The 205,149-nt window shown below is 69.0% G+C and carries 165 protein-coding genes and 15 pseudogenes (1 of these 180 running past the window's edge); 87 read left to right on the top strand and 93 right to left on the bottom strand.

The annotated features are described in order from the left end of the window. Positions 1 to 312: 312 nt before the first annotated feature. Positions 313 to 462 (top strand): hypothetical protein, encoded by a 150-nt coding sequence (locus tag ACZ7M7_RS32945; RefSeq protein ID WP_472123300.1) that lies wholly within the window; start codon positions 313 to 315, stop codon positions 460 to 462. A 499-nt stretch (positions 463 to 961) separates the two neighbouring features. Further along, complete coding sequence (locus tag ACZ7M7_RS32940; protein WP_383605185.1) at positions 962 to 2,209, top strand: ABC transporter substrate-binding protein; 1,248 nt, start codon at positions 962 to 964, stop codon at positions 2,207 to 2,209. 22 nt (positions 2,210 to 2,231) lie between these two features. Here ACZ7M7_RS32940 and ACZ7M7_RS32935 read toward each other — a convergent pair whose 3' ends face one another. Genes ACZ7M7_RS32935 through ACZ7M7_RS32920 form a run of 4 tightly spaced genes read right to left on the bottom strand, consistent with a single transcriptional unit; the run spans position 2,232 to position 5,835 of the window. Beyond that, on the bottom strand, positions 2,232 to 2,972 hold the full coding sequence (locus ACZ7M7_RS32935) for an ABC transporter ATP-binding protein (RefSeq protein WP_472123296.1): 741 nt from the start codon (positions 2,970 to 2,972) through the stop codon (positions 2,232 to 2,234). 2 nt (positions 2,973 to 2,974) lie between these two features. Beyond that, positions 2,975 to 3,847, bottom strand: a complete 873-nt coding sequence (locus ACZ7M7_RS32930) for an ABC transporter ATP-binding protein (protein WP_472123293.1) — start codon at positions 3,845 to 3,847, stop codon at positions 2,975 to 2,977. Further along, positions 3,837 to 4,829: a branched-chain amino acid ABC transporter permease gene (locus tag ACZ7M7_RS32925; protein WP_472123290.1), complete on the bottom strand. Its 993-nt coding sequence runs from the start codon at positions 4,827 to 4,829 to the stop codon at positions 3,837 to 3,839. Before ACZ7M7_RS32925 ends, ACZ7M7_RS32930 begins: the two co-directional genes overlap by 11 nt. Positions 4,830 to 4,839: 10 nt before the next feature. Beyond that, positions 4,840 to 5,835: a branched-chain amino acid ABC transporter permease gene (locus ACZ7M7_RS32920; RefSeq protein ID WP_472123287.1), complete on the bottom strand. Its 996-nt coding sequence runs from the start codon at positions 5,833 to 5,835 to the stop codon at positions 4,840 to 4,842. Positions 5,836 to 6,120: 285 nt separating this feature from the next. Between ACZ7M7_RS32920 and ACZ7M7_RS32915 the strand changes: the two are divergent. Continuing rightward, positions 6,121 to 6,290: pseudogene (locus tag ACZ7M7_RS32915) on the top strand (lamin tail domain-containing protein); the annotation flags it as partial. Positions 6,291 to 6,792: 502 nt separating this feature from the next. Here ACZ7M7_RS32915 and ACZ7M7_RS32910 read toward each other — a convergent pair. Continuing rightward, positions 6,793 to 7,251 (bottom strand): hypothetical protein, encoded by a 459-nt coding sequence (locus ACZ7M7_RS32910; protein WP_472123284.1) that lies wholly within the window; start codon positions 7,249 to 7,251, stop codon positions 6,793 to 6,795. Between the two features lie 129 nt (positions 7,252 to 7,380). Here ACZ7M7_RS32910 and ACZ7M7_RS32905 point away from each other — a divergent pair, with 129 nt between their 5' ends. Beyond that, the gene (locus tag ACZ7M7_RS32905) at positions 7,381 to 8,556 is read left to right on the top strand and encodes a serine hydrolase domain-containing protein (protein WP_472123281.1); all 1,176 of its coding nucleotides are present in this window, start codon (positions 7,381 to 7,383) and stop codon (positions 8,554 to 8,556) included. A gap of 183 nt (positions 8,557 to 8,739) precedes the next feature. On the opposite strand, the gene ACZ7M7_RS32900 is transcribed toward ACZ7M7_RS32905, so the two are convergent. From ACZ7M7_RS32900 to ACZ7M7_RS32885, 4 genes are all read right to left on the bottom strand, one after another. Further along, the gene (locus tag ACZ7M7_RS32900) at positions 8,740 to 10,329 is read right to left on the bottom strand and encodes a hypothetical protein (protein WP_472123278.1); all 1,590 of its coding nucleotides are present in this window, start codon (positions 10,327 to 10,329) and stop codon (positions 8,740 to 8,742) included. A gap of 296 nt (positions 10,330 to 10,625) precedes the next feature. Beyond that, positions 10,626 to 11,075: an SRPBCC family protein gene (locus ACZ7M7_RS32895; RefSeq protein ID WP_472123275.1), complete on the bottom strand. Its 450-nt coding sequence runs from the start codon at positions 11,073 to 11,075 to the stop codon at positions 10,626 to 10,628. Continuing rightward, positions 11,072 to 11,422 carry an ArsR/SmtB family transcription factor gene (locus ACZ7M7_RS32890; protein WP_383605215.1) on the bottom strand — a complete coding sequence of 117 codons (351 nt, stop codon included), beginning with the start codon at positions 11,420 to 11,422 and terminating at the stop codon, positions 11,072 to 11,074. Before ACZ7M7_RS32890 ends, ACZ7M7_RS32895 begins: the two co-directional genes overlap by 4 nt. After that, complete coding sequence (locus tag ACZ7M7_RS32885; protein ID WP_383625014.1) at positions 11,419 to 11,877, bottom strand: SRPBCC domain-containing protein; 459 nt, start codon at positions 11,875 to 11,877, stop codon at positions 11,419 to 11,421. The genes ACZ7M7_RS32890 and ACZ7M7_RS32885 overlap by 4 nt, the downstream gene beginning before the upstream one ends. 274 nt (positions 11,878 to 12,151) lie before the next feature. On the opposite strand from ACZ7M7_RS32885, the gene ACZ7M7_RS32880 reads away from it, so the two are divergent. After that, positions 12,152 to 13,198 (top strand): M4 family metallopeptidase, encoded by a 1,047-nt coding sequence (locus ACZ7M7_RS32880; protein WP_472123271.1) that lies wholly within the window; start codon positions 12,152 to 12,154, stop codon positions 13,196 to 13,198. A gap of 343 nt (positions 13,199 to 13,541) precedes the next feature. Here the strand turns inward: ACZ7M7_RS32880 and ACZ7M7_RS32875 are convergent, their stop codons facing one another. Next, a complete protein-coding gene (locus ACZ7M7_RS32875; protein ID WP_472123268.1) occupies positions 13,542 to 14,216 on the bottom strand; it encodes a response regulator transcription factor in 675 nt (224 codons plus the stop codon). After that, the gene (locus tag ACZ7M7_RS32870) at positions 14,213 to 15,421 is read right to left on the bottom strand and encodes a sensor histidine kinase (RefSeq protein WP_472123265.1); all 1,209 of its coding nucleotides are present in this window, start codon (positions 15,419 to 15,421) and stop codon (positions 14,213 to 14,215) included. Before ACZ7M7_RS32870 ends, ACZ7M7_RS32875 begins: the two co-directional genes overlap by 4 nt. Positions 15,422 to 15,775: 354 nt before the next feature. Here ACZ7M7_RS32870 and ACZ7M7_RS32865 point away from each other — a divergent pair, with 354 nt between their 5' ends. Beyond that, entirely contained in the window at positions 15,776 to 17,968 is a 2,193-nt protein-coding gene (locus ACZ7M7_RS32865) for an MMPL family transporter (RefSeq protein WP_472123262.1), read from the top strand. Positions 17,969 to 18,212: 244 nt separating this feature from the next. Here ACZ7M7_RS32865 and ACZ7M7_RS32860 read toward each other — a convergent pair whose 3' ends face one another. The 3 genes and pseudogenes from ACZ7M7_RS32860 to ACZ7M7_RS32850 form a co-directional block, all read right to left on the bottom strand. Next, positions 18,213 to 19,055, bottom strand: a complete 843-nt coding sequence (locus ACZ7M7_RS32860) for an alpha/beta fold hydrolase (protein ID WP_472123259.1) — start codon at positions 19,053 to 19,055, stop codon at positions 18,213 to 18,215. Between the two features lie 32 nt (positions 19,056 to 19,087). After that, positions 19,088 to 19,495 (bottom strand): annotated as a pseudogene (locus ACZ7M7_RS32855) (dihydrofolate reductase family protein); the annotation flags it as partial. Between the two features lie 209 nt (positions 19,496 to 19,704). Beyond that, a complete protein-coding gene (locus ACZ7M7_RS32850) occupies positions 19,705 to 21,807 on the bottom strand; it encodes an NACHT domain-containing protein (RefSeq protein WP_472123256.1) in 2,103 nt (700 codons plus the stop codon). Positions 21,808 to 22,284: 477 nt separating this feature from the next. Here ACZ7M7_RS32850 and ACZ7M7_RS32845 point away from each other — a divergent pair, with 477 nt between their 5' ends. Together ACZ7M7_RS32845 and ACZ7M7_RS32840 are read left to right on the top strand one after the other, a co-directional pair. Then, positions 22,285 to 22,728, top strand: coding sequence for an effector-associated constant component EACC1 (locus ACZ7M7_RS32845; protein WP_472123253.1), 444 nt, complete (start codon positions 22,285 to 22,287; stop codon positions 22,726 to 22,728). Then, positions 22,725 to 25,961, top strand: a complete 3,237-nt coding sequence (locus ACZ7M7_RS32840) for a caspase, EACC1-associated type (RefSeq protein WP_472123250.1) — start codon at positions 22,725 to 22,727, stop codon at positions 25,959 to 25,961. Before ACZ7M7_RS32845 ends, ACZ7M7_RS32840 begins: the two co-directional genes overlap by 4 nt. 5 nt (positions 25,962 to 25,966) lie before the next feature. Here ACZ7M7_RS32840 and ACZ7M7_RS32835 read toward each other — a convergent pair whose 3' ends face one another. The 6 genes from ACZ7M7_RS32835 to ACZ7M7_RS32810 all read right to left on the bottom strand — a co-directional run bounded on the left by ACZ7M7_RS32835 (position 25,967) and on the right by ACZ7M7_RS32810 (position 36,830). Beyond that, complete coding sequence (locus ACZ7M7_RS32835; RefSeq protein ID WP_472123247.1) at positions 25,967 to 27,535, bottom strand: hypothetical protein; 1,569 nt, start codon at positions 27,533 to 27,535, stop codon at positions 25,967 to 25,969. Then, positions 27,532 to 29,064, bottom strand: a complete 1,533-nt coding sequence (locus tag ACZ7M7_RS32830) for a hypothetical protein (RefSeq protein WP_472123244.1) — start codon at positions 29,062 to 29,064, stop codon at positions 27,532 to 27,534. The genes ACZ7M7_RS32835 and ACZ7M7_RS32830 overlap by 4 nt, the downstream gene beginning before the upstream one ends. Then, a complete protein-coding gene (locus tag ACZ7M7_RS32825; RefSeq protein ID WP_472123241.1) occupies positions 29,064 to 32,486 on the bottom strand; it encodes an Hsp70 family protein in 3,423 nt (1,140 codons plus the stop codon). Before ACZ7M7_RS32825 ends, ACZ7M7_RS32830 begins: the two co-directional genes overlap by 1 nt. Further along, positions 32,486 to 35,125 carry a hypothetical protein gene (locus ACZ7M7_RS32820; protein WP_472123239.1) on the bottom strand — a complete coding sequence of 880 codons (2,640 nt, stop codon included), beginning with the start codon at positions 35,123 to 35,125 and terminating at the stop codon, positions 32,486 to 32,488. The genes ACZ7M7_RS32825 and ACZ7M7_RS32820 overlap by 1 nt, the downstream gene beginning before the upstream one ends. A gap of 282 nt (positions 35,126 to 35,407) precedes the next feature. After that, positions 35,408 to 36,667: an RDD family protein gene (locus ACZ7M7_RS32815; RefSeq protein ID WP_472123236.1), complete on the bottom strand. Its 1,260-nt coding sequence runs from the start codon at positions 36,665 to 36,667 to the stop codon at positions 35,408 to 35,410. Then, a complete protein-coding gene (locus ACZ7M7_RS32810) occupies positions 36,660 to 36,830 on the bottom strand; it encodes a hypothetical protein (RefSeq protein WP_383605256.1) in 171 nt (56 codons plus the stop codon). Before ACZ7M7_RS32810 ends, ACZ7M7_RS32815 begins: the two co-directional genes overlap by 8 nt. Before the next feature lie 52 nt (positions 36,831 to 36,882). On the opposite strand from ACZ7M7_RS32810, the pseudogene ACZ7M7_RS32805 reads away from it, so the two are divergent. Both ACZ7M7_RS32805 and ACZ7M7_RS32800 read left to right on the top strand, forming a co-directional pair. Further along, positions 36,883 to 37,212: pseudogene (locus ACZ7M7_RS32805) on the top strand (DUF6328 family protein); the annotation flags it as partial. Between the two features lie 452 nt (positions 37,213 to 37,664). Beyond that, on the top strand, positions 37,665 to 38,612 hold the full coding sequence (locus tag ACZ7M7_RS32800; RefSeq protein WP_472123232.1) for a PLP-dependent cysteine synthase family protein: 948 nt from the start codon (positions 37,665 to 37,667) through the stop codon (positions 38,610 to 38,612). Positions 38,613 to 38,910: 298 nt separating this feature from the next. Here ACZ7M7_RS32800 and ACZ7M7_RS32795 read toward each other — a convergent pair whose 3' ends face one another. Further along, the gene (locus tag ACZ7M7_RS32795) at positions 38,911 to 39,297 is read right to left on the bottom strand and encodes an ArsR/SmtB family transcription factor (RefSeq protein ID WP_472123230.1); all 387 of its coding nucleotides are present in this window, start codon (positions 39,295 to 39,297) and stop codon (positions 38,911 to 38,913) included. Positions 39,298 to 39,490: 193 nt separating this feature from the next. Further along, positions 39,491 to 39,865, bottom strand: a complete 375-nt coding sequence (locus ACZ7M7_RS32790; protein ID WP_472123227.1) for a roadblock/LC7 domain-containing protein — start codon at positions 39,863 to 39,865, stop codon at positions 39,491 to 39,493. A 196-nt stretch (positions 39,866 to 40,061) separates the two neighbouring features. Here ACZ7M7_RS32790 and ACZ7M7_RS32785 point away from each other — a divergent pair. Continuing rightward, positions 40,062 to 40,490: pseudogene (locus ACZ7M7_RS32785) on the top strand (Rossmann-fold NAD(P)-binding domain-containing protein); the annotation flags it as partial. A gap of 174 nt (positions 40,491 to 40,664) precedes the next feature. On the opposite strand, the gene ACZ7M7_RS32780 reads toward ACZ7M7_RS32785, so the two are convergent. From ACZ7M7_RS32780 to ACZ7M7_RS32765, 4 genes are read right to left on the bottom strand one after another with little or no spacing between them, the layout of a single operon-like run. Further along, the gene (locus ACZ7M7_RS32780; protein WP_472123224.1) at positions 40,665 to 41,852 is read right to left on the bottom strand and encodes an XdhC family protein; all 1,188 of its coding nucleotides are present in this window, start codon (positions 41,850 to 41,852) and stop codon (positions 40,665 to 40,667) included. After that, complete coding sequence (locus ACZ7M7_RS32775) at positions 41,845 to 43,968, bottom strand: xanthine dehydrogenase family protein molybdopterin-binding subunit (RefSeq protein ID WP_472123222.1); 2,124 nt, start codon at positions 43,966 to 43,968, stop codon at positions 41,845 to 41,847. The genes ACZ7M7_RS32780 and ACZ7M7_RS32775 overlap by 8 nt, the downstream gene beginning before the upstream one ends. After that, positions 43,965 to 44,957, bottom strand: a complete 993-nt coding sequence (locus ACZ7M7_RS32770; protein WP_472123219.1) for an FAD binding domain-containing protein — start codon at positions 44,955 to 44,957, stop codon at positions 43,965 to 43,967. Before ACZ7M7_RS32770 ends, ACZ7M7_RS32775 begins: the two co-directional genes overlap by 4 nt. Next, positions 44,954 to 45,532: a (2Fe-2S)-binding protein gene (locus ACZ7M7_RS32765; protein ID WP_383625063.1), complete on the bottom strand. Its 579-nt coding sequence runs from the start codon at positions 45,530 to 45,532 to the stop codon at positions 44,954 to 44,956. The genes ACZ7M7_RS32770 and ACZ7M7_RS32765 overlap by 4 nt, the downstream gene beginning before the upstream one ends. A 407-nt stretch (positions 45,533 to 45,939) precedes the next feature. Here ACZ7M7_RS32765 and ACZ7M7_RS32760 point away from each other — a divergent pair, with 407 nt between their 5' ends. Beyond that, positions 45,940 to 46,518, top strand: a complete 579-nt coding sequence (locus ACZ7M7_RS32760) for a TetR/AcrR family transcriptional regulator (protein WP_384191011.1) — start codon at positions 45,940 to 45,942, stop codon at positions 46,516 to 46,518. 527 nt (positions 46,519 to 47,045) lie between these two features. On the opposite strand, the gene ACZ7M7_RS32755 is transcribed toward ACZ7M7_RS32760, so the two are convergent. Then, a complete protein-coding gene (locus tag ACZ7M7_RS32755; protein WP_472123343.1) occupies positions 47,046 to 47,216 on the bottom strand; it encodes a hypothetical protein in 171 nt (56 codons plus the stop codon). On the opposite strand from ACZ7M7_RS32755, the gene ltnD reads away from it, so the two are divergent. From ltnD to ACZ7M7_RS32720, 7 genes are read left to right on the top strand one after another with little or no spacing between them, the layout of a single operon-like run. Next, complete coding sequence (gene ltnD, locus ACZ7M7_RS32750) at positions 47,137 to 48,093, top strand: L-threonate dehydrogenase (protein ID WP_472123216.1); 957 nt, start codon at positions 47,137 to 47,139, stop codon at positions 48,091 to 48,093. The two genes, ACZ7M7_RS32755 and ltnD, sit on opposite strands and share 80 nt — an antisense overlap. A gap of 1 nt (position 48,094) precedes the next feature. Then, positions 48,095 to 49,378 (top strand): 3-oxo-tetronate kinase, encoded by a 1,284-nt coding sequence (gene otnK / locus ACZ7M7_RS32745; RefSeq protein ID WP_472123214.1) that lies wholly within the window; start codon positions 48,095 to 48,097, stop codon positions 49,376 to 49,378. Continuing rightward, entirely contained in the window at positions 49,375 to 50,067 is a 693-nt protein-coding gene (locus ACZ7M7_RS32740) for a class II aldolase/adducin family protein (protein WP_472123211.1), read from the top strand. Before otnK ends, ACZ7M7_RS32740 begins: the two co-directional genes overlap by 4 nt. Positions 50,068 to 50,121: 54 nt before the next feature. Further along, entirely contained in the window at positions 50,122 to 51,432 is a 1,311-nt protein-coding gene (locus tag ACZ7M7_RS32735; RefSeq protein ID WP_472123208.1) for an MFS transporter, read from the top strand. Between the two features lie 44 nt (positions 51,433 to 51,476). Then, positions 51,477 to 52,289 carry a 2-oxo-tetronate isomerase gene (otnI, locus tag ACZ7M7_RS32730; RefSeq protein WP_472123205.1) on the top strand — a complete coding sequence of 271 codons (813 nt, stop codon included), beginning with the start codon at positions 51,477 to 51,479 and terminating at the stop codon, positions 52,287 to 52,289. Continuing rightward, complete coding sequence (gene denD, locus ACZ7M7_RS32725; protein ID WP_472123202.1) at positions 52,286 to 53,332, top strand: D-erythronate dehydrogenase; 1,047 nt, start codon at positions 52,286 to 52,288, stop codon at positions 53,330 to 53,332. Before otnI ends, denD begins: the two co-directional genes overlap by 4 nt. Positions 53,333 to 53,337: 5 nt before the next feature. Further along, on the top strand, positions 53,338 to 54,090 hold the full coding sequence (locus ACZ7M7_RS32720) for a FadR/GntR family transcriptional regulator (protein ID WP_472123198.1): 753 nt from the start codon (positions 53,338 to 53,340) through the stop codon (positions 54,088 to 54,090). A 319-nt stretch (positions 54,091 to 54,409) separates the two neighbouring features. Here ACZ7M7_RS32720 and ACZ7M7_RS32715 read toward each other — a convergent pair whose 3' ends face one another. Beyond that, positions 54,410 to 55,279 carry an MBL fold metallo-hydrolase gene (locus tag ACZ7M7_RS32715; RefSeq protein ID WP_472123195.1) on the bottom strand — a complete coding sequence of 290 codons (870 nt, stop codon included), beginning with the start codon at positions 55,277 to 55,279 and terminating at the stop codon, positions 54,410 to 54,412. Here ACZ7M7_RS32715 and ACZ7M7_RS32710 point away from each other — a divergent pair. The 4 genes from ACZ7M7_RS32710 (at position 55,278) to ACZ7M7_RS32695 (ending at position 57,544) form a co-directional block, all read left to right on the top strand. Further along, complete coding sequence (locus ACZ7M7_RS32710; RefSeq protein ID WP_472123192.1) at positions 55,278 to 55,520, top strand: hypothetical protein; 243 nt, start codon at positions 55,278 to 55,280, stop codon at positions 55,518 to 55,520. The two genes, ACZ7M7_RS32715 and ACZ7M7_RS32710, sit on opposite strands and share 2 nt — an antisense overlap. A gap of 58 nt (positions 55,521 to 55,578) precedes the next feature. Continuing rightward, on the top strand, positions 55,579 to 56,349 hold the full coding sequence (locus ACZ7M7_RS32705; RefSeq protein WP_472123189.1) for a transposase: 771 nt from the start codon (positions 55,579 to 55,581) through the stop codon (positions 56,347 to 56,349). A gap of 75 nt (positions 56,350 to 56,424) precedes the next feature. Then, positions 56,425 to 56,637 carry a hypothetical protein gene (locus tag ACZ7M7_RS32700; protein WP_472123185.1) on the top strand — a complete coding sequence of 71 codons (213 nt, stop codon included), beginning with the start codon at positions 56,425 to 56,427 and terminating at the stop codon, positions 56,635 to 56,637. 235 nt (positions 56,638 to 56,872) lie between these two features. Then, positions 56,873 to 57,544, top strand: a complete 672-nt coding sequence (locus tag ACZ7M7_RS32695; RefSeq protein ID WP_472123182.1) for an SMI1/KNR4 family protein — start codon at positions 56,873 to 56,875, stop codon at positions 57,542 to 57,544. A gap of 60 nt (positions 57,545 to 57,604) precedes the next feature. On the opposite strand, the gene ACZ7M7_RS32690 is transcribed toward ACZ7M7_RS32695, so the two are convergent. Together ACZ7M7_RS32690 and ACZ7M7_RS32685 are read right to left on the bottom strand one after the other, a co-directional pair. Further along, a complete protein-coding gene (locus ACZ7M7_RS32690) occupies positions 57,605 to 59,602 on the bottom strand; it encodes a hypothetical protein (RefSeq protein WP_472123180.1) in 1,998 nt (665 codons plus the stop codon). A gap of 245 nt (positions 59,603 to 59,847) precedes the next feature. After that, a pseudogene (locus ACZ7M7_RS32685) lies at positions 59,848 to 60,209 on the bottom strand (transposase); the annotation flags it as partial. A 261-nt stretch (positions 60,210 to 60,470) separates the two neighbouring features. Here ACZ7M7_RS32685 and ACZ7M7_RS32680 point away from each other — a divergent pair. Next, positions 60,471 to 60,731 (top strand): annotated as a pseudogene (locus ACZ7M7_RS32680) (XdhC family protein); the annotation flags it as partial. 105 nt (positions 60,732 to 60,836) lie between these two features. On the opposite strand, the gene ACZ7M7_RS32675 reads toward ACZ7M7_RS32680, so the two are convergent. Further along, on the bottom strand, positions 60,837 to 66,011 hold the full coding sequence (locus ACZ7M7_RS32675) for a hypothetical protein (protein ID WP_472123177.1): 5,175 nt from the start codon (positions 66,009 to 66,011) through the stop codon (positions 60,837 to 60,839). A gap of 833 nt (positions 66,012 to 66,844) precedes the next feature. Beyond that, positions 66,845 to 68,233 carry an NAD(P)/FAD-dependent oxidoreductase gene (locus tag ACZ7M7_RS32670; RefSeq protein ID WP_472123174.1) on the bottom strand — a complete coding sequence of 463 codons (1,389 nt, stop codon included), beginning with the start codon at positions 68,231 to 68,233 and terminating at the stop codon, positions 66,845 to 66,847. A 77-nt stretch (positions 68,234 to 68,310) separates the two neighbouring features. Here ACZ7M7_RS32670 and ACZ7M7_RS32665 point away from each other — a divergent pair, with 77 nt between their 5' ends. Beyond that, a complete protein-coding gene (locus ACZ7M7_RS32665; RefSeq protein ID WP_472123171.1) occupies positions 68,311 to 69,492 on the top strand; it encodes a carboxylate-amine ligase in 1,182 nt (393 codons plus the stop codon). A gap of 130 nt (positions 69,493 to 69,622) precedes the next feature. Here the strand turns inward: ACZ7M7_RS32665 and ACZ7M7_RS32660 are convergent, their stop codons facing one another. Next, a complete protein-coding gene (locus ACZ7M7_RS32660) occupies positions 69,623 to 69,967 on the bottom strand; it encodes a hypothetical protein (protein WP_472123168.1) in 345 nt (114 codons plus the stop codon). Positions 69,968 to 70,180: 213 nt separating this feature from the next. On the opposite strand from ACZ7M7_RS32660, the gene ACZ7M7_RS32655 reads away from it, so the two are divergent. The 6 genes and pseudogenes from ACZ7M7_RS32655 to ACZ7M7_RS32630 all read left to right on the top strand — a co-directional run. Beyond that, positions 70,181 to 70,357, top strand: a complete 177-nt coding sequence (locus tag ACZ7M7_RS32655; RefSeq protein WP_472123166.1) for a hypothetical protein — start codon at positions 70,181 to 70,183, stop codon at positions 70,355 to 70,357. 15 nt (positions 70,358 to 70,372) lie between these two features. Beyond that, on the top strand, positions 70,373 to 70,693 hold the full coding sequence (locus ACZ7M7_RS32650; protein WP_472123163.1) for an ATP-dependent DNA ligase: 321 nt from the start codon (positions 70,373 to 70,375) through the stop codon (positions 70,691 to 70,693). A 53-nt stretch (positions 70,694 to 70,746) separates the two neighbouring features. Next, on the top strand, positions 70,747 to 71,160 hold the full coding sequence (locus ACZ7M7_RS32645; protein WP_472123160.1) for an ATP dependent DNA ligase: 414 nt from the start codon (positions 70,747 to 70,749) through the stop codon (positions 71,158 to 71,160). Positions 71,161 to 71,543: 383 nt separating this feature from the next. Further along, positions 71,544 to 72,515 carry a DUF4238 domain-containing protein gene (locus ACZ7M7_RS32640; RefSeq protein ID WP_472123158.1) on the top strand — a complete coding sequence of 324 codons (972 nt, stop codon included), beginning with the start codon at positions 71,544 to 71,546 and terminating at the stop codon, positions 72,513 to 72,515. Positions 72,516 to 72,950: 435 nt separating this feature from the next. Beyond that, positions 72,951 to 73,520, top strand: coding sequence for a TRADD-N-associated membrane domain-containing protein (locus ACZ7M7_RS32635; protein ID WP_472123155.1), 570 nt, complete (start codon positions 72,951 to 72,953; stop codon positions 73,518 to 73,520). Between the two features lie 123 nt (positions 73,521 to 73,643). Further along, a pseudogene (locus ACZ7M7_RS32630) lies at positions 73,644 to 74,039 on the top strand (transposase); the annotation flags it as partial. Between the two features lie 163 nt (positions 74,040 to 74,202). Here ACZ7M7_RS32630 and ACZ7M7_RS32625 read toward each other — a convergent pair. Further along, positions 74,203 to 74,976: a Stf0 family sulfotransferase gene (locus ACZ7M7_RS32625; protein WP_472123340.1), complete on the bottom strand. Its 774-nt coding sequence runs from the start codon at positions 74,974 to 74,976 to the stop codon at positions 74,203 to 74,205. A 229-nt stretch (positions 74,977 to 75,205) separates the two neighbouring features. Between ACZ7M7_RS32625 and ACZ7M7_RS32620 the strand changes: the two genes are divergently transcribed. Next, positions 75,206 to 76,663, top strand: coding sequence for an NF041680 family putative transposase (locus ACZ7M7_RS32620; RefSeq protein WP_472123338.1), 1,458 nt, complete (start codon positions 75,206 to 75,208; stop codon positions 76,661 to 76,663). Here ACZ7M7_RS32620 and ACZ7M7_RS32615 read toward each other — a convergent pair. After that, complete coding sequence (locus ACZ7M7_RS32615) at positions 76,591 to 76,866, bottom strand: transposase (protein ID WP_472123334.1); 276 nt, start codon at positions 76,864 to 76,866, stop codon at positions 76,591 to 76,593. The genes ACZ7M7_RS32620 and ACZ7M7_RS32615 overlap by 73 nt on opposite strands. Positions 76,867 to 77,268: 402 nt before the next feature. Between ACZ7M7_RS32615 and ACZ7M7_RS32610 the strand changes: the two genes are divergently transcribed. Further along, complete coding sequence (locus ACZ7M7_RS32610) at positions 77,269 to 78,159, top strand: PfkB family carbohydrate kinase (RefSeq protein WP_472123153.1); 891 nt, start codon at positions 77,269 to 77,271, stop codon at positions 78,157 to 78,159. Between the two features lie 231 nt (positions 78,160 to 78,390). Here the strand turns inward: ACZ7M7_RS32610 and ACZ7M7_RS32605 are convergent, their stop codons facing one another. The 3 genes and pseudogenes from ACZ7M7_RS32605 to ACZ7M7_RS32595 form a co-directional block, all read right to left on the bottom strand. Beyond that, positions 78,391 to 78,621 (bottom strand): hypothetical protein, encoded by a 231-nt coding sequence (locus ACZ7M7_RS32605; protein ID WP_472123150.1) that lies wholly within the window; start codon positions 78,619 to 78,621, stop codon positions 78,391 to 78,393. A 144-nt stretch (positions 78,622 to 78,765) separates the two neighbouring features. Then, on the bottom strand, positions 78,766 to 80,208 hold the full coding sequence (locus ACZ7M7_RS32600) for a sensor histidine kinase (protein ID WP_472123148.1): 1,443 nt from the start codon (positions 80,206 to 80,208) through the stop codon (positions 78,766 to 78,768). Beyond that, positions 80,205 to 80,489, bottom strand: a pseudogene (locus ACZ7M7_RS32595) (winged helix-turn-helix domain-containing protein); the annotation flags it as partial. The pseudogene ACZ7M7_RS32595 and the gene ACZ7M7_RS32600, both read right to left, overlap by 4 nt. Before the next feature lie 122 nt (positions 80,490 to 80,611). On the opposite strand from ACZ7M7_RS32595, the gene ACZ7M7_RS32590 reads away from it, so the two are divergent. After that, positions 80,612 to 81,820, top strand: a complete 1,209-nt coding sequence (locus ACZ7M7_RS32590) for an RNA-guided endonuclease InsQ/TnpB family protein (RefSeq protein WP_472123145.1) — start codon at positions 80,612 to 80,614, stop codon at positions 81,818 to 81,820. Between the two features lie 429 nt (positions 81,821 to 82,249). Here the strand turns inward: ACZ7M7_RS32590 and ACZ7M7_RS32585 are convergent, their stop codons facing one another. Continuing rightward, on the bottom strand, positions 82,250 to 83,326 hold the full coding sequence (locus ACZ7M7_RS32585; protein WP_472123143.1) for a DUF6745 domain-containing protein: 1,077 nt from the start codon (positions 83,324 to 83,326) through the stop codon (positions 82,250 to 82,252). A gap of 77 nt (positions 83,327 to 83,403) precedes the next feature. Further along, complete coding sequence (locus tag ACZ7M7_RS32580) at positions 83,404 to 83,730, bottom strand: hypothetical protein (protein WP_107906371.1); 327 nt, start codon at positions 83,728 to 83,730, stop codon at positions 83,404 to 83,406. Between the two features lie 169 nt (positions 83,731 to 83,899). Here ACZ7M7_RS32580 and ACZ7M7_RS32575 point away from each other — a divergent pair, with 169 nt between their 5' ends. From ACZ7M7_RS32575 to ACZ7M7_RS32545, 7 genes are all read left to right on the top strand, one after another. Then, on the top strand, positions 83,900 to 84,859 hold the full coding sequence (locus ACZ7M7_RS32575; protein ID WP_472123140.1) for an STM4015 family protein: 960 nt from the start codon (positions 83,900 to 83,902) through the stop codon (positions 84,857 to 84,859). After that, complete coding sequence (locus tag ACZ7M7_RS32570) at positions 84,856 to 86,025, top strand: STM4014 family protein (RefSeq protein WP_472123137.1); 1,170 nt, start codon at positions 84,856 to 84,858, stop codon at positions 86,023 to 86,025. The genes ACZ7M7_RS32575 and ACZ7M7_RS32570 overlap by 4 nt, the downstream gene beginning before the upstream one ends. A 67-nt stretch (positions 86,026 to 86,092) precedes the next feature. Continuing rightward, positions 86,093 to 86,908, top strand: coding sequence for an STM4013/SEN3800 family hydrolase (locus tag ACZ7M7_RS32565; protein WP_472123331.1), 816 nt, complete (start codon positions 86,093 to 86,095; stop codon positions 86,906 to 86,908). Beyond that, positions 86,905 to 88,242 (top strand): STM4012 family radical SAM protein, encoded by a 1,338-nt coding sequence (locus tag ACZ7M7_RS32560; protein WP_472123134.1) that lies wholly within the window; start codon positions 86,905 to 86,907, stop codon positions 88,240 to 88,242. The genes ACZ7M7_RS32565 and ACZ7M7_RS32560 overlap by 4 nt, the downstream gene beginning before the upstream one ends. Before the next feature lie 10 nt (positions 88,243 to 88,252). Further along, positions 88,253 to 89,155 (top strand): STM4011 family radical SAM protein, encoded by a 903-nt coding sequence (locus tag ACZ7M7_RS32555; protein WP_472123131.1) that lies wholly within the window; start codon positions 88,253 to 88,255, stop codon positions 89,153 to 89,155. A 133-nt stretch (positions 89,156 to 89,288) separates the two neighbouring features. Beyond that, positions 89,289 to 89,705: a hypothetical protein gene (locus ACZ7M7_RS32550; protein ID WP_472123329.1), complete on the top strand. Its 417-nt coding sequence runs from the start codon at positions 89,289 to 89,291 to the stop codon at positions 89,703 to 89,705. Positions 89,706 to 89,983: 278 nt separating this feature from the next. Further along, positions 89,984 to 92,383: an RICIN domain-containing protein gene (locus tag ACZ7M7_RS32545; RefSeq protein ID WP_472123128.1), complete on the top strand. Its 2,400-nt coding sequence runs from the start codon at positions 89,984 to 89,986 to the stop codon at positions 92,381 to 92,383. 37 nt (positions 92,384 to 92,420) lie between these two features. Here the strand turns inward: ACZ7M7_RS32545 and ACZ7M7_RS32540 are convergent, their stop codons facing one another. Next, entirely contained in the window at positions 92,421 to 93,005 is a 585-nt protein-coding gene (locus ACZ7M7_RS32540) for an SMI1/KNR4 family protein (protein WP_472123125.1), read from the bottom strand. 22 nt (positions 93,006 to 93,027) lie between these two features. On the opposite strand from ACZ7M7_RS32540, the gene ACZ7M7_RS32535 reads away from it, so the two are divergent. Next, the gene (locus ACZ7M7_RS32535) at positions 93,028 to 93,243 is read left to right on the top strand and encodes a hypothetical protein (protein WP_472123122.1); all 216 of its coding nucleotides are present in this window, start codon (positions 93,028 to 93,030) and stop codon (positions 93,241 to 93,243) included. A gap of 198 nt (positions 93,244 to 93,441) precedes the next feature. Here ACZ7M7_RS32535 and ACZ7M7_RS32530 read toward each other — a convergent pair whose 3' ends face one another. The 6 genes and pseudogenes from ACZ7M7_RS32530 to legP form a co-directional block, all read right to left on the bottom strand. Further along, entirely contained in the window at positions 93,442 to 94,122 is a 681-nt protein-coding gene (locus ACZ7M7_RS32530) for a GNAT family N-acetyltransferase (protein WP_472123119.1), read from the bottom strand. Between the two features lie 124 nt (positions 94,123 to 94,246). Further along, positions 94,247 to 94,805 (bottom strand): annotated as a pseudogene (locus tag ACZ7M7_RS32525) (hypothetical protein). 372 nt (positions 94,806 to 95,177) lie between these two features. Continuing rightward, the gene (locus ACZ7M7_RS32520) at positions 95,178 to 95,642 is read right to left on the bottom strand and encodes a carboxypeptidase regulatory-like domain-containing protein (protein WP_472123116.1); all 465 of its coding nucleotides are present in this window, start codon (positions 95,640 to 95,642) and stop codon (positions 95,178 to 95,180) included. Positions 95,643 to 95,810: 168 nt separating this feature from the next. Then, positions 95,811 to 96,152 (bottom strand): YbaY family lipoprotein, encoded by a 342-nt coding sequence (locus ACZ7M7_RS32515; RefSeq protein ID WP_383605392.1) that lies wholly within the window; start codon positions 96,150 to 96,152, stop codon positions 95,811 to 95,813. After that, a complete protein-coding gene (locus ACZ7M7_RS32510) occupies positions 96,149 to 97,147 on the bottom strand; it encodes an MvdC/MvdD family ATP grasp protein (protein ID WP_472123113.1) in 999 nt (332 codons plus the stop codon). Before ACZ7M7_RS32510 ends, ACZ7M7_RS32515 begins: the two co-directional genes overlap by 4 nt. Further along, positions 97,144 to 98,391, bottom strand: coding sequence for a Dot/Icm T4SS effector Zinc-dependent metalloprotease LegP (legP, locus tag ACZ7M7_RS32505; RefSeq protein ID WP_383605398.1), 1,248 nt, complete (start codon positions 98,389 to 98,391; stop codon positions 97,144 to 97,146). The genes ACZ7M7_RS32510 and legP overlap by 4 nt, the downstream gene beginning before the upstream one ends. 511 nt (positions 98,392 to 98,902) lie before the next feature. Here legP and ACZ7M7_RS32500 point away from each other — a divergent pair. The 6 genes from ACZ7M7_RS32500 to ACZ7M7_RS32475 all read left to right on the top strand — a co-directional run bounded on the left by ACZ7M7_RS32500 (position 98,903) and on the right by ACZ7M7_RS32475 (position 105,530). Next, positions 98,903 to 99,652, top strand: a complete 750-nt coding sequence (locus ACZ7M7_RS32500; protein ID WP_472123110.1) for a hypothetical protein — start codon at positions 98,903 to 98,905, stop codon at positions 99,650 to 99,652. Positions 99,653 to 100,076: 424 nt separating this feature from the next. Further along, positions 100,077 to 100,703, top strand: a complete 627-nt coding sequence (locus tag ACZ7M7_RS32495) for an AfsR/SARP family transcriptional regulator (protein WP_472123107.1) — start codon at positions 100,077 to 100,079, stop codon at positions 100,701 to 100,703. 441 nt (positions 100,704 to 101,144) lie between these two features. Further along, on the top strand, positions 101,145 to 101,855 hold the full coding sequence (locus ACZ7M7_RS32490) for a peptidoglycan-binding protein (protein ID WP_472123104.1): 711 nt from the start codon (positions 101,145 to 101,147) through the stop codon (positions 101,853 to 101,855). An 8-nt stretch (positions 101,856 to 101,863) separates the two neighbouring features. Next, positions 101,864 to 102,547, top strand: a complete 684-nt coding sequence (locus tag ACZ7M7_RS32485; protein ID WP_472123101.1) for a M23 family metallopeptidase — start codon at positions 101,864 to 101,866, stop codon at positions 102,545 to 102,547. Positions 102,548 to 102,559: 12 nt separating this feature from the next. Then, complete coding sequence (locus tag ACZ7M7_RS32480; protein WP_472123098.1) at positions 102,560 to 103,255, top strand: hypothetical protein; 696 nt, start codon at positions 102,560 to 102,562, stop codon at positions 103,253 to 103,255. A 181-nt stretch (positions 103,256 to 103,436) separates the two neighbouring features. Then, the gene (locus ACZ7M7_RS32475) at positions 103,437 to 105,530 is read left to right on the top strand and encodes an endonuclease (RefSeq protein WP_472123095.1); all 2,094 of its coding nucleotides are present in this window, start codon (positions 103,437 to 103,439) and stop codon (positions 105,528 to 105,530) included. A gap of 99 nt (positions 105,531 to 105,629) precedes the next feature. Here ACZ7M7_RS32475 and ACZ7M7_RS32470 read toward each other — a convergent pair whose 3' ends face one another. Further along, on the bottom strand, positions 105,630 to 106,076 hold the full coding sequence (locus ACZ7M7_RS32470; RefSeq protein WP_472123092.1) for a DUF6086 family protein: 447 nt from the start codon (positions 106,074 to 106,076) through the stop codon (positions 105,630 to 105,632). Between the two features lie 126 nt (positions 106,077 to 106,202). Between ACZ7M7_RS32470 and ACZ7M7_RS32465 the strand changes: the two genes are divergently transcribed. Beyond that, entirely contained in the window at positions 106,203 to 106,331 is a 129-nt protein-coding gene (locus ACZ7M7_RS32465) for a hypothetical protein (RefSeq protein ID WP_472123089.1), read from the top strand. Positions 106,332 to 106,750: 419 nt separating this feature from the next. Further along, entirely contained in the window at positions 106,751 to 107,206 is a 456-nt protein-coding gene (locus ACZ7M7_RS32460) for a VOC family protein (RefSeq protein ID WP_472123086.1), read from the top strand. Between the two features lie 177 nt (positions 107,207 to 107,383). On the opposite strand, the gene ACZ7M7_RS32455 is transcribed toward ACZ7M7_RS32460, so the two are convergent. Next, positions 107,384 to 108,313, bottom strand: a complete 930-nt coding sequence (locus ACZ7M7_RS32455) for a LacI family DNA-binding transcriptional regulator (protein ID WP_472123083.1) — start codon at positions 108,311 to 108,313, stop codon at positions 107,384 to 107,386. Between the two features lie 417 nt (positions 108,314 to 108,730). Here ACZ7M7_RS32455 and ACZ7M7_RS32450 point away from each other — a divergent pair, with 417 nt between their 5' ends. Then, positions 108,731 to 109,255 (top strand): SMI1/KNR4 family protein, encoded by a 525-nt coding sequence (locus tag ACZ7M7_RS32450; protein ID WP_472123080.1) that lies wholly within the window; start codon positions 108,731 to 108,733, stop codon positions 109,253 to 109,255. Positions 109,256 to 109,366: 111 nt separating this feature from the next. Beyond that, entirely contained in the window at positions 109,367 to 110,074 is a 708-nt protein-coding gene (locus ACZ7M7_RS32445; RefSeq protein WP_472123076.1) for a hypothetical protein, read from the top strand. Positions 110,075 to 110,377: 303 nt separating this feature from the next. Here ACZ7M7_RS32445 and ACZ7M7_RS32440 read toward each other — a convergent pair whose 3' ends face one another. After that, positions 110,378 to 111,748 (bottom strand): pentapeptide repeat-containing protein, encoded by a 1,371-nt coding sequence (locus ACZ7M7_RS32440; protein ID WP_472123073.1) that lies wholly within the window; start codon positions 111,746 to 111,748, stop codon positions 110,378 to 110,380. A gap of 620 nt (positions 111,749 to 112,368) precedes the next feature. Between ACZ7M7_RS32440 and ACZ7M7_RS32435 the strand changes: the two genes are divergently transcribed. Next, positions 112,369 to 112,758: a hypothetical protein gene (locus ACZ7M7_RS32435; RefSeq protein WP_472123071.1), complete on the top strand. Its 390-nt coding sequence runs from the start codon at positions 112,369 to 112,371 to the stop codon at positions 112,756 to 112,758. 89 nt (positions 112,759 to 112,847) lie between these two features. Next, on the top strand, positions 112,848 to 114,980 hold the full coding sequence (fxsT, locus tag ACZ7M7_RS32430) for an FxSxx-COOH system tetratricopeptide repeat protein (protein ID WP_383625186.1): 2,133 nt from the start codon (positions 112,848 to 112,850) through the stop codon (positions 114,978 to 114,980). Here the strand turns inward: fxsT and ACZ7M7_RS32425 are convergent, their stop codons facing one another. After that, positions 114,981 to 116,114 (bottom strand): aminotransferase class I/II-fold pyridoxal phosphate-dependent enzyme, encoded by a 1,134-nt coding sequence (locus tag ACZ7M7_RS32425; protein ID WP_472123068.1) that lies wholly within the window; start codon positions 116,112 to 116,114, stop codon positions 114,981 to 114,983. 612 nt (positions 116,115 to 116,726) lie between these two features. Here ACZ7M7_RS32425 and ACZ7M7_RS32420 point away from each other — a divergent pair. Continuing rightward, positions 116,727 to 118,367, top strand: coding sequence for a GMC oxidoreductase (locus ACZ7M7_RS32420; RefSeq protein ID WP_472123065.1), 1,641 nt, complete (start codon positions 116,727 to 116,729; stop codon positions 118,365 to 118,367). Positions 118,368 to 118,451: 84 nt separating this feature from the next. Here ACZ7M7_RS32420 and ACZ7M7_RS32415 read toward each other — a convergent pair whose 3' ends face one another. From ACZ7M7_RS32415 to ACZ7M7_RS32400, 4 genes are all read right to left on the bottom strand, one after another. Continuing rightward, a complete protein-coding gene (locus tag ACZ7M7_RS32415; protein ID WP_383625190.1) occupies positions 118,452 to 118,940 on the bottom strand; it encodes a carboxymuconolactone decarboxylase family protein in 489 nt (162 codons plus the stop codon). A gap of 2 nt (positions 118,941 to 118,942) precedes the next feature. Beyond that, on the bottom strand, positions 118,943 to 120,019 hold the full coding sequence (locus ACZ7M7_RS32410) for an NAD(P)H-dependent amine dehydrogenase family protein (RefSeq protein WP_472123062.1): 1,077 nt from the start codon (positions 120,017 to 120,019) through the stop codon (positions 118,943 to 118,945). 211 nt (positions 120,020 to 120,230) lie between these two features. After that, positions 120,231 to 120,815: a DoxX family protein gene (locus ACZ7M7_RS32405; RefSeq protein WP_472123059.1), complete on the bottom strand. Its 585-nt coding sequence runs from the start codon at positions 120,813 to 120,815 to the stop codon at positions 120,231 to 120,233. Positions 120,816 to 120,915: 100 nt separating this feature from the next. Further along, positions 120,916 to 121,305 carry a VOC family protein gene (locus tag ACZ7M7_RS32400; RefSeq protein ID WP_472123056.1) on the bottom strand — a complete coding sequence of 130 codons (390 nt, stop codon included), beginning with the start codon at positions 121,303 to 121,305 and terminating at the stop codon, positions 120,916 to 120,918. Between the two features lie 105 nt (positions 121,306 to 121,410). Between ACZ7M7_RS32400 and ACZ7M7_RS32395 the strand changes: the two genes are divergently transcribed. The 3 genes from ACZ7M7_RS32395 (at position 121,411) to ACZ7M7_RS32385 (ending at position 125,626) form a co-directional block, all read left to right on the top strand. Then, the gene (locus ACZ7M7_RS32395; protein ID WP_472123053.1) at positions 121,411 to 122,472 is read left to right on the top strand and encodes an Lrp/AsnC family transcriptional regulator; all 1,062 of its coding nucleotides are present in this window, start codon (positions 121,411 to 121,413) and stop codon (positions 122,470 to 122,472) included. 710 nt (positions 122,473 to 123,182) lie between these two features. Continuing rightward, positions 123,183 to 123,977, top strand: coding sequence for a serine/threonine protein kinase (locus ACZ7M7_RS32390; RefSeq protein WP_472123050.1), 795 nt, complete (start codon positions 123,183 to 123,185; stop codon positions 123,975 to 123,977). Next, positions 123,974 to 125,626 (top strand): serine/threonine-protein kinase, encoded by a 1,653-nt coding sequence (locus ACZ7M7_RS32385; protein ID WP_472123047.1) that lies wholly within the window; start codon positions 123,974 to 123,976, stop codon positions 125,624 to 125,626. Before ACZ7M7_RS32390 ends, ACZ7M7_RS32385 begins: the two co-directional genes overlap by 4 nt. Positions 125,627 to 125,698: 72 nt before the next feature. On the opposite strand, the gene ACZ7M7_RS32380 is transcribed toward ACZ7M7_RS32385, so the two are convergent. Then, positions 125,699 to 126,952: a hypothetical protein gene (locus ACZ7M7_RS32380; protein WP_472123044.1), complete on the bottom strand. Its 1,254-nt coding sequence runs from the start codon at positions 126,950 to 126,952 to the stop codon at positions 125,699 to 125,701. Between the two features lie 405 nt (positions 126,953 to 127,357). Between ACZ7M7_RS32380 and ACZ7M7_RS32375 the strand changes: the two genes are divergently transcribed. Both ACZ7M7_RS32375 and ACZ7M7_RS32370 read left to right on the top strand, forming a co-directional pair. Beyond that, positions 127,358 to 127,810 carry a VOC family protein gene (locus tag ACZ7M7_RS32375; protein ID WP_472123041.1) on the top strand — a complete coding sequence of 151 codons (453 nt, stop codon included), beginning with the start codon at positions 127,358 to 127,360 and terminating at the stop codon, positions 127,808 to 127,810. 785 nt (positions 127,811 to 128,595) lie between these two features. Then, a complete protein-coding gene (locus ACZ7M7_RS32370) occupies positions 128,596 to 130,014 on the top strand; it encodes a gluzincin family metallopeptidase (RefSeq protein WP_472123038.1) in 1,419 nt (472 codons plus the stop codon). Between the two features lie 16 nt (positions 130,015 to 130,030). On the opposite strand, the gene ACZ7M7_RS32365 is transcribed toward ACZ7M7_RS32370, so the two are convergent. Then, on the bottom strand, positions 130,031 to 130,255 hold the full coding sequence (locus tag ACZ7M7_RS32365; RefSeq protein WP_472123035.1) for a hypothetical protein: 225 nt from the start codon (positions 130,253 to 130,255) through the stop codon (positions 130,031 to 130,033). A gap of 24 nt (positions 130,256 to 130,279) precedes the next feature. Next, complete coding sequence (locus ACZ7M7_RS32360) at positions 130,280 to 132,259, bottom strand: M20/M25/M40 family metallo-hydrolase (RefSeq protein WP_472123032.1); 1,980 nt, start codon at positions 132,257 to 132,259, stop codon at positions 130,280 to 130,282. Between the two features lie 296 nt (positions 132,260 to 132,555). Between ACZ7M7_RS32360 and ACZ7M7_RS32355 the strand changes: the two genes are divergently transcribed. Next, entirely contained in the window at positions 132,556 to 133,374 is an 819-nt protein-coding gene (locus ACZ7M7_RS32355; protein ID WP_472123029.1) for an SAM-dependent methyltransferase, read from the top strand. Here the strand turns inward: ACZ7M7_RS32355 and ACZ7M7_RS32350 are convergent. Together ACZ7M7_RS32350 and ACZ7M7_RS32345 are read right to left on the bottom strand one after the other, a co-directional pair. Then, on the bottom strand, positions 133,364 to 133,786 hold the full coding sequence (locus ACZ7M7_RS32350) for a hypothetical protein (RefSeq protein ID WP_472123026.1): 423 nt from the start codon (positions 133,784 to 133,786) through the stop codon (positions 133,364 to 133,366). The two genes, ACZ7M7_RS32355 and ACZ7M7_RS32350, sit on opposite strands and share 11 nt — an antisense overlap. 196 nt (positions 133,787 to 133,982) lie before the next feature. After that, complete coding sequence (locus ACZ7M7_RS32345; protein WP_472123023.1) at positions 133,983 to 135,254, bottom strand: ABC transporter substrate-binding protein; 1,272 nt, start codon at positions 135,252 to 135,254, stop codon at positions 133,983 to 133,985. 163 nt (positions 135,255 to 135,417) lie between these two features. Between ACZ7M7_RS32345 and ACZ7M7_RS32340 the strand changes: the two genes are divergently transcribed. The 3 genes from ACZ7M7_RS32340 to ACZ7M7_RS32330 are packed head-to-tail and all read left to right on the top strand — an operon-like array spanning position 135,418 to position 139,037. Beyond that, positions 135,418 to 135,924 (top strand): PadR family transcriptional regulator, encoded by a 507-nt coding sequence (locus ACZ7M7_RS32340; protein ID WP_472123021.1) that lies wholly within the window; start codon positions 135,418 to 135,420, stop codon positions 135,922 to 135,924. Further along, positions 135,921 to 136,727 (top strand): ABC transporter ATP-binding protein, encoded by an 807-nt coding sequence (locus ACZ7M7_RS32335; RefSeq protein WP_472123017.1) that lies wholly within the window; start codon positions 135,921 to 135,923, stop codon positions 136,725 to 136,727. Before ACZ7M7_RS32340 ends, ACZ7M7_RS32335 begins: the two co-directional genes overlap by 4 nt. A 3-nt stretch (positions 136,728 to 136,730) precedes the next feature. Next, complete coding sequence (locus tag ACZ7M7_RS32330) at positions 136,731 to 139,037, top strand: FtsX-like permease family protein (protein ID WP_472123015.1); 2,307 nt, start codon at positions 136,731 to 136,733, stop codon at positions 139,035 to 139,037. A 15-nt stretch (positions 139,038 to 139,052) separates the two neighbouring features. Here the strand turns inward: ACZ7M7_RS32330 and ACZ7M7_RS32325 are convergent, their stop codons facing one another. From ACZ7M7_RS32325 to ACZ7M7_RS32310, 4 genes and pseudogenes are all read right to left on the bottom strand, one after another. Next, positions 139,053 to 139,679, bottom strand: a complete 627-nt coding sequence (locus ACZ7M7_RS32325) for a helix-turn-helix transcriptional regulator (protein ID WP_383605518.1) — start codon at positions 139,677 to 139,679, stop codon at positions 139,053 to 139,055. Positions 139,680 to 139,818: 139 nt separating this feature from the next. Further along, positions 139,819 to 140,253: an ATP-binding protein gene (locus tag ACZ7M7_RS32320; protein ID WP_472123012.1), complete on the bottom strand. Its 435-nt coding sequence runs from the start codon at positions 140,251 to 140,253 to the stop codon at positions 139,819 to 139,821. A 494-nt stretch (positions 140,254 to 140,747) separates the two neighbouring features. Next, positions 140,748 to 142,064 carry an ABC transporter substrate-binding protein gene (locus ACZ7M7_RS32315; RefSeq protein ID WP_472123009.1) on the bottom strand — a complete coding sequence of 439 codons (1,317 nt, stop codon included), beginning with the start codon at positions 142,062 to 142,064 and terminating at the stop codon, positions 140,748 to 140,750. Positions 142,065 to 142,281: 217 nt separating this feature from the next. Further along, a pseudogene (locus ACZ7M7_RS32310) lies at positions 142,282 to 142,425 on the bottom strand (protein-arginine deiminase family protein); the annotation flags it as partial. On the opposite strand from ACZ7M7_RS32310, the pseudogene ACZ7M7_RS32305 reads away from it, so the two are divergent. Both ACZ7M7_RS32305 and ACZ7M7_RS32300 read left to right on the top strand, forming a co-directional pair. Next, positions 142,426 to 142,671: pseudogene (locus ACZ7M7_RS32305) on the top strand (hypothetical protein); the annotation flags it as partial. Between the two features lie 357 nt (positions 142,672 to 143,028). After that, the gene (locus ACZ7M7_RS32300; protein WP_472123006.1) at positions 143,029 to 144,093 is read left to right on the top strand and encodes a glycoside hydrolase family 5 protein; all 1,065 of its coding nucleotides are present in this window, start codon (positions 143,029 to 143,031) and stop codon (positions 144,091 to 144,093) included. A 96-nt stretch (positions 144,094 to 144,189) separates the two neighbouring features. On the opposite strand, the gene ACZ7M7_RS32295 is transcribed toward ACZ7M7_RS32300, so the two are convergent. Continuing rightward, positions 144,190 to 145,419 (bottom strand): MFS transporter, encoded by a 1,230-nt coding sequence (locus tag ACZ7M7_RS32295; protein WP_472123003.1) that lies wholly within the window; start codon positions 145,417 to 145,419, stop codon positions 144,190 to 144,192. A gap of 320 nt (positions 145,420 to 145,739) precedes the next feature. On the opposite strand from ACZ7M7_RS32295, the gene ACZ7M7_RS32290 reads away from it, so the two are divergent. Both ACZ7M7_RS32290 and ACZ7M7_RS32285 read left to right on the top strand, forming a co-directional pair. Then, positions 145,740 to 147,935 carry a DUF4139 domain-containing protein gene (locus ACZ7M7_RS32290; protein WP_472123000.1) on the top strand — a complete coding sequence of 732 codons (2,196 nt, stop codon included), beginning with the start codon at positions 145,740 to 145,742 and terminating at the stop codon, positions 147,933 to 147,935. A gap of 4 nt (positions 147,936 to 147,939) precedes the next feature. After that, positions 147,940 to 149,499, top strand: a complete 1,560-nt coding sequence (locus tag ACZ7M7_RS32285) for a mucoidy inhibitor MuiA family protein (RefSeq protein WP_472122998.1) — start codon at positions 147,940 to 147,942, stop codon at positions 149,497 to 149,499. A gap of 54 nt (positions 149,500 to 149,553) precedes the next feature. On the opposite strand, the gene ACZ7M7_RS32280 is transcribed toward ACZ7M7_RS32285, so the two are convergent. Further along, entirely contained in the window at positions 149,554 to 150,795 is a 1,242-nt protein-coding gene (locus tag ACZ7M7_RS32280) for a choice-of-anchor Q domain-containing protein (protein WP_472122995.1), read from the bottom strand. Between the two features lie 77 nt (positions 150,796 to 150,872). Here ACZ7M7_RS32280 and ACZ7M7_RS32275 point away from each other — a divergent pair, with 77 nt between their 5' ends. Continuing rightward, positions 150,873 to 151,571 carry a TetR/AcrR family transcriptional regulator gene (locus ACZ7M7_RS32275; RefSeq protein WP_451174428.1) on the top strand — a complete coding sequence of 233 codons (699 nt, stop codon included), beginning with the start codon at positions 150,873 to 150,875 and terminating at the stop codon, positions 151,569 to 151,571. A 292-nt stretch (positions 151,572 to 151,863) separates the two neighbouring features. On the opposite strand, the pseudogene ACZ7M7_RS32270 reads toward ACZ7M7_RS32275, so the two are convergent. Then, positions 151,864 to 151,962 (bottom strand): annotated as a pseudogene (locus ACZ7M7_RS32270) (IS5/IS1182 family transposase); the annotation flags it as partial. A gap of 259 nt (positions 151,963 to 152,221) precedes the next feature. Here ACZ7M7_RS32270 and ACZ7M7_RS32265 point away from each other — a divergent pair. Next, positions 152,222 to 153,409: a beta-ketoacyl-[acyl-carrier-protein] synthase family protein gene (locus ACZ7M7_RS32265; RefSeq protein WP_472122993.1), complete on the top strand. Its 1,188-nt coding sequence runs from the start codon at positions 152,222 to 152,224 to the stop codon at positions 153,407 to 153,409. A gap of 99 nt (positions 153,410 to 153,508) precedes the next feature. Here ACZ7M7_RS32265 and ACZ7M7_RS32260 read toward each other — a convergent pair whose 3' ends face one another. From ACZ7M7_RS32260 to ACZ7M7_RS32250, 3 genes are all read right to left on the bottom strand, one after another. After that, the gene (locus ACZ7M7_RS32260) at positions 153,509 to 155,674 is read right to left on the bottom strand and encodes a SpoIIE family protein phosphatase (protein WP_472122990.1); all 2,166 of its coding nucleotides are present in this window, start codon (positions 155,672 to 155,674) and stop codon (positions 153,509 to 153,511) included. Between the two features lie 304 nt (positions 155,675 to 155,978). Next, entirely contained in the window at positions 155,979 to 157,697 is a 1,719-nt protein-coding gene (locus tag ACZ7M7_RS32255) for an acyl-CoA dehydrogenase family protein (RefSeq protein WP_472122988.1), read from the bottom strand. An 86-nt stretch (positions 157,698 to 157,783) separates the two neighbouring features. Further along, positions 157,784 to 158,350, bottom strand: a complete 567-nt coding sequence (locus tag ACZ7M7_RS32250) for a PadR family transcriptional regulator (RefSeq protein WP_451174440.1) — start codon at positions 158,348 to 158,350, stop codon at positions 157,784 to 157,786. 181 nt (positions 158,351 to 158,531) lie between these two features. Between ACZ7M7_RS32250 and ACZ7M7_RS32245 the strand changes: the two are divergent. Continuing rightward, positions 158,532 to 159,670, top strand: a pseudogene (locus ACZ7M7_RS32245) (YihY/virulence factor BrkB family protein). After that, complete coding sequence (locus ACZ7M7_RS32240; protein WP_383605557.1) at positions 159,667 to 160,068, top strand: DUF3662 domain-containing protein; 402 nt, start codon at positions 159,667 to 159,669, stop codon at positions 160,066 to 160,068. Before ACZ7M7_RS32245 ends, ACZ7M7_RS32240 begins: the two are co-directional and overlap by 4 nt. A 28-nt stretch (positions 160,069 to 160,096) precedes the next feature. Here ACZ7M7_RS32240 and ACZ7M7_RS32235 read toward each other — a convergent pair whose 3' ends face one another. Then, the gene (locus ACZ7M7_RS32235) at positions 160,097 to 160,579 is read right to left on the bottom strand and encodes a GNAT family N-acetyltransferase (RefSeq protein ID WP_472122984.1); all 483 of its coding nucleotides are present in this window, start codon (positions 160,577 to 160,579) and stop codon (positions 160,097 to 160,099) included. Positions 160,580 to 160,822: 243 nt separating this feature from the next. Here ACZ7M7_RS32235 and ACZ7M7_RS32230 point away from each other — a divergent pair, with 243 nt between their 5' ends. Further along, positions 160,823 to 161,305, top strand: coding sequence for a hypothetical protein (locus tag ACZ7M7_RS32230; RefSeq protein WP_472122981.1), 483 nt, complete (start codon positions 160,823 to 160,825; stop codon positions 161,303 to 161,305). A 225-nt stretch (positions 161,306 to 161,530) separates the two neighbouring features. On the opposite strand, the gene ACZ7M7_RS32225 is transcribed toward ACZ7M7_RS32230, so the two are convergent. Continuing rightward, the gene (locus tag ACZ7M7_RS32225) at positions 161,531 to 162,274 is read right to left on the bottom strand and encodes a class I SAM-dependent methyltransferase (protein ID WP_472122978.1); all 744 of its coding nucleotides are present in this window, start codon (positions 162,272 to 162,274) and stop codon (positions 161,531 to 161,533) included. Positions 162,275 to 162,505: 231 nt separating this feature from the next. Here ACZ7M7_RS32225 and ACZ7M7_RS32220 point away from each other — a divergent pair. From ACZ7M7_RS32220 to ACZ7M7_RS32195, 6 genes and pseudogenes are all read left to right on the top strand, one after another. After that, positions 162,506 to 163,417: pseudogene (locus ACZ7M7_RS32220) on the top strand (hypothetical protein); the annotation flags it as partial. Positions 163,418 to 163,972: 555 nt separating this feature from the next. Then, positions 163,973 to 168,241 carry a HAMP domain-containing protein gene (locus tag ACZ7M7_RS32215; RefSeq protein WP_383605570.1) on the top strand — a complete coding sequence of 1,423 codons (4,269 nt, stop codon included), beginning with the start codon at positions 163,973 to 163,975 and terminating at the stop codon, positions 168,239 to 168,241. Between the two features lie 202 nt (positions 168,242 to 168,443). Next, the gene (locus ACZ7M7_RS32210) at positions 168,444 to 170,813 is read left to right on the top strand and encodes a GAF domain-containing SpoIIE family protein phosphatase (protein WP_472123327.1); all 2,370 of its coding nucleotides are present in this window, start codon (positions 168,444 to 168,446) and stop codon (positions 170,811 to 170,813) included. Next, positions 170,810 to 171,173 (top strand): annotated as a pseudogene (locus tag ACZ7M7_RS32205) (Dps family protein); the annotation flags it as partial. The gene ACZ7M7_RS32210 and the pseudogene ACZ7M7_RS32205, both read left to right, overlap by 4 nt. A 5-nt stretch (positions 171,174 to 171,178) precedes the next feature. After that, a complete protein-coding gene (locus ACZ7M7_RS32200; RefSeq protein ID WP_472122975.1) occupies positions 171,179 to 171,424 on the top strand; it encodes a hypothetical protein in 246 nt (81 codons plus the stop codon). 110 nt (positions 171,425 to 171,534) lie between these two features. Next, positions 171,535 to 172,068, top strand: a complete 534-nt coding sequence (locus ACZ7M7_RS32195; protein WP_451174468.1) for a hypothetical protein — start codon at positions 171,535 to 171,537, stop codon at positions 172,066 to 172,068. A 44-nt stretch (positions 172,069 to 172,112) separates the two neighbouring features. On the opposite strand, the gene ACZ7M7_RS32190 is transcribed toward ACZ7M7_RS32195, so the two are convergent. After that, on the bottom strand, positions 172,113 to 174,233 hold the full coding sequence (locus ACZ7M7_RS32190) for a SpoIIE family protein phosphatase (RefSeq protein ID WP_472122972.1): 2,121 nt from the start codon (positions 174,231 to 174,233) through the stop codon (positions 172,113 to 172,115). Between the two features lie 216 nt (positions 174,234 to 174,449). On the opposite strand from ACZ7M7_RS32190, the gene ACZ7M7_RS32185 reads away from it, so the two are divergent. Next, entirely contained in the window at positions 174,450 to 175,085 is a 636-nt protein-coding gene (locus ACZ7M7_RS32185; RefSeq protein ID WP_472122970.1) for a hypothetical protein, read from the top strand. A gap of 7 nt (positions 175,086 to 175,092) precedes the next feature. Here the strand turns inward: ACZ7M7_RS32185 and ACZ7M7_RS32180 are convergent, their stop codons facing one another. The 12 genes from ACZ7M7_RS32180 to ACZ7M7_RS32125 form a co-directional block, all read right to left on the bottom strand. Then, complete coding sequence (locus ACZ7M7_RS32180; RefSeq protein ID WP_472122967.1) at positions 175,093 to 177,318, bottom strand: S9 family peptidase; 2,226 nt, start codon at positions 177,316 to 177,318, stop codon at positions 175,093 to 175,095. Further along, positions 177,291 to 179,075, bottom strand: coding sequence for an N-acetylglutaminylglutamine amidotransferase (locus ACZ7M7_RS32175; protein ID WP_383605583.1), 1,785 nt, complete (start codon positions 179,073 to 179,075; stop codon positions 177,291 to 177,293). Before ACZ7M7_RS32175 ends, ACZ7M7_RS32180 begins: the two co-directional genes overlap by 28 nt. Positions 179,076 to 179,268: 193 nt before the next feature. Next, the gene (locus tag ACZ7M7_RS32170; protein WP_472123325.1) at positions 179,269 to 180,462 is read right to left on the bottom strand and encodes a carboxylate-amine ligase; all 1,194 of its coding nucleotides are present in this window, start codon (positions 180,460 to 180,462) and stop codon (positions 179,269 to 179,271) included. A gap of 388 nt (positions 180,463 to 180,850) precedes the next feature. Continuing rightward, entirely contained in the window at positions 180,851 to 181,072 is a 222-nt protein-coding gene (locus ACZ7M7_RS32165) for a DUF6480 family protein (protein ID WP_383605586.1), read from the bottom strand. Between the two features lie 47 nt (positions 181,073 to 181,119). Beyond that, positions 181,120 to 181,542, bottom strand: a complete 423-nt coding sequence (locus ACZ7M7_RS32160; RefSeq protein WP_383605589.1) for a CBS domain-containing protein — start codon at positions 181,540 to 181,542, stop codon at positions 181,120 to 181,122. A 280-nt stretch (positions 181,543 to 181,822) separates the two neighbouring features. Continuing rightward, positions 181,823 to 182,662 carry an oxygenase MpaB family protein gene (locus tag ACZ7M7_RS32155; protein ID WP_472122963.1) on the bottom strand — a complete coding sequence of 280 codons (840 nt, stop codon included), beginning with the start codon at positions 182,660 to 182,662 and terminating at the stop codon, positions 181,823 to 181,825. Between the two features lie 68 nt (positions 182,663 to 182,730). Next, positions 182,731 to 183,219 (bottom strand): MSMEG_6728 family protein, encoded by a 489-nt coding sequence (locus ACZ7M7_RS32150; RefSeq protein ID WP_472122960.1) that lies wholly within the window; start codon positions 183,217 to 183,219, stop codon positions 182,731 to 182,733. A 22-nt stretch (positions 183,220 to 183,241) separates the two neighbouring features. Next, positions 183,242 to 184,888, bottom strand: a complete 1,647-nt coding sequence (locus ACZ7M7_RS32145; protein ID WP_472122957.1) for a phytoene desaturase family protein — start codon at positions 184,886 to 184,888, stop codon at positions 183,242 to 183,244. Next, entirely contained in the window at positions 184,881 to 185,390 is a 510-nt protein-coding gene (locus ACZ7M7_RS32140; protein ID WP_472122955.1) for an SRPBCC family protein, read from the bottom strand. The genes ACZ7M7_RS32145 and ACZ7M7_RS32140 overlap by 8 nt, the downstream gene beginning before the upstream one ends. A gap of 108 nt (positions 185,391 to 185,498) precedes the next feature. After that, positions 185,499 to 186,503, bottom strand: a complete 1,005-nt coding sequence (locus ACZ7M7_RS32135; RefSeq protein WP_472122952.1) for a BtrH N-terminal domain-containing protein — start codon at positions 186,501 to 186,503, stop codon at positions 185,499 to 185,501. Then, entirely contained in the window at positions 186,500 to 187,309 is an 810-nt protein-coding gene (locus ACZ7M7_RS32130; RefSeq protein WP_472122949.1) for a MerR family transcriptional regulator, read from the bottom strand. Before ACZ7M7_RS32130 ends, ACZ7M7_RS32135 begins: the two co-directional genes overlap by 4 nt. A gap of 88 nt (positions 187,310 to 187,397) precedes the next feature. After that, positions 187,398 to 187,820, bottom strand: a complete 423-nt coding sequence (locus tag ACZ7M7_RS32125) for a PPOX class F420-dependent oxidoreductase (RefSeq protein WP_472122946.1) — start codon at positions 187,818 to 187,820, stop codon at positions 187,398 to 187,400. Between the two features lie 250 nt (positions 187,821 to 188,070). On the opposite strand from ACZ7M7_RS32125, the gene ACZ7M7_RS32120 reads away from it, so the two are divergent. Next, positions 188,071 to 189,798 carry an FAD-dependent monooxygenase gene (locus ACZ7M7_RS32120; protein WP_472122943.1) on the top strand — a complete coding sequence of 576 codons (1,728 nt, stop codon included), beginning with the start codon at positions 188,071 to 188,073 and terminating at the stop codon, positions 189,796 to 189,798. Positions 189,799 to 189,860: 62 nt separating this feature from the next. Here ACZ7M7_RS32120 and ACZ7M7_RS32115 read toward each other — a convergent pair whose 3' ends face one another. Then, positions 189,861 to 190,169 (bottom strand): hypothetical protein, encoded by a 309-nt coding sequence (locus ACZ7M7_RS32115; protein ID WP_472122940.1) that lies wholly within the window; start codon positions 190,167 to 190,169, stop codon positions 189,861 to 189,863. Between the two features lie 107 nt (positions 190,170 to 190,276). On the opposite strand from ACZ7M7_RS32115, the gene ACZ7M7_RS32110 reads away from it, so the two are divergent. Beyond that, on the top strand, positions 190,277 to 190,657 hold the full coding sequence (locus ACZ7M7_RS32110; protein WP_472122938.1) for a DUF2255 family protein: 381 nt from the start codon (positions 190,277 to 190,279) through the stop codon (positions 190,655 to 190,657). Here ACZ7M7_RS32110 and ACZ7M7_RS32105 read toward each other — a convergent pair. After that, the gene (locus tag ACZ7M7_RS32105; RefSeq protein ID WP_472122935.1) at positions 190,619 to 193,285 is read right to left on the bottom strand and encodes an AAA family ATPase; all 2,667 of its coding nucleotides are present in this window, start codon (positions 193,283 to 193,285) and stop codon (positions 190,619 to 190,621) included. The genes ACZ7M7_RS32110 and ACZ7M7_RS32105 overlap by 39 nt on opposite strands. 150 nt (positions 193,286 to 193,435) lie before the next feature. Here ACZ7M7_RS32105 and ACZ7M7_RS32100 point away from each other — a divergent pair, with 150 nt between their 5' ends. The 3 genes from ACZ7M7_RS32100 (at position 193,436) to ACZ7M7_RS32090 (ending at position 196,725) form a co-directional block, all read left to right on the top strand. Next, positions 193,436 to 194,722, top strand: coding sequence for an MFS transporter (locus ACZ7M7_RS32100; RefSeq protein ID WP_472122932.1), 1,287 nt, complete (start codon positions 193,436 to 193,438; stop codon positions 194,720 to 194,722). A 37-nt stretch (positions 194,723 to 194,759) separates the two neighbouring features. Continuing rightward, entirely contained in the window at positions 194,760 to 196,103 is a 1,344-nt protein-coding gene (locus tag ACZ7M7_RS32095) for a carotenoid oxygenase family protein (RefSeq protein WP_472122929.1), read from the top strand. Between the two features lie 169 nt (positions 196,104 to 196,272). After that, positions 196,273 to 196,725 carry an SRPBCC family protein gene (locus tag ACZ7M7_RS32090; protein WP_472122926.1) on the top strand — a complete coding sequence of 151 codons (453 nt, stop codon included), beginning with the start codon at positions 196,273 to 196,275 and terminating at the stop codon, positions 196,723 to 196,725. 27 nt (positions 196,726 to 196,752) lie between these two features. On the opposite strand, the gene ACZ7M7_RS32085 is transcribed toward ACZ7M7_RS32090, so the two are convergent. Next, complete coding sequence (locus ACZ7M7_RS32085) at positions 196,753 to 197,826, bottom strand: alkene reductase (RefSeq protein ID WP_451174517.1); 1,074 nt, start codon at positions 197,824 to 197,826, stop codon at positions 196,753 to 196,755. Positions 197,827 to 197,942: 116 nt separating this feature from the next. Between ACZ7M7_RS32085 and ACZ7M7_RS32080 the strand changes: the two genes are divergently transcribed. Beyond that, the gene (locus tag ACZ7M7_RS32080) at positions 197,943 to 198,320 is read left to right on the top strand and encodes a MerR family transcriptional regulator (protein ID WP_451174520.1); all 378 of its coding nucleotides are present in this window, start codon (positions 197,943 to 197,945) and stop codon (positions 198,318 to 198,320) included. A gap of 51 nt (positions 198,321 to 198,371) precedes the next feature. Here ACZ7M7_RS32080 and ACZ7M7_RS32075 read toward each other — a convergent pair whose 3' ends face one another. Further along, a complete protein-coding gene (locus ACZ7M7_RS32075; RefSeq protein WP_472123323.1) occupies positions 198,372 to 199,214 on the bottom strand; it encodes an endonuclease/exonuclease/phosphatase family protein in 843 nt (280 codons plus the stop codon). A 313-nt stretch (positions 199,215 to 199,527) separates the two neighbouring features. Here ACZ7M7_RS32075 and ACZ7M7_RS32070 point away from each other — a divergent pair, with 313 nt between their 5' ends. Beyond that, the gene (locus ACZ7M7_RS32070; RefSeq protein ID WP_383605638.1) at positions 199,528 to 200,952 is read left to right on the top strand and encodes a Gfo/Idh/MocA family protein; all 1,425 of its coding nucleotides are present in this window, start codon (positions 199,528 to 199,530) and stop codon (positions 200,950 to 200,952) included. Between the two features lie 94 nt (positions 200,953 to 201,046). Here ACZ7M7_RS32070 and ACZ7M7_RS32065 read toward each other — a convergent pair whose 3' ends face one another. The 4 genes from ACZ7M7_RS32065 to ACZ7M7_RS32050 form a co-directional block, all read right to left on the bottom strand. Continuing rightward, positions 201,047 to 203,152 (bottom strand): SpoIIE family protein phosphatase, encoded by a 2,106-nt coding sequence (locus tag ACZ7M7_RS32065; protein WP_472122921.1) that lies wholly within the window; start codon positions 203,150 to 203,152, stop codon positions 201,047 to 201,049. A 219-nt stretch (positions 203,153 to 203,371) separates the two neighbouring features. Continuing rightward, the gene (locus ACZ7M7_RS32060) at positions 203,372 to 204,199 is read right to left on the bottom strand and encodes a class I SAM-dependent methyltransferase (protein WP_472122918.1); all 828 of its coding nucleotides are present in this window, start codon (positions 204,197 to 204,199) and stop codon (positions 203,372 to 203,374) included. Between the two features lie 284 nt (positions 204,200 to 204,483). Continuing rightward, positions 204,484 to 204,897, bottom strand: a complete 414-nt coding sequence (locus ACZ7M7_RS32055; protein ID WP_472122915.1) for a hypothetical protein — start codon at positions 204,895 to 204,897, stop codon at positions 204,484 to 204,486. A gap of 52 nt (positions 204,898 to 204,949) precedes the next feature. Beyond that, a protein-coding gene (locus ACZ7M7_RS32050; RefSeq protein ID WP_472122913.1) for a hypothetical protein crosses the window boundary here: on the bottom strand, positions 204,950 to 205,149 show its end. Its footprint extends 706 nt past the window's final position; the window shows 200 of its 906 coding nt (coding positions 707-906); its start codon lies off the right edge, out of view; its stop codon occupies positions 204,950 to 204,952.

Raw genomic sequence — 205,149 nt, 5'->3', positions numbered from 1 at the left:
CGAGATACGCGCCGACCTCCACCTCGGCCTGCTCCAACTCGCATGCAGCATCATCTGCTTGAGACGTCTCCGAACCTCATTCTGAAACGATCAGTAAGGCCACACGCACTCCGGTACGGACACGGCGCTTTGCAGCACCGACCGCCGGACCTGCCGGACGCGCCCTGGACGACGGGTGTTTGCGCGGGAGCCGGGACCGGGACTGTGGGGTGTGCCGGGCGGGTGCCGAAGAGCCAGACGCACAGGCCGACCGCCGCGAGGAAACCGCAGATCAGGACGATGACCACGGCATCGATAGGCACGGAGCAGCCTGTGCCGGCGAGCCCCATCGTCGTCACGACGCTCAGCAGGCATGCGGTTACGATCGACAGCTCCTCGGAGGCCTTCTCGCCGCCTCAAGAGGCGGACGGCAGCCGCTCGCGCACCGTCGACCCCGGCGCCATGGCGCCGTGCACGGCGTGAGCCGCCCAGGGGGCGTCGCGCTCGCACCCGGTGGGGTGCTGGTTGCCGTACGCGCGGCGTTCACGTACGTGGGCCGTGGCTCATGTGTCGGCTGGTGCGGCCGAGACGTCGGGCCGGGATCCGCGCAGCAGCCGTGGCGCAGCTCGAGCAACTCGCCCGGGCGCATCCCAGTGAGGTGGGTGATGACGATGAGGCACGTGGTGACAAACAGCCGGACCAGTGCCAACGTCTCAGCGCAGGGCGGATGGCAGACGAGACCGGCCGTCGCACAGAGAGGTCGATCCTGCGGTCGGGCTTCCGGCATGCTTGCGTCGGTGAAGTCGATTCGACGCGCCATCATCCGGCGCCCACAAGGATCGGCGGGGCGAGAAGCACCATCAATCGCAAACGTGCACATTTGCACTTCTCCGGGCTCCAAATGAGTTCTACGCTCGTATACAGATGGCGGGCGGACGGCCGGCCAGTCGACCGCCGCCGCCTGTGACGAGCGGAGGCGGAGATGAAAGCGTCGATACGGCGGTCCGCGATCTTCGCAAGCGCGGCTGCTCTTGTGATAGCCGTATGCGGTACGACGGGCACTGCCCAAGCCGAGCCTGGTGATGGTGAGCTCGAGTTCGGCTACGTCTTGCCGGAAACCGGACAGTTGGCCTACCTCGGCCCACCCCAGATTGAGTCGCTGAAGTTCGCCATCCAGAAGATCAACGAAGCCGGCGGAGTTCTGGGCAAGTCGGTACCGAATGTGGTCTCCAGTGACGAGGCCGGCCAGGAGGCCGTTGCCGCCCAGTCCGCGGACCGGGTCCTGGCGGCAGGCGTGGACGCGATCGTCGGCGCTGCGGCTTCCGGCATGTCGCTGGCGTTCATCGACCGGGTGACGGGAGCGGGCGTCGTGCAGTGCTCGGGGTCGAACACCGCTCCCACCTTCACCGACTACGAGGACGATGGCTTCTACTTCCGTACCGTCCCGAGCGACGCGCTCCAGGGACCCATCCTTGCGGATGTCGTCCGCGATGACGGTCACAACCGGGTGGCCATGGTCGCACGGGCGGACGACTACGGTCGCGGCCTGATGGAGGCCACCCGGAAGACGCTGGAGGAGCGCGGCGCGACGGTGACGCTCGCCGAGACCTACGACCCGAAGGCGACCAACTTCGACCAGGTCGTCCAGCAGATGGAGAACACCAGGCCGGACGCCGCCGTGGTGATTGCCTTCGAGGAAGGCGCCCAGATCCTTCAGGGCATGATCGAGTCCGGACTCGGGCCCGACCAAATCGGCGTCTACGGCGCCGACGGACTGCGCAGCGAGGAACTGCCCTCGCTCGTCGCCCCTGGCGAGCCGGAGAGGCTTTCCGGGATGAAGGGGACCGCGCCGGCATCGGCGTCGAATGAGCAGTACGTGAAGGACCTCCAGGAATTCGCGCCGGATCTCAAGGAGCTGCAGTTCGCACCGCAGGTGTTCGATTGCGTGACGACGATCGCGCTCGCCGCCGAGAAGGCGGAGTCCGACGACCCTGGCGAGTACGTGAAGGAGATGAACGGGATCACCAAGGACGGCGAGAAGTGCGACTCGTTCGCCGCCTGCAAGGAGCTGATCGCCAACGGCAGGGACATCGACTACGACGGTGTGAGCGGTCCTCTCAACTTCACGGACAAGGGCGAACCCGGCCAGGCGTCGATCGAGGTGTACGGCTACGACGACGAGGGAAAGCTGCAGACTCTGCGCACCGAGACCAGCACGGCTGAGCAGTGATCCTGCAGCCTGGCAGGGGGAGTCAACGGACGCGGGCGAGCGTCCCGAGGTAGAGCTCGATCACCTTCTCGTCGTGGAGCAGGGCCGTACCCGTGCCGGTGTACGCGTTGCGGCCCTGATCGAGGACGTAGCCGCGGTCGCATAGCTGCAGGCACCTGCGGGCGTTCTGCTCGACCATGAGCACGGCGACGCCCGCGCCGTTGATCATTCTGCACCGGTCGAAGACGTGGTCCTGATGGAGCGGTGAGAGGCCGGCCGACGGCTCGTCGAGCAGCAGCAGTTCAGGCTCCATCATCAGCGCACGGGCCATCGCGAGCATTTGGCGTTCGCCGCCGGACATCGCGCCGGCCTTCTGCTTGCGGCGGTCGGCGAGTACGGGGAACAGGTCCCGAACCGCTGCGACCCGCCGAGTGTGGTCCTTGGGCCGCAGATACACGCCCATCCGAAGGTTCTCCTCGACGGTCAGCGTGGGGAACACGTTCTGCAGCTGCGGGACATAGCCCACCCCCCGCCGCACCAGCTCGTGTGCGGGCCGACCGGTCACGTCCTCACCGCGCAGCCGCACGGTGCCGCCACGCACCCGCAGCAACCCGAAGACAGCCTTGATCAGCGTCGACTTGCCGGCGCCGTTGGGGCCGATCACACCGACCACCTCGCCAGGCCGCACCTCGATGCTGCATCCGCGCAGCACATCGACGCCTGGGACGTAGCCGGCGACGATGTCGTCGGCCGTCAGCACCGGTACCTGCTCCGCAACGGACATCGCTAATTCTCCTTCCCTTTCTCCTCGGTCGCTTCGGGTTCGTCGTGCCGCTTGCCCAGGTAGGCATCCACGACGGCGTGGTTCCGGCCGATTGTGTGCGGTGGGCCCTCGGCCACCAGGCGGCCGTCAGCCATGACGGCCACCCAGTCGCTGATGCCCATCACCACATCCATGTCATGCTCGACGAAGCACACCGTCAGCCCCTCGTCCCGCAGTTGCTTGATGTGTCCGAGCAGCGACTGGGTCAGCGCGGGGTTCACCCCGGCCATGGGCTCGTCGAGCAGGAGCATGACCGGCCGGGTCATCATCGCGCGAGCCAGTTCCAGGAGTTTGCGCTGACCGCCGGAGAGCGTGCCGGCGTGATCGTCGCGCAGGGGACCGAGCCGGAATCGGTCCAGCAGTTCGTCGGCTCGATGCTCGAACTCGCGTTCCTGTCCGCGCCACAGCGGTCGCAGCAACGCGGGCAGCACCCCTTCGCCGCGTTGCCCAGGCGCGGCGAGCAGTAGGTTCTCCAGCACGGTGAGCCGCGCGAGCGTCCTGGTGAGCTGGAACGTACGGACCATGCCCCGCCTGGCCACCCGGTGCGCCGGGGCGCCGGTGAGTGGCTGTCCGTCGAACGACCACCGGCCGCCGTCGGCCCGGTCGAACCCGCTCAACACGTTGAACAACGTCGTCTTGCCGGCACCGTTGGGCCCGATGAGCGCCGTGATGGTCCCGCGCTGTACCTCCAGGTGTTCGACCTGAACGGCGACAAGGCCCCCGAAAGTACGGGTCAGCTGGTCCATCACGAGCAGTGGGGCGGGCTTGCGCACCCCCGGCTCGGGATCGATCGCGGAGAGCCGGTTCGTGTGGGAAACGCCAGGGTCAGCGGCCACTGAGCATCATCTCCTTCCGGCTGCCGAGGATGCCCTGGGGCCGGAACGCGACCAGCAGGATCAAGGCGACCCCGACCAGAGCGAAGCGCACCGCGCCGACCTCGGACGTGCTGATGACGTCCGGCGAGATGTACTCGGCGTCGATGGCCTGACGGAGTGCGCTGTCGAGGAAGCTGAGGACGAACCAGAACAGGATCGAGCCGACCACCGGCCCGAGGATCCGCCCGGCGCCGCCGAGGACAAGCAGGGTGTACAGGAAGAACGTGACACCTGGATCGTAGTTGTCCGGGTTCACGGACTGCACTTGGATCGCCTGCATCATGCCCGCGGCCGCCCCGATGACGCCGCCGAGCACGAGGCTCTGCATCTTGTACGCGTAGACGTTCTTGCCGAGGCTGCGCGCGGCGACCTCGTCCTCACGGATCGACCGGATGACACGACCCCACGGGCTGTGGATCAGCAGGGCGAGCAGAATTGCGACCACCAGCACCAGTGCCCATCCGACGATCATCACCCAAAGGTCGCGGGCACTGAACCTTACGAGCCACACACCGTAGGTGCCGGGCTCGATGGGGCTGAGTTCGTAGAAGTCGTTCGCGAATCTCTGCAGCCCGAACACCCCACCGGTGACCGGCTCGGCCCAGTTGGAGCGGTAGAACAGCCGCAGCGTCTCCCCCGCCGCGATCGTGGTGATCGCGAGGTAGTCGGCGCGCAGCCGCAGGGTGGGCACACCGAGGAGCAGGGCCAGCACGATCGCGCAGGCGATCCCACCCAGCACGCCGAGCCACATCGGGCCGCCGTACGTCGACACCGTGATGGCGAGCCCGTAGCCGCCGACCAGCATGAATCCGACCTGGCCGAAGTTCAGCAGCCCCGTGTAACCGAAGTGCAGGTTCAGACCCATCGCGGCGAGCGCGTAGACGGCGGCGATGGGACCGATTCCCGAGCGCAGGGCGTCGGAGAGGATGGCGGAGATGTCCATGGCTCACTCCTCACCCGATGCGTTCGGCCCGGCCGAGGATGCCCTGCGGGCGGACGAGGAGGACGAGTATGAGAACCAGCAACGCCCACGCGTACTGCAGGTCGACCGGGAACCACAAGGTGGACATCTGGGCGACGATGCCGATGACGAGGCTGCCGACCATGGCGCCGTAGGCGGAGCCGAGCCCTCCCAGGATGACTCCGGCGAACATGAGCAGCAGGAGCTTGAAGCCCATGTCCCACGTGACGATCTCGACCAGTCCGAAGAAGACCCCTCCGAGTGCGGCCAGTCCGCCGGCGAGCATCCACACGAACAGGACCACCCGCTGTACGTCGATGCCCGACGCCTCCGCGAGGTCACGGTTGGCGGAGACAGCCCGGACGGCCGTGCCGATCCGCGTCTTCTGCAGGAGAGCGGCAATGCCGAGCAGCACCAGCACGGCAAGCACGGTGACGGTGAGGTCGCGTGGGGTGATGCCGGCCGGGCCCAGGCCGATCGCGCTCTGGATGTCGTACTGGGCGTAGGAGGCAGGCCGGGTCCCGTACAGCACGAGGACAACGTGGCGCAGCAGCAGCGAGAGCCCGATGGTGACGATGAACATGTTGATCAGCCCGGTGCCCCGGGCTCGCAGGGGGCGCCAGAGGCCACGGTCGACAGCCCCGCCCAGCAAGGCCCCGAAGGCCACCGCGGCGAGGGCGGCGGGGATAAGGTGCCAGCCCGGCCCGGCTGCGGAGACGTTGAGGAAGAACGCGACAGTGGCGCCGATCGTGACGAACTCACCGTGCGCGAAGTTGATCAGGTGGATGGTGCCGAAGATCAGCGAGAGCCCGACTGAAGTGATCGCGATGATCACCCCGAACTGAATGCCGTCGATCAGCGCCTGCAGGGCGCGCGCGGCGAAGGACGGGCCGCGCGGGAGTTCCTCACCCTGTGCCCGCGCGGAGATCGTGGGCACCATTACGAGGACCAGGGCGAGGGCCGGTACGAGCATCCGCTGATAGCGCACGGTGGTTCCGGTACGTCAAGAACGTCCCCTACAGGCTCAGTGTAAGCGCAGGTCGGGGCGGCAGCGCGGACGGCCGACCCCCCGTGGGTGCCGACAGCGCGTGCTCTCTCTCGGGCGCTCGGGCACTTCGGGTGGGAAGGCTGGCCGACATCGGCTGGTTCACGCTGCCGGTCGCCGTGCGACGGAGCAACTCGCGTTCGGAGCGGTGCTCCTCCTGCTGACGTGCCTTCCCCAGCGCAGCCCGCAGTGGCCCTCCGGGGGATCATGCCGCCCCTGGGGGCGTAGGTGGAGATCACGACTGTCCAGTACGACTCCCCCGGCCGCGACACCTACTCCAACCACTCACTCAACGGCGAATGGTCGAACTCACCAACACCACCCGCCACACCATCAACCTCGATGGCTGGACCCTCGAAAACAAGGACGGCCACACCTACACCTTCAACCACTACCGGCACGACCAACCGGCCTGCCGGTGACGCCGCTGCATCCCCGCCCCCGCAGGGATGGCTCCCCCGCCGGCACCGCCCGCCTGGCCTCGATCATCTGCTCCCAGCACCCGCGCGGGGATGGCCACACGAGCGCCGACGGCGAGCAGACGCTCCACCATGCGTCGTGCCAGTAGCGGTCGTCGCACTGTTCGCATGCTGTCCGGGCGGCGGTGCCGGCTGCCCCTGAGCGGTTCGGGGCGCCGCACGCCCGCGCCATCCGGACCGGTACGGCCGCGGCCACCGTCCTGACCGTGTCTTACCTGCCGTTCATCGGCGACAGCATGGGACGACGGCGGCACCCGGGTCCCCCACGCTCTGACGCACCTGGCGGTGGCGGCGGTGCTGACCCCGGGCATTCCAGAGACCGACCGCGAACGGTGGGCGGCAGGTTGGGACCGATAGCCACCGGAAGTGGCTCCACGCAGCGTTTGCGTCGGGACCGACCTGCCGCGCCGGGGGCCGCTCGTCAGGAACGCGACAGTTGAAGTGAGGTCCGCGTGTCGTCGACCTCCACTTCGTCGGTGAAGGCGCCGGCCGCCGAAGCCCCACCGAGGAGCGCGGTGACAAGCGCCGCGGCCACTGCGAGCGCCCAACGAGGCTGCCAGGAGCTTCTGTTCCGTGTCGTGAGCGTGGTCTCGGCAGGCCGCCCGCCGCACGCGATCGTCACGCGTGCATCCAGCCATGCCTCGGCCTCGTCTGCCCCCACCCCGCAGGCCGCCACGAACGCGTCCACCAACTCCGCACGGGGCAGCCGGTCCCTGCCGAGCATGGTCGCTGCCGTGGAGTAGGGCAGAGTATGGCCGGCTTCCGTGGCGCGGCGTTCCAGTTGGCGGTAGCTCAGGCCCGACCAGGCCTTGAGGCGGCGGAGCGCCGCCACGAAGGCGACCGCGTCGGTGTCGACGGGTGCGGGTGGTGCTGTGGTCATCGTGGTTCCCCCTGTTGACCTGGACGTACACGGGCTCGCACAAGCTCGAACACCATAATGGCTTGAGGGACGGCGAGATTGGGGTCAACCTCGGGGCGGAATCCCGAAGTTGGAGGTCCTATGGGTCCTATGGGTGCGACTTTGTCCCGCCACCGCCACCGCAGCCGTACGGCGATCGCCGCAGCCGTCGCTGTTCTGCTGATGCTCGGCGGGTGCGCCGAAGGGCCAGGTGCCGGAGCGCCGGAGGTGCGCGACCCGAAGTCCCAGTCCCGGGACGGGGAGTCGGTCGCCGACTTCCTCAGCCGTACCCTGCCCGCGGGGCCCAGTGGCACCGTGATCGCCGCGCGCGGCGACCGGCTCGCGTACTGCGGCGGATTCGGAGCGGCGGACCGAGCCGCGGGCACCCCCGCGAGCTGCCGGACCGTGTACGACGTCATGTCGATGACGAAGCAGTTCACCGCGGCGGCGATCGTGAAGCTGGAGGTGATGGGCCGGCTCCGGGTGACCGATCCGATCAGCGGGTACCTCGGGCGCGGGAGGCTCGTGCCCGAGGACAAGCGCGGCATCACGATCGAGCACCTGCTCACGCACACGTCGGGGCTGGTCGAGGCACTCGGCGATGACTACGACCCCCTGACGCGGGAGGAGTTGGTGCGCCGGGCCTTGTCGTCGAGGCTGCGGTCCGCCCCGGGCAAGGAGTTCCACTACTCCAACACCGGCTACAGCCTGCTCGCCGCGATCGTCGAGGAGGCGTCGGGGGAAACGTACGAACGGTTCCTGGCCCGGCGCCTGTTCGCCCCGGCAGGGATGGACCAGACCGGATACGTGCTGCCCCGCTGGCCGCGGCACCTGGTCGCGGTGGAGTACGACAGCAAGGGGCGCAGCAAGGGCAGGCCCTTGGACCACCCCTGGGCCGCCGACGGACCGTACTGGAACCTGCGCGGCAACGGTGGCATGCTCTCCTCGGCCCAGGACATGCTCCGTTGGCACCGTGCGCTCCTGGGTGACGAGATCCTGCCGACACGGGCCAGGGACAAGCTCTTCGAACCTCGTATACCTGAGCCGGGATCAGACAACTCGCACGCCTACGGCTGGAGCATTGCCGACTCCCCGGATGGCCGTCTCGCCTGGCACTCAGGCGGCAACGACTGGTCCCTGGGGCTCCTGAGCCGGTCCCTGCGCGACGGCGTCCTCGTGTTCTGGGTCAGCAACCACGCTTATCGCGACGGGAAATGGAACCTTGAGGACCAGGCCCAGGCGCTGACACTTGGCATCGCCGATCGTGTCCGCGCGGAGGGGCACTGATCGTGCTCATCCGTTCGAACTTGATCTTGGCAGACCGTTCCGACCGCGCCGCTCTCGTCCGGGTCACCTCACCATGTGCGACCGCCCACTGCTGGCAGCAGCTCTGCTGTGCGTCGCCGGCCTCGGAGAGGGCTGCGGGGACAGTTGGCACATCGTCGTGGCGGGCGGTGGCAGCCGACCTGGTCAATCCCGGACCGAGCAGTCCAGGATCCGCCCGTCCACCGTCCCCACGACAAGCCGCTGTTGCTCCGCCCGGTACGCGGCGGACACCGGCGTGACCGGGTGGCCGTGCGCGCGCAGGGTGTGCCGGGCTCGCACCTCTCCTGTGGCCGCGTCCAAGGTCTCCACCTCGCCGGTGAGATACACGACGTACACGCTCCGCTCGTCGCCGTCGAGATCGGCAAGCGGTTTGTCGGTGTCGTACACCCAGCGCGCCTCGCCGTCCGGCAGTCGGCGGCTCACGACGTACGTGCCCTCGCGGGCGTCCGTGTAGGTGGCGCCCCGTTCATACGACCGGCCCGCGTGGACGAGGGTGTCCGTCAGCTCGACGGCGGGGCCGTACCAGGGCTGGCGTGGCGACGCCGGGTCCCAGCGCAACGGGAAGAGGGCGCGCAGGGTGGCGGGGCCGTGGGCGCCCGGAGGATCGATCACGTGGATCCACGGCGCGTCGTCCTCCGGGCCCGGGCCGTCCACGTACAGCAGACGTGCGCTGTGTCTGACCCGCAGCGCCGGGGAGTTGGAGCGGCTGGGGGCGAGGCCGAGGCGTGCCGCCTCCCGGTGCGTGGGGTCGAGCAGCAGCGCGGCGGATGCGTCGCGTCCTTGCGGGCGCCAGGCGAGCCAGCCTTCGTCCGCGGCGCACAGTGCGGGGGCCGACGGCACCTCGACGCAGTCCAACGCACCGCCGTCGGCCGTCGATATCCGCCGAACGGTCACCGCGCGGTCGACCCGTCGACCCGTCACCTCGTCGCGCTGGTAGCCCCGGTACGTCACCCACGCCGACTCGCCGTCAGGGGCCGCCTCGACCCGTACGCTCCCCTCACCGTCCGCGGGAAGGGCCCACGCCGGCGCACCTGACGAATCCCAGCATTCGAGGTCCGTGTGGCGCCCGGTGGCGAGCACCCGGCCGTCGGCCAGCACCGCCAGGTCCCGCACCTCCGCCCGGCGCCGCCACCGGCCGTCCGTCAGCCGCGCGAGGGCATCCTCTACGCGGGGGTCGTGAAGGAGCCCGCTCTCGACCATCGGATGGCGTGCGTCGTCGGGGTCGACCAGACCGGCCGGAGCAGACAGCCAGTCGTCCACCGCGACGGCCAGCTCGAAGCCTTTTTGGAAGCCGCCGTCCTTGTCCTCGGGGGAGAGCAGCATCGCGAGCCTGCCGTCCTCCAGCCACCGCAGGTGGCGCACTTGGCGGCTCTTGCTGAGCAGGTTCGTCACGCACCCGGTCTCCAGGTGCAGCAGGAGCAGCTCTCCCTGGAAGTCCCAAGAGCCGTCGTAGCGGCCGGTGCCGATGGCAACGAGCGGCAGCTCGGGGTGAGGTTCGATGGCGCACGCGGAGTAGCGGGAGGCGACGATGTGGCGCGGACGGAGGGTGCCGGCCTCGTACACGCCGATCCGGTGGCCGAGCCAGTCGCCCGTACCGCGCCACATGACGTGCCCGAGGTCGCCGGCCGCGATGACGCAGCCGTGACGCTCGTCGGTCACCGCCCACACGGGCCGGCCGATCTCTGCGAACGGCTGGTCCCCCAGTATCCGGCGGACGGTCAGTTCATCCTGCACGACAATCTCCCCCCAACGTGGCGCACGGTCTGCCAGGCCCGGCGCTTCGGCGCTTCCCTGCGATCTTCCGACGAAATCGACTCATCCGTGTACGTGATCGGGAAAGACAGCTTTGCGGTTCCGGTACCCGCGTCCGCGTGCGGCTTCGACGACGCCCGGTCCTCCTCCCCCGCCGGCCGTGCCGGAGCCGTCGAGGCAGGTACGTCGGACCACGCGCGTTCTGCACACCTCACCCAGCGGTGGCCGTGGCGTCGTTTCCGGGCACGCCGCCACGGTGCGGTGCTCCGCTCCCCCTGTCAGTGCCAGTCGCTGATCCGGACGTCGTCGGGCGCCGGCCTGCCGTGTCCGGATTCCACGTACTCCTTGAGGCTCATGAGGAAGATCGCCCACTTCGTGCTGCAGTGGTGCATGAACTCGACCGGCTCACGCCAGCCCTCGTGCCTGAACAGGACGATCGTGTAGTCCTCGCGACGGCTGATGCTCCAGTCGATCTCGGTACCGATCCACTCCTCGGGGCCCTCCGTGACGCGCCACCGCACCCGGCCGACCGGGTCGAGTTCCAGGATCTCCATGTCGAAGCCACCGACGTCACCGAACCGGAACGCCAGCGTGCCGCCGACTTCGCTCTTGCCGGTGGTGTCGGTCGTCCACCAGCCGGCGATGCCCTCGGGCGTCGCGATGGCCCGGTAGACGTCGTCCAGCGGCGCGACGGCGCCGATCCGATGCAGGATATCGACCATGGTCATGCTCCTTCAGTGTCGTTGCGGCTGCGTGCGATCGCCTCCGCGATGCTCTTGATCCGGCGCAGTCGGGCGTCCCAGGCGGCCCCGACCGTGGCCAGTTGCGCGGCGGCGCGAGCGAGTTGCGCCTGGTCGATCCGGTAGTGCCGCTCGCGGCCGGCCTGCTCCGCATGGATCAGCCCGACGCGGTCGAGAACGGCGAGGTGTTTCGACACGGCCTGTCGCGTGAGTGGGAGTCCCGCGCTCAGTGAGGTGGCCGTGCCGGTTCCGGACGCGAGGAGCAGATCAATGAGTGTGCGCCGGGTCGGGTCACCGATTGCCGACCACAACTCGTCGTTCTCGGCCGTGCTCATGGGGTCGACACCAACCGTGTGATGTACGCGCCCAGCCTGGGGATGTAGAGGTCCCAGCCACTCGTGTGATCGCGGTACTGCTCTTCGAGGACGGCGATCTCCCAGCCCATCTCGCGGAACCCGGTCTCGGTCATCCGCACCAGGGTCCCCTGGTCCCTCGCCACCAGATCGAAGGTGACCAGCAGCGAGTCCCCGTCGCGGTCTGCGCCGGAGTAGCACCACCTGAAGGAGAACCGCGACGGCGGGTCGACCTCGACGACGGTGAGCGCGACCGTCATCGTCTCGCCGGTCGCGTCGTCGCGCCAGAAGAGCTCGCCGGGCGCCCCTGCCACGGGTTCGAACCTGGCCTCGTCCGGCCACCACTCCCGCATGTGCTCCGGGCGGCTGATGACCTCGAAGACCACCTCGGGTGGCGCGTCGACGTGGATGTCGCGCTCGATGCTGCCGTACTCCATGACCCGTCCCTTTCGCAACCTTTGGTTGCACATCAGCATACGCCGCACGGATGCCGATGCGCAACAAAAGGTTGCGGATCGTCGAGGATCCGACCTCGGCTGTAACCGCGCACGAAGGGCAATCGTGTCGGGTTCAGTACATCCGTCCCCGCCCTGAGACGGCCGAGCCGGGACGGCGGCTTGCCATGGACCTGGTCAAACACGGGGTCGGTGCGCGAAGATCGCGCCCGCACCACGCCACCACTTCCACGCCACCCGCAACGGGAGGATGTACATGGCTCTCCGCACACCCCGCGGTCTGCTCGCCATAGCCACCGCCACCGTGGCCCTGATCGTCACGACCGGCTCGGCCTCCGCCACGGGAACCGTCCCCACCGTGGCCGGCCCGCAGGCCCGGGTCTTCATGGTCAACCCCGTTCAGTCCTCGGGCGATCAGACCCTCACCGACGGCAAAGACGTTGCCGCCGCGGTCCCCGCCACCGCCTACGCCACCGTCGCGCTGCGCAACCTCGACGGCAGCGGCGGCCTCTCCGGCCGCTGGGCCTCGGTCCGCTCCGACACCGGCGCCTCCGCGCGGATCTCCGACGCCACCTCGTACGACCGGCACGACGACCAGTTCGAGCAGGTCATGGCCTACTTCTGGGTCAACGAGGCGCAGGAGTACCTGCAGGGCCTCGGCTTCGGCAGCGAGCTGCCCGGCGCCAACGACCGGGTGCAGCCGGTTCGCATCAACCAGTGGGGCGCCGACAACTCCTTCTTCACCGACAAGAAGGCCGAGATCCGCTTCGGCAAGGGCGGCGTGGACGATGCCGAGGACGCCGAGGTCGTTGTGCACGAGTACGGCCATGCCGTGCACCACGCCCAGGTGCCCGGCTTCGGCAGCTCCGTGGAGGCCGGCTCCATCGGCGAGGCCTTCGGCGACTACCTGGCCGTCGCCGTCGGCGAGCACGCCGCCACACGGTACGGCTGGCCTCTGAAAGCCGACGTCGCCTGTGTCGCCGACTGGGACTCCGTCACGTACAGCGACGCCCCGCACTGTCTGCGCCGGATCGACTCCGACAAGACGTACGCGGACCGAGTCGGCGAGGTCCACGCGGACGGCGAGATCTGGTCTCGAGCGCTGCTCGACATCCGCACCGCCCTCGGCCCGCGCGTCGCCGACCGGATCATCGTCAACGCCCAATTCGGCTTCGCTCCCGACACCAGCTTCGCGGCTGCCGCGCATACGACGGTTGCGACGGCGCAGAAGATGTACGGCAAGGGCGCGGCGGACGCGGTCCGCGCCGCGTTCCAGGCTCGCGCGATCCCCGGCGCCATCTGACACGCGGGCGTCATCTGACATGCGACGTCCCGGAGGCGGCCAGACTGCTGCCTCCGGGACCCCGGCCGTCCTGGCCGTGGTCGACGACAGGGGCGTGGGCGCCGCAGCCTTCGAAAGCCTTCAACGTCAGCGGCGGCAAAGTCGCGTCCCTGCGTGGCATCGCCGCCGGGGACAAGCCCACGCGCCTACCGGATTGGGCTTGGCGACAACTTCCTTGGGTGCAGGCCCAGTAGAGCCGCAGGAGCCGTCGTAGCGCCCCACCAACGGCCGCTGTTCCTGTGACGGCATGGATCAGTCTGGTTTCGGCAAGGAATCGGTTGAGAAGGGCGGGCCAGTTCTTGATTCAGTGGCCGACATCGTGGTCGCCCGCTTCGATGAGGCCGCTTTCGTAGGCGAAGATCACGATCTGGATCCGGTCGCGCAGGCCGAGTTTGGTGAGGATGCTCGACACGTGTGATTTGACCGTGGCGGCTCCGATGACAAGTTGCTCGGCGATCTCCGCGTTGCTCGCGCCCCGGGCTACGGCGGTCATGATCTCGCGTTCGCGGCCGGTGAGGCGTTCCAGGCGGGCCGCGGCGACGGTGTTGACGCGGCGCTGCGCGAACCGGTCGATGAAGCGCCGGGTGATCGAGGGGGCCAGCAGCGTCCCGCCCTCGGCCACGGTGCGTACGGCGGTGGCCAACTGTTCGGGGGGAATGTCCTTGAGTACGAAGGCGCTGGCGCCGGAGCGCAACGCCTTGTAGACGTACTCGTCCGGGTCGAAGGTCGTCAGGATCAGTACCCGCGCTCCCCAGTCGGCCTCCTGCAGGATCCGCGAGGTCGCTTCGAGTCCGTCCATTTCGGGCATGCGGATGTCCATGAGGATCACATCCGGGTGATGCCGGCGGGCCGCCTCGATCGCTTCGAGACCCGTGCCCGCCTCGGCCACGACCTCGATGTCGTGGTGGACCCGGAGAATCATGGTGAAGCCCCGGCGTACCAGCGCCTGATCGTCGGCGACGACGACGCGGATCGTCACGTGGGTTCTCCCTTGGTGGGCAAATGGGCGGTGAGCCGGAATCCTCCACCGGGGCGTGGCTGTGCGTCGAGGGTTCCGCCGAGCAGAAGGGCTCGTTCCCGCATGCCGACGATGCCGTGGCCCGATCGGCTCTCGTGGATCGTCCCCACGGGCCCCACGGCGGCGCCTCGGCCGTCGTCGAACACCTCGATGGTGATGCCGTCGCCTTCCCCGCGCAGGTGCACTTCGGTGCGGGTGCCAGGTCCGCTGTGCTTCAGCACGTTGGTCAGGGCCTCCTGGACGATTCGGTACGCCGAGAGATCCAGGCGGGCCGGGATGGGACCCAGGACGTTGCCTGAGACCGAGACCTCCAGACCCGCCTCGCGGACCTCGGCCACGAGCCGGGGCAGATCGGCCAGGCCCGGCTGGGGACCCAGCCCGTCGCGCCCGGCGTCCGGCCGCAACACTCCCAGCAGGTGCCGCAGTTCGTCCAGCGCCTGGCGTCCTGCTTCCTCTACCGCGGCCATTGCTTCGAGGGCGCCCTGCAGATCCTCGGCCGCCACCATACGGGCCGCACCGGCCTGCACCGTCATCATGCTCACCCGGTGGGCGACCACGTCGTGCAGTTCACGGGCGATGTGGGTGCGCTCCTCGGTCACGATCCGCCGTGCTTCGGCGGCCTGCTCCGTCAGGAGCCGGGCGGCACGCTCGGCACGTAGCCGTAGGCGCCGACCGAGGTACCAGGCCCCGGACATGACGAACGCGCCGAAGCCGATGTCCTCCCAGGGGACGGAAAGGAGCACGCCGTCGATCGTGAGCACGGCGATGGCCGCGACGACGCCGAGGGGGCCCCACCGGTTGTCCTCGGCGTGCCGCCCGACGCTGTACAGCGCGAGGATCACCGTCCCGCCCAGGGTGGAGTGGCTGCTTCCCAGGGTCACGGCCCACGCGACGAGGACCACGCACAGCACCGCGACCGGCCTGCTCCGACGGCGGTACATCGCCGCGCCGGCCACCAGGAAGAGCAGGAGCGCGGGATGGAGGATGCCCGAGACCGGGCGGACGGCCAGCCCGTCCCCCGGAGCCTCCTCCAGAAACATCGTCGGCAGGAACAGCGCCGTCGCCAGGACGGCGTCGGCGCCGCGTGGCCAACGCGTGAACGGGTCGCGGAACCAGCCCGGCACGTTGCGGCCCGGCGTCTCGGTGTGCCGCGCCGTGCTGTTCATCGTCGCTCCATGAAGGGAGGTCCAGTGCCCTGGCGCGGGTAATGGGGAGCGCACCGGACAGGTCATCGTATTTCCAGCTCCGAGGCACCGTCACCCGTCTGCGGACGGATATGGCCCTCCGTCCCCGGGTGGAGACACCGCTCCGTTCTTCCCGTCGGCCGCGGGAGGGCCGAACCCCCCTGGCGGCGGGAGACGGGCCCGAGGCCGGCGCCCACGATGGAACCCCTCAAGCCTCCTGCCTCCGTGTGCCGAACCTGGCGCCGGTCGGCAACCGTCCACGCCCGGTACCGCCGCTCGGCGGCCGCCTCACACCCCGTGCCGCCGCTCGGCGGCCGCCCCACAGGAGCCCCAGACATGAACCGACTTACGCGCCGCATCGGCGACGCGAGCGCCCGCCGGCCGTGGGTGACCCTCGCGGCCTGGGTGGCCGCACTGGCCCTCCTACTGCCTCTCGCCGCCGTGGCCGGCGGCTCGTTCGTCGACGATCTCGTCGCTCCCGGCAGCCAGAGCGAGGAGGCGATGGAACTGCTCGAAGAACGCTTCCCGGAAGCGTCCGGCGGCAACGCCATGGCGGTATTCGCCACGCCGGAAGGAGAACGGATCGACAGCCACCGGGCTGCGATCGAGGCTGCGGTCGCCAGGATCGCCGACGTGGAGCACGTCGCCACGGTCACCGATCCCTTCACCGCCGGGACCGTCTCGCCGGACCGACGGATCGGCTTCGCCCAAGTCGCCTTCGACGTACCGGCGATGGAGGTGACTCCCGGGCAGATCACGGCTTTGGGCCGCGCGATCGAACCCGTACGCGGGAACGGTGTCGTCGCCGAACTCGGCGGCGATGCCGTCTTCATCAAGGCCGAGACGCCGACATCCGGCGCGGAGGCGGCGGGCCTGCTGACCGCCCTGGTCATCCTGATCGTGGCATTCGGCACGATCGTTGCCGCGCTGGTCCCCATCGCGCTCGCCCTGGCCGCCGTCGCCGCCGGTCTGGGCAGCGTCGCGCTGCTGGCTCATACGATGGACGTGTCCCCCGCGGCGCCCACGATCGGCGCGATGATCGGCCTGGGTGTCGGCATCGACTACGCCCTGTTCATCGTGGCGCGCTGCCGCGAGAACCGCGCCGCCGGCCAGGACAGCTCCACCGCCCTGTCGAACGCCATGGCTTCGTCGGGTGCGGCCGTCCTGTTCGCCGGCGGCACGGTCATCGTGGCGATGAGCGCGCTCGCGGTGACCGGCCTGAGCTTTCTGACCTCGATCGGCCTGAGCACTTCGCTGGTCGTGCTGTTCGCCGTGGCGACCGCCCTGACGCTACTGCCGGCGCTGCTGTCCCTGCTGGGCGACCGTATCCACAAGCAGCGGCGCCGACGCCTCCGAACGAGCCGTGCGAAGAAGTCCGCGGGACCTGAGACGACGGCATGGTGGCGGTTCGCCCACCACGTCTCCGGTCGGCCGTGGCCGTACCTCCTCGCCGCGTCAGCAGCGATGCTGGCACTGACGATTCCGGCACTACGTATGGACACGAGTTTTCCCGACGCGGGCAACGACGCGACCAGCACCACCCACCGCCGCGCCTACGACCTGTTGGCGGAGGGGTTCGGCCCCGGCTTCAACGCCCCTCTGCTGATCGTCGCAGACCTCCGTAGCCCCGGAGTGGCCGCCGAGGGCATCCCCGACCTGGCTCGGCGCCTTGCCGACGACCCCGGCATCGCGTCGGTCGGCGAGCCCCAATTCTCCGCGGCCAAGGACACGGTCGTGCTGCCCACGATCCCGACCACCGCACCCGCCGACGCCGCGACCTCCGACACCCTCGCACGCGTCCGCGACCTCGCCCCCGACAATGTCGCCGTGTCGGGCCTCACCGCGATGACCGACGACCTCACCCACCAACTCGCCGACACGCTACCGGTGTTCATCGCCACGATCCTCGTGATGTCGTTCCTGCTACTGATGCTGGTGTTCCGCTCCATCGCGGTCCCCCTGAAGGCCACCGTCATGAATCTGCTGTCCATCGGCGCCGCGTACGGCGTCGTGGTAGCCGTATTCCAATGGGGCTGGCTGAGCGGGCTGTTCAACCTGGAGGAGACTCTGCCGATAGCCTCGCCCCTGCCGACGATCTTCTTCGCAGTCCTCTTCGGCCTGTCCATGGACTACGAGGTGTTCCTGCTCTCACGCGTCCGCGAAGAGTACGACGCCACGGGAGACACCATCGAGTCGGTGGCCCGCGGCATCTCGGTCACCGGTCGCGTGATCACCTCCGCGGCACTGATCATGGCAGTGGTCTTCCTGAGCTTCGTCGCCAACCCCTCGCCCCTGGTCAAGATGATGGGCCTGGGCCTGGCGACCGCCATCGTGCTCGACGCCACAGTCGTCCGGATGGTGCTCGTCCCCGCTGTCATGGCCTTGCTGGGCCGCGCCGCCTGGTGGATACCCCGTCCCCTCGACCTACACCTGCCCCGCATCGGCGTGGAGACCGCCACCGTCCCGCCACCGCCCGAGCGAGAGCGCGAGCCCGCGCTCGGCACTGCCGGCCAGGATCAGGTCCGGTGAGTACTGGACACTGGTGGGGCCGGGCGGTCGGAAGTGCTCCAATTGGTTGCGGCCTCGCTTCCGTGGTGACTACGACGCTCGAAGTGGAGCGCTGACGGCAGGAGCCGTGGGCCGACGGGCCATGGATCGAGACAAACTACCTGCAAAACCTCGCATCTGGGCGTGCCGATTGCGGGCGCTGCTGGATCGGGCCTCCGCCGTCCACGGGCGCACGGAGGCCAGACCCGCGCGGCACCCACCGCCCCTATCCGAGCGTGAGCATCGCCTCGGCGACCCCGCCGACCGCCGCATCAGGGATCGCAGTGGCGGCCTCCTCGAGGACGAGCACCCGTGCCCCGGAGATCTCGCGCGCGATCGCCTCGCCGTTGCCGACCGGGAAGAACCGGTCTCGGCGGCCGTGCACGACGAGTGTGGGCACCTCGATCTCGGGCAGGCGCTCGCGCCAGCGGGGATTGCAGTCGAGTCTGGAAAACACCATGCCCATCTGGTTGGCCATCTGGACCGCGGGTGCGGTGCCGGGCGTGCGGTCCCAGATGCGCGCAGCGACTGCGCCCGCGGCGACCGGGTCGTCGCCGAGGATCTGCGCGCCTGCGGCGGCGAACTCCGCAACCGCCTCGCGGTCGGTCCAATCGGGCATCGGACGCGCGAACAGTCGGCTCATCGTCGCCTGGTCATGGTCGGGGAGGTCATCGTCGGGTGCGCCGGGCGCGACCGCGCGGGTGCCGACCAGAGTGAGCGCCGAAAACGCGTCTGGATGGTCGAGCACGGCCACCTGGGCGACCATCCCGCCGACGCCGATCCCCGCGAGGTGCGCAGGGCCCCCGCCGAGTGCGTCAACAAGGGCTGCGGCGTCGGCGGCGAGGCTGCGCAGGGTGTAGGCGGGCGACTCCGGATCCGTCGTCGTCGACTCCCCACTATCACGCAGGTCGTAGCGCACCACACGGCGCCCGCCGGCGGCGAGACACTCGCACAGCACGTCGGGCCAGGAGAGCATCGTCGGCGCGCCCACGAGCAGGACGAGTGGCGCGTCGTTGTCACCGAACGACTCGATGCCCAAAGCGATCCCGTTGGCATTGAGAGTGGTCATGGGATCACCGGGAGACGTCGCAGGTCAGGTGCGTCGCGGTCGCTGTCCGACGCTGCCTCGGCTCGCTCACGCGCCGCAGTGACTGCGTCGGGCAGACCGGTGGTGACGAACATCCGGTCAAGCTCGATTGTCCGCAACGACCCTGGCGGCGAGTTCGTCACGACGACGAACGCGGGCTTGCCGACCTCGCGGGCGCCGTAACCGGACATGTCGTCCCAGCCTTTCGGCCCGTCGACAACGTCAAAGAGGCGGCGGCCGAGGACGACAGCACCCCAGCGGACGGTCCCCTCGCGCAGTGCCCGGCGGTCGTCGGGGTCGTCGGAAAACGCCCACGTGTGCAGAGCATCGCCACCGGTGCCCAGGCCGATGCCCGGGTTGGGGGCGGGCCCGGTGACGCAGCCAGCAAGAGAGCCCGAGGTGTCAGCGATGATTCTCGTCATGTCAGGGCAGACCTGATCCGCCGCCCAAACTCATCGCTCACGCATGAAGCCAGTGCCAGGTGCGAAATCGACAGCACGACACGCGAGGCGGCACGTCAGACGTGCAACGAACGATCGCCCCCAGTAGCGAGGGGCCCGCCATGCCCTTCGCTCCTTCACGGCGCGGACAGAGTGCGTGTGCACGGCCAGCCGGCCGTCACCACCCTGGATCAGGTCGACGCGGACACACGTTGAGCGAGGTGGTGCTGAAGGTCGATGTGGCGGAACTGATACACCGCCCCCGCCTGTCGCAGAACACCGCGCTCATGCGCATCAGCCAGGAAGGCCATGAGATCCAAAGGGAGCTTACGGTGCAGCGCGAGGTAGCAGCGGGTGAGAGTGAAGTGCCCCGAGGCGGCATACGTGGAGGCCCCGCAGACACCGAAAGCGGGGATGAGGAGAAGGACGGTGACGCTGACTGGGACTATCGCCGCGCTGTCGAGCAACGCCGCCATCCCGAACGCGAGCACGATCCCGTAGCCGAACCCGAACTCGATGATGAGCCGCCAAAAGACCCGGCGATCCCACTTGAGAAGCGTTTCGGGGTCGGCAGCCGAGGCGAGATCAGGTGACTGCGTCTCTTGTCCGGCCAGCTCCACAACCTTGTGCCCGAGCCAGTTACCGACCAGGGGGCCGAGGAACAAGCCGATCAGGAGGCCGAGCACGGGGTCGACGCGCGCTGACAGCATGAGGACGAGGCCGAACGCGACCGCCCGAACCAGACCGCGGGCAAACCCAGTCCCGGACCAGTGGAAAGCGACAGCCGGCAGTTGCCTGGGCTTGCCGCCAGTGCGCCAGCCCAGAAATCCGGCCGCAAGGCCGACTCCTACTCCAACGCCCGCGCCGACGCCCAGGACGCTGAATCCGGCGGTCAACCCGGTGGTTGTCGCCAGGAGCAGCTGGTATGCCCGCTGGTGTACAGCTTGATGCAGTTGCCACCAGGCCAGGTCGGGGATACCGAGGAGAGTGTGCTGCAGGTGCCGGGCCAGGTACACCAGTACCTGTTCGGCGAACTGTGGGCTCCAAGGGCACGTGGCACCAGGGAGGCTTCGGTAGGCCGCGGGGATGAAGGCATCGAACAGGTGCCGCTCGACGGCCACCTTGGTGGGCAGCCGGTCCATGTCACAGAGCTCGGCCGGGTTGGGAAGGTTGACCGAGTGCTCGCCGGGACGTGGGTTGTATACCGTGCGTGCGAGGAACAGCATCAATGGAGTGTGTAACGCCCGTCCGACGGGGGTGTCGGAGCCGAGTTCGGCAAGCACGGGCGCCCAGCGAGCGGCTGTCAGGCTGTTCTCCCCGCCGGCGTCACGACGCAGGTAGCCGGCCGCCGCAGGGACCGCCAAAGGCTGCAGCTCGATGCCTGCCGCCCCGGCCAGCCTCACCGGAACCCCGGCCACCGGGGACTGAGCCTGCCGGTATTCATCGACACGGCTGGACAGAACCAGCGCCTGGCGGGTTGGCAGGGCCTGGTTGATCGCGTCAAGTGCCAGCGTCCGGGACGTCGGGGGCAGTTCGTCGAGGCCGTCCAGGATCGGCAGGATCAGGCGGTGCTCCACCAACGCCTGAGCCCGGTTCATGCTGTTCAAGGCTGGTGCAGGGTTTCGTAGGCTGGAGTAATCCTGGATCAGTCGTTCGACCAGCCACTCGTTGAGTCCCTGTGCGGCCGGGTTCCATGACGCGAGAGGGAACAGCACAGGGACCGCACCACCTGGGGAACGCTGCTCGACCATAGCCAGCAGGAGACGAACCATCAGCATGGTCTTCCCTGAACCTGGGGATCCGAGGATGACCAGGCGACGGGTGGGAACCCTGCGCATGAGCACATCGACAACCTCCAGGTCGGTCCCCGCGAGTTCACCCGGTCCCGACGCCCATGTCTGCGGGTCGGAGGGCGGACCACCCGGCCAACCAGCCGCAGTCGCCCTCAACCATGCCCAGCTCTCGATCAAGCCCGGATCTGCCGGCGCCCAGGAGACAGGCAGCGGATACGGATCATTGAGACGACGTACCCGTGCCTCGTCCTCCCACTGACTGCGTACCGCGACCGCCAACTGATCGGCAATCTCCTCCAGACCCCGGTCCATTGAGGCATCGGCACGATCAGCGCGGAAGCCGGCCCATGCCAAGTACAGCCCCGCCAGCGAGGGCAGGAGCGTGACCCCTGTTTCAGCCACCCCCGACCGGTGCTCGAAGGCCAGCCACAACGCACTGCCCATGCCGACCAGTGCCAGCAGTACATAGATCAGCCCGGTGAGACGCGTCTTCGCGTTCATGAGGCGTCGGCCGTACTTGACTGTGGCAGCGGACTCGAGCGGCCTGGCCGTGTCCGGAGCCTGGACCCGGTGGTCCGAAGCCCGAGGTCCAGCCGCGTGTCCATGGGGAGGCCGCAGGTGCCGTACAGGCTGGTGCTCGCCAGCGAGTCGCAGTCACCATCCAATAGCGTCAAGCCGGCCGCCATGACTTCCGGTGACCTTTCCTGTCGCACACCCGCCCCCTTGCCGTCGGTCCTCCGCGCATTCACCCGATCGACCCAACGAGGGGCACAGCGTCGGGAAACGGCGGCTGGCCTCGTGAACGACCCCTGTTCGGGGTCGTTCTGAGGTCGACCGGCGTGGTCGCGGTGACCGTGTTGAGGTCGTTTTTTGGAAAGGCGGAAGCCGAGACACCCCTTGGTCGGGACCTGTAGTGACAGTTTGCCCGAACGTCATATGGTTTGATCAGGGATCTGCCAAGCTGAGGCGATGAGACTGGTGGTGAAGGTCCTCGGCAGTCAGCAGCCGCACGTCGAACTCGACGATCTGCGTGACCACTTGGTCCGAGACAGGGAGCTGCGTCCGCTCACTGTCGAAGCGCGGCCGATGCCAAGCGTCGACGGCGCGATGAGCGGTGTGTACCAGGACCTGGCGATGGTGCTGGGGGCCGGTGGGGTGGGCGCCTTGGTTCAAGCCCTCACCGCCTGGATGGCGGGCCGTCAGAGAAGCATCCGCATCCATGTCACATGCGGATCGCGGAGCGTTGAGTTCGAGGTGCAGCAGGCCCGCGACCACCAGGCGGCCGTCGAGATGTCCCGGCAGCTGCACGAGCTTCTTGCCGCCGGCTCCGGCGCATCGTCGAGCGAGGAGCAACCGCGCTCCGGAGAGGATCCGCAGCCTACGGGCGAGGTGAACCAGCTCGTCCCCGGCGACGGCGCATGATCCACCATCCGGACCCGGCGAAGTCACGGGCCGTCCTCATCGGGGTCACCCGTTACGCCGACCCCGCCCGCTGGCAACCGCTGCCGGCGATCGCGGCAAACCTTGCTGACCTAAAAGCGGTTCTCACCGACCCGGACCTCTGGGGCCTCGCGCCGGAACACTGCGATGTGATCGAAAATCCCGAGGATCCCACGGAGGTTCTTGTTCAGGTGCTGTCCGCCGCAAGCAAGGCCGAGGACACCGTAGTGGTGTACTTCGCGGGCCACGGAGCCATCCTCAGGTCCGAGCTCGTCCTGCCGACCGCCACCTCCACCGGCGACACCCTCACCGCCAGAAAGATATCTTTCGCCGACATCAGAGAGATCATCGCAGCACGCGGCGCTCGCGATGCGGTGATCATCTTGGACTGCTGCTGGAGCGGTATGGCGAACGCCATGTCGGACGTGGAATCCGCGGTGGACCGGGAGATCGAGGAGATCGAACCCAGCCGCTCATACATCCTGACCTCTTCAGCTCGCGACAGCATCTCGATCGCCATTCCCGGTGAGAAGCACACTGTGTTCACCGGCGAATTGCTCAATACGCTGACCAAGGGTGAGCCCTCCCCGGACCGAGCACTCACTCTGCGGGCTGTGACCAGCGCGGTCACTCGTCGGCTGCGTGAGCGGCGGATGCCTCGCCCACGGCACAGCCAGGGCGGGGACGGTGACCGGCTCGCCCTCGTTCGCAACCGTCAGTGGAGCCCGTCTTTCGGCTCCGACTCGGACGCCGACGGCACCGGGACGCCCGACACGGTGAGTGTCCCGGGCTCGCATTGTGAACTCAGGCACTACCCCGAGCATTTCGGCCCCGTAGGCCCTGACGGGGCCCGCACCACTCCGAGCATCCTGCTGAGAGCGGACCGCGCCATCGTCCCCTTCCACGGCCGAGAACGTGAACTGGTGAACTTCGCCGTCTGGCGCGAGGGTGGCGGCGCGCGCCTCAGGGTCCTGTATGCAGGTGGCGGTCAGGGCAAGACGCGCTTCGCCCGCCATCTGGCCGAGGAATGGGCGAAGGAGGGGTGGCAGGCCTGGCATGCCGTTCGCCGCCCGAAGCAGGTTTCCATGCTGCGCCCGGCCGTTGGGGGCGGCTGGCGCTCCGGTGACGCCGGGACCTTGGTCGTCGTCGACTATGCCGACAGGTGGTCCACCGAGGAACTGAGCGGGTTGCTGGAGTTCGTCGCCTCATCCGGTTCGGCCCCGCTCCGTGTGCTGCTGCTCGCCCGGATGACCGGGCATTGGTGGACCGCCCTCATCTCGCGTCTGCCGACCATCATGGCCTTGCACAACGCCGTCCTCCTCTCCTCGCACACTCCCGAGCCGGGAGACCGGCCCCGTGAGTTCCAGACCGCGCGCGAGGGCTATGCGCGGGCTCTCGGTGTGCCCCTGGACCAGGTGCTCCCCAAACCGGTCGACGAGCAGCCCGACTGGAGTCTGCGCGACTTCTCCCTCGTGCTCACGGTGCACATGGCGGCCCTGGTGGACGTGCTGGCGCAGCTTTCCGGTTCTCCCGTCCCCGTGGACCCGGTCGGCGTCTCGGCCGATCTGCTCGCCCGCGAGCACGCCCAGTGGGAAGATTCCCTTGGTCACCGTGACTTCCGCGGACTCACGCTCGACCAGGTCAGGCGGGCCGTCTTTGTGGCCACCATCACCGGTGGGCTGCCGGTGCGGCAGGCTCGCAAGGCGCTGCGGCGCGTCGGTATCAGAAGCGACGAGGTCATCGACCCGTTGCTGAACCTCCACCGCCAGTGTTATCCGCCCCTCGACAGTGCCCGCAGTTCCGCCCTGGAGCCGCTGTATCCGGACCGGCTGGGCGAGGACTTCCTGGCGCTGACCATCCCTGGCCACAGTGCGGACTACCCCGCGCAGGTGGAGGCGCAGGAACTCGCCGAACGGCTTCTCCTGCCGTCGAGTTCCGAACCCGATGGGCCGCCCTGGACGCCGTACGCATTGACCATGCTCGCCGAGACCGCACGCCGCTGGCCTCATGTCGCGAGCGCGGTCCTGCATCCGCTGCTCAGGGATCACCCGAAGCTCGCGGTGCGCGCCGGAGGTATCTTCCTCGCCGGCTTCGCCGAGAGCACCGAGTACACCGATCTGCTGGTGCGGATCCGTGAACAGCTGCCCAGTCACCGTGGTGCCGACCTCGCGGTCGGAGTCGCCGCGATCGACCGCCGTCTTGCTCCTTACGACGCGGATCGGGCCACCACGGGCGTGGACTTGGCCCGCAGCGCCGATGAACGGGTCCGCTCGTACTCCCGGGCGGGCCAGTCGCATGACGCTCTTCGCGAAGCGAGCCGCGCTGTCGAGGCCTGGCGAGTTCTGGCGGAGCACCATCCGGACGCGTACCGGGCAGGCCTGGCGAGTGCCCTGGCCACGCTCGGCTCGCTGGAACTGGGCGCCGGGCAGAGCGAGAAATCGTGGGGGTCGGTCGACGAAGCGCTGCAGCTCGTCCAGCGGACCGAGGGGCCGATGCTGAAGCCGGCCGTGCGCTCCCACATCCTCGTGAACATTGCCAGCGTCCTGCAGCGGGCCGGTGACGAGGACCGCCGTGCCGCCGCTGTCCTGCTGGCGGGCGAAGCCGTGAGGACGATCCGGGCAGCAGGGCCGGGACCGGACCGGCAACACGAGGCCGGGCTCGCGGATGCGCTGACGGTGCTGTGCGCGGCGTACGGCAATGTGGGCGACATCGAGAAGGCGAGGGAGGCGGGCGACGAGGCGCTGGTGATCCTGGGACAGCTGCACGCCCAGGCCGGAGGGACGTCCTGCTTCGAGGAGCTCAGTGAGGTGCTCGATCTGCTGGGCTGCCTCGCCGCCGACGCGGGCGATCTGTCGACCGCGCTGAAGCGGGGCATGGCCGCGGTCCGCACCCGCGAGATGCTCGCCGGTGAGAATCCCGCCTTCGAGGAACGCCTCGCCAGGTCCCTCTGCAATCTCGCCGGCTACCACTCCGACCTTGCCGGGCGCATGTTCGATCCGGGGAAGCGCGACGAGGCCGTGGCTTATCACGACAAGGCCGCGGCCTATGCCGAGGAGGCGCTGCGCAGGCTGCGGGACAGACGTGGTCCCGCAGGCGACAGGCAGGACGCCGACGTGCGGGCGGTGGCCGGTGTTCTCGTCGCCATTCTTCGGCGGAGGAATCCCGAAGACCCCAGGGCGGACGCCCTTCAGCAGCGCCACGGTCTCGTCGATTAGCTGCCTCAGCGGATCCGCGAACCGGCTGAGCCGACGGGGCCCGCGTCCCAGAAGCGGTCTTCCTCCGCGTCGGCGGCGTACCCGAAGTCCCACAGGCACACCAAGCTCCGGTCCTCGACCGCCGCTTCCACTTTTGCGACAACACTCGACAGGAACCACGGCAGGGTCGGTTGTCCCGCGGACCACAGATCGGCGAACTGCCGTCCGGTGTCCTCTCGTAGCAGCAGGTCCGTCATGGGACGGGTGCACACGACCAGCAGTTCCCGAGGCAGGGTCTCCACCAGAGCCGAGGCCACGGCGGTGTTGCCCGGCAGCGGGCCGGCCGTCTCACCAGGAGCGTCAGCGGCGGCAAACACCTGCTCCCAGCGTCCCTTGCGCAGCCGCAACACGGACCCGTCGCCGACGCCGAACACGAGATGGGTCCGGGACTGCCGGTCATCCAGCGGCGTCAGCACGGCGGTCAGCCCGGTCGCGGTGGCGCGCTCCGCAGGCGAGTCGTCCAAGGCGATCCACCCGCGCTGCTTGCCCTCAACCTCGACGGCGCGGCCGACATTGGCCAGGGTGAGGCTCAACGCTGCCTGGGCTGATGGCGGAACGGGGCCGGGTGCCAGGCCGTCCAATGCCTCGGCCAGGAAGTCCGCGTTCCGCGCCACCTGGGTCTCCAGCGCCCGGCAAGCGTGTGCCGCCGCGGACTGCGACCACGCCCCGTCGGGCGCCCCGGCCGCAACCGTGCTCAGCAGGTGGCGTCGGCCCTGGGCGGTGGGCATCCGCAGCAGTACGGCATCGCGGCGGTGCTGCCGTTCCCTTCGGTGCCGGTCTCCGCATGTCGACACGGCTCGGACGACCACCGCTCCCAGATCCGCACCATCGATCACGCTGTCGGCCACAGCGTCAGCGCTCAGTGAAGGGTGCTGGGCCATTGCCGGCAACATGTCACGGATGTTCGACAGCGGCTGGGCGGATGTGCCACCGGGATCGATCAGACTGCGAATGCGGTCGAGCTGTGCCCGGACGCCCGGATGGCTCATCTGGGCGCTGTCGTGCGGCAGCGCGCGCTGCTCCGCCTTCTTGCGGAGGGACGCTTCCTCTTCCGCCACCCGCTGCGCCTCGTTTCGATGCGAGCGGAGTTCGGCGATGTCCTCGGTGAGCCGCTTGTGGCGCTTGCGTAGGCTCTCGTAGTTGGTCGCCAGTTTGTCGTGGCGTTCGGCGAGTTTGTCCCGGGCGGTCGTCAACCGACCGCGTTCGCTCGCCAGGCGGTCCCGCTCCGCCGCGAATTCATCCCGGTCCCGCGCGAACTCTTCACGTTCTGTCAGGGCCTCGGCCAGCGAGTTCTCGAACAGCGCCACTCTGGCGTGCGCCGCATCAAGGTCCCGGAGCGCTTCATCGGTCTCGGCCCGGGCGCGCCATAGATCGTGGGCGGCGTCCGTTGGCGGTAGCGCCGCTCTCAAGCGATCGATTTCGTTCCGCAACTGGGTGCGTTCCCAGCCGAAGGCGTGGCGCAGACGCCAGAGCAGGGCCAGGGCTCCTGCCAGAAGTGCGCCGAAAACAGCGAGCAGGACGTTCACAACCGTCATCTTGTCCTCCCGGAGACGCTCGGCCGGAGGACGGCCGTACCGAGCCCGTTCTCATCTGAGTCGCGGCGGTGCACCAGGGCGTGAAGCACCCACTGGACCAGCGGGGCCGAGGGCTGCGTGCTCCCCGGGAAGTTCTCCCGGCCGGTGAAATGCTGCGCCCGGTCACGATCCATGAACTTCATGTCCTCGTGCGACACGAAGTCGTACCCGTGGCGCGATGCGGATCGGGCCAGATCGGCCCAGGGTGCGATGCGCCATTGCCACCACCAGCTGTCCAGAGCGGCGACGGTGGGCCGCAACACCGAACCGATCAGAGCGTCGAGCTCGTACTCCGCTCGGAAGGTGCCTTCCGTCATGAACCTGCGCAGCCGCTCCTCCAACAGTGTGGTGAAGTAGTTCTCGTCGACGGGGCCGGCGACCGTGCCCTTCCAGCACAGCACCAGCATTGAGTCGAGCGCGGTCAGCCGCAGGATCTGGCCGGCCCTCACTGCCCACAGCCGCCACCGTTCGTGCCGCGGATCCGGCTCGCTCGTGCGGACCGCAGCGGCCAGAGTGGGTGGCAGCGAAGCAGGCAGCTCCCCTTCTGTGTTGGGCCGGATGGCGAGCCGCTCCTCCGTGCAGTGACCTGGCAGGGCCGGGATGATGATGCTCGGGTCCACGGAGGGTGCGGCCGCGCCCCATTCGGACGCGAACCGGAAATCGTCCTTGGAAGCCGAGCGAGCCGTCTGCCAGAAGTCGGTGCGCCATCGGTCCCTCTGCTCGGCCGGAAGATGCAGCAGGGCGAGGTGCGCCGCGCACCAGATCTCCTGGACCGTCGTCGGCTTTGTGATCCCGGGCCAGCCCTTCGGCTTCAGCTGTGGGATCGCCGAGTCCAGCCAGGGCTTGGTGTGAGGGTCCCCGTACAGACTCATGTACCGTTCGGCCAGCGTCTCCCGCAGATGCTCCCTACGGTCGGCCGGCAGCGGCGGACGGGTGGGCTTGGGCGATGCGGCGGGGCGTCGGGCCGCGCTCACCGTTTGCGGGGCAGGGCCGCCCTCGATCGGAGGGAGGCTCGCTCGTTGCCCGACAGGCTCGGGATCGTTCGCCCGGTTCGCGTGGACCTTGTCGGCATCGCCCGCAGGAAAGGCCTCCGCCGTGTCGCCGTCCTCGCGACGCACGTCGGCCTCGGTCGGGAACTCCCGTGTCAGGTTTGCCAGTTCGGTCGTTTTGGCCGATTGGTCGCCGCGGGGCGTTACGCGGCCCAACCGGTGGGCGAGCAGACCTGCGGCGCTATGGGCGTCGTAGGCCAGCACCTGGGCGCGCTCAGGATCGGAGCTGAGTCGTTCGTCGTGCAATTGGGCCGCCATACGGGCGCAAAAGGCCCGCAGGGCGTCGACGAGCACGTCCCGGCTCACGGACGGCAGGTCCGCCAACTCCAGCACGGCGGCCGAGAGGGAGGCGACGAGACTGCCGACATCCGCCAAGCCGCCCGGGTCCTTGTCCTGTTGCCCAACCGGAGGCGCCGCGGCGAGTGCTCCGGTGTCGTCCATCAGTGCTCCCCCGTCAAGGGATTCCAGAGGTCGTTGAAGTCGGGGCGGCCCTCATCCATCCGGCGCCGATAGACCCGCCCGGGGAACCGCTCCACTTCCAGCAGGTGTCTCGTCTCGGCGAAGGGCACCGCACCGCGGAACACCCGGAGGTGGCCGCGGGCGTCGAGGGTCGCCATGTGGAGGCGTTGCGGGCCGTTGGAGGCGGCGTCCAGGACCGCCAGGGACTCCAGCCTTCTCGTGTTGCCGCTGCCGTCGTCGAGGTGGAACTCGTACTGCCGTCCGATGGGCGGTACGGGAATCACGGCCCGCCGTCCCGGGATGGTGCGCTGGGTGCCGTCGCGGTCCGGGTGGAAGACGTCCGGGAAGTATTCCTCCTCGGAGGATCCGGCTCCCGGCCGGGGGAAGACTTCGACGAGCGCGCCGCCGGCATCCGGGACGCACAGGCGTCCGGGCAGGCGGCAGCGACTGACGTCGGGGTCGAAATAGGCCTCGGGGATGAGGTCGGCGAGCGGGACGTGGTGGCTTTCGGAGTCGACGTAGTAGTGAGGCGTGCCGGAGCAGATCAGGATCTGCGGCACCAGTTGCTGATCCACCTCGATCAAGTACTTGGCGCGGCGGCCGCTCCAGACCGGTGCCGAGAGGTCCAGCCGGTCCCGGGCCGCGGCCAGCGCAAGGTCGAAACTCCCCCACTGAATGGACCGGGACGAGGAGGTGAACCGGTGCAGTTCGAGCAGCTCGGGCAGTTCGTTCCAGTGGCGCGAGCGGATGCCGCGTGTGCCCACCTCATCCAGCTCGACGAAGGGTTCCCCGGCTCGCAGCAGGACGAGCCGGCGACCTGCCTGGCCCAGTGGCCCGAGGTCACAGGGCAGGCTGGCGAACAGGCCGTGAGTGACGATGTCCAATTCGCTGAGGTTCTGCTGCTTCGCGGCGGCGGCCACGCCCGCGCGCTTGCTGATGGCGTGGGCCCACGCCGCACCGAGTGAGGTGGCCTGTTTGGCCGCGAACCCGGTCTCGATCGCCAACGCGGTGGGGTTCCAGCCGAACTTGCGCCGAGAGCCCGCGTCCGTACGCGTCAGGACGTCCGCGATGGTCTCCTGGACCATGGGCATGCTGCTGGTCCGACCGGAGATGACCACTTGATCGAGCACCGGCGGGAGCACGGCGCTCGGTCCCGTCCCGGCGGCTCTGGCATGCACGTCCCACTCGCGTTCGAAGGTGCTGCGCACCAGATCGGCTCCCATCTCCGCGGCCCTTTCCAGTACTGGTCGCATGAGCCGACGGAACTGTCCGGGATCGAGAGGCAGATCACCGGTGGGATTGCTCAGCGGCACTTCCGCGCTCTGCACCACCTCATGCACGTCGTCCTTGCGCAGCACCGGGGGCTCGGCGGGGTCGGCGGCTCCCATCAGGCACTTGGTCCGCTCCGCCAGTTGCCACAACGCGTGGAACCGGTCCCTGGCGAGCTGGGGCTGCAGGGTGGAGGCGTCATAGCTTGTCGGGATGCAGCGGTCGAGCACCTCCTTGATCTCCGCACCCACCACGGTTTCCAGTTGTCGCCCGGCCTGTTCGGCGACCTGGGCCGCCAGCGATCTGCGGTTCGGCGGTGTGCCGCCGGGGGTTTCCAGGAGGGCATCGACGAGCACGGCCTTGAGCCAGTAGAAGACCTGGAGTGTGAGGAGGTCTCCGCCCAGCTGCTCGTGCCCCGTGGAGCCGAGCAGCATCGGCTCCAGGCGGTAGCGCCTGCCCTGGAACGCCGGGTCTCCCCCTGGCCGTTCCGGTGTGACGTCGGTGAGGACCAGCCTGAGCAGGGCGATGTCCGTGGTTCCGCCGCCGATGTCGATGACCAGCATGGTGCGATGCCAGGTCGCGGGCAGCACGGGAACCTGGCGCCGGCCGGCGGCCTCGTCGTCCGCACCCGCGCCGGGCTGAGCCGGCAGCATCCGTACCACGCGGCGGGAGCGGGCGCGCAGTGCCTCCAACCCCAGGTTGAGATTTCCCGACAGTTCACGCATGACGAAGAACAGACCGGCGGCAAGCCCTTCGTCGTAGTCCATCACCACCACTTGGGCGTTCAGCGCCTTCTTCACCAAGGTCAGCAGCCGGTCCTTGACCTCCGGCAGGGCGGTGGTCGGAGAGGTGACGACGACGGTCTGCACGGTGCTGCTGTCGGTGGCCGAGTCTCTGGTCAACTCCTCTGCAGCAGAGACGAGTTGCAGATACATGTGCTGCGTGAGGTGGATCGCGCTGAGGTCCGAGCCGGGGACGTCGCCCGGCCTCAGCCGCATGACCTGACGCTTGAGACCGGTGATCGCCGCGGGGGCGTCGACGAGTTGGAAACGGCGCCGCTCGGGGGCTACGGCGGGACCGTCGGAGTCGTCTTCGAGCAGCGCGCTCGCGGGCGCGTAGGTGAGTTCGGCGTTCTTCCCCTGGAACTGGACCGGACGCAGTGAGTGCATGCGCAGCGGCGGTGTGTCGGTCACCCGGGAGTAGCCGTGGTGCAGCCGGGGGATGAGCCACTCGCGCAGTTCCGCGTCGCCGTGCTGGCGGATCTGCTCGATCGCCAGGAGGAGGGCGTCCACCGCGCCCGGGCTCTCCTCGCGTATCAGGTCCAGGGCATCGCGTCCGCTGACGGTCTCTCCCGAACCCAGGCGCACCGGAGCGGCCATCAGGTTCTCGACCGCTGCCCGATACGGGGCGGGCCATTCGGGCCGCGGGTCGAGCAACTCGCCGAGCATCGTGCCGAGAGCCTTACCCTGGGCGGGATCAACCGGGAATTGAGTGACCTTGGCCGCGCTTTGAAGAGTGACGGTCGAGGCGGTGGTGCCGAAGTCGACCACCACGAACTCCTGGAAGTGCCTGTCGGACTGCTTGCGCAGCGTCAGGAACTCCGGGAGCGACGAATCCTCATCTGCGGCGGTGTGCTCGGGTTCCTCGTCCGGCGGGCGGAATTCCAGCAACACGGTCCCCTGGGCGATGTCGCGGCCGGCCTTGCTCTGGTAGTCCAGCTCCCAGGTCACATCGAGGCGCAGCGGGAGACCGTTCGTCCATGCCCCGTTCCGCTGTGTGGCGGCGCCGTGCAGCAGGAAGGAGGTGTCGACGCAGCTGTCCCTGGCCAGCACCGTGTCGGCCAGGATGTGTTTGGTCGACGAGTGCGCGGGCAGCCACGCCGCCCGCACCGCCTGCTCCAACCGGGGTGGCAGGACCGAACCGTCGCCCGGGCGCATCGTCAGTCGGCCGGGAAGCGTGGTGTTGAAGTAGGGGTTGTCGTGGGCGGCGGCCAGACACAGGGTGACGACGGGCAGTGGGTAGCGACCGTCCTGGGCATGGAGTACGAACTCCCGGGAACCTCGGGCGCGGACATAGGGTGACTTCGAGCCGTCCGCGGCATTCGGTACGCCGAACGAGAGCACCAGCTCGGGCATCAGGCTTTCCTCCAAGTCCTCATCAGCACATCGATGGGCTGATTGCCACGATCGTCAGCGTGCCCCGGTCCGTCCCCTGGGCCGTCTGCCGAGTCGTCGCCTTGGGATGCGTGCCGGGTGCCGGCAGCGCGGCCGCGCGGCGAGCGGATGTCGTGCTCGGCCAGCACCCACTGCGCCGTCTTCTCGTAGAAGGTGTGCAGCACGTCGACCCGACCGGTCAGCAGTCGGTTGAGGCGCTCGGTGACGACGACGGCCGCCGCGTCGGCCGTGTACTGCCGCAACTGCGTCACGATGAGCGGATGGCGTTCTTGGCGCTCGGTCATGAACTCGCCCTCCGGCATGGCGTGGTGCCAGGGGAGCGCGTGGTCGGCAAGTCCCGGGAAGCGGTCAGCCGGGTCCTCCCGGGGGCCGCTGTCCACGTCGTGCTGGCGCCGCTGGTCCTCGATCACCTCCGCGGGGTGCAGCGCGGTCCACAGTTGCGTCAGCCGGTTCTCGACCTCTTCCGGATCGCCGAGGTGGCTCAGATAGACGTCGTTCAGCAGGGACAGCGTGCCCGGCTCCTCGAACCAGGAACGCAGTTCGTCGAACTGGGCCTCCCACCTCTCCTGCCATGCATCGAGCCAGGTGTCCAGCCGCTCCCTGTCCTGTTCCGCATGGCCCTTCACCAGGGCCACGAACCGCGTGATGTAACCCTTCGTCGTGTCGGTCGAACGGACCCCGGTGGACGGGGCGGTGGCGCCTCGGCCGGGCAACGCTTTGCGGAACTCACCGGTAGGGCGTGGAGGTGCGCTGCGCGACACCAGTCCGTTCTCGTCGTTCCGTGCCCGTTGCAGCAGCAGGTCCCACTCGCCCCACTCGTACACCGCCTGCCGTACCTCTGCCGCGGCACCGGCCAGGCTCAGCGGCGGCGGTGTGGCGGCGACGTCCTGCGGAACGGTGGCGCGCAGTTCGTCGAGCTCCGCCACAAGGGTGGTCAGCAGGGCGCGGTACTGGCTCAGCCGCTCGGTCAGTTCGCTGAACTCCGCGGAGGTGGCGACGGTGGGCCCCGCCTCCTGGCGGACCTGGTACTGCAGAGCGCGCAGCGCGTCCCAGAGCTTGCGCCGGGAGCGTTCGGCCAGCTCCTCCTTCAGAGCCACACCGTTCGCTCTCAGATGGTCCTCCACCAGCCCGTGCAGTTTCCGCACGCCGCCGTCGTCGGCGACCGCGCGCAGCCGGTCCGCCCAGTGACCGAGTGGGTCCTGGGACTGGAAGCGGTCGGCCAGCGCGATCCACCCTGCGCTGTCGCCCCGTTCGTCGCGTGCGTCCAGAGCTCGCTGGGCGTCGTCGATCCGCGCCTGGGAACTCGGCGACAGAGCGGCGTAGGGCAGTCCGTAGCGGTGGATCGCGGTGATCGCGGAGGTCAGCACCACCGCTTCTTCGCGGCCGTGGACGAACTTGTCGGAGTGGACGTGGATGGCGTTCAACTCGTCCGAGGACTGCAGCAGTTCAGCGGTGTCCACGGCGGTCTCCGGAACGCTGGGCACCGGGACCTGGTCGAAGAAGGACGCGGCGACCAGGGCGGCTTTGCCCAGCACGGCGGTGCTGCGGCCGTCCTGAGTCAGCATCCCCCAGAAGCTCTCGACGCCCTGGGTGCCCGCTCTCCGCGCGTCGAGGACTACGAGGATGGTGTGCACGTCCGCGAGTTCACGACGGCTGAGATGGGTGTCCCGGCCGTACGAGCCGGCGCCGCCGATGCCGGGAAAGTCGAGGAACTGCACCTCGTGGTCGGCCAGGAGTTCGTTGAGTTCCCAGTGCTCGCGGGAGACGTACACGTCCTGCACGACGCGCTCGATGAGGTCGAAGCTGCGGCTCAGCGCCTCGGTGTCGTTCCTGATTTCGTCCGGGGTGAACGGCTGAACGCGGCGCAGTGGCCTGGCGGCAGGGATGCGTTCTTCCACACCGTGGTCGAGGGCTTCCCGCAGGTGCTTGGCGGGCAGGCGTTGGACCGTACCCAGGACTCCGTCCTGACTCAGCCAGGCGTCTCGTATGCGGCACAGTTCGGCGGCGGCCGCGCGGTGAGTGGACGCGATGCGCAGCGGATCCACGAGCGGGCCCTGCCGTCCGTGGCTGTGTTCCGGCCACAGACAGCCGACCCACTGGTCGAACAGGGTCCATCCCTCCTGGCTGTTGAGCGGGTCCAGGGTGGACAGGACCGCACCGGCACCGAGTTCCGGGTGCTCGTGGTCGAGCCCCTCGGCGAGTTCGTCCAGAATGGTCCGGACGCACTCGCCCAGACGCTTATGCGTGAGGTAGTGGATCTCAGCCGTCGGGTCCGCGTACGTCTGTTGGGGGCGTCCCTCCTCGCCGTCGGCTGGCTGCTGCCGCAGCCGTAGCACCGTGATGTTGCCGGTGGCCTTGCGATTCTCCACCGGCAGCAGGTCGGATCGGCCCAGGAGCGTGCCCAGCAGCAGGGACTTGCCGACAGAAAATTCACCGACGATGCCGAATGTGACAGGTTGGGCCGCTCGCGCGGCCAGCTCCATGGCCAACTCCTGCACTGCGGATCGTTGTTCGGTCGCGTCTGTCTGCTGCTCGCCGAGCATTTTCAGCGTCTCCTTGGCGAACAACCTCATTTCGGGCAGCGTCAACTGATCAGCCATGGCTGCGGATCCCCCTCGCACGAAGAGCGCACGCTGACGCTCTGCCCCCGATGTACAACACGCGGCACCGCTCGCCGCGACGGCGGCGACGACGTGAGGTCACCTATTAGGCCAGAAAGCAGCCCTACGGGAGGCTGCTATATAAAAAGAGGTCAATATCATCTTTTCTCGTGGTCGCAGACAGAGGGCGAGTAGCGCCGCGTGATCCCTCGCGCGCAGCCAGTTGCTTCGGGAGCGGTACCGGTCCAGGCTCCTCGACACTCCGCCCTGCGAACGTCTACGTCACACCGAACCGTGCACGGATCCTCCGCGCCGGAACGTCTGGTCATCGGAGACGAACGTCCTGGCGGCCTTGTCGTGCCAGCACTGGCGCCAGGGTCGGTCCACCAAGCACCACAAGAGGCCTACCACGCCAACGGTCAGCACGTTCAAGCTGATGTGGATCAACGCGCGCTGCACAGCGGGCGCCGGAGCCGGCCTGGTGTGAGACTCGATGTCCAGCACGCGGAGTCCCAGGAGCCGTTTGCCCAGGGTGCGCCCCCAAAGGGCGGTGGGCAGGGCCTCCAGGAGCAGGCCTGTGAGGATCAGGCTCGATGCGAGTACGGCCAGTTGTGCTGCCGTTGTTCCGTCGATCAGCCATACGGTGGCTGTGACGCCGCTCTGCCTGGCCGACGCCACCTTGCCTTGCAGGTGCTGGAACGCGGCCGTGCCCTGTGACACTGCGATGGGCGCGAGCACAACCCCTGCCGCGAGGTAGTCAATCAGCCGAGCAAGGAGCCGCCTGGGCAGTGCGGCCGGGCGCGCCACACCTGCGCCGAGCTCCGCCTCACTGGGGCCGTTTGCTCGTCGTGACTTCGGCAGGACGCGGCTCAGGGCTGCTGTCGCCCCCAAAAGAAGGAGCGCCAGCACGGCCCAGAGCACGACCGGACCGAGGCCCGGCAGCACGTCCGACATCCGGCGGCCGGTCTGGCTTGCTGCACTGTATCTGCGGATCGATTCAGCGCTGACCCCGAGAACCATGACGGAGACAACCACGGGCATCGCCGACAGTACGGCCCTCAAGGTGATCGTGGCGCGGGCGACATGGGTGGCAACGGTGCCGGGTCTCTTGCCCATCAGCGCGGCGGCTTCGTCCTGGCGAAATCCCAGGGCTTTGACCACATAGACGGCCGTCCGCTGCTGGGCAGGCAAGTCGCCGAGGGCTCGCTGCACATCACAGCGTTCCTCGATCGCCGCGGTGGGATCCACCTCTTCGAGGCAACTGACCACCAAGGCCTTGCCGTCCGGGCGGGAACGACGCCGCGCATACGCGAGAACCTCGTTCCTGATCAGCTCATACACATAGGCTCTGGGCTGATGGATGCGTGCAGGATCGCGGTAAGCCTTGGCGAACGCGTTCTGGACGACGTCTTCGGCGCCTACGGCCGACTCAGGCACATCAGCCTCCCGCAGCTTCCTGCGCGCGTACCCGACCAAGGCGCTGCGCTGCTGGGCGTAAAGGCTGTTCAGGCTGCGATATGACTCCGCCGGCGCATCAGCCATGACGTCCCCCCGAACGCTTCGTGTCCTTGCGCTCGCCGCGCTTGGCCCTGATCACCTCGGCCTCGCCGGCCGCACGGTTACGAAAGGCGATGCTGTCCATCATCTTGGCAACACTCGGGACGAGCGCGCCCACAACCATCAAAATCGCCAGCGTCACTTCCATCGCGTTCTCCTTCATCCCGGCGCCCCCCACGGATGAGGAGCGGCTTCTACGGATGAAGAGGGACGAGCGGCCCGTCCTCTTTACACGCGGGGCCAGAACTTTCATCGGCTCCTCCGGAGCGTCAACGACCAGGTGCTGCGCACAGCACGACAGCCCGAGCGCGAAGCCCGGCGGCGAAGCACCGGAAGCAGCGCGTGAACGGGGCAACTGACGTTGGAACGAGATCCTGCAGGAGACGCGGGTCACCCAGACAGGCCTGCAAATCCTCTTCGGATTCCTGCTCAGTGTCGCTTTCACTCCCTTGTTCAGGGAGTTGGAGACGCTGGACCGGGCCATCTACGTCACCACCGTCGTACTCGGCGCGGCGGCTACCGGATCGCTCAGAGAGATGAGCCGACGGGGCCGCGGCCAAGGCCCGCCCTCTGCCCCAGATGCAGGCTCGAGGCTCCATTGGTCTGCTGCCCCTGGCCGTCAACCCGCAATACCGTCAGGAACCGCCCCGCTGAAGGCCCGTTCACCCCAGCACCAATCCGAGACGGCCGGTCCGTACTCTGCGATCCGTACAGCCCTGGCAACCGGAGTCCGCCGGCTCAGATTGAGGGGAGGACGAGCGCGGGGCGGCACGGTGACCATGCGGTCCCACATGGCATCGACGGCCAGCCGGAACCACATATTCCCGCCGGTTCGACTTCGCAGAGGTCATCGGACGGCACCATGACGTATATGCCTCGTCGGTGTGGGACGGCACTAGCCCTGGCCTATCCGGCCTATTCTCGGTCGCTGAAGATTTGGCCGGTCCGGGGAACCCGGATCGAGAGCTGAGCGAGGAGTTGCATGGGTCTGCCCGGAATTCAGTCCTCGTCCCTTCAGACCATCGGCGGAACGCCACTGGTGCGCCTGAGTCGTGTCGTACCCGAGGGGGCGGCTGACATCCTGGTCAAGGTTGAGGGCAGCAACCCCACCGGCAGCTACAAAGATCGCATGGCTCTGGCCATGATCGAGAGCGCGGAACGCCGCGGTACATTGCGCCCGGGGCAGGTCGTCGTGGAGTTCACCGGCGGCAGTACAGGGTCTTCTTTGGCCTTCGTCTGCGCGGTGAAGGGCTATCCGCTGTCAATCGTGACCTCGGACGCGTTCGCACCGGAGAAGCTACGCACCATGCGGGCATTCGGCGCGGACCTGACGGTCGTGCCCAGCGACGAGGGCCGGATCACGCCTGAACTGTTCGTGCGTATGCGCGGTGAAGTCGACCGGATCATCGAGCGCGACGAGGCCTTCTGGACCGATCAGTTCCATAACCTCGACGCCCTCAACGGCTATGCGGAACTCGGTCGCGAAATTCTTCGGCAGACCGGTGGCGACGGTGTCACGGTGGATGTCTTCTGTGCCGCCGTCGGCACCGCCGGAATGTTCGCCGGCGTCAGCACAGCGCTGCGCGAGAGTGGCCAGGTCCGTGCCGTCGCCCTCGAACCGACCTCCTCGCCGATGCTGACCGCCGGTACAGCCGGACCGCACCGGGTGGAAGGAGTCGCCACCGGGATCATCCCGCCGCTGCTTACCGCGGACTCGTTCGACGAAGCCCGCACTGTCGACGAAGAGGAGGCCCGTCGGCTGGCCTTGCCGCTCGCGCGGCAGGAAGGCATCTTCACCGGCACCTCCGGCGCCCTGAACGTCGCAGGCGCGCTTCACCTGGCCGGCGAGATCGGAGAAGGACACATTGTCGTGACGGTCGCCCCAGACACCGGGCTCAAGTACCTCACAGGTGATCTGTTCATCGACTGACAGGACTCTGGCCCTCGCCAGTGGCGATGTCTGCCACGCGATTCCGGGCGAACAACGGGTCGGAGAACACGGGCCGGGCGACGATCAGGTCCTTGAGGCGTCCCAACGGCCGTCTGGTGAGCGGCCCGGCTCGGGCAGCCACTGCGCGGCCGCGACCAACGCGGACCTCGGGGCCGGCGGTGAATGCCACGGCGGCTGCGGTGTGGCCTGGGCCCCGTCGTCGTGCAGTTCGACGACAACGGCACGGCCGACCAGCTGCGGCGCTTCCCTTGACGACGTGACCAGAGGACGCCTTGTCTCAGTGGACGCTGTCCTTACCGGGGTGTTCGGCTGCCGTCGGCACCGGCCGTGAGGAGCCGTCGGTTTGCTGCAATTCGGCCAGCAGTTGGTTTCGCCCGGCCAGGAGCTCGGTCAGGATTCGGCGGGCCGCACGGAGCAGTTCGGCCACGTCGCCGCCGGCGAGTGCATAGCTGACGGTGGAGCCTTCCCGGATCGACACGACGATGCCCGCACGGCGCAGGACGGCCAACTGCTGCGAGAGGCTGGAGGGTTCGATTTCGATATCGGCAAGCAAGTCCCGCACCTGGACCGGGCCGTGCTGCAGCAGTTCCAGCACCCTGATGCGCGCCGGGTGCCCGAGCATACGGAAGAATTCCGCTTTGGCTTGATAAAGGGGAACTTGCATCACGCTCTTCCTGCCGGTCGGGGTGTGCCTCCCATGGCGCGACGGTACCCGAGGGGTCGGCCGCGCCATGGGTTTCCCTGCTCATTCTCATCGGACCGGGCGGCTCTCGTTCATGAAGTGCGACCCTCTCCATCTGATGACTTGAAGAAGTCTTCAATTCGAGAGCGTGCGTCGGCCCGGTGGACAGGGTTGGTCAGACCTCGAGTTGCTCTTCAAGCCGCTTGAGTTGCAGGCGGGCCATCGCCAAGTTAGAGCGCGCCTTTTCGAGGACGAGGTAAAGGAACAGGCCGTTTCCGCTCCGGGCGGCCACCAGTCGGATGAGGTGGTACTGGTTTCCGAGCGTGATCAAGATGTCCTCCACCTGACCCTTGAGTCCGAGATGCTCCATCGTGCGCACCTTGGCACGGATGACGTCCGTGTTCCCCGCTGCGGCGATGGTCAGGTCCAGGTCCTTGCCCCCGCCCAAGGTGCCAAGGGCCATGCCGCTGGTGTAGTCGACGACGGCCGCTCCCATCGCGCCCTCGATCCCGGTCATCATTTCCTTCAACGTCACTTCCACAGTCGCCATCGGCGCCTCCCCTTGTTGCTGCTGTGGCGGGCACCGGTGCCGGGCCCGCCCCCTGAGCGGCACCGTAGGCGTTCGAACCTGGCCCTAGGGTGGCCTGTCCTCGAACGACAGCGACAGATCGAAATGGCAACCTGAACAGATCATCTGATGATCAGGCATGACCGTCCGTAGGCGTCTGCGCAGCCCTAGAGGGTGCTGGGAGATCCCGGGCATGCCTGCCGCCAGGCGCGACGCGGACGATCTGTTCTTCGACGGGGTCAGCCAGATCCGTATGCCACGCTGGTCCAGTGGCAGGGTCGAGCTGGTGGGCGACGCCGCGTACGCGCCCTCCTTCCTCACCGGACAGGGCTCCAGTCTCGCGCTGGTCGGCGCGTACATGGTGGCTGGTTCCCTGGCCGACCGGGACCACACCGCGGGCTTCGCTGCGTACGAACACGACACCCGTGAGTTCGTGACCGTCAATCAGGAGCAGGTCTTCGAGGGCGACGCCGCGCTCTTCCCGACCACCGCTCTTGCCCTGAAGCAGCGCAACGACATGCTGCGCAATCTCAGCGCCGCGCCCGCCGCGGAGGGACACCCTTCCCATTCGGCCCTCGCCCTGCCCGAGTTCACGCCCGTGAGGTGATCCTGGGAGCGGCGCCGCCGGGACCGTATGCGCGCCGATGGCGGTGTCACATGTGGTCGAGGCGGCGGTCCGGACCCGGAACTGGGGGATGGTGGGTGCGCTGGTCGCGCGCTCGCACTCCGGCGAGGACGAGGGCGTGAGCGTGGGGGGAGGAGGTGAGGGTGGGCGCCGGGGCTAGGAAGCGAGGTCCGCGACCCCGGTGGGCAGTTCCCGCCCGCCGGGTGAGCGGTGGGAGAGAGCCGGAGCCGTTGACCTGTGATGGATCGGTGTCCCCGAACCCGTCAGCGGGAGGCCAGTCCCGCCTCTGCGGGCCGCGACGATCTCCGCAGCGATCGACAAGGCGGTCTCCTCCGGCGTACGGCCTCCGAGGTCGAGCCCGATGGGTGACCTCAGCCGAGCCAACTCCTCCTCACTCAGGCCCACTTCACGCAACCTGCGGTCCCGGTCGGCGTGCGTGCGGCGCGAGCCCATCGCGCCCACGAAGGCGACCGGCAGCCGCAGCGCGACATCCAGCAGGGGGACGTCGAACTTGGCGTCGTGCGTGAGGACGCACAGCACGGTCCGGCCGTCGGTCCGGGTGCCGCGCAGGTAGCGGTGCGGCCAGTCCACGACGACCTCGTCCGCATCGGGGAAGCGTGCCGGCGTGGTGAAGACCGGCCGGGCGTCGCACACGGTGACGTGATAGCCCAGGAACTTGCCGACCCGCACCAGCGCCGCGGCGAAGTCGACCGCACCGAAGACGATCATCCGCGGCGGTGGCGTGCTGGACTCCACGAGCAGGGTGAGGCCGTCGGGGCAGTGCGAGCCGTCCGGCGACAGCTCCACCGTGCCCGTGCGTCCGGCGTCGAGCGCGGCCAGGGCCTGTGCCGCGGCCGTGCGGTCGAGGTCCTCGTGGATCCCGAGGCCGCCTTCCGTGGAGCCGTCGCCGTGGACGAGCAGGGTGGCACCGAGGTGCGCGGTCGGGCCCTCGACGACTCGGGCCATGGCCACCGGCTCGCCCTTGACCACCAACTCCAGAGCGGAGCACAGCAGCGCCCTGACGGGCGTGTCCGCCAGCACGGGCGTGACCATCACATCGAGGACACCGCCGCAGGTCAGACCTACGGCGAACGCATCCTCGTCGCTGTACCCGAAGCGCTCCAGCACGCTCTGCCCCGTCTCCAGCGCCTGCGCACACAGGTCGTAGACCGCGCCCTCGACGCATCCGCCCGACACCGAGCCGATGACCGTGCCTGCCTTGTCGACGGCGAGTGTGGCGCCGGGGCCCCGTGGGGCGCTGCCGCCGACCGACACGACGGTGGCGACGGCGACATCACGCCCCTCGGCCAGCCAGTTCTTCAGCTCCGGCAGAAGGTCAAGCATCGCGGCCCGCCGTCAGGACGCGGTCCGGGCGGATGGGCAGACTGCGGTGCCGTACGCCGGTGGCGTGCCAGACCGCGTTGGCGATGGCTGCCGCGGCGCCGACGATGCCCACCTCGCCGATGCCCTTGATGTCGACCGGGTCGTCGGGGTCGCTGTCGTCCACCCAGTCCGCCTCGATGCGCGGGACGTCGGCGTGGGTGGCCACGTGATAACCGGCCAGGTCGGCGCCGATGGGCCCGCCGAAGGCCGGGTCTCGCACGGCTTCCTCGTGCAGGGCCATGGAGATGCCCCAGATCATGCCGCCGGTGAACTGGCCGCGTGCGGTCAGCGGGTTCACGATGCGGCCGGCGGCGAAGATGCCGAGCATGCGTCGTACGCGTACCTCACCCGTGGCCGCGTCCACGGCCACCTCGGCGAACTGGGCGCCGTAGGAGTGTCGTTCCATGTTCGCGAGCGCGGCGATCTGCGCGGTGGTGTCCGAGCGCGCGGTGATCCCTTCGGCGGGGATGACCATGCCGGGGACGAGCCGTTCCCGCAGCTCGCGGGCGGCCGCGATGATGGCCATGGACCAGGAGCGGGTGCCCATCGAACCGCCCGCGATCATCGCGAATCCGAACTCGCTGTCCCCGATCCGCACGGTCACCCGCGCCGGTACGACGTCGAGGGCGTCGGCCGCGACGAGAGTGAGCGCGGTCCGCGCGCCGGTGCCGATATCGGCCGCCGATATCCGGACGGTGAAGCGGCCGTCGGCCTCGGCGGTGATGGCGGCGGTGGACGGGGCGGCGCCCGCGGGGAAGGACGCGGCGGCAGTGCCGGTGCCCAGCAGCCATCGGCCTTCGCTCCGCACACCCGGCCGGGGATCGCGCTCGGTCCAGCCGAAACGGCGAGCGCCCTCCTCGAAACAGGCGCGCAGGTTGCGCTTGGCGAAGGGCAGGCCGGAGACGGGGCCCTTCTCCGGTTCGTTGCGCAGCCGCAGTTCGACCGGGTCGATGCCGCACTTCTCGGCGAGTTCGTCGAGCGCGGACTCCAACGCGAAGGCTCCCGGAGCCTCACCGGGCGCGCGCATGAAGGTGGGGCTGGGCACGTCGAGGCGTACGACGCGGTTCTCGGTGTGGTGGGCGTCGGCGTCGTACATCACCCGCGCCACGCCGGCGCTCGGCTCGACGAACTCGTACACGGTGGCAGTGCGGCTCACCGAGCGGTGGTCCAGGGCACGCAGCCGCCCGTCGGCGTCGGCGCCGAGCCTGACCCGCTGGACGGTGGGGCTGCGGTGCCCGGCCAGCGCGAACATGTGGGGCCGGGTCAGAGCGACGCGCACCGGACGCTGGAGGATCGTCGCGGCCATCACGGCCGCCACCTGGTGGGCGCGTACGCCCTTGCTGCCGAAGCCACCGCCGACGTGTTCCGAACGCACCCGCACCGACGCGGGATCCAGCGAGAACAGGTTCGCCAGCTCGCCGACGACCCAGGTGGCGCCCTGGTTGGAGTCGACCACCTCCAGCCGGCCGTCGTCCCAGCGGGCGGTCGCCGCGTGGGGCTCCATGGGGTGGTGGTGTTCCTCCGGAGTGGTGTACTCCTCGTCCACGACGGCTGCTGACGTGGCCAGTTCGGCTTCCAGGTCGCCCTTGTCCGTCACTCCCGGCATGTGGCCGTCCACGGGATAGGAGTCCGGGTGCTCGCCGGTGAACTCGATGTCGTGCGGCAGCGGTTCGTACTCGACGACCAGGGCCTCGGCCGCCTCCCGCGCCTGCTCGGGTGTCTCCGCGACGACCAGGGCCACCGGCCAGCCCAGGTGAGGCACGGTGTCGTTCTGGAAGACGGCGCAGGTGGGGTCGGGCCTGATGCCCAGCAGGCCGACGTAGTCGGTCTCCAGGCGCGGGGCGCTGCGGTGGTCCAGGACTGCGACGACGCCGGGCATCTCAAGGACGGGAGCGCTGGCGATGTCGCGGATGCGGCCCCGCGCCACCGTGGACAACACCAGCCATCCGTAGGCGAGTTCGGTGAACGGTATGTCGCCCGCGTAGCGTGCCGCGCCGGTGACCTTGTCCCGGCCCTCCACCCGGACGTGACCGGTGCCGACCGCGCGTACGGCGGCTGACTGCGCGGTGGTGGTCATCGCGCGGCCTCCTCGGCGAGTTCGCTCAGCACGGCCACGGTCAGGTTGCGCATCAGGGTCACCTTGTATCCGTTGTGCGGCAGCGGCCGGGCCGCGGCGAGTTCGGCTTCGGCGGCGGCCGCGTACGTCTCGGCCGTGGCGGGCGCCCCGATGAGGACCCGCTCTGCGGTGCGTGCACGCCATGGCCGGGAGGCGACCGCACCGAACGCCAGGCGGGCGTCGTGCACGACCCCTTCGCGGATGTCGAGCGCGGCCGCGACGGAGCCGATGGCGAAGGCATAGGAGGCGCGCTCGCGTACCTTCCGGTACCGGGAGCGGGCCGCGACCGGCACCCGGGGCAGGGAGACGCCGGTGATCAGCGCACCCGCCGGCAGGGCCGTCTCGCGGTGCGGGGTCCCGGCAACGGGGAGATACAGCTGCCCGATCGGCAACTCGCCCTGCCCGTCGGCGGTTTCGTAATGCAGGACGGCGTCGAGGGCGGTCAGGGCGACGGCCATGTCCGAGGGGTGTACGGCCACACACGTCTCGGACGCGCCGAGGATGGCGTGGTTGTGGTGCTCGCCGCTGATGGCCGGGCAGCCGCTGCCGGGTTCGCGCTTGTTGCACGGCTTGGTCGTGTCGGTGAAGTAGGCGCAGCGGGTGCGCTGGAGGAGGTTGCCCCCGACCGTGGCCATGTTGCGCAGCTGGCCGGAGGCACCGGCCAGTACCGCCTGGGCCAGCATCGGGTAGCGGCTGCGGACTTCGGGGTGGGCGGCGAGGTCGCTGTTGGTGACCGTGGCACCGACGCGCAGTCCGCCGTCCGCGGCCGGCTCGATGCGGTCCAGGGGCAGTTCCCGTACGTCGACGAGGCGGGCGGGGCGTTCCACGCCGCTCTTCATCAGGTCGACCAGATTGGTGCCGCCGGCGAGGTAGCGCGCGTCCGGATCGTCGTCGAGGAGGGCGACAGCACCCGACACGTCGGGGGCCCGGCGGTAGTCGAACTCCCTCATGCGGCGGCCTCCCTGGACTGCGCCGGCACGTCCGCAGCTGACGAGGCGTCGGCCTCGGCCGCTCGTGCGACGGCTTCGACGATCGACGTGTAGGCGCTGCAGCGACACAGGTTGCCGCTCATCCGCTCACGGATCTCGTCCGGGGTCAGAGGTGGCGGCCCGGCCGTCGGACGTACGTCGTCGGAGGCGGCGCTCGGCCAACCGGCCGCGTGCTCCGCGAGCATGCCGATCGCCGAACAGATCTGTCCGGGGGTGCAGTAACCGCACTGGTATCCGTCGAGTTCGAGGAACGCCTGCTGCACCGGATGCAGGTGGTCGCCGTCCGCGACGCCTTCGATGGTGGTGATCTCACGTCCTTCGGCCGCGACCGCGAGTTGCAGACAGGCAACCGTCCTGCGGCCGTCGACAAGAACGGTGCAGGCACCGCACTGCCCCTGGTCGCAGCCCTTCTTGGTGCCGGTGAGATCGAGTCGCTCGCGCAGGGCGTCGAGCAGGGTGGTGCGGTGGTCGACGGGCAGCGTGTGCTTCTCGCCGTTGATGTGCAGGGTGATGACGCTGGACGTCGATAAGGCCATGAGCAACTTCCTTCAGGCATTCGGTACTTGCGGGGCCTCGAGCCTCGGGCGGGGCGTGGACCCGGAAGGCGCCGTCTCGGCTACCTGGGGTGCGCGTCGCCGTGAGAGTGTGCCGGTGGTGGCGCGACTTCGCTGGTGATGTCATGAGTCGGGGGGTGATGGTGAGCGCTTATGACAGTGGGGGCGTGACGGTGGTGCGCTTGTGCTTGTGCTTGTGCTTGTGGGAGCGCATGGAGTGCACGGCGGAAGACAAACAGCGCTGAACGGCGGCAGAGGACTGACGTGCCTGTCGTGTCCGGAGCTAGAGTGGACCCCAACCGGACATCTGTCCGCTACCCGGGAAACGTAACGGACAGCTGTCCGCTTTGGCAAGGGTGCGCTCCTGCCGCGTGCCTCAAGGAGTGACGGTGCAGCACAAAAAAGACACCCCACTGCGCTCGGACGCGCAACGCAACCGTGAGCGCATCCTGTGCGTCGCCCTGACCGAACTGACGCAGTGTCCGGACGCGCCCCTCAGCACCATCGCCAAGAAGGCGGGGGTCGGCCAGGGCACGTTCTACCGCAACTTCCCCAACCGCGAGACCCTTGTCCTGGAGATCTACCGCCACGAGATGCAGCAGGTCGCCGACAGCGCGACGCAACTGCTCCAGGAGCTGCCGCCGCAGCAGGCCCTGCGCACCTGGATGGACCGACTGGCCGAGTTCGCCATGACCAAGGCGGGCCTGGCCGACGCGATCCGCCTCGCCACCAGCGCGCCAGGTGGTCCGGCGAAACCCTCCCCCACCCCCGTCGCCGAGGCAGCCGAACTCCTGCTCCGCACAGCCGAGGAGGCAGGCACCATCCGCCCCGGGGTCACGGCCGACGACTTCGTCCTCGCCATCGCCGGCCTGTGGCAGATGACCCCGACAGAGGACTGGCGACCGCGCGCGGCACGGCTTCTCGACCTGGTCATGGACGGGTTGCGGGCGGGTGCGGCGCGGCCGTGAAGGTCAGCGGCGTGTGACCGCACGCGACCGTCATCGGTCGGGTCGTAGGCCTCCGTGCCGCAGGCCGAGTACATGGGACCTGGCGGCCAAGCTGCGGCAGTCCAGTGGCGGCAAAGCCTGACGGACGGCAAGCGCGAGCTCCTGGAGCAGCTCGGGCGTCGCCCCTCTGCCGCCAGACCAGGAGATGTGACGGACCGTCCGGGCCGAAATACCCAGGACGCCGAGAGCCCTTGTGGCTCAAAGCAACGGCTCACGGATCCGTGCGGCTCAACCCCGACTGCTCGACGGCCGCAGCGGAACGAGGGCGGCGAACCGTCGAGCCCGCATCGAGGTTCGGGCGGGTGTCCACGTCGAGGTTTGCGTCCCCGTATGGACGGTCCGCCTGGTGCGCCGTGGTCGACGAGGTACAGGTGCCCTTGCCCGTGCCGTCGCAGGACCCCGACCGCAATCCCGTACACAATCCCGTATTCATGTGACCGGCATCACAGTAGGCAGGGAGGTCATCCTCAGGTCATCATATGACCTGATCACTGCACGACCGGGCGAGTGAGCATGGCCGCGCGGTACGAGACCGAGCCGCGCCCGGTGCGAGAGCCGAACAGCAGGACGAGGATGGGCATGAACGACCAGCAGACGCCAGACAGGTCGGCACGGCCGCGCGTGGGCGTGGTGGGGCTCGGGGCCATGGGTCTCGGCATGGCACGCAGCCTGCGCGGCGCGGGCCACGAGGTGGGGGTCCACGACCTCCGACCGCAGGTGGCCGCGGACTTCGCCCGGGACGGCGGCATCGCGTACGCCTCCCCCGCCGCCCTCGCCGCCGAGACGGACGTCCTTGTCGGCGTCGTGGTCAACGCCTCGCAGGTCGACGCCGTGCTTTTCGGCCCCGAAGGCGCCGCCGACCGGCTCCGCCCGGGTGCCGTCTACGTGATGTGCTCAACGGTCGACCCGGGCTGGTCCGCCGAGCTGGAGGGGCGGCTGGCCGAGAGGGGCGTGCTGTACCTGGACGCCCCCATCTCCGGCGGCGCCGTCCGCGCGGCCGCCGGTGAACTCACGATGATGACCTCCGGCTCCCCCGCCGCGTACGCACTCGCCGACCCGGTCCTGGAGGCCATGAGCAGCACGGTCTACCGGCTGGGCGAGAGGGCCGGGCTCGGCTCCAAGGTCAAGATCGTGAACCAGCTGCTCGCGGGCGTGCACATCGCGGCGGCGGCCGAGGCGATGGCCCTCGGCATCAAGGCCGGGGTCCCGGCCGAAGCCCTGTACGAGGTCATCACGCACAGCGCGGGCAACTCCTGGATGTTCGAGAACCGCATGGCGCATGTACTCGCCGGGGACTACACGCCGCTGTCCGCAGTCGACATCTTCGTCAAGGACCTCGGGCTGGTGCTCGACGCCGCGCGACCCGACAGGCTCCCGCTCCCCCTCGCCTCCACCGCGCACCAGATGTTCCTGCACGCCTCGGCTTCCGGGCTCGGCGGCGAGGACGACAGCGCGGTGATCAAGATCTTCCCGGGCGTGGACCTGCCGAAGTCGGCCAACCCGGATCCGACGGACCTGCCCAAGGCGGTGGGCTGACATGGGAATCCGACTCGGCTGCCTCGCCGACGACTTCACCGGCGCCACAGACCTCGCGAACAACCTGGTGCGTGCAGGCATGCGCGTCGTCCAGCTGATCGACGTACCGGAGGACCGGATCGACGGGCAGGCCATCGATGCCGACGCCGTCGTCATCGCCCTCAAGTCGCGGACGACTCCCGCGTCCGACGCCGTCGACGCCTCGCTCCGGGCCCTCGCCTGGCTGAGGTCCGCCGGCGCCGAGCAGATCTACTTCAAGTACTGTTCCACCTTCGACTCCACCCCCGCCGGCAACATCGGCCCGGTCACCGAGGCACTGATGGACGCCCTGGGCGCGGACTTCACGATCGCCACTCCGGCGTTCCCCGACAACGGCCGCACCGTCTTCAAGGGCCACCTCTTCGTCGGTGACGTGCTGCTCAGCGAGAGCGGGATGCGGCACCATCCGCTGACGCCGATGACCGACCCGAACCTCGTCTCCGTGCTGCAGGCTCAGACCGGGCGGCCCGTCGGTCTCGTCGACCACACCGTCGTCGCGGGCGGCGGCGATGCCGTCCGGACCCGGTTCGACGAGCTGCGCAAGGAGGGTGTCGGGGTCGCGATCGTCGACTCCGTGTCCAACCGCGACCTCGTACGGTTGGGCGAGGCCGTACGGGACCTGCCGCTGGTGACCGCCGGTTCCGGACTCGCGATCGGGCTGCCCGCGAACTGGGGCTTCGAGCCGTCCGCCGCGGCCGCGCAACTGCCGCCGGCCGACGGGCATGCCGCCGTCGTCTCCGGCTCGGTGTCCGACGCCACGAACGGGCAGGTGCTGAAGTTCCTGCGCACCGGACGGCCCGCGTTCAGCGTGGACCCGCTGCGGATCGCGGCCGGTGAGGACGTGGCCGGGCAGGCGCTCGCCTTCGCCGAGGCGCACCTCGCCGACGGGCCGGTCCTCGTCCACTCCACCGAGGCACCCGATACGGTACGGGCCGTCCAGGGCCGGCTCGGTGCCGCCGAGGCCGGTGAGCTGGTGGAGCGGACACTGGCCCGCGTGGCACGGGGACTCGTGGACCGCGGGGTCCGCCGGCTCGTCGTCGCGGGCGGCGAGACCTCGGGCGCCGTCGTCCAGGCGCTCGGCATCACCCGCCTCCGTATCGGACCGCAGATCGCGCCCGGGGTGCCCTGGTGCGCGGCGACGCTGCCCGGGGGCGACATCCTCCACATCACCCTCAAGTCCGGCAACTTCGGCGGCCCCGACTTCTTCACGGACTCGCTGGCCCTCCTGGACGGGGAAGCATCGTGACCACCGACGTGACCACGGACACCACACCGGACACCACCGTGGACGCCGCGCGCCGCGAGATCGTCCGGGTCGGTACCAGCCTGTTCGCCCGGGGATACGTGCACGCCAGCGCCGGAAACATCAGCGCGCGGGTCGGCGACAGCCACCTGATCACGCCCACCGACGCCGCCCTCGGCTTCCTCGACCCCGACCGGCTCGCGCTGGTCGACGCCTCCGGTGAGCAGGTGGCGGGCGACCGCGCCAGCAAGACCCTCGCGCTGCACCGGCGCATCTACGAGGCCGACCCCACGGCCCGGTTCGTCATCCACACCCACTCCACGCACCTGGTCGGGCTCACCCTGGCCGGTGTGTGGCACCAGGACGACGTGCTCCCGCCCATCACCCCGTACTACGTGATGAAGGTGGGGCACGTTCCGCTCGTCCCTTACCACCGGCCCGGCGATCCGCGCGTGGCCGACCTGGTGACCGCCCTGATCGCCGACCGGGCGGCGGGCGGCACCCCCATCAGGGCCGTGCTGCTGGAACGTCTGGGCCCCGTCGTCTGGGGTCCCGACCCGGCCACCGCCCTCGCCGTCCTCGAGGAACTCGAGGAGACGGCACGTCTCTGGCTCCTGACCGATCGTCGCCCTGAGCCACTCCCCCGTCACGCGATCGACGAACTGAGGTCCACGTTCCGAGCAGCGTGGTGACCAGCCCCCCACCCCGTCAGAGAATCCCCTGAGCCGCTTACGAAGGATTGCTCCATGTCCCTGTCTGCGACGACGGACGAGGCCGCCCCCGACCTCGCCCGTGAGAACGCCGTCTTCCGCAAGGTCGTACGACGCATCGTCCCCTTCCTGATCCTCTGCTACGTCTTCTCGTACCTGGACCGCGTCAACGTCGGCTTCGCCAAGCTGCAGATGTCGGACGACCTCGGGTTCAGCGAGGCCGCGTACGGCCTGGGCGCCGGTCTGTTCTTCATCGGCTACTTCCTCTTCGAGGTGCCGTCGAACCTGATGCTGCAGCGCATCGGCGCCCGTACCTGGATCGCCCGGATCATGATCACCTGGGGCGTGGTCTCGGCGTCGTTCATGTTCGTCAACAGCGAGACCACGTTCTACGTGCTCCGGTTCCTCCTCGGTGCCGCGGAGGCCGGCTTCTACCCGGGCGTGATCCTCTACTGCACCTACTGGTTCCCCTCGCACCGGCGGGCCCGGGTGATCGCGCTGTTCATGTCCGCGATCCCGGTCGCCGGCATCTTCGGCAACCCCCTCTCCGGCTGGATCATGGACCGTTTCCAGGGAGTGAACGGCTGGCAGGGCTGGCAGTGGATGTTCCTGCTGGAAGCCATCCCGGCGCTGATCATCGGTGTGGCGACGCTGTTCTACCTCGACAACGGAGTGCGCGACGCGAAGTGGCTCAGCGACGAGGAGAAAGACATCGTCGAGCGGGCGATCGCCGCGGACACCGCGCACCAGACCGTGCACGGCAAGACGTGGGACGCCTTCCGCGAGCCCAAGGTGTGGCTGATGTGCCTCATCTACTTCTGCTTTGTGATGGGCCAGTACGCCCTGACCTTCTGGATGCCCACCTTCGTCCAGTCCACCGGCATCGAGGGCAGCCTCGCGATCGGTGTGCTGAGCGCCGTGCCGTTCCTTGCCGCACTCGTCGCGATGAACGTGTTCGGGCGGTCCGCGGACAAGCTCCGTGAGCGCCGCTGGCACCTGGTGATCCCGTCGCTGATGGGCGCCGTCGGCTTCTCGCTCGCGGCGAGCTGGTCCGGGTCGACCGCACTGTCCCTGGCCGCGCTGTCCTTCGCCGCGGCCGGTGTGCTGACCTGTGCCCCGCTGTTCTGGTCGCTGCCGACCGCGTTCCTGGGCGGCACCGCCGCGGCGGCCGGTCTCGCCGTCATCAACTCGGTGGGCAACCTGGCCGGCTTCGTCAGCCCGTACATGATCGGCGCGCTCAAGGACGCGACCGGTTCGACCGAGCTCCCGATGTACGTGCTGGCGCTCAGCCTCGTCGTCGGCGCGGGCGCGGTCCTCACCACGAAGAAGCAGATCGTCAACCGCTAGCCGGGCCGGATCGTCAACCGCCGACCCGATCGAGGAGCCACACCATGCCGAGGTTCGCCGCGAACCTGTCGATGATGTACACCGAGCACGATTTCCCCGACCGTTTCGCCGCGGCCTCGGCGGACGGCTTCGAGGCCGTCGAGTACCTCTTCCCGTACGCCTACGAGACCGCCGAACTGCGCCGCCTGCTCGACGAGAACGGCCTGCGCCAGGTCCTCTTCAACGCACCGCCCGGCGCCTGGGACTCCGGCGAGCGCGGTACCGCGGCGCTGCCCGGGCGCGAGGCCGAGACCCGCTCCGGGATCGAACGGGCCCTGGAGTACGCTGCGGCCCTCGGCAGCCCCCGGGTGCACGTGATGGCCGGACTGGTCGGACCCGACGCCGTGCCCGCGGCCCGGGACACGTACCTGGCCAATCTCACCTGGGCCGCCGAGAAGGCCGCCGCGGTCGGCGTCGACATTCTGATCGAGCCGATCAACGGCCGTGACATGCCCGGCTACTTCCTGAGCCGGCAGGCCGAGGCGCACGCAGTGGTCCAGTCGGTGGGCGCGCCGAATCTCAAGGTGCAGCTCGACCTCTACCACTGCCAGATCGTCGAGGGTGACCTCACCGCGACCCTGCGCCGGGACCTGCCGACCGGCCGGGTCGGCCATCTGCAGATCGCGGGCGTGCCCGACCGCCATGAGCCCGACCAGGGCGAACTCGCCATCGACCATCTGTTCGCCGTCATCGACGAGCTGGGCTTCGACGGCTGGATCGGCTGCGAGTACCGCCCCCGCGCCGGTACGAGCGAAGGGCTCGGCTGGCTGAAGAACAACCTGCACGTCCAAGGATTCCGAGGAGAAGAAACCGCATGAGGATCGTCATCACAGGTGGCTTCGGCTTCCTGGGCCGCCGGGTCGCCGCCGCCCTGCTGGAGCGTCGGACGTTCCGCGGCGCGCCCGTCGACCGGCTCGTCCTCGCCGACCGGTTCGTACCGCCGGCGGCACCCGAAGCGGCCGATCCGCTGGTCGACATCGTGCAGGGCGATCTGGCCGACCGGATCGGCGAGGTGTTCGCGGAGCCGGTGGACGTGCTGATCCATCTCGCCTCCGCGGTCTCGGCCGAGTGCGAGGCCGACTTCGACCTCGGGATGGGCGCCAACCTGGACACGACCAGGGCGCTGCTCGACGCCGCGCGGGCGCAGTCGGCCGCCGGCGGGCCGACGGTACGCGTCGTGTTCTCCAGCAGTGTCGCGGTGTACGGCTCCGACCCGACGCTGCCGCTGCCGCCGGTGGTCAGCGAGGCGACGCTGCCGACCCCACGGTCGAGCTACGGGACTCAGAAGCTGGTCTGCGAACAACTCGTCGCCGAGTACACACGGCGCGGTTTCCTCGACGGGCGGGTGGCCCGGCTGATGACCGTGTCGGTGCGGCCGGGCAAGCCGAACGCGGCCGCCTCCGGCTTCCTGTCCGGGATCGTCCGCGAACCGCTCGCGGGCCTGCCGGCGACCTGCCCGGTCGATCCCGCCCTGCGGGTGGCCCTGGCCTCGCCGCAGCGCACCGTCGAGGGCATCCTGCGCATCGCCGAGGCCGATCGGGGCTCCGGTCCGGGCCGGCTCGACGGCGGGCTGCCGGTCAACCTGCCGGCGCTCACGGTGTGCGTCGCCGACATACTGGCCACACTGCGGCGGGTCGCCGGGGACTCCGTCGCCGACCTGGTGACGATCTCACCCGACCCGGCCGTCGAGGCCATCGTGGGCTCATGGCCCGCCGAGTTCGACAACGCCCGCGCCGCCGCCCTGGGCCTGGAGCCCGACCCGAGCTTCGAGTCGGTGGTACGCGACTACATCGAGGCGCACCCGGAGGCGGTCGTCGGGCCGCTCGCGGCGAGTCCGACGGGGTCCGCGCCGATAGACTGAACACCATGTTTTCCAAGGTGAGCGGTCCCGTCCGGCTCGCGGACCAGGTCGCCGCGATCCTCGCGGAGGAAATCGAGTCCGGACGGCTGGCCGAGGGCGACAAACTGCCGACGGAAGTCGAGCTGGTCAAGCAGCTCGGCGTCAGCCGTACGGTGGTGCGCGAGGCCGTGTCCCGGCTCCGCAACGCGGGCCTGGTCGAGCCGCGCCAGGGCCGCGGCGTGTTCGTCCTGCCGCGCCGCACCCGGCCACTCGACCTGGAGGCCGAGGCCGCCGCCACCAAGTCCAAGGTCCTGCAGATCGTGGAAGTGCGGCGCGCGATGGAGGGCGAGGCCGCGTCCCTCGCGGCCACCCGCGCCACGGCCGCCGACCTCTCCCGTATGCGGGCGGCCCTGGACGCGATCGACGCGGCGGTCGCGGCCGACGGTGACGGTGTGGAGGAGGACCTGGCCTTCCACCGGTCCATTGCCGAGTCGACCGGCAACGCGGTCATGGTCTCGACCATGCGGTACCTGGGCGAGGTCATGCGCAGCGGCATCCGCGTCACCCGCGCCAACGAGGCCCGCCGCGGCGACTTCATCGAAGAGGTCCGCAAGGAACACCACGCCATCTTCGCGGCAATCGGCACCGGCGACCCGGACGCGGCCCGCGCCGCCGCGCTCACCCACATGAAGCACGCGGCCTCCCGGCTCCAGGACGCGGACGAACGGTTCTGGGCGGACACCGAGGACCTGGCCGTGGACCTGGACGCTGCTCGCTGATCGGGTCAACGGCCGCTTGCCAGTGCGTCATGCGGCTCCAAGTAATCCTCGGAGGGGGCCCGCACTCACGCCGGACGTTCATGCTGCACGTGCACTTCACATCCGACGATGTGGCGCTTGTGCGGCTCGCGCCCGCACCGAACGTCGTGTGGGAGATCGCCAACGGATTCCGACGCTGGGCAGCTCGGACGGTTCCGTGACGTTCGGCTCCTGTCGGCACCGGGCCGAGCGGCTGTCACCCACGAGTCGCCTGCTCGCCCCGATCCTGCGGGGAGCGTCTGCATGCCCTCTCGGCCTGCCCCTCGCCGAACGACCGCGATCACGCCGAGAGGAACGGCTCCGTCAAATGCGGCGTCGCCAGATGGAGCGTGGTGGCGGTTTCGCGGCCGAGCATGCGCTGCCTTGAGTGCCTGGCCGCCTCAGGGTCGGCCTCGTGCGCGTAGGCGAGCTCGGGGTGGAGCAGCTGCAGCGCGTGCACCAGGAGGTCGCCGGTGACGAGCGCCAACTCGCGTCCCTCGGCGACCAGCACGCTCTGGTGTCCGGGCGTGTGACCGGGCGTGGCGACCGCGCGCCCTGCGCGCAGCGGTGTGTCCCCGTCGAGGAGCCGGAGCCGACAGGCGGCCGCGAGCGGGTCGGTGAGGGTCTCACGCAGCTGCGGGTTGAGCGCGTCGATGGCATCGAACTCGGCCCGCTGGAGAAGGTATTCGGCGTTCGGAAAGTAAGGGCGGCGGCCGCTGGTCGCACCGCCGGTCGAAGCGTTGCCGTCCACCGCGCCGCCCGCTGATGGGACGCCCTCCTCGGTCACGACCGCCCACCCGACGTGGTCGGTGTGCAGATGTGTGAGCACCACGGTGTCGACTTCAGCCGGGTCGATGCCCGCGGCGGCGAGCGACTCGGGGAGCGCACCGGGCACGGGCGCCCACGAGGCGGCCGGGCTGTCCGCCGGACCGATCCCGGCGTCCACGACCGTGAGGCCTTTGTCACCGCGTATCGCGTACGCGCGGAACTGGAGCCGCCAGCGGCCCTCGGCATCGACCGCGCCCGGGTCGTAGCGGTCGGCCTCGGCCCACTGAGCGGCCGTGGCCTCGGGGAAGGCATCGGCACGCGGGGAGAAGAACGGGCCCTCTCCGTCGGCGAGGGCGATGATCTCGGTCGAGCCGATCCAGAGGCGGGGAACGAGGAGGGACATGGCCGCGATCCTGCCATGCCTTCATCCCGGTGGGCGCACGCTGGCTCAATTGCAGGAAGGCTGGTGGCGCATCTTCCGCAAGGCCGCCCTCGCCGGCCGGTCATTCGCCAACCGCGACGACATCGCATCCGCCACCACACCGGCGACCGACCAGCTCAACGCCCATGCCAACCCCTGGATCTGGGGCAGACCGCCACCACCAACTCGCCTACCGCGGCGCCGATATGTGTACACCGTTTGAGGAATCCAGCACTAAATGATGTCCCGTAAGCCCTGTTCAGGCATGTGATGATCTTGGTGTGGATGCTGTGGTGACAGCGGCTGAGCCGAAGTGGGTTGGTCTGTTCGCGGGACTGAACGAGCGGCAGTTCCGCAAGCTCGTGGTGCTCGTGCGGCGTAGAGGTGGGGGCAAGCCCACCGGCGGCCGGCCCTGGGCCCTACCTCTGGAGGACCGCATATTGCTTGTGGCGGCGTACTGGCGGACGAACCTGACGATGCGGCAGCTGGGGCCGTTGTTCGGGATCTCGAAGTCAGCAGCGGACCGGGTCATCGACCACATCGCTCCACTTCTTGCTCTGGCCCCGGTCCGGCGACGGCACCCGGCCGACACGGTCCTGATCGTGGACGGCACCCTGGTCCCGACCCGCGACAGGAGCGTGGCCGCTTCCAGCAAGAACTACCGCTATTCCACGAACCATCAGGTCGTCATCGATGCCAACACCCGGCTGGTCGTGGCGGCCGGACGCCCACTGCCCGGCAACCGCCACGACGCCCGTGCCTACCGGGAATCGGGCGTGGACCGCGCCGTGAAGAATGCGCCTGTCCTCGGCGACGGTGGCTATCGCGGTACACCCACCCTCATCCCGCACTGGCCGCGTAAGGACCGACCGCTCACGCCTGAGCAGCAAGCCGACAACGCCGTCCACCGCCGGGCCAGGGCCCGCGTCGAGCACGCCTTCTCCCGGATGAAGACCTACAAGATCCTCCGCGACTGCCGCTTACGCGGCGACGGTGTCCACCAGGCCGTCCTCGGCGTGGCCAGGCTGCACAATCTGGCCCTCGCCGGGTAGCTCCACCTCAGCCAGGACGTCCTCAGACCTGATCCAACACCCGCTTACGGGACATCATTTAGTACCGTCGCTGGTATGCCGTCCCTGGACGTGTCCTTCACCGAAGAGGAACTCGAAGGCGTCCGGGCCGCAGCCGCTGCCGAGGTCAAGAGCCTCAAGCAGTACCTGCACGACCTCGGAGTCCGGGAGGTGCGGCGTAAACAGTTCGTAGCTGGCGCGACGGAATGGGCCGACCGTCTGCGCGGCGAGTTCGACGAGGCCTTCCCCGACGAAGTGCCGCCCACCTAGCACGGCGGCGGAGCCGCTGCCGCCCCTCCACATCGACGTTTCCTGGCTACTGGACGTCCGGTAGCGGACCGCCTGGTATCTGGCGGCCGCGGAGGCGTTGCTGGCAGGCGGTGACCAGGGCACGCCAGCGGGAACCGGCGGCGGATTCATCGGGCGAGCCACCGTCTGGCTTTGTGCAGTGGGAGAGGTTCGTGAGGTTGCCGGAGTCCGGCACGAGACCCGTAGGGTCGCGGGTATGACGGACGATCAGCAGCAGGAACAGGCCGTGGCGGGCGCCTGGGCGAGGATCGAGGAGTGGCTGGAGCGGCACGCTCCGCTCTCCTACCGGATGCTTCCTCCGCCCGCCCCGGAGGCCGACATCCGTGAGATCGAGCAGGAATTCGACCTCATCGTCCCGCCGGGCCTCAAGGCCTTCTACCGCCTCCGCAACGGCACGGGTCACCCCGGTGACTTCGGCTGGACACCCGAACCCGAGACCGGGCTCCCCCTGCAAGGACAGGAGACAGCCTGGCTGTTGCCGAGGAAGCATGGGATCCCTCCGGTGCAGCATCTGCCGTACTGGGATGAGGGCCCACACACGATCGGTCGCCCGGACGACCCCATGGTGCGGTACCTGGCCTTCGCTGCGACTGACCGCAGCGGTCTGTACGGGCTGTTCACGGACTGCACCCCAGGACCCGGCTACGGACGGATCGGAACCTTCGAAGAGGCCGGCATCCCCAAGCTGGGCGTGTGGCCGTCGTTTGCCGACTACCTCATCGAAGTCGCCGATGCCCTGTACGAGAACCGCGGCGTGGAGTACGCGGACGGACACCAGGACAAGAAGGTGCCCGGTCTCGTCGGTCAGGCCCTTGTGTGGGACGGTCCGGCACATCCGCGGGACCCGGAATGGACACGCTTCGCATAGCACTGTGGCCGGAACACCCCAGGGTGCTCCGGCCGCAGGCTTGGTCAGTCAGGAGTCAGGTCAGCCGACCTTCTTCCACGCGCAGACCGTGTCGGCGTTCTTGCAGTGCTCGAAGCCGGGATCGCTGATGAAGAACCCGTCCTTGTCGAGCAGCCGCATCTGCGGAACGAACTTGATGCCGAGCTCGCGGAAGGCGCCCGTGTTCTGATCCGTGGGAACGGAGGCACGACCACACTTCTCGTTCCACTTCGGGCCGGTGTAGCCGTCGCGGGTTTCTGCAAGCAGTCCCCACGTGCCGCCGGTCATGGGTTTGGTGTAGAGCTGTGCGCATTCCTTCCCGGAAGCGACTTGGTTCGGACCGTTCGGCATGCCGCCGCTCTGGTACGTACTTGCCGGCGCGTACTCGTCGCACGATCCGTTGGGCGTTGCAGGGTTGGGCTTGAAACCGCTGGTCCCTGTGGGGCAGACGATCTCTCGGCTGTCGTTGTTGGTCCAGTCCCCGCCGTCCGGATCAGCGTTGTTGCCGGGGCCGAGGTAGGTGACGAGGGAATCCCACTTCCGGCTGCCGGGGTGGGAGGGGAGCTTCTCCTGCAGCAGCCAGTAGTAGGCGCCGGCCGCCGGGTACAGGTTGGTGTCGACAGTCCAGGTGGGCGAGAAGTACGGGAAGACACAGCCGGTCTTGATGCTGCCTCCGGCGATGTCGTCACAGCGTGGCGCGAGCTCCCGGACACGGACGTCGCCGCTGGTGCCGAGGCTCGTCTCGGCATGCGCGTTTCCGGCGTCGACGGAACCGCGTAGGCTCCAGCCGAGGTCGAACTGCTCCTTGCCGGTGCTGTTCCAGATCGTCTGCCTCTTCGCGGTCATCGCGTACTGGGCACCGACTTCGCCGACCGCCCAGTGCGGCGTGGTGTTGAGGCCGTCGTTGCTCGACCACTGGACCTGCGAGCTGGTGCAGTCACTGCAGTTGTCGGACGGCACCCAGGTGAGGTGAACACCTTCCGTGGCTGCATCGATCTGCGTCGGAACCACCGTGAGCTGCTGGTCGAACTCCGCCCGGGTCGTGCCGGTGTCCGCCTGCTTGTTGTACAGCTTGATCTGCTGGGACAGCGCAAACGTGGCGGTGCCGAACCTCGGCAGGTCATCGGCGTCGACGAAGATCAGGGTCGCGTAGCCGACGTTCTTCAGGCACGCCTCGCCCCGGTTCATGTAGTCCTTGCCATCCGATTTCGAGGCGCACCACGAGACGAGATCGGCGCCCCGAAGAGCTTGCCTCATCGCTCCCTTGGCGACCGCCGCGTCTTCGGGAGTCGGCGCGTCACGACTGATCTCGATGCACACCTTCCGCCCCTCGTCGTCCGGGGCGGAGCACTTGCGGCCGGTGTCATCGCCGCGCAGTCCCGTGACCGGGCCGGGATCGGTACGCGTGAACTCGATCGGAGTCTGCGCAAGCGAGTCGATGCCGGACGTGGCCTGAGGTGCCGGGAAGGTGACGTACGGCTTCTCGGCCGGGGGCACGTTGATCTTGAAGGTGGAGTACGGGGACCAGTCGCTCTCGTACACGTCACTGGTGGCGTCGTACCCGGAAGAGCGGACCGCGTAGGTGACACCGTTCTTGAGCTTGCCGGCCGGAACCGTGACGGAGGCCGGCTTGCCGGCGGTTACCTCGCCGGAGACGAGGACGCCCCACTGGTTCTCGTCGGTCAGCTTGACGACCGTGGCCGTGGGCTTGCCGCTGGAATCGGTGGTGTGGACCTCGAAGGTCGCAGTGGTCTTGTGGCCGCTGGGGGCACTGACAGTGTTGCGTAACGTCGGTGTGGTGGTGTCGGTCTGCCACACGTTGTTGGTCTTCGTAAAGGGCGGGCCGACTTCGGGTCCGTTGGGAGTGTTCGGCTCGGCGGCCGCAACTGCCCGTGCGCCGGGACCGTGCACGCGCGGCGGGCTGTCGGAGCCCCCGGCCGAGTAGGCGGTGCCGGTGGCACCGGATCCGATGACGATCGCGAGGATCGCGCCGAGGGCTAAGCGACGTCTTCCTGCGGTTCTTGCGGTGAGGGATATCAACCTGCGGCCTCCCTGTGAGAACAGATGTACGAATCCCATCAGGCCGCTGAGGTGAGAACCATGGCCGAAGTCACGGTTTAAGTGACGAGAGAAAGAGATGAGCCATCAGGGACTCCCGTCCGGGGTCGGGCTGAAGGCCGCCTCGGTGGACCGAAGTTTGCCCCTGCTCCCGGCTCGCCGATCCGCGGCGGGGCCGATGACCCTGCCGACGCCGCGCGCAGTCCGGCTAGGGGGCTTCGTTTGGATCACTGGTCGGACCAGAGGAAGATGCCTGCGATGTGGAGTCCGGCCAGGTAGATGGTCGCGGTCTTCTCGTAGCGCGCGGCGATGCCTCGCCACTGCTTCAAGCGGTTGATGCACCGCTCAACGGTGTTGCGCTGTTTGTAGGTCTCGCGGTCGAAGGCTGGTGGCCTGCCACCTCGGCTCCCCAGGCGCATTCGAGGGGCTCGCTGGTCGGCCGGCACGGGGATCACCGCGCGGATGCCGCGCTTGCGCAGGTACTCGCGGATCGCGATGCTGGAGCAGGTGGCACAGTGCACGCAATGCGTGCTTGTGGCGCTGCGCGGGGTCGACCCGAAGGCCGTGCGTGTCCTGTCGGAGGCTGGAGCAACGGGGGGCTGGTCCTCCGCGCCAGGGCCGGCGGACACAACCCGCGCGCCGGCTCGGCCGGATACCGCGGGGAATCAGCCATGAGGTCCGCGAGGGGCAAGCCCCGGACGACGGCTCGACGCACGTCTTCAGCGTCCTCTCCCGATCACGCCGCTCCCGCGGCAAGCGGAGGAACGCCCCCTGTCTACGGATCCCGAGCCCTTTCGGCGCTGCCCTTCGCGATTCCCGCGCGTCAGTCCATCACCCTGCCTTCCCGTCCGTGGAGTCCAGCACGCCCCCGCCGCGAGTCGGTAAGTTCCTGGGCTGTCGCGTCACCGTGTGCGCCGCCCGGCCGGTGTTCGCCGCGCCGACGCGCTTCCCCGCGGCGGACAAGGTCGTCGTGGACCGGCCGCACCACTGACTGTCGGGCACCCGGACGCTGGAAGTCGCGCTGCGGCTGCCAATCGCGTTCGTGGGAGCGATGGGCTCGCGCCGTACCCACATCGACCGGGACCGCGGGTTGCGTGAAGTGGGCATGAGTGCGGCTCGGCCGGACCTCGCTTCCCGGTCCGGCCGAGCCACCCCGACCCTCAGATCACCGATCCCGAAGTGATCCGTCCACCTCGAAGACCATGTCGCTGGCGCTCTAGGTCACGGCGATCTTCACGGTCGTCTCCGCGTACATGGGCGGCGTGAACTGGTCGCGAACCTGCACCTTCACCGTGTAGTCACTGGCCGCATCGCTCGGGAACTCTCCCGAGATGTGGCCGTTCTCCACCTTGATGCCTGTGGGCAGCGACGGGTTCACCTCGGTGGTGACCAGCGAGCCCTGGAAGATCGAGTCACCGCCCGAGAACAGGGCGACATCGAATTGCTCGCCACGCTTCACCGATATGTTCTGGCTCTCCTCGATGGGCCGCGGGCGGTGGGCGTGCGCGTCGCTTGCCGCGGCCCCCTGCAGGATCAGCGAGGCTCCTGCCATGACCGCGTCGCATACCGATACCAGAACCCACACGTTCTTCGGCACTGCCTTGTGCAGCGTGATGTTGCGGATCACCTGACAGGCCCTGGGCGCTGCGTCGAGCACGGATTCGGCCATGGCCATGGCGTAGAGCGGGGCCGGCATCTCGTCCTTGGACGCCTGGGTGCCCCCGACGTTGCAGGTGAGAATCCCCAAGCCGAAGGCCAGCTGGATGATCGAGCCCGGGACCAGGCTCTCCGCCGCCTTCTTCTTGGCCTTCTCCGGATCCGGGTCGCCGTCGTACCCGAGGTTCTTCAACAGGGAGGAGACCGCCCCCGTGTTGTCCCAGAACATGGAGGCCACCGAAGAGACGATGTCGAGAACGAAGGCCACCGACTTCACGGTGCACCCGGCGATCCCCCAGCCGTCCCAGTCCTTGCGCGGCGAGGTGACGGAGGGGATGCTCAGCGCGTAGGACCATGCCGTGCCGACGATCTCACAGACGTTCAGGATTTCCTCGGCGATGTTCTTCTTGTTCCAGGACGGGATCCAGTCCGTCGGACCTTTCAGGAGATCGGTGAGCCCTACGACGACGGCGAGCATGACGCCGGCCGGGATGGCGCTGCACTGGAATTCCACCAGCCGCATGTTCTCGTCCGGGTCCTGCGCGACCGGCTCACCCGTGGTGGGTTCGCTGAAGGTGGGGATGGGGATCGTCACGAACTTGCCCCCGGGGAAGGGCGGGTTGTTCACGCCGTTGATGAGCTTGTACAGCGTGGTGACGAAGAACGCCATGATCAGGCTGGCGAGGCCGAGGATGCTGGGCCTTTCGCGCTCCTCCGGCTTGACGCCGGCAGCCGACTGCACCCAGGTGTAGAGGGTCTCGACGAATCCCATATCCTCCAGTGGCTGGATGAGGAGCGCGACGACCTCGTCGACCACTTTGACCGTGAAGTCGACGAACTTCTTGACGAGTTTCCCCGCCGCCACGAGGAAGTCGTCCACGAACTTCTGGACGGCACGCAGGAGGTTCACCACCTTGGCGCTGCTGGTGGTTCCCGCGTCACTGGTGTCGAGGAAGTCGGTGAGGGCGTCCCAGATGGTCCCCAGGTCGGTCAGGAGGTCCGTCCATGCCTGGTCCCCGGCTAGGTCACTCACGAACTCCTTGAAGTCGTCGAGCAGCGGGCCGTCGCCCATGTCGAGTACGTCCGCGAAGGACGAGGGGAGGTCGTTGGCGCCCAGTGCCTTGTTCTGCATCCAGTTGGCCTGGGGAGTGTTGAGATCGCCCTTCGCGACCGAACCCCCGGATTCCGTGGGAATGTCACCGGACTTGTTCGGGAAGTCTCCGACGCGTGTGTCCGAGTACTGGGCGCAGATCAGGTCGAAGTACTCCTTGACCACGGGCCGTTGGTTCTGGAACCACTGCTCGGAGCGCATACCGAAGTTGGTGATCATGGTTTTGGACAGCGGCAGGACCGTGCCGGTCACGCATGACTGAATAGCCTTCTTCGTGTCCCAGATGTCACCCATCTCGAATAGTGACTTCAGCCAGTCGATCACCCGCATGATGGCGTCCGCGATCATCTGGAAGACGGCTTCCACGGCTTGGATCGCCTGCTCGACAGCCTCGATGATCATTTCGCCGAGGGAAACGATGGCATCGCCGATCCAGACCGCGATCTCGACGACGGCGGAAACAAGGACCTCGGCGACCTGGGTGGCGCCGGTCTTGATTCCCTCCCACACATCGGATGCCCAGCTGGTGAAGTCGTCCCACCAGCCCCCGTAGGAGGGGTGGCCGTTGCGGTAGCCGCGGTAGGCGTCGACCTCGTCCTGGCTCCGGAAGGCCTGGAAGGCGGGCCGGTCCTGGTCCCAGAGCTGGATGACGTAACCGACGACGGGCTCGGCGGATTCGCCGTCGAAGGTGAGCTTGAGCTCCTCGTTTCCGGCGGCCCGGGCATACATGCTGGTGCAGTGGTCGACGACGACCTGTGGTGTGAGCCCGCGGTCCTCCAGAGCAGGCCAGTCGGCGAGGTCGCTGACTCCGAGTTTCATATTGTTCGGAGTGACCTTCGCGCCCCTGAGGAGGTCGGGCGAGAACTTCCCCTTCTGGGAGGGCAGGGTACTTTCGCCGGCCAGGAAGGAGTTCGCCTGGGCGGCGAAGTCGATGGCAGCGCCTTGTTGCAGGTTGTCGGCGTTGAGGTGCACGACGGGTGGATTGAGGCCCCGCGCGGCGATGGAGACGACGAGCTTGCCGGACGGGTTCGTGGTGACGGCGATGGGCCGGCCCGGCCCCACCTGGTAGGAGACCTCGTCGATCTGCACTTCCACCAGCGAGTCCGCCGAGACGCTCACACGATGCCCGTTCATGGGCTTGCCCTCGGTGGACAGCAGGGTCGCTTCGGCGACGTAGTGCGAGACGACGAAGGGGTCCTCGATGGTGCGGGGCGAAATACGGACCTTGTCCGTCTGCCATTGCGACGTCGTGACGTCCTGCGTGCACACGCAGTACGCCTCGGCCGGGCTCATCCCGCACATCTTGATCAGCTCGGACGGCTTGAAGTCGGGGTACGGATCCAGCTGGAAGTCGATGATGTCGGCGTGCAGTCCGACCGTCACCAACATCGAGGCTCCCGGCGGCGCTTGGTAGACGGGAGCCATCCTGCCGCCGCGCTGCCCCATCACGGTCACCTTGCCGGCCCCGGGGCGGTAGGCGATCAGATACTCCAGACTTCCGGTGCCGCTGTAGTCGTATGCGGTCACCGTGTCCGCCGACGAGGCGAAGTCGTAGCCGCCCATGCCGTGCCGGTTCCAGATGTCGCAGGCGTACTGCGTGGGCGCCTTGTCATCGCGCTTGAGGATCCACACGGTCTGATCGCCGTAGTTCGGCACGTCGCCCGGGCGGTAGGCGAAGATGTGGTCGTTCTTTCCCAGGCCCGAGAAGTCGAACGGCACGAGTCGGTCGTTGGGGCGGATGAGGTCATAGCCGCCGAGGCCATGGTTGTCGCTCGCCACTTCGGCGACGAATCCGCCCCGCTTGTCGGAGGTGACGATGTAGGCCATCCCCGCGCCGGGGCGGTAGGCCAGCAGATGCGTGTTGCTGCCGGAGCTGTCGTAGTCGAGTCCGACGACGATGTCCGCGGGGTTGTTCAGGCTGAAGCCGCCCAGTCCCGTCGTGGAGGTGACCTCGGGGTGGAAGGTCCCGTCCTTCTGGGGAGCCAGGACCCAGGCCGTGCCGGTGCCAGGCCGATAGGCCAGGAGGTGATCGTTCTTCCCGGAGCCGGTGTAGTCGAACGGCACCAGTCGATCGGCGGCGCTGGCCAGGTCGTACTTCCGGCCCGGTTCACCGATGCCGCCCGTGGACGCGGAGACTACGGAGGTGAAACCGTCCGCGCCGACCTGCTTCTTGAAGATGGCGAACTTCCCTGACCCCGGCCGGTAGGCGAGAACGTGGCGGGCACATCCCGTCCCCGTGTAGTCGTAGGCCACCACCTGGTCCAAGGGAGAGGAGAAGTCGTAACCAGGAAGCCCTGATTCCGAGTGGTAGACACGATCGAATCCGCCGGGTGACGCCGTGCGGCTCACGACCCACACCACCCGCGTGCCGGGTCGGTAGGCGAGCAGGCAGTCGGCCTTGCCCTCACCCGTGTAGTCGAATGCCACCAGGCGGTCCTGCGGAGCCAGCAGATCGTAGCCGCCGATCCCCGACGGCGCGGAGGTCACCTTCGCCGACGTCCACGCCGGCTGCACCACCCGGGCTCGGTCCGGCCCCACTCCCCGGGTGATGGTCTGCCACGTGGCCTGATGGAGAACCTGGAGGTTTCCGGCCGTACCCCCCTGGTCCGAGGACGTGCCGAACACGTGGAGGAGGCCGTCGGCGTCCTGCCATACGCGCGCACGTGCCTCGACGTCGAATTCCGTGGCCACGACGCCGTCCATCATGAGGTGATGGCCTGGGGTCATGTACGACCCCGTCACCAGATAGGGGCTGTCGAGATAGGCGAAACCCACATCCCCTTGCGGGTTGTCCTGGTTGAGATTCGGAACGTAGTAGCTTCCGCAGAACTGGTCCACGGTATTACTGACGATGTAGGGACCGCGGAACTGTCCCGCTGATTCCTCGTATCGCACCAACTGCTTCCCGTTCAGGAAGTAGTAGACGTACACGTTCTTCTGACCGGTCGCCGGATAGTACGGCAGGAATCCACCACCGACGATCGGAAATCCGGGAGCGTACATGCTGGTGGTGCGCAGGGTCCAGGCGGAATCGCTGCCGGTGAACGCCGGAAGCTGTGGAACCAGCACGAAGAACGACGCGCCGCCCGAGATGGTGAGCGTCGACCCCAGCACGAGCGGCCCACTGTCCGGAGAGTACGAAACGCACAGCGAGCGGGCATAGCCGCCCTCGATGGCGAACTCGGTCCTGTTCGACCACGAGCACTGAGTGGTGCCGGCCGTTCCACCCTCCAGCATCAAGACCATTCCGAACGCCGGCGCCCCGCTGTCCCGAGGTGAGCAGATGGCCCAGACGTCACCGGACGGATGCACGACGGCCAGCACTTCGGCGACCAACGGCACGTCCGCGACGTCCTGTTGCTCCCACCCCGTGTCGGACGACTCCGTCCGCTGCAGGTAGGTCAGCTTTCCGGCAGGGGTGATGACCAGCGCTTCCTCTCGCCCCTGCTTGAAGGGATTGGCGAACAGGGCTTCCTGGTTGATTCCGTCTCCCACGGATACACCGACCGCGCGAACCGCGTCCTGCATCATCTGCGTCGTCACCGAGAACGACCCCGGTGTGATCGGGGTGGCTGTGGTCTCATCCGCGACACTCGGATAACGACGGAAAGTCTCGACGCCCATGGCGAACTCCAGCGAAATACACGCACACGCGATGGCTCATGGAATGGGGCCCGATACAGGGCAGTGTCGCGGCACGGCGACAACTCACAGAGAAGCACGTCAAAATGACGGACCGACAGGCACTCCAGGTGGTGAACCTGGCGGCCATACGGTCACGTTACGCCGACTGAACAAGCTGTCAACTGTATGCGGCCAAGATATTGCGGCCTTACTTGATGTGAACCTTAACGGAAGGCTTATGAATCGCTCATTCCGTATTTCTCAACGCTCCCATACTCGGCAGGCGTTGAGGGCACCCTAATTCGACGGCACCCACAACTGCCGGACAGCGAGTCAGAGTTCGCGTTCACCGAGCGCGCGGAAGAGGGGCCGCTCGGCGTGGTCGCCGCAGAGCTCGGCCCTGACTGGGCTGACCAACCCGTGCTGCGGCCCTTGACGACGGCCCGGGCGCCGAGGCGTGTTCCCCGATCCGAACGGGGTTCGATCGAGGCATCCTGGGCCTGACGCCAGTTCTCCGCTCATCGACCCAGCATCGAACCCAACCGTCCAACACCCCGAGAAACGTTCACGAATACTGAAGGACCGACCACATCCCTGACCACGACCACACCACCCCTGACCAACAACGACCACACCCGCCCGAACCAAGCCGATTACGTAGAGCAGCGATGGCACCGCCGTTGCCGAACTGACCAGCGGTGTTGGCAGACCACCCTCTGAGCACCGCTCAGGCGGTTTCGGTGGCCGCAAGGGCGGAAGACGCTGCCACGCTGCCAGACACTCGCGCAGGGGCAGGGCAGGGGTCGGGTCTGGCCCCTGCCGGGAAGGCCGAACTAGCTTGGGGCCGGGCGCAGGGTGGGGTGGGGGGTGAGGGAGAGGTAGAGGCCTGCGGCTGCGTGGTCGGGGGTGGTGGGCAGGGGGAGCATGTGGCTGGTTCCGTGGCCGCCGAGGCCGTTGGGGTGGTGGCCGTTCAGGGGGCTTTGGAGTTTTTCGTAGAGGAGGTCGAGGGAGTGTTCCTGGGCGTCTTGGAGGTCTTCGGTGCCGGTGATGATGTTGAGGAATGACTCGTGGAGGCGTAGTCCTCGCTGGTCGCGGTGGGTGAGTCGTTGGGCTCGGCGGAAGTAGGTGTCGCGGCCGTCGTGGATGCGGTAGAAGGCGCCTACAAGGATGAGGAGGCGTTCGTAGGCGCGTTGGTAGGTGGTCTGGTAGAAGCGGCGTGCGGTGGTCTCGTCGGTTTCGCCGCGTAGGACGGTGGCGATGGCTGCGGCGCTGAGGAGACCGCTGTACATCGCCAGGTGGACGCCGGTGGACAGCAGTGGGTCGAGGAAGCAGGCCGCGTCGCCGACGAGGTAGTAGCCGGGGCCGCAGAATGCGTCGTTGGTGTAGGAGTAGTCGCTCTCGACCTTGACGGCGGACACCTGCTGGGCGCTGTGCAGTATGCGTGCAAGGAGCGGGCTGCGGGCGAGTGCGTGGTGGTAGACGGCGTCGACGGATCCCAAGTGGTCTTTGGCCTGGTTGAAGGAGCGTTTGTCGGCGACCAGGCCGACGCTGAGCGTGCCGTCATGGAGGGGGATGGCCCATAACCAGCCGGCGTCCGGCAGAGAGAAGACTCCGATGGCTCCCTCGGGTCCGGGCACGGGTGTGCTGCCGCGCCAGTACCCCCAGGCGGCGACGTTACGGAAGACGTCGTGCAGGCGTCGCGTGCCCAGTTGCCGGGCGCCCAGAATTCCTGCCCGGCCTGTGGCGTCGATGAGGTGAGTGAAGTCGATTTCGCCGTCCCGGCCGTCGTTGGCGGACCATGACGCGCTGGTGGCGTGGCCTGCTGGCATGGCGATGTGCCGTACCCGGGTCTCCTGGCGCACGTCTGCTCCCTGGTGGCGGGCGTGCTGCAGGAGGAGGTGGTCGAATTCGGAGCGGACTACCTGGAAACTGTGGGTCGCCGGCCTGCCGGGTTCGTCGAAGCGCAGGGCCCACTCCTGGCCTCCCCAGCCGTAGAAGGCGCCGGTTTTACGAACGAATCCGTGTCGTTCGACGGCTTCGCGGGCGTCCAGGATGTCCAGGACGGGCAGGAGCGAAGGGAGCAAGGACTCCCCGATGTGGTAGCGGGGGAAGCGCTCCCGTTCGAGCAGGACGACGTCGAAGCCGTGCTGTGCCAGCACGGTGGCCGCCGTCGTGCCTGCGGGGCCGCCGCCGGCGATCAGTACCTGTGTCCGCTCCCGCACGTTCCACTCCCCCTATTCAAGAAATGTCGGCTTTGCGCTCTGCCTCGGGTCTTACCTTGCGTGACAGCATGCTGACCATGACGAGTACAGGGCGTACGTCTTCCGGAGGGCAAGCAGTGCTCCCCGGCCACGGCTGGAACCGCACAGTCGCGGGCGGGCAGCCCTCGCTGACGGTTGGCGCGGAAGAGGAACTTCTCCTCATCGACCCTGTGTCGCGGGCGGTGAGCGGGCAGGCGGAGACAGTCGTGGCCGAGGCCGCCGGTGTGCTGGGCGATCGCGTGGGGCCGGAGCTGACGCGCTACCAGGTCGAGGTGCGGACCGAACCGCACACCAGCCTTGCGGAATTCGCCGAGCAGGTCCGTTCCACGCGCCAGGCGGTCGTACGGGCCGCCGCCCGCCACGGTCTGCGCGTCATGTCCAGCGGCAGCCCGGTCCTCGGCCAGGTCTTCCCGCCGCCGCTGACCGCCGGCCCCCGCTACACGTTGAGCGCCGAAATGTTCGGGGCCCTGGACGACGAGCAGTGCGCCTGTGCCTGTCACATCCACGTGGGCGTGCCCGACCTCGCCACGGCGCTGCAGATCAGCAACCGCCTGCGGCCCTGGATCCCGGCGCTGATCGCTCTCACCGGCAACTCACCGTTCTGGGCAGGGCGGGACACCGGATACGCCAGCTGGCGCACGACGACCTGGGGACGCTGGCCCGTCGCCGGACCTCCTCCCTTCTTCGAGTCCCTTTCCCATTTCGAAGACCTCGTCGCCGGCTTCATCGCTACTGGCAGCGTCATGGACCGCGGTGGCCTGTACTGGGACATCCGGCCCTCCCACCACGTACCCACACTCGAATTCCGCGTCGCCGACGCGATGGCCACCCCCGGTGAGACCGTGCTCCTCGCCGGCCTCATCAGGGCGATGGCCGCCACCGCCCTGCAGGCCACCACCGCCGGCGATCCGGTATTGCAGCCCGGCCCTGAGGTACTGCGCGCCGCCTGCTGGCGGGCGGCCAAAGACGGCCTCGCCGGGCAGGGCATCGACCTGGCCACCGGACAACTCTCCCCCGCCGTCAACCAGATCGACCAGCTCCTCTCATGGGTGCAACCCGCCCTCCATGACCACGGCGACACTGAACTGGTGAACTCACTCTGGGCACGGCTACGCTCGACCGGCAGCGGCGCCGACCGGCAACGCACCGCCTACCGACGCCGATACCGCCTCACCGACGTCGTCGACCACCTCATCTCCACGACCGACGCATCACGCTGAGAACTCCCGCTCACACCCCCACACCGCCCAGCCCGACAGGACGCTGTTCGGTGCTGTCCTGATGCTGCCGGGCGACGGGCACGCAACCACACCGCGGGACCGTGGCCTGCGAGCTGTGCCTCCTGGGATGTCACCCGCGGGCGGTCCCTGGGCACAGGCCTGCCCGCGCCGACTGGAGGGGGGCGACATCCACGTCCGGTGCGACCCGCACGCTGTAGTGGCCCGCGTCCGGCTTCGTCGCCCCCACGATCTTCTGCTCGCGCAGCAACCCGCCACTCGCCGCGACGTCCGCAGCCGCCTGAACATACGGCGACGTGATCGGCGTAGCCGCTGCGGACGCCGGGGGCACCACACTCTTGTGCACCACGTTGCGCTCCTCGTACGAGGCACGCCATCCCTCGCCCTCAAGGAAGGCCGTGTGACGCCATCGGGCGCGGACCTCGGTGGCGTAGTCGCGGTCGGAGGTCTCCGCCAAGGTGGTGTAGCGGTCCTTGAACGCACACCAGCACCGCGATGGTCATCACGTACACGCGGGTACTGAGCGGGGACGTCATGGCCAGCAGTATGCCCACGCCCTCGGGTGTTACGGCCGGCTCCCTCGTGTCCTGCGCGAGCGGAGTTGTACCTCGCTCGCCGGGCGATGCGCAGCCACTCGGGTGGCGGACATGACGCGTGGAAGGGATGGGAGGTGACATGGACGCTGCCGGAGCCGATGCTGGCCACCCCCGTGTCCGTGCCCGATCTGCGGCCCGGCCATGCTGCGGAGCCGAAGTGGGGCGGACTTCGGGCTCTCGTCTCCGCCGACGCGGGCCAGGTCGTGCTGCGCTCCAGGCGCGGCACCGAAATGGCGGCCTCATTTCCGTAGGTCGTAGCCGGGGCCATGCAGCTGCCGGACGCGACCGCGCTAGACGGCGAGCTGGTCGTGTGGGACGCCGCTGGCTGCCTCGCCTTCGAGCGGTTACAGAACCGGCTTGCCCGGCGTGGTGCCGGTGCGGCCCAGGCGGCGCAGGAGTGGCCGGCCCACTTCGTCGCTTTCGATCTGCTGCGGCTGTCCGGGACGGACACCACCTCTTGGCCGTACCGCCGGCGCCGGGCCTCGCTGGAGTCCCTGTTCGCCGCCCGCCAGCTGTCGGCACCATGGGCTCTGTGCCCGTCGACCACCGAGGCCGACGTCGTGCGCGAGTGGCTGACGTGGGCGTAAGTCGGGATGGAGGGCGTGGTCTTCAAAGGCTGGACGACGCCTACAGGCCGTCGGTGAGGGGCTGGGAAAAGTACAAGGTCCGCGAGACGAGCGAGGCGATCGTCGGCGCGGTCACCGGTTCCCTGGTTGCTCCCCGCACGCTGCTCCTCGGCAGGTACGACACCGAAGGCCGCCTTAAGTACGTCGGCCGCACCACCACCCTCGCCCAGGCGCCAGGTACGGCGGTCGCCGGTCTGCTCGCTCCGGGGCGGCGCGGTCATCCCTGGACAGGCTGGTCCTTCTCCACCGGGTGGGGCAGCCAGGAAAAGCTGAACGTCACGCTCGTGGAACCCGAGCTGGTGGCGGAAGTCGGCGTCGACGTCGCCCGCGACGCCTCCGGCCGGTGGCGCCATCCCGCACGCTGGCACCGCGCACGCCCCGACCTCTCCCCCGCCGACGTCCCCCGCCTGACGTCACCACCGCACTGACTGCGGCCGGGCGCGGGGGTCCCGCCGACGCGCAATATCGGTGAGCGCGCCCGATCCCCGCGGCGTCCGCGCCGCCCAACCCGCCCTCCCTCATCCTCAACTCCAGCCAGGGCATGGTCGAAGGGGTCGCAACGGGGATGTCAGCGGCCCGACCACGCCAAAACTGCTTACACCGAGCAGTACGGACCGGCCTCCGACCGGGACGACTACTGAGACGGGCCCCGACCGCTCCCCCTCCGCCAGCCCTCGGCCCTTTCGAGGCCTGGGCTCTCATGTCGTCGGCTGACACGTAGCCGTCGCGGTTACGCGTCCCAGCCCGCGAGCGATCGACGGAAAGCAGAAAACCCAAGCGCGATCCCTCCCGGTTCGCGACCATAGATCCCGTGAACGTCAAAATCACCAGGCCCGGAAGCAGAGATCCGCAACGGATCGCCGAACTCACTCCCCAGGCGAGCGAGAACGTGACGGGCCAGCACGTCGTTTCGAAGGTGCTGTTGCGTGAATGGGCCGCCGCCGTGAAGCACGCCACCGTTGAACACGTGCAACCCTACGATCTGCAACACCCGGAGCGCCGGCTCAACACCCGGCCGCCTCGGGGCGTCGGAAAGATCGAGAACTTCGTGCCGTGGGCTTCCACGTCGCTGGAGATCAAGTGGGGTCTGGTCGAGCGAGATCTACCCGACGCCCTCGCCGCGGTGAAAGCGGGGACCGCACTTGGAGAGCCACGTACCGCCGGGATTCTGCGTGACCTGATCGCGTTGCACTACATCCGGTCCCACCACTACCGCGAGGCCTTCAACCGCGTTTTCACCGAGTTCTTGCCGCGGCAACGGGAGTGGCTCCTCACCGAGCGTGCTGGCCCACTGAAGGCTGCCTACTTGCAGCACACAGGGCGGCCCGCGGTCGGACCGGAGGACTTGGCTGCCATCGCCGACGAGATATTCAGCCTGATGCTCGACCAGTTCCACGACGGATCACTGCTTCGCGTGCGCATTGAGGCCTCCTTCGACCGAACCCGCCAGCTCATGGCTCGGTATGCCCTGGAGATCCTGGAGCCCGAAGAGGGCGAATTCCTGATCGGAGACAACCCTGCTCTGACCGTACGCAAGGACGGCGACAGCCTCTCCCACGGCATGGCCCTTCTCGACTCGCACACCACCGTCCTCCCTATCGGCCCCCGCCACATGCTGTCACTGGGGCAGACACCCCTTCACGGCCGCCTCGCCAAGTCCGCGGTCGACAAGATGAACGTGCTGCAGATCAAAGCCGCCCGCGAATACGTGTACACCCGCCCGAACAGCTTCCTCGCCGCGATAGTCCGAGAAGAAGCCACCTCAAGATCATCGAGGCTATAGATCAGGCACCTGTTCCTCGAGCGCCTGGCGGTCGATGTCTGCGTACGCAGTGGCCTCCTGTGCGCCCTGCCGGCATGGTCGGTCAGCCTCTGTGCGGCTGCAGTTGGCTGGTCACGTGCTGGGCGGGGAGATGACGGGCTGCCACACTCGCCCGGTTGAACTGATCACTGCATGGCCGTGGCGCCGTACGCAGAAGTCCAGGGGGTTCCTTGCCGAGCGCACGCACAACCGGCGGCCACTACCGCAGAACAGGCTCCCCGCCGTCCCTTTTCCCTTTGTTGAGCGTTGCGGCTGTGGTGATCCTGGCCATCGGCAATGGTGGCGTGGACGCAGTGCCGTTATGGCTGTGGATCCTGATAGGGGTCACAGTGACCGCGGTCTCCAGGGGTCGCGATCTACCTGCTGGTCAAACAGATCCGCCGGGAAGATCTCCAGTTGCAGGCGGCCGAAGAGGCGGCCAAGCTGCAGAAAGGGATCGACGCGCAGAAGCTCGCGAACCTCAAGACCGTCACGCCCCTGGCCACGCTCCTGGAGCTCGACCAGTCCCAGATCGACGAATACCACCGGATCGCCACCGATCAAGCCGACCGGTCCTTCCGGTCCTCGCAACGGGCGATGGCGTTGGGCCTGCTGGTGATCGTAGGCTGCTTCGCAGCCGGCCTGTACTTCGCCAACGGCCAGACCAAGGCCTTCGTCGCCGCCATCGCAGGGGTCGCGGCGGCACTCTCCGCCTTCCTCAACCGCACATATCTGCAGATGTACGGGCAGACGCTGAGCCAGCTCAACCGCTACTTCGAACAGCCGGTCCTGACCGGCTACTACCTGACTGCGGAGCGCCTGGCCCAAAACCTGGGCGCCGACCCGGAGAGCGAGATGCGCCGCCGCATCATCGACCAGATCCTGGAAGCCGCCAGTGCCCCGATGAACAACGGCGCCTCCGTCGAAGAACCACCGCCGCCGGCGAAACGGCAGGCGAAGAAGAAGCGCGCCGCAGCAACCGAGTAGGCAGCCTCACCCATCCCGGCCATGAGCGCGACCACGGCAGTTCAGGTGCTGGGCAAACTCAACAGCCACCCGATCGGCGCGCTGCACGGGACTGTGTCGGGGGCACATGCCGAATGCGCGTATGGCCGCAAACGGCACCTGATCTGCGACTATCGTGGCCTGATTCCGATGGTTGTGGTCACGGCCGCCGACGTCACTGACCGCGACGCGGCCAAGGAACTGTTCTTCCGGCTCGCTCTCAGGCACCCCGAGATCGCCATCGTCTGGGCAGACTCCGCCTATGCAGGAAAGCTCGTGGACTGGGCGAAGAAGTACCTGGACATCACCATCAAGACGGTACGGCGCCCTCCGGACGCGAAAGGCTTCGTGGTCCTGCCGCGCAGGTGGGTGGTCGAGCGCTCCTGGTCGTGGATCATGCGAGCCCGACGGCACTGCCGGGACCACGAACGCCTGCCCGAGGTGAGCGAATCGCTGATCACATGGGCCGCGATCACGCTGATGACCCGCCGGCTTACCCGCCGCACAGCCAAGAACACGCGGGTCGTCACACCGCCTCGCCTGATACAACGTGCCGCTTGATCAGCCAGGAGCATCCTCATCGAAGAAGCAGGGGACTGTCAGGGCTCACTGACTGGGCTGCCAGTCAGTCCTGCAACGCGCCAGCGCTGAGCTCACCGGCTCTTCAGCGCTGTGTCGACTCCGCCCGGTAGCGGTCGCTCCACTGCTTGTTGAGCTCGTCAGCCTGGCGTTTGTGCCGGGGCACGATCGCATGTCCGTCAGACGACTCGAGCCCGAGGAAGTTGAGAATGCCTTCGGTGACACCGGCCATGTCGGCATCGAGTTCCTCGTAGCGCACCCGGAGAGGCTCAATGCCGCATGAGGTGAACCACGCCTCCCACGCCGCATTGTGCTCATCGATCGTCTGTATCAGCTCACCGATACGATCCGCGTCGAAGGTGGGCGGCCGCCCGATGCCGCCATTCCCGTCGATCTCACCGCTGCCGCCGACGTACCAGGTGCCGGTCTGCTCGGCGCGCAGCCAGGACACTGCTTGCGCCAGGACGTCCTCACGTCGCACATAGACGAAGCGCGTTCGGCCGAAGGCCCGGTTCAACAGTGCGACGTCCTCGCCGTCAAGGCCCGGATAGATCACCCCGAGCTTGTCGACCACCTCGTCCAGGGTCCCCCACATGAGCTTCGCTCCGAACACTCCATTCTTGGTCCGACCAGCGGCAAGGGCCGCCTGCACGTAGTCCGCGTAGTCGAAGCAGCCCTGAGCAGAGCGCGGAACCTGCCATCGGTCTGCCCACAGTGGCTCATCAGGCGCACGGAAATACGCCTGTGGCAGGCCAGCGATCCCGGTCGACGCCAGCAGTCCGAGGAGCAACGAACTGCCCGTGCGGGGAGTGGCACAGATGAAATACGAGTCGGCATGTTCCGCAGCATCCGGTCGCATCGTCACGACGCAAGGTAAGACCGCCGTGGCCACGGCAGGCAACCCGATTTCCGACGCAGACGTGACTGTCGTGCACGGATCAGACACAGGCACTCAGCTTGTTCTTTATCTACTGGCTTCGAACGGTGTCCCGAACGAGGTCACTCACCTGGGCATTCGCCGGACATGAGGGCGGCCTTCGTCTGATCCTATGCTCCGTCACGAGGAGAACCAGTCGAAGGCCGTTGTTATGAGTGTGGTGTGCCCGGATGTCCGGCGGGAAGCGTTCGTGGAAGCGTCACGCTTCCGAGCAGAGTTCTACGAGTGTCTGACCGCCCGGCGTGACGAAATGTTCGAACTGGCCGACGCACTGTTATGCGTCGACGGGCCGGTCGCCTCGCCCGTGGACCTGACGATGGTGCCCGAGCACCGGCGTGGGCACGGCGCGTTGTACGGGGCTCTCAATCGGGGCCGGATCGACGTCGGGAGGCTGCGGACCTTGCTCGCAGGGCTGCCATTGCCCCGGTTCGAGGGCAGGCGCCTGGTGCTGGCGGTCGACGTGTCGCCGTGGCTGCGCTCGGACGCGCCGTGCTCGGCAGACCGGCTGTTCTGCCACGTCTACTGCCGAGCGAAGTCCGCCTCCCAGTTCATCCCGGGTTGGCCGTACTCCTTCGTCGCCGTCCTCGAACCAGGAGCCACCTCGTGGACGTCGGTCCTGGACGTGGTCCGGCTCGGTCCCGAGGATGATGCGACCGCCGTCACCGCCACCCAACTCCGCGCTGTGGCCGAGCGGCTCATCTCAGCCGGCCAGTGGGCGCCCGGCGACCCGGACATCACGATCGTCATGGACGCGGGTTACGACGTCACCCGCCTGGCCTGGGTCCTGCGGGATCTTCCTGTCGAGCTGGTCGGGCGCATCCGCAGTGACCGGGTGATGCGGCTACCCAAGCCCTCGCTCAAGGAGTACGCCCTGGCCTATCCCCAGGGCGGGCGACCGCCAAAGCACGGGCCGGAGTTCCGCTTTGCCAAACCCGAGACCTGGCCCGAGGCGGCGATCACCACCATCACCGACACCACCAACTACGGCAAGGCCGAGACCCAAGCGTGGGACCGTGTCCACCCGAGGCTGACCCACCGCTCGGCCTGGCTGGAACACGACGGTGAACTCCCCGTCGTCGAGGGCACCTTGGTCCGACTCAAGGTTGAACATCTCTCCAAGGAGCGAGAAGCACCACCGGTCTGGCTGTGGTCCTCCAAGACCGGCGCCACCCCGGCAGACGTGGACCTGTGGTGGCAGGTGTTCCTCAGACGGTTCGACCTGGAACACACCTTTCGCTTTGCGAAGCAGACACTCGGCTGGACCACGCCGAAGATCCGTACTCCCGAAGCCGCGGACCGCTGGACCTGGCTCCTCGTCGTCGCCCATACCCAGCTCCGATTCGCCCGACCGCTGGCCACCGATCTCCGCCGGCCCTGGGAAAGACCAGCCAAACCCGAACATCTCACCCCGGCCAGGGTCCGCCGAGGGTTCAGGAACATCCGCGCCCACCTGCTCTGCCCAGCCCGTGTTCCCCAACCGACCGGCACCGGTCCCGGACGCCCTCCCGGCTCGAAGAACCGGCGGCCCGCCACCCGCTACGACGTCGGCAAGACCGTCAAACGCCCCGAGACCCTCAAAGCCATCGGCCGACCAGGAAGATCTTGGTAGATAAAGAACAAGCTCAGCCGGTTGTAGACGCCTGGCCAGTTGCCGAACTTCTCCGGCAGGTGGACCCACTGCGTTCCGGTCTGGAACTTGAACGCGATCGCGTCGATCACCTCACGGTGATGCCGCCACCGCCCACCTCGCTGCGGCGACCGATCCGGCAGTAACGGCTCAATCCGCGCCCATTGCGCGTCAGTCAACGGCACACCCGGACCAACGACCAGCTGATCCAAACGAAACCGCCTAGCCGGAGCCCTTGAAGCCGCCCCAGGGGACCTCGCCGGCCAGTACCAGAGGAGTTGACCCAGACGGTCCCGAAGTCGAGCCTCGCCGGGATGTCGTGACTGAGGCGGGCGTTCTGTCCACACCGACGCCGGCAGGTCGAGCGGGACGTCGTTGGCCCGTCGTACCACCCCTCCTCGTCGGCGAAAGTCTCGACCGTGATCACCGGGGACACGTTGGACGTAGCGCTCAAGCCACCAGCGGGCGGGCGGATGGGGCACGGCGGGCCGGGGCACGGATGAAGGAACCGGGCCCGTTGATCTCGGGGGAGGCGGCGAGTCCACGACGTGATCGCCGGGCGCCGGGCCGAGAGGAGATGTAACTGGATGGGGCCACGAAGGACAAGCCGGCCTGCAGGGCTGTTCGTCGGCCTGTGCACACTGGATGTCATCCAGCTCGTCGATCACGTCCCGGCGCCCGACGAGAAACTCACCGCCCGCGAACAGACCGTGGCCGCAGGCGGCCCGGCCGCGAACGCGGCCGTGACCTTCACGTACCTGGGCGGCGCGGCCAGGCTGCTCACCGCGATCGGCTCCCACCCGCTGGGGCTCGCGATCAAGGCCGACCTGGAGCAGGCAAGAGTGACCGTGTCGGACCTGGCGGTTCAGTCGACCGACCCGCCCGCTGTGTCCTCCATCATGGTCACCGCGTCCAGCGGACAACGCGCCGTCGCCTCGACCAACGCAACCGGACACAGCCTCGCCCCACCCGACGACCTGGACGCGCTGGTGGCAGCCTGCGACATCGTCCAACTCGACGGCCATCACATGGAACTGGCCACGGCCACCGCCCGAGCCGCGCGAGACGCCGGCCGCCGCACCGTCCTCGACGCAGGCAGCTGGAAGCCCGGGACACAGAACCTCCTGCCGTGGATCGACGTAGCCGTCTGCTCCGCCGATTTCCACCCGCCTGACGCCCACACCCCCACCGACACCCTCCAATTTCTCGGACACCACGGAGTCACCTGGACGGCGGTCACGCAGGGAGGCGGGTCCATCATGTGGGCGGGCCCCGACAACAGCGGGACCATCGCCGTGCCCACCGTGCCGGTGGCGGACACTCTCGGCGCGGGAGACATCCTGCACGGAGCCCTCACCCATCACCTTGCCGACAAGCGGCACCTGACCTCACAGAGCTTCGCCCAAAGCCTGCACGCCGCCGCCTTCATCGCCTCACAGGCATGCACCTCGTTCGGCACCCGAGCCTGGATGCACTGACCAACATTGGGTCCGGGTTTCGCTATTGCAAGACGCCAGCCACCCGCTGCCCAGCTGAACCGTTACGCCGCATCGTTCAGCATCTGACCATCGGCATCTGACCATCGGCATCTGACCATTGGCATCTGACCAACCGCGGCGTACGGGGCGCGGTCCCACGCCTCGTATCCGCCGGGCTCCGCGGCTTCGTCCTCGGCTGCCGCTGCAACGGCACTGACGTGCCTGCGCACCTCATCCTGCCCACGCTCCCGACAACGTCAGCACCACGCTCACCCCCGCGACGAGCACCATGCACAGGCGCAGCCACCTCGCGAAGTTGTCGCCCTCCTCCCACCACTGCTCCGCTTCAGGCGACCAACCCTCGGTCGGGTATGGGGCCAGGAGACAAGCGCAGTAAGGGCAGCCCGCGGGGTCGGTCGGGGTCTGGTGCGCGTCGTCCAGCGCTGCGAACCGATCGTCCATGCGCCGTTCAACCGACGATCAGCCGGGCGGGCAACGTCCTCAGCGGTGTTCGAGGCCGGACCGCAACCTCGTATAGCCGTACGGCACATACCGCCGACCACTGCCGCCCGAGCGGACTCCGTCGTCATGCACATTCGCAGGAGTTCAAGCGCGTCGACACGGAACCCGCAGCCGGAAGAGCGCCCCTCCCCCGGGCGCGTGCTCGGCCGTCAGCTCGGCGTCGTGTGCGTGGGCGATCTGGCGGGCCATGGCCAGACCAAGGCCGGAGCCGGGCAGGGCACGCGCGGTGCGGGCCCGGTAGAAGCGGTCGAACACGTAGGGGAGGTCTGCGTCGGAGATGCCGGGGCCGTGATCGCGGATGGTCAGTTCCAGCGTGCCCGGGATGGTGGTGAGGGTGACCTCTACGGGCCGGCCGGGCGGGCTGAATTTGGCGGCGTTGTCCAGCAGGCTCGACAGCAGGCGGGAGAGGCGGGCCGGCACACCGGCGACCGTGGCGGTCCGCACGTCGGGGTCGGCCGAGAGCTCGAAGGGTACGGCCGGCCAGTGGCCACGGGCTGCGTCGACGGCATGCGCCACGACGTCGGCCAGGCGTACGTCCTCGATCAGCGGGTCCGGTTCCTCGTCCCGGGCCAGTTCGATCAAGTCGTTGACCAGCAGGGTCACCTCTCGCAGCTGGCGGGCGAGCGCGTTCGCCGCGCGGTCGCGCTGGGCGTCGTTGAGGCGGGAGGCCCTGGTCAGCAGTTCGGCGTTGGTGCGCAGAGCGGTCAGCGGGGTGCGCAGTTCATGGGAGGCGTCGGCAACCAGGCGGCGTTGAGCGGTGACGGACTTCTCCAACTCGTCCAGCATGGTGTTGAAGGAGGCCGCGAGGCGGGTGATCTCGTCGTCTCGGCCAGGGCCCTTCGGCGGCAGCTCGATACGGTGCCGGGCGTCGCGCGTGGAGGCGATGCGCTCGGCAGTGGCCGTGAGCCGACTGACCGGTGCCAGACCCGTGCGGGAAACCCAGGATCCGAGCACCCCGGCCAGAACCACGCCGGCCCCGCCCATGACAGTGAGCAGTACCGCGGCCTGCCGGACCCCTCGGTCGACGGTGTCGGCCCGCACGGCGACCTGGATGGCTCGGCCTTCGTCCAGTGGCGTGGTGAGCATCCTGGCGCTGTGGCCCGCCAGTCGCACCTCGCTGTAGTAGGGCCCGTGGGTGTTGGAGGCGACCTCGCGGGTGGTGTCGTTGACGGGCAGCAGGTACGGCTGCTCCGGGTCGTCAGCGGGCTGCGCGGGGACGAGCTGGGCGCAGGCCGGAGCGGCGAGGAAGCGGCACTGGCCCTGCACGACGCCGGGCGGCTCCTGCCGGTACTGCTGGGCCGCGAGTCGCGCCGACTGGGTCAGGTGCAGGTCGAGCTGGTGGACCAGTTGGTGACGGATGACCAGGAAGGCTGCGGCGCACAGGCCTACGGCGACGGCCGCCACCGCCAGGGACGCGGTCACGGTCAGGCGGGTGCGCAGGGGGCGGCGACGCAGCCATCGGGCGTGCCGGCGTCGACCGTTGCGTTGCGGCTCGGGCTGCGAGCGGGGGCGTCGTGGTGCGGTCATGGCAGGTCCAGCCGGTAGCCGACGCCGTGCACGGTGTGGACGAGCCGGGGCTCGCCGCCCGCCTCCAGCTTTCGGCGCAGATAGCCGACGTAGACGGCGAGGGAGTTGGACTCGGGGCCGAAGTCGCGGCCCCAGACCCGTTCCAGGATCGTCTCGCGGGGCAGCACCTGTCCGGGGTGCCGCAGCAGCAGCTCCAGCAGGGAGAACTCGGTGCGGCTGAACTCGATCGCGCGCCCCGCCCGGCGTCCGGTCCGCGTTGCCGGGTCGACCACGAGGTCGGCCTGTCCCCGTTTCGGTGAAGAGGCAGTCAGGTACTTGGTCCCGAAACGCGGAAGATGCAGTGCCAGCCTGTACTAGCGCGTTCTCATGCACACCTCTAAGCCAACTGTGTACCGTGATCCGTGTGCAGCTTCGGTACAGCTTCCGCCTGTACCCGAGCCCTGGTCAGCGCGCGGCGTTAGCAGGGGCGTTTGGGTGTGCGCGGGTGGTCTACAACGACGCCCTCAGGGCTCGGGAGAGGGCCCGTGCCCAAGGGCTACCGTTCCCGAAGACCGGCGATCTATCGAGGACGCTGATCACCGAGGCGAAGAAGACCCCGGAACGGGCCTGGCTCGGCGAGGTGTCGGCGGTCGTTCTCCAACAGTCCCTGCGCGATCTGGACACGGCCTACCGGAACTTCTTCGACGGCCTGAAGGGCAAGCGGCCGGGCTTGGGCGCGCCCCGGTACAAGTCCCGCAAGGACAGCCGGCAGGCGGTTCGGTTCACCGCGAACGCCCGCTGGTCCATCACCCCGGGACACAAGCTGCGCCTGCCGAAGATCGGCGACCTCAAGGTGAAGTGGTCGCGCACACTGCCCTCCAACCCAACCACCGTGACCGTGGTCAAGGACAGTGCGGGCCGGTACTTCGCCTCCTTCGTCGTGGAGACCGGCTCGCAAGAGGTGCTGCCGCAGACCAAGTCTGAGGTGGGCATCGACCTCGGGCTCCGCCACTTCGCGGTCCTCTCGGACGGCACGAAGGTCGACAGCCCTCGCTTCTTGCGCCGGGCCGAGAAGCACTTGAAGAAGGCACAGCGCGGACTGTCCCGCAAGGAGAAAGGCAGCAAGAACAGGAACAAGGCCAGGATCCGCGTCGCACGGGCACACGCCCGTGTCGCGGACGCGCGCCGCGAGTTCCATCACCAGCTCTCCACGCAGCTGGTCCGCGATAACCAAGCGGTCGCGGTGGAGGATCTGGCGGTGAAGGCTCTCGCGCGCACGCGTCTGGCCAAGTCCGTGCACGATGCCGGATGGTCGGCGTTCGTGAGTATGCTGGAGTACAAGGCCGCCCGGTATGGGCGCGCGTTCGTGAAGATCGGGCGGTTCGAGCCGACCTCTCAGGTGTGCTCCGTGTGCGACGCCAAGGACGGCTCGAAGCCCCTGCACGTCCGGGAATGGACATGCGGGGTATGCGGGGCGGTCCTGGACCGGGACATCAACGCGGCGGTCAACGTCGCCAAGGCGGCCGGACTGGCCGTGACAGCCTGTGGAGCGCAGGTAAGACGGGCCCCCGTGCCCGCACCGCGCAGAGAAGCAGGAACCCACTCGACACCGCAGCCATCAACGCCGCGGTAGGCGAGAATCTCCCCCCTTCAGGAGGGGAGAGGATGTCAACAGGTCTGATCAAGCCGGGGTCGGTCCGCAGCATGTCGTCGACGTCGGCGGCCTCCGCAGGCCATGTGGGCCGCCGACGCCCAGACCGCGATCCTGTTCGGCGAAGGTGTTGCGACAACAATTGAGAGATCGCTGTCCCTAAAGTCTTGGTGTTGGTGCTCCGTGTTCGAGGTGTCTCCAGCCGTGTTAGCTGTGCCGCTGGGCCCAACGTTCGAATCCAGGAAAGGGACGCCTCACGAGGGGATCACACACCCCCGGGGATGGAATGGCTGCTACACCGGATGGGCGGGCCAGGACGGGATGCCGACGTTCCCCGTGGCGTCGCCACAGGGCAGCGTCACGCCGCCCGGGACGACGTTCCGGCAGAACACGCCCCGTTCGCCTTCCCGTTCACGTTTCCGCCACTGGCGCGTACACCTGCTCGTCCAACCCGAAGGTCCATGCAACACCCGCTCGCGCTGTCCGCGTCGAGGGCGGTACCCGTAGCCAATAGGTGCGCCGTGTCCCGTCCGGCTCGGGGGTGGAGTTGAGGACCTCCACCATGACCACCGGTTCGTCGTCCACCAGGTCGATGCGCCACAGGGTGCCTGCCTCGTCCTGGTGGAGGGGGCGGGCACCCGAGTCGGTCAGGTAGCGGTCGTAGCCGTAGTACTCCAGCATCACGCGCCGAAGTTCGGCGTTCTCCTCGGCGCGGATGCGCTCGGGTGTGAGGGTGCGCAGTTCGGCGAGGAAGGCGGCGGGTACGGGCATGCCGCGCCAGGCGTGCAGGGCGAAGCCGTCCGGGTAGGCGAGGGCCGGGCCGTCGCCGTGGTCGAGTCGGCCGGCCTCGTCGCGGTGCAGGGCCACGGGCCGCTCGGAGAGGACCGCCACGCGGGCGTAGGGCCACCACCAGCCGGCGTTGCGGCAGACGGCCGTCAGCGCGTCGAGCGGGCCGGCGTCGGCGGGGAACGCGGCGAGCCACGGCGCGTCGTGCTGTCCGAGCACGGCGTCCAGGAGGAACAGCCGGATCTCGGCGGCCTCCTTGCCGGTGTCCCGGCCGGCGAGTTCCTCGATGACGCCGGTACGGATGCGGTCCACGAGGGCCTGGGTGGAGTCCCACAGCCGTCCGCCCGTCGCCGCCCAGTGCGCGGACCAGCCCTCGGCACCCAACTCGACGTGCAGCGAGCGTCTTTGCTGTGCCCAGGGGGCGCTGCGCACCGCGTCCCGTACGCTCGGGCCGCGGTCGGCGAGGTCGTCCCGGATCAGGGTGACCGCCGCTCGCGGCGAACCCACCCACACGACGCGCTCCGGCTCGGCGAGTCCGGCCAGCCGGTAGGCCCGGCGAACGCCGTCCTCGGCGGCCGCGCGATCGGCTGGACCGGTCGCCGAGGCCCACGCTCGCCATGGCCCCAGTTCGCCGGAGACGCTGTTCTCCACCCTCTGAGTCCCCTCAATGCCGGTCTCGGACTCGACGTTTGTTGTGCTCATTTGCTCCCCCTCCACCCTGGTTCTCTCCACCTTTGCCTCTGCGCCCTTTGCCGCTTGTCCCTCCCGGTCTCCGCCGTTCAGTCCGCCACGATCCGCACGGATCCGGGCACGTACTCCCGTTGCCGGATCACCCGGTACCAGCCCTTGGGCAGCGCGATCGCCGCGTGCTCCTCGTGGACGACTCGGCCGCCCTGGGGCAGACGCAGCAGCAAAGGACCGAACGGCCCCGGCTCACGTATCAGTTCGCCCGGACCGACAATCGCGTGAGCGTGACCGGTGACCTCGCCCAGCGCCAGGACGAGCCGCCCCCGCCCGTCGCGCTGCTCCCTGGGCGCGTGTGCCACATGCGCCGGTACCGCCTCCTCCGTCACCGGCACGATCAGCACGTCTCCCTGTCGGTACATGGCTGTCCCCTCACCGCCGGGTGCACCACGCACCGGCCTCATGACCACGACCGTAGGCGGCACCACTGACAACGCCCCGAACCCCGCCCCGCCGCACGCTGTTGTCAGTGGCTGTTGGTAGAACTGCCGACATCACAGACCGCACACTCTTCCTCCTCGGGAGCGGCGCATGACCATCGGTGACCACCTCGACCTGTTCCACGGGCTGCCCGCGCACGACTTTCCGGGCCCGGACGCGACGACGGACGACCTGCCCGAGCCGGACTCCGTCGCCTGGCGGATCACCAGTGACGTGTACGACGCCGACGAGGAGTGGCAGAAGGCGTTCTCCCGCTTCTGCGCCGCCGTCGACACCACTCGGGTGCGCGCGCTGATAGTGGGGGCCTGGCAGGAGGCGTACGACTCCGACCCCTCCCCCGTGATCGAGGCACTGTTGGCCGCCCGGGACCGCTTCCCTGCGCTGCGCGCGCTGTTCCTCGGGGACATGGTGATGGAGGAGTGCGAGATCTCCTGGATCAACCAGACCGACGTATCTCCGCTCCTCGCCGGGTTCCAGGCGTTGGAGGAGTTCGGTGTGCGGGGCGGGACGGGGCTGGAGTTCACGGCACTGAGCCACAGCGCGCTGCGTACGCTCGTCGTGGAGACCGGCGGTCTGCCCACCGAGGTGGTGCGCGGCATCGGCGCGAGTGACCTGCCCGCCCTGGAGTTCCTCGACCTGTGGCTCGGCACGCCCGACTACGGCGGCGACAGCGAGGCTTCCGACCTGGAGCCGATCCTGTCGGGCGCGCGGCTGCCGCGCCTGCGTCACCTTGCGCTGCGCAACAGTGAGATGCAGGACGCGGTGGCCGCGGCTGTGGCTTCCGCCTCCGTGGTGGAGCGCCTGGAAGTGCTGGATCTGTCCATGGGGGTGCTGACCGACGAGGGAGCCGCCGCGCTGCTGAGCGGTCAGCCTCTGACTCACCTGAGAAAGCTTGACCTGCACCATCACTACCTCAGCCAGGCGGTCGAGGAGCGGGTGCGCCAGACGCTCGAGGCCGCGGGCGTTCAGGTCGACCTCGACCGCGACGACGCGGAGGAGGACACGGAGGCCGACGGCACAGTCTGGCGTTACGTCGCGGTGGGCGAGTGAGCACTCCTTCCCTGGCCCCGCCGGTTTCCCGTCCTGCCGCGTCGCGTTTCGCCGTGGTCGGCAATCCCGAGAACCGGCGGGTGTCCCTCTTCTCGGACGCGGTGCGCGCGGCCGGCCTGCCCGGCCCGCGCGTCGTCGCCTGGAGGGACGTCCTGCGTGACGGCGGAGCCGATTTCGCCTCGGACGAGTTCGTGCGGGTCGACTCCCCCGGCGAGAATCTCGAGATCGACCGGCTGTTGCGGGGTACGACGGATCCCACCCGGGTCGAGGGCTCGGCCCGCTGGTACGCCCGCTTCACCGCCGCGCTGCGTACCCTGCGCGGCGGCGTCCGCCTCGACGACCCCGACGAGCTCGCCGCGCTGTTCGACAAACGTGCCTGCCACGGCGTGCTCGACGCGGCGGGTGTGCCGGTACCCGCCTCGCCCACCTCAGGTCCGGGCGGGGCGCCGGTGCGCGGCTGGAACGACGTACGGGCGCTGATGCGCGAGCACCGGATGCCCCGGCTGTTCGTCAAGCTCGCTCACGGGTCCTCGGCGTCAGGAGTCCTCGCCGTCGAGACGGGCGGTGGCGGCCGGATCAGGGCCACCACGTCCGTCGAGCTCGCCCCGGACGGCACGCTCCACAACTCCCTCCGGGTGCGTCGCTACGAAAGCGAGCGGGACATCGCCACCATCGTCGACTCGCTCGCGCCCGACGGGCTGCACCTGGAGCGCTGGGTTCCCAAGGCCTCCCAGCAGGGTCGGGCCGCCGACCTGCGCGTGGTCGTGGTGGCCGGCCGGGCCACACACGCCGTGGTGCGCACCAGCCGTACGCCCCTGACCAATCTGCATCTCGGCGGCAGCCGTGGCGATCTGGCCACCGCCCGGCGTTCCGTCGGCGCGGCAGGCGGCCGCTGGACCGACGTACTGGAGGTGTGCGAGCGGGCCGCGGCCTGCTTCCCGCGCACCCTGTGCGTCGGTGTGGACCTGCTGCCGGCGATCGGCTGGCGCAGGGCCTTCGTCGGCGAGGTCAACGCCTTCGGGGACCTGCTGCCCCGGCTGACCGGACTGCCCGGCAGCGGCGCCGAGGGCCTGGACACGTATGCCGCGCAGGTGGCGGCCGCACTGCGCGAACCGGCCCCGCCCGGCCCGCTCCACCCGTACAGAACAGGAACATCCCATGCCTGAGCCCGACATGCAGGACCTGCCCACCCCCGATCCTGACGTGTGGGAAGGCCCCATGTCCGAGCCCGACATGAACGAGGTCGTCGGCAGCCACGACATCCTCCTGGTCACCCTCGACACACTGCGCCACGACGTGGCCGTCGAGCTGGCGGCGGAGGGGCGTATCCCGAATCTCGCCCGCCACCTGCCCGGCGGGCGCTGGGAGAAGCGTCACGCGCCGGGCAGTTTCACCTACGCCTCGCACCAGGCGATCTTCGCGGGTTTCCTGCCGACCCCGGCCGAACCGGGGCCGCACCCGCGGCTGTTCGCGGCGAGCTTCGCCGGCAGCGAGACCACGGCGGACGGCACTTTCGTGTACGACACCCCTGAGTTCGTCTCCGGGCTCGCCCAGCAGGGCTACCGGACCGTCTGCATCGGAGGCGTCGGCTTCTTCAACAAGCAGGGACCGCTAGGGACCGTACTGCCCGGGCTCTTCCAGGAGGCGCACTGGGAGCGGGAGTTCGGCGTGGCCTCGCCGCACTCCTTCGAGAACCAGGTCACCCGCGCCGAGCAGGTCGTCGCCGACCTCCCCGCGGAGCAGCGGCTGTTCCTCTTCGTCAACGTCTCCGCGCTGCACCAGCCCAATTGGTTCCACCTGCCCGGCGCGACCCGCGAGGCAGGCGACACCCGCGAGACGCACGCGGCCGCGCTGGAATACGTCGACAGGCACATCGGGCGGCTCCTCGCCGCCGTGAGTTCCCGGCGGCGCTGCTTCGCGATCGTCTGCTCCGACCACGGCACCGCCTACGGCGACGACGGCTACACCGGCCACCGCCTCGGCCACGAGTCCGTGTGGACCGTGCCGTACGCCCACTTCTTCCTCGACCCCGCCAAGGCCCCGCGATGACCACCGCCCAGCTCACCAGCCCGTACCAGCACTACGTGTACGCCTACCCGCACAAGACCGCCTACCGCCGACTGCCCGACCGGCCGGAACTACGGTCTCTGTGGGCGGCGCAGGACAAGAGCGCCCTGGCCCTCTACCTGCACATACCGTTCTGCGAGGTCCGCTGCGGCTTCTGCAACCTCTTCACCCGCATCGGCGCCCCCGACGACCTGACCGGCGCCTACCTCGACGCCCTTCAGCGGCAGGCCGACGCCGTACGCGAGGCACTCGGCGACAGTGAGCCGGTGCGGTTCGCCACCGCCGCCTTCGGCGGAGGCACCCCCACCTTCCTCACCGCGGCCGAGCTGCAACGCCTCTGCGACATCGCCGAGCAGGGAATGGGCGCCGACCTCCGTGCGATCCCGCTGTCCGTCGAGGCCTCCCCCGCCACGGCCACCGCGGACCGTCTCGCGGTCCTGGCCGAGCGGGGCACCACCCGGCTCAGCCTCGGCATCCAGAGCTTCATAGACTCCGAAGCGAGAGCCGCCGTACGGCCGCAGCGCCGCGCCGACGTCGAGGCGGCGCTCGCCCGGATCCGCGACACGGCCATCCCGGTCCTCAACATCGACCTCATCTACGGCATCGACGGTCAGACCGAGCAGACCTGGCTACGGTCCCTGGACGCCGCCCTGGCCTGGCAGCCGGAGGAGCTGTACCTCTACCCGCTCTACGTGCGGCCCTTGACCGGACTCGACCGCCACCGCGCCGCGGACGGCCCCGATCCGGACTGGGACGCCCAGCGGCTGCGCCTGTACCGCGCGGGCCGCGACCACCTCCTCGCCCATGGCTACATCCAGCAGTCGATGCGGATGTTCCGCCGTACCGACGCTCCTCAGCAGGGCGCCGACGACTACGCCTGCCAGAGCGACGGCATGATCGGTCTGGGTTGCGGCGCCCGCTCGTACACGTCCGACCTGCACTACTCCTTCGACTACGCGGTCGGCATGCACGAGGTCCGCGGGATCATCGACGACTACGTCGCCACCACCGACTTCGCCCGCGCCGAGGTCGGCTACCGCATGGACCCGCACGAGGCGCGCCGTCGCCATCTGCTGCAGTCCCTCCTCCAGGCCGAGGGCTTGCCCGTCGACGACTACCAGGCCCGCTTCGGCACCGCACCACTCGACGACTTCGGCACGGAACTCCATCGCCTGGCCGACCGGGGCTGGCTGGCCGAGGCGGCCTCCGCGCACCTGCGGCTCACCCCGGAGGGACTCGCCCACTCCGACGCCGTCGGACCCGAGCTGTTCTCCCCCGCCGTCCGGGTCGCCATGGCCGCCTACGAAAGGAAGTGACCGGCCCGCCATGGATCTGACCGTCCTCTACCGCGGCCCGCTCGCCTCCTGCGACTACGACTGCCCCTACTGCCCGTTCGCCAAGCGACGCGACTCCACCGCACAACTGCGCGCCGACCGGGCCGCCCTGGAACGCTTCGCCCGCTGGGCGGCCGACAGCGACGACCAGTTGTCCCTGCTGTTCACACCGTGGGGCGAGGGCCTGGTCCGCTCCTGGTACCGGCGCACTCTCGCCGAGTTGTCGCACCTGCCGCACATCCGCCGTGTCGCCATCCAGACCAACCTCAGCTGCCGCACCGACTGGCTCGCCGGCGCCGACCCGGAAACCCTTGCCCTCTGGTGCACCTACCACCCGGGCCAGACCCCCTACGACCGCTTTCTGGCCAAGTGCCACGACCTCACCGACCGCGGGATCCGCTTCAGCGTCGGCATCGTCGGCCTGCCAGAACACCTGCAGGCGGCCCGCCGCCTGCGCGCCGAGCTACCCGCACACGTATACCTGTGGATCAACGCAGCCGAGGGCCACACCTACCAGGACGCCGAGGCCGACGACTGGACCGCCCTCGACCCCCTCTTCCCCTACAGCCGCCACCCGCACGCCAGCGCCGGCCTGCCCTGCCGCACCGGGGAGTCCGTGATCTCGGTCGACGGTGACGGCACCGTCCGCCGCTGCCACTTCGTCCGAGCCGAACTGGGCAACCTCTACGACGGCTCCTACCGCGCCGCCCTGCTCCCCCGTCCCTGCCCGCTGACGGTCTGCGACTGCCACATCGGTTACGTCCACCTCGAAACCCTGCCGCTCTACGACGTCTTCGCCGGCGGGATCCTGGAACGCATCCCGGCCCACCCAGGCGAACCACAGCCCGCCCAGGCCGTAGCCATCACGCCCCGGAGCAGCCGCGACGTCGGCTGAGCAATGAGATCGCGAAGGGACCTGCTGGGGGCGCGTTCGGCTTGTTCCGTAGGATCACTGCATGCCCACCGCCGAACGCGTGACCCGGTCCGCGCTTTCCCGTCGCCTCAAGCCGATATCCGCCCCTCAGCCGATGCCGCAACTGCCGCAGCGGATCTGGTCGGATGAGGACTGGGAGCGGATCCAGCGCGGCTACGCGGCGCGGGGCATGGACGAGAAGTGGAACGTCTTCGTGGAAGGCGAGGTTGTCTTCCTGCACCGAAGCTGGACCGGTCGCGGAGTCTTCGAGGCGACCCTCGCGCCGGTGGACGGCGGTGGTTGGCGGATCGCTCGTGCGGTCGTGGAACGCGACCCCAAGCGCTACCGAGGCACGGACGACGACTACGACTGCCTCATGCTCGAGCTGGTGATCAGCGCCATCGTGCTGGGCGAACCGGCGCAGGACCTCCGCTCGAAGTTGGTCGAGTTGACGCGCCGGGGGCCTGGGGCGGCCGACGCGCCCGCCGGGGTGATTCAGCACAGCGCGCTGGGGCTGCGCTCGGATTCCTAGCCAGCCGTTCATGCCGGTCGGGCCGTCATCCGGCAGGCCGTTCCCTACCACAACTTCCTTCCTGCCTACGTCCGTTCACTGCGAACGCGCGGGCGGTTCACCACTGCATCCCTTGGTGCGCTACCCCTGGACAGGTCCCTGCGGGCGTGCTGTCATGCCAACGGCCCGAATTTCTAACGTTGTAGAGATGTGCTGCTCGTGCACCTGAGGACGAGACAACGTTGTCCTCCCCGTTGTCCTCCCATCGTCGGCTCCCTTCCGGAAGGCAGGTCGTCCACATGTCCATCAGCAGACGGGCGTTGCTAGGTGCGGGCTCGTTCTCGCTGGGAGCCGCGGCTCTCGGCACCTCGTTCGCCGGAGTCGTGGCGGCGGCGCCCGCTCCGTCGGCCGAGACCCGCGTACCCGACAAGTTCCACAAAATTCGTCCGGGCAGCGTCACCGCCCGTGGCTGGCTCGCGGGGCAACTCCGGTTGCAACTCGACGGTCTGTGCGGTCGCTTCGAGACCGGCTCCCACTTCCTGGACTTCTCGGCCACCGGCTGGGTGCACCCCGAGCGCAATGCCTGGGAGGAGGTCCCCTACTGGTTGCGTGGCTACATCCCGCTGGCCATCGCCACGCGCGACCCCGGTGCGCTGGCCAGGTCACGCGAGTGGGTGGACGCCATCCTCGCCACGCAGCAGAACGACGGGTTCTTCGGGCCGCGGGCCCTGCGCTCCTCCCTCAACGGCGGCCCCGACTTCTGGCCCTTCCTGCCGCTGCTGCAAGCCCTGCGAAGCCATGAGGAGTACACCGGCGATCAGCGCGTGGTGCCCTTCCTGATCCGCTTCCTCCGCTTCATGAACGCCCAGGGACCGGGAGCTTTCAACACCAGCTGGGTGTCCTATCGCTGGGGTGACGGCCTCGACATCGCCGTATGGCTCTACCGCCGTACCGGTGAGTCGTTCCTGCTCGGCCTCGCGGCCAAGATGCACACTCACGGAGCCGACTGGACCGGCGTCACCCCGAACCGACACAACGTCAACATCGCCCAGGGATTCCGTGAGCCCGCCCAATACGCGCAGGTCATCGACTCGGCCGACCTCACCCAGACGACCTACCGTGCCTACGACGCCGTCATGGCCGAGTACGGCAGGTTCCCCGGTGGAGGGATGGCCGGGGACGAGAACTACCGGCCCGGTTTCACGGACCCCCGCCAGGGCTTCGAGACCTGCGGCATCGTCGAGTTCATGGCCAGCCACGAGCTGCTGACGCGGATCACCGGTGATCCCGTGTGGGCGGACCGCTGCGAGGACCTGGCGTTCAACATGCTCCCCGCGTCCCTCGACCCGCGCGGCACATCCATCCACTACATCACCAGCGCCAACAGCATCGGCCTCGACAACCGGACCAAGACGCAGGGCCAGTTCCAGAACGGCTTCGCCATGCAGGCCTTTCAGGCCGGCGTCGACCAGTACCGCTGCTGCCCCCACAACTACGGCATGGGCTGGCCGTACTTCACCGAGGAACTCTGGCTCGCCACCCCTGACGGCGGCCTCGACGCCGTGCTCTACGCGCCCAACTCGGTCCATACCCAGGTCGCCGGCGGCACGACCGTGACCGTCACCGAGACCACCGACTACGCGTTCGGGGACACGATCACCCTCACCGTCTCCACGCCCCGCCCGGTGCGGTTCCCTCTGCGCCTGCGCGTCCCTGGCTGGTGCCGCGGCCCCGAGCTGCGCGTGAACGGCGCCACGGTCGCGGCCTCGGACGGCCCCTCCTGGGCACGCGTGGAACGCACCTGGCGCGAGGGAGACGTCGTCCGCGTCCGCTTCCCCCAGCAGACTCGGCTGCGCGGCTGGCCCGGTCAGCACGGCGCCGTGAGCGTGGAGCGAGGCCCGCTCACGTACTCCCTGGACCTCGGTGAACGCTACGAGCGCATTGGTGGAACCGACACCTTCCCTGCTTACGAGGTCCACGCCACGACCCCATGGAACTACGGTCTGGTCCCGGACACGCAGCTCACCGTCACCCGGACCGGTTCCGCCGTGCCGGACCAGCCCTTCACTCCCCAGGCCTCGCCCGTGCGGATCTCAGCGCATGCCCGGCGCATACCGGAATGGATCGCAGACGACGAACACGTCGTCGCCCCGCTCCAGGACAGCCCGGCCCGAAGCTCCGCAGCCGTGGAAACCGTCACCCTCATCCCCTCGGGTGCGGCCCGACTTCGCATCACGTCCTTCCCCACGGCGGCCCCCGACGGCAGGCAGTGGACCCCGGAACCGCCCTTCCGCCGTCTCACGAACAAACACAGCGGCAAAGTCCTCGCAGTGGATGGAATGTCCACCGAGAACAGCGCCCGTGTCGTGCAGTTCGCCAACACCGGTACCGGCGACCACGCCTGGCAGCTCATCGACAAGGGCGACGGCTGGTGCCTGATCCGCAACGGCCACAGCGGCAAGGTCCTCGGCGTCGACCACATGTCGACGGAGAACAGCGCCGTCGTCGTGCAGTTCGAGGACAACGGAACAGCCGATCACCTCTGGAGGCTGATCCACAACGGCGACGGCTGGTACCGCGTTCTCAACAAGAACAGCAACAAGGTGCTGGGGGTAGACCGCATGTCGACCGCCGACAGCGCGCAAGTGGTCCAGTTCGACGACAACGGCACGGCCGATCACCTCTGGCGCTTCCTGTGAGAGCGTGAGCGCGCTTGTTGCTTGCGGCGGACGCTGTTCAACCGTTCTGGCGCACGTGGCCCGCCTCCGCGTTATACCAGGGCTTGCCTGACTCCCAATGCCTGACCCAACCGGCAAATCCCGGCTCAGCCGTCGTGAATCCGAACTGCGCTCCAAACGGGACAGCACCGACGTCAGTGACCTGCCAGACATGCCCGCGATGAGCGCCCGTCACGATCAGGTGCCAGGTCATCGCGCACCCGTCCGTGCCCAGCACGATCGAGCCGTGGTCGTCCACCTGCTCAAGGCGCTCGTCCGTATCCAGATCCGGATCTGCGTCGTCCTCCCACAGCCAGGCTTCTGTCAGCGGGAACGGCTTGCTCAGATCACGGTCCCGCTGATCGCCACCCCAGTCACTGGGCAGCTTCGCCAACGGCAGGAGCCCGTATTCCGGCGGCCCGGAAGAGGAGCCGTCCGCTATCTCGGCAACGAAGGTCCGGTACGGCTCGGGCAGCACGATCCCATGCTCTGCCTCGAAGGCTGCCACGGCCTCCCAGCCGAGGGCCGGCTCTGCTCCGTCATCGACGGAGAAGGTCGCGCGGAGTACGGCCAGTTCGGCGGCGTCGTCACGATCAATGGTCATGCGGCAGGAATACCATCCCGCTGTGACAACGCCTCCCCGCGGCGGGGACGCTGATCACCTCGACCATCCGGTGCACGACAGTCTGCGGCAGCGCCGGATTGCGGGCGGCTGTCTCCGCGTCGTCGGCGTCCAGGAGCAGTCGGGTGAGGATCCGTGCCGGCAGCCGGGCATGCGGGGCGCCGGCGTGGCGGACGCGGTCGTGCGGGTCGTCCAGGAGCAGTGCCGCAGTCTTCGGTGACAGTCGCGGGTCGGTTCGGCGTAGAACTTCGCCAAGCCGCCAGGGTCCGGCGCTTCGATCGTGGTCCCCCACCACATGCCGCCTGTCCGAGATCGCATGCTTGAGCGTATCCGAGGCACCCAGACGCGCCGATACCTGTCGGCTTTGCAGCGACTCAGTTCGCGTAACACGACCGGGCGAACATGCGCTGATGCGGCACTAGCCGGCGACGGTCTTGATCCGTGGCTCCTGCCCCGGAGGCCGAGGCCGACTCGACCACTCCGCGGGATCGGCCGGTCCTCGGTCTGTGGCCAGGCGGGCGTGCAGGTGCTCATCGTGGTACGCGCCGTCACCGAAGCGATGTGAGTCGCGCAGCGTGCCCTCGGGGAGGTAGCCGCAGCGGTGGGCCACCCGACAGGAGGCTTTGTTGCCGACGGCGTGGGCGATCTCGATCCGGCGGGCATCAGCTGTCCGGAAGGCCCAGGTCGTTACCGCCCTCGTGGCCCGGGTGGCCACGCCCCGTCCGCGGGCAGTCGGCAACGTCCAGTACCCGATCATCGCCAGACCGTCCGCGCGGTCGACCCACCGAACGGTAACTCCGCCCAGTAGGACGCCGTCTGCAGCGTTCCACGCAGCAAAGGACGCACTCACACCGGCGTCCCAACCACCTTCTCGAACTTCCAGCCATCCAAGGGCGGCATCGCGGTCCGATATCGCGAGAGGGTTCCACAGGGCGATCAGCGGATCCGCCGCAGCGAAGATCAGGCCGTCCAGCAGCGTGTCCGGTTCGGCGCCCGCCCGACCCCACGGGCGCAGCAGAATATCGCCCAGGTCCAGCGTGGTGCGGGAAAACGTCCGCGGGTCGGGATCGGCTGAGTGGTGGTGGCCGGAGGTACTCATGGCGCCCTTCCTACCCGTCCAACGACGCCTTCCGCCAACCATTTCAGTCGGACACAAACTGGTGGCAGCCAGGATGCCGGAGGCCCACAGGACGTCCCGGATAAAGCTTATCCAACGAAGACAGTCAGGAAGGTAGATCGGAGCGGGAGAGTGAGGCGGCGAAGCTGGCCAAGGCGGTGAAGTCGTCCGGCCGCAAGCCGATGCGTGGGTTGACCCGATGGAGCAGCGCCGGGGCCGGGTGGACGGTGGAGATGTTGGCGTGGTCGGCATCGGTCTGCTCGTCGTCCACCCAGGCGAAGGGCCGGCCATCGGCGTAGGCCACCACAAGCGCGGACTTCCAGTGGACTCCGTCCGGCTGCTCGCGCATCAGGCTGTCGCCGAAGTCGACGAACGGCAGTGACGGGAGGCCGAGGAGCGGGCCGATCCACTGGTTGGCGTCGCTCATCCAGGCGCCCGCCCAGCACAGCTCGAAGCCGAGGGTCAGTAAGGGCCTCGCCGTGTCCCGGGTTGAGCCACATCGTGTCCGGCCGCCTGTACGTCTGCGGACTTCCCAGTGCCGAAGAACCTTGCGCCTCGGCCGGGAGCTGGACAGTGGTGTAGTCCTCGGGACATGTGCCTGAAAGGGTCGCGTACGGATTCAGCGGCCCGTCAATGTCCAGAAACAGCAATGGTCTCCGGCTCACAGTCCCAACCTCATCTAGTTGGCCACTTGCCCGCAGCGTAGCCCGGCGGAGTGGATGCCCCTGTGCACCGGGCTGAGCCCGCGTATGTTCGTCAAACTGGTCACCTCCGTGCGACGCCACGCCTTGGCGTCCGGTAAGGCGGTGATCGCGGAGAAGGCCCAGAGGTACGCGGTGAGTTTCGTATTGAGTGGATTCGCTGTCCGCTCAATGCGAGTCGTCGATCACATCCTCGCGGCCCCGCCGAGACGGCGAACCTCCAGGGCGACGAGCCCTCACCTCACCCGCCAGGCCCTCAACGAGTTCCTATCTGCCCGCAGGACGGCGGCGAGTAACCGGCTATCTGCCATGGGCAGTTGAGGACAGCGACGGCTCCTAATCCGCAGCTGCCCGGAAGTGCTCGACGAGCCGTTGCTGGATGTCCTGAAGTGTCCTGCTGGTTAGTTTGAGGCTGGACAAACGAGAGGCTGCCGCGCGAGCGAAGTCGGCACTTTGGCCGGTGTCATTCCACAGGCCCGTCGTGAAGAGATATCCGCTCAGCGCATCCACGGCTGAGTCCTCAGCAGCGCCATGCCCGGTGGGGAGTAGGTAGCGGTCGAAGGGGACCTCATCGCTGGCCACCACATTGGCCACCACAGAAGGATGCCAGGCGTGAGCGTTGTTCAGCGTTTCATGGGTGTCGAACCGTACGGTCACAACGTCACCTGCGGGAATGGCCAGGTCGTACCGCCCCTCGGTATCGGTGAAGGTGTGCTCGACGAGAGTCAGGTCGCGATAGACGCTGACCTTGATCAAGGCGATCGGTTGCTGAGTGGTAACTGCATTTACTCGACCGAACATGAGTGTTGTCTCCTGCATCTGCTTCGTGAGGAGGTGGGTTGGGACGTGCCGGTGGGTGGTTCCGTCCAGAGGCGAAGACTGGGAGTTCGGTCCACTCGATTCTGTGCCGGATGGCTCCCGGCGTCCCCATGGGCCGGGCTGCCCGACCGGTAAATGGTTCGCATGCGGTCACACGACGCTGACCGGCGCTTCCAGCTCCTCAGCAAACTCTGTCCGGACCGGTATCGCTTGAGTGCTGAGCAGGTCGCCGGTTTCTACGATTCCGCTCCCTGAGCGGTCGATGTGGACGCGCAGTCCGTAGGAGGCGGAGGGATCCAGGCCGGGCACTTTCACACTGAAGGGAACCCGGCCTCCCGGAGACAGCTGGATATCCGTCTGGACCTGTGCCCCGACCACTGTGGACGGGGCGTCGGCCAGCGAAACGTCACGTACCTCCACCAGAAGGGACGCGGCCGTTCCCGTCGGCGTGTCGGGTGGCAGGGCCACCAGACCGGTGATGGTGCCCGTCATGGCGTTCCACCTCGCAAAGACCCTGACCCTGACGCTGAGGCCGTGGCGGGCTCACGTCCGTCGAGATGAGCCAGGAGTGCGGCGACCGCCGCCGTGATGGGCAGACCGGTCCGTTCTTCCACGAACAACCACTGACCCGCCGGGTTCACCTCCAGAAAAACGTACTCCCCGCTGGGACGCCGCCGAAGATCGATGGCCCCGTATACCAGGCCCAGGGTGCGCATGAGACGCAGGAGGCGATCGCTGACGGCTGAAGGGAGGGTTACCGGTCGTACTCGAGATTCGTGAACAACCATGCGCATGTCCACGGGATAGCCGGTCTGCGAGGCATCGATCTCGGCAGCGAAGACACGATCGCCCACAACGGTGACCCGCAGATCGGTTCCCGGCACGTACTCCTGGAAGATCACGGGGGCGTACTGCACCGCGTCCAGTGCCGCAAGATCCTCCGTGCGGACGAGCCGGGTCTCCCGCCACGCGTCGGCGGAGGCGATGAAGCCCTTGAAAACCGTGCGTCCGAGGCCTGTCTCCTGGATGAAACGACGGGCCCGTCCCGTGTCGTTGGTGACCAGCGTACGAGGCAGGGTGAGCCCCATGCGGCGTGCCACTTCCCACTGATAGGGCTTGTGATGGGCGACCCCGTCCAGTGCAGGCGGATTGATCCAGGTGCAGTTGAGCGAGTGGAACAGGCCGTGCAGCGCCTGGCCGGTCTCGTTCATCGCGAAGTGCTGGTCCCGGAGGGTGCGCAGTCCGCGGTCGACGGTGAAGGGGCGCACGCGCCGCCACCATGCGACGTGGCACCGGTCGAGCCGGACGTGGGCCGTCGGCGTTCGGATCGTGTAGACCGGTTCCCCGGCCGCGGCGTAGTCGAGAGTGATTTCGCCGCGGGCGGGGAAGTCGGCCAGGTCGAGGCGGACCACCTCACGCCCGTCCGCCTCCAGTCGGCGCACCACCGCGCGCGCGTGGTCCTCGTCGTGCGAGACGACCAGGATCATCGAGGCTGCCCAGGGGCACCGACAGGTTGAGCTCCCGCCTGAGCCAGAAGCAGGTTGTAACTCGCCTGGATTGCGGACAGCCCTTGCTGCAGAACGGCGACCATCAGGCCCAACTGACGTACCTGTTCGGCCACTCCATCCGGCTGACCGGTCATCGCCGGTGACTGATGGGGCGTGGCCAGCACGAACGGACTGGTCGGCGTCGCCGGGCTCATGAGGTCGAGGCCCGGAACCTTGGGAGGCAGCCCGTCGAACACCGGGTCCTTGGTTGCCTCCTTGAAGGTCGTGTCGACGACAGGGTCCTTGGCCACTTCCTTGATCGTGGGCGTCACAGCGGCCGGATACATCATGTGGATTCCGTCGATGTCGCCCTGCGACAGCCCCGTGCGCTGCCCCATCGTCACACCCGGCGGGAGCGGCACGCGCGGAATGATGGTCGGCTGATTCAGGTCGATCGCGAAGGCCGTCGCCGGATAGTGCATGAGCGAGCCGAAGTCGTACGGTCCCAGGTCGTCGCCGTCCGCGATGTGCTGCAGGAAGTTGTGCTGCATGTCCGGCTGGATGTTCGCGAACACGATCGTGACGTGCTGATCCCGGTCCTCGCGGCTCTGCTCGTGCCACAGGCCCACGGCGTGCCCGATCTCGTGGATGGCATTGCCCGTGGAACAGTTGGAACCCAGCGTGATGTTCTGCTGGCCACCCCGTCGACCTACGTGCGAGGAGCATCCCTTGCCCGGCACGAAACGCACGAAGTCCGGGAACTGGGCCGCATTGGCAGACGTCCGCTCGACGAACCGCATACGGGTACGCGAATGCCAGTGTGCGATCGCGTCCGTGACACGCTCCCGATTGGGCAGACTGGGATCGATCTCGAACGGGACCGTCGCGTTCGGCCAGCGACGCTGCTGATCCACCCCGGCCGAGATGCCGACGGACGCGAGCGGCCCGCTGTCGGCCGCTTCGGTCAGCTCTTCGACCGTGCCGAGCACGATGTCCCCCTCGAACATCGCCAGCCCCTCCACCTCGGCATAGCGGAGGGCCTTGGGGCCAAACGTCGCACCGCTCACCAGCGTGGTTCCCGCGATGGGTCCTGACCGAAGCTCGCCACTGCCCTCACGTCGGCGGGAGGAAGTGGATTTGCCGGCTGCCTGCTTCTTTGACGGGGTGGTCTTCTTGGCCGAAGGTGTGCTTCGGGCCGGGGTCTTCCTTGTGCGGCGGGAGGGTTCCGAGGCGTCGGGACTCATGGTTCACCTTCATTACGGCGCGGGCTGGCAGTCTCGGGACGAAGACTGCGCTGCCAGCCTCTACGCTTCACACGACACATTGCTCGCCAAGCCCGCCCATGCGGGTGATGGCGGGCGTCTTCAAGTCAGGTGCAGGGCGCCTGCGAGTTCAGGTGGGGCCTGCGCGGTGGCTGCCTGGTCGCCGGTCATGGTCTGGCGGTCAGCCGTGGCTGACCGGGCACGGCGGGCAAGGGCATGAGCGGCCGGCGCCTGTTTGCCGGGTTGGAACCAAGCGCCCCGGCATTTGATTTCTTCTCTGAAGGACTGCGCCTTTCAAAGAGCCGTGCCGGACGGTCTCCGGGCTGCAGGTCGTGTGTGGCCTGGATACCCTGAAGATGAGTCGGCATGACGAGCACTGCCGCACTTGCCAGGCCCGGATCTGAGTCACCATGCACGGGCCTTGCTTCGGAAGTCCCGCAGTGTCGGCACAAACGTAGGCGACGACGTCTGGGAACCGTGCGGGAGTAACGCCATGGACCTGTTGCCGGTCGAGATCAAGGTGAACATCGAAGGCGACGTCGCGGAGGCGCTATCGGCCCTCGGCACGTCGGGCCGCGCGATGACCAGGCGTCGAATCTGGTTCGCTGAGGACCGGGACGGCATCGCCGAGGGGCGGGTGCCCCTACTGGACACCGGCGTGATCGTGCGTTTCAGGATCGGGGGCGGTCCGGACGACCTGACCGTCAAGCTGCGTCCGTGCCTGCGCGAACAGCTCGTCGGCCGGTTCTCCGCTCCGTTCGAGGCGGAGCTGTCCACCTACAAGATCGAGGAGGACTGGTCAGGGAGCAAACGTGTACTGGCCGCCTCTCTGGTTCACGATCACAAGCCGGGAAAGCTGTCGGCCGCACTGGAGCCCGGAGGCGATCCGGCCGCAGCGATCGACGCCGTGCAGGATCAGTTCCTGCACGCATGCACTCCCGACCTCCGACGTGATGGCCTGGTCGCGCTGGGGCCCGTTCACTCGACGAAGTTCGACGACATTCCGCTCGGTGACCTGGACGTGGACCTGGAAGCATGGTCGGTCGCCGGCCTCGACTTCCTGGAAGCGTCGATCCGAGTGAAGCCCAAGGACGAGGACGACGCCGAGAAGCTCACGGCAAGGGCCGAACGCCGGCAGGAAAAGCTGAACGACGCGCTGCGGGAGCGCGGGGTGACGCCCTCCGAAAATCCCGAGAACAAGACCCGACGCATCCTCACCGCCTTGGCTACGGCACACGCATAGAAGCCCACTGCCCGGTCTTCGTGCCCTGGACCTCTGAGCCTCTGAGCCGTCGCGCCTGGGTATCGTTGACCGTTGCGTTCTCCCACCGGCAGAGGCAGCCCGCAATCCGCGCCTCAGCCATTGGTCAGGGCAGGACCGAGCTTGGCTGAGTCTGGAGCCGTTCGCCGCGAAGGCCGGCAAGAAAGCCCCTGCGCCGAAGTTGCACCGCTTGTTCGATCGACTCAAACTGGTAAAGGCGTGCCCTCTCGGAGCACGCGCCCAGCCCGGAAGCGCACCGTACGAATACGCGCTGTAACGCGCTGCACGCGAGGCGATCAATTTGGTGTCACCTCCCCCTCAGTTGCGCTTGCTCGGACAGTTCCGGCTGGAATTCGGATCCGAGGCCGTAGAACTGTGCCGCAACGGCCAACGGATGATGGCCTTCGTGGGGCTACGAGGCCGGGTACCGCGCACGGTCCTGGCCGGAACGCTGTGGCCGGAGGTATCCGAAGAGCACGCCAGGGGCAGCCTGCGCACCACCCTGTGGAAGCTCCCCCGCGGCGAACCGCTCCTGATCCGCTGCTGCGGCGACGACCTCGTCATCACGGCAACCGTGCAAGTGGACGTGCACACCCTCGCCGAAACAGCACTCAGCCTCATCCAGGAGTGCGGCCCCCCGCCGAACGGCAGGCCGCCCCTGGCAATGCTGTCGGGCGAGGACCTGCTGCCCGGCTGGGACGAGGACTGGGTACTCCTGGAACGTGAACGCCTGCGTCAGTTGCGCCTGCACGCCCTCGACGCGCTCGCCGAGACCCTGACACGACAGGGAAAACCGGCACTGGCACTGGAGGCCGCGTGGGCAAGCATCCGCAGCGAGCCCCTCCGCGAAAGCGCCCATCGAGCTGCCGTCTCGGCCCACCTCGCCGAAGGAAATCTCGCCGAGGCGGTACGTCACTACCACGCGTTTCGGCGCCTGTTGCACGAGGAACTGGGCGTCGAGCCCTCCCCCGCGTTCGCCCGCATGCTCCGCCTCCCGCCGGGCGCCAATGACGCCAGAATAACGCGGGGCTGACGGCAGTTCCGTAGTGTCGAATTGACCAACTTCCGCGCAGACGGAAGGACAACGGTGTGACCGCCACAGCGCCATCGAAGCGGTCGTGCGTCGCGGTCGACCACATCGGCACGGAACGACACGGCCTGGCAGACGGAGGTCGACCTGTCGGTGACCAACCTGCAGATCGTCATGCACGAGCGAGTGACCGCGCACAAGTGCCCGCTCCGACGGCACTCCGCATCGCTCTCTCCACCCGGAGCTACGAGATCAGCGGCGCCATCAGTGCCCACCGGACCCAGGCCGGCCCCTCGCCGCCCTTCGGCCCTGGAGTCCGGATCAACGAGGTCGAACCGCCGACACTGCCGCCCCGCCTCCCGGCAGCGGGGCCAGATCGCGCGGATGCGGCTCTCCATGACCTCACCATGACCCGCTGGGCACGACAAGAGAAGGCGAATTCTCATGGTGGCCCTGTCCAAGGTCCAGTTCGGCAAACGGAACGAGGACGTACGCACCGTACAGAAAGCACTGATAGCCCGAGGCCGCAAGATCCCCGACGGCCCCACCGGCCTCTTCGGCCCCCAGACCAAAGCCGCATACCGCGCCGAACAACTCGCCCAAGGCTTCAAAGGAGCCGACGCCGACGGCAACCCCGGCTGCACCTCCCTCACCACCCTCGGCCACCACGCCGGCTTCAAGGTCAACTGCCAAGGCGCTCCCGCCAACGGCAGGCTCCCGCTCGGCAAGGTGACGTACCTCGACCCCGATGACGACGTCGGAGATCCGGCCATGCGGCGCTATGCCGATAAGGCGTGCGCACTGACCGGAATGGATCCCCGGTTCGGAGTCCCGGCCCTGGCCACCATCGCCAGACGCGAGTCCGCATCGAACCACCCGAAGTTCCGGGTGAACCGGACGGATGTGAACGCGCACGGCCCCATCATGTCCGACGGCCACCCGCGGAACTGTTCGCGAGGCGCCACGCAGTGCATTCCTCCCACGTTCGCCACGCACCATCAGGCGAACACGGCGACTACGCCCTACGACGTGGTCGCGGACATGTGCGCCACGGTCAACTACGTGCGCGCCCGATACCACGTGAACAAGTCCGGATCGAACTTCGCCGCACGCGTCCAGCAGGCCGATCCGCACCGGCCTCCCCACCCGTACTAGGAGGCGTCATGGTAGCCCTGTCCAAGGTCCAGTTCGGCAAACGGAACGAGGACGTACGCACCGTACAGAAGGCACTCATAGCCCGAGGCCGCAAGATCCCCGACGGCCCCACCGGCCTCTTCGGCCCCCAGACCAAGGCCGCCTATCGCGCCGAACAACTCGCCCAAGGCTTCAAAGGAGCCGACGCCGACGGCAACCCCGGCTGCACCTCCCTCACCACCCTCGGCCGCCACGCCGGCTTCAAGGTCAATTGCAAGGCCGCTCCCGTCACCCCCCGTCCCGGGAAACGGGTGCCCTCGCCCGTGCCCGGGCACCGAGTCACCTTCGCGTTCTATGAGCCCGGCCCATACGCCTGGAAACCGGAGCGGGACGGGATCGGTCGACACACGGGCCAGGACTTCGCCGCCGGTACCGGCACACCGGTGGTCGCCGTACGCAACGGCACCATCGCCTGGTCGAACAACAAGGGCGGAGCATACGGGCAGTGGATCGGGCTCCGCGCCGACAACGGTCACATGTACACCTACTGCCACCTCTCACAACGGCAGGTGAGGACCGGTCAGAGGGTCAGCGCCGGAAAGCAGCTCGGACAGGTCGGCAGGTCCGGCAACACCACGGGACCGCATCTGCACTTCGAGATGTCCAAGAGCTCCACCTGGTCCTACGGCAATGTCGCCAAGCCCAGTTGGTGAAGGAGGCCGGTCATGACTCAGCACAATCCCCATACCGTGCCGGTGGACCCGGGCGTGTTCGTGCCGGTCGGTGTCAGAGCCTGGCAGGACGGCTATGACGAGGGCATCAGCTCGCCACCGGACGTACCGCGCACACCGCTGGTGCGCGATCCCGACTACGCGGAGGCCTGGGCGGAGGGTGCCCTGGCGGGCAATGCCGATGGGCGGGCCGAGGACTGGCGGTGGGCCTACTTCGAGGGAAAGGTTCGCCCTGAGCCCAAAGATGAGGCCGTCGGCCGGTACGGGCCACAGGACAGCGGCGAACCGGAAGGGACCACGTTCTCGTTCGCGCATTCCTGGCCGTGTGTCGGCGAGCGGCCGCTGCTCGTGATGCTGACGCAGATCGCCCCGGGCGAGAGCGGCGGTGACGGTCTCACCGGCCGACTGCTCGCACAGGCCTGCGCGGACAAGGGCGTCCGGCAGCTGTACCTGCCGGTCAATCTGTCCTCCACGCAGCTCACGAAGGAGCAGACCGGCGACGCGATGCGCAACGCGGGCTACTGGCACGGCACCGTGTCCGAGTCCCTGGAGGAGGCCGCACCCGAAGCAATCGCGCAGGTGACGGTCCGTATCCCCAGCTTCGCTGGCCTCGTGCGGTACGCGCCCGCGGCGGAACACAACTTCTTCGACCTGCTGCCGGTGGACGGACTGCTCCCGCCGGAGCGCTAGAGCTGAACCAACACAGACAGCGACCACCACTAGAGGCGCCCGGAGGCGAATCATGGCCACGGCGGAACTCGCTTCTGAACGAGAATCAGACTATCTGTCACAACTCACCATGGCCGCAGCCCGCTACACGAATCGCACCGAACGGCGCGAAGGGAACCAATCCGTTCTCGAGTCACGTGGCGTGCTGTATGCGGACACCCCAGAGCGGGTCGAGAAGCGGCTGGCGCGTCTCGGTGCGGACTGGGCCATGGCACGGGCGATCGAGCGGACGCAGACGGAGCCGGCCAGCAGCGCGGGGAGCACCCTGCAGCTGCCCCCGGAAGCCTTCACCAGTGACGCGCTGGGGCTGGAGCGCCTGATCGGGCGCAACAACCTCACCCCGGTCGCGTTCCTGGAGGAAGGTGTCCAGGTCTCGCGCTCGGTCGGCCGGATCACGATCAGCGGACCCGGAGGCGGACACGGGACCGGCTTCATGGTCTCTCCCTCCCTGTTGCTCACCAACAACCACGTGCTGCGCGGCACGCAGGAGGCGAGCCGCAGCAAGGTCGCCTTCGCGTTCCAGGACGGTGTCGACGGCGGCCCGCTGGTACCGGCGGTATTTCAGCTTGAGCCCCTGCGGTTCTTCGTCACCGACCGAGCACTGGATTACAGCCTCGTCGCAGTGGCTCCGCGTGGCGCGCAGGGAGAGGACTTGTCGTTGTTCGGCCGGCTGATGCTCAGCGAGGCGCAAGGAAAGGTCCTGATCGGAGAGTTCGTCAACATCATCCAGCATCCCAGGGGCGAGCCGAAGCAGATCGCGCTGCGCGAGAACCAGATCGTCGACGTTCTGGAGCGGTTCCTGCACTACGAGTGCGACACCCGTGAGGGTTCTTCGGGTTCTCCGGTCTTCAACGACCAATGGGAAGTCGTCGCGCTGCATCACTCGGCCGTTCCGAAGACCGATGCAGAGGGCCGGCCCCTGAGCGTCGACGGCGGGCTGTGGCGGCCCGAGATGGGCGAACAGCAATTGGCCTGGCTGGCCAACGAGGGGGTACGCATCAGCCGCGTGCTGGGTGCCCTGCACGAGGTACCCCTGACCGGAGAGACTGCACGGCTGCGGGACGAGGTGTTCACCGCCGGGCTCACCTCGCCTCCCGGGCCGAGCGCCCCGCCGTTGACCGCCCTCAACGGCGAGTCCACCATGCGGGGTACCAACGGCTCCATGCCAGGTACCAACGGCTCCCAAGGCCGGACAATCACTCAGGCGGCCGACAGCACAACCCACTTCCTTCTCCCCCTGCGGATCAGCATCGGCTTCGATGCCCCGTCGTCCTCGTCAGCCGCGGTCCTGGCCCCGCCGCCCGCTCTTGCACCGATGCCACCGACCGCACCACGGCCGCCGGCCGGGCGGCCGGACGTCGTATCAGCGGTGGAGAAGGATGTCGACGCGGCCCTGATCAACCATCAGGTCGAACGGGAGCGTCCCTACTACGACCGTGTCGCGGACGCGGCCGCGCGCGAGGCGTACTACGCGCACATCCGCACCGGCGACGGCGACGGCGACGCGCTGCGCCGCGCGCTGACGAAGCTGCTGACAAACAGCCACGAGCCCCAGCCCAAGTACAAGCCTATGAGGCTGGTCTATCCATGGGTCGACCTGCACAAGGACGGACGGCTGCGCAGCATCTACTCGGGCAAGGACTTCTCCGCCGAGGAGCTCATACGGGCCGATGCGGCCGTGGCGCAGGCTCGGCTGGCTCGCGTGCAGGAGCTCCTGCTGCTGGAGAGCACGGCAGGACCGGCCGAGTTCGAGGCGGAGTTCGACGCGCTCGAGGCGTCGATGCCGTTCAACTGCGAGCATGTGGTTCCGCAGTCGTGGTTCGAAAAGAAGGAGCCCATGCGCGGCGACCTGCACCATCTGTTCGCGTGCGAGGTCGGCTGCAACAGCTTCCGCGGTAACTTCCCGTACTTCGACTTCCCCGACTTCGAGGAAGCGGTCCGGGAGGCGTGCGGGATGCGCGAGAGCGTGGGCTTCGAGCCGGAGGAGGGCAAGGGCGCGGTCGCCCGTGCCACTCTGTACTTCTTGCTCCGCTATCCGGGCCAGGTCGGCGACGTCGCGCGGGAGTTCCCCGAGGACCGACTGCCCGTCCTGCTGCAGTGGCACGCGAGCGAGACGGTGACCGAGTACGAACTGCACCGCAACGCGGCCATAGCGGAGATCCAGGGCAACCGGAATCCGCTGATAGACCATCCTGAATGGGCCCGCGAGATCGACTTCTCCGGTGTCTGGCCCTAAGAGGACGACTCAGTTCGAGGGCGAGCCAGAGGCAGAAGCGGAAGCGGCAAGGTGTTCCAGGGGGTTGCGTCGGCAAGGAGCGGCATTGGGCGCATCGGCTCAGCGGGCCATCCAGCAGTCCATCTCCTGCGCCCGTGTGTCGAGCGCGGTGACGACGGTGGTTGACGCGGTCCGGGGATTGCCGGGGAGCTGCACGTCGCGTTGGACGCCACCATCCACATGGCCGGACCCCGCTTCGGGCATCTCCACCTCGATGCCCGCGCGCCGTGCGAGCGCGACCGCCGTCGCCACGAACCCCTCGGAGAGAGCGAGGATCACGGAGTGCCCCGCACGGCTGTGCCAGGCGACCAGGCCGCGTACGAACTCCGCGTACACGACCGGATCGACCTCGAGTGTGTCCGGGTCGCCCCAATACTTGCCCTGGCCGATTCCCGAGGGCAGCCTGAGTTCCGCCTCGAAGACCTCGACCTGCCGTAGAAAGAGGCGGCCGGCACCGTTCGACGGGTTCCACAGCGTCTCGTCACCGATGTCGAAGTACATACTCATCGCCGATCCCCCTGCTCAGCCGCCCCGGCACAGGGTAGAAGATCAGGCGGGTGGTGGGCACCTGAGTAGACGGTGTCTTGGAGGGCCAGGGCCCGTTGCCCTGGCGTGCGCATAGTTGAGCAGTTGGTGCCAGACGGACTCTGGGAGATCTTCCAGGACGTGGCACCAGAGCCGCCCGTGCGCGCCCAGGGCGGCGGTCGGCGGGGGTGTGACGACTGCGCGGTCCTGGCAGCGGTCACCATCGTGGCCACGTAAGGCTGCACCTGACGGCAGCTACCGTGGGTCTTCGGCGCCTCCTGGCAAGCGGTCCACAGGCTCTGATCCCGCCGACCGCAAATCACCAGGCCTCCAGCGATCCAGCTCGCCGGAGCTACATGAGCGCCGCCCTCGGCGACGGCGGCGAACTCGGGTGCGCCTTCGGCCCCGGGGAAGATCGCACGGATCCCCGTCCCGGGGGCTGGGCAAAGCAGGGCACCGGCCGCCGATTCTGCCGAGCACGTGGCTCCAGCCGCCCAGCGCTCCGATCGCAACGCCCACCACCCCTGCCAGGCCTGGAGGTGCCCCGCCGGGCGGCCGCGCGCGCAGGCACTGCTGACGCACGTGTGCTTCGTTGGCATAGGGCCGCCTATTGCGAGATTGGATCGACTGTCAGACCTGCCTGGGATGCTCCGAGCATGGAGATGACAGTGCAGCTGACGATCGACTGCTCCGATCCACAGAGAATGGTGACTTTCTGGGCCGAGGCCCTGGACTACGTGCCTGAGCCTCCGCCGGGCGGGCACGCCACGTGGCGTGCTTACTGGGCGGCGGTGGGGGTGCCCGAGGCAGAGTTGCCGGCCGGTGCCGGGGACATTCCGGAGTCGATTATCGATCCCGCTGGACGTGGACCGAGGGTGTGGTTCCAGCAGGTTCCGGAGCCGAAGGTCGCCAAGAACCGGTGGCACTTCGACCTGAAGGTCGGTGGGGGCCGTGACGTCCCACTGAACGTCCGCTCACAGCGGGTCAAGGCTGCGGTGGAACGGCTGGTCAAAGCAGGTGCCACCGTGCTGCGGATCAAGGATGAGCCGGACATGGGGCTCTACGCCGCCGCCATGCAGGACCCCGAGGGCAACGAATTCGACGTCGTCTGAAGGCCGTTGCGACGGTGCTGGCTACAGCCACTCGCTCACGGCTGCGACCAGCACCGTCGCCTCGTAGCGTACGGAGGGCTTGTCGTACCTCGTGGCCACTGCCCTGTGCCTCTTAAGCCGGTTGATCCCCCACTCGCCCGCTTGGCGCTCGCTGTAATCCACCGGTGCGGCGAGGGTTCAGTTTTGCGCTGCTGTAGTCCCCCGGACGATAAGGCGAGGCGCGATGACCTGCTCCCTCACCGGGGTCCCGTCACCCTCCAGACGTGCGACGGCCTGGCCGACGGCGAGTTGCGCGAGGCGCGGGATGTCCTGGCCGACGGTGGTGAGGTCGATGTGGGCCAGCCGGGCCAGGTGGCTGTCGTCGAAGCCGACAACGGAGACATCGCCGGGCACCGTGACGCCGGAGCGAAGGAACACGTCGAGAACGCCGGTCGCACAGCGGTCGTTGAAGGCGAGTACGGCGGTAGGGCGCGGACAGGCAGCCGCCAGGGTCCGGGCAGCCGCGGCACCTTCCTCCTCGGTCAGCCCGCCGGGCAGAACGCGGATGTGGTCGCCCAGGCCATGATGATCCATCGCGGTGCGGTAGCCACGGCGCCGGTCTGCCGCGCCCGGTGCCCGGCCGCCGTCGATATGGGCGATGTCTCGATGGCCCAGGGCGACGAGATGATCCACCGCCTGCCGGGCCCCCTCGTCGTCAGCGGTCCGTACGACCTCCACCCCCTGGATCGACGGCCTCAGCCGACGAGCCACAGAAACGACCGGCAGCTGCCGGGCGAGCTCCGCCAGCCGCGCGGCCGGCGCCTGCGGGCCGAGCAGGATCAGCGCCTCGCAGCGATCGGCGAGCAGTGTCTCCACCGCACGCTGCTCGCCGCGCCCGGCGGCCACGGCGCTCAGCGCGATCTGGTACCCGGCCGGTTCGGCCGCCGCATAGATGCCCTCCACCAGGTCGGAATGGAACGGGTGCTGGAGACCGAACTGCACCCCGAGCAGCCGGGAACGCTGGCTGCGCAGTAGCCGGGCCCGGGCGTCCTGACGGTGGCCGATGTCCCGGGCGGCCTGGAGGACCCGCTCGCGGGTGGCCTCACTGGCGCACTTGGCATCGCGCATCACGATGGAGACCAAGCCCCGCCCGGAATCGGGCGGGCCTTCGTCGTGCGGTGGGCTGCTCCCCGCTGCACCGTACACACCTTCCCTCAGCTCACCGGCCCCCCCGCCTCACCGCCCCACCGGCGCGCGCACGGCGCAGCGGGCATCGACACCACCACCGTGTCCCTGACGTAACGCCCAGGAAGTAGTGGACGAGGGTGTGGCAGTGCGGCTGATGCCGAGGAAACGGCAGGCGCCTGTCCCTAGGATGCTGTCACTCGACATGGGGTGGCCGATGCACGAAGTGATCCACGGCAACATCCCACACCGAGCCGGACGCGCAATTCCCGCTCGCGACACGGCACTCAGGGACGCTCCACCTCATTGTGCTGGCTGGTGTGAGAAACGATCTCGCAGCTGAGCCGTAAGCTGCCTGTCGTGGCGCGATTCGATCAGGTCTTGGCGACGTTCTGGGCTGTCGGTGATTACGGCGTCCAGCTGCCTCTTACGGACGAGACGGTGCGAGAAGCCGAGCGTGTGCTCGGGGTGAAGCTGCCCTCGCCTCTGCTCGACCTTCTGCGGGTTCAGAACGGCGGCGTCGTGGCTGCTGATTACGATGCGTTTCCGACCGGCCGACCGACCTCGTCGAGCCAGGACCACGTTCCCTTCGATGCCCTGATGGGCATCGGGGGACTCCAACAGATGACGTCGTTGCTGGACACGCCTTACTTGGTCAAAGAGTGGGGGCTGCCATCGCCGATCGTGCTTCTCTCCGGCGACGGGCACTGCTGGATCGGTCTTGACTACCGACGTTGCGGCCCGGAGGGCGACCCAGCGGTCACCTGGTTCGACGTCGAACTCGACACCGAACTCACATTGGCCAGTGACTTCAGGACGTTCGTCGAGAAACTCACTGCAGCCAGCGGCTTCGATCTCGACCATGGCGACTCCACGTCGAAGTGACGCAGGTCCTTTCTGGACCAAGGATTCGTCCAAGAACTGCTAACGGAATGACTCCCAAGATCTCGTTGAGGCTCGTACGGCGGCGTAGCGGCTGCGTGCGAGGATGCTGCTGTGCTGGATGAGATCGACATGGTGGAGTGGGACTCCGTTCCGGGTCATCCCGACTGGTATGAACCGGATCGGGCCGCCCAGGGTCTACGAACCCTGGCCGAGGCAGCGAACCTGGTACAGGCGGCGGAGGCGGGCTCGCAGCTCGGCGGCGGTGGGATCGTTCATGGCCACAGTGGCGCGGTGTTCCCAGCGGCTGCGGTTGCGACCCCGCTGCTACTGGACATCGCCCAGCAGGGTCACCCGGCGGCACAGGACACCGCGATGGGGCTGCTAGATGAGGCTCTGTCGTGCTACCCGCATGCCGGTTACACACGAGTGACGGCTCCTGACGGCACCGCGGCTCCCATCTGCTGTGCCATCGCCCACCATCTGCGGGATCGCACCGATTTCCTTGTCGGGCGGGGCAAGAGGGGCAAGTCATTGCTGGGTGACGCGACCGCGCACTGGCGCTTCGAGATACGCGAATGCATCGCCGACGGCAGCGACACGGCAGCCTTCGGCATCTTGGCCGGCTGTCTCCCCGACGGCGTGCACGCGGCGGAAATGCATCACGCCGGAGCCATCACCATCCTGAGCGAACTCACCCTCGAATGCCCGCCCGCGGAGGACTCCCGCGAAGCATGCCTGCGGGCGATCGCCCGGCCTCCGAGCCAACTGCCGCCAGGTACCGTGCTGTTTCCGGCGGAATGCGGAGATCGCGTGCACTGACTGGCTCCAGTGCTTCAAGGACCCTCTGGTGCAGGGACCGGCTGCGGTCGTGACGCGGCCGGACGGCTCCAGTAGAGCAGGGCACATCCGAGGGTGAGGAACGCTTCGGTGCGGCTCGATCTCCCCGGGTGGGCGACCTCCCCAGTCGGCGCCAGCGCATAGCGCAGACCCCCGTTCTTCCGCAGGAGAATGTACGGAAGGCAGGCCGCATCCTCGCGAAGGGTCCCGGTGCCAGTCCATGACGTCGTACGAGCCGAGATCGTGGATGACCGAGCCCGCAACTATCGCGGGGAGGCAGAAGGATTACGTCCCTGAGGGATGCCACGTGGACGGCAGACTCAACCCGGCCGGCAGAGTCGACCCGTCCGTCGGGACCAAATTGATCGGCGCGACACCCTCCGCGCCGCGGAAGTCGACGCGCCCACCCGAGAACCTCGCTCCGCTGACCATGCCGCCGAATATGACCCGGGCGACGGCAAACTGCGCGGCGCGGAAGTCGACCAGGCCCCCGGAGAAGACCGCGTCGCTGAAGTTGACCATGCCTCCGAGGAAGCGCGCGCGGCAGAAGCTGACCGTGCTGCCGGAGAACGACGCGCCGAACTCGACGGTGGCGTCGTCGGAGAAGCGTGAGCCATTGAAGTCGACCGTGCCGCCTGAGAAGTCCACCCTGTCGAAGAAGAACTGGCCGCCGGAGAACCACGCGCCATCGAAGCTGACCGTACTGCCGGAGATCTCCGATCCACTGAAAACCATCGCGCTACCGGAGAACTGCGTACCACCGGCGAGGCGACTGCCGCTGAAGTGAACCGTGCCTCTGGAGAACCGCGCGTCACGAAAGGAGACAGTGCCTGCGGAGAAGTCCGAGCCACTGAAGTCGACGGTGCCGCCGCTGAAGTCCACCCTGCTGAAGTCGACCGTACTACCGGAGAACCGAGCGCCCCGGAAGTCGACCATGCTTCCGCAGAAAACGGAGTCGCTGAAGTCGACCATCCCGCCCACGAAGTGCACTTTCGAGAGATCGCCACCGTCGAACGTGACAGCTGTGAGGTCGAAGTCGTGCCCCCGCCAGGAGTGCGGGTGCTCCTCCTCAAGCCGCAGATGGTCGCGGATGAGGCGGATGATCGTGTGCCGCACCTCCCGCAGGGCCACGTACGCGTGCCGGGCCTGTGCATTGTCCGCCGGCAGATCTGCCTCGACGGTGTACGGCAGGCGAAGGTAGGCGCACATCACGTCAATGCAGGTCTGGCGCAGGCGACGGGTGGGAGCGTCGTCGGCGAGGCCGGCCAGAGCGTGCACCCCGCCGAGGCGCACGGCAGCGGACTCCTCGCCGAGCTGGGCGACAGCAGTGGTGAAGCGCTCGGTGTGCAAGCGGGTCGCCTCCCGCAGGGCACCGTCCTCGTCGACGCGCTGGCGCCGGTACGCCACCACCAGAGCCACCAAGGCACCGGCGCCGGCGACCACGCCGAACGACAGCTTCACCAGATCGAACAGCGTCTGGGACTCAATGCGGGGCTCGGCCTTGAGCCCTCGGGCACCAAGAAGTGCCCACCCGGTGTAGAACACCGTGACCGCCACGAGGACCGCGGCGGTGAAGGTCAGGGCGAGGGCCGTGCCGACCGGCCAGAGTCGCAGACCGCGCCGCTCGGCCCGGCGCCGGGGCAGGTGTGTGTTCACATTCCCAAAAGACAGCCCAAACCCGCCCCTGGTTGCGGCCGCCGCCGGGCCTCTGAGGAAGTCCCCGGACAGGTGAGCACACTTCCCCTGCGTTCCCACTCAACGGGGCCGACCCCGCCGCACCCTCGCCCGGCCCACCACCCGTCGTCCATCCAACGGCCCGTCCGCCACGGCCGGCCCGGTGATAGTCATGTGTACGCCTCGATGGTGTGCTCGCAGGCACAGCGCAGCGCCGCGCACTACGACGTCCGAGCCCGTGCGACGGGCCGTTCCCCCTCTTCGACTGCGTCCTTGATGGCAGGGGGTCACAGCGACCTCAGTGCCGCGTCCGTGCCGTCTCGAGCCCCGAAAACACCATCTGATCAAGCCCGTTGACATCCTTCACGCATCGTCAACAGCACTTCATCACTCCGACTTGCCGTCAAAAGCCGGACAGGGCTGGCAAATTGACATGCCTTCACGTATTTCGGCGCGAACGTTGTCGGAAACGATTTGGCAGCAAATGAGCCGTCAGGGTGTTTACTTGTCTCAGGCGACAGCGGGGAGGGACAGTGCCTACACCCGGACTGGAACTAGTGGCCGGAGCGACGGTCGGCTACCTCGTCAGGAACGTTCGGAGAGTGGGAACCCCTCCCGATGCCGAGGTCGACCGGGTCCTGAACGAGAGCATGGACGCCCTGCACGAGCTGGTCAGTGGGGTCGTCGGCGACGATCCCGCCGTCACGCGTCTGCTGGAGCAGGCCGTCGACGGCGAGGTGACCGAGCGCACGACGCGGCGGGCGACGGACGCGATCGCCGACGTGGCGGAGGAGAATCCCGGCTTTGCCGCCGAGTTGGCCGCATCCGTCGACCGCCTGCAACGCCACGAGGCCGGCCTGGCGCATCACAGCGGCGTCAGCCTGACGCCTGCCCTCCAGGTCGAAACTGGTGGCGTCGTTGTCGGAGGGAATGTCTCGGAAGGAGTGACGACCGGGCACCACCCTTCACCTCCGGGACCGCACGAGGGCTAAGCGGTTCCGGAGAGACGCCCGCCCAGCCGACGATCGCGGCCGGAACGGCGGCGATCGCCGCCGGAGTCGTTGCCGCGCGCATCGACCATGTGCACCTGGCACCCCCGCCGCCGAACGGACCGGTCACCCGCTCGAGGCCCATCCACGCGCTTCCGTCGCGCAATCAAGCGTTCACCGGGCGGACCGCTCTCCTGGAACGCGTCAGCACCAATATGCGACGCGCAGGAGAAGGCGGTGCCGAGGAACACGGCTGGGTGTCGCTCATCGGGATGGGCGGTATCGGCAAGACGCAACTAGCCCTCGAATACGCCCATCGCCACGCCGATGACTACGGCCTGGTGTGGTGGGTGGGCGCCGACCAGCCCGCCGCGGTCATGGCGAGCCTCACCGCCCTGGCCTCCCAGTTGGGGCTCACCGCAGTGCAGCCGTCCCTGTTGATACGGGCCCTCTGGGTGGAACTGGCGGCCAGGAGGGACTGGCTGCTGGTGTACGACAACCTTGACGATCTCGGCGCCATGAACGATCTCCTCCCACCCGACGGAGGGAGGCTGCTCATCACCGGTCGCGATCCCCGCATCGGACGCATCGGCACGCGCATCGACATCACCGAGTTCGAGCGAGACGAGTCGATCACGCTTCTGTCGCGCCGCTGTCCCTCCCTGTCCCCCGAAGACGCCGACAGGGTTGCCGCAGCGGTGGGCGATCTACCCCTCTCGGTGGAGCAAGTCGGTTGCTTCCTGGACGAGACCGGCCTGGAGACCGCCGACTACCTCACGCTCCTCAAATCCCAGCCGACGGCGAGCGGCCTGGACGACCGCACGGTCTCAGCCCACCCCGGCCTGGTGTCCGTGGTCGTCACCAGTCGTGACCGGCTGGTGACGACTGCCGGGCCGGCCGCCGCTGCCCTGCTCGACCGGCTCGCATTTCTCGCCCCGGAGCCGATCCCGCTGGGCTCCGATCCCACTGTCGGGCCACCTCGGTTCGGCGTCCAGCTCGGTGACACGGCGACGGCCGCTCTGGCCGTCCGCAAGATCGTCACCCTCGGGCTGGCCCGACACGCCGACAACGCCCTGCAGATGCACCGCCTCGTTCATACCCTGCTCCGGGCGAGGCTTCCGCTCGCCGAGCACGGGGTGATTCACCACGCCGCCGAGGAGTTGCTCGCCACGATCACTCTGGGCGACCCGGACACACCCGAATCCTGGCCGGAGTACGGGCTGATCGTCCCGCACGTCAGGGAGCTCCTGTCGTCCGCCGCAGCCCTACCCGGAATCCAGCTGGACGCAGAGGCGTTCCGTGCCCTGGTCCTGAAGGTGCAACGGTATCTGTACTTCTCCGGCCAATCCCGGTCCGCGGTCGACATCTGCCGGATCACCCGGGATTCCTGGACGGCCCGGCTCGGCCCCGACCATCCCGACACGCTCCACTCCGGCTACAACCTCGCGTCCAACCTGTTCGAGCTCGGTGAGTACGCACAAGCCCGGGATGTCGACCAGGAAGTCTGGGACCGGCGGCGCCGGGTCCTCGGCAGGGACCACCAGGACACCATCCGTTCCGCGCACCAGCTCGCTGCCGACCTCTGCGACCTGGGGGACTTTGCCGGGGCGCGCGCCCTGGACGAAGAGGGATGGCGGCATCGCCGCCGCTTGCTCGGCGAGAGCCACCCCGACACACTGCAGTCGGCTCACTACCTGGGCTCCGACCTGTACGAGCTCGGCGAGCGCGAGCGGGCCCGCGATATCAACGCAGACGTCTGGAAGCGCCGCCGGCAGGTCCTCGGCGAGGACCATCCCGACACACTGCACTCCGCGCACCATCTCGCCTCGGACCTGTGCGACCTGGGTGAACTGGAGCAAGCCTTGGAGCTGCAGCGGTGGGTGCTGGGGCAGCGGCGGCACCGACTGGGCCAGGACCACCCGGACACCCTGCGTACGGAACACTTCCTCGCCATCACCCTCCACCGGATGGGTGAGCATCCACAAGCGCGGGCACTGAACGAGGACGTCTGGAACCGGCGGCGACGGCTGCACGGCGACGACCACCCCGACACGCTCCGCTCGGCCTACAGCTTCGCGGACGATCTGTGCGCCCTTGAGGACTACACACGCGCCCGCGAACTGCACCGCGACACCTGGATGCGGCGATGCCACGTGCTGGGCGAAAACCACCCGGACACCCAACGCTCGGCCCGGGCCCTTGCCGCTGTGCCGTTACCTCCGTGATCAGCCCACACCGAGCTCGTGCCCGAGACCGGCAATCACCGCCGAGGCATGGACGATGATGTCCGGGTCGCGCAACAGGGCCATGCGAAGATGCCGTCGACCCAGGTGCGGTGACGACCAGTAGAACCTCTCGCCGGACAGGACATGGACGCCTCGCTCGGCGAGCAGCCTGCGGACGCCCTCTCCGTCCAGTCCGCCGGCCGACACCTCCAGCCATGCCAGGCCCAGCTTCTGAGTGTCGTCCGTCCTCAGGAACGAACCAGGGATCCTGCTCTTGAAGAGCGTCCTGTTCTCCGCGACCAGTTCGCGTAGATAGCGGCCACCATCGGCCTCCGCGAGACACACGAACTCTGTGATCAGCCGGACGGTGAAAGGCGAGAGGTGCAGAAGGAAGTCCGAGTGCATTCCTACGACGGCGCTGACCAGCCTCGGCGAGACGCTGAGGAACGGTGCCTTCAACTCGGCCGCGGGCCAGACCTTTCCCGTGTCCTCGATCACAACGCAGTCGATTCCGGAAGCAGCGAGGATCCTGTAGTGGTCGTAGACCTCCTCGTCGGACAGATAGACCCGGAAGCACCCGTCCAGAACGAGCAGCTTCCCCTCGGCCACGCAGTACTCGACGATCCGGGTGAACGCCGCCTCACTCACCACGGTACCGGTCGGATTGTTCGGGCTCACCAGGAAGATCACGTCCGCGGTGAGCGTCTCGAGCAGCGCCTCCAACGCGGCCGTTCCGTCCGTCAGTACGGTCTCCGGAAACGGCTGCAGGGGTACGCGGTGGCGTAGCAGGATGTCGGCGATGTTGTCGAAGCACGGCTCGATCAGGGCCGCGGAAAGCCCCCTGAGGCGCAGCAGATTGGCTACGATCTCGACGGCCATCGAGGCGGAGTATGACATGAGCCCGGTGAAGTAATCCGGGATGTATGACTGCCCCCCGAGCGCGAGGTAGCGGCGTATGTACTCGGCCTCGGCCCGCTGCCCGCCCCTGCGGTCGGACTCGGCGAAGAAGCGCGCCGATTCGCCGATGATCGCAGATTCGGCGGGTGTCCAGGAGCGGAAGGCGTGGCCATCCGACAGGTTGTGCTCGAATGGGAGAGCGTCCACCTCCTCTTGCGTGAGATTGCGCTCGATCACCGTCACCCCTCGTGTGTTCAACCGACCGTCCCTGTCAGGGACCGCTTCTAATCGTCCCTCTTCGCCCTTACCATCCGCAAGCTACAGGTATGTCAACTTAACGGCTGTTCACGGTTGTTGAGTACGGTGCACCTCGTGCGGCTCTTGCCGGTCGGGCCAGGCTCATCAGCGCGTTGTAGATGCACTTACGGGTGACGGCCGTTGGGGAGGCGCCGGCATCGACCAGGTTCTCTAGCAGCGGTCTGGTGGAGCGTCGCTGGGTTCCATGCCCCTTTCTACGCGCTGACTCTGGCCACTCGTTGGCGAACCGGGAGCACCGATCGATGAAGGGCGCGCTAGGCAGGCTCGTGGTCCAGCCTGGGGATTCCCCGACTGGGTCTCGGTGATCGCCTCCGGCGTCGGGCACGGCACGCGGTTGAACTTGAAAGGGATCAGTTTCGTGAGCCATGGTTCGCGAGTTTGGATCGACACTGAAGAGGCAGGTGCGTTATCGGTCTATTCCTGATGCGGGAAAGCCGAAGACGGTAGTTAAGTTACCCGCACGTTTCTCGTGACTTGTTTCGCGATTCCCAGTAGAACTCGTTTCTGTTATATGAGAGAAAGGGGATCTACGTGGACTCCAAACTACCTGCAACACGGGAGGGTAGAGGTCCTTCCCGTCGTCACTTCATTGCTAGAACTGGTTCTATTTTTGGCGCCGTCGCTCTGGGTGCATTCGACCTGCCGGCTGCTGCCGCACTGCCTGAGGAGCCCGGTCTGATCGAGCCCGGTGCACAGGTCAACGCACTCGTGATAGGCACCGGGTACGGAGGGTCAGTCACCGCGCTCCGGCTCGCTCAGGCCGGCGTGGATGTGCACATGGTGGAAATGGGTATGGCTTGGGAGACTCCGGGGACGGACGGCAAGATCTTCGCCAACACCACCACCCCGGACTACCGCTCCTTCTGGCTGCGCACACGGACCAAGCAGCCCCTGAGCAACTTCCTCGGTTTCCCGCTCGACCGGGACGTGCCGCGCCACACGGGCATCCTGGACGCCGAGGAAATGGGCGGCATCGTCGTGTATCAGGGGCGGGGTGTCGGGGGCGGCTCCCTCGTCAACGGCGGCATGGCGGTGACACCCGAGCGGAGCCGCTTCCCCGGAGTGCTCCCGTCGGTCGACGCCGATGAGATGTACGACGTCTACTACCCGCGGGCGAACAGCACTCTCGGCGTCACCACGATCGACCCGGCCTGGTTCGAGACGACCGAGGCCTACCAGTACGCTCGCGTAGGCCGCAAACACGCCCAACGCTCCGGTTTCCGCTTCATGTTCGTCCCCAACGTCTACGACTGGGACTACATGAAGCAGGAGGCTGCGGGGGCGGTGACCAAGTCGGCGCTGGCCGGCGAGATCCTGTACGGCAACAACCACGGCAAGAAGTCGCTGCCGAAGACCTACCTCGCGCAGGCCCGCGCGACCGGCCGCGTCAGCATCTCACCCCTGCACAGGGTCACCGCGGTGACGCCCGCCACGGGCGGCTACTCCGTGACCATGGAGCAACTCGACACGAGCGGAGCCGTCACCGCCACCAAGACCGTACGGGCGCAACGGGTGTTCTTCGCCGCAGGCAGCGTCGGCACCAGCAAGCTGCTGGTTCGCCTGAAGGCGACGGGCGCGCTGCCCGGCCTCAACAATGAGGTCGGCAGAGGTTGGGGCGAGAACGGCAATGTGATGTGCGGCCGGGCCAACCATCTGTGGGACCCGACCGGGGCGCTCCAGTCGTCGATCCCGACTGCGGGCATCGACAACTGGGCCGCTGGAGGCGCGTTCGCGGAGGTGGCGCCGTTGCCGACCGGTATCGAGACCTGGGCGTCGTTCTATCTGTCGATCACGAACAATCCGCACCGGGGTCGGTTCACGTGGAATGCGTCGACGGGGAAGGTGGAACTGGACTGGCAGACGGCATGGAAGCAGCCGTCGATCGCCATGGCGAAAACGATCTTTGACAAGATCAACGCCAAGGAAGGGACCATCTACCGCACCGACCTGTTCGGCGCCTACAAGATCTGGGGCGACCACCTCACGTACCACCCGCTCGGTGGAGCGGTCCTCGACAAGGCCACCGACAACTACGGCCGCCTGCACGGCCATCCGGGTCTGTACGTGATGGACGGTGCGCTGATTCCCGGCAACGTCAGCGTCAATCCCTTCGTCACCATCACTGCGCTGGCCGAGCGCAACATCGAGAAGATCATCGCCGGGGACTTCTGACCGTTGCGACGTGCCATCGGTGCCCCGAGCGGAGCTGTGGGCCGTGGCCGATGTGCCCCGGCCCGCAGTCCTACGCGCGCCTCCTCAGGAACCCTGCGGCGACGGCAGCACACAGACGCTGTCCAGCCCCAGCACATGATTGAGGCGGCCGAACGCCAGCCAGGAGCCGATACTCATGCTCAGCTCCACGATCTCCGCCTGGCTGTAGTGCGCCTTCATCCGGTCCCAGAACTCGTCGTCCAGATCGTGATGGTCAAGTGCGTAGCGCTCCGCGTACTCGGCGGCGAGCCGTGTTCGCACGTCGAAGGAGTCCGTGATCCGCCACTGGGTGACCGCGTCCAGGAACCCCTCCTCGACCTTCTCCCCGTCGCGTTCGGTGCGCCAGTCCAGGCAGAACAGGCATCCGTTGATCTGCGCGATGCGCAGGCGGGCGGCCTCGAACTCGCGCAGGCCTAGGGTCGTGTACTGATAGACGGCCAAGGAGAAGGCGCTGGCTGCATGGCCGATCTCGGGCACCAGGTCGCCCCAGACGTAGGGGATGGGTTCGGCGCCGTCGGGAATGTCGATCTGCATGATCACTTCTTTCCCAGTTTGCCCACCGCCGGGCGCAGCGGGATGTCAAGTGCGTCGTAGAGGCCGGGTTGGGCCTCGGCGAGCCAGTCGATGGCGTTGACGAGGCGGCCGGCCGCTGTCGCGTTGCCGCCGGCGGCTCTGTTGTGTCCCTCGTCCGTGGCTTCGACCGTGACCTCTATGTGGGGGCGCCCTTCGATGATCACGCGGTGTGCGCCCGCTCCACCGTCCGGTGGTGTGGGCCAGTCAGAGGCGCAGCCGGCGTGGATACGGGTGATGTGCTCGATGACGATGCGGGGCTCGCCCTCCACTACGCCCTGTACCTCGAGGCGTACCGCTCCCTGGGTACCGGCCGCGAACTTCCCCATCGTGTCGGTGACGACGGACGCGTCGAGGGGGCGGCGCTCCAAGATTTCTTCGATGCCGTCGAGTTCGACGCCCAGGGCTCGTGCCATCATCCGCAGTTGTCCGCCCCAGATCATCGTCGGGATGCCTTCGGCGAGCATCAGGGGCTCGTAGTCCAGAGGGTGTCCCATGCCGATCAGGTGGCGGACTGCTTCCTCCTGGTCGTATGTCGAGTAGTCGAAGATCTCCTGGCAGCGAATGGCGTCGATGTCAGATCCCAGTCCGCTGATCAGGAGCGGGAGTATGTCGTTGGCCCAGCCGGGGTCCACGCCGGACACGAACAGCGAGCCGCCGCCGGCCTCGACGGCCGCGAGCAGTACGTCACGGATCTCGTCCGGTGCGTTGGTGCAGTCGTACATGCCGTACAGGGATGGTGTGACGACCACGGCGCCGGTGCGGAGCGCGCGCGTGATGTCGTCGATGGCTCCGTCCAGGCGGACGTCACCGGAGGCCGCGTACACGACCGCGCGGGGGCTTTCGGAGAGGATCCCGTCCACATCGTCCGTCGCCGCCACGCCCAAATGCCGGTCGAGTCCGCTGAGTTCGCCCGCGTCCTTGCCGATCTTGGCGGGATTCGACACCAGCACGGCCACCAGGCTGAGCATCGGGTGTGCCGCGACAGCTCGGATGGCTGCGCGGCCGACGTTGCCTGTGCCCCAAACCACCGTGGGAATCATGGGCGGAGGGTAACTATGCGCCCTAAAAGTTCCCATAGCCGTGCAAGAGGAATCGGACTAAGGGGCCGGAGGAGTCCGGCGTTGTCTCCTGGCCCTCGGTGAGGTCCCCACCCTCGACCTGAGCCTGCTCATCCGGTGCTGCTATGTGCCGACAGCGTCGGTGATCTCGTCACTCGGAGGGCCGTGTGAGCATTGCTTGGGCATTCATCTGCTACTGCGGACTCGACGAACTGGACGATGTCCAGGGAGTGTGATCTGGGGCGGGTCCGGCTTGCGGATCGACGTGGTCTTCGGCCTTGGCCCGGCGGTGGTCGCGGGGGCGAGGGCTGAGTGAGGGCTCCGCGGGGGTCTCCGTTGCTGTCCGGCTGTGACGGGCCAGCACGCTGATGGTGGCTGCCAGGAAGACGGTCTGCATGGCTGTCCGGGGGCCGAGCTCGTCGTACCAGGGCACGTCGCCGGTGGCGGCGTGCACGTTGGCGGGGAACATGGCGACCAGCATCGCGCTGAGCACGGCGGCCGAGAGCCGGGTCGTTCGTGACCACAGCAACCCGAGCGCGCAGGCGAATTCGGCGATGCCGGTCAAGGTGACGAGCAGGCCGGGGGCCGGTAGGGCGGGCGGCACCATGGCGACGAGTTCGTCGCGCATACCGACGAAGTGCGCGCCGGCGGTGAGCGTGAACATGGCTGCGAGGCCGCCGCGCATGGCCGTGGTCGGCCGACGGAGTCGTATGGCCCCGAGTGCCCCTGCGAGCAGCAACAGGCCTGTTACGGCGACGAGTGTGACGAGCGGTTCCATGCCGGGTCTTTCTGCCGTGGCGGATGTCGCGGTGGATGTCGTGACGGCCTGTCTTGGGAGTGCGCGGGCGGGGCGGCGGGGTGCTTGCCGCGTCTGCCGGTCAGGCGGTGTCGTCGGCCACGGCCGCGGCCGATCTGCGGACGGTGTCGGGGTCGATGTGCTGGATCTGTACGACGACCCCGTCCGGGTCGGTGACGCGGATGCTGCGGCCGAAGTTCTCCTCGACGAGCTCGTAGGCGTAGCCGTTGTGTTCGAGGCGCTGCGCGACCTGTGCCAGCGGCTCCTTTGTCGTGAAGCCCAGTTCGGTGGTGCCGGGTGACCGGCCCTGCGAGACGGCGGCGGCGTGGATGCCGACGGCGCCGGCGGCGGCGGTCAGTCGGACCCAGACGGCAGCGCCGGGCTCTTGGCGAACGTTGAGCCCCAGGCCGGCGTAGAAGTTGCGAGATGCGTCGACGTCGGCGACGTATCGGATGGGGAGGACGGTCAGCATGGTCTGCCTTTCTGCGGGCGGTTGCCGCCAGCGTCCTGCCGGGTGCTCCGCTGCGCGCTGTAGGGTCGCCGGGTTGGACGTGTTCGGACGTTCGGAGGGGGTCTGGTGGCGCAATCGGTCACACTCGACGCGCTGGACCGTCGTCTGATCCATGCTCTCCAGATCGACGGGCGTGCCTCCTTCAGCCGAATCGCCACCGTGCTCGAAGTCCCTGAGCGCACTGTCGCGCGTCGCTACCAGCGGCTGCGGTCGGCCCTTGTGGTCCGGGTGGTCGGGCTGGTCGACAGTCGGCGGATCGGCATGCTCGACTGGTTCGTCCGCATCGACTGCGCGCCGGACGCCACCGATGCCCTGACCGCCGCGCTCGCGCAGCGGGACGACACCTCGTGGATCGCCCCGCTCGCCGGCGGGACGCGGCTGACGTGCATGGTCCGCACGCCGGGCCCGGGGGCGGAGGGCGGTCGGCCGCTCTTCGACCACTTGCTGCGGACCCCGGGGATTCGAGATGTCGAGGCGGGCTGCGTGCTGCGGCCGGTCGCCGGGGTCGGTGGCTGGGCAGGCCGTACAAGCGCGCTGGAGGCGTCCGAGCAGGCGGCTCTCCTCGGCTCCGCGCCCGAGTCACCGCAGGGCCCGGGCGTCGTTGCCGAGGTGTCCGGCTGGGGTGAGGCGGAGGCGAGGCTGGCGGGTGAACTGGCCCTGGATGGCCGGGCGGACGTCGCGCAGCTGGCCGCTGCCACCGGGTGGTCGGCCTCGACCGTGCGGCGCCGTGTCGCCGGGTTGCGGGCCGCCGGGGTGCTGCATTTCGAGGTGGATGTGAGCCCGTCGCACTTCGGCTTCCCGGTGGAGGCGCTGTTGTGGCTGGAGGTGGCGCCGGCCGCGCTGGGCGAGGTGACCCAGGCGCTGTCACAGCACGCTGCAGTCGCCTTCGCTGCCGTCATGACAGGCCGGGCGTCGGTCTTCGCCATGGTGCAGTGCCGCGACACCGGCGCTCTGTATGACTACCTTGCCGGCGAGTTGGGCGCGCTGGCGGGCATCGGTCGGGCGGAGAGCGCTCTCGTTCAGCGACGTGCCAAGCGGGCGGGGCCGCTGCTGCTGCCGGCGATGGCGGAACGCACTGCACGATTCGCACCTCGGGGGACGGTTCACGGGGCCGGCCGGATCAGATGACGTCTCAGTCGGATTCTCCCCGTGGCGCGGACGCAGCTGCGACTCCTTCAAACTGCGGGCAGGCGCACGTGCCGTAGCTGCACACGCCGGAAGGGGAGGTCCGCTGCGGGGCCTACCCTGGCCAGTGACCGTCGCGGGCGACACTCCCAGGCCGACGTGCGGGGGGCTTCTCCGGCAGCAGATGTCCGTTCGAACTGGCCGAACCCGGTGGAAGAGTGAAAACCGGGCCGGGGCTCGCGTTGTTCGTGGTGGGTGACGGGCCTGGATACCTCTGCCTGTGGGGTCTCACCGGGTGGTTCCCATACACGACGCGGCTTGGCCGCCGCGGCGGGGACATCATCGCCCTCGTCCTCGCCCTCGCCGATGGGCGATTTGTATTGCGGGCTCTTGGGCCGCCGCCCGCGAGCGTGCCGCTCTGCGCAACGCCCCGCCGCTGTAGGGCCCTGACGGAGTACGGACGCGGCATGAGTATCCCAGGCTCTTGCGTTGCTGCAGGTCAGCTGGGGAGGGATGGTTCCATGGCCGGGCGGCGGGTGTGGGAAGTTGCGGCGGCGGCTGTGACCGGTGATGCTCTCGGTGTCGCGCCGACCGGGGCTGAATTGACCATCAGTCGCCGGGAGTTGCGATGTGGCGTGCACGTATCGCGCCGGGCCGGCGGTAACCGGTACCGCCTGTGCAGTCCTGGCGATCATTTCGGGGGGAGAGTCGGCATGGAAACGATCATTGTCCAGCCGTCCGGTCCGGTGCGGCCCAGCGCTGCCGGGGCGGGCGGGCCCGGGTTGCTGTACATGGGGCCGGGTGATGTGGCCGATTTCGGGCGAGGGCTGCCCGGTGGTGGGGACGTCTCGATCGTCTTGTCCGATCCCGGGATCTCCCGGCGGGCGGGGCGGCTGGAGGCGGCTGAGGACTACTGGCGGTTGTCGAACTTCAGCAGTGACTGCGCTTATGTGGTGGAGAACCTCGAGGGTGCAGGTGAGTACATCACCGTTGCGCCGAGAAGGCTTGGGGCGCCGGTGCCTTTCGAGTTCTCCCGGGTTGTGCTGCCTGCCCTGAGCGGGACCGCGGAGTTCAAGGTGTTCGCCCCGCAGCACGCCTTTTTGGACGAGCGGTCCATGCCGGGTGCGGGTGAGCAGACCGTGCTTCCCTACGCGCTCGATGTGACGGCCAAGTATTTCCTGGTGCTGGTGGCTTTGTGCGAGCCGCGGCTGCGTGAGGGGTCGGACGGGGCCCTGCCGGGGGCCGGGGACATTGCGGAGCGGCTGCGTCCGCTGGAGAGCTGCCGTGGTCTGACCCGTTCCGCGGTGAACTACCACATCGACTACCTGGCCTTTGCGAAGCTGCGCCTGGACGTGGGCGAGGAGCCCGGGGCGGACGGCAACGGCCGTACCGGCGCCAAACGTGCCCGGCTGGCCATGCTCGCTCTGCGTTTCGGTCTGGTGCGCGAGGAGCATCTCGCGCTGCTGCCGTCACGTAGGCGAGCTGGAGCGCAGGGGGCTGGGGCGTGACCCGGTCAGGCGCCGGGGACGGCGCGCTGGGGGCATCAGGGGACGGGAGCAGTCCGCTGGGGGCATCAGGGGACGAGCGCGGTCCGCTGGGGGCACCCTGGGCCGGGGAGGACGCGCTGGGTGCGCCGGCGCCGCGGCTGCCGGCGGGATTCCGTATCGACGGCTGGGAGCTGGATGCGGTCATCGGCTCCGGTGGCTGGGGCACCGTGTACGAGGCCCGGTCGGTCGCCGATGGTACGACCGTGGCAGTGAAGGTGCTGCCGACCGGCGGTCTGGCGCCTGGCCAGCGTGCCGCGCTCGGCGAACTGGTGGCGCGTGAGGTGCGGTTCAGCACGGAGGCGAACCATCCGCACCTCGTACGGACCCACGCCGTGTGCACCATCGACGTGCCGGAGCTGCCCGCGCTGGACGGTGCGATCGCGCTCGTGATGGACCGTGCCGAGGCCAGCCTGCGCCAGGTCCTGGACGCCGCCGAGACCGGCCGCCCGGTCCCCGACGCGGTACGCCTGCTGCGGGGTGTTGCTGCCGGGCTTGCCCATATGCACGACGCCGGGTGGGTGCACGGTGACCTCAAACCCGCCAACGTGCTACTCGGCGCCGACGGCAAGGTCTGGCTCGCCGACTTCGGCCTCGCGACCGAACTCGACGGCACCCACGCCCACATGCCGCCGCTCGGCACACTCGATCATCTGCCGCCCGAGTGGTGGTCGCAGCGCACCGGCTCCGACGGGTCGGTGGTCCGGCCGACCGCCGACATCTGGGCCTTCGGTGTGCTGGCCCATCAGGTTCTCACCGGGGGCCTTCACCCGTTCTCCGGCGCCACCGCACGCGCCCGCTCGCTCGCCGCGCAGTCCTACGCCCGCGGCAGCGCGCCGCTGCGTCTGGATGCCGGGCTCGAGGAGGACTGGCGCCGGCTCATCGGGGACTGCCTGGCGCCCGACCACGCAGCCCGCCTCCCTCACACCGCCGCCGGCCTCGCCGCCCGCATCGACGCCCTTCCCGGCGGGCGTCGCCGCAGGCGTCGGCTTCTGCCGGCCGCCGGCGTTGCGCTCGCCGGTGTCGCAGCCGCCACCGCCGTCGCCGTCGCCGGGTTCGCACTGTTCGGCAGCGACAGTGACGAGGATGGCGACCGCGGCGGCGGGCGTGGCACGCCGGCCGTCGTCACCGGTACACCCGTCGTGGCCGCCGGGGAGATCCCGCAGGACTCCGACGTACCCGAAGCGCTGCGGCCGGTCATCGTCAGTGCCGCCCGACGCTGCACCGACGCCGAGGTCACACCCGCACTGCTCGCCGCACTGCTCAAAGCCGAAAGCGGCTTCGACACCAACGCGGCCCGCCCGGCCACCGACGAGCACGGCATCGCCATGTGGACACCCTCGGTGTTCCGGGCCTGGGCCGTGGACGGAGACGGCGACGGGGACAAGGACCACCTGTCACCGCCGGACGCCATCCACACCATGAGCCTGTACGTGTGCTGGCTCGACCAGCGCTTCAAACAGGCCCGACTGCCCGCCGAAGACCTGCCCGCGCTGATCGCCGCCGGCTACCGCACGAGCGATCGCACCGTCATCGAGGAACGGGGCGTTCCTGAACGCGTACGGCCGCACGTGGAGAAAGTGCTGCGCTTCCTCGCCGACTACGAGCGGTGAGGAAACGGCCGCCCTCGCACCGACCCAAGCATCGCGCGGCCACGCCCAACAGCCCCTGGGCGTCCGCCGTGGTCAGCAGTCCTTGACGTCCGGCAGCCGGTTGCCGGGCGAGCTCATGAAGATGTTGGAGACCCAGCCGCCGTACTGAGGCAGATAGGACCACCAGTCATTGGTGTACGGCGGCACCTCCACCTCCTCCCCCCGCGCCTGGCAGCCCACCAACACCTCGGCCCCGGCGGGCAGTTGCGTGATCGACGCATTACGTGTGGACGGGTCACGGCGGACGTTCACATGGCTGCTCCACGTGCCGTACCACCACCCGGCAGGCCGCGCCGCACCCGGAACATCCAGCGAGCGGGTCAGCCGGCCGATGTCCGTGAACGCCTTCCCGTACGACGTCCCGACCGGATGGAGCGTGAACACCGCCACGACGAACCGGTCACCCGCGCCCACCGTCCCCGTACTGTGCAACGCAGGTCGGGTCAGATCCACGCCAGCGGCAACCGGAGCCTGGTCCTGGTGCTGAGCCCGGGCGGCCTGGGCCCGGCCAGTTGACGCGGTCGCCGTCTCCGCCGTACGCGGCGAGGCCACCGCCGTGCCCGGCGGGCCGCACGTGCCCTCCTCGTACGACGACCCCGCCCAGCCCTGCTTGATGGCCCACGGCTTCTCGAACGCCCCGGCAATGCCGAAGTGCTGGTCGAAATCGTCGGAGGCGCAGCGGGTGGACTGGCGCAGGTTGCCCATGACGAAGTCGCGTACCGCAGCCGGTGCCGAGTCCAGGAGGTAGCGGTAGATGGTCACGGTGTCACGGGCCGAGAGCGAGGCATAGCCCCAGTAGCCGTCGTATCCGGCGGGCGGCCCAACCGTGTCCTTCAGGCCGAGACGGCCGGCCATACGGGTGATGATCGCCGGGCCGCCGTTCTGCGACCAGTAGTGATTGGCCGCGTCGTCCCAGCTGCTGCGGAGCATCGGCTCCAGCCGGGCCCGGTCTGCTGCGGGCACCATGTAGTCGGGGCCGCGGTTCCACAGGAAGTCCAACGCCAGCAGCAGTTTGACGACGGAAGCGGACCGGAAACGCAGACTCGTGTTGAGCTCCTCGGTGAAAGTACCGGCCTGCCGATCGAACACGGCAGCCCCGGCGGTGACACCGTCGGGTATCTGGACGGAAGCGGGACTGGCCTGCGCAGCCCGCCCGACGGGGGCAACGACGGCGGCGCCAGCGTCTGCCCAGGCGGGGGCAGTGGTGGGGGCGTTGGCGGTGGCGGACCCCGCTGCGGTACCTATCAGCAGCAGTGCGGCAGCGGTGGCGAGAAGGCGGCGCTTCACTGGTAGTACTCCCTGAGCAGGATCGAGTTGATCGGGGTGAGGATGACGTAGAAGCCCTCTGGGGGGCCATCGTGAAGTGGCAGTCCGTGGTGAGGGACTTGCACGTCTCGGCCAGCGCACCGTCGTACTGGTTGTTGAGGACCCAGTGGTTGCCGAACTGGTTGTAGATGGTGTGAAAGCCGTACGGCTTGCCGGTGTCACCCTCAGCGTTGCCGGAAAGACACTCGAACCCTAGACAACACGGCGGCACCAGCGGCCCTGACAGATGACAGGGTGACAACCCAACGCCATACCAACGGCACCCGGTCGACCACTAGGACTCCCCCGCTGGGCCGTGTTCATCTGCACCTGCGGACACCTATCCATCACTATCGGGGAAATATCCGATCTGCCAGGAGGTGCTGCATGCCCCGTGATGGTTTCCCTGCCCCTGATTCCGGACTCCTCCTCACTCACTTTCTGACGGTGTCCGACGTAGCCCGATCCCGCGCCTTCTACACCGACGTCCTCGGCGGTGAAGTAGTACTCGAGGAAAACCCCTGCACCATCAAACTCGCCAACGGATGGATCATCATGAACCCCGGCGGCGGCCCCACCCCGGATAAACCAGACGTCACGCTGCAGCCCCCGACCGACCCCACCACGGTCAGCAGTTTCCTCAACCTCCGCGTCGCCGACATCGAGACATGCCACCGAGAATGGAGCGCGAAAGGCGCCGAGTTCCTCACACCACCCATCGACCGCAAAGCCGAAGTGCGCTGTTACCTACGCGACCCGGACGGCTACCTCATCGAAGTCGGCCAGGCCACCGGCATGCTCCACGGCACATACGCCGACCCACCCGCCCACTCCAGCTAACCCCCCGCCCGGTGTTTCGGCGGCAGATCGGTGGGACGGGAGTGAGGGGGGAAGTGCCGAGGATTCTGGTGCCACCGAGTCCATCGGCGAACTGGTCGAGGTCAGACGTGCCGGTGGAGAGGAGCTCGACAGCGAGCACGCCGAGGAAGGCCTCGGACGGCAGGCCGAGGGCGGCGAGCGCGCCTCGGATGTCGTGGTGCGGGAAGGTCACCACGCTTTGACTGAAGGTGCGGCCAGCTGGGGCGCTTGCCGCGTCGTCCGGCTGGGGGCCGACCGGGCCCGGAGCAGGACGTTGCGCCAGTCCTCGCCGTCGGCCTGAACCACTTGGGCGTACAGAAGTGCGCTCATCTTCGTCCGCGGGGGAAACGGGCGGATGTCGGTGCCCTGGTGGACTGGGGCCGCGTGCGGGGCCGTGGCGGTGACCGCGCATTTGGTACGGGCTACGGCACAGCATCTGCACGCGGGACTCCGGCAGCAACGGGGACCCCCTGGGGGTTGCTTACACCAGCCAAAGCAAGGTCCACGACGGCAACGTCGGCTTCCGCGTCGAATTCCTCGACCCCAACTACAACTTCGCGGTCAGGGGCTGATCCCGCAGGAGCCAACCGCCATGTACCAGCCTCCGCCACGGTCGGGCGGCACAGAAGGTCCGGGACGCCCAATGCGTTCGAATTGACACACATGGCCATGAGTCGCGTACTGGGCATAAGGGACTATTCCCCCCGGAGTCCGGTCGGCGTGCATCCACCGCCTGCCGGCTACCTCCCTTCTCCCCTGGAGCGGCAATGCCCGACGCGACGACCCAGACAGTTCTGGTCTATGAGGACGATCCCGGAGCTCCTCTGCAGGAAAATGTCCCTGTACGACACCCGGTCCCCCAGCTCGACACACAGCCCTTTCCGACAGCCATCGCCGAGGCCGCGCCGCAGCCGGACGGTGCCGGGCCGGGCACGCCGGCTTTCCGCTACTGGGTGGCGGCCGACGCACTGAGCACGGGCTGCCAGATGTGGGGTCCGCTCGTTCCGACGGGAACGCAGTGGGCCCCGTCGGTCGGACGGGTCCTGACCTCGCATCTCGACGAGGGAGTCGACCTCAACGCCTTCTATGACCGACGGGGCCTGAAGTTCTTCCACCAGAGGGTGGAAGGAGTGGACGTCTTCTCGGGCGGGAGCCCTGAGATCGTCCGGCACGAGCTGGGTCACGCGATCCTCGACGCACTGCGCCCCCAGCTGTGGAACGCGGCGGTGCACGAGGCCGACGCCCTGCACGAGGCGTTCGGTGACATCACCGCGCTGTTGACCGCACTCCAGATGGAGTCGCTGCGGACCGCCGTCCTGACCCAGACGCAGGGCCGCGTCGAGCAGTCCTCCCGCATGTCGCGCCTGGCCGAACAACTGGGCTGGGCGCTGGACAAGGTTGCACCGGGCGCGGCCGAACCCGACTGCCTGCGCAACATGTCCAACCGCTTCTTCTACCGCGACCCTGTGGAGCTGCCGCCGAGCGGACCCTCGAACATGCTCAGCAGCGGGCCGCACTCGTTCTCCCGAGTGTTCAGCGGCGCGTTCCTGAAGATCGTCGCGGGCATCTTCCGCCAGCAGGACAGCCAGGACCAGGCCGCGCTGGCCGAGGCGGGCCGGATCGCCGGCCAGTTGCTGGTGGACGCCATCGTGGCCGCGCCGGTGGTGGCCGGCTACTACGCGCAGGTCGCGGGTCACATGATCGCGGCGGACCAGCGTCGCCACAACGGCAAGTACGGTCCCTCCCTGCGCTCGGCATTCACCCGCCACGGCATCCTCTCCGTGACCGCCGCCACATCCCTCACCGCGCATGAGATCTCACTGCACGCCACCGCCATGGCCGAGATGACACCGGGCGGTCGGGATGAGGACGGTCTGACGGCCATCACGGTCCAGGGGGCCGGGTACGGCGTCACGGGGCCGCTCACCCTCTACGCCCCCGGGGAGTCCCGACGCTTCGGCATCGCCGGCTCCGACCCCGCGGGCGGCTCGGTGCGACCCGCAGACCCCGAGCAGGTCGCCACGTCGTACCTGGAGGATCTCCTCCGCCGCGGCCGGGTCAAGATCCCCGCCGAGCACCGGTCCCACGTCGCGATCGTCGACGACAGCCCTCGCCTCAAGACCCACGAGATCACAGGGAGCGAGACCGCCGACGGTCTCGCCCTGGTCCGGCGCTGCTTCGACTGAGCAGCCGGCCGGGAAGTCAGCCGGGGCCGAGGAAGCGCAGGCGACGGACGGTGAGCCGTCCGTCGTCCTCGCGCTTCACGACGTGGGTCGTCCGGGAAGTAGGTTCCTCGCCCTCGAACACCGCCTGACCCCGTGCCAGCAGATCGCTGACGTACTTCTCCGTCGCCCGGCGCTCGGCCTCGTCGGTCTGCTCGTGCCCGTCCTCGCCCGGGACCGGGGTCGTGCCCTTGTCCGTACCCATATGTGAACTCTATTCCGTCGGTGCCTACAGCCCGGCGAAGGTCAGAGCGGTCGCGGTGACCGACCTGGCGATGGTGGCGGCGAAACCGGTGTCATGATCCTCGTCGAGGAGCGTGTCGCCCGGGGTGTGGTACTGCCGGGTGCCGGTCCCGGGCGCCCCTTCGGGGGTGGAGAACAGGTCCTCGGAGACGGCGACGGCCGCCCATCCCCGCTCGTGGAAGCTGGCGTGGTCGCTGCGTCCCACGGCCGGGTCGTCGGCGCCAGTCAGGTGCTGGACGGTCACCGTGGGATCGAAGGCCGGCACCGTGCGTGCGACGAGGGCGCCGAGCGCGTCGGACGCTCCCACGACCGGGCCCGGTACGGAGGATCCGGCATGGATCTCGATCTTCGGCGTGCTGCCCGGCCGAAGTCCCGCGATCATGTCCATCTGGAAGACTCCGGCGATACGGTCGCCTTGCGCGGCGGCGGCCCGTGCGTAGAACTTGCTGCCGACGAGGCCCTGCTCCTCGGCGTTGAAGAGCACGAATCGCACATTGCGGGTCGGCTGCCTGCCGTCCGCGACCAGGGCCGCCAGACATTCGGCCGCGGCCAGGACTCCCGCCGTTCCGCTCCCGTCGTCATCGGCACCCGGCGCCGGGTCCAGCGCCGGGTCGTAGGGGCGGGGTTCGCCGTTGGCGTCCTCGAAGTCACCGCCGGACGCGGTCGAGTCCAGGTGCGCAGTGATGAGGACGGTGGAGTCCGCTCCGGCGACACGGTGCTCGGCCTCCAGGTTGTATAGCTGCCGTCCATGCCACCGGAAGGAGTGCCGTCGGACGTGCAGCCCGAGTTGCTGGAACCGGCGCTCCAGCGCCTCGACGACCCTCCCGTTGTCCTCGACCGCCGCGTCCCTGCTGCGAACCCTCAGCGACTCCCCCTCGACCAGCGGCTCCACGCCGGAGATGCGCGCCACATGGCCCCGCAGGGAATCGGAGGTCACCATCGCCCGCACCGCGGCGATCGTCTCGGGGGACGGGAATCCGTTGCCGGACGCCGCCCCGGGCCGGCCCGGGCGCGTGCTCTCGGCCGCCGCGCCGGCGAGCACATCCGCCTGAGCCTCACCGGGCCGCGAGAGGAGCGTCGGGTCCGGCACCAGCCGTTCCGTGTGTCCGGGCTTGGCACCCGGCAGGTGGACCCCCTCGACCGGCGCACCGGCGGGCACGGCGAGATACACACCACCCGGTGCGGGTCCGAGCAGAGCGGCCGGCGCGGCAACCCTCCCGGCCAGGGCGTCGGCGACGAAGCCGAACACGGCCGTGGCGCGCCGCGCCGCCGCGGTCTCCGACCCCACGGCGTCGGTGGCGTCCGCCCCCGACTCGGCCTCCGTGATCGGTCGGTCGTCGCGGATCAGGAAGGCCGCCCTGTCTTCCACCGGTTCGCGCCGGTCCACCGTGAACCCGGCACGTTCGAGCGCTTCGGCACCGAGTGCGCTCGTCATGACGAGCACGAGCCGGTCCGAGGCCACATGCACGGGAACGACCTCGGTCGTCTCCGCTGCCGCGGCCAGCTCCGGTAGGCCCCGGCCGGGCGGCAGCCCGATCCGCGCGAACAGCACGGGGCGGTTCTCCATCGCGGCGAGGGCGAACACCGGATGCGGGGCCGTACGCATCCCGGCCTCCCGCGCGAACGCTCTCTCCTGGGCGTCCTCGCCGACAAACACACAGTCGTCGGCCGGCGCACCCCCGGTGCTCGCGACCGCCAGATCGAAGAGCCTGCGGCTGTCTTTCACACCCCAGTGCACAAGACTGAGGTCCGCGAAACGGCCGGGGAACGCCTCCTCGAGTGCCGCCGCTGCCCGTTCGGCCGCGCCGTCGCCCGGCCCAGGGTTGGAAATGATGCCCTTGCGTACGTCGCGGAGGGCATCGAGGACGGCGACCACCCGGGGCCGGGGCCTGAGCGTGAGTGACCCGTCGGACTCCACGCGGCCATCCGCCAGAGTGGCCCCGATGTCGAAGAAGAGCACGGACATGTGAAGTGTCTCCGAAGTGTGGGGGTTCCCTACTGTGTCCTCTGCCCGCGACCCGTCCGTCCACTGCGCGCGATCGTCCGCCTGTACCGGATTGGCGTAGGCGAAGTCTTGCTCACCCCCTCCCGTCGGACATGGGGACTGTCAGTCACCAAGGTAGTGACGGAACGATTTCCGCGGTGCCCATCCCTCGGTAGAAGCCGCACCCCTGGCGAACTCGCTCTCTCCAACTCCTGCCGATAGGTTGCTTCTTGATCCGTGAAGGACCCCTTGAATCGGGCTGATCTGGAGGACACAGCGTGACCGGGATTCCCGCTGCCTCGGCCGAGGCGCACAAGCGAATCAGGACCGACCAGCCGCACACGGCCCGGATCTGGAACTACTGGCTGGGCGGCAAGGACAACTATCCGGTCGACCAGGCTGCAGGCGACCAGATCCGCACGTTGCACCCGGGCATCGGCGACTACGCCCTCGCCGATCGGCAGTTCCTCGGGCGGGCCGTCCAGTACCTCGCCGGCGAGCGCGGGATTCGGCAGTTCCTCGACATCGGCACCGGCCTGCCGACGGCCGACAACACCCACGAGGTCGCTCAGCGCATCGCGCCGGATTCCCGCATCGTCTACGTCGACAACGACCCCATCGTGCTGGCCCACGCCGAAGCCCTGCTGACCAGCACGCCGGAGGGCCGCACCGACTACCTCGACGAGGATCTGCGCAACGTCGACACCATCCTGGAACAGGCCGAGCGCACCCTGGACTTCAGTGAGCCCGTGGCGTTGATGCTGCTCGGCGTCGTCATCTTCATCGAGGACGACGCCGAGGCGTCCGGCGTCGTGCGTCGGCTGATGGACCGCCTGCCTGCGGGCAGCCACCTCGCCCTCTCTCATACGATCACGCGGCCGGACATGCCGGACGTCGACGCCGCCGTCGCGTTCTGGAACGAGCACGGCACGCCGAAACTGACCCAGCGCACGCCGGCCGACATCGCCTCGTTCTTCAACGGGTTGGAGCTCCTCGAGCCGGGCGTCGTGTCCTGCAACCGCTGGCGATCGGATGACGGCGAGACCGATCTGCCCACCGAGGTGGCCATGTTCGGTGGCGTGGGGCTCAAGGCCTGAGCGTATGCGGGCGTATTCGGCCGGGGAGGGGCAGCGCAGGGGCGGCCTTGGTCGCCGCGTCGAGGAGCTTGAGTTCGGCCTCGCGAGCAATACGCGGGGCCAACCGGGCCGACAGCGCGGTGGAGGCGATCCCGAGAAGTGCACGCAGACCGATGGCCGCCGGTAGGACCGTGAAGAGGACACAGTTCGGCGCATTCGCTGGGATCTCGTCGCAACTGATCTCGGCCTGGCAATTGACTTGTTCGGCCGTGAAAGGCCCCCAGCCTTCCGACTGGAAGGTGAATTTCGTCTTCAGCTCCACCGGCGTATCGGACCAGTTCGGCCTCTCGTTGATCGGGTGCTGGACGGTCACGTCAACGATCGCCACGGAGCCGATCAACGAACGGCCGGCTTCATCGCCGCAGAGGTTCACCTTCTCTCCTGTCCCTCCGGCGCGGGACATCTACCCCTTCGCGGCGGACCCGGTGAGCGGCAAGATCAGCTGCTCCATGATTCCGGAGAACGCGCCGCAGAGAGTCAAGATCCATGTGACAGGTGAAGACGGCTATGGGCCACTGCAATCCGTCACGGCGGACTTCGAGATCCTCATCCAAGGCGAGCCCCCCTGATCAAGATCGGGCAATGGCCTCGAGTTCCCGTTTCAGCCGGGCGACGGCGCTTTCCGGTGTCTCTCGCTGGGCCATGGCGTCGTGGACAACGGCCTGAACCGCGAGATTCACCTGGTCGTAACGCGGGGACTTGGGCCGCGGCTTCGCAGCCAGCACGGCCTCGCGCAGGGTGGGCAGATAGGGGTACTGCCGAATGAGCGCCGGGTCGCTGTAGAGGTCGGCCCGTACGGGAGGCAGGCCGCCGTCGGCCAGGACCTGCCGTTGGACCCGGTCACTGGTCAGGTACGCCAGGAGATCATTCGCCGAGGCATGGTGACGAGAGTTCGCGTTGATCGCGAGATTGGAGCCGCCCAGGATCCCGGCTGCGTGGTCCCGCGTCCCGGGCAGTGGCACCACGCCGAACTTGCCGGCGACTTCGGAGTCCGCGCCATTGGCCAGTGCGTGTACGTAGGGCCAGTTACGAAGGAAGAGCAGTCGGCCTTCCTGGAAGGCTTTGCGGGATTCCTCTTCCTTATATGTGAGTGCCTCCTTGGGGATCCAGCCTTCTCGCACTCCGTCGGCAAGGAACTCCAGGGCCCGGCGGGCAGCAGGCGAGTCCACCGTCACCCGCTTTCCTTCGTCGACCAGGATGGAACCGCCTTGGGACTGCACTGCTTCGGCGGCGTTCACGGTCAGGCCTTCGTAGGGCAGGAATTGCCCTGCATATCCGTCCAGCCCGTATTTCGGCGCCAGTGTTTTGGCCAGGAGTTCCAGCTCGGCCCAGGTACGCGGTGGCTTCTCCCCCTCTTTATCCAGGATGTCCTTGCGGTAATAGAACAGACCCGCGTTGGTCACGTACGGCAGTGCGTACAGGTGCCCGTCGAAGGTCGCGGTGTCCACGACGGTGGAGAAGAAGGTCTTGATGGGGAACCGGTCGGCATTGAGGGGAGAGATCCAGCCCGCGGCGGCGAATTCTGAGGTCCATGCCACGTCGATGTTGAGGACGTCGTAGCGGTCGCTGCCGGAGCGGAGGCTGGTGGACATCTGCGCCCGGACCTCGTCGGCGGCTTCGGGCAGTTCGACGAGGGTGGCTTTCTCCTGAGGGTGGGCCCGGTTCCAGTCCTTCAGGACCCCGTCCAGGTATCCGGTGAGGTCCCCGCCAGTAACCAGCGTCATCGGGCCTCTGCCATCGGACTGCTGAGATTCTGCCCCGGTGGCCGTGTAGCCGACGTAACCGGCGCCGATCAGGGCAGCCACCAGTAGCCCCCTGCCCGCGGCACGGGTCCACCGCATGACTCCTCCTGGTGCAATGAGGCAATTGCACCCTACTCGATCTGTCTAACGGTTAAGTATTTAGGGGATACTGGACGTCGCGCAGGCGACCGATACCTTCAGCGCCCCAGTGGGGCGGGGCTACCCAATAAGACCTTACGTCGGGGAAAGGAGGCGGGCGAGATTGCGTCTGGCTCTGCTGGCCCTCCTGGCCAATGGACCGGCCCACGGCTACCAGCTCAAGCTGGCGCTGGAGGACCTGCTCGGCGCGGCATATCCCCAGCCGAATATCGGGCAGATCTATGTGACCTTGGGCAGGCTGGAGAAGTCAGGTCTCATCGAGGGTGAGGATGTCGCTCAGGAGGCCCGCCCGAACAAGCGGACCTACCAACTGACTCCGGCAGGGCGTGAGGCGGTGGTCGCGTGGTTCGAGGAGCCCACCGACGAACCTCGGGTCCGGGGTGATTTCTTCATGAAGATTGCCTTGGCTCCGGAATCAGGGGTGGCCGATCAGATCGCGTTGATCAACAAGCAGCGCCGCCACTATCTGAACGCCATGCGTGATCTGTCGAAGCTGGCTGCGGCCGAGGACCAGGAAAATCGGGTGGCACAGCTGCTGATCGAAGGCGCCGTGCTGCACCTTCAGGCGGACCTCGACTGGTTGGAGCGTTGTCAGGAGGAGCTGGAATGAAGCGCCAGGCGCCTTCCGGGTCCGGCGGGACCAACTCTGCCGCCGACGGGAACCAAGCCACTGAAACCGAGCCGCTCCTGCGCGCCGAGAACCTGGTCAAGACCCACCAGGCTGTGGGGGCCGCCGTCAAGGCTGTGCGCGGGGTGGACCTGAGTGTCGGACGAGGCGAGTTCGTGGCCATCACCGGCCCTTCCGGTGCCGGTAAATCCACGCTGCTCCATCTCCTCGGCGGTCTCGACCGTCCCGACGACGGCCGGATCTGGATCGAGGGGCGGCGGACCGACGCCTACAGCGAGGCCCGCTGGGCCCTGCTGCGCCGCCGTAGCATCGGGATCGTTTTCCAGTTCTTCAACCTCGTTTCCCAATTGACCGTGGCCGACAACGTCGAGCTGCCGGCGCTGCTGGCCGGGTACAGCCCTTTGCAGGCTCGAAAGGCACGCGCGGAGCTCCTGTCCGACCTCGGCCTCGAGGGCAAGGAGAACAGCACTCCTGGTGAGCTGTCCGGTGGCGAACAACAACGCGTCGCCCTCGCTCGCGCCCTGGTCAACCATCCGGCTCTGCTACTCGCCGACGAACCGGCCGGCAGCCTGGACAGCAAGGGCACCCGGGAGGTGCTGCGGCTCCTCTCCAGCTTCCACGGGCGGGGGCAGACCATCGTGCTCGTCTCCCACGACGCCCGGATGGCGAGCGCTGCCGACCGAGTCATCAGCCTCTTCGACGGCCGGATCACCGACGACGCCACGCTGAGCCGTGAGGGACCGCGGCCCGGTGGAGTTTCCGGCACGCTGGAAATCGGGGGCTGATCTGTGCGTGCCATGGTGCGCTGGGTACGGGCCGATCTCCGCGGCCACCGCGGAGAGGCTTTCTTCCTGCTGCTGGCGACCGCCGGGATCATCGTCTCCCTGCTGCTCGCCGGGGCCCTTCTCAGTTACGCGGCCAACCCGTGGCAGCGGATCTTCACCCAGTCCTCCGGCGCTCACGTATGGATTCAGACCAAGGCCGGCGCCGACCCCGGGGCCCTCGGCCGGCTGGACGGGGTGCAAGCCGTGTCAGGGCCGTTCCTCACCGCACCCGCGACCGCCGGTGTGGCTGGGAGCACGGCGGCGGTACAGGTGCGAGCCGTCGGCGCCGAGCCACCGGGGGTGGCCCGGCCGCTGGTCACAGTCGGCCGCTGGCTGCCTCCTGGCGCTGTGGACGAGGTCGTACTGGAGAGTTCGTTGGCTCGCGCGCTCTGGGCCGAGCCCGGGGACGAGGTGAGCGTGCGCGTCAAGGACGAAGCCGCGCACTCACTGCGTATCGCCGGTATCGCCGACATCGCTGAGCCGCAGTACGAGCCGGGCGAGGTGCCCGGAGTGGTGTGGGTGTCCACGACCACGTTTCTCCTGATGGCACCGACCGAGCCGCACGAGCAGGTCATCGGGCTACGGCTCACAGATCCCCAGGACACCGACTACGTGATCCAGCGCGCCGTCACGGAGCTCGGCGCCGACCAGATCGCCGACATCTCCACCTGGCAGGACGCGCGGGCCAGGGCACAGGGGGGCGACCGACTCCTCGGACTGCTGCTGGGCGTTTTCGGCGTGGGCGCACTGCTGGCGGCAGCGCTTGCCGGGGCGGGTGCGGTCGGCACCAGGATCCTCAGCTCGCTCCGGGACATCTCCGTGTTGAAGGCGGTCGGTTTCACTCCGGCGCAGCTGATCCAGATGTTCCTGGTCGAGTACCTGGCTCTGGCCGTGCTGGGCATCCTCGCCGGTGCGCTGCTGACCGAGCTGCTCGGAGCCCGTCTGCCCGGCCGTGCCGGGGAGGCCGTGCAGCTGTGGCAGGCGCTCCCCGGGCATGTCTGGGTGCCTACCGGTGTTGTCGCCGGGGCCATCGTCCTGATCACCGCGACGATCGCGTCAGTGGCCTGGCGGGCGGGCCGCGTACCGCCGGTGCCGGTGGCCCGGGCCGCCGTCCCCTCCAGTCGGCGGATGTCCGGAACCGTACGGCGCGCGCTCGGCCTTCACTTGCCGCCCGCCCTTGTTCTCGGCTGGCGCGGCGCCTTCCAGTTCCCCCTTCGCGCATGTGCGGCGGTGGGGCGTCTGGCTGTCCCTCTCTTGCTCATCACGATCGCGCTCGGCACCTGGACGACGCTCGACCGGTTCGAGAACGACCCCCAGGACGTCGGAATCGTTGCTGCGCTGACGGCACGCGGCGACGGTATCGACGACACATCGCTACGGCGTTTGCTCAGCGCGGATCCGGCGGTGGCAGGCGTGTATGCGGGTGCCGACGTCGCGGCGCTGGTACCGGGGCAGACCGGCACGATCACACTCCGGGGCCTGGGCACCACAGGTGCCCCCTACCCGTTCGACGTGGCCGACGGCCGGGCGCCCGACGGCCCGGACGAGGCCCTCGCCGGGCAGGGGCTGCTCGACCTCCTCGGTGTGAAGGTCGGGGACTGGGTCCGCATCACTGTCGGGGGCAGCCCTCAGGTCCTGCACATCGTCGGTCGCGGCATCGAGCCCGAGGACGGTGGACGGGTCATCTCCACCTCCCTGAACACGTTGCAGGAAACTGATCCCGCACTCCGGCCGGACTTCTACGCCCTCGTCCTCGAGCCGGGCGCCGACCCCTCGGCCGCCAGGGACCGGATCAGGGAGGACGCGGACGGACGGTTGGACATCCGTGAGACCGCGAACCCGGTCGGCGAGCTCACTTCCGTGCAGCCGGTGATCGCCGGCGTGGTCGCGGTGCTGGCGCTGATCGGCCTTGCAGAGCTGTCGACGACCATCGCAGCCGGGGTGCGGGACCGTCGCCGTGACCTCCTGGCGCTCAAGGCCATCGGGCTGACGCCGCGGCAGATCGTGGCGGTCATCGTGGCTGGTACCGGCTTTATCGCCTTGGCTGCCGCGGTAGTCGGCACATGCCTGGGAGTGCTGGCTTCCCAGTGGCTCATCAATCTGCAAGGGGCTTCCAGCGGCATCGGCTCGGGCATCGCTCAGCCACCGCCGGTCATCACGCTGGTGGTCCTGGCATCGGCCGCGGTGATCGGTGCGGTCGCCGTATCGGTCCTGCCCGCGGTGCGCGCTGTCCGCCACCGTCTGGCGGACACTCTCAGTGACACAATGTGACCCGTTTGTCCCAGGTCATATCAGGCCCTCGCGCAGTGCATAGGCCACGGCCTGGGAGCGGTTCTTCAGCTGGTAGCGGCTTGTGATGTCGTGCAGCGCGCTCTTGACGGTGCGCTCGGAGTAGCTGAGCTCGCGTGCAATTTCGCGTGTGCCGTAGCCCTCGGAGACCAGTTGCAGCACGCGCATTTCCCGTTCCGACAGACCTGTCGGCTGTTCCTGGACCGCCGAAGGGGCCAGTCGTTGCAGCCGGCCCTCATGCTCGAGAAGCCGGCCCAGCAGAGCCGCGGGGAGGGAGCCTTGCCCTGCTGTCGCACCGACGATGAGCTGAACCAGCCGGCACGCGGTGGCCTCGGCGCGCGGGAGGACCGCGCACACTCCCACTGCCGCCACCTCCAACAGCCGTTCCTCGGCCAGTTCGTCGGTGACCAGCACCATGCGAGAGCACCCGTGGCTGCTCACCGCCCGCAGAGCACGCACCGTGGCGTCTGAGAAAGCTTCGACCGCGGTCACGGCCACCGTGCGTGCGGTGATGCTGTCCTTGCCGACGAGAGTCACCTCCGGCCGGCTTTTGAGTGCCGCTTCCAAACCCGCTGTCGTGAGGGGGTCTTCGGCATGGACGAACACCGGTATCCGCGTGGTCACAGACGCACCTGCTTTTCTTGTTCTTCACCCGAGCTCGGCCACGCGCAGAGCAACGATGCCAATGCCGCCGAAAACGCCGCACAGCAGGTGGTCGCCAGGCGTAACGCTCCATCCCGCACTCGGGACCGACTTCTTGGCGCTACGCAGCCGGAGGGATGCTCTGAGTCGCGGCTGCCCTGCCGACTCGGAGGCCGGCCCGGCTTCGCCAGCTGTCCGGCTCGGCACATATATCCATCCACTCCGACAGATGGTCGACGATGTCGAGTCCGCGCCCTCGCTCTTCGTCAAGGTCATCGCAGCGAGGGCGGGACACCCGTGCGGCAGGACCGGTATCGGCCACATCGATACACAGATGCTCAGCCGACAGGCTCACATTCACTGTCATCTCGGCGCCGCCATGCTGGGCCGCGTTACCAGCCAGCTCGCTGACGATCAGGCCTGCGGCATCCCGGTCCGGCTCGACAACTCCCCAGCTCGCCAGGAGGGCGAGGACGAAATGCCGGACGGTGCGGACTCGGCACGCCTCCGCCGGCAGGGCCATCATCGCCCGTCGGCAGGTGTCCGGCTCGTGCACGTCGGCAACCGCAAGGGATGGTGCCGCCGTGTGGCTCGGCAAGGGACGGAACCTGCGTGGTGTGGCGACACCGGCTTGTGTGGGATTCATGTCATGCCTCGCTGACTTCTTCAGCCACCGGACGGGTATGCCATGCGCCTGTAACAGCGCGCGCTGCTCGGCGATACCGGGCACAAGTTGCTGGAAGGGCTCCCCTCGCCGGGCCCTGAGGGGCCGACGGTCTGAGTCTCGTGCGGGAGCTTCATGCATACATGTTATGTATCACGCAGTGCCACGGTCAATGTATCTGCGCAGTAAAACTCACAGGTAACCTGCATCAATGTGCGGAAGGATCACTACTGGGTGAGGTCAACATGTAAGTAAGGTGCCGCCCGCTGCCTGGCTGAGGTGGGTTTGGGCCCTGGCTGAGGTGGGATGTGCGCCGCCGTTCCGCCCTGCCGACGACACCCGCAGCCCGGCCAGGCCGATCACGGAGGGGCCGTACGGGACTGGATTCAGTCCTGGTATGCCTTGGCTGCCGCTTCCTCCAGCTCCGCGGCGGCGCCCTCGGGGTCGGAGGGGTCACGCAGAAAGCTCTGCAGAATCCGCCACTGGCCGGCGCCGTCGGTACCGCCGAAGGATGCCGGGGCCTGGTCGGACATGTCGAAGCGCACCCGGTCCTCGGCATTGACCAGCGAGTCGGCCATGGCGCGAGTGGTGAGGTTGTCATAGGTGTGAATGTCAAGCTGTTTGTTAGGTGAAAGAAATCCGCCCAGCTTCGCCCACACAGCAGCTGCCTCCGCGGTGGCAAGATATTCGACCAGCTTCATCCCGGCGGCCGAGTTCTTGCCGTCTTTCAGGACGACCGCGGCGTCACCACCACTGATGATGGGGAAAATGCCGCCCTCCCTGGCGGGGAAGGAGAAGAAGCTGACGTCCTGGCCGATCGTCTTACCGAACCGGTCCTTGGCGACACCGGCGACGAAATCACCCTCGAAGACCATGCCGGCTTCCGGCTCCGTTCCGAAGACCTTCTCCACCGAGCCGGGAAAGTCGGTATTCAGGGCACCTTCTCGGCCCCCCGCGATGAGGTGGTTTTCCTTGAAGAGCTTGCCGAGGGAAGTGAGTGCCTCGACGACCGATGCGTCGGTCCATTTCAGCTCGTGGGCAGCCAGGGCGTCGTATTTCTCAGGTCCTGCTTCCGACAGGTAGACGTTTTCGAACCAGTCCGTGAGGGTCCAACCGTCCCGCCCGGCAATGGCGAACGCCGCGAGCCCCGAGTCGGAGATGGCCTGGCCGGCGGACAGCATTTCTGCAAATGTCGCGGGCCGCCCGACATTCGCCTCGGCGAAAACTCTGGGGCTGTACCAAACCGCCGACTTATGGGCCACCTTGTAGTACACGCCGTACAGGGTGCCGTTCACGCTGCCGTACTCTCTCCACACGTCAGCGTAGTTTGCGTCCACTGCCTCCCGCGCCGAGACCGAAAGCGGCTCCAGCCATCCTTTGCGTTCGAACTGCCCGAGCACGCCCAGCTGCGGGAGCAAGGCCACGTCCGGTGCGTCCCCGTCTTCGATCATGCCGCCTACAGCAGTGGACACGTTGTTCCCCGTGGACACGAAGGTCACCTTCGCCCCGGTCTTGTCGCTGAAGGCGTCGAGTACCTTCTGGAAGTTCTTCTGCTCACTTCCGGTCCAGGCGCCGGCCACGGTGATACGCGTACCGCTCAGCTCTTTGTTCCCACCGTCTTCCTCGGCGAGTCCGGAGCATGCAACGCTGGAAACCAAAATGAGTGCGATACAGCTGGCGAGCGGAGGGTCTTGTCGACGCATTGTTGTTGATGTCCTTCTCGGTGCGGCGCAGTGGCGGTTTCGCTGGGTGAGGTGGTGCTGCCGAGGAAAGCGAAGGCTCGGATATCGGCCAGAGGAATGCACGCATGCTAGAGAGAGCTTCCCGAGGTCTCAACGAGAGCGCGCAAAGCGTGCACCTTCGGGCAGAGGGGCGCCTGCCGGACAGCTGCCATAAGACCGCCTCCCGAGGTGTCGGGTGCTACGGCGTCGTGGGGCCCGCCGGCTGCCACCACGCGGCGGAGGCATCACGCAAGGTGTTGGTGCCGCAGTGCACCTCCCTCATTCCGAGGTGATACGTGTACCAGTCGTCGATGTACGACACCTTCAGGCCCGCTCGCGCAAGGAGAGCAGCGAACGAGCCCCCTCCGTCGTGCCCAAGCTCTCCACCGCCAACGGCCTGATCTACCTATGCGCCAAGGATCCGAACGCCATCGGCGTCGCCGCCTGGTATCCGACGGCCGTCGACTTCCGCATTGGCGCCACTCGTTGGAAGCAACTCGTCGGGACCGGTCTTCTGTACGACAACACCTGGGCGCCGGTCACCATCGGCCCTGACGGCACCGCCTGCACAGGCGTCTTCAACGACTGACCGCCGTGCGCGGCGGGGACAAGACTGGGCCGTGAACGTGCTGGTTGCAGGCGGTTGTTGACGGCCACGACCAGCGTACGGCGGCGGACTCCGCTCCGGTGACGGATCAGCGTCCACCGCATGCCTGTCGGCGCCGTGCCGGCGCACCGGCCGGCGTGCCCGCGACCGGGTCGCCCGTCAGGCTCGCCCCTCGGCGGAGGCCCGCCTCCGGGCATGCCCTCAATCACATATGCGAACCACGCCTCTGTGAATGCCGGAGCAATTGTGGATGACGACAGGGCTCTTGTAGCCCCAAGTGGGCTCTGCTTTCCTGGTTAGGAAAGTTTCCTATCAATCCCCCACCTGAACGAGGTTCATATGAGGGCATCACCTCTGTCGCTTCGGCAGGGTGCGGTAGCCGCCGCGCTCGGCAGCATCCTCCTGCTCCTCCTCAGCGTCATCCCGACCGGCTCCGCCCGAGCGGCCGGCGCGGATCAGCGTGCCGCGGCCGCCACCCCGGTCTCCGTGAACGGCCAGCTCAGAGTCTGTGGCACCAAGCTGTGCAACAGCCGCGGGAATCCCATCCAGTTGCGAGGCATGAGCACCCACGGCACCCAGTGGTACCCGCACTGCCTGACCAACGGTTCACTCGACGCCCTCGCCGGCGACTGGAAAGCCGACGTCCTGCGCGTCTCGACCTACGTCCAGGAGGGCGGCTACGAGACGAACCCGCAGCACTTCACCAACCTCGCGAACTCCCTCATCCAGCAGGCGACCGACCGCGGCATGTACGTGATCGTCGACTGGCACATGCTCACCCCGGGCGACCCCAACACGAACCTGAGCAAGGCCCGGCAGTTCTTCACCGACATCGCCAACCGCAACAAGGACAAGAACAACGTCCTCTACGAGATCGCGAACGAGCCCAGCGGCGTGAGCTGGTCGCGGATCAAGAGCTACGCGGAGCAGATCATCCCGACCATTCGCAACATCGACTCCGACGCTCCCGTGCTGGTCGGAACCCGCGCGTGGTCCTCGTTCGGTGTCTCCGAGGGCGCCAACGAGTCGGAGGTGGTGAACAACCCCGTCAGGGCGTCCAACATCATGTACACCTTCCACTTCTACGCGTACTCGCACCGCGACGAGTACCTGGCGACCCTCTCCCGCGCCGCCGACAAGCTCCCGGTGTTCGTCACCGAGTTCGGCACCCAGAACTACGCCGGCGAGGGCAGCAACGACTTCGCCATGTCGCAGCGCTACCTCGACCTCATGGCCGGCAAGAAGATCAGCTGGACGAACTGGAACTTCTCCGACGACAACCGCTCCGGGGCCGTCTTCAAGACCGGGACGTGCGACCGGTCGGGCCCGTGGACCGGCACCTCACCGCTGAAGCCCGCCGGAGTGTGGATTCGCGAGCGCATCATGTCGCCGGACAACTGGTAGTGAGCGAATGAGCGAACGTGAATGAGCGTGATCGAACCGGTGGCCTGTGTGTCTCACACAGGCCACCTCACCTTGCGGAGCGACGTGGCCGGCCGGTCATCCCTTGGCCGGTGTGGTGGGTGCCGCCTCCGTCGGGTTCTCCGTAACGGATGACGTGATCACCTCGGAGGTCGCGGAGCGTCCGCCGCGCCGGTCCATGAGGCCGCCGGTGAAGGCCAGGCCGAGGCCCGCTACGGCCAGGGCGGCGCCGACGAGGTTCGGTGACGCCCAGCCCCAACCGGCGGAGATGGCCAGTCCGCCGAGCCAGGCGCCGCCCGCGTTGGCCAGGTTGAACGCGGAGTGGTTGGAGGCTGCGGCCATCGTCGGGGCGTTCTTGGCCTTCGCCATGAGCAGCATCTGGACCGGGGTGGTGATGAGGGCACCCATCGCGCCGATGAAGGTGATCGTGACCAGCGCCGGAATGGTGCTGTGGACGGTGAAGTAGAACGCCACCAGGCCGGCCGCGAGCAGGGCGAGGCCCGCGTAGAGAGTCGGGCGCAAAGCGCGGTCGGTGAGGGGGCCGGCCATCAGCGTGCCGACCGTCATGCCGACGCCGTACAGCGCGAGGACCAGGGTGGTCGAGGTGTCGGAGATGCCCGTCAGGTGCGTCAGCATCGGCACGAGGTAGCTGTAGACGGCGAAGAAGCCGCCGAACCCGACCACTGCCGTGGCCAGGCCGATCGCGACCTGCCGGTTCTTCATGGCCCGCACCTCGTGGCGGATGCCGGACTGCTGAGCGCGGGGCTGGTGCGGGACGAACGCGGCCAGGGCGGCGAGCGCGACGAGCCCGATGACGGCGACGGCGACGTAGGCGGACCGCCAGCCCAGCTGCTGACCGAGCGCGGTGCCGGCCGGGACGCCGACGATGTTCGCGACCGTCAGGCCGAGGAACATCATCGACACGGCGCGTGCGGCCCGTTCGGGGGCGACCAGCCGGGAGGCGACGACGGCGCCGACTCCGAACAGCGCGCCGTGCGGCAGCCCCGCCAGGAAACGCGCGGCGAACAGCAGGCCGAAGTTCGGGGCGAACGCGGAGGCGATGTTGCCGACCACGAACAGCCCCGACAACAGCAGCAGCAGCTTCTTGTGCGGTATGCGTGCACCGATGCCGGTCAGAACGGGGGCACCGACGACGACACCGAGCGCGTACGCCGACACGAGGTTGCCGGCCTGAGGCACCGACACCCCGACCCCGTCGGCGATCTGGGGCAGCAGCCCCATCGTGGCGAACTCGGTCGTGCCGATGCCGAAGGCGACAACGGCAAGGGCCAGCAGAGCCAGAGGCATGGTGCGGGAGAACCTTTCGAAGACAACGGTCCGAGGACGAGCAGGACGAGGGAGCAGAGAAGGCCGAGGTCGGGGGGACACCCACCTCGGCCGGCCGCGTCGAGCACCGTTGCCCAGCGCGCCCCCACACAGGGCGAGCCCACGAACAGTGCAGCACGGGCCGGAGACAGCGCATTCCAAGATCGGGCCGCGTCTTGACGTGACCTATGTCATGCCGCCTCGGTGCCGCCCACCGTCGGTGGAGGTCAACCGGTCCGGGCTGGCTCGGCCGGGGCCTGGGCGTAGGCTTCGGTCGGCACGGACACAACGGGGGCGGGCGTATGGAGTCTGGGGAAGCGCAGCGATGGGCGTCGTCGCTCGACGCGGTCGTGGTGTACGCGCAGGGTGCGCTCTGTACCCGGGTGGCGCGGGGCACCGTGCCGGCGCACGGCAGGGTGCGGGTGACGGGACTGCCCCGGTCGATGGACCCGGGCTCGCTGCGCGCCAAAGTCGTCGGTGATCATGGCGTGCGCGTCACCGAGGTGCGTGTGGAAGTGGATGCCGAACTCCCCGGCACCGACGCGGCCGACAACCTGCGGCACGAGATGGAGAGGCTGCGCGACGCCGGTGGCGCGGCACAGGGCCGTCGTGACCGGCAGCTGGGCCTCATCTCCGAAGTGACGGCCCTGCGCCCGGTTCCTCCGCCCCGCAATCCCGAAGACCCGCCCCGCCGTACGCCCGCCGACGCGTGGCTGCGACTCGCCGAGTTCGTCGACGAGCGGCTGCGGGGACTGCACCTCCGGCTCGTCGAGCTGGAAGAGGAACTGCGCCACGTCGAGCACGAACTCTCCATAGCCACGGACCGCTGGGTCCGCGCCTCCACCGACGTGCGGTCCGAGCACGTCGCAACCACGGTCGTCGCGGTCCTGACGCTCGCCGGAACCGGAACCGGAAACGGAAGCGAAAGCGGAACTGTGGAGCTGGAGCTCGAGTACGGCGTGCCGGGAGCCGTCTGGGTCCCCGCCTACCGCCTTACGCACCGTCAGGGCGACGACAGCGGCACCCTGGTGCTGCGTGCCTCGATCGCCCAGCGCACCGGCGAGGACTGGACCGGGGTCCGCATCGGTCTGGCCACCGCGGATCTGCGGCGCCGCACCGACCTGCCCGCTCTGCGTTCGATCCGGGTCGGACGGCGACAACCCGCCCCCGCGCCCACCGGCTGGCGGGAACCCCCCGCGGGGCTCTCCGATCTCTTCTCCGGCTACGACGCGGCAGGCACCCGTCCCGTTCCGGCAACGGCGCCTGTGCCCGTGGCCGCCGCAGGTCCCGTCCCCACGCCGCCGGTACCGCAGGGGTACGGCATGCCCGCAGTGCCCCCACCCGCGCCCGTCGCCCCTCCACCGGCATCGCTGGGGTACGGCATGCCGCCCGCCATGTCCGGTCCCGTCCCTCCACCGCCGCCGGCACCGCAGGGATACGGCATGCCGCCCGCCGCACCCGCTGAGCCCACAGGCTTCGCCGGTGCTCCGCCGACAGCGTTCGACACCGCCGTGGCCGCCCCGGCGACGCCGAGGTCGCCATCGGGACGACCGAGTGGTGGGGCTGGGCCCGCCCCCAGGCGCGGCGCTGCTCCCGCCGCCATGACGCCGGAGGCCGCGGTCCAGGCGGGCCCGCCGCCGTCACCACCGGTGGCGGTCGGTCCGCCGCAGCCCAGCGGCACGGAGCTCGACTACGCCGCGCTAGTGCTGTCCGGCGCCGACGAGAACGCCGGCCGCCGAGGCAGGCTCTTCCCCCACACGCCCTACGACGCGGTGGCGGACGAGTACCGCCGCCGCGCCGATACGGTCGCCGCGCTGCCGTTGCCCGGACACGCCGTGCGGCCCCGCGAGTCGGCGGGCTCCTTCGACCACCGCTACGACGCCGTCGCCCGCGCCGACATCCCCTCCGACGGCACCTGGCACACCGTCACCGTCACCGACATCCCGGTCGGCCTGCGCACCGAGTACCTGTGCGTGCCGTCGGTGGAGCAGACGGTCTACGCCACGCTCGTGCTCTCCAACGCCACCGACCAGGCCCTGCTCGCCGGGCCGGTGGAAGTCACCAGCGACGACGACTTCCTGACGACCGCCGCTCTGCCCACGCTCGCTCCCGGCGGAGTGCGCCGGATGGGGCTGGGACCGGCCGAGGGCATCCGGGTCACCCGCCGCACGAACCTGCGCGAGTCGACATCGGGGCTGCGCAACAACACGACCGTGCTCGCCCACCAGGTCCACGTGGAACTGGCCAACCGGCTGGCCCATGCCGTCACCGTCGAGGTCCACGAACAGGTTCCGGTCACGACCGAACCGGACGTCCGGATCGAGGAACGGGCCGACTGGACAGCGCCCGAGCAGGACAGCGGCCCCGACCGGCACGCCCCGGGGACCCGCGTCTGGCGAGTGGACCTGCCCGCCGGCGGCAGCACCGCCCTCGACGGCGGCTACGACATCCGCGTCCCGGCCGCCAAGGCCCTGGTCGGCGGCAACCGCAGGAGCTGACACCATGCCCACGGACACCCGGCCGATCCCCCTGCCCGTCACAGCTGTCACCTGCCTGGAGGACCGCGCCCATATCGAGCGAACCGCCGAACTCGACCTGACCGCAGGCATCCAGCGACTGCGCCTCGGGCCGATCAGCGCACTCGCGGTCGACCGCACTCTCCACGCGGAACTGACGGGTGACCACCGGCCGACCGTCCTCGACGTGCGTGTCGTCCGCACCTGGACACCGCGGGCCCCGCTGCCCTCCGCCGACGACTCTGCCCTGCGCACGCGGATTCGCGCTCTCGAAGAGGAACAGCTCACCCGCGGCCACGAACGCGACCGGCTGCGCACGCGCCTCGACCTCCTCGGCCGGCTCGCCGCCGATCTCCTGCGGGACATCGCCGAAGGGACCGGCTACGGGGAGACGGACGAGACCCGCTGGACCCGCGAACTGGACCGGATCGACTCCGAGCGCGATTCGTACGCCGAGCAACTCCGCACCGCCGAAGCACGGTTGACGACCCTGTCCAGAGAGTTGATGGAGACTCGCCAGGCCATCGACCTCGCCGAGGAACAGCCCGCCGAACTGGTCGGCCATGTGGAGCTGACCGTACAGGCCGCAGTCGCCGCGCCGGTCCGGCTGCGTCTGACCCACCTGACCTCGTGCGCTCTGTGGCGCCCCGCCTACCGGGCCGTACTCGACGGGGAATCGCTGACTCTGGAGACCGACGCGATGGTCTGGCAGCGCACCGGCGAGGACTGGTCGGACGTACGCCTCACCCTGTCGACGGCCCGCTCGGCACTGACCACCGACCCGCCGCAGCTGACCGAGGACCGTCTGACCCTCAAGGATCGCTCCGCCGCTGAGCGTCGGACCGTCGACGTGGAATGGCGGGAGGAGGAGACCGCGGACCTCGGGCCGACCCCGGTACTCGGCCTTCCTGGAGTGGACGACGGCGGCCGGACGCGGGTGCTGCACTCCCCTGTGCCCGTCTCCGTCCCCGCGGACGGCCGCGGCCACCGGGTGTCGCTCACCGCCGTCACCGCCACCGCGAGCAGCGAGTACTCCTCCTCACCCGAACTGTCGCCGCTGGTCACCCAAGTCGTGCGGTTCGACAACACCTCCGGCCACGCCTTGCTGGCCGGGCCCGTGGACCTCGTCCGCGGCAGTGGATTCACCGGCCGCGGCACGCTGAGCTTCACCGCACCGGGTGCCCCTGTCGAGCTCGCCTTCGGCAGCCACGACGACTACCGGGTGATCCGGCATGCCGAAGAATCCCGCGACACTGCGACGTTGACCCAGCGAACCGTGATCACCCGCACGGTCCGGCTGCACCTGTCCCGCTTCTCCGCGCCCAGAGACCGGATCGAGCAGATCGTCACGCTTCGGGAGCGGATCCCTGTCTCCGAGGTGTCGGCGGTGGAGGTCCGCCTGCGCAAGGAAGCCTGCGCGCCGGAGCCCGATGCGGTCGACGCCGACGGCATCGCACGCTGGGACCTGCGGCTGACGCCCGGCGGACACCGCACGATCACCCTGGTCTACGAGATCTCCGCGAGCGGCAAGGTCGCGGGGCTGTGAGCGAGCGGGTCCGCCCGGGACTGTCGTGAACTGAAAGGGCGGGCAGGGCGGGAGTCAGTGCTGGTATTCGAAGGCTCCGATGTCGCACGCCGGGCCTTGAGGCCGCAGCACGCCGCGCTGGTCGGCGGACGGGCAGTCAGCGCCGCCGTCGATGGCGGGACTGCCGGGCAGCAATGCCACGGTGTTCGTCGGCCCACCGTTTTCGCCGAGGGGCCCGAGGTGGGGATCACGGCTGGGGAGATCGCCTTCGGCCGTGAGGTGGCAGTTGTTTCCGCTGTCGAGGTTGTTGCCCCGTGACTCGATGGTGGCGAAGACGTTCTTGCAGTCGCTGGTGGCTTGGCCGATGGTGTTTCCGGCGATGATGGTGTTCTGCAGGGCGAGGTGACCCAGCGGCAGGTTGATGGGGTCGGTTATGGGTCCCGGCAGGCTGTCCAGGTAGGCGGGGGCGATGTTGATCCCGCCGCCGCCGTCGGTGGCGGTGTTGCCGGTGATCGTGGAGTTGCGGATCTCCACCAGGCCGGTGCCGCGGATGTCGATGCCGCCTCCGTAGCCGGACAGGCTGCCCGGCCGGTCCCAGTCGTCGGTCACCCGGTTGTCCGCGATCGTCGAATTGACCACGGTGCCGGTGTCGTCGAACCGGATGCCTCCGGCCTCGCCCGATATGTTGCGGCTGACGGTGCTGTCGATCAGCGACAAGTGGGAGTTGGGGATGTTGAAGATACCGCCTCCATAACCGGCACGGTTCCCCGTTACCGTTACCCGGCGCAGCGTCATGTGCTTGCTGTTGGCGATGCCGCCTCCGCCGGGGTCGGTGATGGGCACCTCCCGCTGCTTGGCGTCTCCTCCGGTGATGGTGAGGTCGGACAGCTGCGTGTCTGCGCCCATGCGGAAGACCCGGTCGATGTGGTCGGCATCGACGATGGTCTCCCGCGCCCCGGCCCCCCGGATGGTGGTCGGCTCGAGGACGTTCAGGTCGCCCTTGGTCGGGTCGGCGGTGCGCCCGTTGAGCTGGTCGGGATTGGGGGGAATGGTCAGCCGGTAGTGGGCGGCGGGTAGTTCGATCGTGCTGCCGGGCTGGGCGTTTGCGGCCATGACCGCCGCGCGTAGGGTGCAGGTTCCTGTGGCGGTGCGGCAGATGCCGTCGGACGCGTCCGCATCCACGGCGTCTTCCGTGGAGTTGACCGTGAAGGTCGCCGGCGCGGAGGCTGCTTGCGCAGAGGCCGGGGCGGCGGCGACGATCCCTGCGAGGGCCGCCAGCGAGGCGGTCAGCGACGAAAGGGCAGTCGAACTTCTCATGGAGGTGCGCTCCTACTCGGGGGAAAGATAGTGAGAAACGCTCGCGTCTATAACGTGTACCAGACTGTTTCTCACTCATGAGAGAGCCAATCTGGCCGCTGCTGCAGCCGAGCCTGACCGACCTACCGCGCGGGCCGCACGGGCTCGCGCGGGAGCGTGTGACGGGGTCACAACGCCAGCGGCTGCTCTACGCGATGACGGTCGTGGTGGCTGAAAAGGGCTACATCGCCGCGACCGTGGCCGATGTGACGGCAAGGGCCGGCGTGTCCCGCAAGACGTTCTACGAACTGTTCGGGGACAAGGAGGAGTGCTTCATCGCCGCTGCGGAGACGGGCCGCGAACTGATGGTCAAGCGGCTAGGGGCGTCGTTCGCTCGCTCGTCGGCACAGTCGCTCTCCCGTGTGGCGACGCTTCGTGCCTCCATCCATGCCTTTCTCGAGCTGATCACCGAAGAGCCCGAGTTCGCCAAAGCGTTCTTCCTGGAGACGGCGACGGCCGGCGGCCGCGCGCAGGAGCACCAGGACTCCTGCCGCTCCTGGTTCGCCGAGTCGATGCGTGCCTGGCACGCCAGGGTTCCAGGTCACCGCCGCGTCCCCCATGAGAACTACATGGCCGCGGCTGACGCCACACACGAAGCCGTCTGCCGCTGTCTGCGCCAGGGGCGCATCGACGAAGTCCCCGCCCTGGAGGACGCCGTGCTGCACATCTGCCTCGCCCTGCTGGGCGTTCCCGATCTGGCAGAGGACGCCGGAGAGGGTGAGCCGGGAGAGGCGTGAGCGCCGGGTCCCCACCGCGGGTCCCGTGGCGTTACGGGCAACCGGGCGGCGGAACCCGTATGGCTCCAACCAGGACTTGGCGGCCACAGCCCTGGAGTACTTCAGCTTGTTGATGGCCCGTTCGACCGTGTTGCGCTTCTCGTGCCGCTCTTCGTCAAAGCCCCGTTGACGTCCGCCGCGCGATCCCTTCCGCGGGCGGGCGGCCTGACTGCCGGTCTTCTCCGGGATCAAGTACCGGATCCCTGTCCCGGCGTGACGATCAGAGACCGTGGCGGCAGTGGCTGCCCGCGCCCAGGTGAATCTTGGTGGTGAACCCGCCGCGCGAGCGGCCGAGGCCCTCACCCCCTGCGCCACCTCCACCAGGCGGGCGACGAGACTTCGCCACGGCGGTCCATGAAGCCGCCCTGCCGGCACCCGCGATTCAGAGGTGTGTGCCGTGTCACGAAATTCCGCGTGCGCCTAAGTTGTCTGCATCACAGCGCAAATGTCCATTTAGCGCCAGGCTCGATCCGGACACACACTCCCGAAGTGGAGCCCAACTGCATCGTCTTGGGCGCCAAGTTCCGACGTGGCCCATGACACAGCACTTGTGACGCTCCCCCGTTCTCCCTCCTCACGCGTCCCCCTCCCCCCTTGGAAGGTGCATCATCATGGCCGCTTACCTCTCGCTTCCTGCCGTGATACACGGCGAGCACGCCGTGAAGACCAGCCAGATCGTGGCGGAGGTGAGCGCCCGGCACCCGGGCGCGGCGTGGGCGCCGCGGATCGGCAGCATTGCGGCCAGTACGGGCATCGAGAGCCGCGGCTGGATGCTGCCGTTGGAGTCCGCAGTCGCGCCCGGCAGCGGCAGCGGCCTGGACGCCGTCGGTGTCGCGCCGGCCCAAGAGGCGCTCATGCGCGACGGGTTCACACAGCCGGACGTGGACCGCGTGATCGCCGCCCTCGAGTCCATACCCGCACCGCAGACCGTCCAGGAGCGCACGGCGCCGGCCTGGGAGGCCGTGCAGTCCTACGGGGAGCGTGCGGCGCGCGGGGCGCTTCAGACAGCCGGGCTGGACGCCGCGGACGTCGACTGCCTGATCACCAGTCACTCCACCACCCCGGCGCTGCCCGGACTGGACATGGCCCTGGCCAACAAGCTGCCGCTCCGCAACGATGTGATGTTGCTGCCGGCCACGCAGTGGGCCTGCATCGCGGGCACCCGCTCCCTGGCGCTCGCGGCGGATCTCGTCGCCGCCGACCCCGACCGCGTGGTCCTGATCGTCATCGCGGAGGCGCTGAGCACGACCTACCAGCCCGCAGACGACACCCTTGAGTCCCTGATCGTCCGGTTGCTGTTCGCTGACACGGCGGTCGCCGCGGTGGTCACGGGCCGCCCGAGGCCCGAGTCGGTGCTGCGGCTGGACGCCGCCTGGAATCACACCCTGCCCGGCACCCAGGACCTGCACCGCCTGGAGACGCGGGCGGACGGCACCCACTTCGTGATGGACCGGCGTGGACCGCGCGCCGTACAGGAGACGGTCACGGCCATGTGGGAGTGGCTGCGCTTGCGCTACCAGGACGACCCCGACGCCTGGCACCCCGACGTACTGCTCGCCCACCCCGGCGGCACCAGGGTGCTGGAGTACATGGAGCAGACGATGCCCGACGCATGGCCCTCGGGACTGCTGGACTACAGCCGGGACAGCTACACCAGCGGCAACCGCGGAGGCGCCGCCGTGTTCGACATCCTGCGGCGGGCGCACGACGCCGGCCAGCAGAAGCCCGGCAACCGCGCCGTCCTGTACGCGGCGGCACCCGGTCTCACCGCTACGGCTCTGGAGGGGCAGTGGCTGTAGCGGGAGCACGGGGCCGCGCCACTCGTACCGGAAGAACCCTCGCGCAGCGGAACCCCTAGCGCTCCCGCACGCCTGCGGCCTCCCCGACAGTGAGCCTGTTCACCTCGCGACTTCCGCCCAGACAACCTTCCCGGTGTCCGTCCACCGCACCCCCCACCGGGTGGTGAGCCGGTGCACGATGCTCAGGCCACGACCGCCGTCGTCGAGCAGGCCGCCCCGCTTCAGGCGCGGCCTGCCGTTGCCGGTGTCGCCGACCTCGCACAGCAGCCCGTTGGCGGACCTGATCAGCCGTACCGTGATGGGGCCGGCAGCGAAGCGGACCGCGTTCGTGACCAGCTCGCTGACCAGCAGCACCACCTTGTCCCGGGTGGCGTCCCTGGTGCGCCATTGCGTCAGCAGCGCGAAGACCTGCGCTCGGGCGCGAGCGGGGGCGTCGTAGCGGGCGGCCAGCCGCAAGGTCGCGGTGTCACCCTTGCGGTAGCCGATCATTCGCGCGAGCAGCAGGGTCACGTCGTCGCGCTGGCGCGCCGGAGCCAGCTCGGAGACGACGTGCCGTGCGGCCTGCTGCAGGGTGTCCCAGGGGTGCACCGTGGAGACGGCGGCCGCCAGCCTGTCGATGCCTTCGTCGATCGAGAGGGCGGGATCCTCCACCAGGCCGTCGGTGTAGAGAGCGAGCAGGGAGTCCGGGGCGGCGACGAAGGTGTGGACGTCGAACGGCTCCCGCAGCGCGAACTCGGCACCCAGGCCGGGGTGCGGACGCAGCGGGAGCGGGCCGGCGTACCCGTCCGGGGTGACCAGGATCGGGGGGAGGTGGCCGGCGCTGGACAGTGCCACGTGGTGGCTGACCGGATCGTAGAGGGCGATGCAGCAGGTCGAGCCGAGGGCGCTGTAGCCGGCCGCCAGCCCCGACTCGGCGTCGTCCAGCAGCGACACGGTCTCGTCCAGGTGCTCCAGTACCTCGTCGGGCGCGAGCCCGGCGGACAGCAGCGCCCGGGCTTCCATGCTCAGCTGGCCCATGGTCGCGGCGGCTCCCAGGCCATGCCCGACGACGTCACCGACCACGAGCGCGGTACGGCCGTCCGACAGCGGGAAGCTGTTCACCCAGTCGCCGCCGACGCCAGCGCTGTCGGGGGTGGCGGGCTGGTAGACGCTGGCGATCTCGATGGTGTCGCCGCCGGTGCGTGGCAGGAGTCGGCGTTGCAGTGCCAGCACCTGCGTGTGCTCGCGCTGGTGCTGGCGGGCCAGGTCGACGTGGTGGGCGGTCCTGGCGACAAGTTCCTGCAGGTCGAACAGCTCGCTGTCGCGGAAGGGACGGTCCGCCCGCCGCCAGACCTCGGCCACGCCCAGTACGACGGGCGGCGCGCCGTCCAGAACCAGTGGTATGCACGCCACTCCCGCCGACCGGTCGACGGGCACGAGGGCACGCACGACCCGTGGACTGTCGAGCACCCGCTCGACGGCCTCCCGGTCGGGTATGACGATGGCCTGGGGAGCATCGTTTTGCAGCACCGCCTGCGCCAGCAGGCGGCTCGCGTCGCTGGGGAGGTCGCCGCCCGGTGTTATGTAGCCCTCGGGCCATACCCGGTCCGGCACCAGGGCTGCCCGCCGCAGTCGGATGCGCCGCTGCACCTGCCCGGTGACTCCCTCGCCCGTCCACACGGCGAAGTCGAGGTCGACGGCCGCCACGTCTCCCCAGGCCAAGAGGGACTCCGCCAGCGATTGCGCGGTCTCGCCGATGTCCAGCGAGGTGCCGATCGCGGTCTCGGCGGCGTACAGGTGCAGCCTCCGGGCCATGGCGATCATGGAGACGGTCAGGCCCTCCTCGGGCGGCGCAGCGGGCAGGATGCTCAGCGAGACCACCAGCTCCGACCCGTCGTGGCGGCGCAGGCGCTGGATTCGGGCGACGTGTGCCTCACCGCTCTCCAGGACCTGCCGCAACCGCCGTGTGACCGTCGGTACGTCCCAGGGGGGCAGGAGATCGATGAGCGCTTTCCCGGGCGCGGCGTCCAGACCCGCGAACACGGGGGCGTCCAGATTGCAGCGGGTGATGATGAGATCCCGGTCCAGGTTGACCGCGCCGAGGATCTGCTCCTGCTGGCTTGCTGCCGGGCTGTCCGATACGGGGTGGCGCGGGGTGCGGTCGCCCTGCTCGTCGGCGGGACCGGCGGGTCCGGCGGCCGCTCCACCGCGGGGGATGTAGCGCCCCAGGGCTCGGCTGACCAGGTGGAACGCCGACGAGGATGAGCGGGAGGGTGTGGAGTCCATACGACTCTCTCAGCAATCCCCGGCGCAGCACCGGGGCCGTACTCGGACCGCGCGACGGGGCCCCGAGATCCCTGACCGCACACCTCATTGAATAACACCGGGGGCGGCTTCGCCCACATCGCGCCTCGAGAAGGCTTTACGAGAAGGCTTTACGAGACGATCCGCCTCGTCTCTGCTTCTTAGCCTCGTGCGCGGTACCCGCCGCGGCAAGGGCTACGGCGGGTACACGGCGACGTCGGCGTACGGCGTCACTGCTCCGGGAGACCATGCCCGTCACGTGTCGACGAGCGCCCCGGGGACGCTGTCACGGGGCCATCTCGTACACCCCGGCCAGTGCCTCGACACGCTCCCAGACGCGCGCCGAACGCGCTGCGTCGATGACGGGACGCCGGACGGCACCGAGCGCCCAACGCTGCTGATCCGCAGTGGCGGAGTCCTTGCCGTGCAGTTCGACGGCGAACGCGGAGAAGTCGCGGACGAGGACGGAGAACAGCTCGTCGAGCACATCCTCGTCAAGGCCCGTCAGGCGAGCCTGCTCCAGGATCAGCTGGCCGTGCACCACGAGTGCGAACAGCTGGCCGACGGCGAGCAGGAGATCGAGGTCGCGGCTCTGCTCCTCGTCGGGGGCTGCGGTGGTGACGAACTCGCACAGGGCGTCGGCCTGCTCCCGGAAGCGGGCGACGTTCGGCACGCCGGCGTACGCGTCGTAGGCGGGGCGCCAGTCGTGGAAGCGCACGGAGCCCAGGCCTCGGGCCGGTCCCTGCTCGAAGAGGAACGTGTCGTCGGCCGCGTCGAGGCGGGTCGGCACGGGCGCGAACTCGGCCGGGTTCAGGAGGTGGTTGCGCATGAACTTGAGGATCAGCGCGAGGTTGACGTGGACCGTGCCCTCGAGCTTGGGCAGCCCCCGGATCTCGACGGCGGCCTGGGCGAAATAGGTGTCCTTCTCGAAGCCCTTGGCGGCGATCACGTCCCACATCAGGTCGATGACCTTCTCGCCCTCCGTGGTCACCTTCATCTTCGTCATCGGGTTGAAGAGCAGGTAGCGGCGGTCGTCCGGCGAGGCGGAGCGGAAGTAGTCGACGGCGCGGTCGCTGAAGAGCTTCATGCCGACGAGGCGGACGTACGCGTCGGCCAGCTCGCGGCGCACGTGCGGGAAGGCGGTGACGGGGCGGCCGTACAGGATGCGCGTGTGCGCGTGGGTGACCGCCTCGTACATCGCGTGCTCGCAGATGCCGATCGAGGCCGTGCAGAGGTTGAACTTGCCGACATTGACGGTGTTGAGGGCGGCGTCGAACGCGGCGCGGCCGGTGTGCAGGACGTCGTCCGCTGCGACCGGGTAGTTCTCGAGGCGGAACTCGCTGACGTACTTCGAGGAGTCGACGACGTTCTTCTTGAGGTGATACGCCGGGTGGCGGCTGTCTGCGGCGAAGAAGACGTAGCCGTCCGGACCCTCGATGTCGGTGCGCCGGCCGAAGACGGAGACGAGCCCGGCGGCGTTGCCGTTGCCGATGTAGTACTTGGAACCGTCCGCCGTGAAGCCGCCGTTGCCGTCCGGCGTCAGCAGCATGTCGGTGGAGTAGATGTCGGCGCCATGGGTCTTCTCGGAAAGGCCGAAGGCGAACACCTCGCCCTGGGTGAGGAGTTCCGCGGCACGGGTGCGAGCCGCCGCGTTGTCGCTCTGCCACACCGGTCCGAGACCGAGGATGGTCACCTGCCAGGCGTACCAGTAGTCGAGACCGTAGAACCCGAAAATCTCGTTGAGGGCGGCGATCCGGGCCGTGTCCCAGCGCTGGTCCTTGTCGCCGGCGGCGGACGCCGGGGTGAGGAAGGTGGCGAACAGCCCTTCCTTGGCGGCGAACGCGAGGAAGTCGGCCAGCCAGGCGCGGGAACGGTAGTCCTCGATCAGCCTCCGCTTGCCCCGGTCCTCGAACCAGTCGACGGTGGCGCGCAGCAGCCTGCGGGTCTCGGGGTCGAACTGCGCCGGGTCGTACGTGCGCGGGTTGAAGAGGAGGGAGTCGGCCATGGAGGTCCGCCTTCCGAAGGTTGAGGGTTGAGGGTCGATGGTGCGGAACTGAAGGTCGCGGAGCGCGAGCGGCCGTGGTCGGCAGTTCAGGGACGCGGGTCCGACGAGCCGAGCCGATGGAGGGTGGCGAGTACGTCGTCGAGCCAGGCGACAGTCATCCGCTCGTACGCGATGCCGCCGCGCAGGACGACATGCTGCAGTTCCTGACCGGCGTCGAGCGGCGCCGGGGCTGCCGGGCCGGTGAAGTCGCGCTGTTCCCCGGCGAGGTAGTGCGCCAGCCGGTCGCTGTGCACCTGCCGGTGCCGTTCGACCTCACGGATCAGCACGGCCGGGTCGTCGAAGGCCGCGCCGCGGATCTTGACTGCGAGTTCGTGCCGGATGCTCTCGGGTTCGATCGATTCGTGCAGCCACCGCGAGAGGGCGGCACGGCCGAGCCCGACGACGGAGTACTCCTTCTTGTCCGGCCGGCTCTGCTGCGGCAACCCGCGGACGGCGAGCAGGCCGTCGCTCTCCATGCGCTTGAGGACGCGGTAGATCTGCTGGTGCGTGGCGGTCCAGAAGTATCCGATGGACCGGTCGAACCGCCGAGCCAGCTCATAGCCGGTGCCCGGCTTCTCCAGCAGGGAGACGAGGATCGCGTGCTCGAGCGCCATGCCTCGATCTTTGTATGCAACTCGTTGCATAGCCAAGGGGCGCCGCCCAGGTGAGACAGGGGTCACGCCAGGCAGTGGCCGTGCGCGATGGATGGCTCCCTCAGCGCGCCAACACCGTGCCGGCATCCCGCCAATAGGGGGCGAGCCGGGTGACTGCGTTGTTTGTGGTTACTCGCCGCGTATGGCGAAGCTCATGAAACCGGGACACAGACGCGAGGACGCCCGACAAGGCCGTGGCCCCGTGCAAGGCCTGGAGGCCGGCGAACAGGAAGACCGCCCCGAGAGGCACGGCCGCGCGAGCGAGCCGGAGAGGTTCGGTCCAGGGCCGGACGTCGAACGCGAGGAGCCGGACGCACCCACCGATATGCCGAAGAAGTCGTGGCGCGCGGTGCTGCGGGGCACGCTCAAGGAGTTCAAGGACGACGAGCTGACGGACCGTGCGGCAGCCCTGACGTACTACGGCATCCTGTCGCTGTTCCCCGCGCTGCTGGTACTGGTGTCCCTGCTGGGGTTGCCGGGCAGTCGGCGACCAGTGCGGTGCTGGACCACGTCCAGCAGCTCGCCCCGGGCGCCGTCCGCGACGTGATCGGCGACGCGGTGCACCAACTGCAGGCCAACTCCGGCATCGGGTCGATCATGGCGATCGTCGGCCTGGCCCTGGCAGTGTGGTCGGCGTCCGGCTACGTGGCGGCGTTCATCCGCACTTCCAACGCCGTCTACGACGTGCCGGAAGGCCGCCCGGTGTGGAAGGTGCTGCCGCTGCGGCTGGCCCTGACGATCGTGCTGGTGATCCTCGCGGTGCTCAGCGCCCTGATCGTGGTCTTCACCGGCGCCGTCGCCCGCCGAGCCGGCGACGTGCTCGGAGTGGGTGACACCGCTTTGACGGTGTGGTCGATCGCAAAGTGGCCGGTCCTGGTCGTCCTGGTGACCCTCATGATCGCGATTCTGTACTGGGCCAGCCCTAACGCGAAGATCCGCGGCTTCAAATGGGTCACGCCGGGCAGCATCCTCGCCCTGGTCGTGTGGATGATCGCCTCTGCCGGTTTCGCGTTCTATGTCGCGAACTTCGCGTCCTACAACAAGACCTACGGCACGTTCGCCGGCGTGATCGTCTTCCTGGTGTGGCTGTGGATCACCAACATCGCCGTCCTGCTGGGCCTTGAGCTCGACGCCGAGACCGCCCGCCAGCGCGCCATCGCCGGAGGGTACCCGCCGCAGCAGGAGCCGTACGTCGAGCCGCGGGACACCCGCTCGTGGAACGACGAAGACCGGTACCGCTTGACGAATGATGATGAGGAAGAAGGAGTGACGAGCAGATGAGCACGCTCACCGGATGGGAACGGACTCTCGAGCGCGCCGGAGAGGCGCTTTGGGCACAGTTCTTCCGCAGGGACCCGGTCGAGTTGGTGGATGCGTTGCGGCGTGAATGTGACAGCAACGCCGTGGTGTGCAGCCAAAGCCGGGTCGTGGTCCCCAACGCGTACGACGTGGAGTTGGCCGAACACGTCCACGACGAACTTGCCCCCAAGGCGGGTCAGGTGGGGCAGGTTCTCACCGACAGGCTGGCACAGCACGGCGAGCGCCAGGGGTATGAATGGGCCGGACCGCTGGCGGTGCACGTCACCAAGTCCTGCGATGTCCCCAACGGGCGGTACCGCGTGACGAGCACGGTGATGCCCAACGTCAGGGCCCAGGGTTTTCCGGCCTCGAACCAATGACGCCGGATGAGATCGTCGGGTCGGACCGTCAGTCGCGCTTTACGTTCTTGACGTACTCGACCTTGGTCGGCCCTTCGCCCTCAAGCCTCTCCCCGTGCCGCCAGCCGCACGCCTCATAGAACGAGTTGGCCGCGGCATTGTCAGCGAAGCTTTCCAGCCGGATGGTGGCATAGCGGGCGAAGAGCATTTCCTCCGCGTGACGAAGCAGGAGGCGGCCGAGCCCTAGGCGATGATGATCCGGGTCGATCATCATCAGGTCGATCGTGGAGTCATCGAGGATGGAGAAGCCGATGATCCGGCCCTCCTGGCTGAGGCAGTCCACACCACCCTTCTCCAGATGACTCTCGACGTGAGAGTCCGAAGCCCCGCTGCCGATGAACCAGTCCACTGCCTCGTCACCGAGGAACGCGCGGTAGCAGGCGTCAATCGTGCGACGCGCGAGAACCTGGAGATCATCGAGATCTGCCCCGGTCGCGGGGCGGATGGTGGGGAGGTGTTGGCCAGTCGACACGGAGATCCAGCTCTGACGGGAGGGTTTGGGTTCCTGATCCTAACCGTCCCCATGCGCGCAGTAGCGGGCGCGGGCCTCCCCGGAAGGAGTGGCGTCGGAGTCCTGGAACGCCCACCGACCGAGGTCACCACCGCCCCCCGCCCTGCCGCCGGCCACGCGGCCATACGCGGCGATTACTCCCGTTTGACATGGTTCGGGCCGGTGGCATGGTGGTAGGCGGGGGTGAGGGTCAGGAGGCTCGGCATGGCATCCGGTTCGGCTTGGCGTTCCGCTGCGCGACAACTGCCGCTCAGGCTCACCGTCGGTGCGTTCTTTCTCGACTCCGGACTGTCGAAACGCAACGCGGATCAGGCCACCGCCGAGCGGCTCCAGCAGTTCGCCGCCACCACCTATCCCTTCCTGGGCAAGCTCGACGCCCAGAAGTTCGCTCGGCAGCTCTCCGCCGAGGAGATCGCCGTTGCCGCCGCGCTGCTCCTGCCGGTCGTGCCGGCCGCTGTCGCCGGTACTGCGCTCACCGCATTCTCCTGCGGCACTCTCGGGCTGTACCTGCGTACGCCAGGCATGCGTCAGGAAGGGAGTCTGCGCCCCACTGAGCCGGGAACCGTGCTGGCCAAGGACGTCTGGTTGCTGGGCATCGGTATCGCCCTCATCGCCGAGGGCGTGACCTGCCGCCGGGGACCCGCGGCCCATGCCCGGGGCCTGTTGTGCGGCATGCTGCGACGCTGATCACGCCCGCGCGCTCGGGCAGCACCAGCGTGGAGTTTCCTTGATCTCACGAAATGGTTCCTGCCGTGGCGCCACCCTTGGCCTTGCCCCCCCGCCCCGGCCCCGCCCCGCTGACGCTAGGGACACTGCCCTCCCGGAGAGGGGCTGGGCGCAGAGGGTGACCGTTCCCCATGGGATCGAGCGTGCGAGCGGCCAACCGCCGCCTATCCCCGGCCAGTCAGCCGGTCAGGCACGGCAGCGCAACATCTCCAGCGGCGGGTAGGTGAGGAGGTCAGCCCAGAAGTCCTCGCCGAACTCACGGATGCCGGCTTCGGCCACCTGCACCGGAACCCACTCCACCGCACTGAATCCGGCCGCCTGCAGACACTGCTCGTAGACCTCGCGGCGCGGCGCGTTGGCGACGATGCTGACGGGCTGCGGGTCGAGGAGCGCCGTGACCCGCACTCGCGGACCCGTCTCGCTTTCCTCGCCGGTCGGCTCGCAGCGGAACCCGTACTTGTCCAGGGACGGACAGTCGAACCGGTAGTCAGGCTTCTGCGCGAACACGAAGAACTCTCCACCCGGCACGAGACTTCGGTGGATGTTGCGGCACATCCGCTCCATCGCGGCGATGTCCTCGGCGTAGTTGAGGCACTGCACTCCCACCGCGATGTCGAAGCGCCGGTCGAGAGGCCGCAGTTCGGCCACGTCACCGACCTCGTAGCGCACACCCAGCGGGTCCCGCTGCTCGAACTCCCGAGCGGCGGCGATCATCTCGACGGAGATGTCGACACCGAACACATCAGTGGCGCCGCGCCGCTTGAACTCCCTGCTGTAGAAACCGGTGCCGCACGCCAGGTCAAGAACGGACCTGCCGCTCACGTCCCCGACCAGACCCAGAAAGCTCGGCACCTCCCCAAAGCGCGTCAGCGGCAGGGACTTGAACCCCTCGAATGCCTCGCCGATCTCGTCGTACTGCTGCACACTCACGGCTGCACTCCCCTGTTCGTCGTCGTGTACACGGCCACGCCGGCCCGCCTGATCCACAGGTTCGCCGGGTCGTGGTCGTGGCAGACAGTCTTCTGCGCAGCTGCTCGGCCGCCCTACAGACCGATGACACAAAGAAGTCAGCCCGTGAGTGGGCAAACACCGGACACTCCTCCAGCAGACATCCCCGCATGCTCCCCTTAACCGCACGGCAGCAATGGTGGGCTTGGCCTGGGCCAGGCGGAAGCACGCGGCATCCACGCGCCGGTTCACGCCCTGTCGGACGGCACGCCCGGGGCGATTGTCATCGCTCCCGGTGATGTCCTCGGTACCCGGCTGATTCCCGAGAAGCGCGGCGGTTCCTGCTGCGGCCTCGACGGGGCCGACGGGGCCAACATGGCCTGCGAGGCGTGCGACCTGCCCGTCGCAACCAGGGTCGACGACTGCTCGCTGTGGCAGGCAGTGCGGCTCAGCTCAGCCGGCGTGCGCCGCGTCCTCGTCGAGGGTGTCCACACGGCGCCGTACTCCTGGGCGGAACTGGTCGAGAGGGGGGAGAGCAGGCCTCCGTTCGAGGCGATCGGCACGTGGGGAGGACGGTTGGGGCCGAGCCACTATTGGTCGTGGAGTCCACAATGGGAGGCGGCAGCCGGCCAGGCGCTCGCCCACCTGCTGGTGGCTTCCAAAGGGCAGCCGGTGAAGGTCCCCGACGGTCTGACCGCGGACGTGTTCCAACGCGCACTCGATGCCATGCTTCCCGCCGGCCCGCTAACGCGGCGCGCCGTCCTGGCTGGACCGGGAGAACCCTCCCCCAGTGCGGACGTCGACATCCTCCTCGTTCCGGTCCATCCCCAGACGGGAGAGACCTGGACCCCCGCCGGCCCGGCTGCATCGGCATACCCGGTGCCCCTGCCGCTGGAGGTGTGGCTGTGGCTGGTGTCTCCCGAGCCGTACTTGCCTGTTCCCGCGTCGGGCGCCATACCCCAAGACGTGCTCCGCGACGACCCGCTCCCGCCGCGCCCCGCCTACCTGTTCCGGGTCGACCGAGGAATGTTCCACCACACCTTGGTCCGGCTACCAGCCGTTCGCAGCCCATGGATGCGCACGGTCCTCGAGACCCTCCAGGGCAGGTCGGCCGACATCTTCTAGGGGTCCGGCAATCGAACGGTGCCAGACCGTCGTACCTCCCGAAGTGGCGCGCATGTCTCCGCGGCCCCAGGTCTCAGCGGCGCCTCTCCTCGGGCCCCTGCCGGACCCTCCGCCGTCCCCACTCCTGCGCCTGTTCCGTCAGGCGACGACACAACCAGATCATCCCCAGACACAACGGCGTCGCCACAAGCGCACCCAGCAAGGCAGGGGCCCCACATACTTCACCCTCTTCGGCATGCGGGTCCGGGTACCCCGAAGCCGGTGCACACGACGCCACGTGGAGACCAGCTCGCAGGTCCTGAAGGCCGGGCGAACCCGTTCCAGTACCTCGTATCCCGCTGGATATGCCTCCTGGAAGGGAGGGTTTCCTTCCAGCCGGAACATCCGCATCAGGCTTTTGTTGTCGCCCGGCAACTGAGTTAATCTTCACGGGATTTTCTCATCCGGCAGGGCCGTGTGAACAGCGGAAACCGGACGGTGAGGGGGCCTTCACAGCCCCGGCGCGGTTCCGAGTCCTCGGGGTGAGGGCTCTTGGGGAGCGGAACGAGGGTGCGCATGACCAGCAAGATGATCGAGGCCGTCGACGGACCCCCGGGCGAGCAGGAGCTACGGCAACTGCTCGCCGGACTGACCGCCGTGCGGGACGGCGACTTCGGTACCCGGCTGCCGGACGGCGAGGGTCTCCTCGGTGACATCGCCACGGTCTTCAACGGCATGGTGGACCAGCTGTCCGTCTTCACCTCGGAAGTCACGCGAGTGGCGCGGGAGGTGGGTACCGAAGGCACGCTGGGCGGCCAGGCCGAGGTGCCGGGCGTCTCCGGGACCTGGGCCGATCTGACGGACTCGGTCAACGCCATGGCGGGGAACCTCACCACACAGGTGCGTGACATCGCGCAGGTGGCGACGGCGGTGGCCAAGGGCGACCTGTCGCAGAAGGTCGACGTGCCCGCGCGCGGCGAGATCCTGGAGCTGAAGGAGACCGTCAACACGATGGTCGACCAGCTCTCCGCCTTCGCCGACGAAGTCACCCGCGTCGCCCGCGAAGTCGGCAGCGAGGGGCGCCTCGGCGGGCAGGCCCGGGTGCCCGGTGTCGGTGGTGTGTGGCGCGACCTGACCGATTCGGTCAACTTCATGGCGGGCAACCTCACTTCCCAGGTCCGCAACATCGCCCAGGTGACGACCGCGGTCGCGCAGGGCGACCTGTCGCAGAAGATCACCGTGGATGCCCGCGGCGAGATCCTCCAGTTGAAGAACACCATCAACACGATGGTCGACCAGCTCTCCGCCTTCGGCGACGAAGTCACCCGCGTCGCCCGCGAAGTCGGCACCGAGGGACGCCTCGGCGGACAGGCGGACGTCAAGGGCGTAAAGGGCACCTGGCGCGATCTCACGGACTCCGTGAACTTCATGGCGGGCAACCTCACCGCGCAGGTCCGCAACGTCGCCCAGGTGGCCACCGCCGTCGCACAGGGCGATCTCTCCCAGAAGATCACCGTGGACGCCCGGGGCGAGATCCTGGAGCTCAAGACCACCATCAACACGATGGTCGACCAGCTCTCCGCCTTCGCCGACGAAGTCACCCGCGTCGCCCGCGAAGTCGGCACCGAGGGCAATCTGGGCGGCCAGGCGACCGTCCGGGGCGTGTCGGGGACGTGGAAGGACCTCACCGACAACGTCAACGTGATGGCCTCCAACCTGACCGGCCAGGTCCGCTCGATCGCCAAGGTCGCCACGGCCGTCGCGCGCGGCGACCTCTCGCAGAAGATCACGGTCGAGGCCAAGGGCGAGGTCGCTGCCCTGGCGGACGTCATCAACACGATGGTCGACACGCTTTCCGCCTTCGCCGACGAAGTCACGCGTGTCGCCCGTGAAGTCGGTACCGAGGGACGCCTCGGGGGCCAGGCGCACGTGCCGAACGTGGCGGGCACGTGGAAGGACCTCACCGACAACGTCAACTCCATGGCCAACAACCTGACCGGGCAGGTCCGCAACATCGCCCTGGTCACAACCGCGGTGGCCAACGGTGACCTGTCGAAGAAGATCGACGTGGACGCCCGCGGCGAGATCCTGGAGCTGAAGACCACCATCAACACGATGGTCGACCAGCTGTCGTCGTTCGCCGCCGAGGTCACCCGCGTGGCCCGCGAGGTCGGCAGCGAGGGACGGCTCGGCGGACAGGCTGAGGTGGAGGGTGTCGAGGGGACCTGGAAGCGGCTGACGGAGAACGTCAACGAACTGGCCGGGAACCTCACCCGCCAGGTCCGTGCGATCGCCGAGGTCGCGAGCGCCGTCGCCGAGGGGGACCTGACCCGCTCCATCACCGTGGAGGCGTCGGGCGAGGTCGCCGAGCTCAAGGACAACATCAACTCCATGGTGGGGTCGCTGCGTGAGACCACGCGGGCCAACCAGGAGCAGGACTGGCTGAAGACCAACCTCGCCCGGATCTCCGCGCTGATGCAGGGCCACCGCGACCTCCCCGTCGTCGCCGAGCTCGTCATGGACGAGCTCGCCCCACTGGTCTCGGCGCAGTACGGCGCCTTCTACCTCGCCGAGGACACCGAGCGCGGCTCCGACCTGCGGCTCGTGGGCTCGTACGGCTATCCCGACGACACCGGCCGTCCCGAGCGCATCCGCGTCGGGCGCTCCCTGGTCGGGCAGGCGGCACGCAACCACCGTCCCATCAGCGTGGAGGAACTGCCGCCGGGCTATGTGACGATCTCCTCCAGCCTCGGGCAGGCAGTGCCCAGCGCCCTGGTGGTCCTGCCCATCGTCGTCGAGGACCAGGTCCTCGGTGTCATCGAGCTGGCGTCCATCGCTCGCTTCACCCAGATCCACCAGGACTTCCTCGCCCAGCTGATGCCGACCATCGGCGTCAGCCTCAACACCATCGTGGCCAACGCCCGCACCGACGAGCTGCTGGACGAGTCCCAGCGCCTGACGGCCGAACTCCAGGCGCGCTCCGAGGAGTTGCAGGTCCAGCAGGACGAACTGCAGCGCTCCAACGAGGAACTTGAGGAGAAGGCTTCCCTGCTGGCCTCGCAGAACCGCGACATCGAGGCCAAGAACCTGCAGATCGAGCAGGCGCGGCAGGAACTGGAGACCCGTGCGCAGGAGCTGGCGCTGGCGTCCAAGTACAAGTCGGAGTTCTTGGCGAACATGAGCCACGAGCTGCGTACGCCGCTCAACAGCCTGCTGATCCTGGCTCAGTTGCTCGCACAGAACCCCTCGCGCAACCTCACTCCGAAGCAGGTCGAGTACGCGGGGATCATCCACTCTGCGGGCTCGGACCTCTTGCAGCTGATCAACGACATCCTCGACCTGTCGAAGGTCGAGGCCGGCAAGATGGACGTCGCCCCCGAGCGCATTCCGCTGCGCCAGCTCCTGGAGTACGTCGAGGCGACGTTCCGGCCGATGACGACGCAGAAGAGTCTGGCCTTCACGGTGGCCACCGCGCCGGGCACCCCGGCCGATCTGCTCACCGATGGTTCCCGGTTGCGTCAGATCCTGCGCAACCTGCTGTCGAACGCGGTGAAGTTCACCGAGCAGGGCGGCGTCGAGCTGGGCATCGAACCCGCCGCGGACCGGGAGGTGCCCGTGGGCGTCCTGCGCGGTGCGCCCGTGGTGGCTTTCCGGGTGAAGGACACCGGCATCGGCATCCCTCAGCAGCAGCTGGAGACGATCTTCGGGGCGTTCCAGCAGGCGGACGGCACGACGAGCCGCAAGTACGGCGGCACCGGGCTCGGCCTGTCGATCACCCGGGAGATCGCCTATCTGCTCGGCGGCGCCGTCACGGTCGACAGCACGCCCGGCCAGGGCAGCACCTTCACGCTCTACCTTCCGGTGACACGCGCCGACTTCGAGGATCTGCTCGACGGTGGCAACCTCGGAGCGGACCAGCCGCATGCCACCGCCGCCGAACTGTTGCCGTCCTCCCCGTCGGAGGCCGCTGCCGTCAAGGCTCCCGAGCAGCGCAGGCGCCGCCTGCTCGTCGTCGAGGGCCGTCCACGCGGACTGCTCACCCTGGTCGCCGAGCGCGCGGTGGCGGACATCACCACCGACCCCCACAACCCGCTCGGGGCGATCGACGTGATCACGGCGGTCGGGGCGCAGGAAGCGGCGAGCACCCTGGCCGCCGAACCCTGCCACTGCGTCGTGCTGGAGCTCGACATGCCCGACGACGAGGGCGCGCGTCTGCTGCAGGCCATGGAGGGCGACTCGGCGCTGGCCAGCGTGCCGGTGCTCGTGCACACCGGTCATCACGTGGACCTGGCGCAGGAGCAGATGTTGCGCTCCCGCGCGGACGGCCGCCCACTGGACTTCCTCGCAAGCCTCGACGATCTGCGCGAACGCATCACCCTGCACCTGTCCGCCGAGGAGCCCGGAGACGTGCTGTCGCTGGTACGTGCCGAGGAACCCCAGCGGCCGCTCGCGCAGGTCGTCGACAAGGCCTTCGTCGGCAGTACGGTGCTCGTCGTCGACGACGATGCGCGCAACCTCTTCGCGCTCAGCGGGGCGCTGGAACTGCACGGCTTCCGTGTCCTGCACGCCGACAACGGCCGCAGGGGCATCGAGACGCTCCTGGCTCACAGAGACGTCTCGCTGGTCCTGATGGACGTGATGATGCCGGAGATGGACGGCTACGCCGCCACCGCGGAGATCCGCACGATGCCCCAGTACGCGAACCTGCCCATCATCACGGTCACCGCGAAGGCCATGCCCGGGGACCAGGAAAAGAGCCTCGCGTCCGGGGCGAACGACTACGTCACCAAGCCTGTCGACACCAACGAGCTCATCGGCCGCGTCCAGCACTGGCTGTCCGTGTGACGGGCCGTCACACCGCCGTCCGCACCAGCCGACCATCCGGCGTCCCCGGACGTCCGAGCCGAGGAACAGGTCAACCGTGACCCATCCCCACCAGCCGCCCGACCCGGAACCCGCCGGTGGTCCGGCGGAAGACAGCGAACGGCTTCCCCTCGGCCGGCCCGGACCCGTCGCCGGCCACGGCGACCCCCGTGCCGGGGCCGACGTGGATAGAGAGATCGGAGACGGTCACCCCTCCCCCGTCGGCAGGCTCGCGGCGACCGTGGAACGGTTGCGCCGGGAGGTGCGGGCGGCGCAGGCGGAGGCGGACGGGCGCGCCCTGACCGAGCTGGCCAAGGGCATCCTCGTCGAGCGGCTCAGGTGCGGGCCGGCGCAGGCTGCGCGACAGCTCGCCGAGCTGGCCGAGCAGGCGGGCTTGACACCGCTCGAGTTCGCCGTCGAGGTCATCAACCAGGCCTCGCGTGACCGGCTCTCCGAAGTCACCTCCGCCTTCCTCGCGACCACGGCGGGCGGCACCGAAACCTCCGCCGCGCTCAGGAGCGACTCCTCCGCCGTACGGCTGCGGGCCGCCGAGAGCGGGGCGCTGGCCGCCCGCGACGCCCAAGCTGTGGCCGACTCCCTGATGGAGCACGCCCTGAGGCCGCTGGGCGCGGAAGCGGTGGCCATTTGGGCGCTGGGCGGCGACGGGTCGCTCACTTTGGCGGGCTGCGCGGGATTCTCGCTCGCGGAGGCGGGGCGCTGGCGATATGTGCCGCCCGGTGTGGCGACCGTGGCGCGTCGTGGGCTCGGTGAGCGAACGGGCCAGTGGATCGGTTGTCTGTCGGAGACCGGGCTGCCCTCCATCGGCCGGCACCACCACCCCGACGGCGGCCGGGTCGCCGTGCCGGCGGGCACCGGCGGCCGGATACACGGCGTACTGGAGATCGTCTGGCCCACACCGCTCGAGCCTCAGCCGCCGCAGATCGTCCGCCAGGTCGAGGCCCTGGCAGAGCTGTGCGCACACACCCTGGAGACGTCCGCCCCACACCACCCCGACAGCGCCGCGCGGCCCGCTGTCCTGCCGGACGTCGCCGAGCTGATGGACCTGGCCGACGGCCTCCACGACCCGGCGCTGGTGCTCGTCCCCCGACTGGACACCGCCGGGGAACTCGTCGACTTCCACATCCACCACGCCAACAGCCGCTTCCTGGACCCGACCGGCCGACCGCGCAGTGTCGTCAACGGCTCCATGCTGCTGGAGGCCTACCCGATGGTCGCCGGCGAGAGCGAACTGTTCGAGCAGATCGAGCGTGTCTACGCCACCGGTGAGCCGTTCCGTGCCCACCGTATGCGGCTCACCGCACTGGTCGACGAGGTCCCGCTGGCCGCGGTCGCCGACATCAACATCAGTCGGCATGGCGGCAGCGTCCTGCTCCTGTGGCGCATAGAGGACGAAACGGCGCGGCTGGCCAGCCTGCTGCAGCACGCCCAGCGCCTCGGCCGCATCGGCGGCTTCGAGGAGAACCTCCTCACCGGCGAGATCACCTGGAACGTCCAGCTCTACAGTCTCTACGGCAAGCCCTCCGCGAGCGGGCCGATCCCGTTGGAGGACCTGCCGGTCCATGCCCACCCCGACGACGCGGTCGCCATCGGCAGATTTCTGCGCACTCTGATGCATCACCGCCGTCCCGCGTCCACGGCCTTCCGGCTCCAGCGGCCGGACGGGGTGACCCGGCACATCCGCGTGGTCGCCGAGCCGGAACTCGACTCCGACGGTCGGCTGTTCGTCGTACGGGGCGCCTACCAGGACATCTCCGCCCACCACTGGACGGAGGTCGCGCTCGCCGCCACGCGTGACCAGCTCGCCCACACCGAGCAGCAGGCCATCGAACGCGCGCGCCTCACCCTCCAGTTGCAGCACGCGATCATGCCGCCGGAGCAGGCCCCGCTGGAGGCCCCCGGCCTACGCGTGGCCGTGCGCTACCGGCCCGCGGAGACCCAGCAGCTCGTCGGCGGCGACTGGTACGACGCGGTCGTGCTGCCGTCCCGGCTGGTGCTGCTGTGCGTGGGAGACGTCGCCGGGCACGGGATCGAGGCGGCCACCACCATGGTCGTGTTGCGCAACGCGCTGCGCGGACTCGCCGTGACAGGTGCCGGCCCCGCCCAGTTGCTGGCCTGGCTCAACATGGTGGCGCACCATCTGACGGGCGCCCTCACGGCCACGGCGGTCTGCGGCCTGTACGACCCCGAGCGCCGGACCCTGCGCTGGGCCAGGGCCGGCCATCTGCCGCCGGTCCTGGTGCGCGACAGCGAAGCGACGCCGCTGCCGTTGATGAAGGGCATGCTGCTCGGTGCCGTACAGGAGGCGGTGTACCAGGAACACGAGGTCCAACTGGCCGTCGACGACACGCTGCTGATGTACACGGACGGTCTGATCGAACGCCGTGACCGTTCCGTGGAGGAATCGCTGACCCAGTTGCTTGCGGCTGCGCGCACCGTCCCGACCACGCTCGAACAGCAGCTGGACCGTCTGCTCACCTACAGCAAGTCCGACACCGACGACGACACCTGCATCGTGGGCGTCCGAGTGGCCTGAGCCGCGCCGACCGCCTCACCTACACCGTGCCAGGCATCGAGCGCGCGGCGGCCGGTCGGATCATCGACGTCCTCCGCCTGCGGTTGCACCCCCGCAACGACCTCCACCTGACGCTGAAGCACGTCCACTGGAACGTGGTGGGACCGCACTTCATCGCCGTGCACGCCGGGCTCTCTGGTCGAGGAGCGGACCTGGGACGACAACTCGATCGGCCGTGAGGACGCCATCGCTCACCTCGGGGCTCTGGACGTCGTCTACACGGGTGTGATCGAGGACATGCGAGCCGCGATCAAGGTCGTCGGGGAGATCGACCCGGCGACGGAGGACCTGCTCATCGAACAGCTGCGGTATCTCGAGCGGAGACGATGAAGCACGTTGTTCTCAGCCGGCCCTTCCTGACCCGGCGGCTGCGGGAGTGGTCCCTCCTGCGAGCCATCGCCCTGGAGCAGCCGTGGCACCAGGGCGACCTGCTCGCGTCCTCCGACTGGCTCCAGCTGAAGGCCGCCGCCGGGACGAGCACCGAGGCCATGGAGATCCTCGCCGCGGGCGGCCGTACCAAGCGGATCCGCCGTACGGCCAGAATCACCCTCAGGGAGCGGAGCGAGCACTGAGAGTGCCTGGTCAGGCCGTCCTTCGCACAAACCTCCTGAACACCGGATAGGCGGTGCCAGAGTGGAAACCCGGGGCGAAGACCCTTGGAGACCTGCGGAGGGAGTTCGAGATGAGCCAGGTCAGGACGAGTGCGTCGGATCTGCCTTTTCCGTTGCGGGTCGTCGGCTCCGGGCTCCGGCGTCTGCCCGGGGCTGAGCAGGTGGGCAAGGTCGCCGGCAGTGCCCTGGACCGGATCGGGGCGGTGTCCCCTCGGGGCCGTCGGATCGCGGTCTACACCGGAGCCGGAGTGCTCGGCGTGGCCGGGGTGGTGGAATGGCCCGTCGCCGTCACCGGCGCGGCCGTCGCCTGGCTGACCCAGCCGCGTCCGCGACAGGGCGGCCAGGCCGAGACTGCCCAGGACGGCAGGCCGCGCCCCGCGACCGGATCCGGCACTGTCCCCACGGAAGGCGCCGACGCCCATCCGGAGCCCCACGGTCCCGGCAACAAGCTGGCTTCCTCCCACTTCCGCCAGGAGAGTCCTGCGGGCCCCGTGCACGACGAACCCGCCAAGGTCGGGGACCCGGCCACGGCATCGGGGCTCAAGCGGGTCGCGGAGGCCTCGGCACACCACGACGAACCTGGCTTCTCCGACGAGCGTTCCTGAGGAGGCCGCCGGGGCGGCCCGGCAAGCACTGTCACCCCCTGCCGTCAGTGGTGCGTTTCGTGCTGCAGGACGAGCAGTGCGATGTCGTCGGTGCGCTGCGCGGTGGTGGCGGCCTTACTCAGCAGCGTGTCGATGAGCGCGTCCAGGTCTCGGTCGTCGGTGGCCGCGAGATGGTGCGCGAGCTGGGCGATGGAGTCGTCGAGGTCGGTTCCCGGTGTTTCGACGAGGCCGTCGGTGTAGAAGGCGAGCAGCGTCCCGGCGGTGAGCGGGATCCCCGTCACGGGGAAGACGGCGTCGGGGTCGATGCCGAGCAGGGGTCCGGGCGGGACGGCGACGGGTCGCGTGTCCCCGTCAGGGAGGCGCAGAAGGGGTGGCGGGTGGCCGGCACTGGCGAGGGTCACGTGTGCGCGGGCGAAGTCGAGGTGGGCGTAGAGACAGCTGGTGAACAGGTCGGGGGCGAGGTCGATGAGGACCCGGTTGATCCGGTGGAGGACCTGGTCGGGGGGCGTGCCGAGGGTCGCGTGGGCGTGGACACCGGTGCGTACCTGGCCCATCAGGGCGGCGGCTGCGACGTTGTGCCCCTGGACGTCGCCGATGACGGCTGCGGCCGCGGTGTCGCCGAGCCGGATCAGATCGTAGAAGTCTCCGCCGATCTCCATACCGCGGGTGGCGGGCAGATAGCGGGCTGCGACGCGCAGGCCGGCGATCGCGGGCAGGCTGCGCGGGAGCAGCGCCTGCTGGAGGCCGTGGGCGAGTTCGTGCTTGATGTCGTAGAGGCGGGCGCGGTCGAAGGCCTGGTCGATGAGCCCGGCGAGGGAGGTCATGACGGCGCGTTCCTCGGCGGGGAACTCGTGAGGACTGTCGTAGGACAGGACGCATACACCGACGGGCCTGCCGGAGATGATCAGTGGCAGGAACGCCCAGGCCTGCTTGCCGCTGATCAGCGGTGCCTCGGGATAGTCGCGCCGCATCTCCTCCACGCTGGCGAAGAACGCGGGGATGCCGCTGCTCAAGGCCTTGCCGGCCGGGGTGAAGGAGGTGTCGAGGGGGAGGCCGTCGAGGCGTCTGATGGTGTCGGCGGCGTAGCCGCGGTGACCGGTGATCCGCAGTCGGCCGGCGTCGGCCGTGGACATGACCAGCCCCTGGGCACCGTAGGCGGGCATGATCTGGTCGGCGACGAGGTCGACGACGTCCTGGACGCCGACGACTTCGGTCAGCGCGGCGGCGAGGTGGGTGAGTTGGTACAGCTGACCGCCGCGGGCCGGTGTGGCGGTGCGTGTGGACCGGCGGGGTGCCGGTGAGGGCGGCGCGGGCCCACCGGTGGGGACGATGCGGACGCTGATGCCGCTCGCGTCCGGGTACAGGTGGATGTCCAGCCATTGGTCCGGCGGGCGGCACGCGGTGAACGAAACGGGTTCCCGGCTGATCAGTGCGGCGCGGTAGCCGTCCTCGGCGGCGGGGTCGCCGAGCCAGCGCAGGGAGTGCCACGGCCGTGTGCCCAGCAGCCGGCCGGCCTCGCAGCCCAGCAGTTCGCAGGCACCGGCGCTGACGTAGGTGCAGCGTCCCTCCAGGTCCAGGGCGCAGCTTCCGCCGGGCAGACGCTCGACGAAGTCGGCGACGGCCGGATCGGTGCTCGAGGATCGGCGGCCGGTTCCGACGGGGACGACGCGTGGCTGTTCACGGCGGGCGGGGGTACCGGCCTGCTCGGCACCCTCCTCCAGCAGCCGGGCCAGCCGTCGGCAACTGGACGTGATGTTGCCCCGCTCGCGTTGGGTCATGTACGGCGGGCGCGTGGCGGGCCACATCAGCAGCAGGGAGCCCCGCGGCCGTACACCGGTGACCGGTGCGGCGACCAGCGCCAACGGGTACGGAAGCACCAGCGCGGTGCGCGGGTAGCAGCGAACCATCTCCTCCTGGTTGCCGACCCACACCAGGCGGTCCTCACGGACGGCGTCGGCGACCGGCGCCGGGGAGGCGAGCGGCACCCTGGCCCACGGTGCGGCGAACTCGATCGGCACCCCGCACAGCACGTCCAGGCACAGCAGCCGCTGGTCCGGTGCGAGCAGGTACAGCGCGCCGATGGCCGCACCGGTTCGGCGCACCGTTTCCGCGAACGCGGCATCCAGTGCACCGTCGTCCGGGGCCGAATCACTCGTACCGGTCATGCCGACCGCTCCCCTCGGGGCGCGGCATTGGACGGCGCACGCACCCGTGCTGGCCATATGAGGACGCTACGCCCATGCAGGGCGATGGGCACACGGCCCGGTGGGGGCGTCGGCAGGGCCGCCCGTGGCCGTCTGCGCGGTCCGTTTCCGGTGGCCTTGTGCGGGGGACTCGCGGGCTGTGGCGGTGTACGGAGTGCCGGCGCCGGTGGCCGGCGGATGAGCCGGGTCCTCGGCGGAGCCGGGCGGTCGCGGCTCCGCTTCGACGGCTGGATCGCCGGGCTGGGCACGTCCTCCGGAACGCGGATCGTGTTCGGGCGCTGGGAGAGGTCACCGTTCGGACGGTTCAGTGACGTGATGCTGGAGCGGGCCGACGGGGAACGGCTCCTGTTGGCGCCGACGCCGGAGACGGCCGACTTCATCAGCGGCACCTACACCTTCGACACCGTAGACATCGCCCCGGTCGAGGTACGCGTGGCCGACAACATCTGGACCGTCACGGCGGGGCCTGTCGATCTGTGCTTCACCACCGGTCGGCGAGGGGCGCTGGGGTTCTTGTTGTGCGCCGTTCCCGGTGTTCTCGCGCGTCGTCCGGCATGGTGTGCGCTGACGGACCGGGCCGCCGGTGTGCTCCTGCCCGGCGTGCGGACGCGGGGTAGCGCCGGTGCGGGTCGCCGCGAGTGGTACGGCGCACGGGATCTGCGGCCGGTCTACGCCCTGTCGGCTGCCATGGAGGGCCACGGCCTCGGTGAACTGGCGCCCGTCGAACCGCCGGTGCGCTTCGGGTTCGGTTCTGTGCCGGCCAGGCCCGCGGTCACCCGTGTCACGACCACGGTGGAGCTGGGTCCCGAATGAGGCCGGTTCACACGTGGAGGTGGCCTTCGAACCAGTCCGCCGCGGCCCGGCGGAACAGTCGCCGGTTGTCCGCGCGCAGGAAGTCGTGGCCCTCGTCGCGCAGCGTCAGCAGTTCGGCTTCGATGCCGTGTTCCTGCGCGGCGCGTACGAACTGCTGGGACTCCCCCGGCGGCACGTTGGTGTCGTGTTCGCCGTGGATGGCGAGCAGCGGGACACGCAGTGCGTCGATGCGGCTCATCGGCGACAGGCTGCGCAGGAGCTCTCGGTCGCGGTCCGGGTGACCGTATTTGTGAGCGGCCGATTCCGCGATCCAGGGCTCCGTACCGGCGAAGAAGGTGAGGAAGTCCGACATGCCGCAGACGGCGACCGCGGTGCGGAACAGATCCGGGTGCCATACGACGGAGGCGAACGTCAGGTAGCCGCCGTAGGAGCGGCCCATGACCCCCAGCCGCGTCGGATCGGCGGGGCCTGCGATGACCGCGTGGGCCGCGCAGTCGGCGACGTCGTCGAGCGCCGCGAAGCGCCCTGCGCCCAGGTCGGCGTCGACGAACGACCGGCCGTGCCCCAGGGAGCCTCGGACGTCGGGGGCGAAGATGTCCAGGCCACGCCCGACCAGCTCGTGGTAGAGCGGGCTGAACACCGGCCGTTCCTGCTCTTCGGGACCGCCGTGCAGGTGGATCACACAGGGCGCCGGTTCGTCCTGGGCACGGCCCGGCGCCCGGTAGTACCAACCGCTCAGGGGCAGCCCGTCCCTCGCCGTGAGACGCAAGGGGACGGGGCGTACCGGGGGGCGGCCCGGCGGGACGGCGTCCTCGTCCTTGGAGGACCAGGCGGTGCGCAGCATGGACACGCCCTCGTGGGCCCGCCAGAGGCCCGGTCGGCGCTGGGACCCGGACAGCGCGAGCAGCAGGCCGCCGACGCCGGCGGCCGTCACGCGTGTGGCGACCTCGTGGGGCAGGGGAACGGGCCGTGCCGGGCCCGTGACGTCCGGAGGCTGTCGGGTCGGGTGCGTTTCGACGAGCTCCAGGTCGCTCGCGCCCTGCACGTTCCACGCCAGCGCGGCCGTACGGCCGTCGTGCGCAAGTGTCAGGAGTTCCAGGTCGACGCCCTCGCGCTCGGTCACGAGGGACACACCGCGCGGGCCGCCGTCGGCGTCCAGAGCGACCGCGAGGAGCGCCGCGTACTCCCGGTCGGCGTTGCTGCGCAGCCACAGGGTCCGACCGTCGGGAGAGAACCGGCCGATCCAGGGGTCGCCATCGGCGACCGGCATGGCGAAGGTGCTCTCCGAGTCGGCGGTGCGTCGGACGACCGCCTCCCTGCGTCCGCGCGGCCCGCGGCGCAGCAGCGCGAGGCTGCCGTCACGGCTGATGTCGCACACGCGGAGGGAGGCGGCGTGGGTTTCTGTGGTGAGCAGGGCGGGGGAAACCAGACCGTCGGGATCGATCAGGTAGACGGACAGGCCGCTGTCGCGACGTACCGTCGGCGCCGCCGGAGCCCGGGCGTCGGTCGGCGTTCGGCTCGGCTCCTCCCCCAGCGCCCCGTCGTACGCGGCCGGGCCCAGGAGTGTCGCGCGACCGCCGCGGTCAGCCCAGTCGGAGGGGCGGCCGTCAGCGAGGTCCGGTGCCGCCACGACGTGCCCCGTGGTGATCCCGTACTGCGGAGCGGCCGGGGCCGCGAACGTGACGGCGACGGACGAGCCGTCGTGGGCCCAGCAGCCCAGATAGGCGGAACTGGCCGGGTCGGCCCCTGCCAGGAGGCGTCGGCCGGTGCCGTCGGGCCGCACGCACAGGACCCGGGTGTGCTCACCGCCGCCCGGCGCGGTGGTGTAGGCGATCCACTGTCCGTTCGGTGACCACAACACCTCTTTCACGGGATCCGGTGAGGAGTCGAGCAGCCGCACCTCGTCACCGTCGACGGAGCCGGACCACAGCTGGGGGACGCCGCCTCGGTCGCAGATGAAGGCCACCTCGGTGCCGTCGGCGTTGGCCGAGGGATACCAGCAGCCGTGGGCGCGCAGCAGGGTCACGGCGTCCCGGGGGCCGCCGGCCTCGGGCAACGGCACCGGTGCCGGAGCGGCGGCGCGGGCGGTACCGCGCGCGTCTCCCGTCCGGTTGTCCGGGGGCTGCACGGTGGCCGAAGTGAGTGGCCCGGGACGCGCGAACGCGGGCGCCGGGCCTTGCGCCACCCGCATGCCCCCGTCGTCGGTCACTTGATTCCGTGGGTCTGCAGCCATATCTCCAGCAAGGCAATCTGCCACAGGGCGTTCGCACCCCGGTTGGTCCGGTGCTCGTCGGGCGCCGCGAGGAGCTCGGTCACGTACGACTCCTGGAACAGGCCGCGTTGCTTCGCCTCGGGTGCCTCGAGCGCTTCACGTACGCGTTCCAGGACCGGGCCCGCCATGTGGCGGATGGCCGGCACGGGGAAGTAGCCCTTGGGCCGGTCGACGACCTCGCGAGGCAGGAGCTTGCGGCCCGCCTCCTTCAGCACGCCCTTGCCGCCGTCGGCCAGTTTCAGCTCCGGCGGACAGGCCGCCGCCAGCTCGACCAGCTCGTGGTCGAGGAACGGGACGCGTGCCTCCAGGCCCCAGGCCATGGTCATGTTGTCGACGCGCTTGACGGGGTCGTCGACGAGCATGACGTGCGTGTCCAGCCGTAGCGCCGCGTCGAGTGCGGTCTCGGCCCCCGGGTCCGCCATGTGCCTGCGGACGAAGCTGCCCGACACGTCGTCGCGCGGCAGCATGTCCGGCCGCAGGACCCTGGCGAGGTCGGCGTGCGGCCGATCGAAGTACGTCGCGGCGTACCGCTCCGGTTCGTCCTCGCGGGAGACCTCCGCGAGCTTCGGGTACCAGTGGTAGCCGGCGAAGACCTCGTCGGCCCCCTGGCCGCTCTGCACGACCTTGACTTCCTTGGACACCTGCTCGGACAGCAGGTAGAAGGCGACCACGTCGTGGCTGATCATCGGCTCGCTCATCGCCGCGACCGCGCCGTCCAGGGCCATGGACACCCGGTCGGAGGGGACCATCAGCTGTCGGTGGTCGGTGGCGAACTCGCGGGCGACCAGGTCCGAGTACTGGAACTCGTCGCCTTTCTCGCCGCCTTCCGTCTCGAATCCGACGCTGAACGTCATCAGATCGTGCCGGCCCTCGTCGGCCAGCAACGCGACGATGAGACTGGAGTCGAGGCCGCCGGAGAGGAGGACACCGACCTCCACGTCGGACACCATCCTGCGGCGCACGGCCGTGCGGAGCGCTTCCAGCACCGCGTCGCGCCATTCGTCGGTGCCCATGCCGGCGTACTCGGCCCGGCGCGTGTACGACGGCTGCCAGTAGCAGTGATCCCGGTGGGTGCCGTCCGGTTCGACGACCCGCACGGTGGCGGGCGGGAGCTTCTGCACCCCCTTGAGGACGGTGCGCGGCGCCGCGACGGTGGCGTGCCAGCTCAGGTACTGGTGGAGGGCGACCGGATCGAGCGAGGTGTCCACGTCTCCGGCGGCTAGGAGGGCGGGCAGCGTCGAGGCGAACCGCAGCCGGTCCGGTGTCCGCGCCAGGTACAGGGGCTTGATTCCGAGCCGGTCCCGGGCGAGGACGACACGGCCGGTCCGATGCTCGACGAGCGCGAAGGCGAACATGCCGAGGAAGTGCTCGACGCAGGCGGTGCCCCACTGCTGGTAGGCCTTGAGGACGACCTCCGTGTCCGACGTCGACTCGAATCGGTGCCCGAGGCCGCGCAGCTCTTCGCGCAGCTCCGGATGGTTGTACACGCAGCCGTTGAAGACGCCGGTGACCTCCCCGCGGGCGTCGGTCATCGGCTGGGCTCCACGGTCCGAGAGGTCGATGATCTTCAGTCGCCGGTGTCCCAGCGCGACCGGGCCCCGCGACCAGGTGCCCTGCCCGTCGGGTCCACGGGCGGCGAGCCGGTCTGCCATGCGTTCGACGGCCGCCAGGTCGGCTCGCCTTCCGTCGAAGCGGACCTCGCCGGTCAGACCGCACATGACGTCCCGCCTCCCTTCCTCGCGTCGACGTGGGCGCGCCTGCACGGTGATGCCGGCGCGCGGACGCCGGTCAGGAGGGCCTGGGTGGTGGTGCGAGACATCACGAGACCTTTCTGCGCGGGGAAAAGGACGTCGCCGTACGCCGGGGCGGTCATTGGCACGTCAGCTGCCGATGCCGTCCGGCGCCCCGGGACTACGGAGGAAACGGACCGCCCGGGACGACGGTGGAGGGCGAGCCGTTCGGGACGACAGCACGGGCGTGGCTGCGACCGCGACTGCGGCCAGGCGGTGGGGACGTGCGGCGTCCGTGTTCGCCGCGGGTCTCGGCGATCAGCATGTCGACGCAGGCCAGCAGGTCCTCTTCCTGTGCCGCACGGCGCATGCGCCGGGCAGCGCTTCCGCCGGCGAGGGCCGCCTCGGTGAGCTCCCGGACGGTATGCCAGTCCCCGTGGGCTTCCAGCGCGGGCCGCAGCCGGACGAGCAGCTGCCGCACCACCGCGTGCGCGGGTGCCTCCTCGTGGGTCTCGGGGTCCACCAGCGTCCCTTCGAGTCCCGACCGGGCGGCACGCCATGACGCGCCCCGCAGCCACTCGTGCCGCCCCGCGCACTCGGCGGCATCGCCTCGGCCGAGGCGTTCGCGGGCGTCGGTCACCAGGGCACGGAACAGTCCGGCGATGAGCACGACCGTCTCCGGGCGCGGACAGGCGTCACATGTGCGCAGTTCCAGCGTGGGCAGATGGGCCGAGGGGCGGACGTCGTAGTAGATCATCCCCGCGTCGGTGATGATCCCGGCCCGCACGAAATCCTCCACGGCGGCGTCGTACTCGGCCGCGTTCGGGAAGCAGCCGACCGGCCCCGCCGTGGGCCACCGCTGCCACAGCAGGGTGCGCCAGCTCGCGTAGCCCGTGTCGGACGCCTGCCAGAACGGCGAACTGGCGGAGAGGGCCAGCAGTACGGGTAGCCACGGCGACACCTCACACATGGCCCGTACGGCGGTGTCGCGGTCGGGTATGTCCACATGGACCTGGGCGCCGCAGATGAGCTGCTCGTCGGCGACCTTGCGGTACTCCTCGGTCATGCGGCGGTAGCGAGCCCCGGCTGTGGGGCGCACGGAGGCCGCGGGCGCCAGCGGGGCCGTGCCGGCAGCCACCACGGCCAGCCCCAGAGAGGAGGCTGCCGCGTCGAGCCGCCGCCTCATGCCGATGAGGTCGGCATAGAGGTCGTGCAGGGACGTGTGTACTGAGCTGTTGGACTCGACAGTGCATTGATGCAGTTCGGTGGTGTAGGTCTGTCCTGGAAGTCGTCGCAGGATCGCGTCGGCTCGCGGCACCAGCAGTCCGCTCTCCACCTCCAGGACGTGGAATTCTTCCTCCACTCCGATGCGCATGCTCACGTTCACTCCTACGAATCCCGGCGCCTGCCGCAAGGGAGGGGGCGACCCGACCCCGGGCGGTGGGGCGGCTTGTCGTGTGCTCTGAGTTCCCAGTCCCCACGTACGTAAGCCTGCCGCCTGCGCGTTTGACATGGGGATAGCACAAACGTGCGAGCGTGAGGGAATCCATGGGCCCTGCCCGGCTGGTCCGCCTCCCGCATGTCGCCTGGCCGGACAACTTCCCCGAATCCGGAGGCGCGGCGGCCCGGGTCCAGCGGGTGTGCCCACGGTGCGCGTCGGCGGCGGGACGCCGCGGACGCGGCGCGCGGCCCCGGTGGCACCGCACCCATCCCCGGCCCTGATTCTGCCGCCGCCGCGACGCCGGCCGGCCGACGCCGGGCGATCAGAGGGCCACCGCCATCGCGATCAGCCCGATCGCCACCAGCACCACGACCACCATGATCAGAGCGATCGGCATGGGGCCCCAGCCCCTGCGCAGCTCGGACTGCGGATAGGAGATGGCGGACGTGGTGTCCGCCTCGGCGGGCGGGGTCTCACCGGGTGGTACACCGCGGCCGGGTTCGCGTCCCGGCTTTCGTGTCGGCTCGCGTTCGGGGTTCGTCATGGCGCGCCCTCCTCTCGGTCACAGGCAGGCCATGGGGAGTTGCAGGGTCATTGATCGGGGCGGGCGGCGCTGATGTCGCCGAGGACGGAGTCGGGATCACGTTCGATGGCCAGGTCGGTGATGGTGACGATGCCAACCGGGTGACTTTCCCGGTCGACGACGGGTACGCGCCGGACGGAATGCTCGCGCATCACCTGCACCGCGAGAATCAGGTCGTCGTCGGGCCCGACCGTGACGAGATCCTCGCTGCACGCCTGGGCCACGGTCGTACGGTCCGGGTCACGGCCCTCGGCCATCGCACGGACCACCAGGTCACGGTCGCTGACCAGCCCGCGCAGCCGCCCGCTCTCGGTGACCAGTACAGCGCCGATGTCCTCGTCGCGCATCATCTGGGCCACCGACTGGACGGATGCCTGCGGTTCCACGGTCATCGGGTGGGTCGTCATGACGTCGCGGACATGCCGAGTCATGGGAACGTCCCTCCGAGGGTCGGGGCGGTGCTGTTCACCGCCGTGCACCGCCCGAGTACCCGTGGACGGCCCGGCTGCCACGTGCGCGCCGTCCCTCATCGGCTGCCGCGGGTGCACACCGTGCCCCGACCTGTCAGGCTGCGTGCGGGCCGGTGCCGACAAAGAGGCAGAACGGGTGGCCCGCCGGGTCGCACAGGGCGCGTGCGCCGGCCTGGGGCTGGACGTCCGCCACCGACGAGCCTGCCGAACCGACGTGGGCTCGGCCCGGCGCACGCGGCCGTCAGCGGTTCATGGCCCAGCGGATGGTCCGGGTCAGGACCTGGCCGGTGGGGCGTACGGCGAGGTCCTCCACGACCGGGACCCGCGGCAGCCACAGCATGCCGCGGGCCCAGGGTGGGAGCAGGGCGACGGCGTTCGCGGCCAGTCCGCCGTAGAAGGGACGTACGGCGAGGGGCAGCGGAGGCTGGAAGAGCAGGAAGCGGGCGGCGGCGCGGGCCTCGGGGCCGGCCCGCAGTTCGGGCCGGTAGGCGGACAGCCGCTCGGCGAGTTCGCGGCGGTCACGTGGGGGCTCGCTCACCCCCAGTGCCTCGGCGACTCGCGCGGTGTCGGCGACGTAGGCGTCGTAGGCGGCGGCGTCCAGGGGGTGTGCTCCGTAGCGTTCGTGGGCACGCAGGAAGCTGTGCGTCTCGGCGGCGTGCACCCAGGCGAGCAGATGTGGATCAGCCGCGTGGTATGGCACGCCCTCGGCCGTCGTCCCGCGGATCCGTTCGTGGATGCCTCGGACGTGGTCGACCGCGCGCTGGGCGTCCTCGGCGGTGCCGTAGGTCGTCACCGCCAGGAAGGCGCTGGTGCGCTGCAGTCGGCCCCACGGGTCGCCGCGGTAGCCGGAGTGCCCCGCCACCGCCGCCATCGCGAGCGGATGCAGGGACTGCAGCAGCAGTGCGCTCAGCCCGCCGATGAACATCGAGGCGTCACCATGGACCGTGCGGATCGGGCGATCGGGACCGAACCAGCGCGGGCCGGGAGTGTCGTGGATACGGGCACGCGTCGCCGGGCCGTCGGGGCCGGCGACCCGGCGGAACAGGGCCTGTCCCAGTTGCTCACGGACTGAGGTCAGCACGGTCGGCCTCCCCTCTCCTGCTGCCAGTGTCCGCGATGCCGGCCCGAACCGGTCGTGGCCGTTGGGCCTCACCTGCCGGTGGGCACGTACCGGGGTTCACGGTCCGACGCCGGCCACACGTAGGGCAGGTCGTCGGCGACGCCGGGAAACACAACGGCGTACACGTCGCGGTCCTTGCGGACCAGTGCCGAACGGTGACTCTCGTGGAAGGCCTCGTCCCCGAGCCAGGGCGGCAGCTCACCGGCGACCGCCGGCTCCGCCTGGTCGCGCACTGCGGCGCCCGGTCGGTGCGCCGCCAGTCCGGCGACCAGGGAGGCCGCGCAGCTGTCCTGGTGTCCCTGCTCCCGCCAGACCCGGCAGATCTCCAGGCCGTACCGGACAAGGGCCTCCTCGTACCCGGTCCACATCCGTACGGCCGGGTGCCGGCGCCACCCGTATCCGGGGACGGTCAGACCGCGCAGGACCTGAAGTGCCTCGACCCGCTGCTTGCCCAGCCGGCGCCGGTCCAGGAGCAGCGCCGTCTTCCCGAAGTCGGGGTCAGGCAGAAACGTCTGCATCAGTCACCCGCTCGCTTCTTCGTCATCGCGATTCCTTGCGCGGCATGGCTGAGCGTGCGGTTCCGGTGCGGTCGCGTCGGCTCAGGAGGCGTTGGGCGCGGGCGAGGCCGGGTGGCCGGTGGCGGTGCAGCGCGGCGCGGGCGGCGTTGGCCCCTGGTGCGCCGTGCACGCCGCCGCCCGGGTGGGCTCCGGCGGAGGCCAGGAAGAGGCCCGGGACGGGGGTCTCGGGGCGTCCGGTGCCGGGCACGGGGCGGAAGACGAACTGCTGGTGGATCGCGGTCGTGCCGCCGTTGATGGCACCGCCGCAGAGGTTGGCGTCCAGGGCCTCGAGGGTGGGGGGCGCCAGGATGCGGCGGGCGCGGATCAGCGAACGGAAGCCGGGCGCGAAGCGTTCCACCTGGCGTTCGACCCGGTCGGCCATGAGTTCCTGGTCCTTGGTGTCCCAGCGGCCGGTGATGCCCTCGTCGGCGGCGTCCGCGGCGATCTCGCGGGACATGTGGGTGTAGGCCCAGGCCGATTCGGTGCCCAGCGGGGAGCGGGTCGCGTCGGCGGTGGTCATCTGGCCGAACAGCAGGAAGGGGCGGTCCGGGACCTGCCGCATGGCGATCTGCGCGGTGAAGCGGGTGAGTTCGTCCATGCCGTCGGCGAGGTGCACGGTGCCCGCCCGGGACGCCTGCTCCGCCTGCCAGGGCACCGGGCCGTCGAGCGCCCAGTCCACCTTGAAGGTGGCGAAGTCCCACTGGAAGCGACGCAGATCGTCCAGGAGCTGCCCGGGCACCTGCTCGGGTTCGAGGAGATCGCCGTACAGGGCGGGCACCGACACGTCGGCCAGTACCGCCCGGCGTGCCTGTACCGCGTCGCCGACCGCTGTACGCACGCCGACGGCCCGCCCGCCGCGCACGACGATCCGCTCGACCCGCTGCCCGCAGCGCACCCTTCCACCCCGGTCCTTCAGTCGCAGGGCCAGGGCCTGGGTCAGGGCGCCCGAGCCGCCGACGGGGACGGGAAAGCCGTACGTCTGCCCGAGCATGGCCATCAGCCAGCCGAAGCCGCCGCTGCCGGCCGACTCCGGGGCGAGGTCGGCGTGCAGGGCATTGCCCGCCAGCAGCAGCCGGCCTCCCTGACCGCCGAACTCCTCCTCCCCCAGACGACGCACCGGCAGGACCAGGGAGCGTGCCATGCGCAGACCGCCCGCGGCCCGCAGCCGCAGCGCCAGCCGCGCCGCCGAGCGGACGGGCGGGAAGGGGGTGAACAGAGAGTTCAGCAGGTCGGGGTGCAGGCGCTGCCACACGCCGAGCAGCCGCTCCCACGCGGCTCCGTCACCCGGCGCGAAAGCCTCGAGGGACGCGGCAGTGGTGCCGACGTCCCGGTCCAGCACGGCGCAGCTGCCGTCGGTGAGGGGATGCGCCAGCACACTGGGCGCGTGGCTCCACCGCAGCCCGTAGTCCTGCAGACGCAGCGCGGTCAGGACCGGCGAGGCGGCTGCCAGCGGATAGAAGGAGCTGAAGAGGTCGTTGACGAAGTCGGGGTCGACGCCGCGGTCGTGGCGCACCGCGCCGCCCGGCTCCGGCTGCTCCTCCAGCACCTCGACGCTCCACCCGGCGTCCGCCAGCACGTTGGCGGCCACCAGACCGTTGGGGCCGGCGCCGATCACCACAGCGTCAGGCACGGCCGGCTCCGTCCGCGCCCGGTACCGCTGACGTGGCGGGCGCCCTCTGTGGGGCGCGGCGGGCGTCTTGCGCCTCGCTCTCGCAGAGCCGGGCGAGACGGGCGAGCATGGCCCGGTGGCGCAGTTGGATCAGCGCCTCGAAGCCGACGTTGTGCAGTCGGCCGCCCGCTCCCTGGAGGGGGTGCTCGTCCACGAGCACCAGGCACTTCCTTCCCCACGGCCGCAGCTCGATCGCGATACGTGCCGTGCCCAGCGCGCCGGCGTGAGCTTCCAGCTCCATGGACACGCCTGGCTCGCAGCGGCGGACGACCGTCTCGTTGAACAGCCGGACGGGGCCGAGCCGGACCTCGTAGCGGATCGCCGCGTCGGTTTCCGGCCACCGCCCACGAAGCGGCTCGGACCGTGCGGTCCCCACCACCCACTCCGCGTATCGGTTGCCGTCGGCGAGTACGGCCCACACGGCACTCGGACCGGCTTGGATCAGACGGTGGCGAACGGCCACGGAGACCTCCAGGGGTGCCTCGACCGGATTACCCGTCGGCCACGCCCGAGTGCCCGCGCATCACGGGTCGAACCGCCCTCTCCGTATCAACGCCCCATCACCCTCACATCACGCTCTGCCCGCCGCCGGCACGGTCAGGCAGCTCAGGGACTTCATGGCCTCGCGCTCGATGCGCGAGAGCTCGTGCAGGACGGTCCCTGCGTGGACGAGGCACTGCGCGTCGCCGGATTCACCGGCCTTCGCAATCAGCGCCGCAGTCTCCGTCCACAGTGTGGCCGCCTCGGTGTACAGCCTGAGTCCGGCGCGCAGGTGACCGCTGTCGAGCAGGTCGGTGCATTCGGCGAGGAAGTCGCGGTAGAGGTTGCGGAACAGTGCGCCGCCGGTGCCGGCCTGCTCCATCAGGAGGGCCGCTTGCGGCAGGTCCCGTTGTGGGGCATCGGTGCGCTGGAGCCATGTGCGCACCAGCTTGGCGGCCTTCTCGATGCCACGGTGGCCCAGGTTGGCGATGGGCGGGTTGAGGAAGGCGTCGGCGCAGGTCGTGATGGCGGCTGTGATCCGGATTTGGGGGGAGGGCAGGCTCGTCGGGGCGGTGAGGGTGAAGGAACGGTGCTTGGCGGTCATCGGGCCGCGCGCGGCTCTTGCCTGCGCGAGGCTGGTCAGGCTCGTGGTCACCGCTCCGCCTTGCTGGTCGGTGTCCACCAGGTAGGCGTCGTGGTCGTCGTAGCCGTACATCGCGACGACATGCCCGCCAAACTGCACCTTCGACCCGAAGTAGTCCAGGTGGCAGCTGTCGAGCTGCAGTCCGACGGGGTGGCCGGCGTCGATGGGGGCTGTCACGTGCTCCCATGCCCTGCGGGGGGAGGTGGTCTCCCGCACCACGAGCTCCAGCTCGAGTCCCGCGGCCAGGTTCCTGGTGAGGTCGAAGGGTTTCACCCGTCCGCCCAGGAAAGGGAAGGTCATCTTCTTGCTGTCCCAGTAGACGAAGGACAGACCCGAGCCGAGGCCGAAGAGCATGGGCTCGGACAGATCGTGCCCTTGGTCGCGCAGCAGCACTCCCAGAGCTGTCGTCTCGCAGTGCTTCATACCGCGAGCATCGATGTCCAGCATTTTCATGCAGCGCTCTCCTGGATCGGGATGACCAGCCGGGTCAGCAGCTCTTCCGGCGGCGCTTCGGCCGGCCCGACGAGATAGGCCTCGCGTACGGGTGCTTTCGGGCGCAGCCCGCGCTCGTGGATGGCGGCGAAGAGGGCGTTGTAGGCCAAGGGCAGCTGCGCGTACGGCCCGACGTGCACGGTCTCGGCCACGGGCCCGCCGGACAGCACCTCGAAGTCCGCAACGACTGCCGTCACTTCCCCCGGCGGCATCTGCACTCCTACGGCGATCTCCATGGGCTCTCGCAGATCCAGCGGGTACAGGGCCCACAGCGGCGGCTCCCAGGCGATCCCGGCCCGGCCGAGCCCGGGCAGCAGCCGAGCCACACTTTCAGCGACCTTGTCCCCGATCTCCGCCGGAGTGCAGACCGCACGTACGACTGCCAGGCGCCGCTCCGGTTCCTGACTCATCGTCACCTCGTAGCCGGGCAGGCCGCTTTCCGCCAGCCGCTCCAGCATCGTCAGCCGTGCCTGGTCCTTGCTGATCCGTTCGGCAAGCCGGTCCCGTTCGGCGCGCAGGATCCGTGCCCTGGACTCGGGTTCGGCGGCGAGGGCCCGGGCGATCACGGCCAGCGGGAGATCCATGTCGCGGAGCAGGGCGACGGTCAGGGCGTCGCGTGCCTGTTCGGGCGCGTAGTAGCGATATCCGGAGGCGGCGTCCACGTGGACCGGGGTCAACAGCCCCGTCTCGTCGTAGTGGCGCAGCTGCTTGACACTGAGCCGGCACAGACGCGCGAAGCGCCCGATGGTGAGAAGTTCGTCCCGCACGCCATCATGGTGGACCCTCCCACGGTGGGAGAGTCCACCCTTTGGGGCTTCGGCCCGGGCCGCCGCCGCCTGTCTCTGCGCGCGGTCGTCAGCTGGAGGGCTGGTCGCTGTCCTTCATCGCGCCCCAGCCGTGCCAGCGGTCGATCTCGATCCAGGCGCTCACGCGGGCCCGGACGCGGTCGGGGTAGGGCTTGCCGATGTAGTGCTCGGCGATGCGGTCGATGTCCTTCAGGCCCTCGTCGTCGTGCGTCTCGACCACGCGGCCGATCAGGGTGACGTGCGTGTACCAGTCGGCGCCGTCGAGAACGGTGAGGGTCACACGAGGGTCCCGGCGCAGGTGCTTCAGGCGGACGCGGCCCTCGTCGAGGCTGATCAGGACGCGGCCGTCATCCCACACGTACCACGTGGGAGTGGACACCGGCGTGCCGTCCGAACGCAGGGTCGCCATCACGCACGGGTTGGCTCGGCGCAGCAACTCCACGGCCTCCGAGGGCAGCGGCGGCTTGGACATCTGGTGCTCCTTGGATCGTTGGATCGTTCGGGCGGGGCCTTCTCTTTGATCAATCCGGTGCCCTTTCCCGGCGACACTCACGCCGGACCGAACCGATCTGCAGCAACGTCCATGTCAGCGGTCTTCGACGCGCATCGGTGCCCATCGGTGCGTGGACACGGGCCGGACCGCTGCTGAACTCGCTCGTCCCGTGACGACGGTGGACGATTGAGGCAAGGCAGAAGGGGGGCTCTCCTGGCGGGAGACGCCTGTGGTGGACACGGATGTACTGATCGTGGGTGCGGGACCGGTCGGGTTGACCGCGTCCGCGGAGCTGCGGCGGCAGGGTGTCGCCTGCCGGCTCATAGACAGGCTTCCGGCCCGGTTGCCGTATGCCAAGGCGGTGGGCGTCCAGCCGCGGACGCTGGAGATCTGGGACCGGATGGGCATGGTGCGCGCCGCCCTGGAAGTCGCCGTGCCGCTGCGCGGACAGCTGATGTACGACGACGGGGTCGAGCAGGCCCGCATCGAGCTGAGGCTGCCGCCCGAGGTCCCCTACGTCTTCGCGTCCCTGCCCCAGTACGAGACGGAGCGGATCCTTGAGGAGCATCTCGCCCGGTTCGGTACCGGGATCGAGCGGGGCACCGAACTGGTGGGATTCACGCAGCACGAGGACGGGGTCGTCAGCCGTGTCGTCACGTCCTCCGGTGCCCCGCAGGAGCTGCGGTCACGCTTCCTGATCGGCTGCGACGGGGCGCACAGCACCGTCCGCAAGCAACTAGGACTCGCCTTCGAGGGCGGCGCTTTTGCGGAGGAGTACATGCTCGCCGACGTCGAGGTGGACTGGGATCTCCCCCAGGGCTACGGCGTGCGGGCCATGCACCACGACGCCGAGGGCCGCATCGACGATGCCCTGGTCTGCATCCCGCTGCCCGGCGATCGCCGCTACCGCATGTCGATGCTGGTACCTGATGAGTTGTCGGCGAGTGGCGAGGGCACCGGTGGGGCCGCCTCGCGGGAGACGGTGGCCCACGGACTGGAGGGCGGACGGGCACCCCGCATCGAGCACGTCCAGGCGGTCCTCGACCGGCTGGCCCCCCAGCCCACCACCGCCTCCGCCATGCGCTGGTCGTCGGTGTTCCGCATCAGTCACCGCCTCGTCGACCGGTACGGCGTCGGCCGGGTCTTCGTCGCCGGGGACGCCGCGCACATCCACCCGCCCACCGGCGCCCAGGGCATGAACACCGGTATCCAGGACGCCTACAACCTCGCGTGGAAGCTGGCGCTGACACTGGAGGGCGGCGCCCATCACCGGCTCCTCGACAGCTATGACGCCGAGCGCCGGCCGGTCGGCGAGGAAGTGGTGGGCCGCACCGTCCGGCATGCCACCCAGGGCATCCGGGCCGCCCCGCGGGACATGACGACGATGATGCTGCGCGAGGCGCAGCTGCTCGTCGCCTACCCGGACAGTCCCCTGGTGGCGGGCGACGGGGCGGGCGCACGGGCAGGTAATGGCGCCTCGGAATCTCCAGGTCCAGGGCCGAGGCAGGGATCAGGGCCCGGGCCGGGTGAACGGGCGCCCGACTGCCGCGGCCTCACCACAGGCGTGGCCGCGATACCGCTGCGCCTGTATGACCTGCTGCGCGACCGCGGTCACGTCCTCGTGCTGTACGCCGACTCGGCCGACGCGCTCACCGCGTGCCGCGAGGCGGCCGCCACTGCCCACCGGCTGGCAGGCGGCAAGGTGGCCGCGTTCGTAGTCGCCCGGCACGAGACCACGGCAGAGGCCGCCCGCGGGCAGAGCGACGCGGGCGGATGGCACCTGCCCGTCTTCCGCGACGGCGCCGCGGAGTTCGAGCAGCTGTACGGCGTCAACGGCCCGACGGGCTTCCTCATCCGCCCGGACGGATATCTGAGTGCCCGGCTGTCCCCGCTGACCGACCCGGGGACGGTGCCCGCACTGTCCGACGCACTCGGACGCGTCTTCCACCTGCCGTAGCTCTCCGGGGCCCCGGAGAGCAACTGTCGCGGTTCTGACGCACTAGGCCTGTGGCGCCCGGGTCAGTCCCAGAGCGAGATCGCCAGCATCAGCGCGGCGACCGGGATCAACAGCCACGGCTCGGCCAGGACCGCGAGCCCGGTGAAGATCAGGGCGAAGTACGCCAGTGACTTGGCGACGCGCCGTTGGGTCTTGCTCTTCTCCGTCCCCTTGTTCCTCTTCAAGTTGTTCTTCTTCAAGCCTGTGTACTTATTGGAGCCCTTGGTGTGAGGCGCCGTTGCGTCAAGGGCAGCCTCGACGATGCCGGGCTCGGTGTCGATCACGGTCGGGGTCGCAGTGTCGGTTGCGGCGTTCATGTCGGTGTTCGTCATGGCACTCACCCTCGCCCCGGGAGCACCGCCCTCGCGTCGGCGAAGCCCGCCTATGTAGGTGATGACCACCGACGCGTACGTAGTGCCGCCACGGCGAAGGTGGGTTCATGAATACGGTCATGGACGAGGCGGAGATCGTCTTGCGGGTACGGCATGCGGACGGCCGGTGGTCGGCCAGGACGGTCTGGGTGGTGGTGGTCGACGGAGAGGCGTATGTCCGCTCGGCTTTCGGGCGGCGCAGTGTCTGGTACCGGCGGGTCCTGCGGGACGCGGACACGCAGGTGGAGGTGGAGACGGCCGGGGTCCGCCAGGCCGTCGTCCTGCAGCCGGTGGAGGACCCCAGCCTCGTCCTGCGCGTCTCCGGTGCCTATCGGGCCAAGTACGGGCTGCGGTGGCCCGGCCCGGTCGAGTCGATGAACGGGCCCGAGGCCGCTGCCACCACCATGCGGCTAACGGAGGCCGGGCAGGTCTCGCAGTTGCCTGCGTGAGGTGAGTTGGAGCTTGCGGAAGATGTTGCGCAGGTGCGCGTCGACGGTGCGCGGGCTGAGGAACAGCTTCGCCGCAACCTCCTTGGAGGTGGCGCCGTCGGCGACCAGGCGTGCGATGTGCACCTCCTGCATCGTCAACTCGTCCGATGCCTTGGACGTGCGGCTGCGGGCCTGCTCCCCCGTGGCGCGCAACTCGCCGGCGGCGCGCTCGGCGAACGCCTCCAACCCCAGGTCGGACAGCGGCTCGTGCGCCAGCCGCAACTCGGACCGGGCGTCACGCCGTCGGCCCTGGCGGCGCAGCCACTCCCCGTACAGCAGATGGGCGCGGGCGCGGTAGACGACCAGTGTGCTGCCGTCGAGCAGGGCGATCGCCTCCTGGTAGGCGGACTCGTCCTCGGTGACCAGGGCCCGCGCGTAGGCCTCGACGCCGAGTCCCCACGCGTGGCGGCCTGCCTGCGTGCGCTGTTGCAGGGAGGCGAGGGCCGCGGCGGCGGCATCGGTGTCGCCGCAGCGTGTGGCGGCCTCGACCAGTTCGGGCAGGGCAAGGCCGGCCGTGCCGACGGCGCCGTATTCGATGGCCTGTTTCGCCGCGTTCAGTGCGGCGGGGTAGTCGGCCAGGCCGTTGTTGAGTACGGCCGTCGCCCACTGCACGCTCAGGCTCATCCGGTGGTCCACCGACGCGAACAGTTCGGTGGCCTCCTTGTGCCGTCCGCGCAGCGCTGCCAGGTGCAGGCGCGGGTAGACGAGCGGGGCCGCGCCGGTGGCGTCGGCGATCGCCTCCTCCTCGGAGATCAGCTCCATCGCCGTACCGAAGTCGCCCGTGTGGACGTTCGCGGTGGCCTGCATGGCCAGTGCGATGGGCAGCGCGTGGAAGGAGCCCGACTCGCGGCCGGCCGCGACCGCGCGGGTGGCGATGGCGTGCAGGGCGTCGAAGTTCCACAGTTCGGTGGCCACCATGAAGCCCAGGGACGGCCGCCTCGCCCACACCTGGTCGTCGGTGTCGCCGAGGATCGGACGGAGGATCTCTCCCGCCGCCGCATGGCCGTCGCTGACCAGGCTGATCAGGCCCGTCAGGACCGTCGCCGCGCTCGATACCGGATCGCCCGACAGCAGCGCCGCTTTTCCGGCGGTCTCCACCACCTGGTCGAGGCCGCCGAGCAGCAGGCCCATTTCGATGGCGTCCAGATAGCACTCCCGTGACCAGGCGGGGTCGGTGGCCGCCAACCGGGCGGCGGCGCGCAGGAGATGGGCGGTGGGGCCTTCGTCGCCCCGGCGGCGGACGAACGACAGCCTGCCGCGCAGCAGGTCGGCCCTGGCGGCCTGACCGGGTTCGTCGGTGGGGACGGTGGTGAGCAGGTCGGCCGCCGTGTCGAAGTCGCCCACCGAGAGCTTGGCCGAGGCCGCCGCGAGGACCCGCTCGGCACGTTGGACCGGGCTGATCGTGAGCGCAGCGGAGCGTTCGAGAAAGGCCGCGGCCGCGGCGAGGCCACCACGTTCCTGGGCGCGGGTGGCGGAGACCTCGAGCTCGGCGGCGACCGCCTCGTCGGGGCCGACACTGGCCTGTGCGCGATGCCAGGCCCGCCGGTCGGGGTCGGTGGCCGGGTCGGTCACGGCGGCCAGCGCCTCGTGCGCCCTGCGCCGCTCCTCCGGCGCTGCGGCGCGGTAGGCGGCCGAGCGGGCGAGGGGGTGGCTGAAGCGGATTCGGGTGTCGAACTCGACCAGCGAGACCGCCTGTTCGGCGGCACTCGCGTCGATGTCCAGGAGTGCGGCGGCACGCCACAGCAGACCGGGGTCACCGATCGGGTCGGCGGCGGCGACGGTCACCAGCAGCCGGGCCTGCGGCGGCAGAAGCTCCAGCCGGGACCGGAAACTCTGCTCGATCACGCCGGGCACCGAGTCGGGCTGGGCGAACCCGCCCGCCATCCCGGCGAGACCGGCGGTCCTGGGAAGTTCCACCAGCGCGAGGGGGTTGCCGCGCGCCTCGGCCAGGATGCGGTCGCGCACCCGCTCGTCCAACGGGGCGCGGACCGCCGCGGCCAGCAGCGCGCGGGCATCGGATTCGCCAAGTCCCTGAAGTGAAAGGGCGGGCAGCTCGTCCAGTTCGGGCAGGCGGCTCGGCTCGCGCGCCGCGAACACGAGGGCGATCCGTTCGGCCGAGACCCGGCGGGCCAGGAATGCCAATGCCTTGGCGGACGCCTGGTCCAGCCACTGGGCGTCGTCCACGACACACAGCAGCGGGCGGTCTTGCACGGTCTCCGCCAGCAGGCCCAGCGACGCGACACCGACCAGGAACGGATCGGGTGTGCCCGTGTCGAGACCGAAAGCGATCTGCAGCGCCTTGCGGTGCGGTGCGGGCAACTCCATGAGCCGACCGGTGACGGGCGCGAGCAACTGGTGCAGCGCGGCGAACGGCAGCTCCATCTCGAACTCCGCCCCGGTCGCCCGCACTACGAGGAATCCGGTGGCGGCCTCATCAAGGTGCCGCAGCAGCACGCTCTTGCCGATGCCCGGCTCACCCCGCAGGACCAGGGCACCGCCCCGGCCCTCACGCGCCTCGTGGAGCAGGGCGTTGAGCCGGCGTATCTCGTCCTGACGACCGATCAGCACATCCGCGTTTGTCTCGGGCATAATCGACAACCTATGCGGTAGCGCGGCGCGGGGGAATCCGGGAAATCCCTCAGTCGTACCAGGGACGCGAGAGCTTCCAGTCGTACCAGGCAGCCGTATAGGCGATGACTACCGACGCGAGCGGTAGGTGCCCGCTGCGAGTGTCGAGTCATGACCCGCACCGCACCGCAAACGACGACCACCACGGGCTGGACACCGCTGGCGGTCCTGGCCACGGCCCAGTTCCTGGTCGTGCTGAGCACGTCGATCGTGAACGTCGCTCTGCCCCAGATCCGGGCCGGGCTCGATCTGTCGGACGCGGGCCAGGCGTGGACGGTCAACGCCTACGTACTGGTCTTCGGCGCGCTGCTGCTGCCCGGCGGCCGCGCGGGCGACGTGTACGGCCTTCGCCGCGTGTTCCTGCTCGGCATCGGCCTGTTCGCCCTGTCCTCGCTCGGCGCGGCACTGGCGCCCACCGCGAGCGTGCTGATCGTCTGCAGGGCCGTACAGGGGATCGGCGCAGCGCTGCTGGCGCCCACGGCGCTGGCCCTGGTGCTGACGCTCTATCCCGGCAGCAAGCGGCGTGGCACCGCGCTCGGGGTGTGGGGCGCGGTGTCCGGTGCCGGCGGCGCGGCGGGCGTACTGCTCAGCGGGCTGCTCACCAGTCTCTACGGCTGGCGTGCGGTGTTCGTCGTGATGGTGCCCCTCGCGCTGGCCGTCCTGGCTGCCACCTGGTTGCTGGTCCGAGCCGACCGGCCACGCGGCGGAAGCCTGGACGCGGTGGGCGCGGTGACGGTGACGGCGGGCCTGGTCGCGCTCACGTACGGCCTGTCAGGTGCTTGGCCGCTCGCCGTGATCGGTCTGATGCTGCTCGGTGTGTTCGTGGTGCTCCAACGCCGCGGCGCCGACCCGCTGCTGCCGGGGCGCATGAGCGTGGTGACCCTGCCCAACGTACTGATGGCCCTGCTGGGCGCGGTCTGGCTCGGCCTGTTCTACTTCCTCCCCCTGTACCAGCAACGCGCCCTCGGCTACTCGCCGTTGGAGGCCGGGCTGACCCAGCTGCCCCTCGCCCTCACGATCACCCTCTCCTCGTGGGCCACCGGCAAGGTCACCGGCCGCCATGTCCTCCCCGTGGGCCTGCTGGTCCTCGCGGCCGGACTGGCCTGGCTGTCCCGTACTCCGGCTGACGGCACCTTCCCTGTGGACCTGCTCGGCCCGACGCTCCTCATCGGCGCCGGGCTGGGAGTGGCCTTCGTCCGGCTCACCACGATGTCCTCCACCGGCGTCGCCGCAGCCGACAACGGCCTGGCCGGCGGGCTGGTCAACGCCACCCGCCAGATCGGCGGAGCCATCGGCCTGTCCTTCCTGACCCTGCTCCCCTCCCCCGGCGCCGCCTTCCTGGCCTGCGCCGCCCTGGCCCTCCTCATCTCGGCTCTTTCGGCCCTCCGGGCCCGCTGAACTGTCTCGCCCCCTCACTCCCTTTGACCTGAAAGGCATGACGATGAACCTTGAAAAGCCGTACGTCAGTGGCCACTTCACCCCTGTCACCGACGAGATCACCGGCCGCGACCTGAAGGTGCGCGGCACCCTCCCGCCCGAGCTGCACGGCCGCTACTTCCGCAACGGCCACAACCCCAAGCCGGGCATCACTCCCACCCACTGGTTCCGCGGCGAAGGCATGATCCACGGTGTCCGCCTCACCGACGGCCGCGCCGAGTGGTACCGCAACCGCTGGGTGCGCACGCCCTTCCTGGACGGCGTGCCGTTCACCGGAACCGAACTCGAAGTGAGCGCCGCCGCCACCAACATCATCTTCCACGGGGGCCGTTACCTGGCCCTGCAGGAGGCCAACCTGCCCTACGAGGTCAGCGCCGACCTCGACACGATCGGCGTCCACGACTTCGGCGGCAAGCTCACCAGCGCGATGACCGCCCATCCCAAGGAGGACCCGGCAACCGGCGAACTGCACTTCTTCAGCTACAGCCCCTTCCCGCCGTACCTGACCTACTACGTGGCCGACGCCTCCGGCGACATCGTCAAGTCGGAGGTCATCGACGGCTCCGGTCCGTCCCTCATGCACGACTTCGCGATCACCCGCGAGCACGTCGTCTTCATCAACTCGCCCGTCGTCTTCGACCACGCCGAGCACTCCGGCATTCCCTACCGCTGGCACGACGACGTCCCGCTGCGCATCGGTGTGATGCCGCGTGCCGGGGGCCGGACCAGCTGGTTCGAAGTGGCCGACCAGGCCGCGCTGTTGCACGTCGCCAACGCCTACACCGACGCGCGGGGCCGGATCGTCCTCGTAGCACCGCGCTTCGACCGGTCCGCCTGGGAGAACTCCTGGAAGTGGTGGGTCGGCGCCCCCGGCTACGGCACCAGCCCCGACGCCGGCTCGACCATGTACCGGTGGATCATCGACCCGGCCACGGGCAAGGTCACCACCGAGTCCCTCAACGACCTGGCCACCGAGTTCCCGTCGATCAACGACGCCCACACGGGTTCGGCCCACCGCTACAGCTACGCCATCGCCTTCCCCGGCGCGGGCCTGTCGGGCTACCACACCGTCAAGTTCGACACCCTCACCGGCAAGGAGAAGCTGCTCGCCCACGGCGAGGGCCGGATGCCGGGCGAGGCCGTCTTCGCGCCCGCCGAGGGCGCAGCCGGCGAGGACGACGGCTACCTGCTCACCATCGTCAGTGACCTCACAGCCGACGCCTCGGAGCTGCTCGTCCTGGACGCGAGCGACCTGAGCACCGTCGCTGCCGTCGAACTCCCCCGCAGGGTGCCCGCCGGCATCCACGGCCACTGGATCCCCGACGCCGAACTGCCCGCCTGACCCACCCCGGTCACCCGGTCCGCCGCCTCACCCGCACGCCCCGAACGGGGCCCGCGCCCTCCGGCAGCCAAGTCCGCCGGATCCCCCGCTCCGCCCCCGACCCACCCCAGCAGCCCGGGCCGCCGCCCACTCCCCCACGGCGGCCCGGGCCCCACACGGAGGAACTGCCATGACCTACCCCACGACCATCGACTACTACGCCCCGATCGTCGCCGACCATTCCATCCGGATCGCCGCTCCTCTCGAGCGGATCTGGCACCTGCACACCGACATCGCCTCCTGGCCCACCTGGCAGCACGCCATCACCGAGGCCCGGTTCGACGGTCCCCTCGCCCCCGGCACGACCTTCCACTGGGCGACCGCGGGCCTGATCATCGACTCCACCATCTACGCGGTCGACGCCCGGCACCGCATCGTGTGGGGCGGACCCGCGCACGGCATCACCGGCGTGCACGAGTGGACGTTCACCGAGGACGGCGACTGCGTCGTGGTCCGCACCCGCGAGTCCTGGGCCGGCGCTCCGATCGACGCCGACCGGGACAACCTCGCCGCGGCGCTGGACGACTCGCTCAGGTCCTGGCTCGACTCCCTGAAGAAGGCGGCGGAGTCGGCGAAGCGGTAGGTCCTGCCGGACGCCGATCCTCGGGTGTTATGCCGAGTGCTGGTACGCCGAGTACGTGAGATAGCCGTTGTCGCCGCCCTGGAAGTACGTCGCGTCGTCGGCGGGAGCGATCGGGAGACCGGTGCGCAGACGCTCCACCAGGTCGGGGTTGGCGATGAAGGCGCGGCCGAAGCTGATGAGGTCTGCTCCCAGGCTCAGCCAGTGGTCGGCGTCGGCCTGGCCGGTCTGCTTCGGGCCCATCGGCAGCACCGGATTCATGACGAGGGGGCCGGACCAGGTCCGGCGCAGACCGAGAAGCGTCTCCTCGTCGGTGGTGGCCTCGAGGTGGACGTAGGCCAGGCCGAGCCGGGACAGCTCGGTCAGGAGCGCGGTGTAGAGGTCGGCGACGTCGGTCTCCTCGATGCCCCAGAAGGCGCCTCCGGGCGAGAGTCGGATCCCGGTGCGGTCCGCGCCGATGGCTTCGGCGGTCGCGGCGGCCGTCTCGACGGCGAACCGGATCCGGTTGCTCACCGAGCCGCCGTATCGGTCCGTGCGCAGGTTGGCGTTGGAGGAGAGGAACTGCGAGATCAGATAGCCGTTGGCGCCGTGGAGTTCCACACCGTCGAAACCGGCGTCCACGGCACGGCGTGCGGCATCCGCGTACGACTGGACATGGTCGGGCACCTCGGCCGTGTCCAGGGCGCGCGGAGTCGGCGCAGGAAGCGGTCCGTTGGGGGTGAACACCTCGCCGACGGCCGCGACGGCCGAGGGACCGACGGGCTGCATACCGGTGGTGTCGGGGTGCGAGACCCGTCCGCCGTGCATGATCTGGGCGAAGATCCGGCCGCCGTTGGTGTGCACCGCGTCGGTCACCGGGCGCCATGCGGCCACCTGCTCGTCGGTGTGCAGCCCAGGAGTGCCGGGGTTGGACTGCCCGATCAGGTTCGGCTGCACCCCCTCGGTGACGATCAGGCCGGCCGTGGCGCGCTGGGCGTAATAGCGCGCCATCGACGGCGTCGCCAGACCGCCCGCGGCGGCTCGGACACGGGTCATCGGCGCCATCACCACGCGGTTGGGCAGCGCCAGGGTGCCGAGCCGGTAACCGGAGAAGAGGGTCGTCACGTCATGTCTCCTTCGTGATCCGTCGTGCCCGGACGGGGGCACGACGGTTACGCTAAAACCTGACATTGACGTCAGAGGCAAGGGTTGTGCTCCGGATCACAACCGGGAGGGGTGGCATGCGCATCGGCGAGCTCGCGGCACGGGCCGGAGTCAGCGTCAGGTCCCTGCGCTACTACGAAGAACAGGGCCTGCTCTCGAGCACCAGAAGCGCCAGCGGGCAGCGGCACTACACGGAGAGCCACGTCGAGCGGGTCACGTTCCTCCAGCGGATGTACGCCGCGGGCCTGTCCAGCCGGACCATCTCCGAACTGCTGCCCTGCGTCGACTCGCCCAGCGAGGAGACGTCCGACGCCGCGCTGGAACGGATGGCCGAGGAGCGCGACCGGCTCTCGGAGCACATCGAGGACCTCATCCGCACCCGGGAAGCCCTCGACACGTTGATGGCCACGAACCGGGCCCACCGAAGGCGCCTGAAGTCGGCCGCGACGGGCTGACCCCGGGCCGGAGGGCGGCCTGAGCAGGCGATCGATCGGTCCGTACGGTCTCTAGTCGTCCAGGTCGGCGTACTGCAAGTGGTGGTCCGAGTACGCGCTGGGAAGCACACGGTGCTCGAGCGGGACGATGCCTCGCAGGAAGATGTAGTCGAACTTGCTGTCCCAGTCCGTGGTCGTCCGGCAGGTGCCGACGGGCGAGGCGGAGGGATGGCACTGGGGGTCCGCATCCGCGGCCAGGGCCCACATCCGGGCGAGTTCGGAAGCGTCCGGCACAGCGTTGAAGTCGCCGACCACGATGGCGCGGTCGTGTCGCGCGACCTCTGCGGCCAGCACGCCGACCTGGGCCGCCCGGACCTCCTCCTGACGCCGATGGGCGAGGTGGGTGTTGAAGACCCGGGTCGGCTGGCCACCCACCATGGTGGTGACCGCCATGTACCCACGGTCCTCGGATCCTCCGTCGGGGTACTCCACGCTGACGCGGTCAGTCATCGGCGCCGCCGAGAGGACCGCCTGGCCGTAGGCCCCCGGACTCCACGGCACTCCCCCGCAGCGGCCCCAACTCCGGAGAACCGTCCCGTACTCGACGTGGTAGACCAGCCCGTGAAGGCTCTCCAGATACTCCCGGATTCTCTCGACGTCCCGCACGCACGCTTCTTGCATGCCGACGACCTGGGGCGCGTACGCGGCGATCTCCGCAGCCCGGTCGACGTTGCTCACCTCGCACGGGTTGCAGATGTTCCACGTCATGACCCGGTTCGATGCGACGTCCTTGACGGCTTCGACGGGCATCGACCTGGCGAAGAGGCCGCCGCTCGGTGCACTGGGGCCGACGAGCACCATGCAGGCGACGATCACGGCGCCCGCGAACAACCGCGTGCCCCTTCCGAACACCATCGCCTCCTCGATCCCGATGCCCACGGCATCTGACGTCTCCTTACAAGAGGTTATGGGACGGGGTTGTCGGCAGCACCCGCTTCTGCCTCTTCACCAGGCCCTTGCCCCGACCCCGGCGCCGGGCCCGAATCCGCCTTCACCGAGCCGACGTTGACCGTACGTCGACCACACGCCAATGCTTGAACCTGCTCGGAACTGCACTCTATCGAGCACGTATTGACATGACCCGTCGGAGCCCGCAGAGTCATGCCCCGACAGTCCCCACAGTGCCCCGGCAGTGATGCAAGCCACCCCAGCGAGGAGTGTTGCCGTCATGTCCGAAACACCCGCTGTCTCCCGCCGACTGCTCCTCGGCGGAGCCGTCGCCACCGGCGCGGCCGCGGTCGGGATGGCCTCCGCGGCTCCGGCCGCGGCCGCCGCGACCGAGCAGGCGCCCCGCCGCCGTCCCGGACAGAAGTCGATGATCGGAGTGCCGTTCGAGGCCCACAGAACCGTCCGCGTCGGTGTCATCGGGCTCGGCAACCGTGGCAGCGGCATGGTCGAGGGCTGGGCTGCCGTGCCCGGCTGCACCGTGACCGCCGTCTGCGACATCCGCGCCGACCGCGCGCGCCGCGCCGCCGACCGGCTGGTGAGCAAGGGCGAGCCCCGCCCCGCCGAATACGGCGGATCAGCCGACTCCTACGCCCGGATGCTCCGGCGCGACGACATCGACCTGGTGTACGTCGCCACACCATGGGAGTTCCACCACGAGCACGGCAGGGCCGCCCTGCTGAGCGGCAGGCACGCGGTGGTGGAACTCCCCATCGCGACCGAACTGCGCCAGCTGTGGGACCTGGTCGACACCTCCGAGCGCACCCGCAGGCACCTGCTCCTCGCCGAGAACTGCAGCTACGGCCGCAACGAACTGGCCATGCTGAGGATGGCGCACGCCGGCCTGTTCGGCGACATCACCAACGGCCACGGCGGCTACCTCCACGACCTGCGTGAACTCCTGTTCTCCGACACCTACTACACCGACTCCTGGCGGCGCCTGTGGCACACCCGCAGCACCGCGTCCCTCTACCCCATGCACGGGCTGGCCCCGATCGCGGCAGCCATGGACATCAACCGCGGCGACCGGATGACCACCCTCGCCGCCACCGCTACCGCCCCGAAGGGACTGGCCGACTACCGCGAACGCTTCGTCCCGCGCGACCACCCGTCCTGGAAAGAGACGTACATCAACGGTGACCTGGTCACCTGCCTCATCGAGACCGACAAGGGCAGGATCATCCGGGCCGAGCACGAGGTGAGTTCACCCCGGCCGTACAGCAGGATCAACAGTCTCGCCGGGAGCCGGGGCATCGTCGAGGACTACACCGGGCCCGCCCCGACCGGCGCGCGCGTCTATCTCGAACCGGACCACGGCGGCCACACCTGGCGCGACTTCGCCGACTACCGCAAGGAGTACGACCACTGGCTGTGGCAGAAGGTCGGTGACGACGCCGCGAACAACGGCGGCCACGGCGGCATGGACTACGTCCTGCAGTGGCGCACCGTCCAGTTGATGCGCGCGGGGCTGGTGCCCGACATCGACGTGTACGACTCGGCCGCCTGGTGCTCGGCGGTCCCGCTGAGCGCCGCGTCCCTGGCGAGGAACGGCCGCCCGGTCGAGATCCCGGACTTCACCCGCGGCGCCTGGGCCGGCAAACGCCCCGGGCTCGACTCCAGCCCCACGGACATGCCACCCGTCGGCTGATCCCAGGCCGGGGCCGCGCCGGTGCCCTTCGGTCGGCCCGGCCCCGGCTCGGCGTGAGCGTGCCCGGGCGTCGACGTCCTGGGCCGCGGTCGGGTCAGGGCTGTCGATCAGGCCAACCCTCAGGTTCAGCGTCGCCGGGCAGTGCCTGCTCGGCCCAGATCGTCTTCTCTCGCGTGCTGAAGCGGGTCCCCCATGCCTGGGCCAACTGCGCGATGATGAACAGGCCTCTTCCGCCCTCGTCGACCGTGGCGGCGTGGCGCAGGTGGGGGGTGGCCGAGCCGGCGTCACGCATCTCGCAGGTCAGGGTGCGGTCATGGATGAGTCGCAGTTCCATCGGTGGACTGCCGTACCGGATGGCGTTGGTCACGAGTTCGCTGACGATGAGCTGGATGTTGTAGGAGGTCTCGTCATCGATGTTCCACGCGGCGAGTTGCCGGCGCGTACGGCGCCGGGCGTCGGCCACGGCCGCCGGCTCGGGGTCGAGTGGCCATGCGGCGCAGCGGTGGGCGGGGAACGCCCGGGTGCGCGCGACGATCACCGCGGCGTCACTGACGCCCAGATCGGCGGGCAGAGCGTAGACGAGGGCATCGCCGAGTTCCTGGAGCGGGCGGTCGGCGTAGTGGGACACCGCGGCCAACGGGCCCGGGAATTCGGCCAGATACGAAGTGAGGAGCGGGTCACTGGCGAACACCAGGACGCTGCCGGCCGGAACGTCGAACTCGACGGCCGCGAAGGGCGCGCCCTCCGCACTCCCCAGCCTGGGCCCGGCCGGTGCGCCGGAGAGGGACACCGACCCGTCCGGACGTACGACCAAGGGGGCCAGCCCGCCGGCCGCCGCCATCGTGCACGTGCCGGTCAGAGGGTCGTGGACCGCGTACACGCAGTCGGCGGTGAGGGCTTCTTGGCGCAGCGGATCGCCGAGCGGGAGGTGGGCCCGTTCAATGGCAAGGCGCCCCGCCGTGTCGTGCAGACGGGCGAGCAGTTCGTCGGGGGTGAGGTCGAACACCGACAGGGAGCGTACGGCGGTGCGGAGCTGGCCCATGATCGCGGCTGCATGCACACCGCGTCCCGACACCTCGCCGACAGCGATGGCGGTGCGGGCGCTGGACAGGGTGGTGGTGTCGTACCAGGCGCCGGGGTCGGCACCCGTGAGGGAGAGGTAGGCGGTCTCCAGCCATGCGTGGGCTTCCGGCCGGCGGGGCAGTATTTGGCGCTGCACCGTGGCGGCGATCGTGTGTTCACGTGTGTAGCGACGGGCGTTGTCGATGCACAGTGCGGTGTGCGTGGCCAACTCGACGGCGAACGCACGGTCGTCCTCGTCGAAGGCCGGCGAGTGCTCCGTGCGGTACAGGCTCACGATCCCGAGGGCGGCGTCGCGCAGCGTCAGGGGAACCACGAGGAGGGAATGGGCTCCGGATGAGCGGATCGCCTGCGCGAGAGCGGGATCGGCGTCCAGCCACGAAGTGTCCTGTTCCAGCTGGACCACCCTCGGGCTCAGGTCGGTCAGGGCCTGGGTGAAAGGCGTGGGACCGGCGAGGCGGCGGACGTCGCCCACCGCACGGGCATGCGGCGGCCGGATACCGGCGCCGTGCAATGCGGTGCGTATGACCAGCGTGCCGGTGGGCGGCGGGGCGAAAGGGGGATCATCGCCGCGGAGCACGGCGTCCACCACGTCCACGACGGCGACGTCGGCGAACGCGGGCACCACGGCCGCGGCGAGTTCCTCGCCGATCAAGGCGGGCTCCATCGTGCGTCCCACCCGCTCCCGCACCACATCGAGCATTCTGGTGCGGGCCAGGCCCCTCTCGCGTTCGGTGACGTCGACCGCGGTGACCGCCACCCCGAGCACCGACCGCTGCGACCCTTCCAGGCGCAGCGCGCTGACCTCGAAGCTCCGCTCCTGCGCATCCCCCTCGACATGCGCCCGGACGATGCGTTGCCGCACGGGGACCCCGGTGTCGAGCACTTCTCTCAGCAGCGCCTCCACGTCGTCATCCACGAGTCTGTAGACCTCATGGACCGGTCGCCCCCGGAGGTCGTCCATGGATAGGTTCCGCATGCCAGGAGTGGCGGTGTTGACGCGCAGCACCCGCAGGTCCGTGTCGATGAGGTGGAGCCCTACCGGGGACTGCGTGAACAGCGCCTCCAGCATCAGGGCGGCCGCCTCGTCGACCGGCCCGTCGGGATCCCTGTCCGCCACGGGACCCACCTCCGAGGTGCTGCGATCGCTCGGGGGTACGCTGCCCCATGTCCCAGCGTGCTCCACGGTCGGCAGGACCGCACCCGCAGACGTCTCCCCTGCCGACATCATGCGCTCTGCCGACCCACCGATCTCGGACCGCGCGGCCGGCGAGGTCGCGGAGCTTCAGTGGCCCGAGTCAGGCCGGTGGTCGTCCAAGACAGGGATCGTAATGCGCCCCTACGGCCTTCCTGCCTCGGGCTTCCAGCCCCACGCGGTGAGCATGCCGGCCGACAGCGCGGCGCACTCCTGCGAGCCCAGGTACCTGATCGCGGTGTCGATACCCGCGTCGTCGACCAGGCCGGTGGCGAGCATCGCCGCCCTGCTCCGCTCCCAAGTGTCCGCCCAGAAAAGGCTGATGGGACTGCCGGGCACCAGCGGCGGCACGTGGATCTCGGCGGCGACCGGCACGAGTCCCGCCCCGCGCAACAGCTGTGGGTACGACGGCACCCAGGAGACATCGGTCCCGATGGCGGCCCGCAGCCCCTGCCACATCGCCCGCATCACCGCGGTGTACGGCGTGCCGGGCGCCCGGTCACTCGTCAGGTCGACCGCGTCGCTGAGCACCAGCACACCGCCGGGCGCGACCAGTTCGGCGAGCCTGGTGATCAGCCGGTCGTGCTCGGCCAGGTGCATCAGCACGAACCGCGCGTGGACGAGTCGGAATGTGCCGCGGACGGAATCCGGGGCCGTGAGGTCGGCTTCCAGCACATCCAGCCCGGGCGTGGGCCGCTCGGTGAGGAAACGTACGTCCCGGTCCACGGCCAGCACGCTGTCCACACCGGCCTCGCCCAACAGCCGACGGGAGACCGTGCCCGTTCCGGCACCGACGTCCAGGCAGCGCCAGCCGGGGCCGACCCCCAGCGCCCGCAGCCGTCCCATGGTGATGTCGTCGTAGGCCAGCGCACCGAAGTCGATACGCTCGCCCTCCCCCACCTGCTCGGGACGGAAGACGTCCTCGCCGTAACGGCCACCGCCGTACGCGCCCCCTCCCGGCGCGGCAGTCACGCCGCCGCCCGCCCGTCACCGAGCGTACGACCGGGCTCACAGGGCTCCGTGCCCCGCGCCCGAGCAGCGAGGATGGCGTCGTCGAACGGCTTCATGACCGACCTCCTCGCGCAGTCGAGCGATACCGGGGCGGCCCGCCTTGTGGCCTCCGTCCCACCGATCCTCCACCTCAGGCCGGCTGCGCCGCCCAGGCGCGCCGGGCCCCGAGCCGAACGGCCCAAGAAGGCCGCGGCTCGAAACGGCGTCGGCGCGCGTGCTCGGCGCGGCTGCTGCCGCTCGGTGAATCAATGCACCTGACGCCCGGACCGCGTCGTCCGCGCGAGCAGCACCGCCGCTCCCGCCGCCGCGCCCGCGACCCCCAGTACACCCGCGACCTTCCTGCCCTCGGAGGACAGGAAACTGCGTGAGGAACGCCAGGACAGCGCGGACCAGGTCGACTGGGCCGACAGCACCGACCCGGTGCTCAGCCACGACCCGAAGGACAGCAGCGACAGGCTGGAACCGATCGAGCCGACCGACAGCGCGCTGCCGATCGAGCCGATGGAGAGGGCCGACCCGACGGAGCCGATGGACAGCACCGATCCGACCGAACCGATCGACAGCACGGAGTCCTGCGACCACAGGGACAGCACTGCATGGGTGGCGCCGGAGGAGGCGTCCGGACGAGCCGGGGCCTGGGCCTGGTACGGCTTGCGCATGGCAGCATCCTGCCCGCGAACCCCGGACCGTGCCAACCGGACCGAACCAGCCTCACCCCCGCGTCCTCCGGTACGGCCGACGGTACGGAGAGGGCGCCCAGAGCAGACGTGCCCCCGTCATCCTCGCGATGGCCCGCAGGTGGGGTCCCGTGTTTCCGATGAACCAGACCGAACGATCGGCGTGCGGCCACACATAGGCCGGTACGCCGTCATCGAGGAGGGAGGTCAGCCGCGGCTCTTCGAGTGCCTCGG

The sequence above is a fragment of the Streptomyces sp. NPDC111606 genome (assembly GCF_055656945.1).
This window is presented reverse-complemented; position numbering and strand designations above follow the sequence as displayed.

Coding starts and splice junctions, on each gene's coding strand:
- ACZ7M7_RS32940 (WP_383605185.1), top strand. CDS start 962: ATGAAAGCGTCGATACGGCGGTCCGCGATCTTCGCAAGCGCGGCTGCT.
- ACZ7M7_RS32935 (WP_472123296.1), bottom strand. CDS start 2,972: ATGTCCGTTGCGGAGCAGGTACCGGTGCTGACGGCCGACGACATCGTC.
- ACZ7M7_RS32925 (WP_472123290.1), bottom strand. CDS start 4,829: ATGGACATCTCCGCCATCCTCTCCGACGCCCTGCGCTCGGGAATCGGT.
- ACZ7M7_RS32910 (WP_472123284.1), bottom strand. CDS start 7,251: ATGACCACAGCACCACCCGCACCCGTCGACACCGACGCGGTCGCCTTC.
- ACZ7M7_RS32905 (WP_472123281.1), top strand. CDS start 7,381: ATGGGTGCGACTTTGTCCCGCCACCGCCACCGCAGCCGTACGGCGATC.
- ACZ7M7_RS32895 (WP_472123275.1), bottom strand. CDS start 11,075: ATGACCATGGTCGATATCCTGCATCGGATCGGCGCCGTCGCGCCGCTG.
- ACZ7M7_RS32890 (WP_383605215.1), bottom strand. CDS start 11,422: ATGAGCACGGCCGAGAACGACGAGTTGTGGTCGGCAATCGGTGACCCG.
- ACZ7M7_RS32885 (WP_383625014.1), bottom strand. CDS start 11,877: ATGGAGTACGGCAGCATCGAGCGCGACATCCACGTCGACGCGCCACCC.
- ACZ7M7_RS32880 (WP_472123271.1), top strand. CDS start 12,152: ATGGCTCTCCGCACACCCCGCGGTCTGCTCGCCATAGCCACCGCCACC.
- ACZ7M7_RS32870 (WP_472123265.1), bottom strand. CDS start 15,421: ATGAACAGCACGGCGCGGCACACCGAGACGCCGGGCCGCAACGTGCCG.
- ACZ7M7_RS32865 (WP_472123262.1), top strand. CDS start 15,776: ATGAACCGACTTACGCGCCGCATCGGCGACGCGAGCGCCCGCCGGCCG.
- ACZ7M7_RS32860 (WP_472123259.1), bottom strand. CDS start 19,055: ATGACCACTCTCAATGCCAACGGGATCGCTTTGGGCATCGAGTCGTTC.
- ACZ7M7_RS32850 (WP_472123256.1), bottom strand. CDS start 21,807: ATGAACGCGAAGACGCGTCTCACCGGGCTGATCTATGTACTGCTGGCA.
- ACZ7M7_RS32840 (WP_472123250.1), top strand. CDS start 22,725: ATGATCCACCATCCGGACCCGGCGAAGTCACGGGCCGTCCTCATCGGG.
- ACZ7M7_RS32835 (WP_472123247.1), bottom strand. CDS start 27,535: ATGACGGTTGTGAACGTCCTGCTCGCTGTTTTCGGCGCACTTCTGGCA.
- ACZ7M7_RS32830 (WP_472123244.1), bottom strand. CDS start 29,064: ATGGACGACACCGGAGCACTCGCCGCGGCGCCTCCGGTTGGGCAACAG.
- ACZ7M7_RS32825 (WP_472123241.1), bottom strand. CDS start 32,486: ATGCCCGAGCTGGTGCTCTCGTTCGGCGTACCGAATGCCGCGGACGGC.
- ACZ7M7_RS32820 (WP_472123239.1), bottom strand. CDS start 35,125: ATGGCTGATCAGTTGACGCTGCCCGAAATGAGGTTGTTCGCCAAGGAG.
- ACZ7M7_RS32815 (WP_472123236.1), bottom strand. CDS start 36,667: ATGGCTGATGCGCCGGCGGAGTCATATCGCAGCCTGAACAGCCTTTAC.
- ACZ7M7_RS32810 (WP_383605256.1), bottom strand. CDS start 36,830: ATGGAAGTGACGCTGGCGATTTTGATGGTTGTGGGCGCGCTCGTCCCG.
- ACZ7M7_RS32800 (WP_472123232.1), top strand. CDS start 37,665: ATGGGTCTGCCCGGAATTCAGTCCTCGTCCCTTCAGACCATCGGCGGA.
- ACZ7M7_RS32795 (WP_472123230.1), bottom strand. CDS start 39,297: ATGCAAGTTCCCCTTTATCAAGCCAAAGCGGAATTCTTCCGTATGCTC.
- ACZ7M7_RS32790 (WP_472123227.1), bottom strand. CDS start 39,865: ATGGCGACTGTGGAAGTGACGTTGAAGGAAATGATGACCGGGATCGAG.
- ACZ7M7_RS32780 (WP_472123224.1), bottom strand. CDS start 41,852: ATGCTTGACCTTCTGCCGGAGCTGAAGAACTGGCTGGCCGAGGGGCGT.
- ACZ7M7_RS32775 (WP_472123222.1), bottom strand. CDS start 43,968: ATGACCACCACCGCGCAGTCAGCCGCCGTACGCGCGGTCGGCACCGGT.
- ACZ7M7_RS32770 (WP_472123219.1), bottom strand. CDS start 44,957: ATGAGGGAGTTCGACTACCGCCGGGCCCCCGACGTGTCGGGTGCTGTC.
- ACZ7M7_RS32765 (WP_383625063.1), bottom strand. CDS start 45,532: ATGGCCTTATCGACGTCCAGCGTCATCACCCTGCACATCAACGGCGAG.
- ltnD (WP_472123216.1), top strand. CDS start 47,137: ATGAACGACCAGCAGACGCCAGACAGGTCGGCACGGCCGCGCGTGGGC.
- ACZ7M7_RS32755 (WP_472123343.1), bottom strand. CDS start 47,216: ATGCCGAGACCCATGGCCCCGAGCCCCACCACGCCCACGCGCGGCCGT.
- otnK (WP_472123214.1), top strand. CDS start 48,095: ATGGGAATCCGACTCGGCTGCCTCGCCGACGACTTCACCGGCGCCACA.
- ACZ7M7_RS32735 (WP_472123208.1), top strand. CDS start 50,122: ATGTCCCTGTCTGCGACGACGGACGAGGCCGCCCCCGACCTCGCCCGT.
- otnI (WP_472123205.1), top strand. CDS start 51,477: ATGCCGAGGTTCGCCGCGAACCTGTCGATGATGTACACCGAGCACGAT.
- denD (WP_472123202.1), top strand. CDS start 52,286: ATGAGGATCGTCATCACAGGTGGCTTCGGCTTCCTGGGCCGCCGGGTC.
- ACZ7M7_RS32720 (WP_472123198.1), top strand. CDS start 53,338: ATGTTTTCCAAGGTGAGCGGTCCCGTCCGGCTCGCGGACCAGGTCGCC.
- ACZ7M7_RS32710 (WP_472123192.1), top strand. CDS start 55,278: ATGGCCGCGATCCTGCCATGCCTTCATCCCGGTGGGCGCACGCTGGCT.
- ACZ7M7_RS32715 (WP_472123195.1), bottom strand. CDS start 55,279: ATGTCCCTCCTCGTTCCCCGCCTCTGGATCGGCTCGACCGAGATCATC.
- ACZ7M7_RS32700 (WP_472123185.1), top strand. CDS start 56,425: ATGCCGTCCCTGGACGTGTCCTTCACCGAAGAGGAACTCGAAGGCGTC.
- ACZ7M7_RS32695 (WP_472123182.1), top strand. CDS start 56,873: ATGACGGACGATCAGCAGCAGGAACAGGCCGTGGCGGGCGCCTGGGCG.
- ACZ7M7_RS32675 (WP_472123177.1), bottom strand. CDS start 66,011: ATGGGCGTCGAGACTTTCCGTCGTTATCCGAGTGTCGCGGATGAGACC.
- ACZ7M7_RS32665 (WP_472123171.1), top strand. CDS start 68,311: ATGACGAGTACAGGGCGTACGTCTTCCGGAGGGCAAGCAGTGCTCCCC.
- ACZ7M7_RS32650 (WP_472123163.1), top strand. CDS start 70,373: ATGCAGCTGCCGGACGCGACCGCGCTAGACGGCGAGCTGGTCGTGTGG.
- ACZ7M7_RS32625 (WP_472123340.1), bottom strand. CDS start 74,976: ATGCGACCGGATGCTGCGGAACATGCCGACTCGTATTTCATCTGTGCC.
- ACZ7M7_RS32620 (WP_472123338.1), top strand. CDS start 75,206: ATGAGTGTGGTGTGCCCGGATGTCCGGCGGGAAGCGTTCGTGGAAGCG.
- ACZ7M7_RS32610 (WP_472123153.1), top strand. CDS start 77,269: ATGGGGCCACGAAGGACAAGCCGGCCTGCAGGGCTGTTCGTCGGCCTG.
- ACZ7M7_RS32605 (WP_472123150.1), bottom strand. CDS start 78,621: ATGGACGATCGGTTCGCAGCGCTGGACGACGCGCACCAGACCCCGACC.
- ACZ7M7_RS32600 (WP_472123148.1), bottom strand. CDS start 80,208: ATGACCGCACCACGACGCCCCCGCTCGCAGCCCGAGCCGCAACGCAAC.
- ACZ7M7_RS32585 (WP_472123143.1), bottom strand. CDS start 83,326: ATGAGCACAACAAACGTCGAGTCCGAGACCGGCATTGAGGGGACTCAG.
- ACZ7M7_RS32580 (WP_107906371.1), bottom strand. CDS start 83,730: ATGTACCGACAGGGAGACGTGCTGATCGTGCCGGTGACGGAGGAGGCG.
- ACZ7M7_RS32575 (WP_472123140.1), top strand. CDS start 83,900: ATGACCATCGGTGACCACCTCGACCTGTTCCACGGGCTGCCCGCGCAC.
- ACZ7M7_RS32565 (WP_472123331.1), top strand. CDS start 86,093: ATGAACGAGGTCGTCGGCAGCCACGACATCCTCCTGGTCACCCTCGAC.
- ACZ7M7_RS32560 (WP_472123134.1), top strand. CDS start 86,905: ATGACCACCGCCCAGCTCACCAGCCCGTACCAGCACTACGTGTACGCC.
- ACZ7M7_RS32555 (WP_472123131.1), top strand. CDS start 88,253: ATGGATCTGACCGTCCTCTACCGCGGCCCGCTCGCCTCCTGCGACTAC.
- ACZ7M7_RS32550 (WP_472123329.1), top strand. CDS start 89,289: ATGCCGCAACTGCCGCAGCGGATCTGGTCGGATGAGGACTGGGAGCGG.
- ACZ7M7_RS32545 (WP_472123128.1), top strand. CDS start 89,984: ATGTCCATCAGCAGACGGGCGTTGCTAGGTGCGGGCTCGTTCTCGCTG.
- ACZ7M7_RS32540 (WP_472123125.1), bottom strand. CDS start 93,005: ATGACCATTGATCGTGACGACGCCGCCGAACTGGCCGTACTCCGCGCG.
- ACZ7M7_RS32530 (WP_472123119.1), bottom strand. CDS start 94,122: ATGAGTACCTCCGGCCACCACCACTCAGCCGATCCCGACCCGCGGACG.
- ACZ7M7_RS32520 (WP_472123116.1), bottom strand. CDS start 95,642: ATGTTCGGTCGAGTAAATGCAGTTACCACTCAGCAACCGATCGCCTTG.
- ACZ7M7_RS32515 (WP_383605392.1), bottom strand. CDS start 96,152: ATGACGGGCACCATCACCGGTCTGGTGGCCCTGCCACCCGACACGCCG.
- ACZ7M7_RS32510 (WP_472123113.1), bottom strand. CDS start 97,147: ATGATCCTGGTCGTCTCGCACGACGAGGACCACGCGCGCGCGGTGGTG.
- legP (WP_383605398.1), bottom strand. CDS start 98,391: ATGAGTCCCGACGCCTCGGAACCCTCCCGCCGCACAAGGAAGACCCCG.
- ACZ7M7_RS32500 (WP_472123110.1), top strand. CDS start 98,903: ATGGACCTGTTGCCGGTCGAGATCAAGGTGAACATCGAAGGCGACGTC.
- ACZ7M7_RS32490 (WP_472123104.1), top strand. CDS start 101,145: ATGGTGGCCCTGTCCAAGGTCCAGTTCGGCAAACGGAACGAGGACGTA.
- ACZ7M7_RS32485 (WP_472123101.1), top strand. CDS start 101,864: ATGGTAGCCCTGTCCAAGGTCCAGTTCGGCAAACGGAACGAGGACGTA.
- ACZ7M7_RS32480 (WP_472123098.1), top strand. CDS start 102,560: ATGACTCAGCACAATCCCCATACCGTGCCGGTGGACCCGGGCGTGTTC.
- ACZ7M7_RS32470 (WP_472123092.1), bottom strand. CDS start 106,076: ATGAGTATGTACTTCGACATCGGTGACGAGACGCTGTGGAACCCGTCG.
- ACZ7M7_RS32460 (WP_472123086.1), top strand. CDS start 106,751: ATGGAGATGACAGTGCAGCTGACGATCGACTGCTCCGATCCACAGAGA.
- ACZ7M7_RS32455 (WP_472123083.1), bottom strand. CDS start 108,313: ATGCGCGATGCCAAGTGCGCCAGTGAGGCCACCCGCGAGCGGGTCCTC.
- ACZ7M7_RS32415 (WP_383625190.1), bottom strand. CDS start 118,940: ATGCAGATCGACATTCCCGACGGCGCCGAACCCATCCCCTACGTCTGG.
- ACZ7M7_RS32410 (WP_472123062.1), bottom strand. CDS start 120,019: ATGATTCCCACGGTGGTTTGGGGCACAGGCAACGTCGGCCGCGCAGCC.
- ACZ7M7_RS32405 (WP_472123059.1), bottom strand. CDS start 120,815: ATGGAACCGCTCGTCACACTCGTCGCCGTAACAGGCCTGTTGCTGCTC.
- ACZ7M7_RS32400 (WP_472123056.1), bottom strand. CDS start 121,305: ATGCTGACCGTCCTCCCCATCCGATACGTCGCCGACGTCGACGCATCT.
- ACZ7M7_RS32390 (WP_472123050.1), top strand. CDS start 123,183: ATGGAAACGATCATTGTCCAGCCGTCCGGTCCGGTGCGGCCCAGCGCT.
- ACZ7M7_RS32375 (WP_472123041.1), top strand. CDS start 127,358: ATGCCCCGTGATGGTTTCCCTGCCCCTGATTCCGGACTCCTCCTCACT.
- ACZ7M7_RS32370 (WP_472123038.1), top strand. CDS start 128,596: ATGCCCGACGCGACGACCCAGACAGTTCTGGTCTATGAGGACGATCCC.
- ACZ7M7_RS32365 (WP_472123035.1), bottom strand. CDS start 130,255: ATGGGTACGGACAAGGGCACGACCCCGGTCCCGGGCGAGGACGGGCAC.
- ACZ7M7_RS32360 (WP_472123032.1), bottom strand. CDS start 132,259: ATGTCCGTGCTCTTCTTCGACATCGGGGCCACTCTGGCGGATGGCCGC.
- ACZ7M7_RS32345 (WP_472123023.1), bottom strand. CDS start 135,254: ATGCGGTGGACCCGTGCCGCGGGCAGGGGGCTACTGGTGGCTGCCCTG.
- ACZ7M7_RS32335 (WP_472123017.1), top strand. CDS start 135,921: ATGAAGCGCCAGGCGCCTTCCGGGTCCGGCGGGACCAACTCTGCCGCC.
- ACZ7M7_RS32315 (WP_472123009.1), bottom strand. CDS start 142,064: ATGCGTCGACAAGACCCTCCGCTCGCCAGCTGTATCGCACTCATTTTG.
- ACZ7M7_RS32300 (WP_472123006.1), top strand. CDS start 143,029: ATGAGGGCATCACCTCTGTCGCTTCGGCAGGGTGCGGTAGCCGCCGCG.
- ACZ7M7_RS32295 (WP_472123003.1), bottom strand. CDS start 145,419: ATGCCTCTGGCTCTGCTGGCCCTTGCCGTTGTCGCCTTCGGCATCGGC.
- ACZ7M7_RS32290 (WP_472123000.1), top strand. CDS start 145,740: ATGGAGTCTGGGGAAGCGCAGCGATGGGCGTCGTCGCTCGACGCGGTC.
- ACZ7M7_RS32285 (WP_472122998.1), top strand. CDS start 147,940: ATGCCCACGGACACCCGGCCGATCCCCCTGCCCGTCACAGCTGTCACC.
- ACZ7M7_RS32280 (WP_472122995.1), bottom strand. CDS start 150,795: ATGAGAAGTTCGACTGCCCTTTCGTCGCTGACCGCCTCGCTGGCGGCC.
- ACZ7M7_RS32275 (WP_451174428.1), top strand. CDS start 150,873: ATGAGAGAGCCAATCTGGCCGCTGCTGCAGCCGAGCCTGACCGACCTA.
- ACZ7M7_RS32265 (WP_472122993.1), top strand. CDS start 152,222: ATGGCCGCTTACCTCTCGCTTCCTGCCGTGATACACGGCGAGCACGCC.
- ACZ7M7_RS32260 (WP_472122990.1), bottom strand. CDS start 155,674: ATGGACTCCACACCCTCCCGCTCATCCTCGTCGGCGTTCCACCTGGTC.
- ACZ7M7_RS32255 (WP_472122988.1), bottom strand. CDS start 157,697: ATGGCCGACTCCCTCCTCTTCAACCCGCGCACGTACGACCCGGCGCAG.
- ACZ7M7_RS32250 (WP_451174440.1), bottom strand. CDS start 158,350: ATGGCGCTCGAGCACGCGATCCTCGTCTCCCTGCTGGAGAAGCCGGGC.
- ACZ7M7_RS32240 (WP_383605557.1), top strand. CDS start 159,667: ATGAGCACGCTCACCGGATGGGAACGGACTCTCGAGCGCGCCGGAGAG.
- ACZ7M7_RS32230 (WP_472122981.1), top strand. CDS start 160,823: ATGGCATCCGGTTCGGCTTGGCGTTCCGCTGCGCGACAACTGCCGCTC.
- ACZ7M7_RS32215 (WP_383605570.1), top strand. CDS start 163,973: ATGACCAGCAAGATGATCGAGGCCGTCGACGGACCCCCGGGCGAGCAG.
- ACZ7M7_RS32200 (WP_472122975.1), top strand. CDS start 171,179: ATGAAGCACGTTGTTCTCAGCCGGCCCTTCCTGACCCGGCGGCTGCGG.
- ACZ7M7_RS32195 (WP_451174468.1), top strand. CDS start 171,535: ATGAGCCAGGTCAGGACGAGTGCGTCGGATCTGCCTTTTCCGTTGCGG.
- ACZ7M7_RS32190 (WP_472122972.1), bottom strand. CDS start 174,233: ATGACCGGTACGAGTGATTCGGCCCCGGACGACGGTGCACTGGATGCC.
- ACZ7M7_RS32185 (WP_472122970.1), top strand. CDS start 174,450: ATGAGCCGGGTCCTCGGCGGAGCCGGGCGGTCGCGGCTCCGCTTCGAC.
- ACZ7M7_RS32180 (WP_472122967.1), bottom strand. CDS start 177,318: ATGGCTGCAGACCCACGGAATCAAGTGACCGACGACGGGGGCATGCGG.
- ACZ7M7_RS32175 (WP_383605583.1), bottom strand. CDS start 179,075: ATGTGCGGTCTGACCGGCGAGGTCCGCTTCGACGGAAGGCGAGCCGAC.
- ACZ7M7_RS32170 (WP_472123325.1), bottom strand. CDS start 180,462: ATGCGCATCGGAGTGGAGGAAGAATTCCACGTCCTGGAGGTGGAGAGC.
- ACZ7M7_RS32165 (WP_383605586.1), bottom strand. CDS start 181,072: ATGACGAACCCCGAACGCGAGCCGACACGAAAGCCGGGACGCGAACCC.
- ACZ7M7_RS32160 (WP_383605589.1), bottom strand. CDS start 181,542: ATGACTCGGCATGTCCGCGACGTCATGACGACCCACCCGATGACCGTG.
- ACZ7M7_RS32150 (WP_472122960.1), bottom strand. CDS start 183,219: ATGCAGACGTTTCTGCCTGACCCCGACTTCGGGAAGACGGCGCTGCTC.
- ACZ7M7_RS32135 (WP_472122952.1), bottom strand. CDS start 186,503: ATGAAAATGCTGGACATCGATGCTCGCGGTATGAAGCACTGCGAGACG.
- ACZ7M7_RS32125 (WP_472122946.1), bottom strand. CDS start 187,820: ATGTCCAAGCCGCCGCTGCCCTCGGAGGCCGTGGAGTTGCTGCGCCGA.
- ACZ7M7_RS32115 (WP_472122940.1), bottom strand. CDS start 190,169: ATGACGAACACCGACATGAACGCCGCAACCGACACTGCGACCCCGACC.
- ACZ7M7_RS32110 (WP_472122938.1), top strand. CDS start 190,277: ATGAATACGGTCATGGACGAGGCGGAGATCGTCTTGCGGGTACGGCAT.
- ACZ7M7_RS32105 (WP_472122935.1), bottom strand. CDS start 193,285: ATGCCCGAGACAAACGCGGATGTGCTGATCGGTCGTCAGGACGAGATA.
- ACZ7M7_RS32100 (WP_472122932.1), top strand. CDS start 193,436: ATGACCCGCACCGCACCGCAAACGACGACCACCACGGGCTGGACACCG.
- ACZ7M7_RS32095 (WP_472122929.1), top strand. CDS start 194,760: ATGACGATGAACCTTGAAAAGCCGTACGTCAGTGGCCACTTCACCCCT.
- ACZ7M7_RS32090 (WP_472122926.1), top strand. CDS start 196,273: ATGACCTACCCCACGACCATCGACTACTACGCCCCGATCGTCGCCGAC.
- ACZ7M7_RS32080 (WP_451174520.1), top strand. CDS start 197,943: ATGCGCATCGGCGAGCTCGCGGCACGGGCCGGAGTCAGCGTCAGGTCC.
- ACZ7M7_RS32075 (WP_472123323.1), bottom strand. CDS start 199,214: ATGGTGTTCGGAAGGGGCACGCGGTTGTTCGCGGGCGCCGTGATCGTC.
- ACZ7M7_RS32070 (WP_383605638.1), top strand. CDS start 199,528: ATGTCCGAAACACCCGCTGTCTCCCGCCGACTGCTCCTCGGCGGAGCC.
- ACZ7M7_RS32055 (WP_472122915.1), bottom strand. CDS start 204,897: ATGCGCAAGCCGTACCAGGCCCAGGCCCCGGCTCGTCCGGACGCCTCC.